The 180025-nt window shown below is 34.7% G+C and carries 155 protein-coding genes, 3 tRNA genes, 1 rRNA gene and 10 pseudogenes (1 of these 169 running past the window's edge); 95 read left to right on the top strand and 74 right to left on the bottom strand.

Features of this window, described 5'->3' with window-relative positions; translation table 11 throughout:
- Positions 1-159 precede the first annotated feature (159 nt).
- Both topA and HUB95_RS05880 read left to right on the top strand, forming a co-directional pair.
- Positions 160-2610, top strand: a complete 2451-nt coding sequence (topA, locus tag HUB95_RS05885; RefSeq protein ID WP_209452411.1) for a type I DNA topoisomerase — start codon at positions 160-162, stop codon at positions 2608-2610.
- 57 nt (positions 2611-2667) lie between these two features.
- Positions 2668-3219, top strand: a complete 552-nt coding sequence (locus HUB95_RS05880) for a leucine-rich repeat domain-containing protein (RefSeq protein ID WP_209452410.1) — start codon at positions 2668-2670, stop codon at positions 3217-3219.
- Between the two features lie 41 nt (positions 3220-3260).
- Here the strand turns inward: HUB95_RS05880 and trhO are convergent, their stop codons facing one another.
- Positions 3261-4067, bottom strand: coding sequence for an oxygen-dependent tRNA uridine(34) hydroxylase TrhO (trhO, locus tag HUB95_RS05875; protein WP_015589401.1), 807 nt, complete (start codon positions 4065-4067; stop codon positions 3261-3263).
- 129 nt (positions 4068-4196) lie between these two features.
- Between trhO and HUB95_RS05870 the strand changes: the two genes are divergently transcribed.
- Entirely contained in the window at positions 4197-5795 is a 1599-nt protein-coding gene (locus HUB95_RS05870) for an ABC transporter permease (protein ID WP_015589402.1), read from the top strand.
- Positions 5796-5805: 10 nt separating this feature from the next.
- On the opposite strand, the gene HUB95_RS05865 is transcribed toward HUB95_RS05870, so the two are convergent.
- Both HUB95_RS05865 and apaG read right to left on the bottom strand, forming a co-directional pair.
- Entirely contained in the window at positions 5806-6699 is an 894-nt protein-coding gene (locus HUB95_RS05865; RefSeq protein WP_015589403.1) for an Rpn family recombination-promoting nuclease/putative transposase, read from the bottom strand.
- Positions 6700-6933: 234 nt separating this feature from the next.
- Positions 6934-7335: a Co2+/Mg2+ efflux protein ApaG gene (apaG, locus tag HUB95_RS05860; protein ID WP_174516854.1), complete on the bottom strand. Its 402-nt coding sequence runs from the start codon at positions 7333-7335 to the stop codon at positions 6934-6936.
- Between the two features lie 99 nt (positions 7336-7434).
- Here apaG and HUB95_RS05855 point away from each other — a divergent pair, with 99 nt between their 5' ends.
- Together HUB95_RS05855 and HUB95_RS05850 are read left to right on the top strand one after the other, a co-directional pair.
- A complete protein-coding gene (locus HUB95_RS05855; protein ID WP_209452409.1) occupies positions 7435-8499 on the top strand; it encodes a 5-(carboxyamino)imidazole ribonucleotide synthase in 1065 nt (354 codons plus the stop codon).
- A 187-nt stretch (positions 8500-8686) separates the two neighbouring features.
- Positions 8687-8827, top strand: coding sequence for a hypothetical protein (locus HUB95_RS05850; protein ID WP_209452408.1), 141 nt, complete (start codon positions 8687-8689; stop codon positions 8825-8827).
- A gap of 464 nt (positions 8828-9291) precedes the next feature.
- Here HUB95_RS05850 and ispD read toward each other — a convergent pair whose 3' ends face one another.
- Complete coding sequence (gene ispD / locus HUB95_RS05845; protein ID WP_209452407.1) at positions 9292-10485, bottom strand: 2-C-methyl-D-erythritol 4-phosphate cytidylyltransferase; 1194 nt, start codon at positions 10483-10485, stop codon at positions 9292-9294.
- 263 nt (positions 10486-10748) lie between these two features.
- Between ispD and HUB95_RS05840 the strand changes: the two genes are divergently transcribed.
- The 7 genes from HUB95_RS05840 (at position 10749) to HUB95_RS05810 (ending at position 16362) form a co-directional block, all read left to right on the top strand.
- On the top strand, positions 10749-11813 hold the full coding sequence (locus HUB95_RS05840) for an AI-2E family transporter (RefSeq protein WP_141456664.1): 1065 nt from the start codon (positions 10749-10751) through the stop codon (positions 11811-11813).
- 129 nt (positions 11814-11942) lie between these two features.
- Positions 11943-12578, top strand: coding sequence for a DnaA ATPase domain-containing protein (locus tag HUB95_RS05835; protein ID WP_006280257.1), 636 nt, complete (start codon positions 11943-11945; stop codon positions 12576-12578).
- Positions 12579-12782: 204 nt separating this feature from the next.
- Entirely contained in the window at positions 12783-12953 is a 171-nt protein-coding gene (locus HUB95_RS05830) for a hypothetical protein (protein ID WP_007549057.1), read from the top strand.
- Positions 12943-13929 carry a tyrosine recombinase gene (locus HUB95_RS05825; protein WP_174516851.1) on the top strand — a complete coding sequence of 329 codons (987 nt, stop codon included), beginning with the start codon at positions 12943-12945 and terminating at the stop codon, positions 13927-13929. Before HUB95_RS05830 ends, HUB95_RS05825 begins: the two co-directional genes overlap by 11 nt.
- A gap of 244 nt (positions 13930-14173) precedes the next feature.
- Positions 14174-14710, top strand: coding sequence for a lysophospholipid acyltransferase family protein (locus HUB95_RS05820; protein ID WP_338062227.1), 537 nt, complete (start codon positions 14174-14176; stop codon positions 14708-14710).
- Between the two features lie 51 nt (positions 14711-14761).
- Positions 14762-15031 carry a 30S ribosomal protein S20 gene (rpsT, locus tag HUB95_RS05815; RefSeq protein ID WP_012673338.1) on the top strand — a complete coding sequence of 90 codons (270 nt, stop codon included), beginning with the start codon at positions 14762-14764 and terminating at the stop codon, positions 15029-15031.
- Between the two features lie 80 nt (positions 15032-15111).
- Positions 15112-16362 carry a citrate synthase gene (locus HUB95_RS05810; RefSeq protein ID WP_015589409.1) on the top strand — a complete coding sequence of 417 codons (1251 nt, stop codon included), beginning with the start codon at positions 15112-15114 and terminating at the stop codon, positions 16360-16362.
- Positions 16363-16551: 189 nt separating this feature from the next.
- Here HUB95_RS05810 and HUB95_RS05805 read toward each other — a convergent pair.
- From HUB95_RS05805 to HUB95_RS05770, 8 genes and pseudogenes are all read right to left on the bottom strand, one after another.
- A pseudogene (locus tag HUB95_RS05805) lies at positions 16552-17693 on the bottom strand (transposase).
- A gap of 266 nt (positions 17694-17959) precedes the next feature.
- The gene (locus HUB95_RS05800; RefSeq protein WP_006279756.1) at positions 17960-18304 is read right to left on the bottom strand and encodes a DMT family transporter; all 345 of its coding nucleotides are present in this window, start codon (positions 18302-18304) and stop codon (positions 17960-17962) included.
- Between the two features lie 16 nt (positions 18305-18320).
- Entirely contained in the window at positions 18321-18635 is a 315-nt protein-coding gene (locus HUB95_RS05795; RefSeq protein ID WP_010082606.1) for a DMT family transporter, read from the bottom strand.
- A 99-nt stretch (positions 18636-18734) separates the two neighbouring features.
- The gene (locus HUB95_RS05790; protein ID WP_209452405.1) at positions 18735-19841 is read right to left on the bottom strand and encodes a D-alanyl-D-alanine carboxypeptidase family protein; all 1107 of its coding nucleotides are present in this window, start codon (positions 19839-19841) and stop codon (positions 18735-18737) included.
- Positions 19842-20374: 533 nt separating this feature from the next.
- Positions 20375-21133: a cell division protein FtsQ/DivIB gene (locus tag HUB95_RS05785; RefSeq protein WP_209452404.1), complete on the bottom strand. Its 759-nt coding sequence runs from the start codon at positions 21131-21133 to the stop codon at positions 20375-20377.
- Complete coding sequence (locus HUB95_RS05780) at positions 21114-22067, bottom strand: D-alanine--D-alanine ligase (RefSeq protein WP_041573499.1); 954 nt, start codon at positions 22065-22067, stop codon at positions 21114-21116. Before HUB95_RS05780 ends, HUB95_RS05785 begins: the two co-directional genes overlap by 20 nt.
- 79 nt (positions 22068-22146) lie before the next feature.
- A complete protein-coding gene (locus HUB95_RS05775) occupies positions 22147-22941 on the bottom strand; it encodes a hypothetical protein (RefSeq protein WP_209452403.1) in 795 nt (264 codons plus the stop codon).
- Positions 22942-23134: 193 nt separating this feature from the next.
- Positions 23135-23509, bottom strand: a complete 375-nt coding sequence (locus HUB95_RS05770; RefSeq protein ID WP_141456813.1) for a ferredoxin family protein — start codon at positions 23507-23509, stop codon at positions 23135-23137.
- A 61-nt stretch (positions 23510-23570) separates the two neighbouring features.
- Between HUB95_RS05770 and dprA the strand changes: the two genes are divergently transcribed.
- On the top strand, positions 23571-24659 hold the full coding sequence (gene dprA / locus HUB95_RS05765) for a DNA-processing protein DprA (protein ID WP_015588847.1): 1089 nt from the start codon (positions 23571-23573) through the stop codon (positions 24657-24659).
- A gap of 223 nt (positions 24660-24882) precedes the next feature.
- On the opposite strand, the gene HUB95_RS05760 is transcribed toward dprA, so the two are convergent.
- Positions 24883-25611, bottom strand: a complete 729-nt coding sequence (locus HUB95_RS05760; protein ID WP_015588848.1) for a triosephosphate isomerase — start codon at positions 25609-25611, stop codon at positions 24883-24885.
- A gap of 24 nt (positions 25612-25635) precedes the next feature.
- Positions 25636-25708: transfer RNA gene (locus HUB95_RS05755), tRNA-Thr, on the bottom strand.
- A 78-nt stretch (positions 25709-25786) separates the two neighbouring features.
- Between HUB95_RS05755 and rsmA the strand changes: the two genes are divergently transcribed.
- The 3 genes and pseudogenes from rsmA (at position 25787) to HUB95_RS06665 (ending at position 29254) form a co-directional block, all read left to right on the top strand.
- Entirely contained in the window at positions 25787-26599 is an 813-nt protein-coding gene (gene rsmA, locus HUB95_RS05750) for a 16S rRNA (adenine(1518)-N(6)/adenine(1519)-N(6))-dimethyltransferase RsmA (protein WP_015588849.1), read from the top strand.
- Between the two features lie 116 nt (positions 26600-26715).
- Positions 26716-28209 carry an IMP dehydrogenase gene (gene guaB / locus HUB95_RS05745; RefSeq protein ID WP_209452402.1) on the top strand — a complete coding sequence of 498 codons (1494 nt, stop codon included), beginning with the start codon at positions 26716-26718 and terminating at the stop codon, positions 28207-28209.
- A 63-nt stretch (positions 28210-28272) separates the two neighbouring features.
- A pseudogene (locus HUB95_RS06665) lies at positions 28273-29254 on the top strand (IS3 family transposase).
- 46 nt (positions 29255-29300) lie between these two features.
- Here the strand turns inward: HUB95_RS06665 and HUB95_RS06290 are convergent.
- Positions 29301-29582 (bottom strand): hypothetical protein, encoded by a 282-nt coding sequence (locus HUB95_RS06290; RefSeq protein WP_244662758.1) that lies wholly within the window; start codon positions 29580-29582, stop codon positions 29301-29303.
- Here HUB95_RS06290 and secD point away from each other — a divergent pair.
- Positions 29482-30927 carry a protein translocase subunit SecD gene (secD, locus tag HUB95_RS05730; RefSeq protein ID WP_458694378.1) on the top strand — a complete coding sequence of 482 codons (1446 nt, stop codon included), beginning with the start codon at positions 29482-29484 and terminating at the stop codon, positions 30925-30927. The genes HUB95_RS06290 and secD overlap by 101 nt on opposite strands.
- On the opposite strand, the gene HUB95_RS05725 is transcribed toward secD, so the two are convergent.
- A complete protein-coding gene (locus tag HUB95_RS05725) occupies positions 30924-31709 on the bottom strand; it encodes an enoyl-ACP reductase FabI (protein ID WP_015588852.1) in 786 nt (261 codons plus the stop codon). The two genes, secD and HUB95_RS05725, sit on opposite strands and share 4 nt — an antisense overlap.
- Positions 31710-32015: 306 nt before the next feature.
- On the opposite strand from HUB95_RS05725, the gene HUB95_RS05720 reads away from it, so the two are divergent.
- From HUB95_RS05720 to HUB95_RS06660, 3 genes and pseudogenes are all read left to right on the top strand, one after another.
- A complete protein-coding gene (locus HUB95_RS05720) occupies positions 32016-32756 on the top strand; it encodes a hypothetical protein (protein ID WP_244662756.1) in 741 nt (246 codons plus the stop codon).
- A gap of 62 nt (positions 32757-32818) precedes the next feature.
- Positions 32819-33991 (top strand): porin, encoded by a 1173-nt coding sequence (locus HUB95_RS05715; RefSeq protein ID WP_209452401.1) that lies wholly within the window; start codon positions 32819-32821, stop codon positions 33989-33991.
- 170 nt (positions 33992-34161) lie between these two features.
- Positions 34162-35248, top strand: a pseudogene (locus tag HUB95_RS06660) (IS3 family transposase).
- 39 nt (positions 35249-35287) lie between these two features.
- On the opposite strand, the pseudogene HUB95_RS05690 reads toward HUB95_RS06660, so the two are convergent.
- The 6 genes and pseudogenes from HUB95_RS05690 to HUB95_RS05665 form a co-directional block, all read right to left on the bottom strand.
- A pseudogene (locus HUB95_RS05690) lies at positions 35288-35694 on the bottom strand (IS630 transposase-related protein); the annotation flags it as partial.
- Between the two features lie 185 nt (positions 35695-35879).
- Entirely contained in the window at positions 35880-36131 is a 252-nt protein-coding gene (locus HUB95_RS05685) for a hypothetical protein (RefSeq protein WP_174516921.1), read from the bottom strand.
- Positions 36132-36224: 93 nt separating this feature from the next.
- Positions 36225-38612: a DNA topoisomerase (ATP-hydrolyzing) subunit B gene (gene gyrB, locus HUB95_RS05680; protein WP_141456810.1), complete on the bottom strand. Its 2388-nt coding sequence runs from the start codon at positions 38610-38612 to the stop codon at positions 36225-36227.
- 216 nt (positions 38613-38828) lie between these two features.
- Positions 38829-39435 (bottom strand): annotated as a pseudogene (locus HUB95_RS05675) (SCO family protein).
- Positions 39436-39479: 44 nt separating this feature from the next.
- A complete protein-coding gene (gene dnaQ / locus HUB95_RS05670; protein WP_015588837.1) occupies positions 39480-40175 on the bottom strand; it encodes a DNA polymerase III subunit epsilon in 696 nt (231 codons plus the stop codon).
- 14 nt (positions 40176-40189) lie between these two features.
- Positions 40190-40840, bottom strand: coding sequence for a Tim44/TimA family putative adaptor protein (locus tag HUB95_RS05665; protein ID WP_015588838.1), 651 nt, complete (start codon positions 40838-40840; stop codon positions 40190-40192).
- A 164-nt stretch (positions 40841-41004) separates the two neighbouring features.
- On the opposite strand from HUB95_RS05665, the gene secB reads away from it, so the two are divergent.
- The 3 genes from secB (at position 41005) to putA (ending at position 47382) form a co-directional block, all read left to right on the top strand.
- Positions 41005-41508, top strand: coding sequence for a protein-export chaperone SecB (gene secB / locus HUB95_RS05660; protein ID WP_006279761.1), 504 nt, complete (start codon positions 41005-41007; stop codon positions 41506-41508).
- A 14-nt stretch (positions 41509-41522) separates the two neighbouring features.
- Complete coding sequence (gene acnA / locus HUB95_RS05655; RefSeq protein ID WP_141456811.1) at positions 41523-44108, top strand: aconitate hydratase AcnA; 2586 nt, start codon at positions 41523-41525, stop codon at positions 44106-44108.
- 133 nt (positions 44109-44241) lie between these two features.
- Positions 44242-47382, top strand: a complete 3141-nt coding sequence (gene putA / locus HUB95_RS05650; protein ID WP_209452400.1) for a bifunctional proline dehydrogenase/L-glutamate gamma-semialdehyde dehydrogenase PutA — start codon at positions 44242-44244, stop codon at positions 47380-47382.
- Positions 47383-47523: 141 nt separating this feature from the next.
- Here the strand turns inward: putA and HUB95_RS05645 are convergent.
- Both HUB95_RS05645 and HUB95_RS05640 read right to left on the bottom strand, forming a co-directional pair.
- Positions 47524-48665: pseudogene (locus tag HUB95_RS05645) on the bottom strand (transposase).
- A gap of 295 nt (positions 48666-48960) precedes the next feature.
- Positions 48961-49353 (bottom strand): TraR/DksA family transcriptional regulator, encoded by a 393-nt coding sequence (locus tag HUB95_RS05640; RefSeq protein ID WP_010963040.1) that lies wholly within the window; start codon positions 49351-49353, stop codon positions 48961-48963.
- 106 nt (positions 49354-49459) lie between these two features.
- On the opposite strand from HUB95_RS05640, the gene HUB95_RS05635 reads away from it, so the two are divergent.
- Positions 49460-50107: a heme exporter protein CcmB gene (locus HUB95_RS05635; RefSeq protein WP_015589376.1), complete on the top strand. Its 648-nt coding sequence runs from the start codon at positions 49460-49462 to the stop codon at positions 50105-50107.
- A gap of 473 nt (positions 50108-50580) precedes the next feature.
- Here HUB95_RS05635 and trmB read toward each other — a convergent pair whose 3' ends face one another.
- On the bottom strand, positions 50581-51246 hold the full coding sequence (trmB, locus tag HUB95_RS05630; RefSeq protein WP_012673367.1) for a tRNA (guanosine(46)-N7)-methyltransferase TrmB: 666 nt from the start codon (positions 51244-51246) through the stop codon (positions 50581-50583).
- Between the two features lie 139 nt (positions 51247-51385).
- Here trmB and HUB95_RS05625 point away from each other — a divergent pair, with 139 nt between their 5' ends.
- The 3 genes from HUB95_RS05625 to HUB95_RS05615 all read left to right on the top strand — a co-directional run bounded on the left by HUB95_RS05625 (position 51386) and on the right by HUB95_RS05615 (position 53745).
- The gene (locus tag HUB95_RS05625; RefSeq protein ID WP_209452399.1) at positions 51386-53038 is read left to right on the top strand and encodes a 30S ribosomal protein S1; all 1653 of its coding nucleotides are present in this window, start codon (positions 51386-51388) and stop codon (positions 53036-53038) included.
- 29 nt (positions 53039-53067) lie between these two features.
- Entirely contained in the window at positions 53068-53346 is a 279-nt protein-coding gene (locus HUB95_RS05620) for an HU family DNA-binding protein (protein WP_010963035.1), read from the top strand.
- Positions 53347-53418: 72 nt separating this feature from the next.
- A complete protein-coding gene (locus tag HUB95_RS05615) occupies positions 53419-53745 on the top strand; it encodes a cell division protein ZapA (protein ID WP_010082086.1) in 327 nt (108 codons plus the stop codon).
- Here the strand turns inward: HUB95_RS05615 and HUB95_RS05610 are convergent.
- Complete coding sequence (locus HUB95_RS05610; RefSeq protein WP_006279484.1) at positions 53720-53998, bottom strand: FAD assembly factor SdhE; 279 nt, start codon at positions 53996-53998, stop codon at positions 53720-53722. The two genes, HUB95_RS05615 and HUB95_RS05610, sit on opposite strands and share 26 nt — an antisense overlap.
- Before the next feature lie 99 nt (positions 53999-54097).
- Here HUB95_RS05610 and rseP point away from each other — a divergent pair, with 99 nt between their 5' ends.
- The 9 genes from rseP to surE all read left to right on the top strand — a co-directional run bounded on the left by rseP (position 54098) and on the right by surE (position 66597).
- A complete protein-coding gene (rseP, locus tag HUB95_RS05605; protein WP_197907272.1) occupies positions 54098-55216 on the top strand; it encodes an RIP metalloprotease RseP in 1119 nt (372 codons plus the stop codon).
- 8 nt (positions 55217-55224) lie between these two features.
- Positions 55225-57561, top strand: a complete 2337-nt coding sequence (bamA, locus tag HUB95_RS05600; RefSeq protein WP_209452398.1) for an outer membrane protein assembly factor BamA — start codon at positions 55225-55227, stop codon at positions 57559-57561.
- The gene (locus tag HUB95_RS05595) at positions 57562-58113 is read left to right on the top strand and encodes an OmpH family outer membrane protein (protein WP_077188197.1); all 552 of its coding nucleotides are present in this window, start codon (positions 57562-57564) and stop codon (positions 58111-58113) included. It begins immediately after the preceding gene.
- A gap of 4 nt (positions 58114-58117) precedes the next feature.
- On the top strand, positions 58118-58549 hold the full coding sequence (gene fabZ, locus HUB95_RS05590; RefSeq protein ID WP_006279640.1) for a 3-hydroxyacyl-ACP dehydratase FabZ: 432 nt from the start codon (positions 58118-58120) through the stop codon (positions 58547-58549).
- Between the two features lie 45 nt (positions 58550-58594).
- Complete coding sequence (locus HUB95_RS05585) at positions 58595-61477, top strand: FAD-dependent oxidoreductase (protein ID WP_209452397.1); 2883 nt, start codon at positions 58595-58597, stop codon at positions 61475-61477.
- Between the two features lie 303 nt (positions 61478-61780).
- A complete protein-coding gene (locus tag HUB95_RS05580) occupies positions 61781-63340 on the top strand; it encodes a proton-conducting transporter transmembrane domain-containing protein (RefSeq protein ID WP_209452396.1) in 1560 nt (519 codons plus the stop codon).
- The gene (ffh, locus tag HUB95_RS05575) at positions 63325-64668 is read left to right on the top strand and encodes a signal recognition particle protein (RefSeq protein WP_141457276.1); all 1344 of its coding nucleotides are present in this window, start codon (positions 63325-63327) and stop codon (positions 64666-64668) included. The genes HUB95_RS05580 and ffh overlap by 16 nt, the downstream gene beginning before the upstream one ends.
- A 486-nt stretch (positions 64669-65154) precedes the next feature.
- A complete protein-coding gene (locus HUB95_RS05570; RefSeq protein ID WP_209452544.1) occupies positions 65155-65400 on the top strand; it encodes a hypothetical protein in 246 nt (81 codons plus the stop codon).
- Between the two features lie 444 nt (positions 65401-65844).
- A complete protein-coding gene (gene surE / locus HUB95_RS05565; RefSeq protein WP_015589369.1) occupies positions 65845-66597 on the top strand; it encodes a 5'/3'-nucleotidase SurE in 753 nt (250 codons plus the stop codon).
- A 24-nt stretch (positions 66598-66621) separates the two neighbouring features.
- On the opposite strand, the gene hisS is transcribed toward surE, so the two are convergent.
- Together hisS and HUB95_RS05555 are read right to left on the bottom strand one after the other, a co-directional pair.
- Positions 66622-67845 carry a histidine--tRNA ligase gene (hisS, locus tag HUB95_RS05560; RefSeq protein ID WP_209452395.1) on the bottom strand — a complete coding sequence of 408 codons (1224 nt, stop codon included), beginning with the start codon at positions 67843-67845 and terminating at the stop codon, positions 66622-66624.
- Positions 67842-68414 carry a NifU family protein gene (locus HUB95_RS05555; RefSeq protein ID WP_015589367.1) on the bottom strand — a complete coding sequence of 191 codons (573 nt, stop codon included), beginning with the start codon at positions 68412-68414 and terminating at the stop codon, positions 67842-67844. Before HUB95_RS05555 ends, hisS begins: the two co-directional genes overlap by 4 nt.
- 160 nt (positions 68415-68574) lie before the next feature.
- Between HUB95_RS05555 and HUB95_RS05550 the strand changes: the two genes are divergently transcribed.
- Positions 68575-68835: a J domain-containing protein gene (locus HUB95_RS05550; protein ID WP_227738613.1), complete on the top strand. Its 261-nt coding sequence runs from the start codon at positions 68575-68577 to the stop codon at positions 68833-68835.
- Between the two features lie 18 nt (positions 68836-68853).
- Here the strand turns inward: HUB95_RS05550 and HUB95_RS05545 are convergent, their stop codons facing one another.
- Positions 68854-70383, bottom strand: coding sequence for an N-acetylmuramoyl-L-alanine amidase (locus HUB95_RS05545; RefSeq protein ID WP_223823148.1), 1530 nt, complete (start codon positions 70381-70383; stop codon positions 68854-68856).
- 342 nt (positions 70384-70725) lie between these two features.
- On the opposite strand from HUB95_RS05545, the gene HUB95_RS05540 reads away from it, so the two are divergent.
- Together HUB95_RS05540 and HUB95_RS05530 are read left to right on the top strand one after the other, a co-directional pair.
- Positions 70726-71955 (top strand): cytochrome b, encoded by a 1230-nt coding sequence (locus HUB95_RS05540; protein ID WP_006280242.1) that lies wholly within the window; start codon positions 70726-70728, stop codon positions 71953-71955.
- Between the two features lie 347 nt (positions 71956-72302).
- A complete protein-coding gene (locus HUB95_RS05530) occupies positions 72303-73061 on the top strand; it encodes a cytochrome c1 (RefSeq protein ID WP_010963022.1) in 759 nt (252 codons plus the stop codon).
- 100 nt (positions 73062-73161) lie between these two features.
- Here HUB95_RS05530 and HUB95_RS06655 read toward each other — a convergent pair.
- A pseudogene (locus HUB95_RS06655) lies at positions 73162-73260 on the bottom strand (IS5 family transposase); the annotation flags it as partial.
- 47 nt (positions 73261-73307) lie between these two features.
- Here HUB95_RS06655 and HUB95_RS05520 point away from each other — a divergent pair.
- Both HUB95_RS05520 and truA read left to right on the top strand, forming a co-directional pair.
- Positions 73308-73430: pseudogene (locus HUB95_RS05520) on the top strand (IS630 transposase-related protein); the annotation flags it as partial.
- A 71-nt stretch (positions 73431-73501) separates the two neighbouring features.
- Positions 73502-74239, top strand: coding sequence for a tRNA pseudouridine(38-40) synthase TruA (truA, locus tag HUB95_RS05515; RefSeq protein ID WP_015589365.1), 738 nt, complete (start codon positions 73502-73504; stop codon positions 74237-74239).
- An 88-nt stretch (positions 74240-74327) separates the two neighbouring features.
- Here the strand turns inward: truA and dnaN are convergent, their stop codons facing one another.
- The 6 genes and pseudogenes from dnaN to HUB95_RS05480 form a co-directional block, all read right to left on the bottom strand.
- Positions 74328-75485 carry a DNA polymerase III subunit beta gene (gene dnaN, locus HUB95_RS05510; protein ID WP_197907276.1) on the bottom strand — a complete coding sequence of 386 codons (1158 nt, stop codon included), beginning with the start codon at positions 75483-75485 and terminating at the stop codon, positions 74328-74330.
- 115 nt (positions 75486-75600) lie between these two features.
- A complete protein-coding gene (locus HUB95_RS05505; RefSeq protein ID WP_015589363.1) occupies positions 75601-76098 on the bottom strand; it encodes an invasion associated locus B family protein in 498 nt (165 codons plus the stop codon).
- Positions 76091-76984: an RNA polymerase factor sigma-32 gene (locus HUB95_RS05500; protein WP_015589362.1), complete on the bottom strand. Its 894-nt coding sequence runs from the start codon at positions 76982-76984 to the stop codon at positions 76091-76093. Before HUB95_RS05500 ends, HUB95_RS05505 begins: the two co-directional genes overlap by 8 nt.
- Positions 76985-77302: 318 nt before the next feature.
- The gene (locus tag HUB95_RS05495; protein WP_141457284.1) at positions 77303-78004 is read right to left on the bottom strand and encodes a P44/Msp2 family outer membrane protein; all 702 of its coding nucleotides are present in this window, start codon (positions 78002-78004) and stop codon (positions 77303-77305) included.
- Between the two features lie 380 nt (positions 78005-78384).
- Positions 78385-79333, bottom strand: a pseudogene (locus HUB95_RS05490) (IS5 family transposase).
- A gap of 834 nt (positions 79334-80167) precedes the next feature.
- Positions 80168-80782, bottom strand: a complete 615-nt coding sequence (locus HUB95_RS05480) for a hypothetical protein (RefSeq protein WP_209452394.1) — start codon at positions 80780-80782, stop codon at positions 80168-80170.
- A gap of 153 nt (positions 80783-80935) precedes the next feature.
- Here HUB95_RS05480 and HUB95_RS05475 point away from each other — a divergent pair.
- From HUB95_RS05475 to rnc, 17 genes are all read left to right on the top strand, one after another.
- Positions 80936-82440: ribosomal RNA gene (locus tag HUB95_RS05475) — 16S ribosomal RNA — on the top strand.
- A gap of 100 nt (positions 82441-82540) precedes the next feature.
- On the top strand, positions 82541-82918 hold the full coding sequence (sdhC, locus tag HUB95_RS05470) for a succinate dehydrogenase, cytochrome b556 subunit (protein ID WP_015589453.1): 378 nt from the start codon (positions 82541-82543) through the stop codon (positions 82916-82918).
- Positions 82915-83271 carry a succinate dehydrogenase, hydrophobic membrane anchor protein gene (sdhD, locus tag HUB95_RS05465; RefSeq protein ID WP_010963113.1) on the top strand — a complete coding sequence of 119 codons (357 nt, stop codon included), beginning with the start codon at positions 82915-82917 and terminating at the stop codon, positions 83269-83271. The genes sdhC and sdhD overlap by 4 nt, the downstream gene beginning before the upstream one ends.
- An 84-nt stretch (positions 83272-83355) precedes the next feature.
- Positions 83356-84594, top strand: a complete 1239-nt coding sequence (locus HUB95_RS05460; RefSeq protein ID WP_141456696.1) for a hypothetical protein — start codon at positions 83356-83358, stop codon at positions 84592-84594.
- Positions 84595-84706: 112 nt separating this feature from the next.
- On the top strand, positions 84707-85996 hold the full coding sequence (locus HUB95_RS05455) for a sugar phosphate nucleotidyltransferase (RefSeq protein WP_015589455.1): 1290 nt from the start codon (positions 84707-84709) through the stop codon (positions 85994-85996).
- A 133-nt stretch (positions 85997-86129) separates the two neighbouring features.
- The gene (locus HUB95_RS05450) at positions 86130-87359 is read left to right on the top strand and encodes a lipoprotein-releasing ABC transporter permease subunit (protein ID WP_209452393.1); all 1230 of its coding nucleotides are present in this window, start codon (positions 86130-86132) and stop codon (positions 87357-87359) included.
- Positions 87352-88083, top strand: coding sequence for a hypothetical protein (locus tag HUB95_RS05445; protein ID WP_209452392.1), 732 nt, complete (start codon positions 87352-87354; stop codon positions 88081-88083). The genes HUB95_RS05450 and HUB95_RS05445 overlap by 8 nt, the downstream gene beginning before the upstream one ends.
- Positions 88080-89300 carry a hypothetical protein gene (locus tag HUB95_RS05440; RefSeq protein WP_007548692.1) on the top strand — a complete coding sequence of 407 codons (1221 nt, stop codon included), beginning with the start codon at positions 88080-88082 and terminating at the stop codon, positions 89298-89300. Before HUB95_RS05445 ends, HUB95_RS05440 begins: the two co-directional genes overlap by 4 nt.
- A 198-nt stretch (positions 89301-89498) precedes the next feature.
- Entirely contained in the window at positions 89499-90371 is an 873-nt protein-coding gene (gene atpG / locus HUB95_RS05435; protein ID WP_010081973.1) for an ATP synthase F1 subunit gamma, read from the top strand.
- An 18-nt stretch (positions 90372-90389) separates the two neighbouring features.
- The gene (locus HUB95_RS05430) at positions 90390-91724 is read left to right on the top strand and encodes a TldD/PmbA family protein (protein ID WP_010081974.1); all 1335 of its coding nucleotides are present in this window, start codon (positions 90390-90392) and stop codon (positions 91722-91724) included.
- Positions 91725-91898: 174 nt separating this feature from the next.
- A complete protein-coding gene (locus HUB95_RS05425) occupies positions 91899-92150 on the top strand; it encodes a cold-shock protein (RefSeq protein ID WP_006279919.1) in 252 nt (83 codons plus the stop codon).
- 35 nt (positions 92151-92185) lie between these two features.
- Entirely contained in the window at positions 92186-93412 is a 1227-nt protein-coding gene (locus HUB95_RS05420) for a DEAD/DEAH box helicase (RefSeq protein ID WP_244662753.1), read from the top strand.
- Positions 93413-93615: 203 nt separating this feature from the next.
- Positions 93616-95922 (top strand): AAA family ATPase, encoded by a 2307-nt coding sequence (locus tag HUB95_RS05415; RefSeq protein WP_209452391.1) that lies wholly within the window; start codon positions 93616-93618, stop codon positions 95920-95922.
- A gap of 64 nt (positions 95923-95986) precedes the next feature.
- The gene (locus HUB95_RS05410) at positions 95987-96883 is read left to right on the top strand and encodes a class I fructose-bisphosphate aldolase (RefSeq protein ID WP_041573616.1); all 897 of its coding nucleotides are present in this window, start codon (positions 95987-95989) and stop codon (positions 96881-96883) included.
- A gap of 5 nt (positions 96884-96888) precedes the next feature.
- Positions 96889-96960, top strand: a tRNA-Cys gene (locus HUB95_RS05405).
- Between the two features lie 130 nt (positions 96961-97090).
- Positions 97091-98167, top strand: coding sequence for a quinone-dependent dihydroorotate dehydrogenase (locus tag HUB95_RS05400; protein ID WP_015589461.1), 1077 nt, complete (start codon positions 97091-97093; stop codon positions 98165-98167).
- A gap of 187 nt (positions 98168-98354) precedes the next feature.
- On the top strand, positions 98355-99053 hold the full coding sequence (gene rnc / locus HUB95_RS05395) for a ribonuclease III (protein ID WP_197907078.1): 699 nt from the start codon (positions 98355-98357) through the stop codon (positions 99051-99053).
- Between the two features lie 338 nt (positions 99054-99391).
- On the opposite strand, the gene HUB95_RS05385 is transcribed toward rnc, so the two are convergent.
- The 3 genes from HUB95_RS05385 to HUB95_RS05375 all read right to left on the bottom strand — a co-directional run bounded on the left by HUB95_RS05385 (position 99392) and on the right by HUB95_RS05375 (position 102263).
- A complete protein-coding gene (locus HUB95_RS05385; protein ID WP_006279913.1) occupies positions 99392-99934 on the bottom strand; it encodes a hypothetical protein in 543 nt (180 codons plus the stop codon).
- Positions 99935-100043: 109 nt separating this feature from the next.
- Positions 100044-100574, bottom strand: coding sequence for a phospholipase D family nuclease (locus HUB95_RS05380; RefSeq protein WP_197907079.1), 531 nt, complete (start codon positions 100572-100574; stop codon positions 100044-100046).
- A gap of 855 nt (positions 100575-101429) precedes the next feature.
- Positions 101430-102263 (bottom strand): hypothetical protein, encoded by an 834-nt coding sequence (locus HUB95_RS05375; protein ID WP_015589463.1) that lies wholly within the window; start codon positions 102261-102263, stop codon positions 101430-101432.
- A 151-nt stretch (positions 102264-102414) separates the two neighbouring features.
- Here HUB95_RS05375 and HUB95_RS05370 point away from each other — a divergent pair, with 151 nt between their 5' ends.
- The 4 genes and pseudogenes from HUB95_RS05370 to HUB95_RS05355 all read left to right on the top strand — a co-directional run bounded on the left by HUB95_RS05370 (position 102415) and on the right by HUB95_RS05355 (position 104692).
- Entirely contained in the window at positions 102415-103053 is a 639-nt protein-coding gene (locus tag HUB95_RS05370) for an HAD family hydrolase (RefSeq protein ID WP_209452390.1), read from the top strand.
- A pseudogene (locus HUB95_RS05365) lies at positions 103053-103537 on the top strand (RDD family protein). The gene HUB95_RS05370 and the pseudogene HUB95_RS05365 overlap by 1 nt, the downstream one beginning before the upstream one ends.
- 59 nt (positions 103538-103596) lie before the next feature.
- Positions 103597-104073 (top strand): bacterioferritin, encoded by a 477-nt coding sequence (gene bfr, locus HUB95_RS05360; protein ID WP_007549093.1) that lies wholly within the window; start codon positions 103597-103599, stop codon positions 104071-104073.
- A 1-nt stretch (position 104074) separates the two neighbouring features.
- Complete coding sequence (locus tag HUB95_RS05355) at positions 104075-104692, top strand: SURF1 family protein (protein WP_209452389.1); 618 nt, start codon at positions 104075-104077, stop codon at positions 104690-104692.
- Between the two features lie 30 nt (positions 104693-104722).
- On the opposite strand, the gene HUB95_RS05350 is transcribed toward HUB95_RS05355, so the two are convergent.
- Both HUB95_RS05350 and HUB95_RS05345 read right to left on the bottom strand, forming a co-directional pair.
- Positions 104723-106441, bottom strand: coding sequence for a monovalent cation:proton antiporter-2 (CPA2) family protein (locus HUB95_RS05350; RefSeq protein WP_141456699.1), 1719 nt, complete (start codon positions 106439-106441; stop codon positions 104723-104725).
- Positions 106442-106446: 5 nt separating this feature from the next.
- Positions 106447-107019, bottom strand: coding sequence for a thioredoxin family protein (locus tag HUB95_RS05345; protein WP_015589468.1), 573 nt, complete (start codon positions 107017-107019; stop codon positions 106447-106449).
- Between the two features lie 108 nt (positions 107020-107127).
- Here HUB95_RS05345 and tmk point away from each other — a divergent pair, with 108 nt between their 5' ends.
- Positions 107128-107718 (top strand): dTMP kinase, encoded by a 591-nt coding sequence (gene tmk, locus HUB95_RS05340; RefSeq protein WP_015589469.1) that lies wholly within the window; start codon positions 107128-107130, stop codon positions 107716-107718.
- Here the strand turns inward: tmk and HUB95_RS05335 are convergent.
- The 4 genes from HUB95_RS05335 to HUB95_RS05320 all read right to left on the bottom strand — a co-directional run bounded on the left by HUB95_RS05335 (position 107711) and on the right by HUB95_RS05320 (position 112336).
- Positions 107711-108379, bottom strand: coding sequence for a hypothetical protein (locus HUB95_RS05335; RefSeq protein ID WP_007548786.1), 669 nt, complete (start codon positions 108377-108379; stop codon positions 107711-107713). The two genes, tmk and HUB95_RS05335, sit on opposite strands and share 8 nt — an antisense overlap.
- Before the next feature lie 154 nt (positions 108380-108533).
- Complete coding sequence (ftsH, locus tag HUB95_RS05330; RefSeq protein WP_209452388.1) at positions 108534-110372, bottom strand: ATP-dependent zinc metalloprotease FtsH; 1839 nt, start codon at positions 110370-110372, stop codon at positions 108534-108536.
- A gap of 12 nt (positions 110373-110384) precedes the next feature.
- On the bottom strand, positions 110385-111680 hold the full coding sequence (gene tilS, locus HUB95_RS05325; RefSeq protein WP_015589470.1) for a tRNA lysidine(34) synthetase TilS: 1296 nt from the start codon (positions 111678-111680) through the stop codon (positions 110385-110387).
- A 176-nt stretch (positions 111681-111856) separates the two neighbouring features.
- Positions 111857-112336: an OmpA family protein gene (locus HUB95_RS05320; protein WP_010081889.1), complete on the bottom strand. Its 480-nt coding sequence runs from the start codon at positions 112334-112336 to the stop codon at positions 111857-111859.
- A gap of 275 nt (positions 112337-112611) precedes the next feature.
- Between HUB95_RS05320 and HUB95_RS05315 the strand changes: the two genes are divergently transcribed.
- The 9 genes from HUB95_RS05315 (at position 112612) to HUB95_RS05275 (ending at position 122087) form a co-directional block, all read left to right on the top strand.
- Positions 112612-114033 (top strand): gluzincin family metallopeptidase, encoded by a 1422-nt coding sequence (locus tag HUB95_RS05315; RefSeq protein ID WP_015589471.1) that lies wholly within the window; start codon positions 112612-112614, stop codon positions 114031-114033.
- A 23-nt stretch (positions 114034-114056) separates the two neighbouring features.
- Entirely contained in the window at positions 114057-115133 is a 1077-nt protein-coding gene (locus HUB95_RS05310) for a rod shape-determining protein (RefSeq protein WP_141456703.1), read from the top strand.
- Positions 115134-115335: 202 nt separating this feature from the next.
- On the top strand, positions 115336-116439 hold the full coding sequence (gene mnmA, locus HUB95_RS05305; RefSeq protein WP_209452387.1) for a tRNA 2-thiouridine(34) synthase MnmA: 1104 nt from the start codon (positions 115336-115338) through the stop codon (positions 116437-116439).
- Between the two features lie 785 nt (positions 116440-117224).
- Positions 117225-118448 carry a WD1261 family protein gene (locus HUB95_RS05300; RefSeq protein ID WP_015589474.1) on the top strand — a complete coding sequence of 408 codons (1224 nt, stop codon included), beginning with the start codon at positions 117225-117227 and terminating at the stop codon, positions 118446-118448.
- Positions 118449-118510: 62 nt separating this feature from the next.
- Complete coding sequence (gene ppa, locus HUB95_RS05295; RefSeq protein ID WP_012673395.1) at positions 118511-119026, top strand: inorganic diphosphatase; 516 nt, start codon at positions 118511-118513, stop codon at positions 119024-119026.
- A gap of 389 nt (positions 119027-119415) precedes the next feature.
- Positions 119416-119506, top strand: a tRNA-Ser gene (locus tag HUB95_RS05290).
- Positions 119507-119682: 176 nt separating this feature from the next.
- Complete coding sequence (locus HUB95_RS05285; protein WP_209452386.1) at positions 119683-120828, top strand: SurA N-terminal domain-containing protein; 1146 nt, start codon at positions 119683-119685, stop codon at positions 120826-120828.
- 103 nt (positions 120829-120931) lie between these two features.
- Entirely contained in the window at positions 120932-121552 is a 621-nt protein-coding gene (locus HUB95_RS05280) for a ferredoxin reductase domain-containing protein (protein WP_209452385.1), read from the top strand.
- Positions 121536-122087 carry a 5-formyltetrahydrofolate cyclo-ligase gene (locus HUB95_RS05275; RefSeq protein WP_209452384.1) on the top strand — a complete coding sequence of 184 codons (552 nt, stop codon included), beginning with the start codon at positions 121536-121538 and terminating at the stop codon, positions 122085-122087. Before HUB95_RS05280 ends, HUB95_RS05275 begins: the two co-directional genes overlap by 17 nt.
- Positions 122088-122131: 44 nt before the next feature.
- Here HUB95_RS05275 and HUB95_RS05270 read toward each other — a convergent pair whose 3' ends face one another.
- Entirely contained in the window at positions 122132-123166 is a 1035-nt protein-coding gene (locus HUB95_RS05270; RefSeq protein WP_209452383.1) for a hypothetical protein, read from the bottom strand.
- A gap of 136 nt (positions 123167-123302) precedes the next feature.
- Here HUB95_RS05270 and elbB point away from each other — a divergent pair, with 136 nt between their 5' ends.
- Positions 123303-124010: an isoprenoid biosynthesis glyoxalase ElbB gene (gene elbB / locus HUB95_RS05265; protein ID WP_022626165.1), complete on the top strand. Its 708-nt coding sequence runs from the start codon at positions 123303-123305 to the stop codon at positions 124008-124010.
- Between the two features lie 175 nt (positions 124011-124185).
- Positions 124186-124494: a hypothetical protein gene (locus HUB95_RS05260; protein WP_039963709.1), complete on the top strand. Its 309-nt coding sequence runs from the start codon at positions 124186-124188 to the stop codon at positions 124492-124494.
- Between the two features lie 2 nt (positions 124495-124496).
- On the opposite strand, the gene HUB95_RS05255 is transcribed toward HUB95_RS05260, so the two are convergent.
- On the bottom strand, positions 124497-126332 hold the full coding sequence (locus HUB95_RS05255; RefSeq protein ID WP_141456705.1) for a peptidoglycan D,D-transpeptidase FtsI family protein: 1836 nt from the start codon (positions 126330-126332) through the stop codon (positions 124497-124499).
- A 20-nt stretch (positions 126333-126352) separates the two neighbouring features.
- On the opposite strand from HUB95_RS05255, the gene ispH reads away from it, so the two are divergent.
- From ispH to hemA, 4 genes are all read left to right on the top strand, one after another.
- Complete coding sequence (gene ispH, locus HUB95_RS05250; RefSeq protein WP_209452543.1) at positions 126353-127282, top strand: 4-hydroxy-3-methylbut-2-enyl diphosphate reductase; 930 nt, start codon at positions 126353-126355, stop codon at positions 127280-127282.
- 1512 nt (positions 127283-128794) lie between these two features.
- Positions 128795-130690, top strand: coding sequence for a molecular chaperone HtpG (gene htpG, locus HUB95_RS05240; RefSeq protein WP_209452542.1), 1896 nt, complete (start codon positions 128795-128797; stop codon positions 130688-130690).
- A 38-nt stretch (positions 130691-130728) separates the two neighbouring features.
- A complete protein-coding gene (locus tag HUB95_RS06285; protein ID WP_244662751.1) occupies positions 130729-134331 on the top strand; it encodes a host RNA manipulator TomO in 3603 nt (1200 codons plus the stop codon).
- Positions 134332-134395: 64 nt separating this feature from the next.
- The gene (hemA, locus tag HUB95_RS05230) at positions 134396-135598 is read left to right on the top strand and encodes a 5-aminolevulinate synthase (RefSeq protein ID WP_209452382.1); all 1203 of its coding nucleotides are present in this window, start codon (positions 134396-134398) and stop codon (positions 135596-135598) included.
- Here the strand turns inward: hemA and HUB95_RS05225 are convergent.
- The 4 genes from HUB95_RS05225 to HUB95_RS05210 form a co-directional block, all read right to left on the bottom strand.
- A complete protein-coding gene (locus HUB95_RS05225) occupies positions 135590-136288 on the bottom strand; it encodes an inositol monophosphatase family protein (RefSeq protein WP_015589485.1) in 699 nt (232 codons plus the stop codon). The genes hemA and HUB95_RS05225 overlap by 9 nt on opposite strands.
- 8 nt (positions 136289-136296) lie before the next feature.
- Positions 136297-136863, bottom strand: coding sequence for an elongation factor P (gene efp / locus HUB95_RS05220; RefSeq protein ID WP_012673415.1), 567 nt, complete (start codon positions 136861-136863; stop codon positions 136297-136299).
- Positions 136864-136925: 62 nt separating this feature from the next.
- Positions 136926-137432, bottom strand: coding sequence for a ribosome maturation factor RimM (rimM, locus tag HUB95_RS05215; protein ID WP_015589486.1), 507 nt, complete (start codon positions 137430-137432; stop codon positions 136926-136928).
- Between the two features lie 15 nt (positions 137433-137447).
- Positions 137448-138623, bottom strand: coding sequence for an aspartate aminotransferase family protein (locus HUB95_RS05210; RefSeq protein ID WP_015589487.1), 1176 nt, complete (start codon positions 138621-138623; stop codon positions 137448-137450).
- Between the two features lie 66 nt (positions 138624-138689).
- On the opposite strand from HUB95_RS05210, the gene HUB95_RS05205 reads away from it, so the two are divergent.
- The 3 genes from HUB95_RS05205 (at position 138690) to recF (ending at position 141864) form a co-directional block, all read left to right on the top strand.
- Complete coding sequence (locus tag HUB95_RS05205; RefSeq protein WP_197907290.1) at positions 138690-140117, top strand: sensor histidine kinase; 1428 nt, start codon at positions 138690-138692, stop codon at positions 140115-140117.
- A gap of 183 nt (positions 140118-140300) precedes the next feature.
- Complete coding sequence (bcp, locus tag HUB95_RS05200) at positions 140301-140768, top strand: thioredoxin-dependent thiol peroxidase (RefSeq protein ID WP_015589489.1); 468 nt, start codon at positions 140301-140303, stop codon at positions 140766-140768.
- A gap of 16 nt (positions 140769-140784) precedes the next feature.
- The gene (gene recF / locus HUB95_RS05195) at positions 140785-141864 is read left to right on the top strand and encodes a DNA replication/repair protein RecF (protein WP_015589490.1); all 1080 of its coding nucleotides are present in this window, start codon (positions 140785-140787) and stop codon (positions 141862-141864) included.
- Positions 141865-142673: 809 nt separating this feature from the next.
- On the opposite strand, the gene HUB95_RS05190 is transcribed toward recF, so the two are convergent.
- The 3 genes from HUB95_RS05190 to HUB95_RS05180 form a co-directional block, all read right to left on the bottom strand.
- Positions 142674-142994, bottom strand: a complete 321-nt coding sequence (locus tag HUB95_RS05190) for a TrbC/VirB2 family protein (protein WP_012673416.1) — start codon at positions 142992-142994, stop codon at positions 142674-142676.
- Between the two features lie 207 nt (positions 142995-143201).
- Complete coding sequence (locus tag HUB95_RS05185) at positions 143202-143558, bottom strand: TrbC/VirB2 family protein (RefSeq protein WP_209452381.1); 357 nt, start codon at positions 143556-143558, stop codon at positions 143202-143204.
- 20 nt (positions 143559-143578) lie between these two features.
- The gene (locus HUB95_RS05180; protein WP_015589492.1) at positions 143579-143899 is read right to left on the bottom strand and encodes a TrbC/VirB2 family protein; all 321 of its coding nucleotides are present in this window, start codon (positions 143897-143899) and stop codon (positions 143579-143581) included.
- A gap of 135 nt (positions 143900-144034) precedes the next feature.
- Between HUB95_RS05180 and HUB95_RS05175 the strand changes: the two genes are divergently transcribed.
- Together HUB95_RS05175 and HUB95_RS05170 are read left to right on the top strand one after the other, a co-directional pair.
- Entirely contained in the window at positions 144035-144850 is an 816-nt protein-coding gene (locus HUB95_RS05175; RefSeq protein WP_015589493.1) for a YihY/virulence factor BrkB family protein, read from the top strand.
- The gene (locus HUB95_RS05170; RefSeq protein WP_174516753.1) at positions 144837-145592 is read left to right on the top strand and encodes an SDR family oxidoreductase; all 756 of its coding nucleotides are present in this window, start codon (positions 144837-144839) and stop codon (positions 145590-145592) included. The genes HUB95_RS05175 and HUB95_RS05170 overlap by 14 nt, the downstream gene beginning before the upstream one ends.
- Positions 145593-145724: 132 nt before the next feature.
- On the opposite strand, the gene HUB95_RS05165 is transcribed toward HUB95_RS05170, so the two are convergent.
- Positions 145725-145898, bottom strand: coding sequence for a hypothetical protein (locus HUB95_RS05165; protein WP_167471214.1), 174 nt, complete (start codon positions 145896-145898; stop codon positions 145725-145727).
- Positions 145899-146036: 138 nt separating this feature from the next.
- Between HUB95_RS05165 and carB the strand changes: the two genes are divergently transcribed.
- The 4 genes from carB to HUB95_RS06275 all read left to right on the top strand — a co-directional run bounded on the left by carB (position 146037) and on the right by HUB95_RS06275 (position 150463).
- Entirely contained in the window at positions 146037-149492 is a 3456-nt protein-coding gene (carB, locus tag HUB95_RS05160; RefSeq protein WP_209452380.1) for a carbamoyl-phosphate synthase large subunit, read from the top strand.
- A gap of 164 nt (positions 149493-149656) precedes the next feature.
- The gene (locus HUB95_RS05155; protein WP_006279709.1) at positions 149657-149872 is read left to right on the top strand and encodes a hypothetical protein; all 216 of its coding nucleotides are present in this window, start codon (positions 149657-149659) and stop codon (positions 149870-149872) included.
- Complete coding sequence (locus tag HUB95_RS06280) at positions 149869-150129, top strand: IS110 family transposase (RefSeq protein ID WP_010082049.1); 261 nt, start codon at positions 149869-149871, stop codon at positions 150127-150129. The genes HUB95_RS05155 and HUB95_RS06280 overlap by 4 nt, the downstream gene beginning before the upstream one ends.
- Positions 150080-150463, top strand: coding sequence for a hypothetical protein (locus HUB95_RS06275; RefSeq protein WP_242049517.1), 384 nt, complete (start codon positions 150080-150082; stop codon positions 150461-150463). The genes HUB95_RS06280 and HUB95_RS06275 overlap by 50 nt, the downstream gene beginning before the upstream one ends.
- A gap of 175 nt (positions 150464-150638) precedes the next feature.
- On the opposite strand, the gene HUB95_RS05145 is transcribed toward HUB95_RS06275, so the two are convergent.
- The 9 genes from HUB95_RS05145 to HUB95_RS05105 all read right to left on the bottom strand — a co-directional run bounded on the left by HUB95_RS05145 (position 150639) and on the right by HUB95_RS05105 (position 156432).
- Positions 150639-151619 carry an SGNH/GDSL hydrolase family protein gene (locus tag HUB95_RS05145; protein ID WP_010082050.1) on the bottom strand — a complete coding sequence of 327 codons (981 nt, stop codon included), beginning with the start codon at positions 151617-151619 and terminating at the stop codon, positions 150639-150641.
- A gap of 140 nt (positions 151620-151759) precedes the next feature.
- The gene (gene rpoD, locus HUB95_RS05140) at positions 151760-153712 is read right to left on the bottom strand and encodes an RNA polymerase sigma factor RpoD (protein ID WP_012673419.1); all 1953 of its coding nucleotides are present in this window, start codon (positions 153710-153712) and stop codon (positions 151760-151762) included.
- A gap of 138 nt (positions 153713-153850) precedes the next feature.
- A complete protein-coding gene (locus tag HUB95_RS05135; protein WP_209452379.1) occupies positions 153851-154162 on the bottom strand; it encodes a cation:proton antiporter subunit C in 312 nt (103 codons plus the stop codon).
- Positions 154159-154578, bottom strand: a complete 420-nt coding sequence (locus HUB95_RS05130; RefSeq protein WP_006279705.1) for a Na(+)/H(+) antiporter subunit B — start codon at positions 154576-154578, stop codon at positions 154159-154161. Before HUB95_RS05130 ends, HUB95_RS05135 begins: the two co-directional genes overlap by 4 nt.
- Complete coding sequence (locus HUB95_RS05125; protein ID WP_015589497.1) at positions 154571-155098, bottom strand: DUF4040 domain-containing protein; 528 nt, start codon at positions 155096-155098, stop codon at positions 154571-154573. The genes HUB95_RS05130 and HUB95_RS05125 overlap by 8 nt, the downstream gene beginning before the upstream one ends.
- A gap of 1 nt (position 155099) precedes the next feature.
- The gene (mnhG, locus tag HUB95_RS05120; RefSeq protein ID WP_209452378.1) at positions 155100-155387 is read right to left on the bottom strand and encodes a monovalent cation/H(+) antiporter subunit G; all 288 of its coding nucleotides are present in this window, start codon (positions 155385-155387) and stop codon (positions 155100-155102) included.
- Positions 155388-155393: 6 nt separating this feature from the next.
- Positions 155394-155639 carry a monovalent cation/H+ antiporter complex subunit F gene (locus tag HUB95_RS05115; RefSeq protein ID WP_007548527.1) on the bottom strand — a complete coding sequence of 82 codons (246 nt, stop codon included), beginning with the start codon at positions 155637-155639 and terminating at the stop codon, positions 155394-155396.
- Between the two features lie 28 nt (positions 155640-155667).
- Positions 155668-156075 carry a DNA-directed RNA polymerase subunit omega gene (rpoZ, locus tag HUB95_RS05110; RefSeq protein WP_007548528.1) on the bottom strand — a complete coding sequence of 136 codons (408 nt, stop codon included), beginning with the start codon at positions 156073-156075 and terminating at the stop codon, positions 155668-155670.
- Between the two features lie 60 nt (positions 156076-156135).
- On the bottom strand, positions 156136-156432 hold the full coding sequence (locus HUB95_RS05105) for a helix-turn-helix domain-containing protein (protein ID WP_012673420.1): 297 nt from the start codon (positions 156430-156432) through the stop codon (positions 156136-156138).
- A 436-nt stretch (positions 156433-156868) separates the two neighbouring features.
- Here HUB95_RS05105 and purE point away from each other — a divergent pair, with 436 nt between their 5' ends.
- The 4 genes from purE (at position 156869) to HUB95_RS05085 (ending at position 163627) form a co-directional block, all read left to right on the top strand.
- Entirely contained in the window at positions 156869-157360 is a 492-nt protein-coding gene (purE, locus tag HUB95_RS05100) for a 5-(carboxyamino)imidazole ribonucleotide mutase (protein WP_015589499.1), read from the top strand.
- 7 nt (positions 157361-157367) lie between these two features.
- A complete protein-coding gene (mutL, locus tag HUB95_RS05095; protein WP_209452377.1) occupies positions 157368-159185 on the top strand; it encodes a DNA mismatch repair endonuclease MutL in 1818 nt (605 codons plus the stop codon).
- Positions 159186-159940: 755 nt separating this feature from the next.
- Complete coding sequence (locus HUB95_RS05090; RefSeq protein WP_209452376.1) at positions 159941-162595, top strand: 2-oxoglutarate dehydrogenase E1 component; 2655 nt, start codon at positions 159941-159943, stop codon at positions 162593-162595.
- 243 nt (positions 162596-162838) lie between these two features.
- The gene (locus HUB95_RS05085) at positions 162839-163627 is read left to right on the top strand and encodes a GTPase Era family protein (protein ID WP_015589502.1); all 789 of its coding nucleotides are present in this window, start codon (positions 162839-162841) and stop codon (positions 163625-163627) included.
- A 130-nt stretch (positions 163628-163757) separates the two neighbouring features.
- Here the strand turns inward: HUB95_RS05085 and HUB95_RS05080 are convergent, their stop codons facing one another.
- The 3 genes from HUB95_RS05080 to HUB95_RS05070 form a co-directional block, all read right to left on the bottom strand.
- On the bottom strand, positions 163758-164354 hold the full coding sequence (locus HUB95_RS05080; RefSeq protein ID WP_141456846.1) for a TIGR02217 family protein: 597 nt from the start codon (positions 164352-164354) through the stop codon (positions 163758-163760).
- A 53-nt stretch (positions 164355-164407) separates the two neighbouring features.
- Positions 164408-165688 (bottom strand): OTU domain-containing protein, encoded by a 1281-nt coding sequence (locus HUB95_RS05075; RefSeq protein ID WP_244662750.1) that lies wholly within the window; start codon positions 165686-165688, stop codon positions 164408-164410.
- A 226-nt stretch (positions 165689-165914) separates the two neighbouring features.
- Positions 165915-166667, bottom strand: coding sequence for a DsbA family protein (locus tag HUB95_RS05070; RefSeq protein WP_197907095.1), 753 nt, complete (start codon positions 166665-166667; stop codon positions 165915-165917).
- A gap of 331 nt (positions 166668-166998) precedes the next feature.
- On the opposite strand from HUB95_RS05070, the gene HUB95_RS05065 reads away from it, so the two are divergent.
- From HUB95_RS05065 to HUB95_RS05055, 3 genes are all read left to right on the top strand, one after another.
- Positions 166999-167151, top strand: a complete 153-nt coding sequence (locus tag HUB95_RS05065; RefSeq protein WP_007548541.1) for a hypothetical protein — start codon at positions 166999-167001, stop codon at positions 167149-167151.
- A 16-nt stretch (positions 167152-167167) separates the two neighbouring features.
- Positions 167168-168241: a Fic family protein gene (locus HUB95_RS05060; protein ID WP_244662749.1), complete on the top strand. Its 1074-nt coding sequence runs from the start codon at positions 167168-167170 to the stop codon at positions 168239-168241.
- Positions 168242-168328: 87 nt separating this feature from the next.
- A complete protein-coding gene (locus tag HUB95_RS05055; RefSeq protein ID WP_015589507.1) occupies positions 168329-169807 on the top strand; it encodes a UbiD family decarboxylase in 1479 nt (492 codons plus the stop codon).
- 784 nt (positions 169808-170591) lie between these two features.
- Here the strand turns inward: HUB95_RS05055 and ubiA are convergent.
- From ubiA to HUB95_RS06530, 6 genes are all read right to left on the bottom strand, one after another.
- Positions 170592-171449 carry a 4-hydroxybenzoate octaprenyltransferase gene (ubiA, locus tag HUB95_RS05050; RefSeq protein ID WP_015589508.1) on the bottom strand — a complete coding sequence of 286 codons (858 nt, stop codon included), beginning with the start codon at positions 171447-171449 and terminating at the stop codon, positions 170592-170594.
- Positions 171450-171452: 3 nt separating this feature from the next.
- Positions 171453-171851, bottom strand: coding sequence for a ribosome-binding factor A (locus HUB95_RS05045; protein WP_015589509.1), 399 nt, complete (start codon positions 171849-171851; stop codon positions 171453-171455).
- 9 nt (positions 171852-171860) lie between these two features.
- Complete coding sequence (gene infB / locus HUB95_RS05040) at positions 171861-174185, bottom strand: translation initiation factor IF-2 (protein WP_209452374.1); 2325 nt, start codon at positions 174183-174185, stop codon at positions 171861-171863.
- Positions 174186-174194: 9 nt separating this feature from the next.
- The gene (nusA, locus tag HUB95_RS05035; protein WP_015589511.1) at positions 174195-175757 is read right to left on the bottom strand and encodes a transcription termination factor NusA; all 1563 of its coding nucleotides are present in this window, start codon (positions 175755-175757) and stop codon (positions 174195-174197) included.
- Positions 175758-175845: 88 nt separating this feature from the next.
- Positions 175846-177297, bottom strand: a complete 1452-nt coding sequence (locus HUB95_RS06535) for an efflux RND transporter permease subunit (RefSeq protein ID WP_256433090.1) — start codon at positions 177295-177297, stop codon at positions 175846-175848.
- Positions 177267-178919 carry an efflux RND transporter permease subunit gene (locus HUB95_RS06530; protein WP_256433074.1) on the bottom strand — a complete coding sequence of 551 codons (1653 nt, stop codon included), beginning with the start codon at positions 178917-178919 and terminating at the stop codon, positions 177267-177269. Before HUB95_RS06530 ends, HUB95_RS06535 begins: the two co-directional genes overlap by 31 nt.
- 175 nt (positions 178920-179094) lie before the next feature.
- On the opposite strand from HUB95_RS06530, the gene HUB95_RS05025 reads away from it, so the two are divergent.
- Complete coding sequence (locus HUB95_RS05025) at positions 179095-179835, top strand: hypothetical protein (RefSeq protein WP_015589513.1); 741 nt, start codon at positions 179095-179097, stop codon at positions 179833-179835.
- Positions 179836-179838: 3 nt separating this feature from the next.
- Here HUB95_RS05025 and HUB95_RS05020 read toward each other — a convergent pair whose 3' ends face one another.
- Positions 179839-180025 carry the 3' end of a type I glutamate--ammonia ligase gene (locus HUB95_RS05020; RefSeq protein WP_015589514.1) on the bottom strand. 551 nt of this gene lie beyond the right edge of the window, so the window shows 187 of its 738 coding nt (coding positions 552-738); the start codon falls outside the window, past its right edge — the gene reads right to left on this strand; the stop codon is at positions 179839-179841.

Here is a 180025-nt window from a genome sequence, read left to right as displayed (position 1 = left end):
TGAATCGCGGTATGACGTAGGACTGCTGTCATTCCAGTGTCAGCTACTTTCATGACACCGTCTACTTTGTAAAATTCACAAGAACCATTAAAATATTTTTTTACTTTTCATTGTATATTTCTCAACATATTATCTTTAAGTACTAAAATAATTAACAATATGGCATTATTAATAGTTGAATCACCTGCGAAAGCAAAGACAATAGGTAAATATTTGAGTAAAGAGTTCAAAGTAGCTGCATCCTTTGGACATGTGAGGGATCTTCCAGCAAAAAACGGTTCTGTCGATCCGGATAATGATTTTGCTATAAAGTATGAAACCATTGAAAAAGCAGAAAAGTATATAAAAGAGCTAGTAAAAGCCGCAAGCAAAACATCAGATATATATCTTGCAACAGACCCAGACAGAGAAGGGGAAGCAATGGCTTGGCATGTGATAGAGACATTAAAAGAAAAGAAAGCAATCAGTAATGAAAACAACATTTATAGAGTAGTCTTTAATGAGATAACAAAAAGAGCAGTACAAGAAGCAATAAAAAATCCACGTGAAATTAATATGGATTTAGTGCGTGCACAACAAGCACGTAGAGCTTTGGATTATCTAGTTGGATTTAGTTTGTCACCACTGCTGTGGACAAAATTGTCGGGAAGCAAGTCTGCAGGGCGAGTGCAGTCTGTTGTATTAAAGATTATATGCGAACGAGAAGATGAAATTAGTAAATTTATAACACAGGAGTATTGGAGCATAAAAGCAGAAATGCAAAATAGCAAAGATGAGGCTTTTTTTGCTATGCTAAGCCACTATGACAATAAAAAGCTAGAAAAATTTGATATTAAGAATGAAGAAGAAGCAAAGAACTTAGTCAGGGAGATTGAATCAAGGCAATATGCTGTAAGCACAGTAGAACGCAAGCAAGTTAAGAGAAACCCGCTTCCTCCGTTTATTACTTCAAGTCTTCAGCAAGATGCGGTGAATAAACTGTATTTTAATGTGAAAAGTGTTATGCGCATAGCGCAAAATTTATATGAAGGTATCGATATTGGTGGTGAAACTGTAGGGTTGATAACTTACATGCGTACAGATGGGTTTCATATTGCAGATGAGGCTATAAACTCAATTAGAGGGTCAATTAAGTCATTATATGGTGATAAATATTTACCGCAGTCTCCTCGTAAATATGTAAAAAAGGTCAAAAATGCTCAAGAAGCACATGAAGCAATTCGTCCAACTGATATCAATAGAACGCCGGGTAGTATTAAGGATTACTTAACGCCAGAGCAATTTAAATTGTATGATTTAATCTGGAAAAGGACCATTGCAAGTCAAATGGAGTCGGCGATTCTTGATCAAGTGGTAGTCGAAATTAGTTCTACTGACCAGAAAGTAATTCTGCGAGCAAGTGGATCAAGTATATTCTTTGATGGTTTTTATAGAGTCTACCAAGATAACATAGAAGCCGAAAATGAAGGCCTGCTACCTGCCATGAAGGAAGGGGAAGCGTGTAAGCTGATTTCAGTTGAGCCAAAACAACATTTCACTCAACCGCCACCTCGTTATAGTGAAGCAAGTATCGTAAAAAAAATGGAAGAAATCGGTATAGGTCGACCATCAACTTATGCAACAATTATTTCGGTATTACAAGATCGTGAGTACGTTTCATTGGATAGCAAAAGGTTTATTCCAAGCAGCCGCGGTAAAATCGTTACTATATTTTTAGAAACTTTTTTTCAGCGTTGTGTAGAGTATGATTTCACAGCACAAATGGAAGAGAAGCTTGATTTAATTTCAAATGGACATGCAGATTGGAAAAAAGAATTAGGCCACTTTTGGGTGCCATTTTTTGGTCATGTAAACTCTGTCAAGCAAATGACGCATGATGAAGTTTTCAGCGGCATTCACGATTTGGTAATCGATTGGTTTTGTTCAGAAGAAGGAAAAAAAGAGGTGAATACAAAATGCCCTGCTTGCTCTGATGGCATATTGAAATTGAACTTTGGAAAAGCCGGGGTGTTCCTTGGATGTTCTAATTATCCTGAATGCAACCATACAAAAGAAATTACGGGCAGTAACGACAATTCAGAATATCCAAAAAGTTTAGGTATAGATGATATAACAAACCAAGAAGTGATGATCAAAAAGGGTCCTTTTGGACTTTATCTGGAGTTTAATAACGAGTTAAAAAAGAAAAAAACGGTTTCCATACCAAAAGATATAAATGTTAATGAGATTGATCTGAGCACCGCTACTCAGTTACTTTCCTTGCCAAAAGTAATCGGAGAACACCCTGAAACCGGAAAGGAAGTAAAAATAGGCCTTGGGCGATTTGGGTACTATATTTTCTATGATGGTAGATACTTTTCTCTTAAGAAAAGCTCCAAAGAGGTGCTGAATAGAGAATTGAGCGAAGTTGTACAAATTATTGCAAACAGTCCATGCAAAGAGTTAAAATCTCTCGGGGTTAATGAAAAGGGAAAAGAAGTTTTTATCTGCAACGGTAGGTACGGATTCTATATAAAATGCGGTAAAACAAACGTTGCTTTGGGCAAGAGTGCAGATATTGAAAGTATAGATCTGGAGAAGGCTTTAGAGTTGATTAAGAATAAGAAGTAGACTTTTATTGAAATATTAGGTAAAGTTAAAATATACTCTAATAATGCGGTGGGATAAATGATATTTTACACACAGGGCGACACTCCAGCTTTATGTAGGTTAGATTACACGGATGTAAGTAAGTTAGTAGGCATACCAAATATCACAAGACTTGATTTAACTGAGTGCAAGATTAGTGTTGAAATTGTAAAAGAATTAGCTGAGCTTATAAATCTTACTTCACTTCATTTAGGTAAGTGCAAGATTAGTGTTGGAGTTGCAAAAGAATTAACCAAACTTACAAATCTTCCTTCACTTAATATAATTGGTTACAAGATTAGCGGTAAAGGTGCAAACGTAAAATTGCAGGATGAGGTATCAAACTCGCAAGAAAAACTTAAAAGCAGTAGCAAATACTATATTTGTGGAGCAACAGTTGGTTTAGTTATTGGTCTAGTTGCAGCATATTGTTTAGGGGCTGCTACTTTAACTCCTGTTGGTGTTTCTGTTGCAGCGTTTATTGCATCTGCTGTGGTTGGCGCGTTACTCGGAGCTGGGGTGGGTTATGCTGTGAGTACATATCTTGAAAGCACTGAATTAAACAATATGCAACCACGAAGGAGTTGTTGAAGATCCGTGTTAAATTCTAGTACAGGAGCTTTTTTCTAATGCTAAAGTTTACAGTTGAAACAAACCACCTGGCCACGTGGAACTGATTTCAGTTTATCAGTTGAAACTTGATTTGAGCAGAGTATGCATTTTATTGTGTTGCTTGGAGTAAGTGAGTTATCAACAGCAATTCTATCATCAAAAACAAAACACTCACCTTCCCAATTATCATTTTTATTATGAGTTTTTTCGAGGTAAGAAAGAATGCCGCCTTTCAGGTGGTACACATCGTTAAATCCAAGATTTTTCATGTACGCTGTTGATTTTTCGCATCTAATTCCACCAGTGCAGTACATAGCTACTTTCAGGTCTTTACTCTCAGAAAATGACTCTGTCCACTGAGGAAACTCACGGAAACATTGTGTGTGTGGATTAATTGCATTCTTAAACTTGCCTAATTTCACTTCATACTCGTTTCGTGTATCTATTACTAAAACGTCAGGTTGAGAAGTAAAATCATCCCAATGCTCTGGATCAACATATTTACCCTTCAGGGAAATATCAAGATTGCTTACACCAAGATTCACAATCTCTCTTTTTAATTTTACCTTCATCTTGCTAAATGGTTGATATTCTGCTGCACTCTCTTTCCATGTAAGGTCCCTTAGCCTATAATCAGAACGTAGAAAATCGAATATTTTATCAATTGCGTTTCTTTCACCAGATATTGTTGCATTAACACCCTCTTCTGCAAGGAGTATAGTGCCCTTTAACTCAACGTTGTTGCATGTAGCTTTTATTTCGTCTTTCATGTCATAATAATTAGAAAGTTCTACAAAATGATAGAAAGTTGCAATGACGAAGCTCATGATTATTCACTTATCAACTAAAAACATGATATACAAAATTATAAAGATATTCAATAGTACGGCTGTTAATTACTGGATATCTTCAGTTTTTACATATAACATTTTAATATAAAATATAGATTCAAATTAATGTTTTTAAGAGTATTTAAAAATATATTCTTATTTCTAGTAAGTATATTATTCGTCTGTCCAATATTATCATTAATATCAATTCTATTTACAGATACAGCAAATTCCGGATGGGTAATCAGCACACTTTTCCCTGAATATATACTGAGTACGTTAATTTTGATGATAGGAGTGGGGGGAATATCTTTCATATTTGGAGTAATTCCAGCGTGGCTCACCACATTTTTTTCATTTCCTGGAAGTAAAATTTTTGAGATTGCTTTGTTCTTTCCGATATCGATTCCTGGATATATAGTAGCGTTCGTCTATGTAAATACACTAGAATTTTCAGGTCCAGTGCAGAGCTCATTAAGAGACATTTTAGAGTGGAGCAAAGGTGACTATTGGTTTCCTGAAATAAAATCCCTAGGTGGTGGAATATTAGTAATGGGATTTAGTTTATATCCATACGTTTATATGTTAGTCCGCTCAAGTCTAAAGAATGTTAGTAACTCAGTCACTATTGCATCAACACTTGGGTTCTCCTCATTGAAGAGCCTGTTTTCTGTCATCATACCCTCCATACGCCCATCGATTATAGCTGGGTTGTCTTTGGTACTAATGGAAGTAATTACAGATTTCGGCACACCACAGTTTCTTGCTATCGATACTTTTACGACGGGAATATATCGCACCTGGTTTTTACTGCATGACAAATATTCAACTACTGTTTTAGCAGTTGCAGAATTAATTTTCGTTGTGATACTAATAGCTATCGAAAAAAAACTACAAAAAAAAGGAATATCTTACTCTTCAATCAATACCAATTCAGATTATCACAATAAACGGAGTATAAGTGGCGCTATACCGTTGATCTTTGCTTATCTTATGTGTGTATTGCCGATATTAATAGGTTTTATTTTGCCAATGATTCCGCTCATATATTGGAGCATAGAGAAGGGGTTTTTCATATACGAAGCAAGATTCTATAACATAATAGCAAATAGCATTAGTTTATCATTTATCACCGCATTAATCTCAATTAGCATTGCAATAATGATTGGATATACGGCGCGTAAAAATAAGGTAATCAACAATATAGCGCGTCTCATTTCTTTAGGCTACGCAATTCCAAATGCAATTATCGCAATTAGTATAATAATATTTTTAAGCAGAATATCCTCTTTCATTACTCAATATGTTGTGGAAATTAGCTTAGTAGGAACTATTGGCGCATTAGTTTACTCATATTTATTCCGTTTTTTTGCTATATCTTTCAAGGCGGTAGAGTCAGGGCTCAAAAAAACACCAAATGAAATTGAGTGGACTGCATATACCATGGGTCACGGACCTATTTCCACATGTTTGAATGTTCATATCCCTCTCATCAAGAAGAGTATATTATCGGGATTTTTGCTCGTATTTATGGATACTATCAAAGAGCTCACAGCAACACTCATTATAAGACCATTTAATTTTGAAACTATATCAACTAGAATATATGAACTTGTAAGCGATGAGCGCTATAGAGAAGCTGCCCCATTTTCGTTAATAATAGTTATAATAGGCTTAATCTCTACAATAACCTTATTTACACTTGATGATAAGGATAAAAAATAAACGTAACTGTTCACAGATTTCCACTTAATTCTTCAATCTCACTAATAGAAAGGCCAGTAAACTTAACAATAGTGTTGACATCAACATTATTAGCCAGCATTGCTTTTGCGACTTCAATTTTCCCTTCAATTTTCCCTTTCTCTATACCTTTTTGTATACCTTTCTCTTCAGCAAGATCAAGTCTGTATTCAAGAATAGCTTCTTCTTTGCGTAGATCCATTATCCTTTCTTCATAGGCTACTAAATCTTTTTCGTTCCAACGAAACTTGTCTAATTCATCATATGCTAGCTTTATTATTGGCGCTTTTTCTGCTATCTCTTTTAAGTCCTCTTCTGTTGTTTCTTCTGCGTATTTAAAAAAGAAACACCACCTTTCTACTATACTTTCTAACTGCTCTACTTTATTTTTTGCGAATTTAGGCAACTCAATAAAGACAAACTGAAAATCTTTTAAGTAATGGCCGTTAGTTTTTATATCACGTATATTGTGAGTAGAAATATAATCAACTTCTTCAGGAAGTAAGTTACAATTTGATATAGCAATAAAGAAGACTTTCTTTAAATCAATGTAGTTGCCAGATTTATCTAATTGTCTTGAGTAGGCTTTAGCAGCATAGAGTTGTGCGCGCTTTTCAAAGCCCTTGTCTCTAGCGAGCTGCATTTCTGCTATATATCTATTTCCGTGAGAATCCTTGCAGAGAACATCAACAATACTTTGTTTATCAGAGGCAACTTCGGGATCCATAATAGTGCTAAGAAACTCAACTTCTTGTATTGCATTTATCTCAGTAAACCCTAAAATATCGTTCAAAAAGTGGGTCAGGATATTCTTATTTTTTTCCGTTCCAAAGATTTTTTTGAAACACAAATCATTGCGAGGATCGAGAAATTTTGAAAGAGCCATAGCCAAAGTGCTTAAAAATATTAATAATTATACACTATTATTAACAATTATTCAACCATATTTTTGAAGATAGCTATAGCTAACACGTCATAACCGCCACGAACCGTCATACCGCGATTCATTCGCGGTATCTTAGCATAGATCCCGCTAACAAGTAGCGGGATGACGATTGTGTATCGTGCTTTGCTAAAAATCACAGAATGCAATCTGGTTACAAATAAACTATTTTGATAGTTAATGGGGTCTAGTTTTGACGTATGGACTATCCAAAGAAAAGGGTGGTATCATAACCTCAAAAATTTTTATGCTTTCTTCATTCAGAAATTCATACTTACCCTGCATTATTCCTGACGGTGCATTTAAGTATGTTCCACTTGTGTATTTGAATACCTCTCCAGATTTTATCACAGGTTGTTCTCCGATAACACCAACTCCGGCAATTTCATTTACTTTTCCCTTATAATCTATTATTTGCCAATGACGACTTAACAATTGAATAGTTGATTGGCTTTTGTTTTTTATCTTAACGTTATACATCCATACATAGCAATTTTCATAAGGAATGGATTGCTCTTCAATATAAATTGGTAAAACTGTAACTTCAACAAAGTTGGTAGTTAGTGTGTATTCTAGAATCATTATAGAATATTCATGATAAAAAGATAGTATCCTAATTATATACTTTTTTCATAGATTTTTCAAGTATACTCTAATTAGGAAATATCAATTTATAGTATGAATGAACCAGATGCGCTTAGCAAAAAAGTAATAGGAATAATAGGTGGTGGACAATTAGGTAAAATGACTGCTATCGCTGCAACAAAACTTGGACAAAAAACACATGTTTTTGCCAGTGCTAAAGACGATCCGGCTTGCTCTGTTGCTGATGATTTCACAATAGCAGATTTCTCTGATAAGAAAGCGCTTGAATCTTTTGCACAGAGTGTGGATTTGGTCACTATTGAGTCTGAAAATATTCCATGTAGTGCAATTAATATCGATGTAAATTTTTATCCGGGTAAAAAAGCGTTACACATTGCGCAAAATAGGCTTAGAGAGAAAGATTTCATTAGAAGCTTGAGTATAAAAACTGCTGAATACAAAAGTATACAAAATTATAATGAGCTACTGGAAAGCAGTAGAGCTTTTGGCTATCCAACAAGGCTGAAAACAACAGAAATGGGTTATGATGGAAAAGGGCAATATGTGCTTGAGAATGATTCTGAAGTGAAGCAATTTGCTTCCTTTGATTGGAATACAGAGTACATTCTTGAAGCAAGTGTTGATTTACTGAAAGAGGTTTCAATAGTCGTTGCAAGAGATAAAAACGGTAAAGTAGCTTTTTTTCCTATAGCAAAAAATTACCACGTTGATGGAATACTTGATACTTCAACAGTGCCAGCTAAAATAGATAGCAAATTAACTCAAGAGGTACAACGAGCTGCAAAGAAAATATCAAATGCGCTTGATGTAATAGGAATTCTGGCTATTGAATTTTTTGTTACTAAAGATAACGAATTGTTAGTTAATGAACTAGCTCCCAGACCTCACAATTCTTGCCACTGGAGCTTGGATGCATGTAACGTTAGTCAATTTGAACAGCTGGTTAGGATAATATGCGGGCTACCTATGCAGGAAGTAGTATTACGCTTTCCTTGTATGACGAAAAATATAATAGGTAATGATATATATGATTCTCATAAGTATTTGAGCAACGAAAAAGCTAGTTTAACCATATACGGGAAAAAAGAGGTTAGAGATAAGCGTAAAATGGGACATGTCAATATAGATTTAAGTTAACAGTTTTTCTACGTTATACCGCCACAACTGTACGAACATTGTGATATGATGAGATGTTACATAGTAAACGGTGTCATTCTAGCACCTCTTTTCCCGTCATTCCGCTGCTTGTTAGCGGGATCTCATTTCACTTTATGAAGGTGTCATCCGAGTAGCCTGACTACTTGGATCCAGGAATTTTATTAAGTTGGTAAGCATAAAAGTGGCTGATCTTATGTTAAAACACAACGTTCTTGATGAGATTACAGCAAGGCTGGATTCCAGCGTCAGCTACTTGAATGACAGCAGTCCTACGTCATGCCGCAGCGGGATGACGGTTGTCGTTTAGCCACAAACATTAAAAAATTTACCAAACGAAAAAAAAAGGCAAAAAAGCCCCGTGGTTGGCTAATTACTTACATTATACTTTCAAGTATGGCGTTTTTTTATTCTAAACGTTTAATAACCGCGATTCAGTTGCTTTTAAGCCGCAACTAATCTAAATTATAAACGTTAATAAATTTACTAAACAGAAAAAAGGCAAAAGAAACCCTAGGGTAGCTAATTATTCACTATCCATTTTTTAAGTTGGCGTTTTTTAATGTTTTAAATGCTTTATAAGCGTATTTCAGCTTGTGTAGGTCAAAACCCAGAAATTTGATAAAGACATAAGGTGCACATAGTGCAAAAAATTAAACATGAGACGCCAGATACGTGAGTTTTTTGTCATTTAATCTGTACAGAGAAGATAAATAAATAGCTTCAGTTTCATGATAAGGGGCTGGCGGAGTTTGTCAAGGAAGTTTTTCGTTTCTATCTCCAATAAAAGTTTGTATGCAATAACACAGAAGCATGTACAGCTATTCCTTCATTTCTTCCAAGAGAACCTAATTTTTCTGCAGTGGTTGCTTTGATATTTACAAATTCATCATCAATTTCTAATGCTTTTGATATGAATTTCTTCATTTCTACTTTGTAAGGCGATATTTTAGGCTCTTCACAAACTATAGTAATATCTAAATTAGATACGCTGTACCCTTTTTCTTTTGCTTTTTTAGCAGCAAAGTCAAGGAAGTGAGATGAATTGCAATCTTTCCATTCAGAGGAACTAGGAGGAAAGTGCTCTCCTATGTCGCCATATCCCAGTGCTCCGAGTATTGCATCAACGATTGCATGTATTGCAACATCACCATCAGAGTGCGCTTCTATTGCCATGTTGTGTTCAATTTTCACACCGCAAATTTTTATAAAGCTTTCAGCACCGTTTTGAACTTTAATGAACTTATGTATATCATAACCGGCTCCGACACGAAATTTTGGCTCTTCAAAAAGAAGCTTTGCCATATTGATATCCTCTTTTGTGGTTAACTTAAAATTGCTTTTCTCACCTTTAATAATCGCAACATGTTTTTTGTGCTCTACCATTAGTGATGAATCGTCAGTAAATTCTTTGACTGATTGATGGCATGATAATAATTCTTTGAAATTAAAAATTTGAGGGGTTTGTATGGCTCTGAGCTTTCCTCTTGAAATCGTAGATTCAATAAAACTATTACTCACCAATGACATAGTGTCTTCAACTTCTATTGCTGGAACTACTCCTGTATATTGATCATTAATCATAGATTCAACCAAGTTATCTATCAGAACATCTGACACAAAAGGCCTACAAGCATCGTGTATAACTACAAAATCTGGGTTAACTTTTTGTAAGCTTTCAAGCCCTAGTTTAACTGAACTTTGCCTGTTTTCTCCTCCGTATACAGGGCTTAGTAATTTAGTGTCTGTAATTAGTGATATAGCTTTCTCATAGAAACTTTCATGGTCTCTATTAATTGCTATTCTTATGTAATCTATATATTGGTTAGCCAGAAATCTTTTAATTGTATGAAATAAAACAGATTTACCTGCCAGTTTTATATATTGCTTAGGAATCGTAGAATTGCATCTACTGCCTACTCCCGCTGCAACTATTAATGCTGCTATTTTGTATTTCTTAGCGCACATATTTCTTTTTGTAGAAGCTTTCCTCTCTATCCAAGATTCTTTCCGAAAAATAAAATTTCTGACATCATATAAAAGTTACTTCCCCTATTAACTAGCATAATTATAATAGCAAAAGAGATATTTAGAGAGCTCAAAATCTATCTTTGCCTGCGGATTAAACAACTAAATTTTAGTAAAAAACGATAGTATTACAAATCGTAAAATACTTTCAACATAGGAAAAATAAATTGCATATTTTTCAGTAAATTAGCTATGCTAAACACATGCAAAAACGTCATATAACTATTTGTTTCATACTGCTTTTTATAATAGGGATGTTATTCCTGATGCGTCCTATGATTTTTCCATGTTTAATATCTATTATTATTGCATATTTGTTTAATCCGCTAGTAGTTAAGTTTGAAAAGTATAGAATACCGCGTTCATGTTCTGTAATTTTTATAATACTTATTTTATTAATAGCTTTTATACTAGTCATAACATTTGTTTTACCTATTATATATGTTCAAATTACTTCAATATTAAATTTCTTAGTGAGTAAAGTGCCTTCATTAAAGCTTAAAGTAATCCCCTCTGTATTAGAATTTCTTAATATAAAAATCGAGGATAGCTTATTTGATCACTTATCTAAAAATCTAGCAGAAAATTACAGCAACTATGTATCTTATTTCATGAATGCTCTTGATATTGCTAGTAACTTTATAATCCAAGTGTTAAGTTCAAGCTTTAACACGGTATCATTAATGGTGATTACTCCTGTAGTGTTTTTCTACATATTACGTGATTGGCCTTTAATTATAGAAAAAGCTAATAAATTAATCCCTATTCCTTACAGAGGAAAAATTGCAGATTATTTTTCCAAAGTGGATTTCATTATATCTAATTATCTAAAGGGGCAGGTAAATGTATGTATTGTCATGATGGTCTTTTACTCTGTGAGCCTGAGCATAATCGGATTGGAACACTCTATTGTTATTGGAATTTTATCAGGAATGTTAACGTTCATACCTTACGTAGGGCCATTATTATATACCATTATTGGGTTTTTGAGCGCTATCACTCAATTTAGTGGATGGTTTGAAAGTGCTGCCGTTTTGCTATTATTTGGTGTTGGACAATTAATAGATTCAAATATATTAGTTCCTTTATTAATAGGAAAAAAAGTTCATATACATCCAACTGTAATTATTCTGGGAATTACTATATGCGCTTCATATTTTGGATTTACAGGTATATTACTTTTTATTCCAATAATAGCAATGTTCAATGTATCAGTAGAATATGCAATCAATAAATATTTTAAAAGTGAGCTTTATAAAAACGGCTAACAGACCTTTTGCATAATCAATTTATGGTAAGAGGAGAAATGAGCCCAGAATACCTGACACATTTGAGGAGCGTAAGTAAATTTCTGCGCAAAAATTACTACCAGAAAGAGGTTACGTAAGAGGTTCAACGTGCAATTAAATTTATTTAACAACAATCAAGCTGATTATAGCCGGCAAAATTACATCATCTTAGATGAAAATAAGCACGTATATAATTCGGTAGTTAATGATTTATCTTGGAAATGTCTGATTCTTTTTGGACCTAAAAGCTCCGGTAAAACTCATCTTGCTCATATTTGGCAATCAATAAACGATGCAATCTTTATCAATGTGAATAACTTCGTAAGCGAGATTAGGTATAGCGATGCTTTTATTTTAGAAGACGTACAAAACATTAAAGATGAAGCAATGTTATTACATTGTTACAATTACATGAAAGAAAACGACAAGAGGCTGCTAATCACTTCTTCAATTTCACCAAAAAAGCTTAACTTCAAACTAAGAGATTTAAGTTCTCGAATATTATCAACTATCAGCGTAAAAATTTTGCCTGCAAGCGAGGAATTATTAAGAATTATGCTAATAAAACGATTTTCAGATAAACAGTTAAAAATTGATTTAAAAGTGATTAATTATATTTTAGCAAGAATAGAACGTTCTTTCTATAGCATTGATAAAATTATAGAAAAGATAGATAATGAATCTATAGGGTCAAATGTGACCGTTCCTTTTATTAGCACTTTATTAAAAAAAGATGCCATTTGATTTCTTCTTTTGTAAAGGTGTATATTAAAAATTTATTAACACCCATAACACTAACGTAATTGGAATCTCTATCTGTCCATGTTAGAATTATAATCAATGTTATGTTATAATAAATATAGATAGATACAGCTAAGAAGTATTCTATATTTATAGTAGAGCTCACTTTATAAGGTGTTTTTATAGATTTAACGTTATAATTTAACTATGATAAGAGTAAGATTAAATTTAAGAAAAAGGTTAAAGCAAAAGTTTGTGATGTTCACTCTATTGATAAATGCTTTATTTGTCTCATATTTTCTCATAAGAAACACAGGGAACACTTCTAATCAAATTATAGCCAAAGAAATAAATATAGGAACTGATAATGAAAAATAAACAGTCGCAAAATAAAAAAGAAAATCTTTACATAACATATTACATAGATGCTTTAGCTTCAGAGAGGTTCGCTGCACAAAATACTCTGGAAAGTTATCGTTCGGATTTACACCAGTTTGAAGAATTTTTATTGGAAAGCGGCACTACCTTGGTTGGTGTAAACAAAACCAATATTAAAGATTATGTGAAATCTTTATGTACACAAAAAAAATATAAAAGTAGCTCTATATCAAGAAAAATATCCGCTATGAAAAATTTTTACAAGTGTCTATTTAATGACGGAATAATAGATTTTAATCCAGCGCCGGCTAATGATGCTGAATTAAAGAATCCAAAAGTTTCTCGTCCTTTGCCTAAGTATTTAAGTGTCGAAGAAATATTTTTGCTAATGGACACAGTGAGAAAATCAGCAAGCGAATCGAATAAAGAGATAAGCAGTAAAAGGCTATGTGCGATTTTAGATATCCTTTACTCTTCTGGAATGCGTGTTTCTGAACTAATTAGTATGAAATTATGTGAAGTGTCACATTTAATAAACAGTAATAACAAAGAATGCTATATAATAATAAAAGGAAAAAGTGGTAGAGAGAGGCAAATTCTTTTTAATGAACAAGCATTGCAGAGCCTTAGAAATTATTTATCAGTTCGTGATAATCTGATCTCTAAAGAAAAGGAATCCGATTGGCTATTCCCAGGTGATAAACCTAATAAACCAATTACAAGGCAGAGGCTCGGTCAATTAATGAAGGAGTTGGCAAGAAAATGCAATATTGATGAAAATAAGATCTCTCCACACGTGATTAGGCATTCTTTTGCTACCCATCTACTAAATAGCGGAGCAAATATTGTGTTGATACAGAAAGTTCTTGGCCATACTAACCTTTCTACAACACAAATATATACTCATATTGCTAACGAAAAGTTAAAGGACAAATTAGCTGATTCGCATCCTATTACTCAGATGATCAATAATTAAATTTATTGTTTTTAATTTGTAATAAAGTTAAATTTAAATAAATTTATGTGAGTTTGTGATTTCAAGTTTATTGTTTAATTTCTTTCTTATATTATGGGAGGTATTCTATACTTTCATTACTCTCCCTGTAATTTTCTTTTCTGAGTGTGTAATAACCATTTTCCTCGTCTGTTCGTTGAGAGTTGTATTATTCATGCTGCGTTTATTATGTGGCATTAAATATGAAGTGAGGGGAATGGAAAACATCCCTAAGCAACCTTTTATCATTGCATCTAAACACCAATCTCCATTTGAAACATTTATTTTTATACTACTATTTAGAAAAGCGGTTTTTATTTTAAAACGTGAATTGAAATGGATTCCATTCATTGGTTTGCATCTTATAGCGCTGAAAATGATTTTTATTAACCGTTCAGATGGTATCAGTTCTATACGCCATATAATCAAACTAGCAAAAATGCGTATAAAAGAAAATAGAATCATAATAATATTTCCTGAAGGTACAAGAACAACTATAAACCAAAATATAAAATATCAACCAGGTATTGCTGCTTTATATAGCGTATTATCTGTTCCTGTGTTACCGGTTGCTTTAAACACTGGTTTGTTTTGGCCAAAAAGCATACTTTCTCTGAGAAAGAATCCCGGAAAGGCAGTAATAGAAATATTGCCCCCAATATATCCTGGGTTAAACAAAAATGAATTCTTGCAAAGTTTAGAAAAAATTATTGAAGAGAGAAGCAGTAGATTAACCATAGGAAAAACTGATATTGCAAATTAACAAAAAAACTTTATAATTAAAAGAAAAGTACAGTATTTTAGGTATTAATATATGGCAAATCATAAGAGTGCTAAAAAAATGATAAAGGTAATAGCAAAGCGCACTTTAATAAATAAGATGCGGAAAAGTAAAACTCGCACCTCTATTAGAAAATTGGTTGATATAATCAAGTCTGGCGACAAAGAAAATGTTGTTCTGGCATTTCGGAATGCTGAATCTAATTTACACAAGTGTGTGAATAAAGGTGTTATTCATAGGAATACTGCTGCGCGTAAAATAAGTCGCTTAAATGCAAAAGTAAAAGCATTGATGACCGCTTAATACGGTTAATGTAAAGTTAACTGTATTAATATATACTCCTCAGTTTGTATATTCTGTATAAAATTTAAGTAGCTTAAGTGATGGATAAAAAAGTGCTATTAGAACTAAGTAATGGATTAAAAATCGAGCTACCTGTATTAAGCGGAACAACAGGTCCTGATGTGTTAAATATCAAGGATTTATATAAGATGACAGGATTATTCACTTACGATCCAGGGTTTGTTTCTACAGCTTCATGCTCTTCTACAATTACATTCATTGATGGAGATGAAGGAGTTCTTAAATATAGGGGACATAATATAGCTGATTTGGCAGAGAATAATAATTTTACTGCTGTGATTTATTTATTGCTCTATGGTGAATTACCCAGTTCAGAGCAACACAAAAAATTTCTTCTCAAAATACAAGAATCATCCAAAGTATCAGAGCAAGTTACAAATGTAATTAAAGCATTTCCAAAAACTGCTCACCCTATGTCAATCTTAGTTGCATGTTTTGCAAGTTTGTCAGCATCTTATCATGAAAAGCATGGCAACAATGTCAATGGTGAAGACCTAGATTTTGGAATTTCTGCAATAGCGCAAGTTTCCACAATTATTGCAATGATTTATAGGCATATCAACAATCAGGAATTCATAAATGCTAACAATGAATTAAGTTACAGTGAAAATTTCTTAAAGATGATATTTGGCGATGCTGTTGATAATGATAAAAGCGCCCTTTTTGCAAAAGCTCTGGATAAAATATTTACTCTCCATGCTGATCATGAACAGAATGCTTCTACGGCGGCTGTCAGATTGGTGGGATCGGCTGGTTCTAATCTGTTTGCAAGCCTCTCTGCAGGAGTTGCTACACTTTGGGGACCAGCACATGGTGGAGCTAATGAGGCAGTTATAAATATGCTAAAAGAGATAGAGCAAAGTGGAGATATAGATAAATTCATCGAAAAAGCTAAAGATGATAAAGATCCATTTAAATTGATGGGATTTGGACATCGTGTTTATAAAAATTATGATCCGCGCGCGCGTATATTGAAAGGCGCTTGCCATGAGGTTCTAAGTAAACTAGAACAAAATAATGAACTGCTTAAAATTGCAAAAAAACTTGAAGAAATAGCTTTAAAGGATGAATATTTTATCGTGCGTAAGTTATATCCAAATGTTGATTTTTACTCAGGTATAATAATGAATGCTATTGATATCCCCTCAAATATGTTCACGCCTATTTTTGCACTTGCAAGAACCACTGGTTGGGTTACTCAGTGGTATGAAATGATAAATGATAAAGAAACTAAGATCTGTAGACCAAGGCAACTCTATTTTGGTAAATAAATTTATTTTCACTTCATTAGACTTCTTGCATAACCCAAACTAAGTAGAAAAAAGGTGTCATCCGAGTAGCTGACACTGGTTCCTTTACGACGGAAGTGTCCAGAGGTGTCATTCCAGTCTGGAATCCAGAAAAAAGGATGGTGTCATTCCGTATCCGTTCAGCCAATGGCGTCAACTTAAGAACTTTCATTAGCAAACTCTCCTAAAGACATGATGGCGTTTAGGCTTATCTACTTTATTGCGGCTGTCCCGGTCGGATTTTAACTTTAGCGCGTATACTTAAAAAGGGCTTGAAAGTTTTTTGGCGCAATAAGTACCTGATAGAGTTTCTGCCTCATTACACCAAATAAAACTGAAAAATTTAAACGATACTCAGTAATTTGATCTGGGTTCCAAGGCCCTTGTGCATCACACATATGAAGCGATAATATATTGCACATGACCAAGTTTGCCCAAAATTCTTGTAATACAGCCTCTCCAGAAAAATTCTCTAACTCTGCTCCTACTTTGAGTCGTTTATAGCACTCCTCTATGTGCCACCTTAACACATAAGCTTTGCTCCAAAGTCTCGGTCAAACTCTGTTTCTCAGTTGGCTAATGTCAGCACTATAACTCTTACTTTCTGTCCTTTCATTTTATTTTTTAGCTTTTCATTTTCTAATATAAAATCAAAATCTAATTCGCCAGCGTTCCCATAGCTTACTATAATTTCTTTTTTGCAAGCGAAAAATAAAATCTACTTCCAAATCATAATGCTGCTGAATGAATTTTACTGAAGACGATCATAGATAAATAATAATTTCTCTTGATTTAATAAACGCATTTGAGTGATAACTTCGGGTAATTGCTCTGCCGCCAACGTTTGTTCACCTATATTCCAAGCTGCAAGACGAGCACTACAAATTAGCGAAGTACACAAATCAACAAACAAATTGCCAATGGTGCCTGTTGTTCCATTTGGTTCAAACTCGGATACAATTTCCCCAGAGCTGGGTAATCTCATACCAGAACCATCTGCTGCAATAAGTCTATAGCCTCTCCAACTCAGGTTCATCCTGATAGGCTGTTTGGATGCTTAAATTCTTGAAAGCCTGTATGGCAAATCTTATACCTTGCTTTAGAAAAAGCTTGCTTTGAGGGTACATGTCAATGGCTCCATAAGTTCACATTCTATTCCCAAACTTTTTTTAACTAACTTTAAAATCATAGAAAATACTGTCGAAAAAGGAAGTTTTCTTGTTCGTGTAAAACTCAACACAATGGATTTTCTGAAAAGTTTTCGAGTATATTATATTTTTAATTTGTAGAATAAGGTTTTTTCCTTTTTGCATATTTCACCTAAAAAGGACACATTTTAGACTTCTTTGTTGAAATAAAACAGAAACAAAAGTGCTGTCCCTTGCACTCTTTGGATAATTTAATGATAAAAAATTTAGAGAGAAATTTTATACACTATCGCTGATATTTTTCCTTAAGTTGACGCCATTGTGTGAACGGTTACGGTTTCCCGTCTTCACCATGCTATATAGAAAAAAGTCTGGATTCCAATTTGCATGACAATATGGAGTATCTGCTTCTTTCATCCCAGTGGGATCTTTTATTCCATTTTATCAACAGTTTGTTTTGCAGTATCAAACAATTTTAATCCTATAATCCCGAATGTAACTAAAATAAAGCATATTACTTCGAATAAATTAACTGGTTCATCAAATAGGTAAACTCCAAGTATCGAAGCTCCTATAGCGCCCACTCCAGTCCAAATTGCATAGCATACTCCGATAGGTATAGAACGTGTAGCGAGCGAAAGTAAATATGTACTAAGAGCCATGGAGAGTATGCTAATTATTGATGGTACGAGATGAGTAAATCCATAACTATGCTTAAGTGTTATGACCCAGAACACTTCAATTAGTGACGATAAGAGTAAATATATCCAATTCATGCATAAATTTTTAGGTTTAAATAGAGAGCTTCAGCCCTATGCTTCCTATTACAATTAAAACGATACATAAAACTTGAGATAAATTAATATTCTCTGTGAAAGTGGTTGCACCAATTATAGTTATTCCAATTGTGCATATTCCAGAGGAAACTGCATAGCATACCCTAATAGGTAGAAAGCATGCTGCAAGAGATAAAAAGTAAATGCTAATGATCATAATTACCAATGTTGCAATCGAAGGCACAACTTTAGTAAAACTGTTACTAAACTTTAGCGTTACAGCCCACAGTATCTCTAGGATACTAGACAGCAACAAATACAACCAGCACATTTTCGTAACATTTCAATCTTGTATTGTAACAGAAATTGTTAGTTAAAACTACACTAAAGTGCAATAGATCTCTCTTTCGGAATTGCTTTAATATCAAACTTAAAACAACATCCTAAAAAACTTTTCTACGAAATTCAATTCCTGCACGTCATTTGCTGCATAAAGTGGTGTAGTTTGTTGCTCAATACCTGGTATTTCTACAAAAACTTTGCCCACTTCTTGACCTTTTTTAATGGGTGCAGGTATCATATCTTTATATTCAATACGCACCTTAATTTGGTCATGCAATTTGCGGTTGTAAGTTATGGTAACATTGTTTGCAACTGTAATAGGCACTTTTCTATCTTTTCCATAGAGAACATTTACTTCCTCAACTACGCTGTCTTTAACGAATATTTTCTTAGTGTTAAAATGATTTAAGGAGTATTGTATCAATCTTTTTGCTTCTTCTATTCGCTCTTTCTCAGTGTTTAAACCATTTACGACAGCAAAAATTCTCCTATCATTTCGTTTTGCAGATGCTACAATGCCGTAACCACCAGCATTTGTATAACCGGTTTTTAAGCCATCAACCCCAATATCGTGAAAAAGTAGAAGATTTTTATTCTTTTGTACAATTTCATTATATGTCAAATATTGTTCGGAAAATAAATCATAATATTCAGGAAAATCGGTGAAAATCCTTTTTGCCAGCATTACCAAGTCTTTTGCGTTCATAAAATGATCTTCATCTGGCCACCCGCTTGAGTTGACAAAATGACTGTCATTCAGATTCAAATTTTGTGCAACTTCATTCATTTCAGCCACAAAATTCTCTTCTGATCCTGCAATGCCCTCGGCTAGTGTTATGCAGGCATCATTGCCTGAGACTATTGTAATTCCTTCAAGTAATTCCCTCACCGTAACGGATTGACCTTCTTTCAAAAACATGGAAGAGCCTCTCCTTTCCCACGCTTTTCTACTTACTCGAAATTTATCCTCCATGTGTATTATTCCAGCTTTTAGATAATCGAAGGCTATATATAAAGTCATTAGCTTGCTCATTGAAGATGGGGCCATTTTTTCATCAGAATTATGGTCAAAAATGAATGAGTCTGAAGCTAAATCTAAGACTACTGCTTGCTTTGCTTTGGTTCTAAACTGGTATGAGTATGAAGAAAAAGGAAGTATAAAAACTAATAGCAAAATTACCAATCTGCTTAACATATCTATAATTTTAAATTTATAGTGTACTAATTAATAGTATAATTTTACAGGGGCATTTCAATAGATCTCTTGCATAAAAATTCCTTGACAAACCTCGCCAGCCCCCTTATCATGAAACTGAAGCTATTTATTTATCTTCTCTGTACAGATTAAATGACAAAAAACTCACGTATCTGGCGTCTCATGTTTAATTTTTTGCACTATGTGCACCTTGTGTCTTTATAAAATTCTAGGTTTTTACCTAATATAAGCTAAAATGCGCTTATAAAGCATTTAAAACATAAAAAAACGCCAACTTAAAAAATGGATAGTGAATAACTAGCTACCCTAGGGTTTCTTTTGCCTTTTTTTCTGTTTAGTAAATTTCTTAATATTTATGGCTAAACGACAATCGTCATCCCGCTGCTTGTTAGCGGGATCTCTTGTTAGCGGCTGAGATACCGCGAATGAATCGCGGTATGACGGTTCGCGGCGGGATTCCAGTGTCTGGGCACTGGGATGACAGGAAAAGGGGATACTTGGATGACAGCAGATCACCTCTTCACAAAAATTTTATCAGTAATACGCATATCAATAATACTCCAATCGCTGAAAGTAAAATCAGTTGTATTGTGTAAGTGGTTTAAATAGTCCCATGCACTATAAGGGTTATCTTCAGGCAGTTTTACTGTGGAATCGTTATCAAGTATGATATTCCATCTTCTATTCCCTATATAAGCAAAAGAAGAAATGTGGTCTCTTAATTGAGTTTTACTCTCCAACACATCTCTAACAAATTCTAGGTTTGATAACGAGTTTTGTCCTTTAATTACAACAAGATCATCTACTAGATAGTCATCTACGATCACTTTACCTTCAAAATCAATTACCGAGGTTTTGTTATTATCTTTCCAGAGAGCAAACGGTTTATGCTCATCTATATTAATGTGTAGAGTATTGGGCAAAATTCTGTGAAATCTTACGTGTTTTATCCACCTGCTTACGGATTGTATGTTACCGGCAAGTTTTGAAAGTGATATATACAGGATAGGTTGCGTTCTATCTGTCAAACTTAGAATATCCTTTTTGTTTGTAAATTTATTGCCGCTCACGACTACTTCGTCGATTGAAAATCCACTACTGAGTAATAAACTAGATAGGCAGTCATTATACCAAGTAAAGTAGTAATTAAATCGATTTATTATTTTATCAAGTGAGCTGTAAAGTATTAGCGTAAGAAAAAGTGCTGTGATAATAACCAAGGCACACTTACGCAAAAAACTCCTTTGGCTTCTAGTAATACTGCTCAACATGACTTAAATCCCTAATATTTTTGTGCTGCAAACTATCTTCAATAATAATTTTAACTAATTCATTAAAATTGATTCCTTTTGCCAATTTTGCAATTTCTGGCACTAACGATAACTCAGTAAACCCAGGATGTGTATTAATCTCAAGCATTTTTAAAGTGTTATTTTTGGGATTATAACGGAAATCTGAGCGGGAAATAGTTTTGCATCCTAAAAATTGATGAACTTTCAGTGCGTGTTCCAAGGTCATTTTATATATATTGTTAGGAATTTCAGCGGGAAATATATGTTCTGCAAATCCATCTGTATACTTTGCTTCATAATCATAGAATTTATTTTTTGGTCGTACTTCTATAGTGCCAATTGCTTCATCCAGCAATACAGCAGTATGTAACTCTATGCCCGGTATGTATTCTTCTACGATCATCTTTTCCATTATAGTAGAACTATTATCTTTCAGTTCTAAGTAATCCTCGTGCGAGAAAATTATGTACACTCCAATACTTGAACCTTCATTAATTGGTTTTAAGACGTACGGATAATCGATTTTAATATTATTTTTTAGTAGATCTTCTCGGCTAATTACATAACCTTTTGGAGTGTCGATACTAAGGGACCGAAATATATGCTTTGACATCACTTTATTCATAGCAACAGCAGAAGCCATAACTCCTGAGTGTGTATATTTTATACCTAAAATCTCCAATAAACCTTGAATGCAGCCATCTTCACCATAAGGTCCATGCAGAGCGATAAAAGCAAGGCCCGAATTAATTTTTCTAAGCTTTTCAGCAATGTTACTGTCAACATCTATTTCTATTGCATTATATGAAAGGCTATCGAGCGCCTTCTTTACTGCTTTTCCGCTCATAAGCGATATTTCTCTCTCACAAGAAAACCCACCACTTAAAATTGCTATAGTTGGAACCATAAGCATTCTATATTTTACTATATAGCATATATAATGGTTACATTAAGCTTATTAAATACCTACTTTGGCTAACTATAAGACCTTCTTACTTTCCTTTAAGCACTTTTTTATCCACTTCAAATAGCGTGCTCGGCAACGGTACTGGCGTGTTTGCTGCACCTTTATACTGTTCACAGACAAGCTTTTCTAAATCCTCAGCAGATTGTTCTTTTACTTCTTCTTTTTTCACTACTCCACTAGTTACTAAATCAATTAAGGCTGTAGTGTGTATTATCATTCGATTATTTAGCTCAAATATCTTTTTTGTATCAAGTGAGGGGTTTCTAATTAAGGCAGATAGTGCATGCATATATTTGTCTATATCAGAAAGACTTTTGCTTGTATCATAGTTGCTAACTAATATATATTCCTTCAAACGCTCAATTTCTTCTGGAGTAAACTTGTAAACTTCATCAAGTTTCCTTATTAAAGATATAGTAAGTATTCTACTTAGAACTCTTAATTCTCTAATAAATTGTACTCCTTCTCCTTCAGGATAAGACATTTCTTCCTTTTTATATTTCTTGAATAATTCTTGATCATAAGACTTCTTAAAATCTGACATTATTGCCAATGCTAACTCTTTTGAACCTAACTTATAAGCTTCGTTGAAGCTGCTTGCGTTGGCATCTTGTGCACCGCCTGCAGTAATTCCACAACTCCAAGAAATCTTTTTAAACAAGCTATAATACTCTTTTATCATCTCTTCCAGCAATATTTTAATATCATCTTCGGTTAACTTTACTGTTGATAATAGATCACATGTTTTTTCAAGATTACCGTTCGCTTGAAAAAGTAACCCTTCAATCTTTTTAATGGTTTCTCTTTTATTTATACTCATAACTTACCCCCAAGATTTAATGCTAACAGCTAGTTTTATAATCAAATATTTCAAAAGTCAATAAGCCTTTTTCCTTAATCCTTAAATTAATCGATACTAATTTATCAGCATAACAACTTAGATAACGCAACTATTTTCAGCAACCAAAAACAATAACCCTGAAATACAAAAAGTTTCTTTTCCTTCAGCAGTATTATTCTAAATTTTCCTCAAAATAAGTTGTTTTATCCTTTTTTTCCTTATACTCTTCTGCTGTATAGAGAGGTTGCTTCTTAGCTGTGATATTTGGCCATTTTTGTGAGTATTCTACGTTTATGTTGTAAAATGATTTGAAGATTTTTTGTTCACTGTTCAGTAACTCTTCATCTAGTTCTAAAATATCTTTTATGGAATCATCAGTTACAATTGCATCTACTGGACACTCAGGTATGCACACTCCGCAATCAATACATTCATCTGGGTTAATCACGAGCATGTTTTTACCTTCATAGAAGCAGTCAACGGGACATACTTCCACACAGTCCGTATATTTACATTTTATGCATTTATCTGTAACAAAATGCGTCATAAAACACTGTATATTTGCATTATCTTGGGTACACTAAATTGATAAGAAATTCAAGCCTTTTATGAAGATAAATAAATTGAACAACAAAGAATTAGAAGTATGGTTAAGCTTGGCTAGAACTATAGGACCAACAAAGTTTTTTAGTATACTAAGAACACATGGATCGCTAGATGAGGTGCTAAAATATCTCAATAGGGTGGCTAATAATAAGGTGTATGGCATTCAAGATGCACGAGAAGAAATCAATAATGCAGAAAGAATTGGAGCTAAAATTATACCCGCATGTGACCCAGATTACCCTGATCTTTTAAGAAATATCTCTAGTTGTCCTCCTGTAATAACTGCGCTTGGTGATATATCATTATTAAGCCGTGAGATAATTGCAATAATCGGTGGGCGTAACTCTTCAATGAATGGAAGAAATTTTGCCAATAAGTTGGCACTTGATTTAAGCGAAGCTGGTTTTGTTATCGTTTCTGGACTTGCAAAAGGAATCGATACTGCAGCAAACAGTGTAATATACAAAAATCATCCCACTATTGCTGTTACAGCAAGCGGAATTGATGTGGTGTATCCAAAAGAGAATTTTGATCTATACAAAAAAATCACTGGGAACGGTGGGTTAGTAATTACTGAGCTTCCATTTGCTACTAAACCAAAGCCTCAGTATTTTCCTCAGAGGAATCGAATTATATCTGGCCTATCGCTAGGTGTTGCAGTGATTGAAGCATCGAAACGTTCTGGCTCTCTAATAACAGCAGATTTTGCTTTAAATCAAGGGAGAGAGGTGTTTGCAGTTTCTGGTTTCCCTTTAGATTCACGCTGTAGTGGTAGTAATTATTTAATTAAAAACGGTGCTAAGCTTATCGAATCCGCTGATGACATAATAGAGAGTATTAGGTTTAGTCTACCTCCGCAGCAAAAAAAACTATTTGATGTTGAGCACTATGCTGTTAACCAAAAACAAGAAAAATTACAACAGGCAAAATCTGTTATAGTTGATCATATTAACTCTGTACCTGTTGATATAGATGAACTTATATTAGCAAGCGGACTTTCTACCAACATAGCTCTAATGGCTCTTTTGGAACTAGAGTTGGAAAACAGAATAGAGCGTTCCCCGGGGAATAAAATATCGTTAATTTTCTAGATTACTTTAGCTATAGCTAGGTCGTTTTACTAGATGTTCGTACAGATATAGCTAAAGTGGCTTAGGTTTACCTACAATTTGAAAAACAACAAATTCGTCATCCCGCTACGTGTTAGCGGGATCTAGAGATACCGCGAATGAATCGCGGTATGACGTAGGGAAACCTTTCTTGGGTTAGCTATATATGCTTGACACTGAAATGATGTCATTTGTTATAGGATTCTTAGTTGCTGATTTTAGAATTGATAAGAGAAAACTTTTTTTCAACTTGTTGTATAATTTTATAAAAGTGATCGAAATCTAAGCTTGCACTGCCAATTAAAACTCCTGATAAATTTGAGATACTGAGCAAATTTTCTATATTTTCTGAACTGACTGAACCACCATATATAATGTGTTTTTTACTAGTACACAATTTTATTACCTCTATCACCTTAGCAATTGCATCATTATTTGGCACATGACCTGTGCCTATTGCCCATATTGGCTCATATGCTACGGTATATTCACCGTGTGTTGGCAAGCGGTTTTTACATTGATATTCTATTACTTCTTTTGTTTTTTCATTCTTATAATCTTCTGAATTTTCACCTACACAGATAATTGGGTGTAAGCCTGATTCTATTGCTATTTCCGACTTAAGTTTTATTTCACTATCTTTTTCATTAGCCCTTTCAGAATGCCCAAGTATTACGTAAGTACACCCTAGTTCTTTTAACATTTCTGCACTAATTTCACCTGTGTAAGAACCGAACTTTTTATGATGGCAATTCTGTGCTCCTATATTAATATTATTGTTCAACTCTATACTGCTTGGAAATGATGTAAAAGGAGGGCAAATCACTAGCTTAGAGGTAATTTCGTTGCTCTTGTTGTTAAGTTTGCCTATAAAGTCAACAAATGAAGAACGCATTCCATTCATTTTCCAATTTGCTACTATTAAAAAGGACATCAACTTTACTTATATGAGTGAGAGTGCCGGCTGTCGGACTTGAACTGACAACCTACTGATTACAAGTCAGTTGCTCTACCAATTGAGCTAAGCCGGCGTTAAACACATTAATAATATACAATTATCAATGAATTTTAGTCAACTAATTTTTAAAATACTGTATAATGAAAATAATATGAAAAAATTTTTACTGAAGCCAAAAAAGAGTCTAGGGCAAAATTTTATTTTATCGAGTGAGATAACAAAAAAAATAGTCGCTTTAGCTGGTAGTCTGGAGAATTTTAATGTCATTGAAATTGGTCCTGGATATGGTGCATTAACAAGAGAAATATTGGTGCATAATCCAAAGTCTCTACTTTCTATAGAAAAAGATAGAGATTTAGTAAAACACCATGATCAACTGCTAAATGAGCATCAAGGAAAGTATAAAATTATAGAAGCAGATGCACTGCACGTTATAGAAGAAGAGCTGATAGAACGTCCAGTTAAAGTTATTGCTAACTTGCCTTACAATATCTCGGTAGTGTTATTTTTAAAGTGGTTAAATAATATAAAATTTTTTACGAACTTGACATTAATGTTTCAAAAAGAGGTAGCAGATCGCATTACGGCAAGACCCAATTCTAAAGATTATGGTTCCTTATCAGTGCTAAGCCAGTTACTATGTGATATAAAAAAGGAATTTGATATTGAACCTAAAGAGTTTTTTCCAAGACCAAAAATACATTCTTCAGTAATTACAGTAAATCCTTTGCCTATCCCAAAATTTGCAGTAAATTTGGAAACCTTAACAAGATTAACACGTGCTGTTTTTTCTCAAAGAAGAAAGATGCTGAGAAATAGCTTGCAAAATATAACGAACCACGCTGAAACTGTCCTTGAAAACGCTAAATTGAGCGGAAACCAGCGTCCAGAAAACTTAACTATTGAGCAGTTTTGTTTGCTGGCAAATAATGTAGAATGCTTATTTTGCAATAAAATGTATTAGCAACTATATAGCTTTTCTATCTCCTAAAAACAGTTAGAGCTATACAATTAAAGGCTCCTAGCTAATTTTGCCTATTGCAATTTAATTAATTGGCGTATAAGCTTTAAATAAAGCCTATGAAAAAAATGGAAGCTTGTTATTCGTTTGACGATATACTTCTTTTGCCAGCCTATTCTAATATATTGCCTTGCGATGCAGATACAAAAACTTATTTAACAAATAGTATAGAACTAAATATCCCTCTCATATCCTCTGCAATGGATACTGTTACTGAATCGGGCTTTGCAATAGCTATTGCCCAACATGGAGGGATAGGTTGCATACATAAGAATTTATCAATAGATGAACAAGTTTTAGAAGTAAGAAGGGTGAAAAAATATGAAAGTTGGATCGTGTATAACCCAATTACGATTTCACCGGATAAAACAGTTGCGGAAGCAATTTCATTAATGAGAGAGCACAATTATTCTGGCATTCCTGTAGTCGATCAACGCAAGTTAGTTGGAATTTTAACTAACCGAGATGTGAGATTTATTGAAGACCAGAACATGAATGTAAAAGTTTCCGAAGTGATGACAAAAGATAAGTTAGTGACAGTGCGGGAGCAGGGAGTGAATAGTGCCTCAGCAATGAAATTGTTGCATGAAAATAGAATAGAAAAGCTTTTGGTCGTAGATGAAAATTCTTGTTGTATAGGTTTAATTACGGTTAAAGACATTGAAAAATACAATAGATACCCAAATTCATGTAAAGACAGTAAAGGGCGTCTCAGAGTTGCCGCTGCAATTGGCACTGGTAAAAAAGATGGTATAGACAGATGTGAAGCTTTGATCGGAGAAGAAGTTGATGTAGTTGTTGTGGATACTGCTCACGGTCATTCCGAAAACATTATCAATACCATTAGGGAAATAAAAAAGATGTATCCTAATACGCAATTAATTGGCGGAAACATTGCAATAAAGGAGGCTGCTGAAGCGTTGATTGATGCGGGTGTTGATGCAGTGAAGGTTGGAATAGGACCAGGATCAATCTGTACAACCAGAATAGTTACAGGTGTTGGTGTGCCACAATTCTCTGCAATCAAGAATGTTGCAGAGGCGTGTAGAGCAAGAAACGTCAGACTAATTGCTGATGGTGGGGTAAAATACTCAGGAGATGTTGCAAAAGCTATTGCAGCTGGTGCTGACTCTGTGATGATTGGTTCGATTTTTGCTGGCACTGACGAAAGCCCAGGTGAGATTATTATGTATAAGGGCAGAGCATATAAAGGCTATCGAGGAATGGGATCTATTAGTGCAATGAAACGAGGTTCAGCTAGCCGTTATTTTCAAGATAAAGATTCAAAACTCAAATTAGTTCCACAAGGAGTGGAAGGAAGAGTTCCATTCAAAGGTCCAGCTTCAGGAGTAATCCATCAATTGATTGGCGGATTGCAAGCTGCAATGGGGTATACTGGTAATAGGAATATAGAAGAGATGAAAAAAAATTGTAAATTTGTTACTATTACTGCATCAGGATTAAGAGAGAGTCACGCTCATGATATAGTCATTACACAAGAAGCTCCAAATTATGCTTATCAAACGTCCAATTTGTCAACCGATTCGGAGTAGTCCAGAAAAAGTAGAGAGAAAGTTAAGACGTTTTTGGAGTAAAATAAAACGTTTTTTCAAAATATGACAAATAGAAGAGAATATACAGCAGAATTCAAATTAGAAGCTGTTAAGCTGGTTAAAGAAACAGGTCAAGCAAGTACAAAAATAGCAAAAGATCTAGGTATAGATGGCAGTATGTTAAGTAAGAAAATATGATGGAAAAATGTCTGGAGCATACGCATTTCCAGGCAAAGGCTCCTTATGACAAAGAAAGATTTGATCTAAAAAAAGAGCTAATAAGAGAAAGAGACATCTTAAAAAAAGCCCTGGGCAAAGAAAAAGAGTAAAGTATTCTTTTATATAGAAATTGCTATAAAACACAGGAACTATGTAGGGTTTTGTACTGGTGGTATTGGTTGCTAAGGAAAAAAGCAGTAAAGAATTAGCAAAAGAAGGGCTTCTAGCAGATATTCAAAAAATACATCAAGCATTCTAAATGCAGATATGGAGCCCCTAAAATTCACGCTGAATTAAAAGCTTTAGGCAAAAATTAAAACAGTACAAAGTGTTATGCAAGAAAATGGCATTAAAACCAAGCTTAGACGAAGGTTCAAAAATAAAAAACAGCAAATAAGCAACCGAGTTGTGGCTCCGAACACATTGGATCAAAATTTTACTACTGATCAGCCAAATAAAGTTTGGGATTACCTACATAAAAACTAAAGAAGGTTGTTGGCGGCAATAATTGACCTATATTCACGCATGGTGGTTAATGAGTAACATGATAATTAGTTATAGATTCTTTATTGATGGCCGTTGATAAACGCAAACCCGATAAAAATCTGCTGTTACATAGCGATCAAGGGTCACAGTATACCTCTCAAAATTACCAATTTCTATTGAATACAAAAAACATCATTTCCAGCATGAGCCATAAGGGCTGTTGTTACGATAACTCTGTTGCAGAAAAGTTCACTTAAAAGGGAGCTGCTTATTGATACTTCTCGCTCAACAAACCAGAACTGCCATATTTGAATACATAGAAATCTTTTGTAACAAATAACGTAGACATTCTACTATTAACTATTGCATTCCTGCACAATTTATTCTCATGATAAAAACGTCTTAACTTTCTCTCTACTTTTTCTGGGTAAGGTCAAATAGAGAATTTTACAAAAATCTATTTTTAACTTACAATCAATTATTACAATTTTAAACATACAACTTATGTATAACAGACTTATAGTCAAATCTTTTTCAGTATTATGCATCTGTTTATTTGCTTTATACATAACACTGCCAAATTTCTTTGATAATAAGCTTTTTATTTCGAAAAAAAGAATAAACTTAGGCCTTGACCTGAAAGGAGGGGCATCTTTGCTTTTAAACATAGACTTAGACTTCTATTTTAAGGAAAAGCTAAGCATGCTAGCTAACGAAATAAAAGAGACATTGCTAACAAAAAATATTGAATCTAACGTACAAAATAGCGTTATAACTTTAAATAATATTGATGATTATAAAAAAGCATCTGTGTTGATTAATGCGATAAATCCAAATTTAGAGCTAAATAGAAAAGATTCTTCGATTCTCATTTCGTATAAACCCCATTATAAAAATTCTTTGATCAGTGAAGTAGCTGCAGAATCAATAAACAATGTCCAGCGCCGTTTGGACAAACTTGGCACAAAGGAAGTCAGCGTTCAAAAACAAGGGCAGAATAAAATATTAGTGCAGGTGCCTGGAGTAGAAGATACCAAGCAGATAAAATCTCTGCTTGGCAAAACTGCTAAGCTAGCTTTTCATTTGGCAAACACTAACATAGCCAAGGTGCAGGATATAGACCATGAAACCACTGTCATGCTCAAGGATTCTTTAGGTAATTCTTATCCAATATTCCGCAAAACTGAAATAGGTGGTGATTCGCTGGTTAACGCATCAGTTAGATTTGGTCACTTAGGTAAACCAACAGTGCATTTTAAATTTGACAGCATAGCGAGTAAAAGATTCGCAAAAATCACTAAAGAAAATGTGGGAAAACCTTTTGCAATTGTTCTGGATAACACAGTCTTAACAGTACCTACAATACGTGAGCCAATTTTAAATGGAGAGGGAGAAATTAGCGGTAATTTTACTGAAAAACAAGCAAGCGAACTTGCAATACTTTTAAAATCTGGAGCACTGCCAGCACCACTTAAAATAATTGAAGAAAAAAACATTGGCCCAAGTCTTGGAGAAGAATCAATAAAGGCAGGGGAAATGGCAGCAACAATCTCTATTATAGCCGTGGCTTTATTTATAATCATCACTTACGGTAAATTAGGTGTATTGGCCTCTGTTGCGCTTTTTTCTAATGTAATTCTTATATTATCAATTCTCACTCTGCTTGAAGCAACTCTAACTTTACCTGGAATTGCCGGTATTGCACTCACTGTCGGTATGGCGGTGGATGCAAATGTTTTAATATTTGAGCGAATTCGTGAGGAAATAAAATCTGGCAAGAGAGTGGAACGTGCTATTGAAGAAGGGTTTAAAAACGCTATAAAGACAATACTGGATTCAAATATCACTACATTAATTGCTGCAGGAATAATGTTCATTATTGGCAGTGGAGCAATTAGAGGCTTTTCTGTCACTTTATCAATAGGAATTTTATGTTCGATGTTTTCTGCAATCACAGTCACAAAACTCCTGATAGAGTTGTGTATGAACCCGAAGGAACTAGTGCTTTGTTAGTCAACTACCTTCATTCCCACAACGTTATATCCTGAATCAACGTGCAAAATTTCTCCAGTAGTGCCACTACTTAAATCGCTTAATAAGTATAGCGCTGCCTTGCCAACATCCTCTATTGTAACATTGCGTCTGAGCGGAGAATTATTTCTATTCCATTCTGATATGAAGTGAAAATCGCTTATTCCAGAAGATGCTAAAGTTCTGATTGGACCAGCGGAAATTGCATTTACTCTGATATTTTGTGGCCCGAGATCACATGCTATATATTTTACACTTGCTTCAAGTGCTGCTTTACATAAACCCATAACGTTATAATTTGGCATAACTTTTTCAGCGCCATAATAAGATAAAGTAAGCAAACTACCACCACCTGACATCATTTTTTCAGCTCTTTGTGCTAAAGCAGTGAAAGAATAGCACGATATATGCATTGCATTGAGGAAGTTATTCAGTGAAGTATTGACATATTTACCATCTAACTCATTTTTATCGGAGAATGCTATTGCATGCACCAAAAAGTCAAGAGTACCCCATTTTTTCTCTATTATTTCAAAAGCGTTATCTACGATTTTTTCATTTGAAACGTCACAGTGTAATATTAGCTCCACATTTAATTCATCTGCTATTGGTAATAATTTTTCTTTTATTATTTCGTTCTGGTAGGTGATTGCAAGTTCTGCCCCGTGCTCTGAGAGAGCTTTTGCTATACCGCATGCTATCGATCTCTTATTTATTATTCCGGTTATTAATCCCTTTTTGCCTTGTAATAGACTTGTCGTCATAGAACTATCTGTTTTTTATAATTTGGAATATTAACTAGGTAAAGTCAAGATATCACTATGTTTTAAAATATTTTTTGCAGTAACTTGAAGTCTATAAACAGTAATCTTGATTCTTCTACAACAAAGCCATCCCGTATGACATTTTGTCTATACCTAATTAAGCATATCAATAAGTAAGTAAATCTTAATATAATCTTATTATACTTATAAATACGCTGTATAGAATGAAAGTATGGATGATTTCATAACTGCAAGAAGAAAAGATGATGCTGTGGTATCTGTTTGTCAGGATAATAAGAAAAAAACGTGTTAATTTTAGGGCTCAATCAAGCCGCAAGGAATTTGTTAAAATACGAGGAAGGGAATTTACTTAATAAGCCGTTAATCAATATTTTAAGTGCAAGAGCAGCTGACGACATGAAGAATTATTTAGAGTATACCGAAAATGGGCACGATTTACTTGATATATTACCTAAAGTGATAGATTTTTCCTTAACTGATGCTAAAGGAGAAGATATCAGGACAAAAGTAAAAGTTTTCCGCACTGCACAATTTGCCAGTAATAAAATAAATTATGAGCTGTTAATACGTGATATCAGTTTGTCCCATAAATTAGGAATCTTTAGAGATGAATATCTAATGGGTAAGAAATATAAAAACCATGACTTATTCGATATACCGGGCAATGAGTCCACTATTTTAGAGTTATACCTTATATTGAATTTCGCCTTTCAACATCAAATTAATGCAGCTATAGGAATAATTGGCTTAAATAGTAGCTGTAGCGAGACAAATGATGCACTGAAAGTTGTCATAGAACATTTTTATAAAAATTGCCGTAGTGATGATTTTCTAGGGTATATTGATGAGAATAAAGTGCTTTTTGTTTTGATTAACTGCGATGTAAAAAGTACATCTAAAATAATTAATCGTATACATTCTGCCATTAATAAGCAGTTATTAATGCAAAAATTACCAAGTGTATCAATAATTTATGGGAATATAGCTCAAAAACAGGCAGCAAAATCTACCAGCGGTGCCTTCTGAAAAGTTGTTTTTTATTTATATTGAGTTTAAACTTAAATTTTTATAAAGATTTAAGGTTATTTATGAAGTTAAAGTACTACCTGGTAGCACTGCTTTCATCATTGTTTTTGCAGAATAGTGCTAGCTCTAAAACAATTTTGGATAAGGAAATATTTTATGCAGAACTAGACGGAAAAATAGATTTGAGATTCGGCTACGCCTTCAACAGAGATTCTTTCAATGCTAAGCCTAAGGATAAAACTTCAAGTTATTCATACTTGCGCTTTCTTTATTTACAGCAAGTTTATCCAAATACTCAAATGGGGGTTAATGTTAAGGCAGGGGTTTCTGGTATTGCAAACCTAAAAGCGTTAGACATAGAAAAGTTAGACATGGAGGAATGGTATTTTATCATAAAAAACCAGGAACTTGGATCAATTGAATATGGTAAAAGAAGTTTAGTTGGTCAGAGCATGTTAATTAACACTTCAAAAATTTATGCAGCTGCTGGAGGAGTAAATGGTCATTGGACAAACTATGCAAATTTGCGCGGTGATCATAAAAAAGATGGTGACCCTGGATATGATCAAGACAAGGTGTTCTGGGTCAAGCCCAATATTTATAGCGATTATAATGAACTCGAACTAGGGTTAAAACAATCATCAATTAACTACATCTCCCCTGAAATCTATAACTTTCAACTCGGATTCAGTTATGTTCCAGGAAAAAATAACTTACAGTACAGCAATTTAATTGCTGCTGGCCTTTCCTATAAAAACAGCTTGTCAGATGATATAGGTTTTACTACTGCCTTAACTGGTAAATTTGCAAGAGAAAATTTAACTGATTGCTCAGATGGGACTTCTAAAAATTATGAATGCCGCAATCAATTACTACACTGGAATTTTGGTTTGAAGCTAAAATTGTTCGATCTTGATTGCATTTTTTCGTATGGTAATGGTGGTAAATCTGGTGAGAAGCGTAATCCTGAAACAAATAATACGTATTATATGAATGCAGGTATCGCTTACCGTTCTGATTCTTACAAATCGAGCTTAACATATTTTAGTAGTGGTAGGGATATTGCAGGCGAAGGTACAAACGAGTTAACATCATATGCTTTAAGTCTTGAAAATTCTCTTTTTTTAGGTACTTCATACTATTTCGATATTGTAAAGTTTAGTACAAAAGAGCCTAAAATAGAAAATAACAACTCTGGTTATGTGTTCTTGGCTGGACTGAAATTAAGTTTTTAATATTGCCTCCTTCCAACACTCTTTTCTGTCATCCAAGGTAACCGTTCACAGATTTCCACTTAATTTTTCAATCTCACTCATGGAGAGGCCAGTAAACTGACCTTACCCAGAAAAAGTGGAGAGAAAGAAAGGAGTTTTTTCGGGTAAAATAAAATTTTGGAGGATTAGAAATGGCAAGAGAATATAAGGCAGAATTCAAATTGGAAGCTGTTAAGCTGACAAATGAACAAAGAAAGGTAGGTCAACCAGTTGCAAAAGTAGCAAGAGATCTAGGAATAAGGGATAGTGTATTAGGAAAATGGATGAAGAAATATAACGAAAAAAAGTCAGCGGCAAATGCATTTCCAGATGTAGCACCTTATGACAAAGAGAGATTTGATTTACAGAAAGAGTTAGCAAAAGTAACAAGAGAAAGAGACATTTTAAAAAAAGCCCTGGCCAGTCAAAAAGAGTAAAATATTTTTTCATAAAAGAGCATAGTAAACACTATAAAGTGCAGGAATTATGTAGGGTTTTCTGCTAGTGGCTACTATAAGTGGACTACAAGGAAAATAAGCAGTAGAGAATCAGCAAATAAAGAGTCATTAGCAGATATTCAAAAAATATATCAAGCTTCTAAATGTAGATATGGAGCTCCTAAAATTCATTCTGAATTAAAGGCTTTGGGTAAAAGTTGCAACTTAAAAACAGTGCAAAGTATTATGCAGAAAAATGGTATTCAGGCTATATTGAGAAGAAAATTTAAAATTAAGAAACAACAAACGGACAGTAGCTCCCAATATATTAGACCAAAACTTTATTGTCGATCAACCAAATAAAGTATGGGATTACTTATATAAAAACCAAAGAAGGATGGCTATATTTGGCAACAATAATCGATCTATATTTACGCATGGTAGTTAATGAGCAGTTCAATAAATTGGTTATGGACTCTTTATTAATGGACGTTAACAAGCGTAAACCTGCCAAAAATCTACTATTACATAGTGATAAAGGTTCACAATATACTTCGCAAGGTTATCAATATCTCTTAGCTGTAAAGAATATAGATGAGTCATAAAGGTTGTTGTTACAACAATTCTGTTGTGGAAAGCTTCTTTAGCTCATTGAAAAGAGAAATACTTATTGATACTTCACAACACTCTGCTCAACAAACTAGAACTGCAATATTTGAATACATAGAAATTTTTTATAACAAACAACGTCACTATTAACTATTGCATTCCAGAACAATTTGATGCATCATTCTTTTTGTAAAAAACATTCCAAACTTTCTCTCCACTTTTTCTGGGTAAGGTCAATATATACAAGATTATCACGATGTTTTGTCGCTATAACCCTTGCAAATTGAGCTCGCTTTTCTTCATTTCTTTCTTTATATCCGTAGGTCTTTTTTTCTTGTAAATCCAATATTTTTAAGTGCGCGGTGAATCATTTGTCGACTCCAGAGTTTGGCCATCTCTGACTGAGTCTTGCCACCATGGTTTTTTGCAAATTCGGTGAAGACATTCCAGTCGGTAATTTTATGCTACGCTTCCAGGCTTTTTTGACTGAAAATCTCCCGTTTCCTCACGCCTTTTCTGCCACTCATATAAAGTCGTTTTTCCAATTTTAAATCTCTTGGCAACAGTTGCTCTACTTTCTCCTTCATCCAATGCTTCCATTGCTTTTTTCCTTAAGTCGTAACTATACGCTGCTGGCATACAAACCCCTCTACCATAAATCCATTCTTACCTTATTTGGATTATTATGAGAAGAGCTATAACTCTATGGGAGGGAAGCAAAATCTGGGATTCGGCCTTAATGGCATTAGCGTCGCATCAGCTTCACCCTCCCTGTGAGGTATTTTAGCTCTAATGCCTCACATCATAAAGATACAAGTGTCAAGCTACTTGGATGACAGGGGAGGGAGGCACTGGGATGACAGGAGAAGGTAGTGGGAGACACCCTGACAACCGTCATCCCGCTGCTTGTTAGCGGGATCTAGAGATACCGCGAATGAATCGCGGCATGACGTAGGACTGCTTTCATTCCAGTGCTTGACACTGGAATCCAGCCTTTCTGCAATCTCATCGAAAACGTTGTAACCACTTTCTATGCTAGTTTGCTTGTGAGCAACCTGGATTCCAGTGTCAAGCACTGGAATGACACCGTTATAAAGGAACCAGTGTCAGCTACTTGAATGACACAGTCTTTGCTTAAACCCGTAACGTTCGTACATTTTGCTAAAAGTTCAAATATCAACATCATGCACGTTGAGTGCATTGCTATTAATAAAATCACGGCGTGGTTCAACTATATCACCCATTAGTATTGAAAATATGGAATCAGCTTCTTCACAATCTTTTATTTCAACCTTCAGTAAAGTTCTAGCCTCAGGATTTAACGTAGTATCCCATAGCTGATCAGCATTCATTTCACCAAGACCTTTAAATCTCTGCAGAGTTAAACCCTTTTTACCATAGTCCATTATTATTTTTGCAAGCGTACTTGGAGAAGTGATTCTTATTTCAGTTTCTTGTGACTTTAAAAATGAATCACCATTAAATAAATTACTTATACCATCAAGCAAACTTAATATGCTTTGCATATCTTTGCCTTCAAGCATACTAAGTGCAAATATATATTTGTCTGCCAATCCTTGAAACAATTTAGAGATGTGAATTTCTTTTTCTTCATCTTTTATTTCTACTTCCCAAGTGTATTCGCTGTACATTAATTTTAAATACTTTAATATCTCATCAGCTGATGATAGAGCATTCTTTTTGCTTAAAATTAGCAATGACTCTAGGAGATTTTGTGGTATTTCTCTATCATAATTTTTGCTAATATTAGAAATGCTAACGCATTTATTCAAAATAAGGCGCAAGTCGTTAAATTCTGTAGCTGTACCACTTAGTGTTAATCTTTTAACTGCTGAGTTTATTATATACTCTTCAAAAGTTTCGTCATCTTTAATATAAGTGTCTTTGGCATTCTTTGTAACTTTATAGAGGGGTGGCTGTGCTATGTATAAGTAACCTTTTTCAATAACTTCACGCATATGTCTAAAAAAGAAAGTTAGAATCAAAGTTCTTATATGTGAACCATCAACATCTGCATCTGTCATGATGATAATTTTATGATATCTAGCTTTTTCAATATCGAAGTGTTCACTCCCTATTCCAGCACCAATTGCAGTGATTAAAGAGCCTATTTCTGCAGATGAAAAAATACGATCTAAACTTACACGTTCTACGTTTAGAATTTTTCCTCTTAAGGCAAGCACTGCTTGTGTTTTACGATTACGCCCCTGCTTTGCAGTACCACCTGCTGAATTACCCTCTACTATAAATAATTCCGATAACTCAGGAGCTTTTTCCTGACAATCAGCAAGCTTTCCTGGCAGAGTTGCAATATCAATATTGTTTTTGCTTTTAACTAGCTCGCGCGCTTTTCTTGCAGCTTCTCTTCCTTTTGCTGACCTGATTGCTCTTTCTACTATGCTTGCTGCCAATTTGGGATCAGTTTCAAGGATTGTGCTCAATTTATCAGAAACTATACTTTCTACAACTGCACGTGCTTCAGAACTAACTAGTTTATCTTTTGTTTGTGAAGAAAACTTAGGATCAGGCATCTTAAGAGATAAAACACAAGTTAAACCTTCTCTAACGTCCTCTCCAGTTAAATTTACTTTTGCTTTCTTTAAAAACCCTTCATTAGTTGCATAGGTATTGATACATCTAGTTAGTGCAGATCTAAATCCTGCCAAATGCGTACCACCATCTCGTTGCCGTATATTATTAGTGAAACACAACATATTCTCATAGTAGGAATCATTCCATTCCATCGATATTTCCAAGCTGATGCCAAGATCGTCTGCATCTCCTTTCATACTGGCAATTTTAGTTACATGTGTCTTATTCTTATCTAAATACTGCACAAAATTTGCTGTACCAAAATTGTCTTTAGATTGATTGCTCTGATTGAAATGAGATTCTGTATATGGTTCATTGCGCAGATCACGTAAAGTAATGTCGATATTTGAATTTAAAAATGCTAATTCTCTTATACGACTTTCAAGCGTTGAGTAACTGAAATTAATGCCATTAAAAGTCTCTGTTGATGGCATGAACGTGACTTTAGTTCCTCTTTTGTTTGTATTTTCGTTGACTACCTTTAAAGGTTCAATAGACTCACCATCTTCAAAACGCATAAAGTGTTCTTTCTTATTGCGCCAAATAGTTAATTCCAACCAGCTTGATAATGCATTCACAACTGAGATTCCAACACCATGTAATCCCCCAGAAACTTTATAGGTATTACTGTCAAATTTACCACCAGCATGGAGTTGAGTCATTATTACCTCTGCTGCTGATATTCCTTCTTCTTCATGAATGTCAGTTGGAATGCCACGACCATTGTCGGTTACTGATACTGAACCATCTTTATTTATGCTAACTTCAATTTTATCACAATATCCAGCTAAAGATTCATCTATTGCGTTGTCAACAACCTCATATACCATGTGATGCAAGCCAGATCCATCGTCAGTGTCACCAATGTACATACCTGGACGTTTCCTTACAGCATCAAGACCCCTTAAGATTTTTATTGCATCGGCATTATAACTATTTTCCATGGTATTGCTTCATTTATGAATGTTAATTAATATTACATTCATATATGCTGATTAGCAACATTTTTAAACTGATAACCCATATTAAAAGCACAATTTTACGAATGTTTATTTTTGAAAACAGCAAATAGTGTCATTCCAATGTGTCTTCCCGATGGAGATTAAATTATAACGCTCATGCAGTTGCGTGTTCGACTAATTAACAGAAAAATCTATAATTCAGTTTACGTATTTTCTGATCTCAGCCAAAATCTTATCAGATTGACTTTCGTCTGAATTTAAATCAGCTGCAAAGTGTGTAACATATTTTCCTCCAGGGCCAATAAGGTACATTATTGAAGAATGGTTGATTTCTTCTTCTCCACCAACTTTGCTAGCATATACTTTATACTTTGCAATTACTTCGTCTATTTTTTCTCTTTCACCAGTTAACATTTGTATTCTGTGGTCAAATTGCTGCTGAAATTCTTTAAGTCTTTCCGTGCTATCGCGCTCAGGATCAACTGTGATAAAAAATGTTTGTAGCTTGTTGTTAGTTTTCTCATCTAACCTTGCAAGTGTTTCTGAAATTATCCCAAGGTTCATAGGGCAAATTCTTTTGCATGAGGAAAACCCAAAGAAAATCATCATGTATTTATCTTTAAAATCACTACTGCGCAGGATCTGTCCGTCCTGATTAATTAAAGAAAAATCTCCGCCTATCTTAACTTCTGCGTTGTGAATCGCTGCTGGGGCAAATATGCCTTTTTTAGTGAAATAACAATAACCTAAAAACAACTGCTAATGCTGCTAGCACATTAGATAACAATCTTATAAACCTTACCATTAGGGTGCTCTCAGTAAAATTAAATTGTATCTTTATTAGTTGACCTATTCAATATATTTATTCCAAAGTGTATTGTTAATTTTGTCTAACAGTTTCTTATGTTCATCAATTTCTTCACTATTTGGTGAATGTTCTCTGGGAGTTAGATTACGCACTTTATGCTGAACGAATGTAGAGTTACTGTCCTGATTGCATTGATTATCAAACAGAAAGGTTTGTAACCCTCCTGTAAGTTCAACATATACCTTTGCAAGCAATTGAGCATCAACTAGTGCTCCGTGCAATTCTCTATTCTCTAGCGATATATCAAAACGCTTACATAATGCATTCAAAGAAGCAGGTGATCCTGCGAATTTTTTCCTCGCAAGAGGTAATGTATCTAGCACTCTATCTGAGGAAATTAACCCAGCATTCAGCTTGCTTAGCTCCATGTTAAGGAACTTAACATCGAATTCAGCGTTGTGAATTACCAAAATATCATTAGATATAAAGTCAAGAAATTCAAGTGCAACATTTGAAAATAATGGTTTATCTTCTAAAAATTCTTCACTAATACCGTGAATCTTAAACGAGTGATAAGGTATATCTCTTTCTGGGTTAAGGTACCGATGGAATACTTTACCTGTTGGAATGCGGTTAATTAATTCCACACACCCTATTTCAATAATTCGATGACCAGATTCAGTGTCAAGACCTGTCGTTTCAGTGTCAAGTACTATTTCGCGTAGCTTGCTTTCCATTTCAAAAACTCATCTTACTTGTCATTTGTCTTATCGTTACTTGTCTTTTTATAGTGAATAGAAACAAGCAACCAGCTTGGGTCTGATGAATTAACATTTTTTTTGAATTGCCATACATCCTCAACTTTATTAATGGTGGATGTACTACCTGATATGATATCCCCTTTATTATTCTTAACGAAGTTAATTTGCTCTGAAAGGAAATATACTGCAATAAACACTGCGTTTTTTACTAGCTTTATTTCTAAAATCTTTTGTGAAACAATAGAAACAATTATAGACTCGTGCACCTCTTTACGATGTTTAATCTTCTCTGCAAAATTATCATATAAGTCTTTATCGAGAAGTGGTTTTAACTGAGACAAATTTCCTTGATTGAAACATTTTATTATTAATTCAAAAGCTATGCTTGAACCTTCTATAAAGTGGGAAATAGAAAAATCTTTGTTTTTTTTTAATATTTGTTTATAAGTAAATTTTATTGAATTTTCATCATTGCTATCAATGTAACCCTCAATGTTTTCTACTACATCTTCTCTACTTCGGCTTACATCCAATACATTAGTTAGCTTTTTTAGGTTGAGGTTGGCTGACCTTCCTAAAGAATTATACAAACGTGAAAAAATGAACGCCGCTAATAAAGCATATATTACAAGCTCTATCATAGTAACTCAACTCCTTGGCATATAAAGTATCCGAACATTATTAATTATTAATGAAAATATGTTTTTCATATCAACTTATAATCAGGTTTGCTATTCGTTTGTAAATGAATATATTATATAAGAAAGTATTAAATATCTCAACTTAATTAAAGGAGACGTAAGAAATGCCACAACAAAAAATGAGAATTCACGGTCAATATGTTAAAGATCTATCATTTGAGAATCCGAATTCGCCATTCCTTTCTTCTAGTAAAGCTCCAGATATTAATGTAATGGTTAATATCAATTCAGCAAAATTAGAAGGGACGAAAAACAAAGAAGAAGTGAATGAAGAAAAATCTTTTCATGAAATTACTTTGCATATAGAAGTCAAAGCAACGGTAAAAGATGAAGGCATAAAAGATGGTGTAGCTTTCATTTGTGAGACGAAATATTGTGGCATTTTTTCAATAGAAAATTTAAAAGAGTTGAGTGAGGAAGAGGTAAGACAAGCTTTGTTTATTGGCGGACCTACTTTTCTTTTCCCTTTTGCAAGAGAAATAATTGCAAGAGTTACAAGTAGTGGTGGATTTCCCCCACTGATGCTAGATCCTATAGATTTTGAAACTATGTATGAGCAGCAAGGTCAACAACAAAAAAGTAACGGTAGTAATTCCAATTTTAACTAATATAGTGTGATAGGATGAACAATTCTTTAAACGCAAAAACGACTTTAAACATTGACGGGAAGTCATACAACTATTTTAGCCTAAGTAGTGCTAGTGAATTTTTAGGGACAGATGTAACTAAATTGCCCTGCTCACTTAAGGTGCTGCTTGAAAATTTATTGCGTAATGAAGATGGAGTAAACGTAAAGCTGGATGACATAAGAGTACTAGCAGACTGCGTTAATAAACACACTAATCACGAAATTAGCTATAAACCAGCAAGGGTGTTGATGCAAGATTTTACAGGGGTTCCTGCTGTTGTTGATTTAGCTTCAATGCGGAGTTATGTCAAGAAAAATGGAGGAAGCCCGAGCAACATAAATCCTTCTGTACCGGTTGATCTTGTGATTGACCATTCTGTTCAAGTAGATAGTTATGGAAGTGTTTCCGCATTCAGTAAGAATGTTGAGTTAGAAGTAAAAAGAAATTTGGAGAGATATCAATTTTTAAAGTGGGGAGAATCGTCCTTCACAAATTTTAGAGTAGTGCCGCCTGGCACAGGGATTTGCCACCAAGTGAATCTTGAATATTTAGCGCAAGTTGTGTGTAATAATGATGGAGTCATATATCCTGATACTTTAGTTGGTACTGACAGCCATACTACAATGATTAACGGGTTATCAGTCCTTGGTTGGGGTGTTGGAGGCATAGAAGCTGAGTCTGTGATGCTTGGTCAACCAATTAGTATGGTGATTCCAGAAGTAGTTGGATTTAAATTAATTGGCAGATTGTCGGAAGGAGTAACTGCGACCGATTTAGTGCTGACGGTTACCAATATCCTAAGAACAAAAGGCGTTGTTGGTAAGTTTGTAGAATTTTATGGTGATGGTTTAGATTATTTATCTTTGGCAGATAGAGCCACTATAGCAAACATGGCCCCGGAGTATGGCGCAACTTGTGGATTTTTTCCAATTGATCAAAAAACGCTAGATTATTTAAGCTTAACCGGAAGGCCAGAAAAGCTGATTAAGCTAGTTGAGGCTTATGCGAAAGAGCAAGGACTGTGGCGTAGCAATAATGAGTTAGCATTTTTTGACACACTAGAACTTGATTTATCAAGCGTGAAGCCAGTAATGGCTGGTCCCAAAAGACCACAAGATAAAGTTTTTCTTTCACAAGTGGCAGAGTCTTTTTCTAAATCATTTTCAGTTAATGAGTCAAAGGAAAACGATAAACTCCAAGATGGAAGTGTAGTTATTGCAGCAATAACAAGCTGCACTAATACCTCAAATCCAAGTGTGATGATTGCTGCAGGTCTTGTAGCTCGTAATGCAATTAAACTTGGATTAAAATCAAAGCCTTGGGTTAAAACTTCTCTTGCTCCAGGGTCACAAGTTGTAACAGAATATTTAGAAAAGTCTGGATTGCAGGTAGATCTAAATGCTCTGGGCTTTAATTTAGTTGGATATGGTTGCACAACTTGCATTGGGAATTCTGGTCCACTTAATAAAGATATAGAAGATGGCATTAAAAACAAAAACTTAACCGTTGCTGCAGTTTTATCTGGTAATCGTAACTTTGAAGGAAGAATTCATCCGTTAGTCAAAGCTAATTACTTGGCATCTCCGCCACTTGTTGTTGCATATGCACTTGCTGGTACTGTGCAAATTGATCTGACAAAAGATTCAATATGCAAAGATAAGAATGGAAATGATGTCTATCTCAAAGATATATGGCCAACAAACAATGAAATCGAAGATTGTGTTAAAAGTGTGGTAACACGTGAGATGTTCATACAAAAGTATAAGGATGTTTTTTCTGGTGATGAACATTGGCGAAAGATAAAGTGTGAAAAAAGTGAAATCTATAATTGGGATGCAAATAGCACTTACATACAAAATCCGCCCTATTTTGATAATTTATCACCTAAAAATAATAAAATCGATATAAAAGGTGCACAAATATTGGCAATGTTTGGCGATAGCGTAACCACTGACCACATTTCCCCTGCTGGAAATATTGCCTCAAGTAGTCCTGCAGGTATATATTTAAAAAATCTTGGAATTGAGCCACAGGACTTTAATTCGTATGGGTCTCGTCGTGGTAACCACAATGTAATGATGCGTGGGACTTTTGCTAACATTAGAATAAAAAATGAAATGGTAAGCATCGAAGGCGGCTATACAAAATATATTCCTTCTCAAGAAACTATGTCGATTTTTGATGCAGCAATGCGCTACAAGGAAGCTCTCATCATTGTGGCAGGAAAGGAGTATGGCACAGGTTCAAGTAGGGATTGGGCAGCAAAGGGTACTTTATTGTTGGGGGTTAAAGTTGTCATTGCAGAAAGCTTTGAGCGTATACATAGGTCCAACTTGGTCGGCATGGGTGTTCTTCCACTTATATTCCAAAATGGAATAACCAGAAAGATATTTGATGGTAGCGAGGTAATAAGCATAAAAGGTGAAATAGTGCCAGGTGGAAATCTAGAATGCATCATCAAAAGAAAGGATAATTCAAAGCAATCAATTCAACTCAAATGCTGTGTACAAACCGCAACTGAGACTAAATACTTGATGTGTGGTGGAGTGTTGAGCTACATACTTGCACAATCTTTTTGATTTAGTGAAGTTATTGCATGGACTTCTTTTAGCCAGCCCTGATCCTTTGTAAATAGCAATTTGCTCTGCGCAAAGTTATGATATAATTTCACCATACATATGGTGTCGGAGTATTTTTTGGAGATAATTATATATGATAAGCTCTATACAAGAACCTAACGAATTGAGAAAACGTTTACAAGGATTTTATCGTACTGATGAAAAGAGTTATATACGTTATCTTGTAGAAAAAGCAGAGCTTTCGGCTGATTCAAAAAATAGAATTTATAATATTGCAAAACAAGTTATTGAAAAAATCAAACACAATAAATTAAGTATTGTAGATTCCTTTATGCAGCAATACTTGCTTTCCAATGATGAAGGAATAGCATTGATGTGCCTTGCTGAATCGCTACTTAGAATACCAGATGATTATACAATAGACGAGCTAATCAAAGATAAAATTGCCAATCAAGAATGGAGTAAATATTTAGGATATTCTTCTTCATTGTTCGTCAATGCTTCCACGTGGAGTTTAATGATAGGTAGCAGTATATTGAGAGACAATGAAGGCGATTCGAAGTTCTATTACGCAATTTCTAAGTTACTTAAGAATTTAGGAGAACCGATCATTCGCAAAGCAGTAAAACAAGCAATGTCTATGCTTGGTAATCATTTTGTTGTTGGAGAAACCATAGAAGAAGCTTTAAGGTACGCAAAACTAGATGACAATAGTAAGTTTTTATACTCTTTTGATATGCTTGGTGAAGCTGCTCACACAGCTGAGGATGCAGAAGAGTATTTTAATTCATATATGCATTCAATAAAAGCTATAGGTGAATCCACTGAAATAAATGATTGTTTTAAATCCCATGGAATTTCAATCAAACTTTCTGCTTTACACCCATGTTATGAATTCAGCCAATTTGACCGAATTGCTGGTGAGATATTCACTAAGGTTTTAGAGCTCTGCCGCGAGGCAAAAAAATACAACATTTCATTATGCATAGATGCAGAAGAATCAGAAAGGCTTGAAATTTCCTTAATCTTGTTTGAACAATTACGGCTTGATGAATCACTTTCTGAGTGGGAAGGGCTTGGCTTGGCTGTGCAAGCATATCAAAAGAGCGCTTTATCTGTTCTTGACTTTGTTGAAGATGTTGCTATCCGATCAAAGCACAAAATTATGTTGAGGCTTGTAAAAGGTGCATATTGGGATTCAGAAATCAAGCGTACGCAAGAATTGGGATTAAATGATTACTCAGTATTTACAAGAAAAAGCTATACTGACGTATCTTACCTCGTGTGCGCACAGAAACTTTTGAGTAAACCAAACAGCTTTTACCCATGCTTTGGAACTCATAACGTCTATACTTTTGCTTCTATCATGGAACTTGCTGATAAAAACCACCCTGGATTTGAATTTCAACGCTTACATGGAATGGCAAAAGACTTATATGATTATGCAATGTCAGAGCTTGCAACAAATGTTAGCTGTCGTGTCTACGCACCCGTTGGGGAACATAGTGACTTGTTGCCTTATCTTATAAGACGTCTTCTTGAAAATGGAGCTAATAGTTCGTTTGTTAATCAAATAAGTGATCCTAACGTTAAAATCGATGAGTTAATTTCAGATCCACTGGAAAAAGCTATAAATTTTAATTATGAGCCTCATCCAGGCATTCCATTACCACAAGATATTTTGGGACCAGAAAGAAAAAATTCTTTGGGAATGGATATTAGTGATTCTGTGATAGTCTCACAATTTGCAGATGATATAAAGGGTTTTAGTGAAAAAAAGTGGCAAGTTGGACCAATAATTGATGGAAAAGCACTATTTGATAGTGCTGAATTTATCGAAGTAGTGAATCCTGCACATTTAGAAAATGTAATTGGAGAAGTGTCAAATACAACAAGTGTTCAAGCTTTAAACGCTCTTGAAATAGCACATAATGCTTTTACTGAATGGCAGAATGTTTCAGCAGTAGAGCGCGCTAAATGCCTTGAAAAAGCTGCAGATTTGCTTGAAGAAAGGATGAAAGAGTTGATTTACATTCTGATCGTAGAAGCAGGAAAAATTTTATCTGATGCAATAGCGGAAGTAAGAGAGGCAGTGGATTTCTTACGTTACTACGCAACGATAGCAAAAAATGAACTGAGCGACTGGAGAAAATTGCCAGGGCCAACAGGTGAAGATAACTTCATCTTTTTTGAAGGCAGAGGAGTTTTCTTATGCATATCACCGTGGAATTTTCCGCTCGCTATCTTCATTGGGCAGGTTTCAGCTGCACTTGTAGCAGGTAATGCAGTGCTGGCAAAACCGGCAGAGCAAACGCCGATTATTGCCTATGAAGCTGTTAAGATACTACATGAAGCTGGGATATCAAAAAATGTGTTGCACCTCATTCCTGGGGATGGTGGATATTTAGGCAAAATATTAGTTCCAGACAATAGAATTTCCGGTGTAGCTTTTACTGGTTCAACACAAACCGCTCAAATAATTAATAGAATGCTTGCAAATAGGGATGGTCCTATTGTGCCATTTATTGCTGAAACTGGCGGATTAAATGCTATGATTGTTGATAGCTCTGCTCTCTTAGAGCAAGTGACTACGGATGTTTTGCTTTCTGCGTTTCGCAGCGCTGGTCAACGCTGTTCTGCGCTTAGAGTGCTGTTTATTCAAGAGGACATAGCAGAGAAGCAGATAAAAATGATATGCGGTGCAGCGCAAGAACTCAAGATTGGTGACCCAATACAACTTAGTACTGATATTGGTCCAATAATTGATAAAGCATCTATCGATATGCTCACTCAACATACGCAAAAAATGTCAGAGGATAAAGATTCAAATCTGTTATTTAAAGTACCCATGGATACAAATTCTCATAATGGTTATTTCTTTCCTCCATATATTTATGAGATACAAAAAATTTCGCAATTAAAGCAAGAAGTATTTGGTCCTATTTTACATATCATACGTTTTAACAAGTCACAATTAAATGAAGTTATAAGTGATATAAATAGTACTGGATATGGGCTTACGTTTTCTTTGCAGAGTCGTATACAAAGTCAAATTGACACTATAAGTAAAAAAATATCAGTTGGAAATGTCTACATCAACCGTAACCAGATAGGTGCAGCAGTTGGGATACAACCATTTGGTGGTAGAGGACTATCTGGCACTGGGCCAAAAGCTGGTGGTCCTCATTATTTACAGCGTTTTTCTACAGAAAAAGTTGTAAGTGTTAACACTACAGCATTTGGTGGTAACACTACACTTATGTGTTTGGATTAATTTGCGGGCCCTAATTTTTCTTACCCCTAAACTAGACGTTCGTGCAGTTATGTACACAGCGCTAAAATCCGAAAAGGACCAGCTCATGCACTTAAATAAATCGTATCCGTTCAGCCAATGGCGTCAACTTAAGAACTTTCATTAGCAAACTCTCCTAAAGACATGATGGCGTTTAGGCTTATCTACTTTATTGCGGCTGTCCCGGTCGGATTTTAACTTTAGCGCGTATACTTAAAAAGGGCTTGAAAGTTTTTTGGCGCAATAAGTACCTGATAGAGTTTCTGCCTCATTACACCAAATAAAACTGAAAAATTTAAACGATACTCAGTAATTTGATCTGGGTTCCAAGGCCCTTGTGCATCACACATATGAAGCGATAATATATTGCACATGACCAAGTTTGCCCAAAATTCTTGTAATACAGCCTCTCCAGAAAAATTCTCTAACTCTGCTCCTACTTTGAGTCGTTTATAGCACTCCTCTATGTGCCACCTTAACACATAAGCTTTGCTCCAAAGTCTCGGTCAAACTCTGTTTCTCAGTTGGCTAATGTCAGCACTATAACTCTTACTTTCTGTCCTTTCATTTTATTTTTTAGCTTTTCATTTTCTAATATAAAATCAAAATCTAATTCGCCAGCGTTCCCATAGCTTACTATAATTTCTTTTTTGCAAGCGAAAAATAAAATCTACTTCCAAATCATAATGCTGCTGAATGAATTTTACTGAAGACGATCATAGATAAATAATAATTTCTCTTGATTTAATAAACGCATTTGAGTGATAACTTCGGGTAATTGCTCTGCCGCCAACGTTTGTTCACCTATATTCCAAGCTGCAAGACGAGCACTACAAATTAGCGAAGTACACAAATCAACAAACAAATTGCCAATGGTGCCTGTTGTTCCATTTGGTTCAAACTCGGATACAATTTCCCCAGAGCTGGGTAATCTCATACCAGAACCATCTGCTGCAATAAGTCTATAGCCTCTCCAACTCAGGTTCATCCTGATAGGCTGTTTGGATGCTTAAATTCTTGAAAGCCTGTATGGCAAATCTTATACCTTGCTTTAGAAAAAGCTTGCTTTGAGGGTACATGTCAATGGCTCCATAAGTTCACATTCTATTCCCAAACTTTTTTTAACTAACTTTAAAATCATAGAAAATACTGTCGAAAAAGGAAGTTTTCTTGTTCGTGTAAAACTCAACACAATGGATTTTCTGAAAAGTTTTCGAGTATATTATATTTTTAATTTGTAGAATAAGGTTTTTTCCTTTTTGCATATTTCACCTAAAAAGGACACATTTTAGACTTCTTTGTTGAAATAAAACAGAAACAAAAGTGCTGTCCCTTGCACTCTTTGGATAATTTAATGATAAAAAATTTAGAGAGAAATTTTATACACTATCGCTGATATTTTTCCTTAAGTTGACGCCATTGCCTGAACGGATACAACTTAATTTTAATCTGCAGGAGTCAAGTTGAGAATGTCCAATTTTCCACTTTCTTTATAGCATAACATACTTCAGCGCCTCTTGCTCCTCTTGAAGTCCAATGGGCTCACCACTTATGTGTAAATTAATCGTTAATGTTGTACACGTTCTTTTCTTTTTCTACTCTCTCTTGCTCTTCAATACAATATATAGCAAGCGGATTAGCTTTAAGTCTTTCGACTCCTATTTCTTCTCCTGTTCCATCGCAGTAACCATAAGTGCCTAATTTTATTTTTTCTAACGCCTCCTTAATTTTTTCTTTTCTATCTTTTCGACGCTTGATTAATTCCTCGTTTCCACTATCTTCATCAGAATAGTATGTATCAATACTATTATCTTCTAGTTCTTGTTTCTCTAACTCAGCGAGTATTGATTGTAACTTTAAGCTGAAGTATTCCAGTTGTTTTACGCTCATATATTCTTCATCTTCTGAAGGAGTGTAATCTTCTGGTGACTTTATTTTTGGTAACTTTTCCATAATTGCATTATCAAAAAAATAATAAAACCTATATAATTTATGAACAAAAAATTATACTACCTCAAAGTAAACACTATAATTTATAATAAACATTTAAAAGCCTAGTATGATCGACTCAGTAAAAAAATTAGTAATAGATGATAAGAACTTTACCTATATAGTATGTATTTTTATCATAATGTTAAGTTTATCTTCATTTACACTTAAAAACAACAATAAACAAGAAGTTATGTTAACATTAACATGGATATGTGCTACATTTGTTTTGCAGATTTCTACAAATAATTTGTTTACATCTGATTATCATGATGGAATATTAGAGCAAATCTTTGTACAGCCACTCTCTTCTAGGCTTATAGTTGCTTATAAAATTTTCGCTCACTGGTTATTATTTGGGTTACCGATTTCAGTAATTTCTTCCATATTCAGCTTTGCAATTCTAGGCAATAGTATTGAACACTCAATAGCAGTTGGAGTGTCTTTATTATTTAATACGCTGATAATCACTAATATTTCAGCTACTGGAAATGCATTGATGATTGGTCAAAACAACTTAGCATCAGGAGTATCGCAAATTCTTGTTTTGCCAATGATAATGCCAACCTTTGTGTATTTTAAAATGCTAACTCAATTTGAAAATTTATCCTTGAATATTTATACACTACTAATCACCATCTTAGTTTTTGTTATTTTGATTGTTAACAGCACTGTAACTACTCACATGGCACTAAAATTTGCTGTGGAACAGGATTGAAAAATCCTGTTATTCAGTAGACTTCTTGCATAACCTAGAAAAAAGGCAAATAGTTATTATAGATTTAGGTTTATCGACAATTTGAAAAACCTTCATTTCAGCATCCTTCCCTGTCATCCAAGTAGCCCTTCGTTGTCATCCCAGTGTCAAAAACTGGGATAACAGCTAACCTGACAACCGTCATCCCGCTACTTGTTAGCGGCTAAGAGATACCGTGACGGTATGACGGTTCGCGGTGGCATGACGATAAGCCTCATCATCCCGCTACGTGTTAGCGCCGCGGCGGTATGACGATTCGCAGCGGCATGACGAGAAAGGGGCTACTTGGATGATACCTTTTTTCTACTTAGTTTGGGTTATGCAAGAAGTCTATTCCTTCATAAGGAGAAGTAGTTAAAGGAATTTACTCTATTTCTCCCTCTTTTTTTATTATTTTTAATCTATAGTTAACGTAAAAGAGATATGCAAAAACTCTATTGATCCATAGTCTGCAAATTATTAATAACACTTACTTTAAAGAACCTCACTTTACGCTGATCTTTGAGCGCTCTTCTGTGGTATTTTGTAAGAGTATAACTTGTGAAATCGTCTTCCCTATAGATTAAAGAGTTACACTGCTTTATATGTGATGCTATCCACTCTGCATAGTCCTGATGATCGGTTGCAATGAATATTTCCCCTGTTATAAGTATTTTTTTTGCTAATAAATTTAAAAATTCCGTATTAATTAATCGTCTTTTATTGTGACTTCTTTTTGGCCATGGATCTGGAAAGAGAATAAAGAATCTTTCAACACTGTTATCAGGAAAATTTGCAATCAATTCTCTTGCATCTTCTGTCCACATTAAAATATTTTTTATGTTCTGTATTTCTATGTTTGTCAGCAAGCGAGAAACCCCCTTTAAGTAGGGCTCACATCCTATAAATAATAGATCAGGTTCATTGAGCACCTGGTAAAGCATATTTTCACCGTTGCCAAAGCCTATTTCTACCCATATTCTTTTTTGTGAATTTACAATTTTCTCTATAGATTCCTTGCTGTTTTGAATAGAATATTTTTCCAATATTTCATCAACATCAGGTTTTAGCCTGGACCTTCTGGAGAACGATCTAATCCACTTGCTATTCTTAAATAGCATATTCTTGATACATATATAATTTTCTCACTATATTTTATATAGCTTAAACAATTCTCGAAATGAGTTAATGAAAAATTACTTGTCAATAATTGTTAATATTATATAATATATGAGTTCTAATAAAGTTTAAGTTAAAGGTATGAATAATAATAATCCAGTCGTAAATCTACCGGTTACTATCAGAAAGCTATCATCAAACAAATTTATAGAAGAGATATGTCAAGGCCAATTTGAGGATCAAGATAATACCTTGTTTGAAGATTCTTTTGTTAACAAAATTAAAGAAGGAGATGTGGTAGAAGGTGTAATTACAAGAATAAACCCTAACGACGTTGTGGTTGATATTGGTTTAAAATCTGACGGGAGAATTCTGATCAAGGAACTCGGTTGTAATGATGAGGTCATTATTGGCTCGAAAATCAGAGTTTATGTGGAAAGAATTGAAGATTATCATGGTAATGTTGTTCTTAGTCGTGAAAAAGCAATTAGGGACGAAAAATGGAATAAGTTGGAAGAAGATACAGTTACAAGGGCTGAAGTAAGCGGAGTTATTAAACGCTCAATTAAATGTGGCTTTATTGTTGATCTTGGTGACGGAATAAGCGCTTTTTTACCGCTGAGTCATGTGGATTTGAAGCAAGTAAAAGATGCGAAGCACCTTATTGAAACTGAACAAAAGTTCATCGTGCTTAAAATGGATAAGAAGCAGGGCAATATTGTAGTATCAAGAAAGCTGGTGTTAGAAAAATTGCACGCTGGTGAAAAAATTAAATTTTTAGAATCTTTAAATGAAGGCGATATAATAGAAGGGAAAATAAAAAGTATCACTCATTACGGTGTATTTGTCGGTATTCATGAATCAGATGTAGTGGGAGTTATAGATGGATTGTTACATATTACAGATATCTCTTGGAGTAGGGTAAGTCATCCGTCTGCAGTTTTTACTTGTGGTCAGACTATAAAAGTTAAAATTATAAAAATAGATAAGGAAAATGCTAAAATTTCCTTGGGTGTGAAGCAGCTAGAAGATAGCCCTTGGCAAGATGCAGAGTCAAAATATCCAGTTGATAGTGTGAATAAGGGTTATGTAACAAGCATAGAAGATTATGGATTATTTGTTGAGCTTAGACCTGGAATTGAAGGTTTAGTGCACTCGTCAGAAATAACTTGGGTTAAGAGTAATTTACCAGTTAGTAGTCTCGTAACAATGGGACAAGAAGTATATGTAAAAATTCTCAGTATTGACATTGCTAAGAGTAGGATGAGTTTAAGCATGAAAAGGTGTGTAGACAACCCTTGGCAAGTATTTATCAATAAATATCCTCCTGGTTCTATTGTTTCTGGTGAAGTGAAGAATAATACCGGCTCATATGTATCTGTTGCTTTCGGTGATTCTGAAATAGATGAGAACGTAGAAGGGACAATATATGTGAAAGATTTTAGTTGGTCTAAAAATGGTTCAGATGAGATAAAGAAGTATAATGTAGGTGATAAAATAGAAGCAAAAGTAATAAGGGCTAACGTGAATCGGGCAAGAACTTATCTTGGAATAAAACAAATAGAGTATGATCCTCTTGAAGAACTGATAAAGAAAGTTAAGGTAGGTGATAAAATACAGGTTATTGTAGGTAAGAGAGAAGATAATGGACTAGTCGTTGAAGTTGAGAACGATGTAACCCTTCTAATAGATCAAGAGCATTTACCAGAGAATAAAAAATTCTCTATATCAGAAAAAATAGAAGTTGAAGTATTGGGTGTTGAAGAATATAACATAGCATTATCTGCTAAGTGATAAGGTTTACTTATTTTGGCTTCATATAAATGGCAACAAAGTCTGATATAATAGCGAGGGTAGCAAAAAGACATCCTTTTTTAGATAAGATTGTTATAGCAGCTATAGTTGATAGATTTTTTGGGATACTTTCAAGCACATTGAAACATCATAATAGAGTTGAAATTAGGGGGTTTGGTTCTTTTTCAGTTAGAAGTTATAACTTGAAAGAAACAAGCCATTTAATGTTACAGAAGTTTACAAAGAATCAATACTTTAAAACATATTTTCGTAGCAGTAAAAAATTATCTGATTTGATAAATGAATAAAAATTTATACCATAAATAAGATGAAAGTAGGGGTTTGAGTTTATACTGTACGATAGAAATTTTTAGCACCATATGCAAGTAGTAGAAATAGTTATACGTAATAACACATATAAAATATCTTGCGAAAGTGGGAAGGGGAATCATTTATTACGCCTTGCTAATAGTTTTGACAAGTTAGTTAGTTCTGTATCTCAAAAAACTGGAGGTAAGGGTTCGGATGCATTAAATTTCTTACTTGCAGCACTAATTCTTGAGGATAAAATTTTAGAATTAACAAAGCGATTAGATGAAGTAAATCAAGAGCGCGAAAAGTATAGAAACGAGAAAAGAATAGAATATACTGAGGTACTAGATAAGGTAAATAAGATTATCACTAATCTTGAGTGCATAAAGGATTAGCTTCAATAAAGCAAGCAATTAAATTGACTATCTGACTATTCAAGCCAGGAGGGAGGTTTGTCTTACGAGTTATGTAACAATATAATTCGTAATCATCAAGATCAACTATTTTTTCGTATTCGATTAGTTCGCTTAAGGAAAATTTATCAAGATATTTCAATGCGAAATGCCCTAAAAGTATATCGGTTTCTTTGCAACCCCTATGCCAGCTTCTATATATTAATTTTCTTCTGAGTAGTGAGGTATCTGTCATTACAATTAAACTTTTTTTAATTTAAAAGTTAAACTAAATACTTGTCAAGCGAGGCGCATTTTAATATACTTAACATTTTGTTAAGATCTAAATATACAGGTGGAATTAATTTCTAATCTTATCCATCAATTTAGCGATGGAATATATTATTTTTTATCATTTTCTTTAATAATTTCTGTCATAGTATTCGTGCATGAATATGGGCATTATGTTGTTGCCAAAGCATGCAAAGTTAAAGTTGAATCTTTTTCCATAGGTTTTGGTCCTGAAATTTTTGGTTTTAACGATAAGTCTGGAACTAGATGGAAATTAAGCGCTGTTCCATTGGGTGGTTATGTTAAAATGCTAGGAGATACTAATGCAGCGAGTGTCCCAGCTGATCAACAAGAATTAACGGAAGAAGAAAAATTGTATTCATTTCACACAAAACCGCGTCATAAAAAAGCAGCAGTAGTTTTTGCAGGGCCTTTTGCAAACATGGTATTTGCTGTTATAGCTTTTACAATATTCTTTAGCATAGCAGGTTATTATCGCACTCCACCGGTGATTGAAAATGTAATCGAAGGTAGTGTAGCTAAGCAAGCTGGTTTGTTGCCAGGTGACACTATTACACAAATCAATGAGCATAAAATAAAATACTTTGAAGATATTTCACGTGTGATAATGTCGAATCCTAAAACAAGAATGGAGATTGAGTATAGCAGAAATAATGAGAAGCACAGGACCAGTTTAACTCCATTAATAATCAAGGACAAAGACGTTTTTGGCAACACAATAGAAAGAGAAACTATAGGGATTATTTCAGTCAATACATTAAAGCAGTCGTCTTTTCTTGGGGCTGTGAGCTTATCAGTAAGTGAAACTTACCACACTATGTGCTTAACGATCAAAGCTCTCTTTCACATTATTGTTGGTAAAAGGAGTATCAATGAAATAGGTGGACCAATAAAAATTGCAAAATATTCAGGACAATCAGCTAAAAAGGGATTTATTATGGTTCTATATTTTATGGCAATCATTTCAGCTAATTTAGCTGCAATTAACTTGCTGCCAATACCACTGCTAGATGGTGGGCATTTATTTCATTATATCATAGAAGCGGTTATACGTAGGGATTTAAGCTTGAAATGTCAAAAATATGCAGCTATTTTTGGTGCTTTAGTGTTGTTTTTGCTTATGGCAACTGGAATGTCAAATGATATTAGGGATCTTTTTTGAAATAAAATATGAAAAAGCTATTTTATATACTGGTAGTGGTTTTTATTTCTTTTCCTGCCCTGCTTGTTGCTTTAGGAACTGCGGAAAAAGTGCAGGTGAAAGATGTCAAATGTATTGGTAATGAGAGGGTAAGCAACCAGACAATAGGGTTCTATATAAAACTAAAATCTGGTGATTATATAAACGACGATGATATAGACTCAATTATAAAAGATCTATATAAAACAAAGTTATTTGCTAGTGTTAATGCTTACATAGATGATAAAAAAAATTTGGTAATAAAAATTCAAGAAAATCCACTAATTAACAAGATAATATTAAAGGGTAATAAGTTATTTAATAGCAAAGAGTTACTAAATAACGTGATTCAGTCAAAATCGCTAACTATTTTCACTGAAACAAAATTGCAAAACGATTTAATGAATTTAATCACTACTTATAGAAATAACGGTAAGGTTGGCGTTAAAATTGAATATGAGTTGGAGAAGCTCGATAGTAATAGGGTCAATCTAATTTTCAAAATAAAAGAAGGCAAAACCTCTAAAATTAAGGATATAAGATTTATAGGCAATAAAAACTTTTCTGAAAATGAGCTAGAGCAAGTTATTAAAAGACATAGTAATGACATATTTAGTAAGTTATTTAGAGCCATTTTTAAAGGCGAAAATCATTATTCACCGCAATATCTATTGATTAACACAGAATTGCTCGATCGTTTTTATTCGTCTAAGGGATATATTCAAAATAATATTCAACCAATTGTTGAGGTTGATAATAACAATCAAACAGAGTTAACTTTTTTGATTGACGAAGGACAGCAGTATTTGTTTGGAAATAATGAGGTTAATATTGAAACTGAAATTCAGGATTTGAGCCTAAAAGAAGAAATATTGGATTTTATAACAGAGGAAAACGATAAGATATTTAATAGAGTTAAAATTAATAATACAGTAGAAAAAATAAACAAATATTTAAATGAAAAAGGATATATATTTGCAAAAGTTAATCCAGAGTATGCACAACGTGACAACGTTGTAGATGTAACCTACAGAGTGCTGCCGGGTAAAAAGATTTATATAAATCAAATTACAATTGATGGTAACGATCGCACTTTAGATAAAGTGATCAGAAGTAAGCTAAGTGTAGCAGAAGGTGATGCGTACAATATATCTGAGATTCAAAAGTCACGTAAAAAACTAATGAGTAGTGATTTTTTTGAAACAGTGAAAGTAAATAGTTACGCAGTTAATGACAATACAGTAAATCTTGACTTAAATGTTAAAGAAAAAAACACTACTTCGTTGTATTTGGGAGGCGGTGTGTCTCTTCCTGGTGGAGCATTGATTAAAATTGACCTCAAAGACCGTAATTTATTTGGTACTGGAAAAGAGCTCTCTTTTGCTCTTGAAAAAAGTCAATACGTATTTTCTACTGATTTAGAGTTTGTTGAAAATAATTTTAATGATTCTGATACGTCACTAGGTGTAGACGTATTTTACGAAAAACAAGATAAGCCAAACACTGCTTTTGATAGTTGCGATATGGGATTTTTTACAAAGTTATCATATAAAGTCACAGAGAACTTAACTAATTCCCTTCGCTATTCTTATAAGTATAATCATATACACATGGATAATAAGGGTGGACAAGACACCGATATCTCTGAAATAATACTGGACCGAAAAGGTGAACATCAGATTTCATCAGTGGGATACACGTTGGCACATAATAAACTGGATAACCTCTATACTCCAAAAGAAGGGTATTTACTGCGCTTAAGTCAGGATATTTCAGGATTGGGAGGAAACGTGAATTTCCTAAAATCTGAATTCTTATCTTTTTATACGCACCCTATATTAAGCAAAATTGACGATGATATAACTCTACGCTTTAAGATGGCGGCAGGTCATATTTTTTCTTATACTGATGAAAATCTAAACATTGGCCAGCACTTTTTTAAAGGGGGTAATGAGATTAGAGGGTTTGACCTTTCCGGTATTGGACCAAGAGCAGAAGACAAAAATAAAAGCTCATTAGGAGGCAAAACTTATTTTAATCTAACACAGCAAGTGGATTTTCCTCTACCAAAACTATATGACTATGCTGGTATCAAAGGCTCACTATTTGTTGACTATGCGACACTTTTTGGCTTAGATGATAAAAATAAGAAGTATGAAGGGAAATACTATGATAGCAAGCTTGTGAGAGTGTCACCAGGTTTTGGCTTTTCAATGCTTTCTCCTTTTGGTAGACTTAGATTGGATTTCGGGTTTCCTTTAGTAAAGGAATCTTATGATATAATACCATCACCAAATGTTAAATTTTCTATTGAAGCGGGGATTTGAATGAAATATATACAGTTATTTATATCAGTTATTGCCTTAATTATTTCCTTATTTGTGGGGTATAAGTTTGTAGGATATCAACCTCAGAACACAAAGGCTGCCATTATTGATAGTGATAAAGTTATCAATGAATCTCTTGCTCTGCAAAACATACAACAACAAATAAAGGAGCAGAATTCTAGATTACAACAAGAATTTGAAAGTGAGTTAGAAAAACTTAAGCCATCAAAAGAAGAATTTGAACTTTTGTCAGAAGAAGCAAAAAAAGAAAAGACAGAACAGTTTAATAAGCACACTGTAAATACTAGAGATAATTACGCTAAAAAAATGTTACATTTAGAAGAAAGCTATAGAGACGCAGTAGAGAGTGTTTTTAACAAGATAAAAGAAGTCGCTAAAAAAACGGCAGAAAAAAACAACATAGATTTGGTACTATTTATTTCAAAAAAGAACCAAGTTTTATACTCCATGGATGAAGTTGATTTATCAGATGTGGTATTAAACAATATAAACAAGAAAATACCTGAATTTGCTTTGAAAGGCATTGAGTAGGCTTATGCAATTTAATATCAGTGATATTATAAAAATATTACCACATTCTTATCCGTTTCTCTTAGTAGATAGAGTTATAGAGTGTGATCCTGGTAAAAGTATAAAAGCAATCAAAAATGTGACTTTCAATGAGCCATTTTTTATTGGCCACTTCCCTGGTCATCCGATAATGCCAGGAGTCTTGATAATTGAATCTCTAGCTCAGGCATCTGCTATATGTGTTCTAGGTAAAGAAACAATAGAAAATAAAGTTGTTTACTTGAGATCCATTGAAAATGCAAAATTCAGAAAGCCAGTTACTCCAGGGGACACATTGATTCTTCAAGCTAACATTCAAAGTGTGTGTTTAGGTGTACACAAATTTAGGTGTATTGCATCTGTTAGCGAAGAAAAAGTTGCAGAAGCAACAATCTCAGCAGTATTGCAAAATAAATAAAATCTTCATCTGTAAGAAACAGCATGTACACTGTATAGTATAGCAATGAAGCTGAATTTCAAAATCTCATTTTCGAATCTATATACTCGCAATGGATTAATAAAATTAGATGAGACATTTTTGAATTATATCAAATCATGTGATGAGAGCTTGTTTTGTTCATTAATTGAAGCAAGAGAAAAAGCAGCTTCTTCTTCGATGTCATCCCAGTGTCACCTCCCATCATCCCAGTGTCACCCCCCGTCATCCCAGTGCTTGACACTGGGATCTAGAAAACAAGAAGGACGGTCAGCTACTTGGATGACAGATAGTCAGTTAATAGTAGACCTCTCATATTTACTTGATGAATTTATTGCAAAACTTTTCAATGTTGAAAAAGAAATAGAGGAGCTAAAGAAAAAGCACAACGACTTTGCTGTAATATATAAATGCAAAAGGTTATTTGTCCAACGCTATGCATTGAAGAAATACACTAATGTGGCGAATATAGATATTACTAACAAACTAAGTCATTTTCTCACTTTGCCAACAACAGAAAAAAATTTTGCTGAGCAGGTGATGCATTGGTTTGAAGATAAAGAAAATCACAAAGAAGAAATAGAACTTGCAGCACAATATGCAGTGTGGAGAGTAAAAAATAAACAGAGTATATTATTCAGTATTCATAAAAAAATCGACCACGAAAACCTCATACCATTTTCTAAAAAAGAAGTGGACAAAGTTGAAGTGCTGTATTCAAATGAAGTAAAAAGACGATACGGTTTTGATCTAACAAACAAAAAGGTGAGTTTGAATAAAGCACTAGATAATGCTCACTACTGCATATTTTGTCATAAGCAAAGTAAGGACAGCTGCTCAAAGGGGCTAATTAATAACGACAATACTTTTAAACAATCTCCACTAAAAGTTGAACTGCACGGCTGCCCACTAGAGCAGAAAATATCAGAAATGAATCTGGTGAAAAGCGAAGGGTACAGCATAGCAAGTCTTGCAATTGTGATGATAGATAACCCATTATGCGCAGCCACTGGGCACAGAATATGCAATGACTGCATGAATTCGTGCATATATCAAAAACAAGAACCCGTAAATGTGCCAGCAATTGAAACAAGGATTCTGGATGATGTGCTCAGTTTACCGTACGGATTTGAAATATATTCTCTGCTCAGCCGTTGGAATCCTTTAAATTTTCAGCGTTCATTGCCAAGAGGAAACACTGGAAAAAACGTTCTAGTTGTAGGCCTTGGTCCTGCTGGTTTTAATTTAGCTCATCATTTGTTGAATGATGGGCATAACGTTATTGCCATTGATGGACTAAAAATTGAGCCTTTGATCGATAATTTCCAGCTAATTAAAGATTTCAAACACGAAAAATTGAGTGAACGCATGGCAGGAGGGTTTGGTGGGGTGGCAGAATATGGTATTACTTCTCGGTGGGATAAGAATTACTTAAAGATTATTAGATTACTGCTGGAAAGACGTGAGAATTTCGTACTTTATGGAGGCATTCGTTTTGGTGGCACGATTAATGCTGATGACGCGTTCAACTTGGGTTTTGATCACATCGCCCTAGCACTTGGCTCTGGTAAGCCACGAATGATCAAAATAAAAAACATACTAGCTCGTGGAGTACGCATGGCATCTGATTTTCTGATGTCGTTACAACTGACTGGCGCTCTTAAATTCGATTCTATAGCAAATCTGCAAGTTCGTATGCCGATAGTTGTCATAGGTGCGGGGCTTACTGCGATTGACACTGCCACTGAAGCTTTAGCGTATTATCCAATTCAAGTAGAAAAATTTCTTCTTCGTTATGAGATATTAGTTGATAAGTATGGAAAGGACTGTGTTGAAAAAGATTGGACAGAAGAAGAGCGCGAAATTGCGAATGAGTTTATATCGCACGCACAATTGATCCGAGAAAAGCAAAAGTTAGCAAAAAAAGAGAATAGAGAAATAAAAATATTAGAGTTAATGCAGAGCCTCGGGGGAGTGAAAGTTATATATAGAAAAGAGCTAAAAGATTCACCAAGTTATCGATTAAATAGCGAAGAGGTGCAAAACGCATTATCAGAAGGGATTTACTTTATTGAAAACTTAGAGCCAGTTGAAGTTGTGACGGATAAATATAACCATGCTGAATTAATAAAACTGATAGACACAAAATCCGGCGAAATCAAACGTATAAAAGCACGTTCTATTTTTATAGCAGCAGGTACTGAGCCAAATACAGTTATTGCAACAGAAGATAAAAAGCATTTTAAATTAAGTAATGGGTATTTTACTCAATTGAATTCATTGGGAAAAGAAATAGATCCAATATTTTCTCCAAAAATGCAAAATAAAGATAGAATATTAGTGTATAAGCAAGGCAATAAAACAATCAGCTTTTTTGGTGATCTTCATCCTTCGTATAGCGGCAGCGTTGTGAAAGCTATGGCAAGTGCTAAGAACGGCTACCCTATTATTTCCCAGCTTTTGAATAGAGTTAATAGCTTCGTTTCTGTCATTCCAGTGTGTGATGTTGTGGGCCAGAAAAAAAATGCGTGGCCAAGTGTTGAAGACCTGGCTAATAAAGAATTATTTAATAGAATCAAAGAGCAATTCACTGCAAAGGTTATAAAAGTTCAATATTTAACAGACAAAGTTGTGGAAATAGTGATCAAAGCACCACTTGCGGCAAAGAATTTTAAGCCTGGGCAATTCTTTAGATTGCAAAATTTTGAAACCAATGGCAGAAAAGCCAATAATACAAACCTTGCTATGGAAGGTATAGCCGTAACCGGCACTGAAGTAGACAAAAAAAAAGGAATTATTTCCACTATTGTGCTGGAAATCGGCGGCTCCACTAATTTATGCAGACACTTAAGAGAAGGCGAGCAAATAATTCTTATGGGCCCAACTGGCAGACCTACTGAGGTTTACTAAGTCTCAATATTAAAGTGATGTCAAATTTTATTTCAAAAAGTAAATAATTTACTAACGCTCGTGCACAAATTAAAAATAAATTATGCACGAGTGTAGCGTTATGAATTAGGAGTGCTATATTAAAGCTTACCTCACTATTAAAGCTATCGGTCAGATTAGATTAAAAACCTAATCTGACCGGTTTCTCTATAACCCTCTAAACTCTGATATAATTATATGATAATTAGTTTAATTAGTGGTTAATATGCAAATTGATTTTATTCATATATTGAGATAGCATAAACCATATTGGTTTTAATTATTGTGCAACTTTATAAATCGTCACTGTTACTTCTACTGACTGTATTAATAGTTATAGTCCTAAAATTACCTGAAAATTTGAGCATTGCAGTAAATTGGTCTCTCCCAATTCTAGATTTTGATTTATCTTTTCGTACCATACTAATATCTTTTTTATCAGTTGCATTTTTAGCTGTTCTACCAGCACAAAATTTGACTTTTTCAGAGATGCTATCTTTTGCTGCTTACACTATTAGTTCACTTTATGCAGTTTTATCTGAACATATGATATTGGTTATAATATTCTGTGAATTAATGACCATCAGTGCATTTTTTATTATCGCAGCTAGCTGTAGAGATAGTGGACCTGCAATAAGGTACGCTTGTGTACACTTTTTCGTTGGAGTTATATTAATAGCAGGATTGGCACTTCAAAGCACTAACCTGATAATTTTGGGTTTATTGATAAACTGCGCTTGTTTTCCTTTTTCATTTTGGGTTGTTGATGCATATCCTTCTGCATCGCTACATGGCACCACATATCTCTCTTTATTTACCACTAAAGTCTCTTTTTTAGTGATGCTTTTACACACTTATAACCTATGGCAAGATTGTACTGAAATATTAGCGCTTGTAGGCACCATCACTGCAATTTACAGCATTATATTTGCTTCTCTCGAGCAAAATATTCGTAGATTTTTATGCTATAACGTTGTAGGACAAATGGGCTTGCTGATTATTGCAGGAGGTTTACTCAGCCCTTCGGAAAAGGCAATACCAATTTTGATACTGCATATAATCTTCTCTCTTGTTTATCAATCATTATTGTTTGTAGTCAGCAATTCGATTATTTCACGAACAAAAACAATTAGTTTTAATGGAGTAGGCAAACTGATGTCAGTGGAAGGCATGTGTGCTATAATCGCAATACTTACAATGGCTGCATTTCCTGGAACCGCTGGATTTATTAGCAAATCATACATTACAGCCGAGATTGAAGCAAGTGGTGCTAATTTAGAAGTGTATAAAAACTTATACAAGATTCTAAATTTACTGCTTTATTTAAGCGTGGGGCTCAAGTTTCTTTACTACATATTTATTGCAAAAAGTAAGTCAAAACCTTTAGCAGAGAGGGGAGGCAAAATGACTATGATTATTTTAGCATTTATATGCGTAATTGCTGGCAACCCTTACTTACCTATTTACAATAAACCTTCGATTTTCGATTTTGTGTACAACACAAAAAATATTTTGTCGCAATTTAATTTGTTATTATGTACCACTTTATTGTTCATTCTTTTACGCAAGTTATTTTACCCGAGAATAAATTTTAAAATGGATGTTGATTGGATTTTTAGAGCTTTCATACCCTATATTATCTTGCTGTTCAATCAATTGGTCTTTAAAGTGAGAGAAATGTCTGCCAACGTACTGCAAAACTTGACTAATTCACTTACTAGTTTATACTTTGATAATATTACTAAACTTAAGGAAGTGCTGGGTTATAACTCAGTGAGTTTTGTTTCAGCTTCTTCTCTCTTTTTAATGAGTATTCTACTAATGCTATTATGTTTAAGTCGTTAACCGAAAGTTTAAATTCTGTATTTAGTAAACTAAGAGGAAAGTCGATCATTTCTGAAGATGATTTTAATCTTGCCATGCGTGAAATACGCATAGCCTTAATTGAAGCTGACGTTTCACTTGAAGTTGCAAAAAAATTCATCAATGACATTAAAGATAAAGTGATTGGGGAAAAAGTCATAAAAAGTGTTTCTCCAGCACAAATGATAATTAAAATTGTGCAGGATAATTTAGTTGCAGTTCTCGGATCAGAGAAAAGTGACTTAAATCTAGCAGTTAAACCCCCTGCTGTGATTATGATGGTGGGCTTACAAGGTGCAGGTAAAACAACCACCTCAGGAAAGCTTGCTTTAAAGCTAAAAAAGCAAAAGAAAAAAGTGATGCTTGCCTCTTTAGACATTTATAGGCCGGCTGCCCAAAAACAACTTGAAGTGCTAGGTAAACAAATAGATGTGCAAACTTTACCTGTAGTAATAGACGAGAAGCCCATTACAATTACAAAAAGGGCACTAGCAACAGCAAAGAACGATAATTGTGATGTATTAATACTAGATACCGCAGGCAGGCTTCATATTGACAATAATATGATGAATGAGTTGAAAGCCGTAAAGGAAATAGCTTCACCTGCAGAAGTTATTTTAGTAGCCGACGCAATGATAGGCCAGGATGCGGTCAACATTGCCAAATCATTCAATGAGGTAATAGGTGTAACCGGCATTATTCTTACCCGTGTTGATGGTGATGCACGTGGTGGTGCTGCTCTTTCTATGAAAATGATCGCCGATTGTCCAATTAAATTTATTGCTTGTGGTGAAAAATTAAGTGACCTCGATGATTTTTATCCAGATAGAATTGCAAAAAGAATACTTAGCATGGGTGATGTTGTCTCATTGGTTGAAAAAGCTGCTGAGATTGTTGGTCAGGAAGAAATTGATAAGTTACAAAAGAAAGTGAAAAAAGGTAAATTCGACCTAAACGACCTAGTGGGAATGTTAAAAACTCTGAGTAAAATGGATGGCATTAGCAACATAATGAAATTCATTCCTAGTTCATTTACAAAAAAGCTAAGTAGCAGTGTGCCAGATGACAATAAAGTGAAAAAATATATAGCCATCATAAACTCAATGACTGAAAAAGAAAGGCAAAATCCAGATATTTTAAATGGCAAAAGAAGACTTAGAATTTCTAAGGGGTCCGGAACAACTGTAACTGACATTAATCTTCTAATTAAGCAGTATAATCAAATGAGCTCTATGGTAAATAAGTTCAGTAAAGTTGACCATAGTAAACTCAAAGAATCTGATTTGATGGATATGCTAAGCAGAAAGTAAGTCAGCAGGTAGTGGAATGAGACAAATCATCAGTAAACCTTTAGCTATATCAAAAGCGGCTTAGGTCTCGCAAAAAAATTTACAGCTTCTTGCTAGCCAAGAAATTTATTATTAATTTTAAGAAATACTATAGCTGACCCAAGCAACACGTCATACCGCGATTCATTTCATAACTGTACGAACATTGTAGTGTGGGCCACCAGTGGGGTGTCATCCGAGTAGCTTGACTACTTGGATCCAGAAAAAAGAATGGTGTCATGAAAGTAGCCTCCTTCTCCTGTCATCCCAGCGCCCAGAGGTGTCATCCTTTTTTTTGGATTCCAGACTGGAATGACAGCAGTCCTACGTCATGCCACCGCGAACCGTCATACCGCGATTCATTCGCGGTATCTCTAGATCCCGCTAACAAGTAGCGGGATGACGAGGTCAGGGTGTCATGAAAGTAGCTGACACTGGTTTCCATCCAAGACAGCAGTAGCCCCTTCGGTGTCATTCCAGTGCCCAGACACTGGGATCCAGGAAAGTTTGCTTGTGGGCAAGCAAACTAGCACAGAAAGTGGTTACAACATTTTCGATGAGATTGCAGAAAGGCTGGATTCCAGTGCCAAGCACTGGAATGACAGCAGTCCTACGTCATACCGCGATTCATTCGCGGTATCTCTAGATCCCGCTAACAAGCAGCGGGATGACGGTTGTCGTTTAGCTACAAACATTAAGAAATTTACCAAATGAAAAAAAAGGCAAAAGAAGCCCCGTAGTGCGAGTTTTGACTCTCTATTACTGTAAGTGGCGCTGTAATAATGTGCTAACGCTTAAAATAAGCGCGATTTGGCTGAATGTAGAAAAATTTTAAAAGACATGCAGCCGCTATAATTTTATGTAATCCACCAAAAAATACCCTGAGTTTTTACTGAATTTTGTCATTGAGCCTGCAGGTCAAAAACAAGTTTTGAGTCATAAATACCCTTAACACTATAATAAGGGAGCTGGCGGAGTTTGTCAAGCAAGTTTTTTCGTTTCTATTGTAATGACAGTTATTGCCTGTGCAAGAAATCTATTGATTTACAGCAGGTTCTTTGTTACAGTTCGTAGTTATGCAAAGAAACTTAAAGCCTCATGAGTTTATTTACAGCCAGTGGTTTACATAATTTGGAGCTGTATAGCTGAGTATTGTATATGATAATATTAATAACAAACGATGATGGTTTTGGAAGTGAAGGAATAAAATTACTCAAAGAGATTGCACGGAATTTTGCGTCAGAAATATGGATAGTGGCACCAGATACTGATAGAAGCGGGGCTGCAAGATCTCTTGATTATCCAGTGAAACAATCTATTGGAATAAACCAACATAGTGAAAGGGAATTTAGTGTGTCTGGTACTCCTGCAGATTGTGTCATTATTGCGCTAAATAAAGTTATGAATAAAAAACCAGACTTAATATTGTCCGGAGTAAATATTGGATCAAATGTTGGGGACGATATTTGTTATTCAGGAACAATTGGTGCTGTAATGGAAGGTGCTGCAAGGTCTATACCTTCTATTGCACTGAGCCAAGTTTATCATGATAAAATAGACTGGCACAATACAAAGGTTTTTGCACCAAAGGTTATTGCCAAGCTAGTTAAGGTTGGTTGGCCTAAAAACATAGTGATGAGTGTAAATTTTCCTGCTACGGAAAAAGTAAAAGGAGTAGAATTTGCTGAACAAGGTGAATATAACATTGATGGGGATTTAATTTTTACTGAAAATTCGAATGGCTCTTTTAGCTTAAATTGGTCTCGAGAGCACTCAGGCAGTGGTAGTATAAATAAAATAAAAGAAGGATTTATTACTATCACACCAGTAAAATTAGATTTTACAGATTATGATACATTGAATGCTATGAAAAATTCTTGTGCAGACGAATTTTCTTCTATAGCTGACTGAGAAAAACATTTGCATTGCTCCTAATTAGATGTTTTCTATTGTGTTATCGCGAGCAATTATTTTTTCTTCACCTGTATCCATATTTTTTACTTTAACAGTATTGTTGTTTAACTCATCATTCCCAAAGATCAATACAATTTTAGCATTTGCTTGACTTGCTTTCTTCATGCGATTTTTAACTGTTCCACTGTGTTCGTAACTTACATATAAACTATTTCTGCGCAATTCATTTGCAAGTGTTAAAGCATGTTTTTCAGCCTCTCTACCGATTGGAATTAGGTAAATAGGTCGCTCTTCTTTCGGAGAATAATTGATTAACTCCATTATGCGCTCAATACCCCCTGCAAATCCTATTGCTGGAGTGTGTTTTCCACCTACTGAAGATACTAAATTATCGTATCTTCCACCGGCAAAAACTGCCCCTTGTGCACCTAAATCCTCTGTAACAAACTCAAACACTGTGTGGCAATAATAATCCAAACCTCGAACTAGTTTATTGTTTACGGTATAAGGTATATCAAGAATTGTTAATCCATTTAGTATTTGTTCAAAGAAATCTGAGGACTCTTTCGTATAATAATTGCTGATTTTAGGCGCATCAGAGATTATTAATCTATCTTTCTCATCCTTAGAATCTAGTATTCTGAGTGGATTTTTGATCAACCTATTTTTGCTATCTTCTGATAGATCATTTTGATACTTTGTAAAGTATAAGATCAAAGCTTCTCTATACTTAGTTATTGTCTCACCATCACCTAAAGAGTTGGTTTCCAGCTTTACATTTTTATTGATGCCAAATTCAGTTAGTAAGTGCTGAGCGAGTGATATCAATTCAACATCGGCTTTTGGATCTTCTATGCCAAAAACCTCAAAATTTATCTGATGAAATTGCCTTTGTCTTCCCTTTTGCGGTCTTTCATAGCGAAATGCAGGCCCTGTTGAAAATAATTTTATCGGCGTTTGCAGTTTTTTTTCAATTAATAGCCTGACAATCGCTGCAGTGAACTCAGGACGTAAAGTTATGCTCTTTCCCCCTTTATCATTGAAGCTATACATCTCTTTAGTGATGATATCTGAGCTATCACCTAAAGTTTTTGTAAAAACCTCCGTGTACTCAAATATTGGAGTTTGGGCGGGCAAAAAGCCGTATAGACTTGAGATTCTATTTGCTGTTTGCTGAATGTATTTAAACTTATACCACTCATCAAATAGAAGGTCTTTCGTTCCTCTAACTGTTTGATTAGTCATAGTGTGGTCTCTATACCTGCAACCTCTGGTATGTGGTAGCTCAGCATATTCTGCACTCCTTGCTTTAAAGTAATTGCAGCACTTGGGCATCCAGAGCAAGCTCCTTGTAATTCAACATAAACTATTCCATCTTTATAGCCACGAAATTTGATATCGCCACCATCTTGAGCAACTGCAGGTTTGATATAACTTTCCATCAATTCTTTTATTCTATTTACAATTTCTATATCACTTTCATCAAAAAATTCCTCATTTGGTATGTTATTATCATTCACTCCTTCTTTATTTAGCGCTTTTCCACCTGAAGTAAAGTGATCCATGATTGTAGTTAAAATTTCTACTTTTAATGTATCCCAATTAATTTCACCCAATTTTGTTACTGAAATAAAATCATGACCAAAAAACACTCTTACCACATGTTCTATTTGAAAAAGATTTGCTGCTAGTTTAGAATTTTTTATCTCATTTGCATTTGAAAAATCAGCCGTTTCTCCTTCGTTTAGAATTGCAAATCCAGGGAGAAATTTCAGTGTGTTTGGATTAGGTGTTTCTTCAATCTGAATGAACATGTTATTTACCATGACGATTATAATTGTTACTATTTAATCATAAAATGATAAAAAAATATACATGTCATTCATCTTTTTCCTTTTTTTGATATTCATAGTAGTTACATTTGTCTTGCCTAGCGTTGTTATATTTTTTCTTTTCCTGACAAAAAAAAATAATATGAGTTTCATGATGAACTCTATATTGAGTAAGTTTTTGAACGAATTTAGTAGCAGTAGAAGTTATACTGAAAATTACACTGGTGATAACATGTCCAAGGATGAAGCATTAAAGATACTGGGGCTGAATCCTGAGGCAAGTCAAAATGAAATCAATAAAGCATATCAAAATTTAATGAAATTAGTTCACCCAGATAAGGGAGGCTCGGAATATTTTGCGCAAAAGCTAAATGCGGCACGTGATAAATTGTTAAAAAAGTGATCTTAAAAAAGTTTTCGTTTAACGAATTTCTTCCTTTGCTTTTTCTAAATACTCCAATATTGCTTCATGTAGTGCAGTCCATGTTATCTGTTCTTCCAGGGAAGGTATAAATTCTTGTCTCCAAGCATTCTTAAACTCCTGAAACCACTGTTTTTCAAAACCCTGAAATTCTAAAGAAATATCTACTTTAAAGCTATCAATTAAACTGGAAACTTCTGCAGCTTTAGAGCTATCTAGTGATTTTAAAGATAACACTCCACTCTTTAAAATCTCTAACTCTTCCAATACATTAAGCTTAAATGGTTTATAGAGTGAAGACCATATGCGATATCTTAAATAAGAATCATAGTATAACTTAATTTTGTACATTAAAGTGGTAGATGCATCAGGAGAAATGTTATTCTCATATTGTGCAAGAGAAGATAATAAATTCTCATAATCTACTTTGCTTAAACATGGTTGTAGAGTCGATTTAATTTTTTCACTAAAGGTTAGATAACTAGAAGAAATGCCATGACTATATTCACTAAAGAATTCAGGAAATATATCTGCTTGTTCTAGTTTAAGAGGTAGATCTTTTCTAATTTCTCTTGGTAAATTATGTATTGAAAACTGATAAATAACCCATACAAAATTCTCATCAAACTCATCTGAGTAATCAGCATTATTATCAGGAAAAATTACATTACCTTTCTTATCATTCCAAGGTTCTATCTTATAGAAAAATCTGTTCAGCCTTTGTTTTAATTTCAAAATACCTTCATTTCTATCACCTGCTTTATACAATGTTTTGCCCATTTTGTGTTTAGCATCTTTAGGGTTTATTCTGTCACTTATGTGCAATCCAATTTCATTTTTCTCTAATAACTCCCAATCAAACAATTTGTGTGGATCTGGTTTACGCATTGTATAGCCAAGCTCTGGATCATACACTATAGTTCCTATTTCAGAATGACTAAATATCATATCCCTTTTAATTTTAAAACGCTCCATAAGGTATAAAATCAGCTCTTTAACAGATCTCATTTGCTCTTCCGGAAAAGGCTCAAGTCCTGTGTTTACAATTTCAATACCTACAGAATAGTTGTTAAGCTTCCGTAACTCTTCAAGCTTACTATCTACCTTAACTCTTGCATAACTAATACCAGCATGCCATGCTTCTTTCTCTAATGGAACCATTAAGGTGATGCTGCCATCCCTATCGACAATAAAATGAACTGACAATCCTCTAGCATTCAGCGTATCTTTTGTACCTTTTAGTGTTGATGTTTCAGTATGGTGAACTATAACCATTAACACTTTTTTACCTGCCCTATCACCATAATTTAAAGCTGAAGCTGGATCTAAAAATAACAAATCCTGATCTTTCAATAATGGTAATTTTTCTTGTAAATCTTGAAAATCATTCTCGATATTGCTTGAACTGGATACTTGCCCAGATATGAGAAATGCTGAGACAGTAATCAGTAAAACTAATAAATATTTGTTGACTTTAGATAGTTGGATTTTCATACCATCTTCATAAACACTTTGTAGATAATTTTTCATTATATAGTTAGAATAGGGTTGTTGAATAAATTTACAAGACAAAATCATACTAGTCTGGTAGTAGTAACATGTTCAGAGATGGAGCATTTAAAGTGCTAGGAATAGATTCTGGAGCGAACCAAAATGAAATCAATAAAGCAATCAAAATTTAATGAAATTAGTTCACCCAGATAAAGGAGGCTCGGAATATTTTGCACAAAAATTAAACGCAGCACGTGACAGGTTGCTGAAGAGGTAATTAATATTGCTTTAAAGTTTTTATTTGTGCGTAAAGGATAAGTTGCTACAATAAAAAAATAAGATAAAAGTAGCAATGGACATGTGTTCAGAAAGGTTTAAGTTATGCAGGAAGATAACAAAAAAGAAACAATAAAAGAAGAAAAAGGCATATTAGGATGGATAGAATATAGATTGCCTATATTTTCTTTTCTAAGACACACTGCTTCTTACCAAGTGCCAAAAAACTTAAATTATGCTTGGAACTTTGGCTCTTTGGCTGGTATAGCGCTGATTTTACAAATAATAACAGGTATATTTCTTGCTATGCACTACACTCCGCATGTTGATTATGCGTTTAATAGTGTAGAGCGCATAATGCGGGATGTGAATTACGGGTGGTTAATACGCTACACTCACGCTGTTGGAGCATCCCTCTTCTTTATGGTAGTCTATGTTCATATAATGCGTGGATTATATTACGGATCTTATAAAAGACCGAGAGAGATGGTGTGGTTTATTGGAATATTTATATTTTTTGCAATGATGGCAACTGCCTTTATGGGATATGTATTGCCTTGGGGACAAATGAGTTTCTGGGGTGCAACAGTTATAACCAACTTATTTTCTGCTATACCTTTAATTGGCAATAAAATAGTTATATGGTTATGGGGTGGTTTTTCAGTGGATAACCCAACACTTAACCGTTTTTTCGCTCTGCATTATCTTCTGCCTTTTGTTATTATTGCTTTAGCTATGCTTCATGTGATAGCTCTGCATAGGTTTGGCTCTGGTAACCCAAGTGGAGTGGAGGTAAAATCAGATAAGGATACCATCCCTCTCTATCCTTATTATATAGTCAAGGATTGCATAACTTTTGGTCTGTTTTTTGTAGTTTTGTTCGCATTTGTTTTCTATGCTCCAAATTATCTTGGGCATCCAGACAATTATATAGAAGCTGATTCTATGGTCACTCCGGTACATATAGTGCCAGAGTGGTATTTTTTACCTTTTTATGCAATGCTACGTTCAATTCCAGATAAACTTACTGGTGTGCTTACCATGTTTGCGTCTATTTTAGTGTGGTTTTTGTTACCTTGGCTTGATAAATCAAAAGTTAAAAGTGGTGCTTATCGCCCGGTGTTTAAGAAATTTTTTTGGGTTTTTGCAATAAATTTTGTACTTCTTGCCTGGCTTGGAGGACAAGAGGTAAAAGAGCCTTACATCACTATGAGTAGGCTATCTACTCTTTATTACTTTGCATACTTTGTGATAGTTTTACCACTGCTTAGTAAGTATGAAAAGCCAAAAGAACCACCAAAAACCTTAAGTGATTCTGTGCCGGAGATGAGGTGATGTCAATTCAAAGCAGATCTCTTACAAAATTCTCTGTCATCCCAGAGCTCTCTTCTGTCATCCCAGTACTTGACACTGGGATCCAGAAAAAAAATAAATGGATTCCAGCATCATGTACACAATTGTATGAACGTTGTATACAACACACAGTGTCATTCCACTATCTTCCGTTGTCATCCCAGTGCTTGACACTGGGATCCAGGTATAAAAATACTTACAAATCATGCAATGGACAACAGATTCTAGGAGTGCATGATAACCATAATGTCAGTGATGAAATAAGCTGGATTCCAGTGTCAGCTACTTGCATGACATCAATTCGAAATTTACTAAAACAGTGGTTATGCATGGGATCTAATGTATTTGCAATCTTCTGCATGTTATTTCTATCTAGTCTTATATCTGCAGAAGAATTTAAATCATCACCAAATAAGAAAATAGACTGGAAATTTGATGGAATTGTCGGATCTTTCGATAGAGAGTCAATTCAGCGTGGCTATAAAGTGTATAAAGAAGTCTGTGCTGCTTGTCATTCAATGAATAGGGTAGCATTTCGTAATTTGCAAGATGTCGGTTTTTCTGAAGAAGATGTAAAACAAATAGCAGCTTCTTATCAAGTTAAAGATGGTCCGAATGATTTGGGTGAAATGTTTGACAGACCTGGAGTACCTTCGGATTATTTTATTGCGCCTTTTGATACAAAAGAAGCAGCTGCAGCAAGCAACAATGGTGCAGTCCCACCAGACTTATCATTAATTATTAAAGCAAGGCATGATGGTGCAAATTATGTCTATTCATTGTTAACAGGCTATCAAAACGGCGAACACGATGAAAATGATTTATATTTTAATTCGTATTTTCCAACAGGCAGATTAGCTATGGCGCCACCACTTTCTGAAGGAATGGTGGAATATGATGGTGCAAGGCAAGCCACAGTTGAAAATATGGCGTATGATGTGATAAATTTTTTACAATGGGCAGCAGAGCCAGAATTAGAGCGCCGGCATAAACTTGGATTAAAAGTAGTGGCGTATTTTATAATTTTAACAGTGTTTTTTGTATTAACTAACAACAAAGTTTGGAGCAAGCTCTATAAAAAGAAGTGATAGTCAATTTTGCCTCAAGCACAATGGTTGTCATCCAAGTAGCTAACACTGGGATGGCTTTGTCGCATCGTACCTTATACAGTAATAATTTACGATAAATTCATGTAGCCATTTCGAATTTAGCCATATCAATGTCAGTAAATTTATTAAGCAAATAGCACTTAATGAGCAGTTCTTTTTCACGATTTATAGCTCTTTTCATAGAAGTCCGGATGTGATAAGGATAGATAATGATAAGGAGGTTGAATGCCAGCAGCATATAGTTATGATTTAAGAAAAAAAGCAATGGAGGCGCTAGACGAAGGAGAAAGCAGAGAAGCAGTGGCAGCAAGATTTAAGATTGGACGAACTACTTTATGGGAGTGGCAGCACTGTAGGCTTGACCATAAATTATGTTAAGATAGAAAATGACTATTTTAGATAGAGCTTGATGTAATGCAGTGCGATACAAAATAACGGTAGAATATAATGGTAGTAGTTTCTCTGGTTGGCAAAAACAGCAACACTCTGCTAACTCAATCCAGGAGAAGATAGAAAATGCTATATTTAATTTTAGTGGTGAGAAAATTGCCTTGTACTGTGGTGGAAGGACCGATGCTGGGGTTCATGCTTTAGGACAAGTTGCTCATTTTGATATGGAAAAGGAATGTGAGCTTTATAGAATAAGAAACGCAATAAATTATCATTTAAAATCAATTCCTATAGTTGTGCTTAATGCAGAAGTTGTAGATGATGCGTTTCACGCACGGTTTTCAGCAAAAAAAAGATATTACGAATACAGAATAGTTAATCGCTATGCTCCTGCCGCTCTGGAGACGGGTTATGTATGGCAAGTGTTTAACCCACTTGATGTAAATATTATGCGTGAAGCTGCTAAACATCTACTTGGAAAACATGACCTTTCAAGTTTTCGTTCAAAAGATTGTCACGCCGCAAATCCGATAAGAACAATTGATGATATCGATATAGTACAAAACGGGAATCATATACACATCAAAATATCTGCTATTTCCTTTTTACATAACCAAGTGAGGATTATTGCGGGTACTTTAGTTGAATTTGGAAAAAATAGAACCAATCCGCAAGAAATGCTACATATATTAAGCCAATGCAAAAGAAGTGCTGCTGGGGTTACCGCGCCGCCTTTTGGCTTGTATTTGGTAAAGATAGATTACTAATTTAATAAAAAGTAACGTTCTTAGTGAAATAAGTGTCATACCGCCGCAGTATCTCCAGATCTCGCTAACAAGCAGCGAGATGACGAGTTTAAGTTCTCATTGGCATCACTACATATAATACATTTGAATCATCTTCATCAGTGATAATTGTAGCACTATTACCATCGGCTAAGCTAAACTTACATTTATTTTTTATGCAAGATAGAACATCAAGCAAATAACGCGAGTTGAACCCTATTTCTATAGGGGCTTCATTGTAGTCCACTTCTATGGATTCAGTTGCATCACTGCACTCTTGGGAGTTTGAATGCAGAGTTAGCAGCTTTTCTTGTAGTGAGAATTTAATGGATTTTACTTTATCAGATACAACAACGGAAACTCGATCTATAACATCTGAAAGTTTTTTACTTTCAATAATCATATGCTTATCTTGAGATGCTGGAATAACTGCTTTATAATTTGGAAAAGTTCCATCTATTAATTTTGATATTAGAATATATTCACCGCATGTAAACTTGATTTTTCTGTCTGAGAGTTTTACTTTAATTTCATTACAATCGTCCAATATTTTTAACAACTCCATAACAGTTTTACGTGGAATGATCACACCGAATTCGCCATTGATATTTCCAGGCTTTGGCCTCTTTATACACGATAAACGATGGCCATCAGTTGCAATACAGTACAGAAACTGCTCATCTGTATGTAGATATATTCCATTTAAATTATACCTTGTATCATCTAGTGATACAGCAAATTTTGTTTTGGTTAATAAGTCTATCAGGTCCGTATTGAGTAGAGTAAAATCATATTTATAATTGTCTTCTTCAAGAGCAGGAAAACTGCTTGAAACTACATTCGGTAAAGAAAAGTTTGCATTTCCGCAAGACATCAATAATTTTCCTTGGTTGTTTACTTCAAAATTGACATCCAAATCAGCGGGTAACTTCTTCACTATGTCATGTAAAGTATGCGCTGAAATTTTTACTTCTCCTTCTGTTAATACGGTTGCAGCAAGTGAGGCAAACATTGAAATGTCAAGATCAGTTGCCATTAATTTTATGCTGCCATGTTGTGCTTTGATATTTATACATGCCAAAACATCTATTGCATTACGCCTTTCGACCACTCCACTTACTCTGGATAATGTATTTAAAAGACTTGTGCGGCTCACGCTAAAACGCATCTGCTCGCACACAGAATTTTGCTTTTTGATTTCTGTGTCTACACCTGCAACCTCTGACATTACTAACTCTCAAAAATATATTTTAAATGATATCCGCATTCCATATAAAGTAAAGTGCTATTCATTGAAAGAGTAGTCTATTTTATACTATAGCTGGGTATTCTGTTACAATAATTTACTTTGTATGGCATGAATCATGCATTTTTTGATACGCTTTTTGAAACCCAAGTAGGGAATAAGTATCATCAATGGTCACTGTTTTTGTTTTCCCATTCACTACCATTGATAATCCCTGCTTCATTTTTAGAATGAGATCTTGATCTATTTTTGTATGCTCTGCCCACGCAAAACTTCCCTGTATTATAGGCAGTGTATATTTAATTTTTTTGTCGATATTGAGAGCTACAGGCTCCTTATCATACTGAAAACCAGAGGTAACGCTTACCTCATCTGCTTTTTTATCAACATAACTAACCATTACATATGGCTTTCGGTTGGTTGTATAATGTTCGCTTTTTTTTTTAGGATAGGATACAATATAACATACCTTCTCTCCATCTTCCAATGCAGTATACACGAGCCAATCTTTATATTTTTCCTTCAATTGCACATCACTAACTGATGCAAAAGCGCCTATTGAAAAAAATATTAGAAATATAAAAAAACTACGCATGCAAACCAAATTTCAAACTTTCTGATTGTATATATTGTTTTACCTTAGCCATCGCCTGCTCAGCCAACTGCCTTATTCTTTCTCTTGAAACACAATATTTTTTACTAAGTTCATCCAGAGTTTGAGTGTTTTCAGACAAATATCTACTGATAAAAATGTCTCTCGCCCTTTCGTTGAGACTTGCTAGTGCATTGTTTAAAATTGTTTCTTTTAATTCTTTCTCTTCATGATTTTGGTAAGTTACTTCTTGACTGACCAAGTTACATGGGATCATATCTTGTAGCTCCCTTTTAGAGTCATCACCTATTTTTATGCAATCGTTTAGCGACTGATCCTTACAAGCCAAACGGTAATTCATCTGTATAATGTCTCCTTCGGATACAGAAAGCTCATTAGATATTGCTTTTATTTCTTCATTATTTAAAGTTTCTCTGTTTGTATACTGTAAAATTCTTTTTTTTATTTTACGTAAACTAAAAAATAATCTTCTTTGTGCTTGCGTTGTGCCTATTTTCACAAATGACCAAGATTTCAATATAAAGTCTTTTATTGAAGCTTCAATCCACCACACTGCATAAGTTGAAAAACGAAACCCTAAATCAGGATTAAACTTTTTTACTGCATGCATTAAACCCATATTCCCTTCCATGACCAGGTCCATCAACAATAGTCCATAATTTTTGAATTTCATTGCAATTTTCACTACCAAATTCAAATGGCTGGTAATCAATTTATGAGCAGAAGAAATATCCTTGTATTGGTTCCAATTTTTTGCTAGTTGTACTTCTTCCTCTTGAGACAGCATGGGAAATTTTCGCACCCTAGCAATATATTGCATGAGATTGGTTCTGCTATCGACACATAAGCTTGCCATTGGGGTCAACATAACAACTTAAATTAAAACTTCATGCATATAATATATTGATTTTCCAGCAAAAATTCAAGCTTTGATTTGAAAAAAGTACAAATTTTCCATCTAATTTCTTGGAGACAGTAGGCCGCAGTGTTAGCTAATTGGATAACATTATGTAACTTTAGATGATATTCTACCAGTACAATGGTAAACGTTATAGCTTAAACACATAGCAAATAGTGTTATTCCAGTGCCTTGACACTGGAATCCACATTTCTTTTTTCTAGATCCCAGTGTCATGCTACTTGGATGACAAGAAAAAACCCACTGGGATAACAAGACTGAGATAGACTAGAAATTAAACGCTACTCCAGCTTCTGCACCAACAGTGCTGTAAAGAACTTTGAGTTCCCCCTTGTCTTTGCTTGCTGCAGCAGTATCTTTATCAAAATGAGCACCAAAAGAACCGAAATAACGAGCTCCAGCGTAGAGTTTGATTTCTGGAGTTATGTCATAGCTGACACCAGCTCTTGCTTGACCAGCAAAAGCAAATTTACCATTTTGACTACTCACAGCGGTTGCCAAAGGTGTGCTAATATACGCTGCACCAACACCAACACCAACATATGGAGTGATAGGCATATCTTCAATTGCTATATCGTAATAAACGTTAACTAATCCTGAAAATGCTGTTAAACTGTCTGCAATTGCTGGAGTAGGAGCTACATCAAGTGTATCCTTGCTTAGCTGCGAATAAAGCCCTTCAACATCAACTCTGATGTCGTCCATTTTGTAACCAAATGCACCACCACCAGCCATAAAAGAAGCTTTATAAAGGTCAGTAGTTGTATCAGTATCCGCAGTCTTCTTTTTAGCACCTGTAGCACCATCAACTTTTGTGAAAAGAGGTAAAATTTCACCGTTGTATTGCAAACGAACGTAGTAGCTAGTTTCTTCATCACTTATTGGACCAACAGGATCTGAAAAAGCAGAGTTTGATAAACTTAGCAACGTTGCTAAAGCGGCCGCTGAAAAAAACTTTTTATAATGCATAATTGTCCTCGTAAAAAAAATTAAAATTCCACTTTAGCAGTCTAAGTAACAACTAAAGTTAAGTCAAGTGCTAACTTAATAACACAAAATATTCTACATTTTAACTAATTTTTAGGAGAAGACAAAGATTTTATTAATGAATAAATACGACTTTTGATTTTTTGGTATAGCTAACACAGGTAAGATTTACTATCGAAAGACCTCGTCATCTCGCTGCTTGTTAGCGGATGAGAAATCCACAACTGTACGAACATTGCAATTTGGGCCTACCAGGAGGGCAATGCCTCTTATCCAAGTACCCTCTTCTTGTCATCCAAGTAGCATGACACTGGGATGGCTTTGTTGCATCACACTTTATGAGATGGTGATTTATGGTAAATTCATGTAACTATCTCAAATTTAGCCATACCAATATCAGTGAATTTATTAAGCAAATAGCATTTGATTAGCAGTTCTTTTTCTCGATTTATCTCAGATTTATTCCTAAAACTAAATCCGAATATTTGCTTTAATCTTGAGAAAAACCCTTCAATATAAGATCTTTTCCCATAATTTACTTCTTTTTTCCATTCTTTCATGCCATCTTCACCGTATAATTTTATTAACCTAATAGCAGCATTCCTGTCAGACATATAATCTATTTCTGGATGTTCTGCCGCATTGTTTATTGGTGGAATTTTTGTCTTTATATCATATTCGTTACACAACTTATAAAACTTGTGCCTATCACATGCTCTATCTGCATATAGTGCTTTTATGGCATGCTGAAAATCAACTTCTTTTAGCAAATCACAAGCTCCATAGTGATCAGAGTAGACACCGTTACTGTATTTTACAGCTATGGCTTTTTTGTTGTTTATATTCAACATTACGTGCAATTTTCTCGTTTGCTCATAGCCACGATATTTTCTGTCAGTGCTATTTTCCTTGCTGTGACCAGGAGTGTTGTTGTATATACTAATTCCTGTACTGTCTATAGCAATTTCGATATCTTCCATATTATTTTCTGCAATCATTTATCTTAATATTAAGTTTCTTAAACCTTCTTGATGCTTGTGAATAGCTGATAACTTCCAAATCTCTTCCTATTTGTTGCAAATACCCTTTTATAAACCCGACTGTTTGTCTTAAACCAATTCTAAAGAAACTGACGATTATATGCACCAAAATCACAACTTTATCACTATAAATATAGTTGCCGCCCTGCATTTTTGGACAATTCTCGTACCAATTTTCTATGGCGTCATTGATATAACAAAAAATGCTTCCTCTTTCTTGGAGAAATTTGTTATATTCATGGCAGTTACTGACTCTCATTTTTTGTGGCATATTTTTTCTTCAACAGTTAAATGGCTATTTATAATGAATTTTGTCAGTAACTGCCAGTTCTTTTCACTTGAGCGATGCAACAAAGCCCACTGGGATCAGGAATTTTATTAAGTTGGTAAGCATAAAAGTATAACTTCTACGTCATACCGCCGCGGTATCCGCTAACAAGCAGCGGGATGACGATTGTCAGGGTAGCTGTCATCCCAGTGCCCTGACTACTTGGATCCAGGAAAAAGAATGGTGTCATCCCAGTGCGTGACACTGGGATGACACCCTAGTAGAAATCGTTTTTGTAATTGCAACATTCGTGCAATCTTTAGCCATAAATATTAAGAAATTTACCAAACGAAAAAAAGGCAAAAGAAGCCCTGGGGTTATTATCCGCTTTAAAATATTGGCGTTTTTTATGTTTTAAACGCTTGACAAGCAAGATTTAGCTGCTTTTAATTGCAACTAACTTACGCTGCAAATGTTTAAGAAATTTACTAAGCAGAAAAAAAGACAAAGAATCCCCGAGTTAGCTAGTCTTTTACTATCTCTGTCGAGTATTGGCATTTTTTGATGTCTTGTAACGCTTTATAAGCGCGTTCAGCTTATTTAGATAAAAATCTAGATGTAGATGAAGTTTTGTAAAGACATACAGTATCTATATACTGCAAAAAATTGAACATAAGACGCCGATACATTAAGTAATCCTTACCTTTTAATCTGCAGATTGGCGAAAGCAAATACAATAGCTTCAGTTTCATGATAAGGGGGCTGGCGAAGGGTGTCAAGTAAGTTTTTTCGTTTCATCCGATGCGCTGCCAAAAGCTATGCAAAAAGTCCAATGAGTTAACTCCCATATATCCTGAGTAATTCTTGTGCATTAGCTTTGATTAGGATAGGGCATTTTCTATCATTTAATAGGGAACGCAATATTTCAGTTGCACCCTTAACGTCGTTATTGTGTATCTTTACTACAGCAATAGCTTCTTGGCTTGAATAAGGATACACTGCACTTGATTCTAAATTATCAATTTTATCTTTATTTATTTTTTCACCGTTGGAGTGAAGTAAGCTCATTACTTCTAAATATTGTGCTAACTCACGCAAAACATTAGGAGCATCTTTATCATCTGCCAAATCATTATAAATAGATGCTGTGTCTGTTGGCATTGAATCTGAGATATGATTGAATGCGCGTTCAAAATTTGCTAAATACTCCCAATTTGAATCTATTTCTTCTAGCAGCGTCTTATTATCTTTTTTTAAGAATAATACTTCGTAAAACTTGTCACCTGCAGTTATAGATTGTTTTGTGTTATCAATGTTGCGCAATAAGTATAATGTGATGCCAACTAACATTGGCGCGAGTGCAAGCAGAAAGATGTATTTTTTCATGGTAATATTCCAAATAGTTATATATTTATACATTAATGCTTTTGATTTGCAAAAACATATTGACATAGTGATTATATCACATAATAATATTCTTAAAGTTGTTTGAATAGTTGGAGATTAAAATATTTCTAAAGTAGAAATAAAGACAGCAGTATTAAGCTAAATTATTTTTTGTCGGATTTATCCGATGTACCCTCAACCTTTTATAGGTTGAAGTCTAAATTTGAGAGTTTGATCCTGGCTCAGAATGAACGCTGGCGGCAGGCCTAACACATGCAAGTCGAACGGAGTTATATTGTAGACTGCTATGGTATAACTTAGTGGCAGACGGGTGAGTAATGTATAGGAATCTACCTAGTAGTACGGAATAATTGTTGGAAACGGCAACTAATACCGTATACGCCCTACGGGGGAAAAATTTATTGCTATTAGATGAGCCTATATTAGATTAGCTAGTTGGTGGAGTAATAGCCTACCAAGGCAATGATCTATAGCTGATCTGAGAGGATGATCAGCCACACTGGAACTGAGATACGGTCCAGACTCCTACGGGAGGCAGCAGTGGGGAATATTGGACAATGGGCGAAAGCCTGATCCAGCCATGCCGCATGAGTGAAGAAGGCCTTTGGGTTGTAAAGCTCTTTTAGTGAGGAAGATAATGACGGTACTCACAGAAGAAGTCCTGGCTAACTCCGTGCCAGCAGCCGCGGTAATACGGAGAGGGCTAGCGTTATTCGGAATTATTGGGCGTAAAGGGCGCGTAGGCGGATTAGTAAGTTAAAAGTGAAATCCCAAGGCTCAACCTTGGAATTGCTTTTAAAACTGCTAATCTAGAGATTGAAAGAGGATAGAGGAATTCCTAGTGTAGAGGTGAAATTCGTAAATATTAGGAGGAACACCAGTGGCGAAGGCGTCTATCTGGTTCAAATCTGACGCTGAGGCGCGAAGGCGTGGGGAGCAAACAGGATTAGATACCCTGGTAGTCCACGCTGTAAACGATGAATGTTAAATATGGGAAGTTTTACTTTCTGTATTACAGCTAACGCGTTAAACATTCCGCCTGGGGACTACGGTCGCAAGATTAAAACTCAAAGGAATTGACGGGGACCCGCACAAGCGGTGGAGCATGTGGTTTAATTCGATGCAACGCGAAAAACCTTACCACTCCTTGACATGGAAATTATACCTATTCGAAGGGATAGGGTCGGTTCGGCCGGGTTTCACACAGGTGTTGCATGGCTGTCGTCAGCTCGTGTCGTGAGATGTTGGGTTAAGTCCCGCAACGAGCGCAACCCTCATCCTTAGTTACCATCAGGTAATGCTGGGGACTTTAAGGAAACTGCCAGTGATAAACTGGAGGAAGGTGGGGATGATGTCAAGTCATCATGGCCCTTATGGAGTGGGCTACACACGTGCTACAATGGTGGCTACAATGTGCTGCAAAGTCGCGAGGCTAAGCTAATCCCTTAAAAGCCATCTCAGTTCGGATTGTACTCTGCAACTCGAGTGCATGAAGTTGGAATCGCTAGTAATCGTGGATCAGCACGCCACGGTGAATACGTTCTCGGGTCTTGTACACACTGCCCGTCACGCCATGGGAATTGGTTTCACTCGAAGCTAATGACCTAACCGCAAGGAGGGAGTTATTTAAAGTGGGATCGGTGACTGGGGTGAAGTCGTAACAAGGTAGCAGTAGGGGAATCTGCAGCTGGATTACCTCCTTAGGCTTTGCACATAATTTACCATTTTTAATGATGGTGTTGTTATGTGCTATACTGCTGTCTTTACTTCTACTTTATTTTAATTTCCCGATAACGGAATTTTATGAGTGATAGACCTCTTTCTCCACATTTACAAATATATAAAGTACAAGTTACTAGTTTTTTCTCTATTATGCATAGATTGACTGGTATCTTGCTATTCCTTTTATTAATGATACTTTCTTGGTATTTCATATTACATGTTTACTTTCCTGAGTTACTTATAGTAAGGTACTTAAATGCATTATTATTCACTCCTGTTGCTAAATTAGCTTATGTCTTATGTTTTATAAGTTTTGTATATCATTTTCTTAATGGTATTCGTCATTTATTGTGGGATGTTGGGCTTAATTTAGAAATTACTGGCGTTTCAAGGGGTGCTATACTGCTGACAGTAACGCTACTTCTTTCTACTATGGCTTTTTTATTTATGTTTATATGAGTCAGTCTGGAAATTCAGTACATCATTGGTGGGTTCAGCGTGTTTCTGCGGTAATTTTACTGTTCCTGTTTCCTTGGTTTATCTATTCATTTTCTTGCACATTTTATACTGATAGCTCTTTGTCTTTTAGTGAAAAATTTATTAATCACCCTCTAGAGCTTTTATTTTTTGTTGTATTGTTGTTTTGCATTTTTTGGCACGCAGTTCTTGGAATGCAGGTAGTATGCGAAGATTATATACACAGCGTACCTTTGAGGATTTTTACAATTACATGCATAAAGTACTTATCAAGCATTACTTATATAACCCTCGCTTTTACAATCTTTATCTTCTACAGGCATATTTTCTTGTAAAATCACCGGTGATGTGTTAATATATTATTAGTGTACTAGTTTTATTATTGAACTATAGCATTATAGCGATTTTGGTTTGACAATATGTTTGAAGCATTAAAAAAGGGAGCAATAGATCTTACACTTAAAGCAAAAGGTCTGCTTACTTCACCTGAATCTCAAGTTTACGTCGAAGACCTTAGAAAGGTAATGATGTATGATGGAAGGAAATGCCAGTATCCAAAAAATTATGATCAAATTGTACAGTCTGCTAAAATCATAGAAAACAGGGATATGCATGGAAATGCTATACTAGATAAAGATAAAAATCCAACCTATAAACTTTTGTATGGTCAAAAAGATGAGAATAGAAAACAACCAAGTTTCAGATTATCTTTAGTTCCCAAAAATGAAGATAATGATAGATCTTATTTTACTATCAATTATATAGACAATCAGGGTAAGCAAATTCCTATAGATTGGTTAAATAAGTCATACTTTGAGCCATTAGGCTTTTCGAGAATGGATTTGAAAAAACACGCGCCAATTTTCGAAGCTCAAAAAACTAAGAATCCTCAATATCCGTTTGAATTAACTAACTCTTCTGTGCTAACTAAAGAGGTGAAAAATAAAGAAGGTAAAGTTCAGGAAGTTGTTGATGAAAAAGGAAGAAATGGAGAATTATTATACACTAGTGATGACAAAAAGCTAAGCACCCATTTTTCAGAAATTAGAGATCAGAATGGTAATCTAGAGCTAGATAAAAGTCTTATATCTGTTCCTATCGTTTTTGCTACAAGCTTGGCTAAAGTTTGTACTAAATTGTTGACTTCTCTTCCTATAAAGTTAGGGAAGTATTTAATAAGCGAACAAAACCCAATTGCAAAGTCTTTTGGTTATCTTTTATTTACTCCTGCAATGGCAATAAAAAATTTAGTGAATATGGGAGCTACTATACTTAAGGCTCCAATTTTATTGTTTGTAGCAAATGAGAAAAAATATGGTGATGCTTACTACACCATGTGGAAACACCAACTGAAAGGATGTTTGGAAGAAGCAAAAAGTGACTTTAATGTTATTAAAGGTGAAGAAAGGCTAAAGCCGGATCATGGGAATCGTGATTCACTAGTGGGCACATGGGATGAGCTTAACGCTAGAAGGCCAAAGAAACAAGGGGATGATAAAGAAGTTAGCAAGAGTAATGAAATACTAAAGAGTCCTGAGGAAGAACAAAATAAGGGTAATGAAATATTAAGTGATAAAAGAAAAGGTCATGTTGAGGAATTACAAAATAGAAGAAATTCACAGCAAGGGCAAGGCGCTACACATGATCACTCTCATTAGCAATTACTTTAAATCAACATTTACTTTCTTTATTAACTATTCCACAACAAAAACTTGCATGTATTTTGCCCTCAGTATAAGATATTAATTATTTAATTAATATCTTAACTAAATGCGCCCTGTAATATTGTGTGGTGGTAGTGGTAGCAGACTTTGGCCTTTATCTAAGCCAAAGCAATTTCAGAAAATATTTAGTCAGAACACTATGTTTCACAACACTTTGTTGAGGCTAAAAAGCGATTATATGCCGCCCATAATTGCTACAAATATACAGTACGAGTCATTAGTGATGGAGGAATTGCATGCACTGCAAGAATATAAAGTGATTTTCGAACCAGTGAAAATTGGAACAACAGCGGCAATATTAATTGCTGCACTTCTCTGCAATGAAAACGAGACAATGTTAATTCTGCCTTCAGACCATTTTATAGGTGATTTGAATAGTTTTTATGCTTCTACTCAAAAAGCGTCTAAGTTAGCCTCTGAAACTAACTCTATAGTCACTTTTGGGGTTAAGCCTCATGAATTCAATTCTGAATACGGCTATATAAATGCAGTATATGATCAGAAAGAAAAATGTCATATAGTGAAAGATTTTACAGAAAAGCCCGAGCGTAAGTTAAGTAACGATCATTATTGGAACTCTGGAATATTTGTGTTTAAAGCAAAACGCTACATAGATGAGATTAAAAAATCTGCCCCGAATCTTTACAATTTATGTTTTAAATATTTCACACCGCAAGAGAGATTTCTGTATTTAAAACAACGAGATTTTGCAGGAATTGAAGGCATATCCATTGATTACTTGGTGATGGAGAAAGCAAAAAACGTTGCAATGATAGAAGCTAATTTCGATTGGTTGGATGTTGGAACTTGGAATTCAGTTTTAGAATTGAGTGAGAAGTTTAGTAAAGAACCGGTGTCATTTCAGCATGTGATTAGAGAAAAAGAACCAGTTTCAACGACAAAAAGTAATAAAAATTTATTGGGTGGAGCTTGTAAGCAACCAAACAAAAGTCTAATTTCATTTATTCATAAAGTTAAGAAAGTAAAGGTGATAAGGAAAGAAGTTAAACCATGGGGATTTTGTAGTATAATTTTAATGAGCGAAAATTTTCTTATAAAATATCTTTTTATAAATCCATTAAGCTGCACTTCTAAGCAATTCCATCACTATAGAGATGAATACCATATAGTGCTATCAGGAGTTGGGTATGTTAGTTTAGAAGACAAAGAATATGCTATAGCAAAAGACCATATGATAGAAATCCCAAGGGAAGTTTCCCATAGGATTGAAAATAGAAGCATAAGCTCTCCACTTGAAATAGTTGAATTTCAGATAGGAGAGCATTTATCTGATAATGATATAGTGAGGTTGGATGATGTATATGGAAGATTTTGAAATTCTAATGTTAAAGATACTCTATAAGCCTGCTAAATTTAAGGAAGCAAAAATCTCTAGTTTTCAAATAAAGAAAAGTCTACAATTATACGAAGTTTCAAAAATATAATGTTTAACCTCAAAATATTTTGTAATGTCCATTGCCTTTGAAATTACTATGGCTGCTTGCTATTTGCGAGCGAAAAATGCCAGATTTTGCTCTATAATGACTTTGTTCTCTATTATCGGCATTGCCCTTGGAGTTGCAACACTAATAGTGGTGATGTCTGTGATGAACGGATTCAGAGCAAAGTTGCTTGACTCAATACTTGGCATTGATGGCCATATTAATGTTTATTTTGATAGGAACATAAATTCAGATTACTACGCAGTTTCAAAATCTATTGAGAGAATTCCTGGTATATTAAAAGCTACTCCTATGACCAATGATCAAGTTATTATTGTAGCAAACGGTAAAATTGCAGGTAGCGTAGTGCGAGGTGTATCAACTAAAGACTTGCTTGATAGTACTGCCGTTACAAATAATGTAATTATAGGTGATGTAAAAAAATTTGATGAAGGAATAATAATAGGAGCACGCTTAGCAGAAGCTTTGAACGTTGACTATGGCGACGAAATTACGTTTATATCATCTGAAGAATTTGATGCATTACTTGGTGAAATGCCGCGAATGAAAAAATATAAAGTTATAGCAATATTTGATATGGGTATGTTTGAGTATGATAATACCTTGATATATATGCCTCTAAAATCAGCACAAGCCTTTTTTAATTATAAAAATAGCATAAAAAATATAGAAGTACTTGTAGACGACGTTACTAGAGCTGATAAGCTGGCAGATGCTATAGAAAAAGAAATAGGAATGGAAGCTGAAAGTTGGCAATCACAGCAAAGCCATTATTTTAGTGCTTTAAAAACTGAAAGAAATGTGATGTTTTTAATTCTCACTTTGATTATAGTTGTAGCAGCGTTTAATATTATCTCAAATTTAATGATGATAGTGCAAGAAAAGAAATCCGCGATTGCAATTATGCGTACATTTGGTGCAACAAGTGGAAGCATTATGCGTATATTTTGCGCTTGTGGTCTATTAATCGGTTTTATGGGAACTTGTCTTGGCTGTATTATAGGTGTCGTTTTTTCTCTCAATATCGAAAGCATTAGAGTGTTTTTAGAAAACATTACTAACGTCAAGCTGTTTGATCCTATGATATACTTTTTTTCAAGTTTGCCAGTGATATTAGTACCCCAAGACGCAGTAAATATTTCTGCACTTGCGTTACTCTTATCATTTTTAGCGACAATTGCTCCTGCGTTGCAGGCAGCTGCACAAGATCCTGCGGAGATACTACGTTATGAATGATACTCAGCAAAAGTACATAGGTTGGTTCTTAATTGTATTGTTATTTACCGGTTACATCACAATAAATAACATAATCTTTTTAAAAATAAATCAGCAAGAGAGTGAAAACAATGTGAAAGCTTTAACGGAAAACATGGATGAATTTAGAATGTTGCTTGAAGTTAATCAATCTAGAATAGAAAAAAAGATATTTGACCTCAAGAGAAGTCAGCATACTCAATGTGAGCAAGGTGATAATAACTCAAGATGTAAGAACCTTGCAAAATTGCTATTACTTGTGGTTAAAATGAAGAATTCGTTATTGCGAGAAGCAAAATTTGATAACCATATAAATTCAATAAAGCCTTTGATATCAGAGCTTGACGATCCAGAGATAGAAAATGCAGTAGATGAATTAGAAAATTTGAAAGAGATAAATACCTTACACGAATTGAAGTTATCTTTTGAAAAAACTATTGATACTATCGATTACAACAAAAGTACATTGTCTAAAAAAATCATTTCAAACTGGATAAAGGTAGACGACCGAAATGATCCATTAAGAGTAAAATTCGCAGAAATTGAGGAGTCAATAAATGATAATGATTGGCAAAATATAACTGTTACAGTAAGCAATTTAACGCATTCAGAATTCAATCCATGGCTGAATAAATTGAATGGTTTTATTGTAGCTTCTAAGAATATTTCAACAATATATCATCGCTTATTACAATATATCTCATGATTTATTTTATAATTTTCGCTTTTTCGTTTTTATTTGGTATATGGGTCAAGGTAAGTGGTGAAGTAATAAAATTGGAATTAGGCAATTACACTATAAGTATTGATCTATATTTCATTATTTTTACTTGTGTAGTTTTATTATTTTTATTAATTACACTTGTACGCTTTTTTTCCTCCATTTCATCAACATTTGCCAACATAAGAAATAGAAGAAGGGATAGGGAAGAATTGCTTCTCTTTGAAGCTTTCTTTAGCATAGACTTAGACAATATAGAGAATGCCCAAAAGCTAGTTAAAAGTCTGAGTGAGGAGAGCGATAGGTTGTCTTTAATAAAGCTCTTTAACTCAGGTAAGACGGGAAATTACAGCTTTTTCAGTAACGGTTTAACAAATATTGCAAATAAAAATCGTAACTTAGCTCTACTTCTAGCCAATAAGCTGATTGTCCACCTCAAACAAGAAAAAGTAGTCTTTCAAAAATTTATAGAATATTGCTCTAGTTCAATTAACGATAAAATGCTATCTATTCCCTTTCAAATAGAGCATTGCATATTGAAAGAAGATTGGATTAATGCAATTTTGAGGTTGAAGGAAGCAGTTAAGTCCAATATTTTTCTCCCCTTTGATCATAAAGAAATGTTTGCAGTGTTTTATTGCGCTTTAGCAAAGCAATATGAAAGTAAAGGAAATTTTAAGGAGGCTATAAAGTCTTTATTTAGAGCACAACGTTATAGTGCAATTTTTCAGCCCATCAATTATTTAAAGGCAGAATTATATATTAAACTTGGAAAAATCAGAAAAGCTTCTGCAGTGCTAGAGGCAGAGTATACAGTAAATCCTACTCCTCAGTCAGCTAAAATGTACATCAATTTAAATAGTAAAGGTGCTGAAAGACTATACAACTTACGCCCTGATTATTATTTTAGTTACTGTTTACTTGCTTTGTCCTCAATGAGTTCAGGTAAATATGATCTTGCAAGTCAATATTTAGACACTGCTATGAAAAAAGCTAATTACATGTCAATCTACTTTATTGTAATACAACTCAAGGTTACATTGCAAGAACACGACAAGGTGATTTATTGGCTAAACAAGATGGGCTCAGAAGCTTTGCCTGATCCAGGCTGGAAATGTAAAAATTGTAACAGGGAACTAGAACAATGGGATCATAAGTGTTCAAGTTGTAATAGTTTTAATTGTGTTTATTATATATTATAAAATTCCACAAAGTGTAGAAATTACCATTAGGCTACTTTCACATTGATATTGCTGAAGTTAGAGCACTTTCTTAATATAATCCTTATCTCCAAACAATAAACCTGCAAGTTTCTTAGCTGGACTTGGTTTTAATGTCAAAAAAACTTGCTTTTAGACACTAACAGTTATATATTTTAATAAATCAGGGTTGTATACAAAATGAAGAGCTTAAAGGAATTATCCTTAAGAATTAAGAATATTAGGTCTGTACAGAAAACCACGAAAATAATGCAAATGGTTTCTGCAGCAAAGTTGTTACAAAGCCAAAAGAAGTTATTAAATTCAAAATTATATGTATCTAAGCTGCATAACATTATTTTTTCATTAATGCTATCAGTTGATCAAGAATTACTGGCAAAAATTCTAAATGTCAGTAACGACGGTTCTTACCTAGTATTCATTATTGCGTCTGATCGTGGCTTGTGCGGCAACTTTAACTCTTCTATTGTCAAATTTAGTCAAGAGCGTGTAAATAAGTCAATCGCAAATGGCAAAAAAGTAGATATTGTATTTCTTGGTAAAAAAGCTTTTGATGTAGGTAAAAATAGATTTGACTCTAAAAGTATCTTAAAAATTGAAAATAGTAAGGGAATCACGTTAAAGCACGTAGAAGCTTTGGTTGATGGTATAGATTTAAGTAAATACGATAAAGTTAAAGTTTTTTATAGTAAATTCTATAATACCTTCACGCAAAAACCAATGTTGGAAACAATAAAACCATGGAGTAAAGACTCATCCTTGATTGATAGCTCTCTGGCTGGTCCAACAACAGATTACGGCTATGAGTATGAACCACAAAATATTGAATTTATTTTAAAATCTTTGGTTCAAGATTACGTTGTAATTGCTCTTTACTCTGCTTTACTTGAAAGTGCAACGAGTGAGAATAGTGCTAGAATGGTTGCTATGGAATCAGCAAACAGAAACACTAAAGAGATACTGAACAAATTAGCATTGCTTTATAATCGTTCTCGTCAAGCAGCGATTACGACTGATTTAATTGAAGTTATAGGTGGTGCAGAATCTTTATAGAAATCTAAGGAATAGAAAATGAATATATTAAATATTGCAGCAGATATTACTAAACTAATAAAAAAGCAAAATCAAGATGCGGAAGTTACAATATATGAAACTAATAAGACTTCAGTTTCTCAGCGTCTATCAAAAATTGAGCAAATATCACAATCTAAAAATTGCACTGTAGGAATCAGAGCTATAGCAGGTAAAAACAAAGCTGCGTATATTTCTACAAACGATTTGAATAATCTGAGTGATACAGTAAGCCAAGTGGTAGAAATGGCAAAGAATGCGCCAGAAGATCCTTGCATTAATTTTGCTGTAAATGGTAGTAATTATATCTCTTCTGCAGATTTAAGTATCTCAGATAATAATGTTGTAACCGTTGATAACCTAAAAGAAATTGCTGAAGCTGCAGAAAATTCAGCCCTTGCACATAAGAGTATCACTAATTCTGAAGGAGCCTCTTCTTCATACGCTTTAGTGAATACAGTATTATCGACTGTTTCTGGTTTTATTGGCTCGTTTAGTAAATCAACCTTTGCTAATCAGGTCTCTGTTGTTGCTGGAAGAGAAAGTGAAATGAAGGTTGGTTACGATTATGATATAGCATGTAATTTTAGTGATTTAAAGTTGCCAGAGTTAATGGGAAAAGAAGCAGCAAAAAGAGCAGTTGATCAATTGAATTCACGTACAATGAAAACTGGTAAATTTCCAGTTATTTTTGAAAAAAGAGCAGCAAAAGGGCTAGTAAAAAGTTTTGCTTCTGCTATAAATGGGAGCAGTATTATAAGCAACAGTTCTTTCTTGAGGGGTAGTTTAAACGCTCAGATTTTCAACGATAGAATTAATATTATCGATGATCCATTGTTGCCAAGAGGCATAGCATCGAGACCATTTGATGGAGAAGGGATAACTAGCAAGAAAAATATATTTGTAAAAAACGGAATATTACAAAATTGGATTTTAGACTTATACTCGGCTAGAAAATTAGACTCAGAAACAACCGGAAGTGCAACTCGTGCAAGTAATGCTGCAGTTATTCCTGCAGCTAGTAACCTCTACATTGAGAATGGTGATGTATCGTTTGAAGAATTAATTCAGGAAGTGAAAGAGGGAATATATGTAACTGATTTATTTGGTTTTGGTGTCAATTTAATCAATGGCGATTACAGCCAAGGCGCTTCCGGATTTTTTATAGAAAATGGAAAAATAACGTATCCAATACATGAGATTACCATTGCTAGCAATTTGAAGGATATGTTTAGCAATTTAGTCGTTGCAGATGATCTAACTTTTTGTGGGCAATTTAATTCACCAACGATTAAAGTTAGCGAAATGACGGTTGCAGGTTCGCTTAACGATTAAAAAATTTATTTGCATCAAGTACAACAATTGTGTATTATTGTCATGTAATGTTAAGAATAGACTATGGAGTATAAAGGTTTAGTTTCAATAGCTAAGCTTAAAGCATTCTCAATCGTAATTTCAAAGTTTTTCATCACATTAGTAATGTTAGTTAATAATTTAGGAGTTGTTTAAATGGAATTTGGTAATGTAAAATGGTTTAATGCCGAAAAAGGCTATGGTTTTATCAAGCCAGAAGGTAAAGGGGGTGACGTTTTTGTACATATTAGCACATTGGAACGTTCGGGAATAAGACCTGAGGCACTTAAAGGAGAGAATAAAGAGAAGGGAATAAAAGGAGAAAGGGTGAGTTATGAGGTTAAAGAGGAGCGCGGTAGAAACGGAGAAGATAAAAAATCTGCAATAAATTTAAGATTGGAAGATTAATCTATTATGAAGTCTTTTAACAGGATTAACGTATTGTGAATAATTTTCATGAGATGGGTCTCCCAGCTTCGCTTAGACAAGCTCTAGATAAAAATAATCTTTTCCTCCCAACTCCGATTCAAATACAAGCGATTCCCTTAGCGCTACAAGGTAAAGATATTCTCGGATCTGCTCAAACGGGGACTGGAAAAACTTTAGCATTTGCTATTCCGTTGGTTGCTAAGTTGCTGAATGAGCCTAACACTGGTTCAGCTTTAGTCATCGTGCCAACCAGAGAGCTTGCGCATCAGGTAACAAATGAGATAAGAAAACTCTTATCTCAAAATTCTGCACTAAGGGTCGCTTTGTTGATTGGTGGTGAGCCTATTTTTAGGCAGCTAAATCAGCTTCAGAAAAAACCACAAATTGTAATAGGTACTCCTGGTCGTATTATAGACCATATTGAGCGTAAAACTTTGATTACTCGCAATGTTAGCGTTCTTGTGCTTGATGAAACGGATCGTATGTTTGATATGGGCTTTGGAGTTCAGATTGAAGAAATTATGAAGCATTTGCCTAAAATAAGGCAAACTCTTATGTTTTCTGCAACTCTTCCTGGAGATATAGTAAAACTTGCTGAGAAGTACCTTAATCGACCAGAACGTATTTCTGTTGATTGTGAGGTTACAACTTCTGTAAAAATTAAGCAAGAAATTGTTTATGCATCAGAATCAGAAAAATATGAAAAGCTTGTTACACAACTATGTCAGCGCGAAGGATCAATCATTATCTTTGTCAAAACAAAGCGAGGAGCGGATCAGCTAGCTAACAGATTGCACAAAGATGACTATAGCGCTTTAGCAATTCATGGTGATTTAAGGCAGCACAAGCGCGAAAGGGTCATTAATTCTTTTCGTCGTGGCCGTAATCAAATCATGGTTGCAACAGATGTTGCTTCTCGCGGCCTTGATATTCCCCACATTCAACATGTTATCAATTATGATGCACCACAATCGCAAGCTGACTATATTCATCGTATAGGTAGAACTGCACGCGCTGGAGCTGAAGGGTATGCGCTATCTTTTGTTACACCTCAAGATAAGAGAAGACTGCCTGTACTGGCAGACAAAGAAGGAGAGCTAAATTTTGATTGTAGTGTGCAATTTAAAAAACGTAACAGCAAAAAGGTCTTTAAAAGGCCAAGTACGTTAAAGACTAAATACGGTAGAAAAAAGATCAATGCATTTAAGAAGAAAAGCAGAGTACTAGAAAAAGCGTATTAAATAGGATTTACCTACAATTTGATAAGCGTAAAACTCGTCATTCCGCTACTCATTAGCGGAATCTATGCTGAGATATTGCGGTGCTATGACGTAGATCCAGAGTGGGATTCAAATTGGCTACAGCGAACTGCTGGATTTCAAATTTTTTAATAATTGTGTGCTATTCATTATATATGAGTTCCCACTTTTAAAGAGAATAGGAGATGATTTCCAAAAACTTAGAGGCAAGTTTGAATAGAGCACTATTCATTGCTTCTAATTTTAATCTTAAATATGCGAAAGTAGAACATTTATTGCTGGCGTTAACTAAAGACGTGGATGTAAATTACGTTTTATCAAGATGTAATATCAGAGCCGATGAAATCATCAGTATGGATAACATTCTATCAAGATGCAATATTAAGGCTAATGATTATAATAATAATATAAAAGGGTTTTTACAAAGCAGTTCTGAATTGATTATCAGTGGAGTTAAACCTAGCTCAGTGTTTCAATGCATAATACACAGAGCAATAATACGGGCTCATAGCTTGGGAAAAAAAGAAATAAATGGAGCAAATGTTCTAGTAGAAATTTTGTCTAGGCAAGACTTATACGTTGAAAATCTATTGCAGAAACAAAATGCGAAAGATTCCAATTTGATTTACCATATATCTAATATGAAATACTTGAGCGATATAGATGAATACACCACCAATCATAAAGTAAAACTTGATAAAAATAATGACGCTCCTACTACAGTAAATAAAGGTGAGCTACTAAAAGATGAGGAAATTCTACAAAGTTATTGTAAAAATTTAAATGACTATGCAAGAAGCAAAAAAATAGATTATGTTATTGGTCGTGATTATGAGTTAAATCGCACTATAGAAATATTATTGAGGCGTAGAAAAAACAACCCTTTATATGTTGGAGACCCAGGTGTTGGCAAAACAACAATAGTTGAGGGTTTGGTACTCAAGATCATTGAAGGCAGTGTTCCAAGTGCGCTCAGGTCCAGTATAATTTATGCTTTGGATTTAGGATCACTCCTTGCAGGGACACGCTACAGAGGTGATTTTGAAGAGAGAATAAAATCTATAATAAAAGCAATTGAGGCAAAACCAGGTGCTATCCTTTTTATTGACGAAATACACACTATCATTGGAGCAGGTTCTACAAGTGGTAGCTTTCTTGATGCAGGTAACCTACTCAAACCTGCGCTTGCAAGAGGTACACTGCGTTGTATAGGTGCAACTACATATAGAGAATACAGCGCTAGTTTTGAAAAAGATAAAGCACTAGCGAGAAGGTTTCAAAAAATTAATGTTAAAGAATCTTCTGTTAATGAAACGATAAAGATACTAGATGGCATAAAGCACTACTATGAAGGGTATCATGGAGTATATTATACAAAGAATGCCATTAGGTCTGCGGCTGAACTTTCGCATAAGTATATTACTGGGCGAATATTACCTGATAAAGCGGTTGATGTTATTGATGAGGCAGGGGCATATTGTAAATTGCTAAGAAACAGGGGTAAAATTGTAAATAGTAGAGATATTAAGAATACCATTACTAGAATTACAAATGTGCCTTGTGGATCTGAATCTGATGATTTGCAGAAAGTAAAATCTTTAAAAGCTAATCTAGAGAAGGTGATTTTTGGCCAAGAGCAGGCAATAGAATCTCTTGTTAGTTCTATTAAAATTGCTAAATCTGGGTTGAGAAATTACAATAAGCCTTTAGCAAATTATCTTTTTGCAGGACCAACCGGTGTTGGTAAAACCGAGCTAGCAAAACAATTAGCAGAAAGCATGGGCATGAATCTTATACGCTTTGATATGTCCGAATATATTGAATCTCATACGATATCAAGGATGATTGGTTCTCCTCCTGGATATGTAGGTTATGATCAAGGTGGATTACTCACAGAGTCTGTATCTAACAATCAATATAGTGTTGTGCTGCTTGATGAAATTGAAAAGGCTCATAGCGATATCTATAATATATTGCTACAAATTATGGATTATGGCTGCGTTACAGACACTTACGGACGTAAAGTTAACTTTTCCAATATAATTTTAATTATGACAACTAATGCAGGAGCAGTTGAACGCAGCAAAAGTTTTGTTGGCTTTGGGCATAAAAATTTTAACATTGGTGATAGTGAAAAAGCGATAGAACAGGTTTTTAGCCCTGAATTTCGTAATCGTCTTGATGCGATTATTTCTTTTTCCGACTTAAGTACGGATGTGATTTTGCATATTGTGGATAAATTTGTCCTAGAACTGAAAAAGCAACTGACACAAAAAGGCATAAACTGCTTGGTAGAGGATGAAGTGAAATCTTATCTTGTACAAATGGGTTATAGTAAGGAAATGGGAGCACGTCCGATAGAGAGACTTATTGAAAAAGAGATAAAAAGTTACTTAGCGGAAGAAATACTGAATCGTAAATTAATAAAAGGAAAGAAATTAAGAATCTATATGAATAAAGTAGAAAATAAAATTGCTTTTGATATAGTTTAAAATCCTTGTATTGAACTTCATCTTTGTTACAATCTATAACTTAAATTCAATTTGAATTATAGTGATAAGTGATAAAGTAAAACAAGTCCTAAGCTACTACGAAAGTGAAAACCCTGGGGTAAAAGCAAATCTTACTCGTATTCTCATGCATGGAAAGCTTGGCGGTACTGGCAAGTTAGTGATTCTGCCAGTAGATCAAGGATTTGAGCATGGTCCAATTAAAAGTTTTGAAGTTAACCCTGATGCTTATGACCCACATTATCATTTTCAGCTTGCGGTTGATTCGGGAGTAAGTGCATATGCTGCTCCACTTGGTATGATTGAAGCTGGTGCTGCAACTTATGCTGGAATGCTCCCACTTATTTTGAAACTTAATAGTTCCAACTCTTTACATTCAAAGGATCTAACCTCTGATCAGGCAATAACCTCTTCTGTGAAAGATGCGCTGCGTTTGGGCTGCTTAGCTGTCGGATTTACTATATATCCTGGTTCTGCTAAGTGTTTCGATATGATGGAAGAAGCCCGTGGAATCATAGCTGAAGCCAAATCTTATGGGCTTGCAGTAGTGCTATGGTCTTATCCACGCGGTGAAGGAATTTCCAAAGAAGGTGAAACAGCGGTTGATGTTATTGCCTATGCTGCACACATGGCAGCTTTGCTTGGCGCTAATATAATAAAAGTAAAACTTCCAACTAAATATTTGGAAAGGGAGAAAATAGAAACAGAAAATATTGAATCATTACCTAAAAGAATTGAATATGTTAAAAGATCTTGTTTTGCAGGAAAAAGAATAGTAATTTTTTCTGGTGGCGAGTCGAAATCAGTGAATGACATATGCAATGAAGCGAAAGAAATTAAGCAGGGTGGTGGTAATGGTTCAATCATTGGACGTAACACTTTCCAACGCAAAAGGGAGGAAGCTTTATCTATGCTAAAAGATATAATGGATATCTACACATAAAAAACGGCTGGGTGGCAGAATGGCTTATGCAGAGGACTGCAAATCCTTTTATACCGGTTCAATTCCGGTCCCGGCCTCTTTCATTTTCTATATCTTGTAAAAGTTGCTCAATTCAACAGTAGCTTTAAGTGTGTAACCTATAGAGAAAATTATTCATAAGTAAAATCAATTTCTTTTCAAGTTATGGTTATACTCTTATAGCGTTTCATGGTAAAAAATAAACTAAAAATAAGCAAAGTGTTTTACAAAATGATATTACGTGATTTATTGTTTTTACTGCCGCCCGAAGTTGCTCACTCTTTGGCAATTATGGCATTAAAGAAAATACCTTATAAGAATCCTATAGAGCTACCAGAATCTTTGAGTGTGAATTTTTTTGGTAATAAGCTCAGAAGCCCCGTGGGTCTGGCTGCAGGTTTTGACAAGAATGCAGAAGTTATAAGGCCTATGCTTTCATTTGGTTTTGGATTTATTGAAACTGGTACTGTAACTCGTAATCCACAATATGGAAACAAAAAACCAAGAATTTTTCGGTTAATTAAAGATCAAGGGGTAATTAACAGATTGGGATTTAACAATAAAGGAATAGACTACTTTCTTAAACAAATAGATAAAACCAAGCTTGATGATTGCATTTTTGGCATCAACATAGGAAAAAACAGTACATCAAAGGACCAAATCAGCGATTATGTTGACTTAATAAAGATAGTATATGGAAAAAGCAATTATATAGTGCTGAACATCTCATCCCCAAACACGCCTAATTTACGCAATCTGCACAATAAGCAAGAATTATTGGAATTGTTGAAATCCGTAACTCTAACCCGGAAATCAATTGATAATTCTAAATCCATACCAATAATATTAAAAATCTCACCAGATATAGATCAGCAAACGAAAGAAAATATCGCTGAGCTTGCGTTGGAATATAAGATTGACGGATTAACAGTGAGCAACACTACGATCAGTCGGAATAACTTACATTCCCACCACAACGAGAGTGGTGGGTTGAGTGGCAAACCGCTGTTTAAACTTTCAACCGAGTTATTGAGCGATATGTACAAACTTACTAAGGGCAAAATATTGTTGGTAGGATGCGGAGGAATCTCAAGTGGTGCTGATGCATATAAAAAAATAAAGGCAGGAGCTTCTTTGGTGCAGTTGTACACTGCTCTCATATACCACGGACCTCAAGTTGTAAACAAAATTAATCTAGAACTTGCAGAACTAATAAGGAGAGATGGATTTAGTAACATTAGTGAGGTGGTGGGTTGTATACATTAAACATCTTCTCTGTCACCTAAGTAGCCGACACTGGAATAACATCGATGAATCATTATTCAAATAATGGTTATGCAAGAAGTCTATTAAACTGTATATTTTGGAAGTTGTTGGTATTATTTTAATAAAACAAAACTAATTCTTTGGTATAAAGGTGTGGTAGGAAGTGTTATTCTTTTAAATAATGGGTATGAAGAGTTTGAATGATGCAATATCTAAGATCATTGATTATAAATTTACAAATTATGCAATATTAGAAGAGGCACTAACTCACCCAAGCGTAAATAAAAGGAATAGCAAAAACCAGATTGTAAGCTACGAAAGACTAGAGTTTTTGGGCGATAGTGTTTTGAATATGGTTGTATCTGCCACACTGTTTAAACTATTTCCTGAAGAAAAAGAAGGAGCATTGGCAAAAAGAAAGACGGATTTAGTTTGTGGCAACACCATTGCTAATGTTGCTAAAGAAATAAAATTAGGCAGCTTTATCATCATGAATAATAGTGAACGCTGCAATGGAGGGAGATGTAACTTAAAAAATTTAGAAAACTCGCTTGAAGCACTAATAGGTGCAATTTATATTGATGGCGGGCTTGAAAATGTTGAAAAATTTATTATCCAATATTGGGAAAAGCTAGCTAAAGGCATGCTTGACCCCCCTCAAGATCCTAAAACCTCACTGCAAGAGTGGACTCAGAAAAACAAATTGCCTTTACCAGAGTATGAGCTTGTAAAACAAACTGGACCAGTGCACAATCCTGAATTTACTATATCAGTTTGCATAGAAGATTATGGTAAAGTTTCTGCATGCGCTTCTAGTAAAAAGATTGCTGAACAAAAAGCTGCTGAGTTGATGCTAGAAAAAATTGGAAAAGACGCTTCAGTTTAGGCAAAATAGGCATTAATGTAAATTTTAAGGAAGCTAATAGCGTTTAGGGTAAATGGTCAATTTAAGGAGAAGCATAGTATTATTCATAAAAAAGTTGATCTACCAAAAATCAAGCCTTATGTAGTGGAATATCAATGGCTGTTGTCGGAGATGCGGAAAAAAAGAAGTAGCAAGTTACCAAAAGGTGTTATGCCAGATACATTTGGTCCAAGAGTTGTTTTGTGAAGTTGACAGAGTCAAGGAGAATGAAAGTTTTAAAAAATAGCATATTTTTTAATTATAAAAATTTGATATTAACTGTTGTTGGTTGATTGAGTAAAAACCAGTGAATGGTCACGTTAAAACATATTTTTAAATTTCTGCCAAAATCCTGGTTTATTATCATTAACCTTTGTAAATGTTATATTTAAACTGTATTTCGGATCATTTGGCACGTCGTATTTTATGCTAAATGTTGAAACTTTATCGTTATTGTAAATATGTACATCATCATATGATAGCTTTGTTGTGTAACACTTTACATACTTTTGCTTATCATGCACTAAATCACCTGACTCCCTTTCTAGTTCCACAAATTTCGTTTTTTTCTGACATTCCTTCATTTTTATTAAATCCTTATCTAGTGATATTGAAACTGGCAACGTATTTCCAGCATATTCTTTAGCTAAAAGTTCACTTTGAGGATACATTTTTATTTCCCTGCCAAAATGTGAGTCTATGAAATTATTACTCCAAAATTTATCGCCAGAATGCACGTACTCATCAGTAGCATACGGCACCCCACCATAATTGCATTGAACTTTGTAATCTCCAACACCGTTGTTTTGAAAAAAATCATGAATAGCAGTGTAGCTACCGGCAGCATCATTTATATAATCCATTACTTTATTCCTTAAATTTTTAGTTCATTATATCATAATCATTATGCCAATCAATCAAAAAAGCTCTCCCTTGCTGTTTTTAAAACTGATTTTGAGCAAGCGCTCTCGATTAGTTGGGAGCGTATTTGTAAGATTGTGACATTCGTGCCTCCCAGTTTTTCACATACTGCTGAATCAATTCAGGATAATCTGTAATAATTAATAAATTTTCAGCATTTCCTTTTTTAGCTGTCTTACTAAGGTTAAATGACCCTGTGATGACTTTTTGATTGTCAACAATCATTATCTTATTATGAGCAATCTTTGGCTTATCATCGATCCAAATTGGTACTCCACCTGAAAATAATTCATTTATAACACTATATTTTGAGTAGAGTTGCGATTTATCTAAGATGACTTTAACATCAACACCGCGTTCTTTAGCATTAATCAAAGATTTTGCAACTGTTCCAAGAGTAAATGTATATTCTTGAACTAAGGTAGATTTTTTAGACTGATCTATTACGTTGATTATCGGTACAGCACAATCTTCTCCAGGTGAAAAGCAAACCGTAGCTTTTGGGCAGGGCGAAAATATAAAACCCGCATAGTAATACAGAGAAAAACACATTAACAAGAATAAAAAGTGAAAAAGCCTCACAACAACCCACCCCCGGATATACGGCGATAGGCTACATTATAATTTAATCACCTGTCAATAGACTTCTTGCATAGTTTTTGGCAACAACCGTTAGAAACGAAAAACTTACTTGACAAACTCCGCCAGCCCCCTTATCATGAAACTGAAGGTATTCAGTTATCTTCATCTGTGCAGATTAAACAGCAAGAAAACAACGTAGTTGGCGTCTTATTTTTAATTTTTTGCACTATGTGCACCTTATGTCTACACAATATTTCTAGGTTTTTACCTACACAAGCTGAAACGCGCTTATAAGTCGTTTAAGACAGTATAGTACGCCAATTTGCAGGATTAGGGAGTGACAACTAGCTAACACGGGGTTTCTTTTGCCTTTTTTTCTGCTTAGTAAATTTCTTAAACATTTAAACTAAGGTGAGTTGCATTTAAAAGCAGCTAAATTGCAGTGTTTAAGACTTAAAAAACGCCAATGTTCTAAAATAGATATTAGCTGGGGCTTCTTTTGCCTTTTTTTCGCTTGGTAAATTTCTTAATGTTTATAGCTAACATGAAGCTAAGTACGAACTTTGTTAAATACAACAAATGGTGTCATCCCAGTGCTCCTTTTTTTGTCATCCGAGTAGCTGACACTGGGATCTATTTTGCATGTAACTCCAATTGTGTTTTGGCATAAAACGCGACGCGTATTAGACTTATTTGCAAGCAAAGCTTGCTAGATCCAAGTAGTCAGGGCACTGGGATGACATCATAGGGACACTGGGATGACACCCTGACAATCGTCATCCCGTTACTTGTTAGCGGATGAGATACCGCGGCGGTATGACGGTTCGTGGCGGTATAATGAAGCTTGAAAGCGGATCACCTTTCACGACCCGTGTTTACTTCATTCACTTTAGGAGTATTAACAGGCGTTATTGCCGGGTTCTCAAGCTTTGTTGCCTGCTTCAAACCCTCGCTTACACTTTTGTCCTTTAAAATTTCATCAAGCTGCTTACTCTTTTGTTGCTCTTCGTTATTTGACGTATCTCTTTGAGCATCTTCTCTCATGTCATGAGTATTCTCCACACTCTTTTCATCCTCACCCAAAAGTTTTTCTAATATTTTCTTAACAAAGCGCTTCAGAAGACTCAAAAACCCTTCTTCTTTTTGATTTTCTTGTGGTTGAGGCGTGGTATCTTTTTTGTCCGGCTCAGTGTTGAGCTTCTCTTTTACAGAACTCTTGCTCACTGAGGGACTAACGATGTGCTCTGATGGCTGTGTATCTGTTTGTACAGAAGCCTCAGAAGTCTTTTTTTGTCCACTCTGTTCAACACTTTTACCTTCTGTTGTAGTTTCTCTAAGAGTGTTAGCTGCTTCTTGAAATTTTTTGTCATTTTTTAATTCTGCAACTTTTTCACTTGTGAAGATGCCCTTCCCTTTATATTGTTGGTCAAGCTCAGCAATTCTTTCAAAATCTTGACGTGCTTTTTCATCTGCACGTCCTTCTTGACTTTCAAGTTTCTGATTCAATTCTGCGACGTTTTTCATTTTGTTCTCAAGCTCCTTACTTTTCACAGCTTTTAGAGCCTTTGTTCCTTTTGCGATATAATTAACCTTCTCTTCTAATGAAGTACCTTCTGGAAAAGCACCTGGAGAACGTTCAAAGACGTCTTTAAACTTTTTTTCAACACTTTCTTGAGATGTCTGGGCCATACCTATTACCTATTAAAACATATCATATAACCAGTATATTAGCTAATTATATAAAAAACAGTTAACATAACTTGTGGTAGAGCGTCCTATTTATATCTTTTTCATTAAAATGCTATTTATTTATTAACTTAAAATATATAACAATATAGAAATGAAAAACAGCCCATTAGCAGTAGTATTCGATTGGGATAATACCTTAGTTGACACTCAAGATAATATTTTTAATGCTATTAAGCATACCATAAACTCAATGGGGTATAGTAATAAAGCTGCTGATAGAAATTCCCATGAGTCGAGAAAGAGCTATATGGTCAATTTATTTGGCGATCAGTGGAAAAAAGCGAATCAGATATATCAACAATACTTAGATAATGCGCTATTACAAAACATTGCTCTGAATCAAGGAGTAGAGGAAATGTTGCAGACACTGAAAAGCCACAATGTTTATCTAGCAATAGTAAGTAATAAGAAAAATACTAATTTACGTGAAGAAGTTACCTATTTTAAACTGGATTCTTACTTTGAAAGAGTGATTGGGTCATGCGATACCGCGGAAGATAAACCATCTGCAACCCCACTGCTATTTGCACTAGAAGAGAGTACGTTGCCTATAAATAGAGAAAATGTGTTTTTCGTTGGTGATAGCATCACAGATGTTCTGTGTGCACAAAATGCCAATTGTTTACCTATTATATACGGTCAATCAATAAGCGGTTATGAAGATTTGTTATGTTTTCAACATTTTGATAAACTTACAGATTTTGTAATAAAGTATTTAGAAGATAGGTAATGACAGAGATTGCCAGCATAAAAAGGCGCTTTTGCGCGTATTTAATAGATGTAGCAATTTTATTAATTCCAACTTTATTAATTATACTGCTATTAGAGGATTCTCCGTTGATCTTACATCTATCATACATGTGTGTAAATTGTAGTTACTTCACATATTTTATATCTTCAAAGGCCCAAGCAACTCCCGGCCAACAGTTACTGAATATATATACTATCAATTTAGATAATTCTAAAATAGACTTGAATTTAGCGTTTGACAGAAGCACTTCCCAGTTTTTTCTTCCTTTGTTAAACAGTGTAGCAGTTATCCTTACTGAATTTTGCAAGATCAGGAAGTATTAGTGAATGTCTTGAGTGCATTGAAAGTAATGATAGTGCTGCTCACTCTCTGCTGGTATCTAGTTGCTTGTTTTTCTAAAAAGAAACAGACATACCACGACATGCTATTTAATACGGTTGTTATCAAAGGAACTATTAAATGAGTTGCTATAACTATCGTTATCATATAAATTATGCTGATGAATTGAACTAAGGGAAGATTATGAATGAAGAGATAGTAAAACATTTGAATAAATTATTGACCAATGAGCTGACTTCTGTACGCCAGTATCTTTTGCATTTTGCGATTCTCAAAAATAATGGAATTAATAGACTTGCAGAAAAGGTAAAAAATGAGCTTAACGAAGAACTTGAACATGCAAACAAGTTGGCAGAAAGAATTTTGTTATTTAAAGGAGTTCCAAATTTTCAGGATACAAACGAAATATCAAAGCATGATGGAAAGTTTACAAAAGACACAATACGGAAAATCTTAGAAGCTAATTTGAAATTAGAGGGAAAAGGTATTAAGGATATCAAAGAAACGATTTCTATCGCTGAGAAAGAAAAAGATTTTGTTAGTGTAATGTTATTAGAAGAGATGTTAAAAAATGAAGAAGAGCACTTCCATTGGATTGAGAAACAGATTGACCTTATTGAACTAATGGGTGTTGAAAACTATTTAAGAACACAAATATAGAGTGTTAAAAAAAATAGTATTTATTTTAATTGTACCTTGCTTGCTCCTTTTTTTATTAGGATTATGGCAAGTATTCAGATTGAACTGGAAGAATAATATTATCAAAAATATGAGTCTTCCAGTTGTTCATCTATTGCCCAATAACGACCTTGAAAAATTTAACTATAGGCATGTCAAGATCGATGGGATTCTAAGTGACATAGAACTATATGTTTTTGCAGGGCAATATGGATATCATGTGTTATCTCCTATGCTACTTACTACTGGAAATTATATGCTAGTGAACAAAGGAATAGTTAAAGAAAAAAAAGAGGAAAGAGCAAAAATTGAAAAAGTAGCTGCAGGTGGAGTTTTATATTGCAATAGCAGTAAAAGCAAAAATTGGTTTATCAAGAACGATACTACTTCGAATATATGGTTTACCCTGAGTACAGAAGAAATTTCCAATGAGTTAGGTATTAAGCTAGAGAAGTGTATATTGTGGCCGAACAATTTTGGCAGCAAAGTAGCTATACAGCCAATGAAGCATTTGGAATATGCAATCACTTGGTTTGCACTTTCCTTAATTTGGTTGATTATGTGCGTAATTTACTATAGGCAAAACCTCAATAAAGCTTGAAGCTTTCTGTACATAAAATTAGAGAAGTAGTTATTCATCTTTATCACTACCAAGGTCTTTTAACATACTGTAATTGCCTTTTCTGAATCTACTTTTTAAAGACATAACTCCACTTTCGCTAATACCACTAAGGCTCAGTGCAGCTCCACCTAGCTGCAATCCTATCTCAGATGTTTCAGGAATAATTTTACTAGCTCCTAGATCTCTATAAACCTCCACATTACTCAGATCTGGTAAGCGTATTACAATATTTACATGCGGAAAATTTGCTGCAACTAAAGAAACAACTTTTTTTATAGTAACTTCATTCTTTATTGAAATAACGAGAGCTTGAGCTCTTTCTATTCCTACCGATTTTAAAATTTCACATCTTGTAACATCTCCAAGATATATAGGAAAACTATCACTTTTTCCTTCTTTGACTATTTTCGATTGAATATCTACAACAACGTAACTTAAATGCTCTGCCGTAAGCATTTTTGTTACCATATATCCCACTCTACCAAATCCAGCAACTATCACATGGTTATAAAGATCTTGTGTATCTGTTTCAACAGCTTCATCATCTAATATTGTTTTCTCAGTGCTAAATGAGTTTGCTATCCAATCTCCAAGCCCTGATAAAAGAGGAGTGAAAGCCATGGTTACTGTAGTTACCATCATAAGTACTTGAGCGATTTCACTTGGTAGCACATTTAGCTCATCTGCTAAGCGAAATAAAATAAACGCAAATTCACCGCCTTGTGAAAGCAGTAACCCAGCTTGTATAGCAGGTGCACTCTTAAACCCAAAAAATCTACACAATATATATATAATAGATGTTTTTAAAACGATAAGGATAATCGATAATAAAGTAATTAGTGGTAACTTATTGAGTAAAAGTTCGGTATTGATGGACATACCAACAGTCATGAAAAATAAGCCAAGAAACAAATCTTTAAATGGCAATACTGCGTGTTCTACTGAGTGTCTATATTCTGTTTCTGCAACTAACAATCCAGCAACAAATGCACCTAATGCTAACGATAAATGGAATTGCTCAGTAATAAATGCTGCTCCTAATACTATTAAAAGCGTTGTTGATATAAAGATCTCATTACTTTCCATTTTAGCAATAACCGAAAATAAAGGTCTAAGCAATAATCTACCAGTTATAAATATCAGCACTAATGCAATAGCTGCTTGCACCAATGAACCTGCCAATGAGCTTATCAGGCTGTGCTCAGAATTGCCAGTAAGTAAAGGTACCAATACTATTAATGGTACCACTGCAAAATCTTGCATTAATAGCACTGCTATCGACAATCTACCAACCTGACTTGCTTGAGAACCTTTTTCTTGCAGAACCTGCAACACTATTGCTGTTGAGGATAGCGCAAGCCCACCACCAATAACTGTTGCTATATTCGTATTCACTCCGAAAGCAAGAGCGATGCACCATATTGCTACCATGGTAACTATAACTTGAAGAGAACCGAACCCAAATACATGAATACGCATAGCGATCAGGCGTTCAAATGTCAATTCAAGGCCTATAATGAATAATAGAAAAACTACACCAAATTCTGCAAGATTATCCATTGCTTCAGCTGAGTGTATCAGATTAAATCCGTGAGAACCAATAACTGCACCTGCAACGAAGTAACCAAGCACTGGACTAATATTCATTTTCCAAAATGCTATGACTATAAACACAGCAGCAGAAAGCAAAATTATAATATCAAACAAATGCTGAGAGCCACTGTGCATGATATTTAACCTGTAGAATTAGACCATTTAATTGAGCAGCCAATACTTGATTTTTGGTCAATTGGAGAATTACCAGTTTCTGCAATAAATTTCATAGCTTGAAATAAGTCACTACTTCCTACTTCATAGCTTTGAACCTTTTCTTTTTTTGCGTTGTTAAAACGTCCACGATAGCAAAGGTTTAAATTGGAATTAAAGCCGAAAAAGTCAGGAGTGCAAACAGCCCCGTATTCTTTAGCTATTTTCTGTGTACTATCAATTAAATATGGAAATGTAAACTTATTTTCCTTGGCAAAATTAATCATATTTTCAAAGGAATCTTCTGGATATTCATTTACATCATTTGGCATTATTGCAATGGTGTTTACCTGATAATCTTTTTTCAATTGATCAACATCGCTTACCAGATTACTAATAATTGACTGAACGTAAGGACAGTGATTGCATATAAACATTACAATAAGACCATTTTTTCCACAACAGTCACTTAATGTATAGTATTTATTGTCTACTCCCAAAAGATTAAAATCTTTTGCAGTAAAACTAAAATCGACTTTAGGAGTATTCAGAGCAACCATAGACTATTATTATACCACATGTAATTTACGGTCTTATTATTTAAATGTCAAACGGTTTCTATGTATACTGTTTGCATATTCTTTTTTAGTATTATAATTATAAAACTTATGTTCATAACTTTTGAAGGAATAGACGGCTCTGGTAAAACAACACAATCTAAGCTACTTGCAAATCATTTTAAGCAAATTCACGGCGAAAATAATGTGGTATTGACTCGAGAACCAGGTGGCACTAACTTTGCAGAAAAGATAAGAGGAGTGTTGTTAACGAATAATATTGATCCTATTTCTGAACTCTTGCTACTTATTTCGATGAGGCGCGAACATATGAAAAAATTAATATTACCAGCTCTTGCAGAAGGAAAAATAGTGATTTGTGATCGGTTTATTGATTCAACTATTGCATACCAAGGATATGGGCTTAGTGTTGATTTAGGGCTAATAAGGGACTTACATAAGTTAGTAGAAATTAAATGTCCAGATATTACATTTATTCTAGATATTGATGTTAAAGTTGGGTTAAATAGAGCAAAAGACAAGAATAAATATGAAGAAATGGATGTTAATTTTTACAATAAGGTCAGAAAAGGATTTCAGGAAATAGCCATAAAAGAGCCCGTTAGGTGCAGTGTTATCACTGGAATTGAAACAAAAAATGATAATCACGTACACAATGAAATTATTGATAAAATCACCTAGCTTGTGATAGAAAATTATCAATTTCAGGTAACATTATTTCATATGAATAACTTTTTGTTTGAGTAGCTAAAAAATCCTGTATTTTGTCTGGATCTTCTTCACTTATCATCTTATATGCCCTTGCGAGGTTCATTAATTCACTTCTATTTTTTTTATTGCTTACTTCAGTAATAGTAAAAAATTGATCAAAATGGTCTAAGAGGTCTTTATTTTTTATTGAAGACACAATATTGTCAATTTCTTTCACATATAATGCAAGTTTGTGTGCTTTACTACGATCTTCAAAACAAAGATTAACAAGCACGTTACGAAACCTATCTTTCGTAGTACTTCTCACTTCTGCTAATAAGGACTTAATATTTTCTTGGCAATGCACTCTCTTTACCGATTCAGCCGGTTCAACCATACCAAGAACATTCTTTACCAAAGATTTTTCTTCACAACTAAATATGAACATGTAATAACCCATCGATAAAGTGAAGAGCAAGAACATAGCCGGAAGTAAAAACGGAGCTAATACATTTTGTGACGCAGGGAAAATAAACCAGGTAACAGTTGCTATTGACACAGTTACAAATAATCCTGATAAACATAATTGTGCTTTTCTTCTATAATTCTGATCAATAACTGTACTTACACCAATAGAAGCTATATCAATCATTACTCACACCTCATTAAACATTAATACTAACTGAATGATAGCATTATTGTGATGAAAATGCAATATTATGAATATTTTAATACAATTTATATTGACAGTTACAATTCTGAATGTTTTATTGCAGCGTTAGCTGATTAGCATTTTTAAGATGAGGTCAACTCTCATAGAGAGAGGATTTTTTTATTTTCTCATTCTTCTCATTTTCCTCTCTAACAATTTTTTTTCCATTTAATATGTCCTTTATTTCATCTCCTGTTAAAGTTTCAAACTCCAGTAGATTTTCGGCAATGAGATCTAAGCCTTTCTTATGCTTGGTCAAAATGTCTTTTGCTTTTTCATAGCAAGAAGATACAACTTTCTTCACTTCTTCATCTATAAGTTTTAACGTATCTTCAGAAATTATCTCAGAACCATGTATGGTTTGTTCGCGATTGTGATAGATCGGGCCTATTTTGTCACTCATTCCCCATTTTGTTACCATAGCGCGTGATAAATCAGATGCTTGTTTTATATCCGAAGATGCACCGCTTGTGACTTTATCGTAGCCAAAAATTAGCTCTTCTGCCACTCTTCCACCCATTGCAACAGTTATATCTGCTAGCATCTTTTCTCTTGTGAGGGACACTCTATCTGTTTCTGGTAGTCTCATAACTAAACCGAGTGCCCTACCGCGTGGAATAATTGTTGCCTTGTGTATAGGATCAGAAGCAGGCATATTAACAGCAATCATCGCATGACCAGCTTCATGGTATGCAGTCAGTCTCTTTTCCTCTTCTGTCATAATGAGAGATCGCCTTTCTACGCCCATCATCACTTTATCACGTGCATATTCGAAATCATCCATGGTAACAATCTTCTTGTTTCTTCTTACAGCGATAAGTGCAGATTCATTCACCAAATTTGCTAGATCAGCCCCTGAAAAACCTGGTGTTCCTCTTGCAACTGTTTTCACGTTTACATCTGGTGCTATTGATATTTTCTTTATATGAGTATTTAATATCTTTTCACGCCCATTTATATCGGGTAAAGAAATAGTAATCTGTCGGTCAAAACGACCAGGTCTAAGCAGTGCTGGATCTAAGACATCCGGACGGTTAGTCGCAGCAATTATTATTACACCTTCATTAGACTCAAAGCCATCCATCTCAACTAATAACTGATTTAATGTTTGTTCTCTTTCATCATTGCCGCCACCAAGACCAATGCCACGATGTCTACCCACCGCATCTATTTCATCTATAAAAATTATACAAGGAGCATTTTTCTTGCCTTGATCAAACATATCACGAACACGACTTGCACCAACACCCACAAACATTTCAACAAAATCAGATCCAGAAATACTAAAGAATGGCACATTAGCTTCTCCTGCAATTGCACGAGCAAGTAAAGTTTTACCAGTTCCAGGAGAGCCAATCAAAAGGCACCCTTTTGGTATTTTTCCACCTAATATTTGAAATTTTTGCCTTTGTTTAAGAAAATCAACGATCTCTACTAGCTCTTCTTTTGCTTCATCAATTCCGGCAACATCATCAAATGTTACTTTTTTTCCACTAGTCATGAGTCTAGCCCTTGACTTGCCAAAGCTTATAGTTCTGTTGCCCCCCGCTTGTGTTTGTTTAAGAAAGAATAGCAAGAAGCCAATAAAGATAAATGTTGGGACCCATGAGATAAGTAATCCACCAATTACGTTCATGGCAGAATCTCCAGTTGAAAAGGAGAATCTCACTTTTCTATCATGTAAATTTTTTATTAGGTCGCTATATATGACACCGCTTGAATTGAAACTTGAACCGTCCCTGAACTTGCCTTCAATGCTCTGGTTTTTTATGACAATATTTTCTACATCATTGTCTTCTAGTCTAGTTAAAAATTCCGAAAAAGGTATAATTGTTTTACTTTTACCTACATTTCCGCTGAACTGAATATAAGCAACTGAAATAAGAACAATAATTACTAACCAGATCAATAAGCCTTCTAAAAATTTTTTCATTTCTATTTCTAACTAAATACTAATCAAGCTTACCAAATTTTGTTTTATCGTGCTATTAATAATGCATTGAACCTTATCGTCATTGGTATTTTTTCCGTTATAATTTACATCAGGATAAGCAAGCACCTTTCCATCTTTTAGCACTACAGGCAAAGAATAGAAAACTTCAGGGCAGCAGTTGTAATCCTTCAGAAATTCAGGAACTTTTTGTGTTTTTTTTAATGGAGCGATGATAACTGAACACTCTTGATTTCCGAGTATTGTGCAGCTAAATCTGTTATCCCATTGAGTAGGTTCATTTAAAGGTAGGTTTAAGGTAATTTCTTGTATCTTTGACGATTCTCTAATTATCAAGATATTTTCTCCATGTTTTCTTATTTTACACCCAGAAAGTGTACAATTAACATTACTATCCTTTTGCAATATTTTATTAAATATTACGATAAGGCTGTTGTACCTTGGTTTATAATGTTTACTGGCAATTGCCATTATGGAGTAAAGAAGAAGCCTCAAGGCTATTTCCTCTGGCAATTGATAAAACTCACTTAGTTTAATTTCAATATAACCAAGATCATGCACATTAACGCAGTCATTAAATGCAAGGCGTGTGTAGTGCATCAACGCTTTTGCAGCTCTTTTCATATGAAGGGCTGTGAGGCATATTCGCTCTGTTAAAATCTCTTGATTATCACTTGCTTTAAGTAAGTTACGGTATAAAGTTCGCCTGTATTTTAAGTCATAGTTGCTTCTATCTTCGATCCATTTTAACCGATGAAGCTTAGCGTACTTTTCTATTTCACTACGACTAAAATTTAACAATGGCCTAAATATATAAATACCATTTAGGAAAGACTTGTAGTCCATTGATGATAATCCATCTACGCCACTACCTCGCTCTAATCTTAACAAGAACGTTTCTGCTTGATCATCTTTGTGATGAGCAACAAGTAAATATTTAACATTATTATTTTTACACCACTCTGCTAGTAACTTATACCGTGCTTTTCGTGCCTGTAACTGAATATTGCCTTTAATATTTTGCTTCTCCCAATTTAATATGAACGATTCCTTTGCTCCAAGTTCCTTTGCATAACTTACAACAAAATCAGCTTCTTTTTGAGACTCTGAACGTAACCCATGATTTACTGTTAATGCTATAGGAAGTGGAAGCTTGTTTTTTTTTGCCCAGTTATTCATTAAGTGCAGTAAGATTATACTATCTACACCACCTGATACTGCAACTGCAACTTGATTATTATAGAAAGCAAAACTATTAACCACATTTTGAAATAATAACTCTAATTCCATTATGCCTCTTGATGGCCAGATAGTCTCTACATCATACAGCGACTTATTTGTGGTATATATAGATCCCGCTAACAAGCAACGAAATATGACAAGTTTGTCCTTTTTGTCTACCCCAGTGCCCTTTCTTTATGTCATCCCAGTGCTTGACACTGGGATCCAGGTTTTAATGCAAGAAACTATTTCTTTATTCCAGAAAATGAAAATTCCACTCTACGATTTTTAGCATGCTCTTTTTCATATTTAGAATTTCTAGAATCATCTTTTACATTAACCAAAGGCTCAGTTTCACCTTTAGAAGCAGTTTTTATTCTGTTTTCTATGTAGGGTGTACAACTAACCATAAATTTTTTAGCTGCATCTGCCCTTCTAGCGCCTAGCGCAAGATTATATTCATGAGAACCACGGTTGTCAGTGTGACCAGTTAAAGTAACCTTCGCGTCAGGGTTATCTTGTAACACCTCCATTACGTCAAGTAATGCATCTGCACTTACTTCAGCAATACTAGATTCATCATAACCAAAGAAAACTCTTTTATCACCTATCTGCTTAACAACAGAATTTATTTTATTTGTTGTATTTGCTCCTTTTTTTGGGCAAGAACTTACACCAGTAAGTAATAAACAAAAACAGCACATTATAACCAGTCTACTCCACATTACTAAACCTCCATAAATTTTAAATAGTGCGTAACTTTAATTTCAGTAGCTAATATCTCTCCATATTGTAATATAGTCAAGAGAAATAAAATACTAAATACTTTTTCTACAACCTTACAATTAATTTTCCTATAATATGCTGGACTCTGAGTAGAAAAATCCAATAAAAGAATAAAAAGTACAATTTTTTATTGTACTTTAAGCAAATATACTTTTAACTTTATTATTAATCTATCACGATGTTAAACAGATGTTTTCTAAAATAATGAACAAATATGAAATCTTATAAGTTTTTAGAGGAAGTATTATATAGGGTAAAGAATATCGAAAATACGCTAAAAGTACTAAACCAAAGCCAATTGAATGCAGAGGACAAAGTTGAACAAATGAGTCTTCTAGAAGAAATCAGACATGAAATTATCTCTCATGACGTAATAAAGGAATCATTAGCAGATGCTCTTGACAACAAAAAGAGTGCAGATGCTTGGCAGCTAAAGTTAATAGAGAGAATACATAAGAGCAACAGTGCTGTTCCTATTGATTTAGTAAAATCTTTGTCCAAAGCTAAAGTTGAATGCCAAAGTTTATGGAGGCTAAACAATTCTGAAGCCAGCAACTTGGAAAAACTAAAAGAACGTTTTACTGATTTAATCACACTCATTCGCGAAGTAGCTTCTATAAAATCGCAGCAATTAAAATGCTCAAAATACGACTCACTGCTTGCTGACTATGACTCTGATATCACAGAAAAGAATATAAGGGAAGTATTCCCCAAGGTAGGCAAATTCTTTAGTGGAAATGTAGATAAAATAATTGAAAAGCAGAAAAAGGATAAGGTTACTAATATACAAAAAGTTGCTACTCAGAAGCAGATTGAACTTGGCTCGTCATGTTTACAGCAAATGGGTGTCGCACTGCATGAGGTTCGTACTTCTTATTACTACCCTATAGATTATGATGAATCTGACTTTTGTTATGGTTTATTTTCTCTTTTACGGCATAGTGGTTATGCAATTTATCAAAAATGTTTAGCGCAAAATTCTATAAGTAGCCCAATTACGAGACATGTTATGTATGAAACTCAAGGGTTATTCATGGAAAGGATGATTGGAACATCCAGAGAATTTATTGAGTTCATTCAACCACACATAAAAGAGAAATTTGCTATAAAAGGCAAAACTAACGAGAAAGTTAGCAGTGTTGAAAATTTGTACTTGATTTTCAATGAAATAAACCTTTCTTCTTTTTTAAAAAATGCAGATGAATTTAGTCTGTTAGCTCATATTATGTTGAGAACTAGGTTAGAACAAGATATAATAAATGGTACATTGGAAGTCAAAGACCTGCATGATGCGTGGCTGGAAGGTATGAAGCACTATAAAATTCCAGTAAAAGCTGAAAATGAGCTAAACACTTATTTTCAAGATGAATATTGGGCAAGCGGTGTTATGGGCTACTTTCCTATAAAAATTATTGCTTTAATTGCTGCTGTGCAGATTTTCTCTTGCGTTAAAAAGAATCATTACGAATCATTAAGTGCTATAATAAAAGGAGATTTTAGTTTACTTATCAGTTGGTTATCTCAAAATATATACAGTGCAAAGTGTGGCCTGGAACTGCTAAAAAAAGTAACAGGTAAGGGTTTAGACGTTGAGTGCTGCATTAGCTACTTATCTGGAAAGTATAATTTGTCTTAATAAATGATTTTCTTGAGTTGCGTATGAATTTTGTTCGAAAATTAACCGAAAAGTTTTGTAGTCTTTTCACTTTCAAAGGTTTATTTGCTAGCGATATTGCTATAGATCTTGGCACTGCAAACACTTTAGTTTATCAGAAAAATCAGGGAATAGTGCTTGATGAGCCTTCAGTTGTAGCAAGAATAAAAGAAAAAGGAAGCTACGTTCCTTATGCTTTTGGTAAAAAAGCTAAAATGATGCTTGGAAAAACGCCTGGAGAAATAGAGGCGATAAGGCCCTTAAAAGATGGAGTCATTGCTGATTTTAAAAGTGCGGAAGAAATGCTAAAATATTTCATACGCAGTGCAAACACAAAATTCACTGTTAATAAACCTAATATTATCATATGCGTTCCATCTGGATCCACGCCAGTTGAAAGGCGTGCTATACAAGATGCAGCAGAAAGTGCTGGTGCAAATGAAGTATTTTTAATTGAAGAACCAATGGCTGCAGCAATCGGAGCTGGGCTCCCGGTTACTGAACCTGAGGGTTCTATGATCGTTGATATAGGAGGCGGTACAACTGAAGTTGCAATTATTTCTTTAGGTGGAATTGTTTATTCACGTTCTGCCAGAGTAGGTGGCGATATTATGGATGAAGCAATAAAATCATATATTCGTGAAAATCATAAATTATTAATCGGTGAAACAACCGCTGAGAAAATTAAGAAAAGCATAGGTTCAGCCAATTTGCCAGGTGAAAATAACAAAGAGGGAATGATAATTAAAGGCAGGGATTTAGTGAGTGGCATGCCAAAAGAAATGCTTTTATCAGAATACCAAGTTGCAGAGAGTTTAATAGAGCCTGTACATCAGATAATTTCTGCTATTAGGACTGCACTGGAGAGCACTCCACCTGAACTTTCTTCTGATATAGTCGATAAAGGAATAATTTTATCCGGTGGCGGCGGATTATTGCGTAACTTGGGCAAAGTTATCAGTGAAACAACAAAACTACCAGTTCGTGTTGCAGATGACCCACTTTGTTGTGTTGCTCTGGGTAGCGGAAAAGTGCTTGAAAACATGGATTATTTTGGCCATGTTTTATTTAAGCAGGATTAAATTATTTTTAAAGGTAGTTCATCGAATTTTATAGCAAATTTTACCTCAAGCATAAAGATGTCATCCAAGTAGCCAACACTTGGATCCAGAAAAATTTACTATAAACAAGTATGCTGTTTCGATGAAATTGTGTAATAGAAACTAGATTCCAGTGTCAGCTACTTGCATGACACCAAGTTTGTGTTTATAAATTAAGGCGATTATGCTAAAAGAATTTGAAATTGAACCTCTGCTAAAAGATAAAGCTCCGCACCAGACCAAGGCTGTTGTTGCAATGTCCGGGGGAGTTGATAGCTCCGTTGCTGCAGCACTGCTATATAACTTTGGGTACCAGGTGATAGGTGTAACTCTTCAACTCTATGGCACCGATGGTGCAAGAAAGGGCGCATGCTGCGCTGGACAAGATATTTATGACGCTAAGCGTGTGGCTGAAAGTGTTGGCTTTCCTCACTATATTTTAAACTATGAGGAAATATTCAAAAAGGAAGTAATAGAGGATTTTGCGAGTACCTATATGCGTGGGGAAACTCCCATACCATGCGTGAGATGTAACCAAACGGTAAAATTTCGTGATCTATTGCAAGTTACAAAAAATCTTGGTGCGGATGTGCTCGTAACAGGACATTACGTGAGAAGGTTAGAAAAAAATGGTGAGGTAAAGTTGTGTAGAAGCATTGATAAAAGTAAAGATCAAAGTTATTTTTTGTTTGCTACAACTCAAGAGCAATTGAAGCTTTTGCGATTTCCACTAGGTGGGTTCTATAAAAGTGATATAAGAAAATTAGCAAAGTATTTTTGCTTACAAATTTCTGAAAAGCCGGACAGTCAAGATATATGCTTTGTTTCCGAAAGCTATAGTAAAACAATAGCTAAATTAGCTCCACAATCTGTACAGAAAGGTAAAATAGTGGATGTTAATGGAAAAGTGCTAGGCGAGCACAGTGGCATAGTAAATTTTACAGTGGGGCAAAGAAAGGGCTTGGGTATCGCACACAATGAACCTCTTTATGTGATAAAAATTAATACAGAAAATAATGAGGTTATAGTAGGTCCGATCAACGTATTAATGCAAAAAAAAATATTGATCAAGGAGTTAAATTGGTTAGAACAACCAAAGGAAGGTATGGAAGTAACTGTGAAGCTGAGATCATCACATGCGGGAAGTTTAGCAACAATACATTCAACTGACGAAAAAAATAAAGCCTGTGTCATTTTAAACGACGATTACTTTGGCATCAGTCCAGGTCAAGCCTGTGTAGCGTATAAAGATGAGCAAGTTATCGGCGGTGGATGGATATGTTCTTAACTAAAAGCTTTAATGCAGAGTGTAAACATACAATAGACTTCTTGCATAACCATATAACATTGGGAATAGAAACAAAAAAACTTACTTGACAAACTCCGCCAGCCCCCTTATCATGAAACTGAAGCTATTTATTTATCTTCTCTGTACAGATTAAATGACAAAAAAACTCACGTATCTGGCTTCTCATGTTTAATTTTTTGCACTATGTGCACCTTATGTCTTTATCAAACTTCTACCTACATAAGCTGAAACGCGCTTATAAAGCGTTTAAAACATAAAAAAACGCCAACTTAAAAAATGGATAGTGAATAACTAGCTACCCTAGGGTTTCTTTTGCCTTTTTTTCTGTTTAGTAAATTTCTTAACGTTTATAATTTAGATTAGTTGCGGTTTAAAAGTAGCTGAATCGCGGTTATTAAGTGTTTAGAATAAAAAAACGCCATACTTGAAAGTATAATGTAAGTAATTAGCCAACCACGGGGCTTCTTTTGCCTTTTTTTATTTGGTAAATTTCTTAATGTTTATGGCTAAACGACAACCGTCATCCCGCTGCTTGTTAGCGGCTAAGAGATACCGCGAATGAATCGCGGTATGACGGTTCGCGGCGGCATAAAGATAAGTCTCGTCATCCCGCTGCGTGTTAGCGGGATCTCTTGTTAGTGCCGCGGCGGTATAGCTATACCTTTTTCTACTTAGTTTAGGTTATGCAAGAAGTCTAATAACATTTATTGCTATTTTGCCATGTATCCCTTATACTATAAAGTAGAACATTATAGGTTTCAGCAATGATAAAAGAAATTGAAGAACTAATAAAAATTGTTGGTAAGGGTAATTTATTAGAGACGTTATTTATTTTTTTAGGTAGCTTTCAACATGCTGACTTAGGTCGTTTTATGGATCACAGAAATCATTTTGGTTTGTCTGAATTCATTAGAAAAAAAGAGGAACCATTAGATAAATATTTTAACTTAAAATTTAGTCTACAAGGGCTGTTTTTAATTTATGCTCAAGCTTATCAAATTCTAAGTGAAAACAATAACCTGAATACTAAAGATGTCATAGATAAAATATATGAAGTTATTAAAGGATCTGAGTTAAATGAATATATAAATGAAGTAGTAGATGGAAGAAAATTAGATTTACTTAACATCTTAGCAAATCCAAAGAGAGAACCAATATTTAAAACAGAAGAAGATTTTGAAAATAAAGTACTCATTGGTCTTAGAAAGTTACTAAGTGAAGGAAATACATTAAACAAATATGACAGAGAATTTGCATTAAATAAGTGCGTTATTGGCTGTTACTACTCTATTCATAATATAAAAGTAGATAAAGATATTGCATTGTTGTTTTCCATAGGTAGTTACTATAAAGAACTTTCACCATCTAACAAAACAGTAAGAAGAGAAGTACTAGAGATATGTGAGAATCAGTTAATAGAGAACTATATAGTGCACTTAGCTAGCAAACTACACATGATCGGATTATCAAGTAGAGATAAATATACAATCGACCATGAGAATGTGGATCGGCAAGAGAAAGCATTGAAAATGGATGGATTAACATGTCCTATAAATACAAAAAACACCCTAGAGCAACTGTTAAAAAACCAAAATAGTGATGAATTTGAACAATTAGTAATGAGCCCTGAGAATATATACTACTCAGTGTTGCCAGAAGAGAATGAATATAGGCCAAATCTTATCACCAGCAAGAAAAAAGAAAAAGACTATAAAAACACAGTCTGTAAACTTATTTTAGGTATGTTTATATTGTCTGTTGGGTTATCTGTTGCTGATTATTTCCTTATGGAGCAAAAATTGCTCAACTCAATAAAAAATGTTTTGCCACAAGACAACCTTACTAACCTGATAATTGGTGCGGTGCTTACTATTGTAATAGTATATGCCTTATTTCAATTATTGAAACCACCACAGGAACCACCACTTTCAACAGTCAATAAGATGATGAATGAAAATTTAGGACCGCTCCATGCAAAACAAGCTTAGAACTACATAAATGTAGCAACTTAAAAGTACATATTGTATAATCTTAAGTTAAGAGGTAATTTATGGATTTAAGTAAAATAACAGCGGGACCAAATGCGGTGAATGTGGTAATTGAAATAAGTGCGAATGCTGAGCCTGTAAAGTATGAATTTAATAAAGAGTTTGGGTTGTTACAAGTTGACAGATTTTTGTCTACCTCAATGACTTATCCTTGCAATTATGGGTTTATACCAAATACCTGCGCAGGTGATGGTGATCCTGTGGATGTTTTGGTGCTAACTCAATTTCCCTTAGCATCTAGTGTTTTAATATCGGTGCGTCCAATAGGCGCATTACTCACTAAAGATGAAAAAGGAGAAGATGAGAAAATATTAGCTGTGCCTGTTTCCAGTGTTGATAGCTATTATGACAATATAAAGGACTATTCTGACTTATCTAAAAGCCTACTAGATAAAATTACTCATTTCTTTTCTCATTATAAAGATCTAGAAAAGGGAAAAACGGTAGCAGTTGGAGAATGGGTTGGTGTAGAAGAAGCAAAACAAATTGTTGCAAGCTCTATTAAAAGCGGAAATTAGTTTTTGTTGATTTATAGCTAAAGTGGCTCTACGATTTGAAAAATAACAAATTCGTCATTCCGCTACTCGTTAGCGGAATCTATACCGCGCACAACCGTACGAACATTGCAATATGGCACATAGTAAACGATGTCATCCCAGTGCGTGACACTGGGATCCAGACTTTCCGTAAAAACGTTATATTTTAACATAACACTTATATGCTCACCAACTTAGTGCTAATCAAAATCCTGGATCCCAGTGTCACGCACTGGGATGACAAGAAAGGGAGCACTGGAATTTTTGTTTCAGCATTAGCCATGCATCTGAACAGATACAAATATTGCAATTAAAAGCATTAGACAGGTGGTAGAGGTCTTGGTATTATATAATCTTTAGGTTCTAAATTTGGAAGGGTGGCTGAGCGGCTGAAGGCGGCGGTTTGCTAAACCGTTATACGACCCAAAAGTCGTATCGAGGGTTCGAATCCCTCTCCTTCCGTATACTGTTTTGAGCACGGTCTAAATTCGCTATATTAGCATGTTTTTAGCCTATTTACCAGCGTACCTGATTTTGTTGCAATGGTTTTTATTTCCATTGTCACTGAGATCACTATTAAAAAGTTGGCTAGCATTGACTCAGTATTTATTATAGAATTGGTTATTAACCTTACTTATATGCATAAAATACTAATTTTACTGTTAATAGTGTTGCCACTTAGGTTGCTTGCAATCGAGATTGAAATTGTTGCAGATGTAAATGGTGAGCCAATTTCAAATTTAGATATCGAAAAACGCATCAACTTTATAAATTCATTGTTTGGCACTCAAAGTGTTGATCAAAAAGGAGCAAAGCCTCAAATTCTTAGGGAGCTAATAGACGAAATTATCATTATCAATGAAGCGCAGAGGCTGAATATAAAATTGAGCAACGAGGAGTTAGATAATGCTATCATGTTATTTTTAACCCAAAGTTTTAAACTTAAGGCTAATGAAGTTGATCAATACATAGAGAAGCATAATATAGATCTTGGTATTTTAAGAAAACAAATAAAATGTCAGTTACTGTGGAGCAAAATTATTGAAGTAAGAATTGTGCCATTTATTAATATAAGCGATAAAGAAGTAAATGATGTAAAAAGGCAAACAGAAAAGCCGGATTATCTTATCACGTTCCAAGAGTTTATAATTCCTGATCAAAAAGACAAGGACGTTTATGGTATAGCTGAAGATTTAGTAAAAAAATTACGCAACAGTAATAACCCAGAATCTCCAATAAAGATGCGTAAAGCAACAGTTAATTTAAGTCAGCTAAAAGGAAAACTCAAGAACGTTTTAGAAGGATTAGAAACCAGCGACATAGCAGGTCCATTCAGTTTTAGTGAAGGTTACTCTGTTATAAAAGTAATAGATAAAGTACAACTTAATCATGCACTGCTGGAAAGCACTTTAAAATTAAAACAGATTGTGGTTGAAGGTTCAGAAAGTTTATTAGATAATCTCAAGGAGCAAAAAGTTAATTGTTTAAATTTTGATAAATTAGCAGATAATTTTAAGCTGCCAAACGCAAAAGAATTTGAAATAAAAATGCGAGATTTAAATCCTGATTTACAGATTTTATTTAGTAAAACAAGTGTGAATGAAATAGTAGAATTGAGAGAAAATGGCACTGCAAAGTTGATGATGTTGTCTGATATCAAGAGTAATGTAGCGGGTATAGAAGCAATCAAACAGAAAATGTACCAACAAAAGATTATGATACAAAGCAACTTGTTATTAGATGATATGCGTAAAAATGCAGCTATCAGTTATCGGTATAGTTGAAGTCAGAGAGTGTCCTTGTCTCTGTCTTTGTGTATAGAACTATATAAATTACTTTGTTCTATAAAATTTCAAAAAATTTGAACAAATGTAGTTAAAATAGCACATGAAGAATATAATGCTAATTGGTGGTGGAGTTGGAAATGCAGTGTTATTTTCGATAGGGAAGGCATGTCTTGAAAATAATAACAAGGTTTTGTACTTCGCTGGCTATAAGAAGTTAAGTGATGTATTTAAACGAGCACTGATAGAGCGTGCATCAAATGCAGTAGTTTGGGCATGTGAAAAAGGATTGATAGAAACAAGCAGAGATCAAGATAAATCCTTTCATGGTAATATAGTTGATGCAATAGTCTCTTATCAACAAGGAAGATTAGGTATTAATTTGAACGTTATAGATAAAATTATCACTATTGGTTCTGATAAAATGATGAAAGCTGTGAATGAAGCTAGAAAAACAATTTTAAAGCCATATCTGAAGTCAAGTCATATAGCAATATCGTCAGTTAATTCTCCTATGCAGTGTATGATGAAAGAAATCTGTGCTCAATGTGTTCAGCAACATATAAATAAGGAAACAGGAGAAAGAAGTTTTGTTTATAGCTGCAGTAATCAAGACCAGGATATGGAGTTTATTGACTTTGACTTTTTAAGTGAGCGCTTGAAGCAAAATAGTTTACAAGAAAAACTTACTGCAAAATGGATAGATCATGTTCAAAGATATTAAACAGCACAAAAAGGAAATAAGAGAGCAATATAGAGCTATAAGAAAAGATATTGATGAAAGTTATTCCAGTTATGCAGCAAATTCCCTTATTAATCTCTTTAATCAGAACTTAAGCTACGTTAAAGGCAAAACAATAGCAGCTTACATTCCAATGGACTGGGAAATAAATGTTGTACCTTTGATGCATAGTTTACTCGATTTAGATTATAAAGTAGCAATTCCTAATAAAAATAAGTTACTAAAATTTGAGGAATGGAACAAAACAAATGAAGATGTAATTCCCGACACAATCATTACTCCTGTTATTGCTTTTGATGATCATTTTAATAGATTGGGTTTTGGCGGTGGTTGGTATGATACAATGATAGAAAAACTGCGGCCACTTGGAAAAATATTTATAGGTGTAGCCTATGAGAAACAATATTGTAAAGATTTACCTGTAGAAAAACATGATCAAAAATTGGATATTATAATCACTGAGATGTGTGTTAGATGTGGAAGTGGATTGCTCAAAAAAGTGGATAAAAAGGAGTAGCGTAACCCCACTTTCTGATAGTAATTTTTGCGTAAAAAAATGCATCAACTTGGTCCTGTGATTCCTCCTTCACTAACTCGTGCAGCACTTGAAATACCTAAGTGAGAAGATGGCTTCATTGCTGCAACTTTCTCATCAACAATTTTTTCTACCTCCTCTATTTTACCCTCACCAATGGCCATAATTTTAGATTGAAATTTCTCTATAAGTTCCTCAAGTGCTTCCTTATCACTTTCATAAGTACTAGTACCTTTTTCTCTAAGCTTTTTCATGTCATCTTCTGAAAAATTTTGAATAGTTCCATTCTTTACTAACTCTTGTATAGCAGATCGCTGCCCTTCATTTTGAAGCATGCCTATGACCTTTGCTTTACTCTGGGCGTTTTTTATTTTTTCACCTTCTTCGGACATATTATAGCATATAATCTCTTGAGCCAAACTGTTGTATAATTTACTAAAGTTATCTTTTTTTGGCCCAACCTCAGGCAATTTATCCCCTAAATTTTTAGATAAACTTTTCACTGCTTTTCCTGCATCAATCGCACCTTCTTTTATTTTTTCCCCTGCCTTTCCTATACCTATTCCTACATAACGTGCTCCAATAGCTACAAGCGCTATTAATGTAGCAAGCACAATAAGCGGAGAAAATGCTACTCCTAATACCATTCCAGCAGAAGCTATTCCTATTTTTTCATTTGCAGAGGCTGATTTAAAATAATTGACTAGATTGTCCAGTGGACCTTTATTATTATTTATAACATTACTTATTGCTTGCTGATTAACAGATTTTAACGCCTCTTCTATTATTTTTGAGTTAACATTTTCAGAAGTTAAATCTTTAAGTGCTTCTTCAATGAGTTTTATAAATAATTCTTTATTTACCTCCTTTTGCAAGCCTTGGTCATTAATTGCTAAACCTAAATCTTTGAGGTTCATCCCTTTAACTTGTTCTGATAGGGTTGTAAATAACTCTTTTTTCCCCTCTTGTGAGGATTGTGCAATACTTTCTATTATATCTGAAATAGCTTTTCTTAGTTCTGGATAGTCAGTGTCAAAAAACATACTATTGCTAGATTCCATATTCAGCTTTGTTGATTATAAATATGCCTAATTATACATACTAATCATTAATTATATTATAATTGATATAACATACCCCTTTCCAAATATAGAATTTGTATTAAAATATCTAGATTATATGAAATCAAGGTACTTTATGGGTGAAAAAAAATTAAAAGCTGCTGTGGTCTTATCAGGGTGTGGTCACCTTGACGGTGCAGAGGTAAGAGAAGCGGTTTTAAGTTTGCTTGTGCTTGATCAGCAGGAAGTGGATGTTAAATGCTTTGCACCTGATATCAATATCACACAAGTTATGAATCATAGAACAAAAGAGGCAACAAAAGAAAAAAGGAATGTACTTGTAGAAGCAGCAAGAATCGCAAGAGGCGAAATATATGACTTAAAAGAAGCCAAAGCTGAAAATTTTGACATGCTAGTTGTACCTGGTGGATACGGGGTTGCGAAAAATTTATCTGACTTAGCTGAAAGTAAAGACATGGTGACAGTAATGCCTGAATTTGAAAGATTAGTTTCAGAATTTTTTGTTACAAAAAAGCCAATAGGAGCGATATGCATATCTCCAGCCATCATTGTTTCAATTTTAAGTAGCAAGATAGGTAAAGAAGAAAGTAAGGTTAAGGTAACTATAGGAGATGACAGAGAACAGTTGATAGAAAGGCTTGGCGGCGAGCACATAAAATGCGATACAGAGTTATCAATAGAAGACGAAGAACATAATGTATTTTCCTGTTCTGCTTATATGCGTAGCGACGAAAGTACATACTCTGTATATCAAGGGATAAAGCATATGATTGACAGCATGGTAAAAAAGATTAACAAAAAAACTAAACAGCCATTCCTATAAGGTGTACTAAATAAGACTTCTCTATTAATCACACAATTAACTGTTGAATTTTACATTTCTAGCTGTATTATGGCTACGTAGCTAAAGTAACTTAGGTTTATCGACGCTTTACTACTTGTTAGCGGTGTGGTGTAGTGGCCATATATGTTTAGTTCTTTTTTTTAAGGTATTTTGTATGTCAGATCTTTTCTATATTGAAACTACGTGTTGTGTGGACGGTCAGTGTGATGTCTATACAGGGGAAGTGAGTTTTAATGATGTCATGTTAGGCAAGTTCAGTCTAAATTCGTGCAGCGGGAAAGAAGCTATGATAAATCTAGACATTATTACATTCGATATTAATATCGCTATTGATGGTCAAAATGGAAAGACAATAAAAAAAGACCTTAAAGGTCTTGAATTTGTAACTAAAGATGATGGTTCTTGGTATATTAATAAGGATTTTGGTAATGATAAATTTGAAATTATAGTAAAGCAATCATAATTTTACATCTCAGGTGTAACATTTAGTATAGGTGCTACTCTATTTATAATGTTTCTTACTATAGGCGCAGCAATTACTCCCCCGGTATGGTGCATCCCTTGAGGCTCATCAATAGCAATTAGCACTATGTACCTTGGGTCAAGCATAGTTAGCACTCCTATAAATGATGCTATGTTTGCATCTTTGCTATATTTACCATCTACAACTTTTTCCGCCGATCCAGTTTTTCCTCCTATTGAATATGCCTTTATTTTTGCTTTTCTGCCAGTGCCATCTGTTACTGCTGCACGTAATAATTTTCTCATTTCCCTGGAAGTTCTTCTTGAGATAATTTGCTCTCCTATACTTCTTTTATTCAACATCAAGGTTGCGTTATGAAATATCCCATTGTTGATTAATGCTGCTGCAGTTTGTGCAAGATGTATAGGAGTTACAGCTATGCCATAACCATAAGATGCTGTTATTAAAGTGTTTTCACTCCATTTATCCGGGATTATCGGTGTGGATTTTTCTGGTATTTCTATTTTCAAAGGAGAAAATAGCTTCATAGCTTTAAAGTATTCTACCTGTTTTTCAATACCTAGTTTGACTGCAATTTTTGCTGCACCAATGTTGGATGATTTTACAAATATATCTTGCACAGTAATTTTTGGAATTTTAGATTTATGAAAATCCTGAATTTTATACTTTCCAATGGTGATTGGTGTTGATACGTCATATAAATCGCTAGTTTTTGTAGCGTTCGCATCAAGCGCTGCGGCTATTGTAAAGTATTTTAATACCGACCCCATCTCATATACCCCAAGACTGGCGCGATTAAACTTTTGTACGTCTTCTGCCTTATTCTGTAAGTTGGGATTAAAATCAGGTAGGCTGACCATCGAGATAACTTCACTATTTCTCACATTTAAAACAATTCCTACTCCGCCAAGTGCCTGATATCTGCTTACAGCTTTAGTTAGCTCTTCATGCACTATGCTTTGCACTCGTGTATCTAAGGATAGTTGAACATATTGATCAGCAGAGCGTGACCATCCCTGTCGGATGACAGAAGATTGTGCAGAAGCTTGGTCTGGTGTCATTCCAGTGCACTGACACTGGAATCCAGTTTTATGCGCAATTTCATCACAAACATTGTTTTTGACATATGTTTCTGGAATACGTTGTTCATCACGTAATTTGTCAGTATTTTTATATCTGGATCCCAGTGTCACGCACTGGATCTGTTGTGTGGGGAATTGCTGTGCAGGAATTGCTTTCAAGTTGCAACATTCATACAACTGTATATCAGGTACTTGGATAACAGAATGTTGTTTGTTTTTACTTATATACGCCTCAACTCCTGCAATACCATTGCCATCTATGTCAGTGTAACCAAGCACGTGTGAAAATAAATTACTGTGAGGATATATACGCTTTATGTCGTCGTAAAAATTTACTCCTGGTACACCAGCGTTTTTGATCGCTAGTAATTCTTTTGGAGTCAAGTGCCGCTTTATCCAAGCAAATTTCTTTTCTGAAGTAAGTACTCTATATAAGTTCTTGTATTCGAGGTCATGCAAAGTAGAACACAGTTGTGCTGCTATACTGTCCGGATTCTTTACTTTGGTTGCATCTATATATAGTGATGTTGTGGGCACATTTGTTGCTATTACCACTCCATTTCTATCTAAAATATCAGGTTGTTTATGTACTATATTATCTTTTCTAAAATTTTCTGAAGTAGTAGGTTGATCAAATGTTAAAGAGAATATGCGAAAAATAATTATTATATAAAATATAAATAATGGTACTATGAAACACAGTGAGCGGAGCTTATTTTTAAGTAATGCTTGCATATTTACTTGATTTGACAAAAATGGAAATCATCTTAGCTGAACCACGAGGTTTTTGTGCCGGGGTAAAAAGAGCTGTGGACATATTAGCTATTACTTTAGAAAAATATAAAAACGAGCGCCAAGTTTATGTGCTGCACGAAATTGTTCACAATAAATATATAGTAGAGGACTTTAAGAAACAAGGAGTGGTTTTTGTAAGCAGTATCGAGGAAATTGAAGATAATGAAGGAATACTGATCTTCAGCGCGCACGGAGTATCAAAAAATATAGAAGATGAGGCAAAAAGAAAGGGTATTCAAGTGATTGATGCAACATGTCCTTTAGTTAGCAAAGTGCATAAAGAAGCAAAAAGGTATGAAAACAGTGGTAAAGAATTAATTCTCATTGGGCATGAAAACCATCCAGAAGTCAAGGGAATTAGGGGAAGAGTAAACAATCCTATCACTTTAGTGCAAACTTTGCAGGATGTATATGATTTAAAGGTTAAAGATCCAGATAATTTGTCTTATGTTACACAAACCACGTTAAGCATCGACGATACCCATGAAATTATTGTTGCCCTGAAGCTCAGGTTTCCAAGCATAACAGGTCCATATTTAAAGGACATATGCTATGCAACGCAAAACAGACAAAATGCTGTTAAAAAGCTAGCTGAAATTGTAGACATGGTATTAGTTGTAGGAAGTAAAAATAGCTCAAATTCAAACCGCTTATTAGATCTGTGCACTGCTAGAGAAAAAAGAGCCTACTTGATTGATAATTACAGATGTGTAAATAAAAGCTGGTTCCAGGGCGTAGAAAAGATAGGAATCACTGCAGGTGCTTCCGCTCCTGACATATTAGTTGATGAATTAATGGACTACCTAAAAGTAAACCTGAGTGTAAAAATTTCAGTTATGCCAGGTGGTATTATTGAAAATGTTCAGTTTAAAATAGCGAATCTGGTTTAAAACACAACTTATCTACTAAGCTTCTCTTGAAATCACACAGACCAGCATCTATAGCTAAGACGTCATGCCGCGATTCATTAGACTTCTTGCATAACCATATAACAAACTTTTATTGGGAATAGAAACAAAAAAACTTCCTTGACAAACTCCGCCAGCACTCTTATCATGAAACTGAAGCTATTGTATTTGCTTTCGCCAATCTGCAGATTAAAAGGTAAGGATTACTTAATGTATCGGCGTCTTATGTTCAATTTTTTGCAGTATATAGATACTGTATGTCTTTACAAAACTTCATCTACATCTAGATTTTTATCTAAATAAGCTGAACGCGCTTATAAAGCGTTACAAGACATCAAAAAATGCCAATACTCGACAGAGATAGTAAAAGACTAGCTAACTCGGGGATTCTTTGTCTTTTTTTCTGCTTAGTAAATTTCTTAAACATTTGCAGCGTAAGTTAGTTGCAATTAAAAGCAGCTAAATCTTGCTTGTCAAGTGTTTAAAACATAAAAAACGCCAATATTTTAAAGCGGATAATAACCCCAGGGCTTCTTTTGCCTTTTTTTTCATTTAGTAAATTTCTTAAATATTTATAGCTAAACGACAACCGTCATCCCGCTACGTGTTAGCGGCTAAGAGATACCGCGGCGGTATGACGGTTCGCGGCGGTATGACGTAGGACTGCTGTCATCCCAGTGCCCAAACACTGGGATCCAGTTTTCTTTACAAATTCACCAAAAGTGTTTCATTCTATAACATAAAACCCATACTCACCAAATCTAATGCATTACTTGCAATTAAGTTTCCTGGATCCCAGTGTCTGGGCACTGGGATAACAAAGGAGGACGTTATTCCAGTGCCAAGCACTGACCATTTCTGGTCTCTTAAATTGCAACTAATCTAAGTATTAAAAAATTTACCAAGCGAAAAAAAAGGCAAAAAAAGCCCGATGGTTGGCTAGTTACTTACATTATACTTTCAAGTATGGCGTTTTTTTATTCTAAACGCTTAATAACCTTGACTCAGCCGCTTTTAAGCCGCAACTAATCTAAATTATAAATGTTAAGAAATTTACTAAGCAGAAAAAAAGGCAAAGAAACCCTAGGGTAGCTAATTATTCACTATCCATTTTTTAAGTTGGCGTTTTTTGATGTTTTAAATAGCGTATTTCAGCTTGTGTAGCTAGAAATTTGATAAAGACATGAGGTGCACATAGTGCAAAAAATTAAGCATGATTTACGCCAAATACATTAAGTTTTTTTGTCATTAATCCACTGCAGAGATTGCGAAGATAAATAAATAGCTTCAGTTTCATGATAAGGGGGCTGGCGAAGGGTGTCAAGGAAGTTTTTCGTTTCATCCAATGCGCTGCCAAAAGTTTGTTATGCAAGAGATCCCATAAATTGGGTGTTATAATAACTACACCCACATTAATTTTGGTGTACGTGACCTTGAAAGATCGTGATTCAATACTTAAATTATTAGGGTAGTAGGCAAATAATGGAGCTCAAAATGCATAATGTACAAGAAACTGAAAATTTAAAATTTGACGCTGAGGTAGGGAAAGTACTGAATATAGTGATTCATTCACTTTACACCAATAAAGACATTTTTCTGCGTGAATTAATATCAAATGCATCAGATGCATGTGATAAGTTGCGCTATGAATCTCAACTAAACCCTAATTTGCTAGATTTGAGTGACGAATTAAAAATCACTATCAGCTCCAATAAAGATAAGAACGAGCTATATATCACTGATAATGGCATTGGAATGAATAGACAGGATTTAATAGACAATCTTGGTACAATTGCAAGCTCTGGTACGCAAAAGTTCTTGGATGCGATTAAGAATAGCAAGGATTCAAGCCAAACTGTGGAGCTGATTGGGAAGTTTGGTGTTGGTTTTTACTCAAGCTTTATGGTTGCATCAGAAGTAATAGTAGAATCGAGAAAAGCTGGAGAAGAGGAGTCTTGGATCTGGCAATCCAAAGGAGATGGGGAATATTCAATCAGCAAGTCAGATAATCAAGTCCCTCGCGGAACCAAAATTACGCTCATTATGCATCCTGAAGAAAACGAGTTTTTAGATAAATTTCGTGTTGAAAATATTGTCACTACTTACTCTGATCACATAAATTTTCCTGTTGAATTTATAGACGAAGAAGGAAAAAGTGAAAAGTTAAACAGTAAGGCTGCAATTTGGACTAAGCCAAAAAATGACGTTACTCAAGAGGAGCACAACGATTTTTTCCGCAGTGTTGCCCACGTTGGCGGGGAGCCCTGGATGATATTGCATAATAAAAATGAAGGTGCAATAGAATATACAAATTTGCTTTATGTTCCTTCTATAAAACCTTTTGATTTATTCCATCCAGATAGACGTTGCTCTGTTAAGTTATATGTAAATAAAGTATTTATCACTGAAGATAATGTACAGATCATACCGCAGTATTTACGTTTCTTGAAAGGTATTGTTGATTCACCGGACTTACCTCTTAATATCAGCAGAGAAACGTTGCAGAATAATCGTGTTGTTGAGCAAATCAGGAAATCCCTCACTAAACGCGCGATATCAGAGCTCGGTAAAAAGGCAAAAGAGAATTTAGAGGAGTACACAAAATTCTGGACCAATTTTGGTGCAGTTTTAAAGGAAGGTCTTTGCGAAGCTATGCCAACTGATGAGAGAGAAGCGCTGCTCTCAATTTGCAGATTTAATAGCACCGGTGATGAGAAGTTGATCAGCATTGATGATTATATAAGCAGAATGAAGCCTGAGCAGGAACATATCTATTATCTCACCGGAAATAGCCTCGATTCAGTGAAAAACAGTCCGCAACTTGAGGGATTCGTCAGTAAAGGACTAGAAGTGCTCCTATTTGTTGATCTAGTTGATGACTTTTGGACTAGTGTAATTCATGAATACAAAGATCAGAAAATCAAGTCTGTAACCCGTGCAGATGTTGATTTGGAAAAATTCTCTTCAGAAGAAGATAAGACAGATGAAGAAAATAAATCAAATGGAGAAAAAACTGAGGAAACTATACTGCAATATTTTACCACAGTGCTTGGAGATTCAGTAAAAAGCGTAAAAATTTCCAAAAAATTGACTGATAGTCCCGTATGCCTAGCGGTTGATGAAGGTGCTATGGATCTTCGCACGGAGCGTTTTTTGCGTGAACAAAAGCAGCTAAATTACCGCACGCCAAAGGTGCTTGAAATTAACACTAAGCATCCTGTAATAAAGAGTATAATGAAATCTTATGCTGAAAGTGGTGAAAACCCAACATTGGAGGACATGGTTCACTTATTGTTTTACCAAGCTTGCATCGTGGAAGGCGAAGAGATGGATGACGCGAGCAGCTTTGCTAAGAGACTGAATAATTTGCTTGGCAAGATTTCTGTTTAATGCTATACTTAGCTTAGCTGCTAGTTAGGAGGTAAAACATGTTTGGTTCCAATTTTAGAGACTTTGTATCACAAGATACAACTTCACAGGGCCAATCAAATTCTGAAAGATTAATCAAAAGTTGGCATGGTTTTGAAAAACCAGATTCTGAAGATTCAGGTATTGAAGAAGAGTTTGAAGTTTTAGATAGCGAAAGTCAAGAGATACCAGCTACTCCATGTAGTACATCCCCTGAAGATCTAAGTTTAGAGAATGCAATACTTGCAAACTTTCCTGATGGTTGTGATAGGTCGTTTACTGTAGAGTTAAAAGATGAAGATTCATATGGTATCATTCCTAAAAACTTAACTTTTGCTGAGATTATAAATATCTTAAATCAAGCTATACAAGAAGATAATTGTGAAGAATTAGACAAGGTTGTACAAAATATTGAAGATTATGAAGGTAGGTCTATTACGCTGGATAATGAAAATCTCAAAGATTTCTGTTCAAATCAACTTAATTTGGAGTTACAAAACAGAAGCAACCATCAACATATATATTCAAATGTACTATCACAATATAAATTTGATCAAGAGGGTTTCAAGTATGATTATTCAGTAAAAGAATTGGTACTATTGGCAATTGCAGCTAATGACAAGCTAGTAGAGCAATATCAGGATTTTCTTTTTGCTGAAGAAAACTTAAGTCTTTTACCTCTCCTTGTTGGTAATCAAAAATATATTGAAGCTTTTATAGAAAAATTCCATGGTAACGATGGAGTTTACGGAAGATTAAAAGGTCAAGCTATACAACTTGTCGAACCTAATAAGATTGACTTCTTCTCAGCTACAGCATTAAGAAAAGAGCAAGAATTATTAAATGCAGTTTTTGTCGAATACGTTTTAAGAGATTTTGGACAGGTGTTAAAAACAAGTAAACCTGATCCTTTGTATGGTGTGCTTGAAACAGCGTCTCTGATCAAAAATGAAGAATTCATCACGATAGTGCTGGATGCATTTGAAAGATATATTAATGAGCTAACTAAAAAAGCCTCAACAGAAGAGTTATTAAAAAAGAGCTTTGCTACCTTGTTAGAAACTGCGATAAGTCAAGAACACATATCTGTCATTGAATACTTGTGCAAACGATACACTAATAGTGCAGATCATGCCATTTACGATGTATATAAACAAGCATTTACAGATGATAAAGTTATTACAATACTAAGGCAACAAATCCTGAAAAACATAGGAGCTCGTGGCAGAAAAGAAATTTATGATTTAATTCTGAAAACTGCATTGGATGCTGGTAATATTGCATTTATCGAGCACTTGTGTGAAAAATGTGCTAAATGCAGCAATGATGTTATCGGCTATCTCAATCAAAAATTTAAAAATAACGAATTTGATAACATACACGAATCAATCCTCATTGCATTGTCTAATGTTGAATACACAAACACAGACGTTATAGTCGAGGTGCTTTTTTACACTAAAGAAATCCATCAAAACGTATCACATAATGAGCAAGTGATTAGGCCGTTCATACAGAATATACTGAAAAATGCAACACACTACTCAATAGGCCAAGAAGATTACTCCTTAGTCAAGGAAGTATGTTACTTATGCACAGAAATTGATGCAATTAACATAATTTTTCGAGAGGAGTGTAAGATTTTTAAATCTAGCATAGAAAAGCGCATAGAAGATCTGGAAAAGGAAAACAAATTATTGCAATCTGAAGCTTTACGTGAATATAACAGCCGTCTTCCAGGTATTGTAAATGGATTAGTTCAGACTGCTTGCATAGTGTATGATGAATACACTAAAGATCCAAAAGACAATAAACGTCAAAAGAATATTGATCTAATATTCAGTTTAATGCAAATTAGAAATATTCTGCAATTTTCTATTGATGTGCAAAAATATTCCTGTCATGAACGTCAAGATTTGTGGGATGAAATGTGCCAAACTCCTGGAACTTTTATAATACGAAAAAGAAGTAATAACGTTGCAGATGAATTAGAAATTCCAGTTATAACAAGTGACATTCTATCAGAAAATCCAGGACTTGAAAGTACTGGCAGTCAACAACCACAAGAAAATGTGGACAGACGAGAAAATATTATGAACAATGAAGAGGCTTCAATAGAAGAAGCTATAGATAATGATTATAGGGGGGGTAAAATGTCTAGAGATAAAAAAAGTACAAAGCAGAAAATGTCTAGAAATAAAAACAGCACAGAGCAGAAATTGTTGAATGCTATCTACATTCCTAAGACGATGGAGAGTTACTTAAAAAGGAATAATATAAAAGATGAACCTATTTTGAAGAGTATCATAGACAAAGTAAATGCTGAAATTCAAAAGAAGAAGGAGGAGGAGAAGAACATTATCAATCCAGGTACTACTAAGAAGCAAAGATGCATTGATCAGAGAAACACACTCTTAAAAACTAGAGATTTTCTTGAAAAAAAGATCAAAAGCATTGGAACTGATGCTAAGGCTGCTGTATCATCAGTAACTGATGTTAGCGCTACTACAAGTAGTCACGAAGCTCCTGTTAATATTGATGATGAGAAAAAACAAGCTCATGCTCAACCTGCTGAACATGTACCAGAAGAAAGTGCAAAACTTAAGGCACAGCCTTCTAATACTCAAGAGCAACAAAAAGTTTCTGAGACTCCAGTTCCAGAACAAACGGATGATATTGAAAGTTTAAGTACACAGGACGCTCTTGTTCTTCAAAGTAAAAGTGCTACCGTGTTATCAATTGATGGTGAGGATAAACAAACTCCTGTTCAACCGGTAGAGTCTGAAAGTAAAGGTGATCAACAAGGTTCACCACCACTTTCACCACAGAGTTCTGCGAGTGGTGATGTTGAAGGTACAGAAGCCTCTGCTAATGCAGCAGTAACTACGCCTGAAGAAGCACGTAGTCTTGTGAGTGATGGTGAGCATGATAAAATCGTGTCTAAAGAGCACCAAGATGATGCACTAGAAAAAGATTTAATAGATTTTTCAAGTGATGATGGCAATAGTCCTCTAGGAGATCCAGTACCTACATCAACTAACGAAATCCCTGGACAAGAAGATGGTACTCAAACTACCACCAGGCAGCAAGAACCGAATCCAATTCCAACACCTACACCGGTGCCAACGCCGAACCTAACACCAACACCGAATCCAATTCCAACACCTACGCCGGCGCCAACGCCAGGACTGACACCGGATCTAACACAAGATCCAATTCTAACACCTACGCTGGTGCCAACACCGAATCTAACACCAACACCGAATCCAGTGCCAACACCAGAACCAGTGCCTTCAGTAGCTAACAACAAATCTGAGCAGGTGAATGATACTCAAACCAATGGCGGGTTGCCTAATAATTCAGGCAAAAATAATGCTATTCCACAAAATACAAAAAGTAGTAAGCTGCCTGTTATAGCTGCTTCTGCACTTGCAATAGCTGGTATTATTTCAGGGGTGGCTGTTGCAGTTTACTTGGAAATGTTAGCGGTAGGAATAGCAGTTGGAGCTTGTTGTCTGGTTGCTGCTGCAGTTATATACTGCTGTACACCTAAAAGCCAAGTTGAAAACAACAAGGTTGACAAACCTTTCAACACGAAGGAAGCATCTACTACCGTATCTGTATAATAAATATTGTAGTTTACCATTTAATAATTTATTATAATTATGTTAATTATCGGTAAATAAGGACTTGGTAAACTACGAAGAAATATTCTTGAATAAAATAAAAGATATAAAAGATGAGGGGCGCTACCGTGAATTTACGCACTTTGCGTCATTGCCAGGTAGGCTCCCCCACATTATGGACTATGAAAGAAATAGGGAAGTAATCGTCTGGTGCAGTAATAACTATTTGGGAATGTCACAAAATGAGAGTGTAATTGCCGCTATCCAAAATTCATCTGTTGGTGCTGGAGGAACAAGAAATATATCTGGTACAACAAAAGAGGTTGTCGAACTTGAAAAATCCTTAGCTTGTTTGCATAAAAAAGAGGCTGCTTTAACTTTTGCTTGTGGCTACCTCGCTAACCAGACAACACTTAGCACTTTATCGTCTGTTATTCCGGGCGTAGTAATTTTTTCAGACGAGAAGAACCATTCTTCGATGATAGAAGGCATAAAATCAGGAAAAAGGCCAAAACATATATTTAAACACAATGATGTTAATCATCTAGAGCAGCTACTTAAGTCTATAGACAAAAAGACACCAAAAATCATAGTACTTGAATCCGTATATTCAATGGATGGTGATGTAGCTCCGCTTAAAGAAATATGCGACCTGGCAGATCAACATAATGCAATTACCTATTTGGATGAGGTGCACGCAGTTGGTATGTATGGTTCACATGGTGGTGGAATTGCAGAAAGAGAAGGCCTGATGGATAGAATAACCGTTATTCAAGGTACACTATCGAAGGCTTTTGGAGTGATGGGTGGGTATATCGCGTCTTCAAAGAGCTTGGTAGATGTAATAAGAAGTTCCGCTCCAGGATTTATTTTTACCACTGCTATGTCGCCTGTTTTAGCAGCGGCAGCAAAGGCAAGCGTTGAACACCTAAAATCAAGCAACATTGAAAGGGAAAAGCAAAAGCAAGTCGTTGAAAAAGTAAAAAACTCACTGAGAAATGCAGGAATTAACTTCATTTTAACAGAAACTTATATAATTCCAATAATAATTGGCGACCCAGAGTTATCCAAAAAAGCATCAAAATTATTATTTGATGAGTATGGAATATACGTTCAACATATAAATTACCCGACAGTTCCAAGAGGAACTGAGCGTTTCCGTATTACCCCTACACCTTATCATACCGATGAAATGATAGAACATTTGACAGAATCTCTTGTAAAAGTTCTCGAAAAGTTGTCTATCTCTGTAGCTTGTTTATCCTAATTTAATATCGCCAGCAATAATCAATCCGTTGTCTTCCGTTAGCCTTCCACCGCTTTCTTGTAGAAAAAGTCTACCGAGCAAGGTTTTATATTTGTTAACTCTAGAGTAAACTATTCCTCTGTGCCTTCCTGCCGCAAGGTATGCAAAGCCTAAAATTGTTGAACCGATGGAGCGTACACTACTATTGCCAGGCAGCAATTTATTTAACAAATTACCACTTACATCTATTAGACCCCCTTCACGGCTTTTCACCCGCATTTTTATATGACGAGATCTAAAGTCCTCAAGAAAAGCACCTTTCTTTTCTTCTGCCCAAAAAGTTTCTCTAAGAGCCGGAGCATCAATTACAGCCGCCACAACTTTATTTTTATGAATGAGACAGACTGATACTGCAAAATAAACCATACAACTGGAAAAGTTCTCCCTGCCCTCTATAGGCATAATAAACCAGGTATAAGTGTCATCTTTTACTTCTTGATCAGTATCATCTTCGGAAATAAACCCATAGTCTCGTTTGTAGTCGTGCAAGCAATCGTATATGGTTTGCTTGGATTTTGAATAAGTTTTATTGATAAAGTCTGCTGATTTAACATTAGAGATTTGTAATTCATTAAAATCGCGCATAAGCTGCCTGGAAGCACTACGCACAGAATCAAGCATCACATTAATTCGTGGTGATGAGATGGACATTCTTCTTTTTACTCTTTCACTCTTTCATAATAGCTGTCATCTGGAGTATATACTACAATTTTATCCTCTTCTTTTATAAACTGAGGCACGTTAACGCGCATTCCGTTTTCCAAAATTGCAGGCTTATAAGAAGCAGTAGCAGTTTGTCCTTTAATAACAGACTCTGTTTCTTTCACAGCAAGTGTAACATAATCAGGCACATGCGCAGAAATTATTTTGTCTTGATAAGCTACAACTTTAATTTTCATGTTATCCTGTAAATAAATTTTTTTTTCTCCCAATAAGTCCAAATTTATAGTGATTTGCTCGTAATTACTTGGATGCATAAGATTTACAATGTTTCCTTCAGTGAAAAGGTAAACATATTCCTCTTCATCTAAAATTGCCCTTCTGATTGTTGCATCAGAACGAAATCTTTCATAGTGTTTTGCTCCGGTTTTGATGTTTTTCATTTCGGCTTGTATGTATGCACCACCTTTACCAGGTTGAGTATGCATAATACCTACAACCAAAAATAATCCGCCGTTATGTTCCAACACCTGACCTGGTCTGATATCGTTAGCTCTTTCTGCCATAATTACATTTTCAATTTGATCTTATAATTATAAATAGCTTTATATAAATATCAAAGTCTTTATTAGTCAATAAATTCTGGTATATTTAATACTATATACCTCCCCTTTATATTTATATGTGGAAATATCTCTTTAGTGAAAGACAGCATAATACGTTTTTTTGTGCTGATAACTAAAATTTCTAATATATCCCCTGAGCCAAAATTATACACAGATTTTACATTGCCATATAATTCATTACTTTCCAGCCTTACTTCCATATCTACAAGGTCACTTTGATAAAATTCATCCTCATCATTTAGCTCTGGTAACTTGCTTCTTTCTATATATAGCTTCTTATTCCTCAAAAGCTCTGCTTCATTACGGGAATTTACTCCACTTATTGTAGCTATTACTAAATTATCACCTATGATGGATACTGAGTCTATTTTATAATTCTCATCACCACTTATTAGCTCACCATATAAGGAGATATTTTTGGGCTTTTCGGTGAAAGTTTTTAATTTAACAGCTCCTTTAATTCCGTGAGGAGAGGTAATAATTCCTAAGCATACCAGATTGTCGTTCATATTAATATCAAGCATCTAATCAGAAGATTTCTCAGATAAATATTGAGCCAGAATCTCAATTCCTTCATCAATCTCTTTTTCAGTGATAATTAGTGGAGGTAAAATTCTCACAACGTTATCTGATGTTACTCCAACAGTGAGTAAACCACGATGACTTAACTCTTCTGCAAATTTTTGATTGTCTGCTTTCACTTTTATTCCAAGCATTAACCCTTTCCCTCTCACTTCTTCTATTATTGGAAATTTACTTGCTAAGTCTTCTAATTTATTTTTTAAATACTTACCTCTAATTTCAACATTTTTCAAAAAGCCAGGACTGAGCAATTCTTCGAACACAGCATTACCTACTGAGGTTGCAAGCGGATTGCCACCAAAAGTGGAACCGTGCATACCAACTGCCATGTATTTAGCAGCATTTTCAGTCGCAAGACAAGCCCCTAGCGGAAACCCGCCGCCTATTCCCTTTGCAAGAGCACATATATCAGGTTCCACTCCTATATGTTCGTATGCAAATAATTTTCCTGTCCTACCAGCACCGCATTGCACGCAATCAAAAAATAACAATATGTCATTTTCATCACACAGCTTTCTTAGTTCTTTCATAAAGACTTCATTCATTACTTTGATACCACCTTGCCCTTGTATTGGTTCTATTAATATAACGCCTATATCACTTGAAATTGCTTTCTTTACACTCTCAATATTGGGCTCGATATTATCACACCAATCAATACATGGACTCAGTAATTCAGAAAATTTCTGTTTATCGTTTGCAGCACAAGTTAGGAAGGTTCTTCCATGAAATGCACCATGGAATGTTAAAATTCTGTGACGGTTTTTATTGCCTTTTCCGTTTTGATAGACCCTAGCAATCTTAAGCCCACATTCTACTGCCTCTGATCCAGAATTTGAGAAAAATACAGTGTCAGCGAAACTATTGTTTATTAATTTTTCTGCAAAATTATTGGCAGCAGGTATATTATAGGTATTTGATATATGCCATAATTTTTCTCCTTGCAATTTAAGAGCACTAATTAATCGCGAATTAGTGTGACCTAAGCTACTAACGGCTATTCCGGAGTGAAAATCTACGTAGCGCTTACCGTCAATATCATACAAGTAAATATCTTTACCATAAGAAAAATTTATGTTAATAGGAGAATAAACTGGCAAAATAGGAGAAATTGTCATAAAATATTATATGCTAAATTTTATTATTAATAACATAAAAGCCGTTGTTTCGCAATGAGTAAGGATATGTATAAGATAGGTAAATTAATGTTTTCTGCACTGAGAAAAAACAAATACACAAAAGTTATCGCATTATTCTCATCAATTTTTATGATTTTATTCAGTGTGATATATTGTAATTATTTACTAAGGAGTAATTTCCTTTCTTCTTACCGTGATTCAAGTGTAAACTTAAAAAGTGTATTAGAAAATGGTATAATAAAAAAATACCATTATTTACTAATAGAAAAGCATCACATTAAATACAAAAATTTTGACTACATAAACCAACTAGTAAAACTGCGTGCTGAATTATTACAATCAGTGAGCAAAGTAAAGGATTTCAGCTTAATACTGTATGATCAAAACGGCAGAATAATATTCAGTAATTTTAACACTCAAGATTATGATTATGAACAGTTACTTACAAACGATGAAATTGATAAATTATTAAGTAACCAAGAAATACTTTATACTACAGGAAATACATTAACTTCTATTTTCCCTATATTCCATGAAAATAGCGCTAAGCCGTCGTTTTTTTTGAAGATTCTTCGAAGCTACAATAATTCTTATGTTATAGCATATGGCCTATTTTTAATATTTTTAGGCTTATTATTAATAATTTTAATATTAATAATGTTCTATTTGCACTTTTCTAATACCAAAATGCTGGCCAAGCAACATAAAACTAACATTGAATTACAGCAGATAAAAGAGGCATTAGAGCAAGAAAATGCAAACAAGCTAAAGTTTTTTGCAAGCGTTACACATGAATTACGCACACCTCTTAATGCTATTATTGGATTTGCAGAGTTGATCAAAAATGAAACTTTAGGTTCAATGGATAACTCTCAATACAAGGAGTATGCAGACGATATATATAATGCAGGGACACACTTACTTGCCTTAATTAATGATGTGCTCGATTTTTCTAAAGCTGAATCAAGTAGTTTAACAGTAGAAAAAGTGAAGTTTAACCTGAACAAAATAATAGATTCATGCGTAAATATGCTATTACCTAAATTAAAAGAAGCAGGGATTAATTTAAAAAAAGAGATGACTAATAAACAATTATTAGTCATTGCAGATTCCAAGAGAATGAAACAAGTTATAATAAATTTATTATCAAACTCAATCAAGTTTACTCCTAAAGATGGTTTAATAAGAATGGTGATAAAAGAAAATATAGAAAAAAACTTATTAACCATTGAGTTTCATGACAATGGAATAGGAATAATGCAGCAGGATATATATAAAGTTATGTCTGTTTTTGGCCAAGCAGATTCGGGATATAGAAACGAAGGTACGGGCATCGGATTACCGCTAAGCAAGAAATTAGTAGAGTTAATGGGTGGAACTTTTGACATTAAAAGTGAAGCGAAACTTGGTACTACGATAACATTGAACTTCTTTTATGAAGAACAAACATGTGAAGATTCGATTGATTTTTAATAGGATCTATTTGATATGGCCTTACATCAGACGAAAACCACACTTTATCAAAAGCGGCAAGCCGAGAAGGCAGTTATCAATAAGCCCCTATCAAGAATCTTATCTGTGTTAGCTATATATAAAATTTGATACTCTGACTACAATATACTACTATAGATAGAAGCGTTATTAATGGAGCAAGGTATGGAGTTAGTAGTAGGAAATAATGCACCTGATTTTAGTTTACCAACAGATTCTGGTGAAAATTTATCACTGAGTGAATTTTTTGATAAAAAAAATGTAGCTCTTTATTTTTATCCTAAAGACGATACTCCGGGTTGTACGATGGAAGCAAAAGGCTTTAGAGATAAAATAGATGATTTTTCTTCCCTTGACACAGTGATAATTGGTGTATCAAAAGATAGTGTTAAGTGCCACACTAACTTCAAAGCAAAATACTCTCTGCCGTTTTCTTTAGTTTCTGATGAGAATGCTGAAATGTTGGGAAAATATGGTGTTTGGGTAGAGAAAAGTATGTTTGGCAAAAAGTATATGGGAATAGAACGCACTACTTTTTTAATAGATAAAAAAGGTAAAATAGTGAAGATCTGGAAAAATGTAAAAGTTAGTGGACATGTTGATGAGGTTCTGGAAGAAGTAAAGAGAATATAAACTAAAGAATAGGTTAATGGCTACCCATTGCTACATAAAAAAGCTGAAATTACATAATTTTCGTAGCCACTCAAACTTTGAACTGGATTCAGATGATAGCTCAGTTGTAATAACTGGCGAAAATGGTATTGGTAAAACTAATATACTTGAAGCAATCTCGTTGCTTGCTAAAAGCAATGGAATGAAAAAAGCAAAAGCCAGTGAGATACAAAATAGATTCAGTAATGAAGATTGGGTAGTGCACTATGATTTTTTTAATGGAACGGATTTTAATTCAATTGGTATCGCAAAGAGTTTTGATAAGAAACTAATACAAATTGATGGAAAAACGCAATCAAGTTATTCATCTCTGTATAAGATATCCAATGTAATATGGCTGATTCCACAAATGGACTATGTTCTTCTTAATTCTCCAAGTGACAGATTAAAATTTTTAGACCGTATAGTTTCACTGTTTGAAGAAAATTACACTTGCTGCTACATGAAATATAGAAAAGCTAAACATGAGCGAAGTAAACTATTGAGGGAGAACATTTTGAACAAAAACTGGTTCTCTAGTCTTGAAAACATAATGGCCGTTAATGCAGTTAGTATTTTACATATGCGATCGTCTGTTTTAAAAATATTACAAGATACAATTGATAACCATTCCAGTAAGCTTTTTCCGAAGGCAAGTTTGAAATTCAGCAGCCAGCTAACTTTGGACGATACTGCAGAATATTTTCAGAATCGTCTAAAGGAAAACAGAGAAAAAGATTCATTGACTGGTAGAGTAACCCTTGGTGTGCATAACGATAATTTCCGGGTTTTTTGTCAAAAAAGAAACGTACCAATAAATCTGTGCTCCACTGGAGAACAAAAGTTATTACTGCTTTCTATTATTTTATCCAGTGTAAAAGCAAGGTGTATTCATTACAATAAGGCACCACTTCTTCTACTTGATGATATAATGTCTCATCTGGATAAACATTACAGAAAGGCGTTAATGGAGGAAGTGTTAAGTATTCAATGTCAAACTTGGATAACTGATGTAAATCAAGATAATTTCAATAGCTATCTTTATTCTTTCAAGTTTTTTGAATTATCAAATGAATAGTACCTCTTTCAAAGCTCATACAGGCAACTCCCAATTGTAAATTCCGGCAATTAAACCTCAAACCAAAACATTTCTGTTTTTTTTACTTTAAATTAAATGCAAAAGTTACTTTACAAACTTCGCCAGTCCCCTTATCATGAAACTGAAGCTATTTATTTATCTTCGCAATCTCTGCAGTGGATTAATGATAAAAAACTTAATGTATTTGGCGTAAATCATGCTGAATTTTTGCACTATGTGCACCTCATGTCTTTATAAAACTTCTAGGTTTCTACCTATATAAGCTGAAACGCGCTTACAAAGCGTTTAAGATAGCAAAAAACGTCAAATTGACAAGGGAGAATTTGAATGCTAGCCACCCTAGGGTTTCTTTGCCTTTTTTTTCGCTAAGTAAATTTCTTAATGTTTATAATTTAGATTAGTTGCGGCTTAAAAGCAGCTGAATCGCGGTTATTAAGCGTTTAGAATAAAAAAACGCCATACTTGAAAGTATAATGTAAGTAATTAGCCAACCACGGGGCTTCTTTTGCCTTTTTTTTCATTTGGTAAATTTCTTAATATTCATAGCTAAACGACAACCGTTATTCCGCTGCTTGTTAGCTGATGAGATACCGCGAATGAATCGCGGTATGACGGTATGCGGCGGCATGACGATAAGCCTTGTCATTCCAGTGCGTGACGCTGGAATCTAAACTTTAACTGATATGATTACAGAAAGAGAATTTATTAGGTATTCATAGACACTGAAAGTGGTCAGCTCGACCACTTTCAAGTAAAGAAAACTACGTTTGTGCCTCCAATAATTTCTATTACTTATCCGCTACTGCACCGTCTTTACAAATCACACCGCCTGGTGTTATTTTTGAAACGACTACAGGAGCGCCAAAAAACACAGCAGTGAATGCACCGAGTGCAAAAAGCGCTGGCCACGGCATTCTACCGAATATTGCAAGCAACGCTGCACCAATTATCACTATTGTGATCATTGGTCCACCTATGCCATGAGTATAGCCTATTATCTTGCATATCACTGATGATGTTGTATCACTTGTATCAACAAAAGCATCTGCAGCATTTGCATCAAACGCAAAGGAGAAAATTAAAACCGCAAGTAGAAGAAAATTTTTCATTATACCCTCCAATCATTTCTGTCCTAAGTTAGATTATTCTGCAATTTGAATAAATGGTAAGGGTTCTAGTAAATTTGTCATCCTATCAGTTTATAAAAATTCCCGGATCTCAGTGTTATTCACTTGGACAACATTTATACAATTGTGGAATAATGGTGCTCCTTTAAGAAGCACCGTTTAGCTAATGCTTTTCTAAATCTGCAGCGCCTATTTTTTACACGCTCCTGTACTTGTATCCCAGTTGGTACCATCAGGGCAAGCAGTTGCACCATTTTTACAAATCACACCGCCTGGTACTATTTTTGAAACAACTACAGGTGCACCAAAAAACACAGCAGTAAATGCACCGAGTGCAAAAAGCGCTGGCCACGGCATTCTGCAAAATATTGCAAGCAATGCTGCACCAATTATTACTATTGTGATCATCGGTCCACCTATGCCGTGAGTATAGCCTACTATTTTGCATATTGTGTTTGACGTTGCGTCATCAGTAACACTGCTAGCAAAAACATTATCAAATGCAAAGGAGATAACTAAAGCCACAAGTAAAAGAAAATTTTTCATTATGCCTCCAATAATTTCTATTACTTATCCGCTACTGCACCGTCTTTACAAATCACACCTCCTGGTGTTATTTTTGAAACGACTACAGGAGCGCCAAAAAACACAGCAGTGAACGCACCGAGTGCAAAAAGCGCTGGCCATGGCATTCTGCCGAATATCGCAAGCAAAGCTGCACCAATTATCACTATTGTGATCATCGGTCCGCCTATGCCGTGAGTATAGCCTATTATCTTGCATATCACCGATGATGTTGTATCATTTTTATCAACAAAAGTATTTGCAGCATTTGCATCAAATGCAAAGGAGAGAATTAAAGCCACAAGTAGAAGAAAATTTTTCATTACGCCTCCGATAATTTCTATTTAATGCTGGATTATCCTTCACTTTGATTAAATTTAAGTAAATGGTGAGGATTTTTTGCTTAAAAGTATCCTTTATTTCATTTAGAATACTTTTCTTGGTTCGTCTATATTACAGTGCTACAGAAATTTTACAGCATCGTTTATTGCCTTTATCGTGCTTTGATTGACACAATTCATAATGATGGAGTGGAGCATGCAGGGTATTTATCATTTTTAATTCTGTTATCAATATTTCCTTTTCTCATCGTTTTAATGGCTGTGGCGTCAACATTCGCAAATTTTTTAGACCAGTACAACATTGGCTGGGTATTTATCATTGATAACATGCCACAGGATATTTTATCATCTTTGATGCCGCGTATTAGGGAGATAATATCAGGCCCGCCGCAAAGCTTACTAACTTTAGCAATTGTAGGTGCTGTTTGGACCGCTTCATCGACAATTGAAGGGCTTAGAACAATACTCAATAAGGCCTATAAAGTTCCGGTTTCGCCGCCTTATATATTAAGAAGAGTACTAAGTATATTACAATTTTTAGTAATCACGCTTATTATAACTCTAACTATAGTGTTTTCTACACTAGTACCAATGCTAATTGATTTTTCCTATCAGGTGCTAAGTTATACTAGGTATTTACTTATTGAATTTGTACTTTTCACAGTAGTCTCTTGGCTATATTTTATGTTACCAAACATAAAACAAAATTTATCAGACGTATTTCCTGGATCTTGTGTAGCTGTTATTCTTTGGACGATTTCTGCTTCAGCTTTTAAGCAATACTTAAAAGCTTCCTTTGACCAACTGGATTTGATATATGGAAGTTTAGGTGGTGTGGTAGTGTCATTACTATTTTTTTATATGCTAAGTTTGATTTTTATATATGGAGCAAAATTCAATTTTCAGCTAAAATATTTCAATGGATCTCGCTAAGGAGAAAGAAATGGGTAAGTTAGAAGGTAAAGTAGCTTTAATCACCGGAGCTTCAGGTGGAATAGGCTCTGCTGTTGCAAAAAGGTTTATAAGAGAAGGTGCATGTGTGATTCTGATTTCAAGATCTCTTGATAATCTCAAGCCACTATATAATGAAATTGAAGAGCTTGAAGAATTTAAAGAAGGCTCTGTGAAACTAATTCAGCTTGATCTTTTAGACTTTGAGAATGTAAAGATACTGACAAACATGATAGAAAGCCTGAAATTATCAGAATCTGGAGCACTTGATATATTAGTTGTGTGTGCTGGAATTTTAGGCAAACTGAACCCCATTCATGACTGTGAGATTGAAGAGCTACAGAACGTAATGAATACAAATTTTACTGCCAATTGGTACTTACTAAAAAACTTAGATCCAATGCTAAAAAAGTCTAATGCTGGAAGAGCGATATTCATGACCTCAGAAGTGACACTTTCTCCTTCCTCTTATCCATATTGGATGCCGTATGCTGCAAGTAAAGTTGCACTAGAAATAATGGTGCAGATATATGCATCTGAGACAAAACATACAAAATTATGTGTAAATGCTGTATACACGGAAGGACCTGTGGGTAGTGAGCAGGCATTTCCTGGATCTGAATTGGTGTCACCTGATAAACTAACAGATAAATTTGTGGAATTAGCTTCTGAAGACTGCGGCATATCAGGAAAAATCTTACCGCTTAGCAAATCTCCCGAATAAATTACCATAGTATCTGCAAAGATACCGTTAAGCCCACAACTGTATGAATATTGTGATTTGAGAGTAATCTCCACTAGGAAGGATGTCATCCCAGTGCCTCTATGGTGTCATTCCAGTGCTTGACACTGGAATCTAGTCTTTATTATGCAGCCACTTATTTAAAGTTAAGTTTTCTGGATCCCAGACTGGGATGACACCTCTGGGCACTGCCGTCATAAAGGAACCAGTGTCAGCTACTTGAATGACATCATTTGCTGTGCAATTTACCTTCAAAAATGAATGTTTGTACAGCTGTGTGTCAAGCACTGGAATCTGCCACGCAAATTGCAATGTTCGTACAGTTATGCGTCAAGCCTAAAAGTAATTAGCTAATAGGTTTAATAAAAATTCACATATACAGGAAAGATTGGTAACATTACTTGAATAGAGACCGTTATTGTAATTATGCCGAAACGCACAGATATAGAATCTATATTAGTAATAGGAGCAGGCCCAATAGTTATAGGTCAGGCATGCGAGTTTGATTATTCCGGAACGCAAAGCTGTAAAGTATTAAAAAGCGAAGGTTATAAAGTCATTTTGGTTAACTCCAACCCCGCAACTATAATGACAGATCCTGAGTTTTCTGATGCGACGTATATTGAGCCGGTACTGCCTGAAATCATAGAGAAAATTATAATTAAGGAGAGGCCAGACGCAATATTGCCAACAATGGGCGGGCAAACAGCGCTCAATTGTGCAATAAAACTTGCAGATGATGGAGTGTTAGACAAATACAACGTAGAATTAATAGGGGTAAATAGAGAAGCAATAAAAAAAGCAGAGGATAGAGAGTTATTCCGCCAATCCATGGATAAAATAGGACTGAAATACCCCAAAAGTATCATTATAAAAAATCAAGAACAAATAAAAAAGGCTTTGGATTACGTTGGATTACCAGCAATCATTCGTTCATCATTCACTCTTGGTGGTGCAGGTAGTGGCATAGCATATAATAAAGAGGAGTTTTTCAATATCGCAGAAAGTGCTCTCAAAATTTCGCCAATAAATGAAGTTCAGATAGATGAATCAATTATCGGCTGGAAAGAGTATGAAATGGAAGTTATCCGCGATTGTAAAGATAACTGCATAATAGTCTGTTCGATAGAAAATGTTGATCCGATGGGAGTGCACACCGGAGATAGTATTACGGTTGCTCCTGCTTTGACTCTGCGTGATGCTGAATATCAACAAATGAGAAATGCATCTATAGCAGTGCTGAGAGAAATTGATGTTAGTGCCGGCGGTGCAAATGTTCAGTTTGCAGTAAATCCTAAAGAAGATGGAAGCCTCGTTGTAATTGAAATGAATCCAAGGGTTTCTCGCTCTTCTGCACTTGCTTCGAAAGCAACAGGCTATCCTATTGCAAAAGTTGTAACCAAACTTGCTATCGGCTATTCGCTCGATGAAATACGTAACGACTGCGCTCCAATAATACCAGCAGCATTCGAACCAGTGATTGATTATATCGTCACTAAAATTCCTCGATTTGAGTTTGAGAAATTTAAGGGGACGAATTGTGAATTATCAACCTCCATGAAATCAGTGGGAGAAGTGATGTCTATAGGCCGCACTTTTAATGAGTCACTACAGAAAGCTTTCCGTTCACTTGAAACTGATTTTACAGGACTTGATGAAGTATTTCCTGAGAACATTGATATTGATCACATAAAATCTCAATTAGCAAAATTGCTACCAAACAGATTACTGATTGCTGCTGACGCAATGCGCCACGGAATTAGCATAGAAGAAATAAATTCGATTACAGGATATGACTTATGGTTTCTGCAAAATATACAGCAAATCATCTTGGCTGAACAAAAAATCAAGGAAAACGGCCTTCCTGAGACTGCATATGAAATGTTAGAGATGAAAAAAATGGGATTTTCAGATGCAAGATTAGCAAAGTTAAGTAATAGACCTACCTCTGTCATTCCAGTACCATCTAATGTCATCCCAGTGCGTGACACTGGGATCCAGCCAGCGTTACACGCTGGAGATCGAGTAAAACAAATCGAAGAAATAAGAAAAAAATTTGGCATTAAACAAGTTTATAAACGCGTAGACACCTGTGCAGCTGAATTTGAATCGAGCACTGCTTATATGTATGGCTGCTATGAGGGTGATGTTGAAAATAAAACGGAATGTGAGGCGAATATTTCTGACCGAGAAAAGGTTGTCATTTTAGGAAGTGGTCCAAATCGCATTGGTCAAGGTATTGAGTTTGATTATGCATGCGTACATGCAGCTTCTGCCGCCAAAGAAATGGGGTATGAAACAATAATGATCAACTGTAATCCCGAAACTGTCTCAACTGACTACGATACCGCTGATCGTTTATATTTTGCACCACTCATTGCAGAGGATGTGCTTGAAATGCTAAGTAAAGAGCAAGAAAATGGCACACTGGTTGGTGTAATAGTTCAAATAGGCGGTCAAACACCTTTAAAGTTAGCCAAAGTGCTTAACGAGAGAGGTTTCAAAATTCTGGGAACTTCGTTTGATTCTATTGACCTTGCAGAAGATCGCATGAGATTTAAAAATCTTGCTTTGCAACTTAATTTAAAACAACCTGAAAATTCTATCTGCCATTCAGTAGAAGAAGCGTTAACCAACGCAGAAAAGGTGGGGTTTCCACTAGTAGTCAGGCCATCATATGTCCTCGGCGGTCAGTCTATGTCGATTAGACACGATACTCAGAGCTTCAAAGAGTATGTCTTGAATCAAACCAAAATTTTTGAACACGGATCGCTGCTTCTTGATAAATTTTTAGTCAATGCAGTTGAGGTTGACGTTGATGCTGTATGTGATGGGGAAAAAGTTTTCATTGCAGCGGTCATGGAGCACATTGAAGAAGCTGGTATCCACTCTGGCGATTCAACATGCTCAATACCGACAAATACATTGAGTGACGAAGTAATAAAAGAGATTAAGCTACAAACTGAAAGAATAGCATTAGCATTAAAAGTGAAAGGTCTGATAAACATTCAGTTTGCTGTTCAAGAGAATAGACCTCTTGCAGAACCTGTTTGTGATGAGAAATCTTTAGGAAAAGTGCAGATGAGCACCACAGAATACTCGAATGTATTTGAGGAGCGCAGACAAGCTTTGACGACAAAATTGCCTTCAGAAATCGAGTTATGCAAGAGGTCTAGTGATGTATACATACTTGAAGTGAATTTAAGGGCTAGTCGCACAGTTCCTTTTATTTCCAAGGTAATCAATATTCCTATTGCAAAGCTTGCCACTCAGGTTATTTTGGGTAAAAAATTGAATCAGGAAAACAAGCCTTTCAATCATTTTGCAGTTAAAGCTGCTGTTTTTCCATTTACCCGCTTTGCAGGAGTGGATACTTTACTTGGTCCTGAAATGAAATCAACAGGAGAAGTGATGGGAATCGACTCATCTTTCGAAGCTGCACTTGCAAAAGTGCACATGGCTGCAGGATACAAGTTGCCAACAGAAGGAGCAGCTCTGGTTTCAGTAAAAGATGATGATAAAGAGTATATATTGCCTGTTGTACGAATGTTGAAAGAACTGAGTTTTGAAATATATGCCACCAAAGGCACAGCTTCGTATCTGAACAATAACGGCATTGCTGCACAAGCTGTAAATAAAGTAAGAGAAGGCAGACCCCACATAGTTGATATGCTCAAAGATGGAAAAATAAATCTAGTGATCAATACCTCAAAAGGTGTGAAATCAGTTTCAGATAGCAAAGATATCAGGAGAACTGCTATTTTGCAAAATATAGCTTACAGTACCACAGCTTCTGGGAGTAAAGCGTTAGTGCTTGCAATTCAATATGTAAAGAATAGCAAATTGGAAGTGAAATCATTACAGCAGATACAAAACGGTTAAATATCAAAACTAGAATAATTCACTCTCAAAATGCTAAAGAGAACATAATAAAAAGATGGAAATTTTGAAGGAAATAGTATACCTAAAGAATAAACTAGCGTAATTGAACAGCCAAATGCTACAACGAATACTCCACAATCTTACCTAGAGGACACTTCCCTTATATGTTAAGAACAAGTCTTTATAAATATCAAAGTAGTGATATTAAAGACACACAGAGAAGAGGAACCGTCACGCCCCTTGATTATAAGAATCGTTGTTCAGCAAGGTTCTCTTCTCTGGTTTATTATACTGAAAGTTCCGAACAACTGATTGAGCTTTTAGGCTCGTATATAAGGCTGGAAAATGCAGTATATGTTATTATTACGGAGGAATTATGAATTCATCAAACATTATTGCTGGCATTGATGTTAGCAAAAGTAAATTAGATCTCCACATTCACCCACTTGAGCATTATAAAATATTTGAAAACAATGTACAATCCATTGATGAAATGCTGGACTTTTTACGTTTGCATAATGTAACCAAAATTGGTCTTGAGGCAACTGGTGGATACGAAAAATTATGTGCCTATACTTTACTAAGCAATGGTTTTGAAGTGTACGTCATTCAACCAAGGTGGGAGAGACTATGCTAAAAACCTTGGTATTACTACAAAAACTGATAAAATAGACTGCAGTATCATCTCACGTTATATTAATAATACAGATATGCGTGTTACTCCTTTAACAGTTAGTAATGGTAATATTGATTGCTTGAAACAAAAATTATCTCGTAGAAACCAACTTGTAGAAATAGCAAAAATACAAAAAACCCAAATCCAACAGGTAACTGATACATCTATAATCAAACAAATAGAGGAACTTCTTGCAATTTTACGTAATCAAATTAAAACTTTAGAAGATGAAATGATTACATTTATCGATCAAAACCAAGAGCTTAAAAGAAAATATATATCAATAACTATATAGTAGCGGGATGACGGTTTTTCAAATTGTCGGTAAATCTAAGTCAGTTTAGCTATAGGCAGCAATTTTCTGTATTTATTTTAAATTGAAGAAAGCTCAAATGAAAGATCGTGTTTTGCTAAAAATCACAGAATGCAGTCTGGTTACTATTTAAAAGGATATGTTCAAAAAAACTGTGTCAAATCAACTCATACACTTCATTACCAACTTCATGATGAAGTTCCGCAGTTGGATGGAAATAATCAAAAAAGAAATAATCCTTTAGTGTTTCTTTGCTACACCCAGGGTTATAGTGAACGTCAAGTTCCCCTTTAAATATCAACTTTAAGAGTATTTTTATATTTTCTTTAAATCTCCCAACTTGGTCTGCAATGTTCGATGTGCATGCATCTTGACAATTTAAACCTTTGCTCTTGTATTCGCTAAACATACTTCTCATTTTAGAGTTAAGATCAAATGCTTTTATTTCAAGATTTGTACTTTTCTTCATATAATCTAAGCCTTTAGCCAGTTTTGCATTGAAACTCTCCGTGAGCTTTGTAGCTAGTTCCCTTGCTTCTTCATCTCTATTAAAAGCTGGTATTGAGCCAACTTCAGGTGCATTTGCAACAACTACATGCTTAACACCATGTTCATTTAGAACCTTAAGTGCATTACATATTTCACTCACTGCTTGTTCCAACACTTCTTCCGCTTTAGTATCGTCATAAGCAGTGGCAACCATAACATCATTTCCGCCGATTATGATGCAAAATAAATCTTCTTTACCTATATCTGGATGATGTTTAATTACCGCATCTAGCTGGTTAGCTAAACGAAATTTATTGAAGAAATAAGAAAAAATAGGGTCAAAAATTTCAGATGCTGTTGCATATGAAACTGCGTAATTCTGACCTTGCTGTTCGTGGCATCTCCCAAAAAATGAATAACTCCACCCAGGTTTAAATTCATCTAAATCTAAATATTTTGCTATATATTCAACAGCAGTAGGGCCATTGCTAAAAGATCTTCCTTGATAAAAAGGATCATCAAATTTTACGCTTTTTGCAAAGGATAAATTATTTAAAATTCCAATGATTGCGCCATTATCGGATAAGCTATCACCCAGAACATAAAAATTTCTATACTTTGAATTAGAATTGTCATTTTTGTTTGTCATAATATTTACCGTAGATTAGCATGTTGTTTCATTAGATTCATAGAAAAAGAAAAATAGCGGTGAAATTATACAACTTTGGCCTAACTTGCTCTCCACTTTTTCCGGGCAAAATCAGCTTCTTCTTAACTTGACACGTATACTTAAAAGAACCCTCTAAGTTTTCTAGCACGGCTTGGATGTTTCAACTTGCGCAGTGCTTTTGCCTCTATTTGCCTAATTCTCTCACGTGTTACATTAAAAATTTTTCCTACTTCTTCTAAGGTATGTTCCTTCCCATCTTTACCAAGGCCAAAACGCATTCTTAAAATTCTTTCTTCCTTTGGTGTTAAAGTTGCAAGAACATTGGTTGTAATGCCACGCAAGTCAGCAAGTATTGCAGCATCCTCTGGCCTGGAGACTCGCTTGTCTTCTATACAATCACCAAAGGTACTACTATCATCTTTCCCTGTTGGAGCTTCAAGACTTACTGGATCCCTTGCTATTTTCATAACTTTGCGTATTCTTTCCAGTGGCATTGTCAGTTCTACACTCAATTCCTCTAACGTCGGCTCTCTTCCCATCTCATGAGTCATCTTTCTTAATGCTCTATTGATTTTACTGATAATTTCCACCATATGAACTGGTATTCTAACTACTTTAGACTGCTCAGGTATTGCTCTAGTGATTGATTGTCTTACCCACCAAGTGCCATAAGTTGAAAATTTATATCCACGTTTGTAATCAAACTTATCCACGGCCTTCATAAGACCAATATTGCCTTCTTGTATCAAATCAAGCAGATCAAGGCCTCTTTTTGAATACTTCTTAGCAATGGAAACTACTAGCCTTAAGTTAGCCTTAATCATTTCTTGCTTTGCTTCAGAGACTTCTCGTTCGTGTTTTTGTATTCTCTTGATTAGCTCCTTAAATTCTTGTACGTTATCTTCCTGTATATGCTGCTTAATACCGTTCAAGGTACTAGCTATATGTTCAGAGTTATCGTCTATAAACCTTAAAAATTTGTTTTTTAATTCACCTGTAAAAGAGGACTGATTTTCATTGATCTTTAAAAGACTTATCTTTTTCAATTCGTGCTTTAAAAGCACGTCATCATAAACTTTATAGAAACTTTCTCTATCGATATCGTATTTTCTAGCCTCAGCAATAAGATTAGCCTCTTCAAGCGTAATGGATCTATTTATCTTATAAAGTTCTTGTGTAATTCTGGCAACAGCAGCATCACTTAACTTAATTTGTAATGCTATAGACCATATTTGATTATACAAATTTTCTAGCTCATTAGAGAAATTTTTAGAATTTTTTCTTAATATCAACGCTTCATTTGTTAAAGTAATTATCTCATCCAATGCAACTATGACCTTTGGCAATAAGTCACTTTCCATTTCAAGAATAGAAACATTTAAATTGACTGAACTTATATCTTCATTATTACCGTCTTTCTCATCATCACTTTTTTTACTATCTTTCTCATCATCACTACAGTACTCAGCATCTTCAGAAACATCCTCAGAATCCTCAACATCTTCAGCACTTTCTTCACTCTCTTCACTTTCTTCTTTGGGTACTACATTAAAATCAGAGTTATAAATTGCATCCAGATCTATAATTTCTCTCAGTAAGAGAGCTCCATTACTTAAATCATCACGCCATACTTTTATCACCTTTAATGTTACTGATGTTTCAATTATTGCACGTAACATGTTATGCTTTTCAGATTCAATTTTTTTTGCTATCTCGATTTCATCTGCCCTTGATAAAAGCTTTACGGAGCTCATGTCTTGTAAATAAATCCTCACTGGATCATCATTTTGTACTAAAGTTGCAGTAACATTTGGCGATGTGTCATCATCATCAAGTTTACTATCATCACTGTTGGAAGGAATATCTTCTTCATCTTCGCTACTTTCAAGCACATTAATTCCGGAATCCTGCAATAAAGATATAGCATCATCTATAAAGTCAGACGAAAAATTTTCATCTGATAATTTATCATTTATATCATCAAAGGTGATAAAACCACCCTTTTTTATACTCTTAGTTACCAGATCTTTGATAATTTTTTTCTTATCTTCTGCATCATTAATAGTTGACATCATTACCTTTATAGTTTATAATTTTATTTCTTATTAACAAACAAACTTACAACGAGCAAGTCTATAATTTTACTTTTAACTTGTGGCTATTTGTTACTTCATATAGTTTAAGATACTGTTAATTTATGTACACTTGTCTTAATCGATTGTTCCATACTTTTCTTCCATTTTTACTGCTATGGATAATCCAACTGAAAATGTTGCAATTCCAACCACTATAGCAGTAAGCATTAAAACATGGGGTATAGGATTGCTATATGAATAAAAATTTGAAACCAATATAGGAGGCAAGGAACTTTTTATATATCCTAGAGATATGTAAAATAACAAAACAGATGCTTGGAAGACGATTACCCCTATCATTTTCTTGATTAAATTTTTATCGTTTATAATAATATATAAACCTAGCACCATTAATACAATAATAATCGTATAATTATATAAAGTCATTGTTTTTTCCTACGAGCAAAATTTATATATATAATTAACATAGAGGAGCAGACAGTAAATGCTACACCTAATTCCACCAAAAAAATACCTAATTTTTGACCGGTTCTATTATTGGTTAACAAGATATCATAAGATAAAAAATTTTGGCCAAGTAAAGTTGTTGCAACGCCCGTTCCTCCATAAATTAAAATACCTAACACGTTAGTCAATCTAATCACAGAATAAGGTATTGCTTTTAGAGTTGTAGATACACCAAATAGCATTGAATATAATATTATCCCGGAGGCAATAATTATTCCTGCTTGAAAACCTCCACCCGGAGTGTAATCACCGTGAAATTGTATGTATAAACCAAATAAAATGATAAAAGGTATCATCAAAAATGTTACTGCATTTAATATCGGATCTTTAATCATTTTCTTTTTCTTCTTTTAATATCAACGTTATACAAAGCGCAGCAGTAAAAACTACTATAGTTTCTCCAAACGTGTCATAACCACGAAAGCTTGCCAAAATAGCTGTCACTATATTAGGAATACCGGTAGCTTTTTCGGTATTTTCCACATAATAAGGAGCAACATGCAAGTGGATCGGAGCATTGTGGCTGCCAAAATCTGGCAATTGAATCATAAAATATGACAAACATACAGCCAGAAATAACATAAAAAAAAGCGTTATAGGGTTATGAGATAGATTTACTTTATGATTCTTTATCAAGGAGAGTGCTGCAAACGTAAAAACTGTACTGAGCCCCGCACCAACAGAAGCTTCAGTAATTGCAACATCAGGTGCATTCATAATTAAGTATATAAGCGCAATCAGTGAACTAAATACACACATTAGAACAGCACTTACGACTAAATGTCGCGAGAAAACTATAAAAACCGTAACTGTTAGTAACAACAAAAGTAACACTACATTTAATATTTCTAACACCTTAGCCTTCTTTAACAATTTTTTTCTTAACTTTATAATGAGTGCGCGCTAAAATATAGCTATTAGTTGAGTTAGCTACCCATATTATAAAAATTAATAATACTATTTTAACAGTATTGATTGAAAATCCATTCTGCAAAGCAAAACCAATTAACAATAACGTTGCACCGCTAGAATCTGTAATACCTGCTGCATGTAACCTAGTATAGAAATCAGGAAATCTGATCACCCCTATATTTGAAATAATTATCAAACAAATACCTAAAAATATGAAAATGGATCCTATCATAAATTATCAAAACAACATTAATCTCATTAGTGCTATAGTTGATATAAAGCTAACGCTAGCATACAACAATGCTATATCAATTAAAAAAAAATTATTCAGAATGATTGATATTGCTGTTATAAGTACAACTACTTGCGTTGAGAAATTATTGAACGCTAAAACCTTATTGTACACATCATTTGACTTAGACACTATGCAACACAACATTACACTCATACAGAACAACAGTGTATAGATAGCAATGCAAATCATTTAAAGACTATGTAACTTCAGTAGATTTCTAAACGGATACTTCTTCATCGCCATCTTGATCATTTATTTCATCATCTATTTCACCATCCACTTCATAATCTTGGCTTTCTTGACTTGCATCAAGGTCTGTGTTATCAGAAAAATTTAATAAATTCGCTAGCTTACTTGTATTACTGCTGTAAACATTATTCATATTTCCTTTCATGTATTCCTTGCATCTACCTACCAAAAGGCTAAACAGCTCATGAGTATCCACCTGTTTTCCTGCTATTTCATGTAAGGAAACTATGGTATTTTTATGACCTTTAAACTTAGCTGCTTGAATTGGATTACTTGCCCCTGTATTTAAATCATGTGTTCTTTGACTTGCCAACAGAACCAATTTGAAACGGTTACTTACCCGTTCTATACACTTTTCTACAATAGACTCAGCCATAAGATACTACCTTAATAAGTTTTATACTATATCACAAAAAACAAGTTGTCAACTTTGTATCTATTGCGATTCAACTTCATGTTTTACTTTTTCTGCCTCAGATTTTATTTCTTGGCTTTCTGTCATCGTGATTGTTATCTCATGATCAAGTTTTTTTAGAAATCCTAACAATCGCTCTAAAGAAAAACCATCTATTTTACCATTTTTAATTTGTGATACCTTTGGCTGATCAATACCAAGTTTCTCAGCTGCAAAAGCCTGAGTCCAAGCATTTTTTTCTACAATTTTATTTATTATATAAAGCAACTTTGTTTTTATTCCTGCACTGTCTAAGTTATTTAACGATATTATTTCCATAATTCTTACACTCACATATCAATTAACTTTATTAAATATTATAACATAATATTTAATATACCAAGATATTAATATCATGTAACTTGTCAATAATTATATGATATCAATATTTAAAACTTTAAGTTGATTATATATTAATATTTTTATCAAATTTCTAGTAATTTTAAATTACCATTTTACCATCAGTCTATCTGAAAAAACCATTTATAGAAAGAACAAGCTAAGATTACAAAGCTTGAAATACAAAAATAATTATTTTATAAATTTATCTTACATAAGAAGTTTATATCTCTATATCTTAATATAAATATTTATTTAAATTTTTAAAATTTCTATTTTAACGAGAATTCTATATATTATATTTATAATATAATTTAAATATTTGTTGCTTTTTAGCTGGAACATTATTTAGTTAGTAAGTAAAATTGTGTTGAATATGACAAAAATAAAAAAAGATATTGCTGTTATTATGGGAAGTGAGTCAGATTACACTACTATGGTCCATACCGTCGATATGTTAAAAGCATTAGAAGTTTCACATGACATATTCATAATATCTGCACATAGAACACCAGAAAGGCTCTTCAATTTTGCTAAATCTGCACAAGAAGAAGGTTTTAAGGTTATTATAGCTGGTGCAGGAGGTGCAGCTCATTTACCTGGTATGGTTGCGTCACTAACTTGTTTACCAGTTATCGGCGTTCCTGTGCATAGTAAACAATTAAATGGGCTGGACAGTCTACTCTCTATAGTTCAAATGCCAAAGGGTGTTCCAGTTGCAACCATGTCTATAGGAGAAAATGGAGCATATAATGCTGCCATTACTGCCGTATCTATATTGTCAATTTCCAACAGTGAAATTGCAGGTAGGTTAAAAAAGTGGAGAGAGAAACAGACCAAAGAAGTAAAAGAAAAACCAGTTTCATAATAAATCTATGGCAATAATTCTTTTAGACACAAAAACCATAAACCGTATAGCAGCGGGGGAGGTGATAGAAAGGCCAGCAAGTGTAGTAAAGGAATTAGTGGAAAATGCAATAGATGCTGGAAGTTTAGAAATAGAGATCAAAATAGAAAGTGGTGGGCGTAACCTTATTATTGTGACAGATGATGGTAACGGAGTAGAAAAAAACGATTTAGAACTTGCGTTTATGCGCCATGCTACTTCAAAATTGAGCGACAATGAGTTGATAGAAATCAAGCATCTTGGCTTTAGAGGAGAAGCTCTGCCTTCAATAGCAGCAGTAAGTAGGATAAAATTATCGTCTAAGGCAAGAGAAGCAAATGAAGCATGGTCTATAAGTTATGAGGGTGGAGAGAAAATAGGGGAGCAAACTCCTTACTCTTTATCACAAGGTACACATATTGAAGTACGAGATTTATTTTTTGCCACTACAAATAGACTAAAATTTCTAAAAACCGAAAGAGCAGAAACTCAAAGCATTGTTGATATTGTAAATAACCTAGCAATGATTAACTATCATATAGGGTTTACTTTCAATTCAGGTAATAAAAAGCTCTTAAAATACGCTAAGCAGACTTCGTTATTTCATAGATTGTGTGAAGTAGAAGAAGAATTTCAGGGCAGTTCTCTGGAGATTAATGAAGAAGAAGACGGCATTAAACTTACGGGACACATCTGTAAACCGACCGTCAATCGTGGTAAGTCAACTCAGATCTATACGTTTGTTAATGGAAGGCCAATCAAAGATAATCTACTTATTGGCGCAGTTAGGTATGCATATCATGATTTTATTCCAAGCGATAGGTATCCTTTCGCAGCGTTACATTTAGAGATACCTTATGATCAAGTAGATGTAAATGTGCATCCAAATAAGTCAGAAGTAAGGTTTCAGAATAAGAAGCTCATATATGAGATAGTGACAAGAGGATTAATTAAAGCATTGTCAAGAAGGATAGGCACCTTTCTAGCGCATGACCAGAAAATGGATTCAACATTGCCAGATCCTTTTGATAAACCTAATGTTCAAAATGAAAGAAGGCCAAGTCCTTTTGAAAATCAACTAATAAAAGAATTTGCTTCTCCAAATGAAAGAGTAAAAAGCTTATCAGAACAGTCAAAATCGTTTGATTATACCGGCATACAGAAATTACCATCACAAGCGGAGACTATGGTTCTAGAAAAAAAGGTGTTAGAGCAAGTTGATTTGATAGAGAGCCACCCGCTCGGGTTTGCACGCTGTCAGGTCTATAATACTTATATTATTGCAGAGGTAAGGGACAAATTGATTATAGTCGATCAGCATGCAGCCCACGAGAGATTAGTATATGAATGCCTAAAACAAAAATCAAGTATAAAAAGACAAAAACTACTTCTTCCTGAAACGGTTGAAATCAAAAATCAAGCCGGAATGGAGATGATTGAAATCTATAAAGATAAGTTATTTGAAATGGGTTTTGATATTGAAATCAAATCAGAGAATAAAGTGATAGTAAAAGAAATCCCTGCAATTTTGGGAGCAATAGATGTGAAAGAGATGCTAATTAACATAATTGATAGATTAACGGAAATAGAAGATACATTGTCAGTAGAAGATAAAGTGAACAAAATATTGGCCACTATCGCTTGTCATGGATCAATTAGAGCGGGTAGAAAAATGAGGTTAGATGAAATGAATGAGCTGCTGAGACAAATGGAAAAAACCCCATATTCCGGGCAATGCAACCACGGAAGACCAACTTATATAGAAATGAAACTCAGTGATATTGAAAAACTTTTTGAGCGTAGGTAATGAGGTTGCCATAAATATGTAACCTCGTCATCCAAGTAGCTCATAGAAACGGATTAAACGAAAAAACTTCCTTGACAAACTCCGTCAGCCCCCTTATCATGAAAGTGAAGCTATTTATTTATCTTCTCTGTACAGATTAAATGACAAAAAAACTCAACGTATCTGGCGTCTCATGTTTAATTTTTTGTACTATGTGCACTCTATGTCTTTATCAAATTCTAGGTTTTTACCTATACAAGCTGAAATACGCTTATAAAGCATTTAAAACATCAAAAAACGCCAACTTAAAAAATGGATAGTGAATAATTAGCTACCCTAGGGTTTCTTTTGCCTTTTTTTCTGTTTAGTAAATTTCTTAAACATTTATGACTAAAGGTTAGTTGCATTAAAAAGCAGCTAAATCGCGGTTATTAAGCGTTTAGAATAAAAAAACGCCATACTTGAAAGTATAATGTAAGTAATTAGCCAACCACGGGGCTTCTTTTGCCTTTTTTTATTTGGTAAATTTCTTAATATTTATAGCTAAACGACAATCGTCATCCCGCTACGTGTTAGCGGGATCTATGCTTTGAGATACCGCGAATGAATCGCGGTATGACGGTGTAATGATGGTTAAGTAATTCGTCATCCCGCTGCTTGTTAGCGGCTAAGAGATACTGCGAATGAATCGCGGTATGACGTATAGAAACTAAAAAAGTTCTTTTTTAAAAAACTTAAGTTATACTTATAAGTATTTGATACTTTTTATAGTGATTATGTCGAGTTTAAGCTGCCTTTATGGTGATAATGCAGAATTTGTGGAAGAAATGTATAGCCGTTATTTGCAGGGTGATAAATCAATCGGGGAGGATTGGTATAGAATTTTTTCAAGCAATTTAGAAGTTAATAAAGCGGAGACCTGCGGTGCACAACATGTAACTAAGGTGGATGATTCAGTTTCTAGTTTAGCAAATTTTTTCAGATCTTACGGTCATTTTTTTGCGGATCTTAATCCGTTATCACCCAATGTGAATAAGGAAGTAGATTATCAGAAATATTCGAATCTATATCCGGCAAGTGACGCTGGAATCTATAGAGATATTTACTGCAAGAACATCGGTTTTGAATTTATGCATATCTCCTCTTATGAGGAGAGGATGTGGCTGCAGGAAAAGATCGAAAATCAAACCTATACGCTGAGTTCACAAGATAAAAAGGAAATACTGAGGCACTTAATTGAATCTGAGATGTTCGAGCAATTTCTCCATATGAAATTTCCTGGATATAAACGTTTTTCTATCGAAGGTGGGGAATCAGCTATCGTTGCAATTGAGAGAATCATTAGTGATTCTGCAGCTTTTAGTATTGAAGAAATAGTTCTTGGCATGGCTCACCGCGGACGACTCAATATTCTAACCAAAGTTATGGGCAAAGAATATGCGGCAATGCTATCTGAATTTCAAGGCAATCTTGCATATCCAGGTGGTCTTGAGGTGTCCGGTGATGTTAAATATCACCTTGGTTACTCTTCTGATCAAACACTTGCCAGTGGTAAGAAAATACATTTAAGTTTATGCCCTAATCCATCTCACCTTGAAGCGGTAAATCCGGTTTTGGCTGGAAGAATAAGAGCAAAACAGAATATAAGATCTGTGCTTGGCATATCAATTCATGGTGATGCGGCTTTCATCGGCCAAGGAGTGGTTGCTGAAACTCTAACCTTAAGCAATATTGAAGGTTATAAGGTAGATGGCATTGTGCACATTGTTATTAATAACCAAGTTGGTTTTACTGCTAATCCGTGTTGTGCGCGATCCTCTTTTTACTGTACTGATGTAGCAAAATCAATAGAAGCTCCAGTGTTTCACGTTAATGGAGATAACCCAGAAGCTGTGAGTTTTGCTACAAGTCTGGCGATGGAATATAGGCAGAAATTTAAAAAGGACGTAGTGATTGACATAATATGTTACCGCAAATATGGCCATAATGAAGGTGATGAACCGAATTTCACTCAGCCACTCATGTATAAGGTAATATCAAAGCATAAAACTCCAGGAACACTGTATGAAGAGAAGTTGATCGCAGAGAAAGTATTAAGTGGTGATGAGGTAAATAAATTGCGCAGTGAGTTCAGGGCAAAATTAGATAAAAGTCTTGCTGAATCAGCGGCTTATACTCCAAAAAAAGCTGACTGGTTCGGTGGAGTGTGGTCAAAATTAAGAAGAGCAAAGTTGAACGATTTGAGCGAATACTACACGGATTCTGGTGTTCCGCCAGATGAGTTGAAAAAATTAGGTGTACATATAAATAGCAACATCCCAAGTAGCTTTAATATTAACAATAAGGTTAGAAAAATACTTGATGGCAGAATAGACAGCATAAATTCCGGTAGTAATATAGACTGGGCAACTGCCGAAAGTCTTGCGTTTGCATCACTGCTCACAGAAGGAATAGGAGTGCGTTTATCAGGACAAGACTCTGGTCGTGGAACTTTCTCGCACCGTCATTCAAGGCTTGTTGATCAGGTAACAGAAGAAGCGTTTATTCCGCTAAACAATATAAATGAAAAGCAAGCTCACTTTGAGGTCATAGATAGCGCTTTATCAGAGTATGCTGTAATGGGCTTTGAATATGGATATAGTCTTGATTCCCCGTATTCACTGGTGCTCTGGGAAGGGCAATTTGGTGATTTTGCAAATGGTGCACAAATTATGATCGACCAGTTTATCGCATCTGCAGAAACAAAGTGGTTGCGGTCAAGCGGTCTAGTTTTATTGCTGCCTCATGGTTATGAAGGACAGGGACCTGAGCATAGCTCCGCACGTATAGAGAGATTTTTGCAACTCTGCGCAGAGGATAATATGCAGGTAGTTAATTGTTCCACTCCGGCGAATTACTTCCATGTCTTACGCAGACAAATGCATAGAGACTTTCGCAAGCCTTTAGTAGTGTTTACACCTAAATCACTACTGCGTCATAAAAGAGCAGTTTCTAACCTATCCGATTTTGAAGGAAAATTCCTCACGGTGATTCCAGAATGTAGAAAAGGTTTAGTTTCAAGTGATAAAGTACGAAAAGTTGTAATATGCAGCGGTAAAGTTTATTACGATATAATTGAAATGCTTGAAACACAAAAAATAAACGATATAGCAGTGATACGTTTAGAACAATTCTATCCGTTTCCTGCAGATAAACTAAGTAATGAACTTGAAAAGTACAAAAACGCTGAAATTATATGGTGTCAAGAAGAACCAAAAAATATGGGAGAATGGTTTTTTGTCAACCCATTGATAGAAGAAGTGTTGTCCAATCTCGATATTCAAGCAAAAAGACCTAAGTGTATCGCGAGACCTGCTGCTGCATCTCCTGCATGTGGTTATGCTAGTGTCCATGCTCAGCAACAAGAGGAGATTTTAAGACAGATCGCTTAGTATTTACAGTTATTGAAGCAGAAGTGGTGCTATAAAAGTAGCTGACACTTGAATCCGGTTGCATCACGCGCTGCAGCCAGGCGCAATAGAAAACGCATTACACCAATAAAGCCCTTTTGGTACTCAAGCAAATATAAAAGATTTTTATTCTATTAAAAAAAATAATTTTTATTAAAATTTTCATTTATTTTTATTTAAAAAGTAAACATTATTAATATTTACTTTAACTAATATAGGATATATATGAATACAAAAATATTTGAGATGTTAATAAGGAGAACTGGTCTACGCAGAGATAGCAAAGCTGAGATCATACAGTTAAATAGAAATGAAAAAGCTTTCGTAGATGAGGATAAAAAATCTATCGAATTAGCTGAGGCCATTTTTGAAGAGAATAATATGTTTCATTTCCGCAAACCAGGTCCTGCTATGGATTACATTTTGCACAAATTAATAAATGATAGGAAGCTTTTCGAGGAAATGAAAGATAGAGGTACAAGTATAATACGTCTTTTTTCTTTGTTATCAATGTATCATGGTCGTCTCAATTGCTGTGTTATAAGAAAAGGAGGGTGTATTACTGAGTGTGGCATACTTGATTACGCTGGCACCTATCCAGAACTAGTGCCTTTAGAGGACTTTATACTTATTGAGCCTTGCTCGTACCTCGAGTACACTGTGCTTGATAATGATAACATCAGAAATAGGTTAGCTAGAGACTTGACTGAAGACAAAACAAAATTAGATATCTTTTTGAATGGAATTTTAGCAACAAAGAATTCGGATTTAGTATTATCTTGTATTAACAAGATAGAGGTTCTTAATGAGGAAGATAGATATTTTGTTAATCGCTTACAGAAAAACAACATGCTAGACTACATCTTAAACAAAGATGATACAACACTTGCAAAATCAACTCTAAAGGAATTGTTGAAGCTTTCTATTTTGCAGGAAGGAGAAAGCACTAAGCTAGAATCTCCCCAAGCTTCAAGTGTAAATGTTAGCAAAGCTCAGCAACATTGTAGTATATAGCTGGTGATAAAGTTTAAAATAATTGCATATACTAAGGCTCATTTAAATATAGAGCCTCAGTGGTGCTTAACTTTTTTAATTGATGGTGACTAGTAGCCCTACTATGATGTAGATCTATGCTCGCTTACAGCTAAAATTTCACCTCTATTAGTGGAATGTTATTCCAGCTATTGCTTCCATAGTCATCAATAGAAGCGTTTAAGTAATCTGTATCAAAGCGCACGGGCACATCAAATTCGAAGCTCGCAGTGATTATTGCATCTTTTACTGGCGGTTTCATGAATGTTATTTCTCCCGTTGAATAATTTACTGAATATTCACTCTCTTCTTTACCATTTAAATAAATCTTTACTGTCCCATGTACTGGCTTTTTGATCATACGTATATGCTTATCTTCCCCACTTACATAAGTTTTGATTAGCTGAAAAGTCGTTTTTTTGTTATCTCCTATACCAATCTCTTGGTTGATGGCTATAAAATCCGACCAATCCTTAAAACGAAACCCTATTGCTTTACCTTTTCGTGCATGAAAAAATGTTATTAGTTCTAGTAGCTGCTCGTTTGATCTGACCCCGTAAGCTATGTTGTATCTAGTGCGTGCATGAGACCAATTGATGTTGCGCTGTTCACAACCGTTATGAGTTGTTACAACGTCAGTGGAAAATTCCGGTCCTCCAGCGGAACCATAAGATATATTTTCTGGAAATCTAATTTCTGTGAATGACATATACCCTCCTGTAGAAATAAAGTTGAGTTGATGTAGATAAAGTAGGAAAAATCTTAAACTTTTGAAATTGCTTTATTAATAAGATCGTGCATTTTTAATCCCACCTTCTCTAAGAAAGTGTGGGCATTATCTTCTTGACCTTTTCCTAACTCGCTTTTCAGTTCGTTAATGTCTTTATGACTCTGCGTTAATTGATATACACAAACACATGCAGCGACTAAAGCAGTTCCAGCAAGACATGCAAAAGGAATTGCTTGAGTAATGATAGCAGCTATAGCAGATGCTGTGAATGCTATAGCTGTTATTACAGTAGCTATTACATAAATAGCCTCTTTCCTGTAACTATTGATTAATTTTTTTTGTATTTCTTTTTGTTGTGTTTTTTGTTCTTGCTGATGAGAGGAAGGGATTTTTTTATCTGTGTAAATTTGTAAAACCGGCGCACTAGTGTTGGTATTAATTATTTCTTGTTGTACTTTTTGCTCTGATTGATTAGAAGTAGGAATTTCTCTATCCGTATAAACAGTCGCACTAGTACTGATATTAATTATTTCTTGTTGTACTTCTTTCTCTGATTGATCAGAAGTAGGAACTCTTTTACCTGTGCCAAGAATTGCTTCACTAGAAACTTGTTGATCTTCTTTTATATCTTCAGAAATTCCACTAAGGAGTGGTACAAAATGTTGCATGTAATTCACTACTCCTACAGTTTTTTTACTATTATCTATCTTTAATTGATCAAGATTCACACCTTGTATAAAAACTTCTAGATCATCATCATGTGCTGTAATTTTAGTTACTGTAACTTTTTGACTATCTTCCTCTATTGAATAAATATCAAGCTCCACTTCATACTTATCACATATCATTCTCCCTTCAATCCCTGGGCGACCCCATATAGGTAGGCTAGCTTCTGTAGCCATACTTCTAATATCTTTTAAATATCTATCAAAAGATGCAATATTGTCTGGTATAATATTGTTCTGGTTATCTTTCATTACATTTCCATTTGAACCTATCATAGGTACAGCATATCCTTCAGCAATATTTTTTGTTATTTCATCAAAAACCCATCGTGAGTCCTTTTTGTTTTCAGCATAATCTGCACAATCTTTTCTTAATGATTTTGCGGTAAAACGATGACCAGGTTTTAACTCATTCAACCCTTGAGCCACGGAGTCAAAAAAGCAATCCCCTGTCTTTAGAGCAGCCCCTATCTTTAGTTTTTTAGAATAAGCACTCTTTAAATTATGCAATAAATTACTTGATTTTTTCTTTTCTTTGATTTGTCGAAAAAGAGCAATTGGTTCTCTTGTATAATTAGGTTCTTTCATATTGTAACTCCAGAATGGTAATTATATATTGAGTTTAACACTTTTTAATGGATTAGTCAATCTTTGCAGGCTGAGGTTATGCTTGACTATAGGCATCACCTGCTTTTCTTGAGCTACTGTGTCACTTCTACGTGCCGTTACTTATCACACCCACAGTTACTATACTCAGGTTCATTTGAGTTGTCAAGCAAAAAAAATAAAATTTTATGGCAAATTGAAACTAGCCTTACTTGTGACTTAATTCATCTACTTTTTTGCGTAGTATATTTAAATCAGTTGCTCCTACAAACAGACTATCCCCAATTATTAAAAAAGGTGTACCACCTACTCCCAAATCTCTTACTAGAAGCCTACTGTTGTTTATCATTTGCTCAATTTTGTCCGCGTTATCTTTTATGGAATCATTAAAATCGTCCTCATCAATCCCTATGCTTTTCACTATATCCAATATGCTTTCGTCTGAAAATCCTCCTTTGTGACTTAAAGCAGAATAGTGAAAATCGAAATATTTTTCTTTATCAATAAAGTAAACAGCTAAAGCGCTTTTTGCTGCCCTTAAAGAGTCATTACCAAGTATTGGAGCATCCCTAAAGATATACTTAATTTTACCGTCGTTAATTAACTGCTTTATATCATTCTTCATAGCTTTGCAATATCCACAAGAATAGTCAAAGAAGCCTACAGCTATAACACTACTATTTTCATTTCCTGAGTAAGGATAAGCGGAGTCGAATATTTCATTTTTGTACTGTAAAATTTTACCTTTAGTCGCGTTATCTCGAGCAGCGTAACTACTTTTAATCGACTCCTCTTTGAGAGTTTTTACGATCTTATCAAAATTTCTACTGATATAATCATCTAATCTCGTACTTATTTGGTCATCGGTTAGGGTTTGACCGCGGTGTGAAAGCCAATTGTTTATTACTGGTAAACTTGCTACTGCCAGTATAAGAATCAATGAAAACGATATTCTAGACATATACTTATTAAAGAACCTACAATATAAAACTTTTAGTACACATTTATCTATATATTAAAAGAAGCATCTAATGTTAATATATAAAAACATTTATATCAAGTGTATTTTATAGTCAGTTTTGCCTCGAATACAAACTTTACGTACAATGATTAGGTATATTGTCACAAAGTTCATCAGAAGACTTGATAATGTAGGTGACCAAACTACCCCCAGAATAGCCAATTATGAGATGCTCTATCTTTTACCGCCGCGCTGTAAACATGGCGGTAAAACAAAGTTGATAATTTTATTCCGCTGTGTATAATTTCAACAAACTCCGCGGAATAAACATATGAGTGAACCAATAATTGGCAGAGAAAAAGAAATAGCTATTCTACAAGACAAACTTCTTTCTCAATCAGCCGAATTTATTGCTGTTTATGGTCGGCGTCGTGTAAATGTTGTATTATCTGCATTTTATCAGCATAATATAGAAGTAATGTAATGCAGATATTATGCCGATGCCAAATTATACGATTACTTCTAAAATTGCTAATTGCCTTATGAGGATTGAAGCAGCAAAAGAAAAAGTGTTACATTTGCCACTCACTGTATCGATGCTCTCGTCCCTTCGTGAAACTGCACGGCTTTATACCACACACTATTCTACTATGATTGAAGGAAATCGACTTGAGCCTAAACAGATTGAAGAGGTTTTAAGTGGTAAAAGCCACTTTCCAAAATATAGGAGAGATGAAAATGAGGTTAAAGGATATTATGCAGCTTTAACCCAAGTTGAACAATGGGCAGCGAGAACGATCCCTATTACTGAGAAAGCCATTCAAACGCTTCATGCCCTAGTAATGGCGAGTGGAAAATCTAAAGTGAAGCCAACCTCTTATCGTGATGGTCAAAACGTTATTCGTGATAGCCGTACACGTGCAATAATTTATATGCCCCCTGAAGCAAAGGATGTACCAAAGCTCATGAGCAGTATGATTGATTGGATTCGTGACAGTGAGCAAGTGCCTTGCCCAATTATTGCAGGTATTGCTCATTATCAATTTGTAACAATTCACCCTTACTATGACGGTAATGGTCGTACTGCAAGATTGTTGACTACATTAATTTTACACCTTGGTGGATATGACCTAAAAGGGCTTTATTCATTGGAAGAATATTATGCTAAGAATCTAGGAGCTTATTATGAGGCAATCAGTGTAGGTCCATCGCACAATTATTATATGGGACGAGCTGAAGCAGATATCACTAAGTGGGTGGAGTATTTCGTAGAAGGTATGGCAAATTCATTTGAGAACGTTTTACAACGTATAAATGAAGAAGAATACCACACTGATCAGACTGATCTTATACGTAAACTTGATCCTAAACAACGCAAAGCTCTTGAGCTCTTCCAGGAGTTTTCCGCTATTACAGCTAGTCAGGTTGGCGAACTATTTAATTTTAAGCCTCGTACTAGTGCGCAACTTTGTAAAAAGTGGGTGGAAATGGGGTTTATCAAGATTGTAGATTTTTTCAATAGAGGAAGGAAATACAAACTTAGTAAGCAATATGAAGATTTGATCTCAAATTAACTGAAAGCTCGCTAGACAGTGCATAGGTCAAATTTCAATAAAGTGCTTGAAAACTAGATATAAACTTAAAATTTTAAAAACTGGAATATGTACAACAACTTACGCGACTTCATCAAAGCCTTAGAAGAAAAAAAAGATCTGATTAGGATTAAGGAGGAAGTTTCAACAGTTCTTGAAATGACAGAAATTCATCGCAGAGTTTTGTCAAGCAAAGGGCCAGCGATCATTTTTGAAAATGTTATCACAGAAAATGGCAAAAATTCGATTCCAGTTTTGGTGAATTTATTTGGTACTATTAAGAGGATTGCATTGGGGTTGAACATAAATCCTGATGAACTAAGAGATCTTGGTAAACTTTTAGCATTTTTGCAATCACCTGAGCCGCCAAAAAACTTTAAGGATGCTATAAAAATGTTTCCTTTGTTGAAAGTCGTGTTATCGATGCGAAGTAAAGTCGTGAGCAAGGCTCCATGTCAAGAGGTAGTGCTAACCGGAGATGAAGTGGACCTAAGTCTACTGCCCATTCAAACATGCTGGCCAAATGAACCTGCACCACTTATCACCTGGCCGATTGTGGTAACAAAAGGACCCACGAAAGAAAAGCAAGATAATTTTAATCTTGGAATATATCGTATGCAGGTTATAGATAAAAAAACAACACTAATGCGTTGGCTTGCACAAAGAGGTGGCGCAACTCACCACAAACGATGGAAAGAGAAGGAACAAAATATGAAATTTCCTGCTGCTGCTGTGATCGGTAGTGATCCTGCAACGATTATTGCTGCAGTAACTCCAGTGCCAGAAACATTGTCAGAATACCAATTTGCTGGACTGCTGCGAAAGAAGCCGCTTGAGCTGGTAAATTGTAGGACTATTCCACTTCAAGTACCAGCTCACGCGGAAATCGTTCTGGAAGGCTATGTGAGTTTGGATAGATATCAAGACGAAGGGCCATACGGAGATCACACCGGCTACTATAATTCTGTTGAGCAATTTCCTGAATTTAATATTACTGCAATTACTATGCGTAAAAACCCGATATATCTTAGCACTTTCACTGGCAAGCCACCTGATGAACCATCGATTCTTGGTGAAGCACTCAATGAAATTTTTGTGCCCATTCTTATCAATCAATTTCCAGAGATAGTGGACTTTTATCTGCCACCGGAAGGTTGCTCATATAGAATAGCGGTAGTGTCGATAAAAAAATCCTATCCAGGGCAGGCAAAAAGAATTGTTATGGGCATACTTTCCTTTCTAAAGCAATTTTTATACACGAAGTTTATTATCGTTGTTGATGATGATATAAATATACGTGATTGGAAGGAAGTGATGTGGGCAATGTCAACGAGGATGGACCCTGTGCGTGATACAATCATGATAGAAAATGCACCTATTGATTATTTAGACTTTGCTTCCCCTGAAAGTGGACTTGGAGGTAAAATGGGATTTGATGCGACAAATAAAATCCCGCCTGAAACCAAACGAGAGTGGGGAAAGAAAATTGAGATGAGTGAGGAAATAGTAAGAAAAGTCACGGAAAAGTGGGAGGAATATATGGACTAGACTTCTTGCATAAAAGCAGAAAAAAGTTTGGCGTTTTTTATAATGCCGTAATTAGCATTAACTGATAATTGTGATTTAAGTTCGTCACAGTGCCCTTTTTTTGTCATCCTATAGCTATACCGCAGCGGTATCTCTTAGCCGCTAACAAGTAGTGGGATGACGAGCTTATCGTCATCCTGCCGCGAACCGTCATACCGCGATTCATTCGCGGTATCTCAGCCGCTAACAAGCAGCGGGATACTTAGGGATGACGGTTGTTGTTTAGCTGTAAATATTAAGAAATTTACCAAATGAAAAAAAGGCAAAAGAAGCCCTGGGGTTATTATCCGCTTTAAAATATTGGCGTTTTTTATGTTTTAAACGCTTGACAAGCGAGATTAAGCTGCTTTTAATTGCAACTAACTTACGCTGCAAACGTTTAAGAAATTTACTAAGCAGAAAAAAAGACAAAGAATCCCCGAGTTAGCTAGTCTTTTACTATCTCTGTCGAGTATTGGCATTTTTTGATGTCTTGTAACGCTTTGTAAGCGCGTTCAGCTTATTTAGATAAAAATCTAGATGTAGATGAAGTTTTGTAAAGACATACAGTATCTATATACTGCAAAAAATTGAACATAAGACGCCGATACATTAAGTAATCCTTACCTTTTAATCTGCAGATTGGCGAAAGCAAATACAATAGCTTCAGTTTCATGATAAGAGGGCTGGCGAAGGGTGTCAAGCAATTTTCGTTTCTGCGAGTACCTGAGTTTATTGACTTCATTAGAGCCAAAACTCTTGAGACCTAGGTGATAATTCTATCTAAAAGGATGCCAAAAAAGAGAAGCAACCCTACGTAGGAATTATTTTTAAATATGGACATGCATTGACTGGGATCGTCAGGATTGAAATTTTTGTATTGGCGGTGAAATATGAACCCTACGGCAAGTAGAGCAATATAAAAAATGTTATTTAATGATGATAAAATACCAGCATATAGCCACGTCATAAGAGATATTAAATAAAATCTTTTCAACCAAGATTTTGTTGTATCACCAAAATATAATGCGGTAGATTTCATCCCGAGTTTTTCATCATCTTTTTTATCTTGATGGGCGTATATGGTGTCATAGCTAAGTGTCCAAAAGACGCATCCTATATAAAACAGCAAGGATTCTATACTGATCTGGTTTGTTATTGCTGCTGAGCCCATGAGCGATCCCATATTGAAGGTAAACCCTAAGAACAATTGTGGCCACCAAACATACCGCTTTAATAAAGGGTAAGTAGCTATCATACACATTGAGATTATTCCAAGTATAAGTGTAGTTTTATTAGTTAATAATAAGATTACCAGGTCAATAGACAGTAGCAGTGAAAGTAAAGCTAAAGCCTGCTTTATGTTTAATGCACCACTTGCAAGTGGCCTATATTTTGTTCGTTCAACGTGCGCATCTATTTTTCTATCGAAGATATCATTGATTATGCACCCTGCGGGTCTCATTAAAAATGCACCTATAGTAAACAAAACAAGGAGAAAAAGAACCTGATACGATAGAGAAGTTGAGGCTAAAAGAATACCGCTCAAACTGGGAAATAGCACAAGCCACAAACCCGTTAAACTGTGCAACCTCATTAATGAAAAGTAACGATTGAAATGCATTAATTAAGTGTGATTATGTAATATTTTGCTTACATTAACAAAATTATCGAACGCTAAGTCAGGCTTGAAAACTAGTTCAGGTATAAATCGCAAATCAACATAACACAGTATAGATTTACGTATTGACCATGCAGATTGGTTCATTTCATTAACAACGGTGTTAAGATCACAATTATTCTCAGAAGGATCTCCAGTGCGTCTTTTTTCTGGATCTAAGTAGTCAGCTACTTGAATATTCAATGAAGATAACACAATATATACATCTGCTTTTTTCAAATCTTTACTTAATTTTACGTCAGATACCGCTACATTTTTATTGAACACCTTACCTTCCATTAGAATTCTTGATATTGCTCTATGCAATACCGATGCTATCTTTAGGTTTCTAATTTCCTTTTTCATATCCAGCTACTATAACACCCTTTCTTCTTGCACTAATTGATAAGCTTCCAAAATATCTCCAACTTTAATATCGATATTACCCTCTAGTGATACTCCGCATTCAAAGTTTACACCTACTTCTTTAACATCATCTTTAAATCTACGTATTGCTTTTAACTTTCCTTCATGCACCAATTTGCCACCACGCACTACCTTAATTAAAGAATCTTTTTTTATGACTCCATCACTTACATAACATCCAATGATATTACCAGCTTTAGATACATTAAATATTTGCCTTACAGATGCAGAACCAACACGAACCTCTCGTGTAACAGGCTTTAACATTTTAGTTAAATACATTCTCATGTCGTCAATGAGCTCGTATATTATGTTATAAGTATGTATTTCTATACCTTTTTGTTTTGCCAAGTCCCTTATTTTTGAGTCCACTTTTACATTAAAAGCTAAAATTACTGCACTTGATGCTTCTGCAAGCAGCACATCTGAATCTGTTATCCCTCCTACTGCTTTGTGTAGGATATTTAATTTCACTTGGTCTTTACCGAGTTTATCAATTGAACTTGATATTGCTTCAATAGAACCAGTTACATCGCACTTTAAAACTGCAGATAGTTCTTCTGTTTCGCTGTTATTACGACTGAATATATCTAAATTATTGTCGCCCAAATCTTCTTTCTTTTTCTTGATTAACTCTAGCCTGTATTCAACAATTTCACGCGCCTGCTTTTCAGAATTTACAACAACAAATTTATCTCCAGCATTTGGTACACCATTTAGACCAGTAATTTCAATTGGAGCGGAGGGTAGTGCTGCTTTTTCTCTTTGACCAAGGTGATTAACCATACTACGTACTTTACTGTATGTTGTACCAACTACCAATATATCACCAACCTTTAACGTTCCTTCCTCAACTATCAATGTAGCTGATATTCCTTTCGCTTTATCTATTTTGGATTCTATTACCCATCCAAGTGCTCGACAATCTTCTATTGCTTCTAGCTTCATTAATTCAGCGATTAACAAAATCGTCTCTTCTAGTTTATCTAAATTAGTTTTCTTTTTTGCTGATACTGGCACAATCATAACATCACCACCAAGCTCTTCAGGAATGAGATCATATTGAGGTAAGCTACTCATTACTTTCTCCACATCACCAGGCTCAGATTTATCAATTTTATTAATAGCAACTATAATAGAAACATTTGCTGCTTTTGCATGATTTATTGCTTCAACTGTTTGTTTCATGATTCCATCGTCAGCTGCAACTACTATTACAACTATATTAGTAATATTGGCACCACATGCACGCATCGCAGTGAACGCTTCATGTCCTGGTGTATCAATGAAAGTAATTTTTTGCTTATCTTTTGTTATTATTTGATAAGCACCTATGTGTTGAGTTATGCCACCTGACTCTCTTTCTGCAACATTAGATTCACGAAATGCATCGAGCAATGAGGTTTTACCATGATCGACGTGTCCCATAAAAGTGACGATTGGTGGTTTAGGTTTTTTAGGCAGGCTTTCTCTGCCTTCTATAAAAAATAAATCTTTTTCTCTGTTGGTATCGCTCACTCGTTTAGCCGTATGATTAAATTTTTCCACTATTTCACATGCTATATCTGGATCCACCAGATCATCTACTCTATAACTCTCACCGACTTCTTCTTTGAACATTTTTAGCACACTCTTGCTATCTTCTGCCATGCGAATAGATAACTCCCTGATAGTTATTTTGTCTGGTATAATAACTTCTCTTGATATATTTTTACCCTTAGTAAACTTTGACTTTCTACCTCTTATACCAAACCTTTGCTTAAATACAGGGGGTTGTTCAGTTTTTTCATCTATTGCCTGTGCAATTACCAGTTTAGAATGCTTAGAATATATATCTTTGTTGACTTTAAAAGACTTTTTATCGTTGTCCTCATGGTCAATACTATCTTCTTTTGGTTCAACTAAGTGGGTATTACTTAAAACTTGCTTATTTATTTCCTTAGATAAAGCGTCCGCTTCATTTTTCTCGTCAATCTCTTTATTGCTGTCTTCTTTTGCTGTTTTCTCTTTTTCTTCTCTCTGATTTCTTTCTTTCAGCAAAGCAGCATTCTGCACAGCATTAATGCGGAAAATTTGTTCTTTCTCTGTTAAAGAACATAATTTACTCTCGTCAAATAAATTATGTTCTTCTGCATCATGAGATTTTTTTCTTCTTTTTTTTACTACTGTAGCTCCAGTACTTGGGCTAGCTGAAGAGTTTAAATTGAGGTCTAATTTAAGCTTGCTTAAACCTTGGAGCGTTAATTTTTTATCACTGATATCTTCATTATTCATATTATTTTATTATATTAATCCAAGCTTTTTACGTGCTTCTATGATTATTGAATCTACTGTATCTTTTAGATCTTCTTTGCTATCGGATGAGGAAGAGAGTATGCTGCAAAACTCATAACTTGATAAATCTGCTATGTCCTCTAAAGTCTTAATATCATGCTTACTAAGAGCAATTTTATTGTCTATTGATAAAGTTAAATTGATTACATCATCCTCCATACCTAAACTTTTTAGCTCTTCTATTTTTCTATCATTTTCTGCTTTCAGGTACTTATTTGCTCTATTGTGAAGTTCGTTTGCAATATCTTCATTAAAGCCCTCTATTGAAGCAAGCTCTTTAATTGAAGCGCTAGATATGTCTTCTACACTTGAAAAACCTTCTGTTACCAATAGCTGACCCATAATCTCTTCTAAGTTTAAAGCTTCAGCAAATAAAGCTGAACATTGACTAAGTTCTTTACTTCGCCTTTCTGATTCTTGCTGAGTGCTTAATATCTCAATTTTCCATCCAACAAGCTCTGAAGCTAATCTTACATTCTGGCCCTTTTTTCCTATCGCTAAACTCAATTGATCTTCAGCAACTATTAACTCTATGCAATTTTCATTTTCATCAATAATAACCTTCGATACTTCTGCAGGAGTAATGGCTTTAATAACAAATTGACCCAAATCTGAGGAGTAATTTATAACGTCAATTTTTTCACCATTTAATTCGTGTATAATAGTTTTTATTCTATCTCCCTTAACTCCAACACAAGCACCTACTGGATCAATGTTCTTGTCGGGAGAGAAAACGGCAACCTTAGACCTTGAACCAGCATCTCTAGCTATACCTTTAATTGTCACTAATCCGTCAGCAATTTCTGGTATTTCTTGATTTAATAATGCCTCCAAAAAGCCTTCATGAGTCCTAGAAAGAATAATTTGACGTCCATCATCAGAGCGCTTAACAGTCTGTATGTAAGCTTTAACCTTATCACCTTCACGAAATGATTCACCACCAGTTAAATTTCGCAATGGAAGATATGCCCTAGTGCCATTTATGTCTATAATAAGATCTGAATATTCTACTTGTTTAACAATACCATACCTTATTTCTCCCACCTTATCTTTAAATTCCTCATATTGCTTTTTTGACTCTTCATCTTTAATTATTTGAGCAATCTTTTGCTGGGCAATTCTTGCTGAAGCAAGATCAGTGTTAAGAGAGAGTAATTCACTAACAGTATCTCCAACTTTTGCATCTCCTTTTATTAATTTAGCTTGTGTAAGCGTAATTGATTCACACTCGGTATTCTCTTTTTCATTTGATTCATCATCAATAACTTTTAGTTTTCTATATGAAGTAACTTTGCCTGTGTTTCTATCTATATCAACTACAATTTTACTTTTGCTACCATATTTTTGATGAGCCACTGCTTCTATAGCACTTTCTAGTGCCTTTATTACAACATCAAAATCTAAACCTTTTTGAAGTGAAAGCTCTCCTGCTGTTTTTATTACATCAAGGCTTCCAACTATGTTATTCTTGTTACTTTTCTGCTTAACACTGCTTTTACGATTAGCAATCATAATAAATAAATCCAATGTAATTAGTTATAATTATAGCTCCAACGGGCAAAGAACACTATCTTAAATGTTAAATGATTGCTAATTTAAGTCAAGTTTTTTCATGTTTTTGTATAACAAGCAACGCAGGAGTAAAGAATAAAGTTAAAACCGTTGCAGCCAATATTCCACTTGCTATGGTTGTTGAAATGTCAACCCACCACTGGCTTGATGGAGCATCATATGTGATTTGTAGCGTAAAAAAATTGATATTTAACCTGGCAATCATCGGTATTAAACCAAGAACTGTGGTTGCAATGGTAAGCAATATTGGCCTAACGCGAGAAATTGCAGCGTTTATTACACATCGCTTGATGTCATTTTTGTGTACCTTAATTTGGTGATGAAAGGCATCAAGCAATAGTATGTTATTATTTACTATAATTCCTGCCAAAGCAATTATCCCCACTCCACACATAACAACTACGAAAACTTGTTGGATAAGAAAGAAAACAAAAAACACACATGTTGTGGATAAAAACACTGCTTTCATTACGATAAATGTATGGTATACATTATTAAACTGTGTCACTAATACCAATATCATTAGTGTAATCGCTAATATAAAAGCCTTTAACAAAAATGCTCCTGATTTTTGTTGATCTTCTTTGTCGCCTTTAAAATCAATTTTTACTCCCTTGTCCCAATCCTGGGCAATAGAATTCTGAATGAACTTTACTCTTTCATCAACAAGATAGCCAGTATCAACGTCAGCAGAGATTGTCACTGTGCGTAATCCATCAATCCTGTTTAGTTTGTTTACCTTTTTTTCGGGAGCATATTTTACTATATTGCTCATAGGATACGGGCCATTAACTGTATTGATAAAAAGATTGTCTATAGTCTTCATGTTGCGATCCTTTCCAGGGAAACGGAGTACAATATCGATTTCTTCATCCGTGTTATTTGGTCTATATTTTCCAATCAACACTCCATTTGTAACCATCTTTATAAAATCGCCAATGGTTGCAACACTTACTTCAGAGCTTGTAGCCTTATTCTTATCAACACTCATATTCCACTCTATTTCAGGTGCTGATCTGCTATCTTGAATATTTATAAACCCGGATGAAGGTTGGTTCATAATTTCTAGAATTTTCTCTGCTGCTAAATTCAAACTGGATGCACTCCCACTGAGGTTGATTTGTATTGGCTTGTCAGCCGACGGTCCTGGCTTTTCCTCTTGAACATTAATTATTATTCCTTTCATGTCTTGCACACTGCTCCTTATATCATTTAGTATGTGCTTAGCTTTGCGCCTGAAGCGCCAATCCATAAGTTCTAGTTGTATTCTGGCGATAACGTTGTCTGAAAATGCTCCTGATCTAGCATAAGAAACATGAATTTCTTTTTCAATGCTCAAAATGCGTTCTTCCACTTCTTTGAGTATCAGATCTCGTGCTTTGGCTGATAAGCTTTCTTTTGCTTTAACACTGATTAAAATATTATCTGAATCCACTTTCGGAAAAAACTTTACTCCAGGACCAAAAGTAAAGTACAGCACACTAAATGAAAACAAAACGAATACAGTAGCACATACGAATTTTTAGGATGATCCAAAACCTTCTCTAGCATTCGTACGTAAGCTCTTATTATAGGCCCAGCATTTTTTATTTCACCACTTTCGATAGCATTCATTTTTTCAATTTCTTCCTTTGAAGTTACTGATGGCTTTCCAAAGATTGCACCAAGTGTTGGTATAAAAACCAGAGCCATAATGAGCGATCCGGTTAAAGTTAAAATTATTGTAATTGGTATATACTGCATGAATTTTCCCACAGTATCAGGCCAGAGTAGTAAAGGAAAAAACACTGCCAATTTAGTTAACGTTGATGATAAGACCGGATAAAACATATCACGAACTGAAGTGTGAAAGGCTTCTACTTTGCCCATTCCGCAGATCATCTTTCTATCGGCATATTCGCTGATCACAATTGCATCATCAACCAGCATGCCAACAGCCATAATTAAACTGAAGAGCACAACGATATTTAAGGTTATACCCATAAAGTAAAGAGCTATTATCCCAATGAGAAAGGAACCGGGTATCGAGAGTGCCACAAGAATAGCAATCCTTGTTCCCATAGAAAGCATCATTATGATCAATATTAACAACACAGTAAATATTATGACGTTTTCCAAGTCATCAAGCACATCGCGGACGTTTTTTGACTGGTCGTTTAAGTACACCACTTTTAAATTTTCAGGTAATTGATCTTTTGCCTTATCCATTAAGTATTTTACTTGATTTACTGTGTCTATTATGTTTTTTCCGTTATGTTTTGAAATTTCTAGCACGACACTAGGTAATCCATTAATGCGAGCAAACCCTTGGTGATCTTCAAACCTAGGGTATACTTTTGCTATATCTTTTATTCTCAAAACTGCATCGCCTTGAGATCTAATAGGAATATTCATAATATCTTCTATATCTTTTAGTAATCCTGATATTTTAATCGAATATTTACCGGTGTCATTTTCCAGTGATCCAGCTCCCACTAGTCTATTATTGCTTGATATAGCTTGGAATATTTCGTTTGATTGAATGTTATATTTTGTTAGAACTGTGGGCTCAATTATAACTTCCACTGTTTCTTTACGCATACCCGCCACTTCAACTTTGAGAACATTTGGCAGAGATTCTATTTCTTTCTTTAGCTTGCGTGCTATTTCAGTTAAGGCTCTTTCTGGCAAATTACCAATTAAGCCGACATTGAGTATCGGAAATAAGCTCAAGTTTATTTCATTGATTATCGGAGATTCCGCTTCAACAGGTAACTTCGATTTTATGTTTGAAAGCTTTGAACGAACATTATCGAGCACTTCTTTATTATCATACTCTGTTCCAAATTCGAGTATCATGTGAGCACCATCATTAGTTGCAAAAGCTCTCAATTCTCTTACACCTTCGATGGATCTTAGTTCATTTTCTATAGGAAGCACTAATAGCTTTTCACTATCTTGAGCAGAAATCCCAGGAAGTCCAACAAACACGCTGATTATAGGAATCTGTATATCAGGATTGCTTTCCCTTGGCATTTTTACATAAACGTATGAACCGAAGATAAAAATTACTATAAGTAATAATACCACCGCCCTGTTTCGCTCTATGAGTAAGCTCTGCATGTTGAATGTTAGCTGAATATGTGTGTTTGTACAATATTATAGTCGAGATACATTGCATATTAATTAATCCTTGTGTAGCTTTAAAACTTTATGCAAATAATTAAAATTTTCGCAAAATTGCAAGTATAAGAAAATTCCTGTATAATAATTCTAGAACAGTATTTGAGAGGTTATTATGGTGGCAATTCTAAATATAACAAAAGGCAAAAATAAAGTTATTGTGTCTGGATTAGCTGGAGCTTTATCAGCTTTAATATTTTTAACAGCAATCCACATTGCCGCAAAGATAGCCATTATCGTTTCTGCTGCTGCAGTTACTTACTTATTACTTTCGCTGATTCATAAAATAAGAACTAAAAAAGAACAGCCTGAAATTACTGGTGTTTCAGGAGAGAAAGTTTCAGAAGATGAAGGGTATAGCAGTGTTGATGAAGGTGAAGAAAAAGATACCGCAAAAGAACCAGAAAAAACTGAAACTGAGTTAGAAGAAGAAATAATAAGGAAAAGAGCACAAGAACGCATGGAGAAAGGATCACTTGGTGGTCCTATAAATGCGTTTGGCGAACCAATTCATGTGACTATAGATGCTGAAAATAGTAATCCTGTTGATTATACAAAAACTATGGTAGTGCCTGAGGAAATTATTCTTAGCATGCTAAATGATAAAACTCTTACACAAAATAACTCTAGCTCTATAAAGAATCAGATGAAACCTCTTCCTGAGCACATGGATGTGCCTGGTAATCCACTTCCTGGGCAAGTGTTAAGCAATCTAGAGCTTGAATCTAAAAGCACGCAGAAACTATCTGCTTTAGACTTGCTATTACAGTGCAAAAATGTAGATAATGATGTAAAAAAAATGCTAAAACAGCCAATTACCCAAAAGGGGTTTAACGGATTAGGATTTGATAGATAGTTGTTATATTAACCTCTCCATCTCATATTGAGGATCAGATGCAATGCCGTAGACCCTATTTGGCGGAGCAATTTTGTTCTCTATACCAAAAACCATACCTTCAATTATTGCTGTGAGTACTTTTTCAAGGTCACAATCTGCTCCGGGAACGCGGTGCTCTAGGCGGCATCTTTTGAAATCGTTGCCAAAA

The sequence above is a fragment of the Wolbachia endosymbiont of Ceratosolen solmsi genome, from assembly GCF_017869155.1.
GTDB lineage: Bacteria > Pseudomonadota > Alphaproteobacteria > Rickettsiales > Anaplasmataceae > Wolbachia > Wolbachia pipientis.
The sequence above is the reverse complement of the archived record's forward strand: the minus strand, read 5'-3'. Positions and strand labels throughout refer to the sequence as shown.

Coding starts and splice junctions, on each gene's coding strand:
- rpoD (WP_012673419.1), bottom strand. CDS start 153,712: ATGTCAACTATTAATGATGCAGAAGATAAGAAAAAAATTATCAAAGAT.
- tilS (WP_015589470.1), bottom strand. CDS start 111,680: ATGGAATTAGAGTTATTATTTCAAAATGTGGTTAATAGTTTTGCTTTC.
- HUB95_RS05070 (WP_197907095.1), bottom strand. CDS start 166,667: ATGTCTAGAATATCGTTTTCATTGATTCTTATACTGGCAGTAGCAAGT.
- HUB95_RS05260 (WP_039963709.1), top strand. CDS start 124,186: ATGTCAGATCTTTTCTATATTGAAACTACGTGTTGTGTGGACGGTCAG.
- HUB95_RS06280 (WP_010082049.1), top strand. CDS start 149,869: ATGAATTCATCAAACATTATTGCTGGCATTGATGTTAGCAAAAGTAAA.
- HUB95_RS05715 (WP_209452401.1), top strand. CDS start 32,819: ATGAAGTTAAAGTACTACCTGGTAGCACTGCTTTCATCATTGTTTTTG.
- HUB95_RS05055 (WP_015589507.1), top strand. CDS start 168,329: ATGTACAACAACTTACGCGACTTCATCAAAGCCTTAGAAGAAAAAAAA.
- HUB95_RS05270 (WP_209452383.1), bottom strand. CDS start 123,166: ATGGAATCTAGCAATAGTATGTTTTTTGACACTGACTATCCAGAACTA.
- HUB95_RS05550 (WP_227738613.1), top strand. CDS start 68,575: ATGAGTTTCATGATGAACTCTATATTGAGTAAGTTTTTGAACGAATTT.
- HUB95_RS06275 (WP_242049517.1), top strand. CDS start 150,080: ATGGTTTTGAAGTGTACGTCATTCAACCAAGGTGGGAGAGACTATGCT.
- sdhC (WP_015589453.1), top strand. CDS start 82,541: ATGAGTGATAGACCTCTTTCTCCACATTTACAAATATATAAAGTACAA.
- HUB95_RS05505 (WP_015589363.1), bottom strand. CDS start 76,098: ATGCGTAGTTTTTTTATATTTCTAATATTTTTTTCAATAGGCGCTTTT.
- HUB95_RS05775 (WP_209452403.1), bottom strand. CDS start 22,941: ATGAGTATAAATAAAAGAGAAACCATTAAAAAGATTGAAGGGTTACTT.
- secB (WP_006279761.1), top strand. CDS start 41,005: ATGCCACAACAAAAAATGAGAATTCACGGTCAATATGTTAAAGATCTA.
- HUB95_RS05225 (WP_015589485.1), bottom strand. CDS start 136,288: ATGTCCATCTCATCACCACGAATTAATGTGATGCTTGATTCTGTGCGT.
- efp (WP_012673415.1), bottom strand. CDS start 136,863: ATGGCAGAAAGAGCTAACGATATCAGACCAGGTCAGGTGTTGGAACAT.
- HUB95_RS05190 (WP_012673416.1), bottom strand. CDS start 142,994: ATGAAAAATTTTCTTCTACTTGCGGTTTTAATTTTCTCCTTTGCGTTT.
- dnaQ (WP_015588837.1), bottom strand. CDS start 40,175: ATGGAAAGCAAGCTACGCGAAATAGTACTTGACACTGAAACGACAGGT.
- HUB95_RS05460 (WP_141456696.1), top strand. CDS start 83,356: ATGTTTGAAGCATTAAAAAAGGGAGCAATAGATCTTACACTTAAAGCA.
- guaB (WP_209452402.1), top strand. CDS start 26,716: ATGAAAAAAATGGAAGCTTGTTATTCGTTTGACGATATACTTCTTTTG.
- HUB95_RS05385 (WP_006279913.1), bottom strand. CDS start 99,934: ATGGATTATATAAATGATGCTGCCGGTAGCTACACTGCTATTCATGAT.
- dprA (WP_015588847.1), top strand. CDS start 23,571: ATGAAGATAAATAAATTGAACAACAAAGAATTAGAAGTATGGTTAAGC.
- htpG (WP_209452542.1), top strand. CDS start 128,795: ATGCATAATGTACAAGAAACTGAAAATTTAAAATTTGACGCTGAGGTA.
- sdhD (WP_010963113.1), top strand. CDS start 82,915: ATGAGTCAGTCTGGAAATTCAGTACATCATTGGTGGGTTCAGCGTGTT.
- HUB95_RS05025 (WP_015589513.1), top strand. CDS start 179,095: ATGGTGGCAATTCTAAATATAACAAAAGGCAAAAATAAAGTTATTGTG.
- HUB95_RS05275 (WP_209452384.1), top strand. CDS start 121,536: ATGTTCAAAGATATTAAACAGCACAAAAAGGAAATAAGAGAGCAATAT.
- HUB95_RS05665 (WP_015588838.1), bottom strand. CDS start 40,840: ATGATAGAGCTTGTAATATATGCTTTATTAGCGGCGTTCATTTTTTCA.
- HUB95_RS05145 (WP_010082050.1), bottom strand. CDS start 151,619: ATGACAAACAAAAATGACAATTCTAATTCAAAGTATAGAAATTTTTAT.
- HUB95_RS05810 (WP_015589409.1), top strand. CDS start 15,112: ATGGATAAAAAAGTGCTATTAGAACTAAGTAATGGATTAAAAATCGAG.
- HUB95_RS05450 (WP_209452393.1), top strand. CDS start 86,130: ATGTCCATTGCCTTTGAAATTACTATGGCTGCTTGCTATTTGCGAGCG.
- mutL (WP_209452377.1), top strand. CDS start 157,368: ATGGCAATAATTCTTTTAGACACAAAAACCATAAACCGTATAGCAGCG.
- HUB95_RS05300 (WP_015589474.1), top strand. CDS start 117,225: ATGATAAAAGAAATTGAAGAACTAATAAAAATTGTTGGTAAGGGTAAT.
- HUB95_RS05795 (WP_010082606.1), bottom strand. CDS start 18,635: ATGTGCTGGTTGTATTTGTTGCTGTCTAGTATCCTAGAGATACTGTGG.
- rsmA (WP_015588849.1), top strand. CDS start 25,787: ATGAAAAAATTTTTACTGAAGCCAAAAAAGAGTCTAGGGCAAAATTTT.
- putA (WP_209452400.1), top strand. CDS start 44,242: ATGATAAGCTCTATACAAGAACCTAACGAATTGAGAAAACGTTTACAA.
- ispH (WP_209452543.1), top strand. CDS start 126,353: ATGGAAATCATCTTAGCTGAACCACGAGGTTTTTGTGCCGGGGTAAAA.
- HUB95_RS05415 (WP_209452391.1), top strand. CDS start 93,616: ATGATTTCCAAAAACTTAGAGGCAAGTTTGAATAGAGCACTATTCATT.
- HUB95_RS05440 (WP_007548692.1), top strand. CDS start 88,080: ATGATTTATTTTATAATTTTCGCTTTTTCGTTTTTATTTGGTATATGG.
- dnaN (WP_197907276.1), bottom strand. CDS start 75,485: ATGTCAGAGGTTGCAGGTGTAGACACAGAAATCAAAAAGCAAAATTCT.
- bcp (WP_015589489.1), top strand. CDS start 140,301: ATGGAGTTAGTAGTAGGAAATAATGCACCTGATTTTAGTTTACCAACA.
- hisS (WP_209452395.1), bottom strand. CDS start 67,845: ATGACTAATCAAACAGTTAGAGGAACGAAAGACCTTCTATTTGATGAG.
- HUB95_RS05855 (WP_209452409.1), top strand. CDS start 7,435: ATGAATGAACCAGATGCGCTTAGCAAAAAAGTAATAGGAATAATAGGT.
- HUB95_RS05335 (WP_007548786.1), bottom strand. CDS start 108,379: ATGATTGATATAGCTTCTATTGGTGTAAGTACAGTTATTGATCAGAAT.
- HUB95_RS05170 (WP_174516753.1), top strand. CDS start 144,837: ATGGATCTCGCTAAGGAGAAAGAAATGGGTAAGTTAGAAGGTAAAGTA.
- HUB95_RS05760 (WP_015588848.1), bottom strand. CDS start 25,611: ATGTCCTTTTTAATAGTAGCAAATTGGAAAATGAATGGAATGCGTTCT.
- gyrB (WP_141456810.1), bottom strand. CDS start 38,612: ATGGAAAATAGTTATAATGCCGATGCAATAAAAATCTTAAGGGGTCTT.
- HUB95_RS05090 (WP_209452376.1), top strand. CDS start 159,941: ATGTCGAGTTTAAGCTGCCTTTATGGTGATAATGCAGAATTTGTGGAA.
- bfr (WP_007549093.1), top strand. CDS start 103,597: ATGAATGAAGAGATAGTAAAACATTTGAATAAATTATTGACCAATGAG.
- HUB95_RS05555 (WP_015589367.1), bottom strand. CDS start 68,414: ATGTTCATTCAGATTGAAGAAACACCTAATCCAAACACACTGAAATTT.
- trmB (WP_012673367.1), bottom strand. CDS start 51,246: ATGCTATTTAAGAATAGCAAGTGGATTAGATCGTTCTCCAGAAGGTCC.
- rnc (WP_197907078.1), top strand. CDS start 98,355: ATGAAGAGTTTGAATGATGCAATATCTAAGATCATTGATTATAAATTT.
- rimM (WP_015589486.1), bottom strand. CDS start 137,432: ATGAACGACAATCTGGTATGCTTAGGAATTATTACCTCTCCTCACGGA.
- HUB95_RS05130 (WP_006279705.1), bottom strand. CDS start 154,578: ATGATTAAAGATCCGATATTAAATGCAGTAACATTTTTGATGATACCT.
- HUB95_RS05345 (WP_015589468.1), bottom strand. CDS start 107,019: ATGGTTGCTCTGAATACTCCTAAAGTCGATTTTAGTTTTACTGCAAAA.
- HUB95_RS05540 (WP_006280242.1), top strand. CDS start 70,726: ATGCAGGAAGATAACAAAAAAGAAACAATAAAAGAAGAAAAAGGCATA.
- infB (WP_209452374.1), bottom strand. CDS start 174,185: ATGAATAATGAAGATATCAGTGATAAAAAATTAACGCTCCAAGGTTTA.
- HUB95_RS05430 (WP_010081974.1), top strand. CDS start 90,390: ATGAATATATTAAATATTGCAGCAGATATTACTAAACTAATAAAAAAG.
- HUB95_RS05045 (WP_015589509.1), bottom strand. CDS start 171,851: ATGAAAAAGGAAATTAGAAACCTAAAGATAGCATCGGTATTGCATAGA.
- HUB95_RS05285 (WP_209452386.1), top strand. CDS start 119,683: ATGCATAAAATACTAATTTTACTGTTAATAGTGTTGCCACTTAGGTTG.
- HUB95_RS05255 (WP_141456705.1), bottom strand. CDS start 126,332: ATGCAAGCATTACTTAAAAATAAGCTCCGCTCACTGTGTTTCATAGTA.
- HUB95_RS05185 (WP_209452381.1), bottom strand. CDS start 143,558: ATGAAAAATTTTCTTTTACTTGTGGCTTTAGTTATCTCCTTTGCATTT.
- HUB95_RS05155 (WP_006279709.1), top strand. CDS start 149,657: ATGTTAAGAACAAGTCTTTATAAATATCAAAGTAGTGATATTAAAGAC.
- HUB95_RS06530 (WP_256433074.1), bottom strand. CDS start 178,919: ATGCAGAGCTTACTCATAGAGCGAAACAGGGCGGTGGTATTATTACTT.
- atpG (WP_010081973.1), top strand. CDS start 89,499: ATGAAGAGCTTAAAGGAATTATCCTTAAGAATTAAGAATATTAGGTCT.
- HUB95_RS05865 (WP_015589403.1), bottom strand. CDS start 6,699: ATGGCTCTTTCAAAATTTCTCGATCCTCGCAATGATTTGTGTTTCAAA.
- ppa (WP_012673395.1), top strand. CDS start 118,511: ATGGATTTAAGTAAAATAACAGCGGGACCAAATGCGGTGAATGTGGTA.
- HUB95_RS05770 (WP_141456813.1), bottom strand. CDS start 23,509: ATGACGCATTTTGTTACAGATAAATGCATAAAATGTAAATATACGGAC.
- HUB95_RS05840 (WP_141456664.1), top strand. CDS start 10,749: ATGCAAAAACGTCATATAACTATTTGTTTCATACTGCTTTTTATAATA.
- topA (WP_209452411.1), top strand. CDS start 160: ATGGCATTATTAATAGTTGAATCACCTGCGAAAGCAAAGACAATAGGT.
- HUB95_RS05320 (WP_010081889.1), bottom strand. CDS start 112,336: ATGTGGAGTAGACTGGTTATAATGTGCTGTTTTTGTTTATTACTTACT.
- trhO (WP_015589401.1), bottom strand. CDS start 4,067: ATGAGCTTCGTCATTGCAACTTTCTATCATTTTGTAGAACTTTCTAAT.
- ffh (WP_141457276.1), top strand. CDS start 63,325: ATGTTTAAGTCGTTAACCGAAAGTTTAAATTCTGTATTTAGTAAACTA.
- ftsH (WP_209452388.1), bottom strand. CDS start 110,372: ATGAAAAAATTTTTAGAAGGCTTATTGATCTGGTTAGTAATTATTGTT.
- HUB95_RS05375 (WP_015589463.1), bottom strand. CDS start 102,263: ATGGCCCAGACATCTCAAGAAAGTGTTGAAAAAAAGTTTAAAGACGTC.
- rpoZ (WP_007548528.1), bottom strand. CDS start 156,075: ATGGCTGAGTCTATTGTAGAAAAGTGTATAGAACGGGTAAGTAACCGT.
- mnmA (WP_209452387.1), top strand. CDS start 115,336: ATGCTAAAAGAATTTGAAATTGAACCTCTGCTAAAAGATAAAGCTCCG.
- HUB95_RS05530 (WP_010963022.1), top strand. CDS start 72,303: ATGGGATCTAATGTATTTGCAATCTTCTGCATGTTATTTCTATCTAGT.
- HUB95_RS05105 (WP_012673420.1), bottom strand. CDS start 156,432: ATGGAAATAATATCGTTAAATAACTTAGACAGTGCAGGAATAAAAACA.
- HUB95_RS06290 (WP_244662758.1), bottom strand. CDS start 29,582: ATGTTTAAAAGCAAAGATGCCCCTCCTTTCAGGTCAAGGCCTAAGTTT.
- HUB95_RS05635 (WP_015589376.1), top strand. CDS start 49,460: ATGATCGACTCAGTAAAAAAATTAGTAATAGATGATAAGAACTTTACC.
- HUB95_RS05500 (WP_015589362.1), bottom strand. CDS start 76,984: ATGTTGACCCCAATGGCAAGCTTATGTGTCGATAGCAGAACCAATCTC.
- HUB95_RS05085 (WP_015589502.1), top strand. CDS start 162,839: ATGAATACAAAAATATTTGAGATGTTAATAAGGAGAACTGGTCTACGC.
- purE (WP_015589499.1), top strand. CDS start 156,869: ATGACAAAAATAAAAAAAGATATTGCTGTTATTATGGGAAGTGAGTCA.
- carB (WP_209452380.1), top strand. CDS start 146,037: ATGCCGAAACGCACAGATATAGAATCTATATTAGTAATAGGAGCAGGC.
- HUB95_RS05350 (WP_141456699.1), bottom strand. CDS start 106,441: ATGCACAGTGGCTCTCAGCATTTGTTTGATATTATAATTTTGCTTTCT.
- ubiA (WP_015589508.1), bottom strand. CDS start 171,449: ATGCATTTCAATCGTTACTTTTCATTAATGAGGTTGCACAGTTTAACG.
- HUB95_RS05595 (WP_077188197.1), top strand. CDS start 57,562: ATGAAATATATACAGTTATTTATATCAGTTATTGCCTTAATTATTTCC.
- HUB95_RS05785 (WP_209452404.1), bottom strand. CDS start 21,133: ATGTTGAGCAGTATTACTAGAAGCCAAAGGAGTTTTTTGCGTAAGTGT.
- HUB95_RS05790 (WP_209452405.1), bottom strand. CDS start 19,841: ATGTTAAGCAGATTGGTAATTTTGCTATTAGTTTTTATACTTCCTTTT.
- nusA (WP_015589511.1), bottom strand. CDS start 175,757: ATGATTGCTAATCGTAAAAGCAGTGTTAAGCAGAAAAGTAACAAGAAT.
- HUB95_RS05180 (WP_015589492.1), bottom strand. CDS start 143,899: ATGAAAAATTTTCTTCTACTTGTGGCTTTAATTCTCTCCTTTGCATTT.
- HUB95_RS05725 (WP_015588852.1), bottom strand. CDS start 31,709: ATGACGACAAGTCTATTACAAGGCAAAAAGGGATTAATAACCGGAATA.
- HUB95_RS05830 (WP_007549057.1), top strand. CDS start 12,783: ATGATAAGAGTAAGATTAAATTTAAGAAAAAGGTTAAAGCAAAAGTTT.
- HUB95_RS05585 (WP_209452397.1), top strand. CDS start 58,595: ATGAAGCTGAATTTCAAAATCTCATTTTCGAATCTATATACTCGCAAT.
- HUB95_RS05880 (WP_209452410.1), top strand. CDS start 2,668: ATGATATTTTACACACAGGGCGACACTCCAGCTTTATGTAGGTTAGAT.
- elbB (WP_022626165.1), top strand. CDS start 123,303: ATGGGTGAAAAAAAATTAAAAGCTGCTGTGGTCTTATCAGGGTGTGGT.
- HUB95_RS05445 (WP_209452392.1), top strand. CDS start 87,352: ATGAATGATACTCAGCAAAAGTACATAGGTTGGTTCTTAATTGTATTG.
- HUB95_RS05075 (WP_244662750.1), bottom strand. CDS start 165,688: ATGAAAGAACCTAATTATACAAGAGAACCAATTGCTCTTTTTCGACAA.
- HUB95_RS05800 (WP_006279756.1), bottom strand. CDS start 18,304: ATGAATTGGATATATTTACTCTTATCGTCACTAATTGAAGTGTTCTGG.
- recF (WP_015589490.1), top strand. CDS start 140,785: ATGGCTACCCATTGCTACATAAAAAAGCTGAAATTACATAATTTTCGT.
- acnA (WP_141456811.1), top strand. CDS start 41,523: ATGAACAATTCTTTAAACGCAAAAACGACTTTAAACATTGACGGGAAG.
- HUB95_RS05620 (WP_010963035.1), top strand. CDS start 53,068: ATGGCAACAAAGTCTGATATAATAGCGAGGGTAGCAAAAAGACATCCT.
- HUB95_RS06285 (WP_244662751.1), top strand. CDS start 130,729: ATGTTTGGTTCCAATTTTAGAGACTTTGTATCACAAGATACAACTTCA.
- HUB95_RS05135 (WP_209452379.1), bottom strand. CDS start 154,162: ATGACTTTATATAATTATACGATTATTATTGTATTAATGGTGCTAGGT.
- rpsT (WP_012673338.1), top strand. CDS start 14,762: ATGGCAAATCATAAGAGTGCTAAAAAAATGATAAAGGTAATAGCAAAG.
- HUB95_RS05210 (WP_015589487.1), bottom strand. CDS start 138,623: ATGACAATTTCTCCTATTTTGCCAGTTTATTCTCCTATTAACATAAAT.
- HUB95_RS05425 (WP_006279919.1), top strand. CDS start 91,899: ATGGAATTTGGTAATGTAAAATGGTTTAATGCCGAAAAAGGCTATGGT.
- HUB95_RS05615 (WP_010082086.1), top strand. CDS start 53,419: ATGCAAGTAGTAGAAATAGTTATACGTAATAACACATATAAAATATCT.
- HUB95_RS05280 (WP_209452385.1), top strand. CDS start 120,932: ATGAAGAATATAATGCTAATTGGTGGTGGAGTTGGAAATGCAGTGTTA.
- HUB95_RS05315 (WP_015589471.1), top strand. CDS start 112,612: ATGAAATCTTATAAGTTTTTAGAGGAAGTATTATATAGGGTAAAGAAT.
- HUB95_RS05480 (WP_209452394.1), bottom strand. CDS start 80,782: ATGTCAATATGTTTTTGCAAATCAAAAGCATTAATGTATAAATATATA.
- ispD (WP_209452407.1), bottom strand. CDS start 10,485: ATGTGCGCTAAGAAATACAAAATAGCAGCATTAATAGTTGCAGCGGGA.
- fabZ (WP_006279640.1), top strand. CDS start 58,118: ATGCAATTTAATATCAGTGATATTATAAAAATATTACCACATTCTTAT.
- HUB95_RS05310 (WP_141456703.1), top strand. CDS start 114,057: ATGAATTTTGTTCGAAAATTAACCGAAAAGTTTTGTAGTCTTTTCACT.
- bamA (WP_209452398.1), top strand. CDS start 55,225: ATGAAAAAGCTATTTTATATACTGGTAGTGGTTTTTATTTCTTTTCCT.
- HUB95_RS05545 (WP_223823148.1), bottom strand. CDS start 70,383: ATGAAAAATTATCTACAAAGTGTTTATGAAGATGGTATGAAAATCCAA.
- HUB95_RS05870 (WP_015589402.1), top strand. CDS start 4,197: ATGTTTTTAAGAGTATTTAAAAATATATTCTTATTTCTAGTAAGTATA.
- mnhG (WP_209452378.1), bottom strand. CDS start 155,387: ATGATAGGATCCATTTTCATATTTTTAGGTATTTGTTTGATAATTATT.
- HUB95_RS05080 (WP_141456846.1), bottom strand. CDS start 164,354: ATGTCATTCACAGAAATTAGATTTCCAGAAAATATATCTTATGGTTCC.
- HUB95_RS05625 (WP_209452399.1), top strand. CDS start 51,386: ATGAATAATAATAATCCAGTCGTAAATCTACCGGTTACTATCAGAAAG.
- HUB95_RS05060 (WP_244662749.1), top strand. CDS start 167,168: ATGCCAAATTATACGATTACTTCTAAAATTGCTAATTGCCTTATGAGG.
- surE (WP_015589369.1), top strand. CDS start 65,845: ATGATAATATTAATAACAAACGATGATGGTTTTGGAAGTGAAGGAATA.
- HUB95_RS05495 (WP_141457284.1), bottom strand. CDS start 78,004: ATGCATTATAAAAAGTTTTTTTCAGCGGCCGCTTTAGCAACGTTGCTA.
- HUB95_RS05640 (WP_010963040.1), bottom strand. CDS start 49,353: ATGGAAAAGTTACCAAAAATAAAGTCACCAGAAGATTACACTCCTTCA.
- tmk (WP_015589469.1), top strand. CDS start 107,128: ATGTTCATAACTTTTGAAGGAATAGACGGCTCTGGTAAAACAACACAA.
- HUB95_RS05780 (WP_041573499.1), bottom strand. CDS start 22,067: ATGCTTATGGTTCCAACTATAGCAATTTTAAGTGGTGGGTTTTCTTGT.
- HUB95_RS05825 (WP_174516851.1), top strand. CDS start 12,943: ATGAAAAATAAACAGTCGCAAAATAAAAAAGAAAATCTTTACATAACA.
- HUB95_RS05065 (WP_007548541.1), top strand. CDS start 166,999: ATGAGTGAACCAATAATTGGCAGAGAAAAAGAAATAGCTATTCTACAA.
- HUB95_RS05205 (WP_197907290.1), top strand. CDS start 138,690: ATGTATAAGATAGGTAAATTAATGTTTTCTGCACTGAGAAAAAACAAA.
- HUB95_RS05610 (WP_006279484.1), bottom strand. CDS start 53,998: ATGACAGATACCTCACTACTCAGAAGAAAATTAATATATAGAAGCTGG.
- HUB95_RS05400 (WP_015589461.1), top strand. CDS start 97,091: ATGGTAAAAAATAAACTAAAAATAAGCAAAGTGTTTTACAAAATGATA.
- HUB95_RS05370 (WP_209452390.1), top strand. CDS start 102,415: ATGAAAAACAGCCCATTAGCAGTAGTATTCGATTGGGATAATACCTTA.
- HUB95_RS05115 (WP_007548527.1), bottom strand. CDS start 155,639: ATGATTTGCATTGCTATCTATACACTGTTGTTCTGTATGAGTGTAATG.
- HUB95_RS05455 (WP_015589455.1), top strand. CDS start 84,707: ATGCGCCCTGTAATATTGTGTGGTGGTAGTGGTAGCAGACTTTGGCCT.